Below are 224,837 nucleotides of genomic sequence, written 5' to 3'. Positions count from 1 at the left end.
CTTCGCCGGCGAGCTTCAGCGTGCCGGCGAAGGAGCGGATCTGGTTGTGGAGAAAACTCTGCGCCGTGGCGCGGATCTCGATCAGCTCGCCGCTGCGTGTCACATCCAGCCGGTCGAGGGTGCGCACCGGGCTGTTTGCCTGGCAGTGGGCGGCGCGGAAGGTGGAGAAATCGTGCCGGCCGACCAGCCTCTGGGCGGCGGCGTGCATGACCTCGTGGTCGAGCACCTTCGGCACCCACCAGGCCTTGCCGGCTTCAAGCGCCAGCGGCGCCCGGCGGCTGACGATGCGGTAGAGATAGTGGCGGCGCAGCGCCGAGAAACGGGCATCGAAGAATTCCGCAACCGACTCGACATCGAGAATGGAAACACGCTCGCCGGCAAGCCTCAGATGCGCGTTCAAGGCATTCTGCAGCTGATACGGCGACCATGCCTTCGAAAGATCGGCATGGATCACCTGGCCCATGGCGTGGACGCCGGAATCGGTGCGGCCGGCGCCGCGGATCGAAACGGCCTCGCCGGTCAGCGACAGCACCGCGGCTTCGATCGCGCCCTGCACCGAGGGGCCGTTCTCCTGCCGCTGCCAGCCGACATAAGGGCCGCCGTCATATTCGACCGTCATGCGGAAACGCGGCATCAGGAAAGCCTCATGCCGGCGGCAAGCGGTGTGCCCCTGAGGAAATCGGCCGCCGCCAGCGGCTTGCCGCCTGCCTTCTGCAGCCTGGTCAGCCGCACAGCACCGGAGGCGCAGGCGACCACGAGATCGTCGCTCAGCAATTGCCCGGCTATCCCCTCGCCCTCAGCCAGCTCCGAGCCGAGCACCTTGACGCGCTCCGGCTTGCCGCCGATCTCGAGTTCGAACCAGGCGCCGGGAAATGGTGCCAGACCGCGGATATGATTGTGCACATCCAGGGCAGGCCTGGCGAAATCGATGCGGGTTTCGGCCTTGTCGATCTTGGCGGCATAGAGCACGCCATCTTGCGGCTGCGGCGTCAGCGGCAGGTCGTTCATCTCCAGCTTCACCATGGCTTCGGCCATCGCCTTGGCGCCGACCTGCATCAGCCGGTCGTGCAGCTCGCCTGCCGTCATGTGCGGGCCGATCTCGACTGTTCGGGTCAGCGCCACGGCGCCGGTATCGAGGCCCTTGTCCATCTTCATCACCATCATGCCGGTTTCCGCATCACCCGCCATGATCGCCCGCTGGATGGGAGCCGCACCCCGCCAGCGCGGCAGCAGCGAGGCATGGCCGTTATAGCAGCCGTCGCGGGTGCCGTTCAGAACCGCTTCCGGCAGCAGCAAACCATAGGCGACGACGACGGCGACATCGGCCTTGAGGGCGGCAAACCTCTCGCGCTCTTCGGGATCCTTGAAATTGACCGGCGTGAAGACCGGCAGGCCGAGCAGTTCGGCCGCCTGATGCACCGGCGATTTCTGCAGATCGAGCCCGCGCCGCCCGCCCGGCCGCGGCGGCTGCGTATAAACGGCGACGATCCTGTGCCCGGCATCGACGAGCAGGCGAAGGGTCGGAACCGAGAACTCCGGGGTTCCCATGAAAATGATGCTAAGAGACATTCTATCTCGCCAATTGAGGATCAGCCGTCTTCAAACGGGTTTACGAGCTTGAGATCAAGCCCCTCGAAATCTCTGGTGTTGCGGGTGGCGAGCGTAGCACCGTTTGCAAGGCAGATGGCGGCAATCATCGCATCCTGGACCGAAATCGGCCGCCCCAAGCTTTCGCGTTTCGCCCGCAAGCGACCGGTTGCCATGGCGGCTTCCAGATCCCAGCCGGCGATACGGTCGCGAAATTGGCCTTTTATCAAATTCTCGATGGCGCGAAAGAAGCGGTCCGATCCCGTTTTCAAGAGAACTCTTTCGGCTCCGTAGATCTGCTCCATCAAGCCGACGGTGCAAAGCCAGATTCTCGAGCCGTCCTGCCGCAACATCCAGGCCTTTACATTTTCATTCGGCAATGGGCGGGCGAACTCGGAAACCACATTGGTATCGAGCACGATCATTCGAAATCCTCGAACGGCCGGCCGAAATCGTTTTTCCGCGCGACTTCGATCTCTTCCATGATGGCTACGAATTCATCGTCTACGGCGTTTTCGCTTACGAAAGCGGCGCGTATCGCGTCATAGACCGATACGGTCTTGGGCTCCGCTTCGGTCTTTCTGTGAAGCGCTTCACGCAAAAGCTCCTTGACCTCGTCGGAAAGGCTGTTCCCGCTGCGCTGTGCCGCTTCCGCAATGTCGCGCTTCATTGCTTCGGAAATATTTCTGATCAGCAGGTCACCCATCGGCACCTCCACTATGATATCAGTGATATCATAGTGCCTCGCCGGCGAAATTTCAATGCGATGCTCAGAGCGCCTTGGACTTCGCCGCCTTGGTGAATTTCTTGATCACCATCTCCCGCTTCAGCCGCGAGATATAATCGATGAACAGCACGCCGTTCAGATGGTCGATCTCGTGCTGCAGGCAGGTGGCGAGCAGGCCATCGGCTTCCACCGTCTGTTCCTTGCCGTTCCGGTCGAGATATTTGACCGAGACGACAGCGGGGCGTTCGACCTCGGCATAATAATCCGGGATAGACAGGCAGCCCTCCTCATAGACCGAGCGCTCGTCGGAGGATTTGACGATCTCCGGGTTGATGAAGACCTGCGGCTGCTTTTCCTCGCCCTCGCGCGACACGTCGATGACGAGCATGCGGCGCGGCACGCCGATCTGGATCGCTGCAAGGCCGATGCCCGGCGCGTCGTACATGGTTTCCAGCATATCGTCGGCAAGACGCTGCAGGTCGGCATCGACCCGCTCGATCGGCTTGGAGGCCTGGCGGAGAATAGGATCGGGAAGAATGATGAGTGGCTTGATGGTCATGGCGTTCCCATAACCCATCTTTTCCGACTATGGAATTATCCGGCGGGCGGGGAAGACGCTTTTTTGCATCCCCGCCCGGAATTTCGCCATATTCGCGGCGAGCCGCCGGATGAGCTGGCGGACTTTTGAGCGAAGACGGCACAATCCTCGCCGACCGCGCAATCGTCAACTCGGGCCGCAATTTTCCGCAGGCGCGGGCAGGAGCCGCCTGCGAGGATATTGGGGACCGCCAATTCCGTTCACGTTTTGATCTATATATTGCCGTCTCTTCTGGTATGGTTGCGGCATGTCTGTCAATTCCGATTCGTTCACTCTGTCGTTTGCCTCGATCAGCCCGGCCATGCTGGCGCTTGCCGGCGGCATTCTCCTGGCCCTCGTCCTTCTGGTGATCGTGCTTCTGCTGCGGGGCGCAAGTCTTCGCCGCGAGCAGGCCGAGGAGGCGAGTTTTCGCGCTGAAGAAAGCGAGGCGCGCATGGCCGAGCTTTTAAGGATCCAGGCGGAGATGCAAGGCCGTATCGCGGCGATGACCGAAGTCTTCGGCGCGCGGCAGAGCGAGCTCAACCAGGCGATCAGCCAACGCCTCGACGGCATGTCGCAGCGCGTCAACTCGACGATCACCGAGCAGACCAAATCGACGCATGAGAATCTGCAGCGGCTGCAGGAGCGGCTGGCGGTGATCGATGCGGCGCAGAACAATATTCAGACGCTTGCCAAGGATGTCGTCGGGCTGCAGGCCATTCTTTCCAACAAGCAGACGCGCGGCGCCTTCGGCCAGTCGCGAATGGAAACCATCGTCGCCGACGGCCTGCCGATGGGCGCCTATGCCTTTCAGCAGACGCTGTCGAACGGCTCGCGGCCCGACTGCACAATCCGCATGCCGAACGGCGCGCCGCCGCTGGTGATCGATGCGAAATTTCCGCTCGAAGCCTGGAACGCGATCCGTGACGCCGGCAGCCCGGAGGCCGGCAAGATCGCCGGCCAGCAGTTCCGCCGCGACATGGAAGTCCATATAAGGGACATTTCCGAGAAATATCTGATCCAGGGGGAAACCCAGGATACGGCCTTTCTCTTCGTGCCGTCGGAATCGATCTTCGCCGAGATCCACGAAAACTTCGAGCCGGTGGTGCAGAAGGCGCACCGCGCGCGCATCGTCATCGTCTCGCCGTCGCTGCTGATGCTGTCGATCCAGGTTATCCAGGCCGTGCTCAAGGATCAGCGCATGCGGGCGCAGGCGCATCTGATCCAGGGCGAAGTGGCGATCCTGATGGACGATCTCAGCCGCCTCGACGAGAGGGTGCGCAAGCTGCAGGGCCATTTCGCCATGGCGCAGAAGGACATCGACATGGTCGTTACCTCGGCCGACAAACTGACCAAGCGCGGCGCCAAGATCGAAGCACTGGAATTCGAGGCCGGCGGCGACAGCAAACCGGGCCGCGACACCGAACCCGCAGCCAAATCGGTGGAAAGCCGCACCGGTCTTCTCAAGCTCAGGGTGGTTGACGAGGAGTGACCGCTTCGGGCAGTGTCTCGCCCGCATGCGCCAAAGGACGGAACACCCCTGATGATCACAGTTTTCGGGTCCATCAACATGGATCTCATCGCCACCACCGAACGTCTGCCGAAGCCCGGCGAGACGGTGGCCGGCAATGGTTTTGCCACCGCTGCCGGCGGCAAGGGCGCCAACCAGGCGCTGGCCGCGCGGCGCGCCGGCCGCTATGTCCATATGGCCGGCGCCGTCGGCAAGGATAGCTTCGCCGCCGATGCCCTTGCCCTGCTCGATGATGCGGGAACCTATCTTTCTCTGGTCAAGCATGTCGACGGTCCCACAGGCACGGCGCTGATCCTTGTCGGCGGCGACGGTGAAAACATGATTGCCGTCGTTCCCGGCGCCAATGGCATGGTCACCCCTAACGATGCCGAGACGGCGATCGACGGCATGACGGAAGGCGATATCCTGATGCTGCAGTTCGAAGTGCCGGCTGATGCTGTCGAACGCGCGCTCTCGGCCGCCCGCGCCAAGGGCGTCACCAGCATCCTCAACCTTGCTCCCTTGATTCCCGATGCGCCGCGTCTCGGCCGGCTTGCCGATATCGTCATTGCCAATGAGACCGAGTTCGAGCGGCTCGCCGGACAGGACGGCATGGACACACCAGCGCGCGAAGCAGCCCTGACACGACTGCATGCCGAAACCGGCCAGACGCTGATCGTGACGCTTGGCGGCGACGGCGTCATCGCCATCCGCGACGGGGCGATCTCAAGGGCGCAGGGTCTGAAGATCGAACCGGTCGACACAGTCGGCGCCGGTGACACTTTCTGCGGCTATTTCGCGGCGAGCCTCGACGAGGGCCTGGATTTTGCCTCGGCGTTGCGTCGTGCGGCCGTTGCCGGTTCACTCGCCTGCCTCAAATCCGGGGCGCAGCCTTCGATCCCTTTGGGTGAGGACGTCGCAGCCAGGATATAAGCCGCGTCTCTTTGCGAAGCCGCCGGCAGAGCCCTTAATTTTAAGGGGAATTCTTGCGGTTTTGCCGCGGCGCACGGCTCAAGTTTCATTCAAATTTAACAGATCCACGGCGATGTTGCTGCTGGTCGCCGGTGACACATGCCTTTGATCCGGCCGTCCACTGCATAATTCAAATGCTGCGGCGTCCTTTGCGCGTCTTTAAAAGATGCGCGGCGCTGCAGGCGGCGGCTCCATGACGGGGCGATGCCTTTGCTCCTGCGCCGGAGAATGCCCGTTCGGCGCATCCTTGCCCGAGGATTCCCATGTCCATTTTCCGCATGAAATCGCTTGCTGCGAAACTCATCGTCATCACCGGCATCGCCATCGCGCTTGTCCTTGTCGTTTCGAACTTTTTCCTCATTGGCCAGACCCGGGACCGTGTCCAGACGCTGACGATGGATCAGGCCAACCTCGAGGCGAAATCGATCGCCAATGAAATCGCCGCCAATGTCGGCGAACTCGCCAGCGCCGCGCGCACCATGTCCGGCGTCATCGGCCGCGGCCATGAAGGCAAGTCGCTCGATCGCAAGGGCATGATCAACGTGCTGAAGGCCAATCTCGAACAGAACGCCTTCGCCTTCGGCAGCTGGTTCTGCGAACAGCTCGGCGCGCTTGACGGCAAGACCACCGAGATCGCCAACAACAATGATGAGGGCACCAACAAGAACGGCGCGTTTGCGCCCTACTGGTCGAAAACCAAGGACGGCGGCATCCAATATTCGACGTTCGACAATGATTATACCGCCGAATGGTGGAAGCTCGCTGCCGACAGCGGCAAGGGCGCGATCACCACGCCTTATATGGCCGAAGGCACCGACGTTCCGACGCTGTTGACCTCGATCGCCTATCCCGTGATGTCGGGTGGCAAGATGATCGGCGTCGGCGGCGTCGACATCTCGCTGAAATCGCTGACCGACAAGCTGCAGGCGCTGCATCCCTTCGGCTCGGGCCGCGTCACGCTGCTGTCGCAGGCCGGCAACTGGATCGTCGCGCCGATCCCCGACCTGATGACCAAGCAGTATGACGGCGAAGGCGCCGACACCGTCAAGTCGGCGCTGTCGAGCAAACAGCCAGGCCTCGTTCGGAACCTGACCTATGACGGCCTCGATCCTTTCGACCGCGTCGTCTATCCGTTCGCGGTTCCCGGCGTCAACGCCACCTGGATCGTACTCGTCGATGTGCCGCATACGGCGATCAACGCACCGGTGCAGGATCAGACCACCATGATGATCGTCAACGGCCTGATCGTGCTCGGCGCGGTGATGCTGGCGCTCTATTTCGCCGTCCGCTCGCTGGTGCAGCGGCCGCTCGGCGGGCTGGTTGCCAGCGTCGAAGCGCTCGGCGACGGCAAATATGACGAACCGGTCGCCGCCCAGGACCGTACCGACGAAATCGGTTCGGTCGCCAAGGCACTCGAAGGCTTCCGCTTCACGCTCGCCGACAGCCGTCGTCTCGAAGACGAGGCCGCCAGGGAGCGGCAGGCGGCGGAGACCGAGCGAGGCCGTTCGGAATCGGAACGCCAGCAATCGGTATCGCTGCAGCGCCATATCGTCTCGATCGTCGGCGCCGGCCTTTCGGCGCTCTCGCAGGGTAATCTCAGTCACCGCATCACCGATGATTTCCCCGGCGAATACGGCAAGCTGAAACAGGACTTCAACGCCGCCCTTGCGAGCCTCGAAGAAACCATCAATACGATGAACCTAAGCGTCGCCAATATCGGTTTGGGCACCGGCGAGATCAGCAACAGCGCTTCCGACCTCGCCAAGCGCACCGAACAGCAGGCAGCAAGCCTTGAGGAGACGGCGGCCGCACTCAACGAACTCACCGCCCAGGTCGATTCCAGCGCCGACAACGCCCGCACGGCCGCCGACAACGTCAACCTCGCCTGCCAGGATGCCGAAAAGTCCGGCGAAGTGGTGCAGAAGGCGATCGCCTCGATGCAGGGCATCGAACAGTCTTCAACGGAAGTTTCGAGGATCATTAGCGTGATCGACGAGATCGCCTTCCAGACCAACCTGCTGGCGCTGAACGCCGGTGTCGAGGCGGCGCGTGCCGGGGAAGCCGGCAAGGGCTTTGCCGTCGTCGCCCAGGAGGTGCGCGAACTGGCGCAGCGTTCGGCCAATGCCGCCAAGGAAATCAAGACGCTGATCAACACCTCGGCCGTCCAGGTCAAGGAAGGCGTCGATCTCGTCGGGCGGGCCGGCGGCACGCTGCACAAGATCGCCGAACAGGTCATGAGCATCAACGACCTCATCCGCCAGATCTCGGCATCGGCCAGCGAACAGGCCGTTGGCCTGAAGGAGATCAACCAGGCCATGAACCAGATGGACCAGGTGACGCAGCAGAACGCGGCGATGGTGGAGGAAGCCACCGCCGCCAGCGTCGCCCTCAACGACGAGGCGCAGACGCTGAAGGCGCTTGCTACCCGATTCAAGGTCGCAGGCTCGAGCAATGCCGCAGCACTGACCTCGGTTGCCCAGCAGATGCGGGCGCCGACCGCCTCGGCCGCTTCGCCTCGCGCCACCCCCGCGGTCCGCCGCGCGGCTGCTCCATCGCGCGGTTCGGCTGCCGTGGCGCAGGATAGCTGGGAAGAGTTCTGAGCATCAGGTCCTTATCATGCAAAAGGCGCCGGGATGAGCCGGCGCCTTTTGCATTTCAGGCATGAATGACGCTCAGGCAGCGTTCGACGTCTGCTCCTCGTTGAGGAAGGCGTAGATTGCCGAAGCGGAATCGGTGGCGCGCAGCTTGGCGACCAGATCGTGATCGCGCAGCACGCGGGCGATCCGCGACAGGGCCTTGAGATGATCGGCGCCCGCACCTTCCGGCGCCAGCAGCAGGAAGACGAGGTCGACAGGCTGGTCGTCCAGGGCTTCGAAATCGACCGGCTGCTCCAGCCGGGCGAAGATGCCGACGATCGAATGGATGTTGACCAGCTTGCCGTGAGGAATGGCGATGCCGTTGCCGACGCCGGTCGAGCCAAGGCGTTCGCGCTGCAGGATGACGTCGAAGATCTCCCGTTCGGAGAGCCCGGTAATCCTGGCGGCTCTAGCGGCCAATTCCTGAAGCAACTGTTTCTTGGAATTTACTCTGAGGGCGGGAATGATCGCATCCTGATGGAGCAAATCTGCCAATGCCATTTCTTTTTCCTTCTGTCGCCGGGATCAAATGCAACGAGCGGCGGCGATACCGCCGCTCACCGCCTGATCTCAGCCTTTGATATTGGCTGAATCGATCCAGCCAATATTTCCGTCGTGCCGACGGTAAACGATGTTCAAATGTTCCTTGCCGGGGCTGCGGAACAGGAGAAGCGGCTCGTCGGTCATGTCGAGCGCCATCACGGCGGTGGCGACCGACATGGTCTTCAGCTGCTTCGTGCTTTCGGCGACGATGGCGGGCGCGAAATCGTCGGGGATTTCATCCTCGTGGTCAGGAACGGAATCCATGACCGTGTAGGAGACTTCTGCAAAACCGTTCAGATGGTTTCCGGCATGATGGTCCTTCAGCTTGCGCTTGTAGCGGCGCAGCCGCTTTTCGATGCGCTCCGAAGCGGCGTCGAAAGCCAGCAGCGGGTCCGTCGCCTCGCCGGCCGCATGCAGCACCACCCCACTGTCGAGATGAAGCTTGCAGTCTGCCGAGTAACGAGAACTCGCCTTTTCCACGGTCACCTGACCCGAATATCCCCCGTCGAAGTATTTCGTGATGGCCATACCAATTTGGTCCTCGATCTTTTGACGGAACGAGTCACCAATTTCCATATGTTTACCGGACACACGCACACTCATGGAGTTTCCCTTCTTATCGTCGTTTGCGGGTATCAGTTTACGCCAAGCCTCAGGTTCATCCAAGCACTTCGCGCAATCTCAAGCAAGATCGGCGTCAGCCTGCTGGTCCTTGGTGCCCTTCTGATGCTGGGGATAACTCCAGACGCCGTTTGCGGCATCGATTGCGGCGGGCTTCTAGCCAGCCGCCGTTGAAAAGTCAATAGGGCGAAAAATCGGCATCACTAATACACGCGAGGCACGCAGCGATTATACTGTAATTACAACATATTTCACCGGCCGCTTGCCAACGATTTCTAGTTGATTCTCGCTGTGGTTGCTCTAACCCGCGCCGGGATCGTCATGGCTGCGACACCGAAAATGACGCAAACGAGTCCAATCCAGGCCGTCGGACTCAGCCTTTCGCCGAGGAAAACGATCCCGATCGCGACACCGATCGGCACCCTGAGATAGGCTTGCGACGTCGTCCCGACCGAGCCCAACGTTTGGACGAGACGGAAATAGATCGCAAAGGCAAGCGCCGTCGAAAAGGCGGAAAGAGCCAGCAGCGCCAGAATCGATGCGGCCGAGGGATCGAGCGTCCACGGCCGGTCGACGACGAGGCTGACCGGCAAGAGAATGACGGCGCCCGAGATCAACGAGCCGGCCGCCGGCACGGCGGGATCGAGCCCCTTGAAGTTCTTGCTGAAAATCGCCGCACCCGCATAGCAGGCGGTCGCCAGGATGATGGCGAGCTGCGCCAGCAGACTTTCGCCGAGACCGCCGAGCACCTCGACGCCGATGACCAGGCAGATGCCGGCAAGCCCTGATATCACGCCGAAAAGCTTTCGCGCCGTCACCTGCTCATGGCGGGCTATCAGCACGGTCAGCAGGAAGGTGAAGATCGGCGTTGCCGAATTGAGGATCACCGCCAGCCCGGCATCAACGGATTGTTCCGCCCAGGCAATCAGCGTGAAGGGAATGACGCTGTTCAGACAGGCCTGAACGACAAACCGCCGCCACGTCTCGCCGTCAGTGGGCAGGCGGATTCGCCGGTAGCGAAGGACGATAAGCAGGATGCCGCCGGCAATCAGCGTGCGGACGGCGATCAAAGTCACCGGCGGGATCGTCTCGACACCGATCTTGATGAAAGTATAGGAGGACCCCCAGAGGGTCGCCAGCGCCAGCAGCAGGAGAAGCTCCCTGGCAAGCTTCGGATTTTGCGGCGTCATGGTCGGCTTTCCCCAGTTCGTTGAAGACGTCGGAGAGATAACGGGGATTTGGAGCTGGATGCTTCGATCAAGACCGAAGCATTGCGGCGTCAGAAACCGGCGACCTTGGCGAGCGCGCGTTTTTCGCGGCGCCGCTGGACCGAGGAGGCGATGTTCATAGCCTCGCGGTATTTGGCAACCGTGCGGCGGGCGAGATCCACACCGCCCTTCTTCAGCATGTCGACGATATCGTCGTCGGAAAGCACCGCGTCAGGGCTCTCCTGCATGATCAGCGCGCGGATCTTGTGACGCACCGCCTCGGCCGAATGGCTGTCGCCGCCGGCAACCGCGCTGATCGAGACGGTGAAGAAATATTTGAGCTCGAAGAGGCCGCGCGGCGTCAGCATGTATTTGTTCGAGGTGACGCGGCTGACGGTGGATTCGTGCATCTTGATCGCCTCGGCGACCGTCTTCAGGTTCAGCGGGCGCAGGTGGTCGACGCCATTCAGCAGGAAGGCATCCTGCTGGCGGACGATCTCACTTGCCACCTTCATGATGGTTTTTGCCCGCTGGTCGAGGCTGCGCGTCAGCCAGTTGGCGCTCTGCAAGCATTCGGAAAGGAAGGCGTGATCGTCGCCATTCTTGGTCACGCGGGCAAAATAGGACTGGTTGACCAAGACGCGCGGCAGCGTATCCGGATTGAGCTCGACCAGCCAGCCGCCCTCGAGGGAAGGCCGGACGACCACATCGGGCATGATCGCTTCGGAAACGCCGGTCTCGAAACCGCTGCCGGGCTTGGGATTGAGCTGCCGGATTTCGCCGAGCATATCGAGAAGGTCTTCCTCATCGACGCCGCAGAGCCGCTTCAGCGTGGCAAAATCGCGCCGCGCCAGCAGTTCGAGATTTTCGACCAGCGCCTGCATGGCGGGGTCGTACCGGTCCTTCTGCCTCAGCTGGATCGCCAGGCATTCCGAGAGGCTGCGGGCGAAAACCCCGGGCGGATCGAGCGTCTGAAGGGCGGCAAGCACACGCTCGGCCGCAGTCAGGCTCGTGCCCAGCGGCTCGCCGGTCTCGACGAGATCGACTTGCAGATAACCGGCATCGTCGAGCTGATCGACGAAGTTCTGGGCAATCAGCCGATCGGCCATATCGGGCAGGACGAAGGGGATTTGCTGGGCAAGATGATCGCGCAGCGACACCTGGCCGGCGACGAAATCGTCGAGGTCGTAATCGGCGCCCTCGCCGCCGCTGCCCGGCATCGATTTCCACTGGCCGACGAGTTCGGGCGCATCGAGGCGCTGCGGCGCGCCGTCATCGGGATAGACATTGGTATAGTTGGCGTCGAGCTCGTCGTTCAGACGGCTGGTGCTGGCGCTGCCGCCATTGTCGTACCAGTCGCTGGAGAGCGCGTCGGTGCGGTTGTCGTAGCCATCGTCCGAGCCCGCATCCTCCGGAGAATGACCATAGGGCTCGTCCTCGGATTCACCGCGTTCTGCGCCCGCCTCGCCGTCATTCGACGGAAATTCGAGCAGCGGGTTCTTCTCCACTTCCTGGGCGATGAACTGGGTGAGTTCGACATGAGTCATCTGCAGCAGCTGGATGGATTGCATCAGCTGCGGTGTCATCACCAGCGATTGGTTCTGGCGCAGGAAAAGACTGGCGGACAGTGCCATGACGGACGCGAAACTCCCTCAATTCCTCCGGGAAACCGCGTCCGATCAAGGCTTCAGGCCACGGAAATCCAACTTGGCCCAAAAATTGCTCTTTTGTTGTATTTGGTCAAGCGGAACTATGCCGCAAGGTGAATTTCTGAAGGATCGGCCGTTCAGAGGCTGAAATTGTCGCCGAGGTAAAGCCGGCGCACTTCCGGATTGTTGACGATGTCATTCGCCCGGCCATGCGTCAGCACTTCACCGGCATGGATGATGTAAGCCCGGTCGATCAGACCCAGCGTCTCGCGCACATTGTGGTCGGTGATGAGAACACCGATGCCGCGCGCCGTCAGGTGGTGGACGAGATTCTGGATGTCGGCGACCGAGATCGGGTCGACGCCGGCGAAGGGTTCGTCGAGCAGCATGAAGGTCGGGTCGGTCGCCAGCGCGCGGGCGATTTCGAGACGGCGGCGCTCACCGCCCGACAGGGCAACTGCGGCACTCTTGCGCAGCTTCTGGATATGAAATTCTTCCAGCAGCTCGTTCAGCTTCTGCTCGCGCTCGGCCTTGTCCTTGACGTGCACTTCAAGGACGGCGCGGATATTTTCTTCTACCGTCAGGCCGCGAAAGATCGAGGCTTCCTGCGGCAGGTAACCGACGCCGAGGCGGGAGCGGCGGTACATCGGCATTTTCGTGACGTCGTTGCCGTCGATCTCGATCGTGCCTTCATCCACCGGCACGAGGCCGGTGATCATGTAAAAACAGGTGGTCTTGCCGGCGCCGTTCGGGCCGAGCAGGCCGACGGCCTCGCCACGGCGCACCACCAGCGAGACGCCATTGACGACGCGCCGCGTCGCATAGGTCTTCGTCAGACCGCGTGCGATCAACGTTCCCTGATAGCGGCTTTTGTCGGCGCCGCCCGCAGCTTGTGGCTCGGGCTGGCCGAACATGGTGGATAGCGATGATAATTTCACGTGGGAGGCCGGCTTCTCAGTTCTGCTTCTGCTGCGCATTCGGCTGCGATTTTGGATCGAGCTGAATCTGGACACGCCCGCCGCAGCTTTCAAGCTCCGCCTGACCGGTTTGCATGTGAACGGTCAGTTTGCAGCCGGTGAAGACGTTCGGCCCATCCGACAGAATAACCTTGTTGCCCTGATCCGCCGTGAGGATGAATGTCTGCGAGGCCATATCGAATTTGCCGTCATCGGCGGTCGCCGTCTGCGTGCCCGATGTCAGCAGGACCTTGTCGGTCACCAGGATCTTGTCGATATCGGCACTGCCCGATGCCAGCGAGGCCGACTGCTGCGGCTGCGCGGCGGGCTGCGTGCCGTCGGCGGCCGGCTTGGCCGCCTTGTCCTTGTAATAGACGGTCATCTTGCCGGACTGCATCGTCGTCGTCCCCTGAACGACCTTGACCTTGCCGGTGAACAAAGCCGTGTGTTCCTGATCGTGGATTTCCAGCTTGTCGCTTTCGATCTGGATCGGCTGGTCGTTGGAAAGCTTCATGCCCGACATCGTGGCCGCCTGCTGCGCGCCCGCGCCCGAGGCCGTCAGAACAAGGGCAAATGCGCCGGCAATGAACGCCAAGCCAGTCTTGCAAGTGGAAATGCGACAATCTTTTGTCATGGATGACCCGGCTGGTTAAGTGCCCTGTTTATGGATGGTGGATGGATCGACATTCATGCGAACATTCCCCTCGAATGTGATCACCCGCCCCTTATCGGTTATCTGGAGCGTCTTCGCAACAATGGAGGCATTGTCCTTGGTGATGGTGACGGGGTCGTCGCTGCGCATGTTTCCGCCCTTGATATCGAGGCGGGCGGACTGGAAATTCGCGTTGAGGCCGCTGCTCAGCACCAGGGTGAAAGGAGCGGTCATATGCAGGTTGTCGGTGGCGCGGTTGTAATCGGCGGTCGAGGCGACGACGCGGGCGATCAGGCCGTCATTCATCGGCACGGCGGCCTTGATGGTCTCCAGCGTGATGAGATCGGGATTGCGGATATCCTGCAACGCCCGTTCGGCGAGCATCGAATAATTGATGCCGTCGGAATTGCGGCCCGCGATCGCCGGCTTTTCCATCACGACCTTGCCGTTTTCGATCTTGGCGCCTTCGAACTTGACGTTTTCGGGCAGATAGATGCTGACCAACGCCACCGCCAGGAGGGCAGCCGCGATGATGAGGGCTGCCACCGGCAGCAAAATCTTCAGCCGCCGCACGCGGGCGGAATGGAACAACGCATCGCCATAGGCGCTCCGGCCGGAGCCCGCATAGGCGGCATTTCCGTTGTTCTTCAGGGTATCGAGCATAGGTCTCGTTCCATGTGCGGTGATTGCCGCGCCTCGTAACAAAGCCGGCCGCCAATCACAGTTCGTTTCGCATTATTACATTGGCTTGCCAATATGGAATTTTTTCTGCAACAAGCAACAAAACGGAAAAACATCAAAAAGTGGCATTCGTACGCGCCGCTGCCACCTATTTCACCGGATCGATCGGCGGCATGCCGAAGCCGGGCCAGCGCTGGAGGTTTCTCATGGACAGTTCGATCATCGCCGATCGCCGGCGGCTGCGCCGCAAGCTCGGCTTCTGGCGTATCGTCGCAGTCGCCCTCATCGTGGCGCTTAGTCTGGCCTTCTACAGCTTCGCCTTCGGCAATGCCGGAACAGAGCGTCCGCATATCGCCCATGTGACGATATCGGGGCTGATCGTCGACGATGACGAGCTTCTGGAGCGGCTGAAGAAGGTCGAGACCAGCGATCAGGTGAAGGCCGCGGTGATTTCGATCTCCTCGCCCGGCGGCACCACCTATGGCGGCGAAAAGATCTTCAAGGCGATCCGCGCGATCGCAGCCAAGAAACCCGTCGTCTCCGACGTGCGCACGCTTGCCGCGTCCGCCGGCTACATGATCGCCACCGCCGGCGATACGATCATTGCCGGCGACAGCTCGATCACCGGCTCGATCGGCGTCATCTTCCAGTATCCGCAGATCCAGCCGCTGCTCGACAAGATCGGCGTCTCGCTGCAGGAGATCAAATCCTCGCCGCTGAAGGCCGAGCCCTCGCCGTTCCACGAGGCGAGCGAGGAGGCCAAGGCAATGATCCGCAACATGGTGGTCGACAGCTATAACTGGTTCGTCGATCTGGTCGCCGACCGGCGCAAGCTGCCGCGCGACGAGGTGCTGAAACTCGCCGACGGCACGATCTATACCGGCCGCCAGGCGCTGAAGGTGAAACTCGTCGATACGATCGGCGGCGAGCCGGAAATCCGGGCCTATCTCAAATCGCGCGGCGTCGATGCCGACCTGCCGATGGTCGACTGGGACAAGAAGAGCAACACGCCCTTTCTGCTCGCTGGGGCTGTTTCGCGGTTGATTACGATCTTCGGTTATGATGATCTCTTGAAAGGCCAGGATATCAATGGAATCCTGCCCCCAAAGTTGCTTCTTGACGGGCTGCTTTCAGTTTGGCAGGTTGGCCGCGATTGATAAGAAATCAATAATTTAAGGGGGCGAACGTGATCAAGTCCGAATTGGTGCAGATTGTTGCAGCGCGCAACCCGCATCTCTATCATCGCGACGTCGAGAATATCGTCAACGCGGTTCTCGACGAGATCACGGATGCACTGGCTGCGGGCAACCGCGTCGAATTGCGCGGCTTTGGCGCGTTTTCGGTCAAGAACCGCCCGTCCCGCTCCGGCCGCAACCCACGCACCGGCGATACCGTCTTCGTCGAGGAGAAGTGGGTTCCCTTCTTCAAGACCGGCAAGGAGCTGCGCGAGCGGCTCAATCCTGGCCAGGCCGACGAAGAGGATTGAGCGGCGCACGCCGCCTGCGGCGAATCCGCACTTGATCTCGAAGACCGTTTTCCTATTCTGCTAACGCATCGGCCCCGAAAATCGGAATCGATTTTCGGGGCCGATGCGTAGTTACACTGCGCCGCTCAGAAAGGGCGGCGCCATCCGACGCATGGAGAGCGCCAATGGCCAAGAAGATCGTCAACCTATTGATTTTGCTGCCGCTCGGCGTCATCCTCATCGTCTTCTGCGTCGCCAACCGGCAAAGCGTTACGCTCGCCTTCAATCCATTCCGGCCGGAAGATCAGGTGCTTGCGGTTTCTGCACCCTTCTTCGTCTTCCTGGTCGTTGCGCTGATCGCAGGCATGCTGATCGGCTCGGCCGCCACCTGGTTCAGCCAGGGCAAACACCGCAAACGCGCCCGCACCGAGGCCAAGGAAGCCATCCGCTGGCAGGGCGAGGCCGACCGCCACAAGAGCCGCGCCGAGGAAATCGCCGGGCAGCTGCCGGCACGATAACCGGCTCGGTTTCGGCGACGCTTCGGCAGCGGTCAGACCGGAGAAAAGCTCAGTTCCTCATAGTCGCCCTCCGGCGACGTGCCGTTGCCGGTCACGCGGAAACCGTGAGCGAGGTAGAAAGCCTTCGCCCGCCGGTTCTTCACCAGGCACTTCAGCCGGTAGCGGTGGTCTGGCCATTCCGGCAGCGCCTGCAGCAGCGCCGTACCGGCGCCAAAGCCCTGGAAATCCGGGCTGATATAGAGCATGTGGATGAAATCATCGGCCGGCCAGAGCGACAGGAAGCCGGCTACTCCACTGTTTTCATGCTCGCAGACGAAGACCGTCTCGCCATTGGTATGGGCGGCGAAATCCTCACGATGGAACTTGCCGGGATCGACCCAGACGAATGTTTCGCGGCGCACGGAAAGATAAATCTCCGCGAGCATTTCCTGGTCTTCCGCCCGCGGCGGCCTGATTGTCCACGTCATGACGTCGATTTAACCCATGGTCCATGCCGCGCCAAGCCCAAAGCGCGTGGCGTCTGGCCGGGATCAGCCGGCCGCCATCTTGGCGACGACGGCGGCATTGAAATCCGAAAAGAACCCTTCGGCGAGCCGCTGTGAGGTCGCATCGAGCAGGCGTGCGCCGAACTGGGCAAGCCTGCCGCCGAGCTCGGCTTTTGCCCGATAATGCAGGGTGGTCTCGGCACCGCTTTCTTCGAGCACGACATCGGCGGCTCCCCTGGCGAAGCCGGCAAGACCACCCTTGCCTTCGGCCGACAGCGTGTAGCTGTTCGGCGCATCGACATTGGACAGCGTCAGCAGCCCATGGAAGGTGGCCGACAGCAGGCTGAACTTGACCTTGATCGTCGCCTCGAAGGTATCCGGCGACAGCCGCTCGATGCCCTGGCAGCCGGGAATGCAGCCGCGCATGATCTGGGGATCGTTGAGCGCTGCCCAGACGACATCCCGCGGTGCGGCGATGCGTTCTTCGCCGGTGAAATCCATTCGACAGCCCCATCTCCGATTCGTTCACCTTATCCCAGCGGGAAAGGCTTTTGCCAGGCGGAGAGGAATGTTATCCCGCTCGTTCCGGAGCAAGGAACTGGCGATGAGTGACGAATTGAAGCCGTGGAGCGTGACGGCAAGCCGCATCACATATGAGGACCGCTGGATCCGGCTGCGAAGCGACGACTGCGTCACCGCCGACGGGACCGTCGTCGCGCCCTTCCATGTGCTCGACTATCCCGACTGGATCAACGTCGTGCCTGTCATGCCCGACGGGCGCGTGCTGCTGACGCGGGAATACCGGCACGGCCGCGGCGAGATCATCCACGGGCTCGTCGCCGGCGGTGTCGAGCCCGGCGACAGCAAGACCGGCGAAGCGGCGATGGCGGCAGCCCGGCGCGAACTCCGGGAGGAGACCGGTTATGAGGCCTCGACCTTCGTCAAACTGCTCACCTCCTACCCGAATGCCGCAAGCCACAGCAACGCGGTGACGAGCTGGCTGGCACTCGGCCTCAGCCGGGCCGGCGAACCGCATTTCGACCCCGGCGAGAAGGCCGAGCTGTTGTTTGCGGATCTTGCCGCCATCCTCAGCGACCTCCAGTCCGGCACGGTCATCATGCAGTCGATGCATGTCGCAGCCCTTTATGCGGCGGAAAGCTGGCTTCGCAGGCGGTCAACCGAGGCTTGAAATACATGCCGCGCCGGCGCGCAGTTGATCCGGCACGCTTTTCTGGGCTACTGCATAATTCAAGGGGCGCTGCAGAAGATGCAGGCGCTCTCACCATATCCCGACAGAGACGCGGAAGAGCACGTTGAAACAAAAAGAACGCCGGCCGGGCCAGAAGAAGACATCAGGTCCTTCCGGTGAAAGCCGCAGGGACGATCGGGCCAGTCGGCCGCCGAAGCCGGTCGCGCGGCCTGCGGCTGCCCGCGAGACTGTGCGCGAGGCTGCCGTGCCTGCCGCCCCCGAACGGCCGCTGATGACACGCAGCGGCGAGCGACCGGCTGAGCGCGTGCCGGTGATCCTCGAATCGCTCGGGGCCGGCGACTTCCACCTGATCGACAGCGGCAACGGTGAAAAGCTGGAGCAATACGGCCCCTACCGTATCATCCGCCCGGAAGGCCAGGCGCTGTGGCGGCCGTCGCTGCCCTTGCATGTCTGGGAAAAAGTCGATGCCGCCTTCACCGGCGACACCGACGAGGAAGGCAGCGGTCGCTGGCGCTTCCCGAAGGAGGCGCTCGGCGAGACCTGGCCGCTCAACCTGCTTGGCGTCGATTTCCTCGGCCGTTTCACCTCTTTCCGTCATGTCGGCGTCTTCCCCGAGCAGATCGTGCACTGGAGCTGGATGAAGGAGCAGGTCGAAAAGGCCGGCCGGCCGCTGAAGGTGCTGAACCTTTTCGGCTATACCGGCGTCGCCTCGCTGGTTGCCGCCGCGGCCGGCGCCGAAGTCACCCATGTCGACGCCTCGAAGAAGGCGATCGCCTGGGCGCGGGAAAACCAGGCGCTCGGGCGCATGGAGAAACTGCCGATCCGCTGGATCTGCGAGGATGCGATGAAATTCATCCTGCGCGAGGAACGCCGCGGCAGCCAGTACGACATCATCCTCACCGATCCGCCGAAATTCGGCCGCGGCCCGAACGGCGAAGTCTGGCATCTCTTCGAGCATCTGCCGTTGATGCTCGATGTCTGCCGCGAGATCCTGTCGCCGAAGGCGGTCGGCCTGGTGCTGACCGCCTATTCGATCCGCGCCAGCTTCTATTCGATCCACGAGCTGATGCGCGAGACGATGCGGGGCGCCGGCGGCGCGGTCGAATCCGGCGAGCTGGTCATCCGCGAAGCCGGACTCGACGGCAAAACGCCGGGCCGCGCGCTTTCCACCTCCCTCTTTTCCCGCTGGGTGCCGAAATGAGCAAGGACTTCCACGATCAGGGACCGCGCAGGGTCGGGCAGGTGAAGGAAGTCACCTCGCTGGCCAATCCGATCATCAAGGACATCAAGGCGCTGACGAACAAGAAGTCGCGGGAGGAAAGCGGAACATTCCTCGCCGAAGGCCTGAAGCTCGTCATCGATGCGATCGAACTCGGCTGGACGATCCGCACGCTGGTCTATGCCAAAGCCGCCAAGGGCAAGCCGCTGGTCGAGCAGATGGCGGCAAGGACCGTCGCCTCGGGCGGGCTGGTGCTTGAAGTCAGCGAAAAGGTGATCGCCTCGATCACCCGGCGCGACAATCCGCAGATGGTCGTCGGCATCTTCGAGCAGCGCTGGATGCCGCTGCGGGACATTCGGCCGAGGGATGGCGAGACCTGGGTGGCGCTCGACCGGGTGCGTGACCCCGGCAATCTCGGCACCATCATCCGCACAGCCGATGCGGCCGGCGCTTCCGGCATCATTCTGGTCGGAGAGACCACCGATCCCTTTTCACTCGAAACGGTGCGGGCCACCATGGGCTCGGTCTTTGCCGTTCCGGTGGCGCGGGCAACACCGGAGGAGTTCATCGCCTGGCGGAAATCGGCCGGCGTTTCCGTGGTCGCGACGCATCTTGCCGGCGCGGTCGATTACCGCACCATCGACTACCGGAAAAAGCCCGTCGTGCTGCTGATGGGCAATGAGCAATCCGGCCTGCCGGACCAGTTGGCCGGGCAAGCCGACGCGCTTGCCCGCATTCCGCAGCAGGGCCGCGCCGATTCCCTGAACCTCGCCGTCGCCACCGCCGTCATGCTTTTCGAGGCGCGCCGCCATCTCCTCTCACTTGCCGAGGGCAAATGACCGAACTGACGCCTGCCCGCCCCGCGCTGTTTTCACGCCCGGCGCCGATCCTCTTCTTCATCATCGTCGCCGTTCTCCTCGACCAGATCGTCAAGATCGCTGTCGATCATTACCTGCCGCTGCAGGAGGCCGTGCCGGTTATTCCGATGCTGGCACTCTACCGCACCTATAATCTCGGCGTCGCCTTTTCGATGCTGGAGGGCATGGATGGCTGGTTCATCGTCGGCATGCGGCTGATCATCGTCGCCTTCGTCATCTGGCTGTGGTACCGCACGGCGAAAGACCGCTGGCTCGCCCATCTCGGTTACGCGCTGATCATCGCCGGCGCGATCGGCAATCTCGTCGACCGCTTCGCCTATGGCCACGTGATCGATTACATCCTGTTTTACACCGACAGCTGGTCCTTCGCGGTGTTCAATCTCGCCGACAGTTTCATCACCATCGGGGCTGGCTGCGTCATTCTCGACGAGCTGCTGCTGCCGAAAAAGGCCGGCCGCTAAAATCTTATCGAATTCCTGAAGGCATTCGGAAGAGGCCTCATGTTAGCCAGATTGCATGCAGAATCTGGGACAGTTGCAGGAAAGATTGTCCGCCGCCTTCGGCGGACCCGCCGCCAAGCCGCGTGAAGAGCGGATGGCGGAGTTCTTCTCGCGACGCGGCGCATCGGCGCCTCAAGCGGCCGATGACGGCAAGGTGGGGTCTGCAGCGACACGGCGCCTGCTGGTCTATTGGCTTGGGGGCGCCGGCCTGCTTGCCGCAATGATCCTGACGCTGCTTGCCCATGCCGGCGATCCTCTGCTGCTTTCGGGCGGTCTTGTCGTCCTCGGCCTTGCCGTCATCGCCAGCTACGCCGTCCTGATGTTTCGCCGGCGCAGGCCCCCCAGCGGCGGCAAATCCCTGCCGGATTGGAACGACGGCGCCAAGCTGTTTGCAGACGTCCACGACGTGCTCGGCGATATCACCGTCAGCCGCAGCATGGACCGGCGCATCATCTCCGCCAACGATACGTTTCGCCGCCTGACCGGGCGCCTGCGTCCGGAAGGACACAGTTGCGAGGAGATCGGACTTGCCTTTCGCCCCGGCCCGATTCCGCACTGCTTCGATGTCGAGATCTCGACGCCGGACGGCCAGCGCATCTTTCTCTGGCGCGACGTCGTCACCCGCGACCCGGCAAACGGCCGGCTGCTGCTGCAGAGCGTCGCGCGTGATGTGACCGACGAGCGGCTGATCGCGCAGGGCCGCGAGGAGGCCCGCCAGAAGGCCGAATATAACAGCGCCGCCAAATCGAGGCTGCTTGCCACCGTCAGCCACGAGGTGCGCACGCCGCTTTCCGGCCTGCTCGGCATGACGCATCTGCTCGCCGAGACGCGGCTAACGCAGGAGCAGCAGGACTATCTCGCCAATATCCGCCAGTCCGGCCATGCACTGACGCAGCTCGTCGAGGATCTGCTCGATTTCTCCACCATCGAGGTCGGCCGCTTCGCGCTGCACCCGCGCTCGGAATCGCTGCGCAAGCTTCTGGAAAGCGTTGTCGAGATGCTCGCCCACCGGGCGCATGAAAAAGGCATCGAGATCGGCGCCACGGTATCCTCAGACGTGCCGGAGAATATGAGCTTCGACCCGGCGCGGCTGCGCCAGGTTCTGTTCAACGTCATCGGCAATGCGGTGAAGTTCACCCAGGTCGGCGGCGTCTTCATTCGCGCGTCGCTCGATGCGGACGACCTGTCGATCACCGTCACCGATAGCGGCCCCGGCATGACGGCGGAGGAGCAGGCGCGTGTCTTCGGCGAGTTCGAGCAGGGCGGGACCGTTGCCGACAGGAGCAGCGGCACCGGGCTCGGCCTTGCCATCTCTGCCCGCATCATGCGCGAATTCAACGGCACGCTGACGGTTGCCAGCGAAAAGGGCAGAGGCAGCGAATTCACCATCCGCTTCCCTGTCGATATCGGCAGCGAGCGCCCCGACCGGCGCAATACGCTGCTTGCCGGCAACAGCGTCGTGCTCCTGGCGCCGACAGGTGCTGCGCGCACCGCCATCGCCGAGACGATCACCACGCTCGGCGGCCTCTGCCATCTCGTCGCCGACGGCGAGAGCGCGCGGGCGACGCTGCTCGGCTTGGCCGATAGCGGAAAGCGGCCGACCGATATCATCATCGACCATCGCATGTCGGCGGAATTTGCCGCCCATCTTGCCGATCGCGCCGAAATCGCCGCCCTTGGCCTGCGCAAGGTCCTGCTCGTCAATCCGGAAGAACGCAGCGCCCATCCGCTCGACCTCTTCGATGCCTGGCTCATCCGGCCGCTGCGCGAACAGTCGCTGATCGACGTGCTGCGCGGGCGCATGCGCGGCATGGAAAAGCGCGACGCGCTGAACGACAACCAGCCGGGCTTCGGCCTTTCTGTGGCGGAGACAATGGTTGCCGCCAGCGGGCTCAACATCCTGCTTGGCGAGGACGATCCGATCAACGCCATGCTGGTGCGCGTCGTGCTGGAGAAGGGCGGGCATAAGGTGCGCCATGTCGAGGATTTCGAGGCGCTGCTCGATTGCGCTCTCTGCGAGGCGAATGCCCGGCCCGATATCATCATCAGCGACCTGTCGATGCCCGGCGGCAACGGCATCGACATGCTCGGACGCCTGCGTGGCCACGAAAGACGGCTCGATCTGGCTTCGGTACCGGTGATTGTGCTGACCGCCGACAAGAGCGACGAATCGCGCCGCCAGGTGTTGCTGAACGGCGCCAACCGGGTGATGGTAAAGCCGGTCGATCCGGTGCGGCTGCTGACCGAAGTGCAGGCGGTCGCCGCACTTTCCGCCCGCCGGGCGGAGGCGCGATAACGTGCCGCGGGCCCGGCATGCTTCTTGCGTTCACAAATTCAATATGTCACTTTCCTGTCGCAGAGAAGTGTTTTATGGCGTCGATAAGCCGGCAACGGGAGAATCGCCATGTCCGCCATCGACATCCTGAATCGTGACACCACCGAGGCTGCACCGCCCTCGACGGCGGCTGCGCAGAAGGACGGCGACATCCTCGGCCGCATCGGCAATCTGGAAACCCGGCTTGCCCGCACGGCGCGCGAGATCGATGCCGCCCAGGCCGTGCGCTACCGCGTTTTCGTCGACGAAATGAAGGCGCAACTGCCGCTGGAGGCCATGCGCCGCCAGCGCGATGTCGATGCTTATGACGCCTTCTGCGACCATCTTCTCGTTCTCGACCGCACGATCGAGGGTGACCCGGAAGACCAGATCGTCGGCACCTACCGGCTGCTGCGCCAGGATGTCGCCATCGCCAATGGCGGTTTTTACTCGGCTTCCGAATTCGAGATCGAGGGCCTCCTCGCCAAACATCCGGATAAGCGCTTCATGGAACTCGGCCGTTCCTGCGTGCTGCCGGAATACCGCACCAAACGCACCGTCGAGCTTCTGTGGCAGGGCAACTGGGCCTATGCGCTGAAGCACGGCGTCAGCGCCATGTTCGGCTGCGCTTCGTTCCCCGGCGTCTATCTGGAAAGCCATGCGCTGGCGCTGTCTTTCCTCTACCATAATGTGCTGGCGAAGAACGAATGGGCCGTCAGCGCATTGCCGCATCTCGCCCGCAACATGGACCTGATGCCGGTCGAGGCCGTCAACCCGAAGCGGGCGCTGATGGCGCTGCCGCCGCTGATCAAGGGTTACATGCGCCTCGGCGCGATGGTCGGCTCCAGCGCCGTCGTCGATCACGCCTTCAACACGACCGACGTGCTGATCGTGCTGCCGATCTCCAGCATTTCCGACCGCTACCTGAATTATTACGGCGCCGACGCCGGCCGCTTCGCGAGCTAAAGCTCTTTGTTTCGATGCATGTCGTTATCCCGGAACCGCTGCACACTTCCGGGCGACATGCATTAGAACTGAAAGATCGCGACGCGCTTTAGGCTCGCTGATGGCGCGCCTTCATATCTCGAATCGCCTTCGCGTGTCCGACGGGTTCTCGCCATACGCCGCCCGATAGGTTGCCGCAAAACGGCCGAGGTGAAAGAACCCCCACTTCAAGCAGATGTCCCGCAACGGCTGCCGGTTTGAAGGATCGCGCAGATCCTCCCGGACCGCTTGCAGGCGGACCGTCCTGAGGTAGGCCGACGGCGTGGTTCCCTTGAAGGCGCGAAAGCCGACTTCCAGAGCGCGAATGGAAATGCCTGCCGCCTCCGCGACACTCTGCATTGTCAACGGCTGTGCGATGTTCGCATGCATAAATTCAATTGCCCGACGGACGTGCCGCGGCGCGATCAGGTGGATTTTCTTGTCAAGAAGATGCGAGAGCCGATGAGGAATCGTGCGCACCACCAGATCGGCAAACATCTGCATCAGGTTCAGCATGGCAATCGGCGAGTGAAGCAGCGGGCCGTTGTTGCGCATGCCGATGATCATCGTTTGGGCTAGATTGCCGATCAACTGTCCCGCTGCCGTGGAACGATCAACGACCGGCACCAAGTCCAATGACCCGATCAGCGGGGTCTCCAAGACGGAGGCGACGGTCTGCGCCAGGATCGTCCAGCTCAGACTGAGTGTGTCCGAGCGGTGCGGTGCTGCCCTCACGGAAACCCGTTCCGGCTCAATATTGTTCATCAACAACAGCCGCCCGGGTGTTGCTTCGGCCACAGTCCGACCAAAGGTTACGGCGAGAGCACCGGTGCGCGGAACGACGATGGCCAGAGTTTCCGGCGTTCCCTGTCCCGTTCTTGCACCCCAGCCGCCGGAATCCTGATTGCTGACCAGCGACAACCTCTCATCACCCCAAAACCCGACCTTCCAGTCGAGGGGTTTCTCTCGACCATGGCGCCATGCGTCGAACGAACCGAACCCCTTGGTAAGAGCCTCGACCATGTCGTCGAAAGTAGCCCCCTGAAATCGGGGGCTGAAATTGGCGGATGCATTTTCCGGCATGGGAACCCAAACGGCTGATGAAATATTAAAATTATGCCCCGCGTATAAGGTTATCGCATCAAAAGTATGACTTATCGGATGAACCCTTTCAACCGTCTCCTGGGTGCGTAAGCCACAAAAAGCCGTGCCCGGCCGAGGTGCTGTCGGCCGGGCACGAAATGCGTCTCACAGAAGGCAGAGAGTTTACGAACCCGCGCCATAGGCGGCGATCGCCGCCATGTTGACGATGTCGCTGTCCTTGGCGCCCATCGAGGTAATCTGCACCGGCTTGTCGAGACCGACGAGGATCGGGCCGATCACCGTCGAGCCGCCGAGTTCCTGCAGCATCTTGGTCGAGATCGAGGCCGAGTGGAAAGCCGGCATGACGAGCACGTTGGCGGGACCGGAGAGGCGGCAGAAGGGATATTGCTCCATCACCTTGCGGTTCAGTGCGACATCGGCGGCCATTTCACCGTCATATTCGAAATCGACGCGGCGCTTATCGAGGATCTTCACCGCCTCGCGCACCCGCTCGGAGCGTTCGCCGGAGGGATGGCCGAAGGTGGAATAGGCAAGCATGGCGACGCGCGGCTGATAACCCATGCGCCGCGCCAGACCGGCGGCCTCCTCGGCGATATCGGCAAGCTGCTCGGCCGTCGGCATGTCATGCACCGCGGTATCGGCCACGAAGACCGTGCGGCCGCGGCAGAGCGCCAGCGAGACACCGATGACGCGGTGGCCAGGCTTTTCATCGATGCAGCGGCGCACATCCTCCAGCGCGGTGGAATAGTTGCGGGTGATGCCCGTCACCATGCCGTCGGCATCGCCGAGCGCCACCATGGTGGCGGCGAAGTGGTTGCGGTCGTTGTGGATCAACCGCTGGACGTCGCGGTGCAGATAACCGTGCCGCTGCAGCCTGGCATAGAGATAGTCGATATAGGCCTCGACCCGGGTGGAAATACGAGCATTGACGATTTCCAGCCCCGGCCGGTTGAGATCGATGCCGGCGCGTTCGGCCGTCGATCGGATCAGGTCCTCACGGCCGAGCAGAATGGCGGTGCCGAGCTGCTGGTTGGCGTAAGAGAGTGCTGCGCGCAGGACCTGTTCTTCCTCGGCCTCGGCAAAGACGATCCGCTTCGGGCGGCGGCGCACCCGCTCATAGAGGCTGGCAAGCGTCGAGGCGATCGGATCGCGGCGCGCCGACAGCTCGCGGGCATAACCCGCCATGTCGGTGATGACCTTGCGGGCGACGCCGGTTTCGATCGCCGCCTCCGCGACCGCGACCGGGATCGCCGAGATCAGCCGCGGGTCGAAAGGAACCGGGATGATGTATTGCGAGCCGAAGCGCGGCCGGTTGCCCTGATAGGCGGCAACCACGTCATCCGGCACATCCTCGCGGGCAAGATTTGCCAGTGCCTTGACGGCGGCGATCTTCATCGCGTCGTTGATCGTCGAGGCGCGGACGTCGAGGGCGCCGCGGAAGATATAGGGAAAGCCGAGGACGTTGTTGACCTGGTTCGGGTAGTCCGAGCGGCCGGTCGCCATGATGGCGTCGTCGCGGATGCGGGCCACCTCCTCCGGGGTGATTTCGGGATCGGGATTGGCCATGGCGAAGATGATCGGCCGATCCGCCATCGAGCGGATCATTTCGGCCGAGAAGGCGCCCTTCTGCGACAGGCCGAAAACGACATCGGCGCCGTCCATCGCCTCCTCAAGCGTGCGCGTATCGGTCTTTGCCGCATGCGCCGATTTCCACTGGTTCATGCCCTCGGTGCGACCCTGATAGATGACGCCCTTGGTGTCGCAGAGAATGATATTCTCCGGCGCAAAGCCCATCGCCTTGATGAGCTCGATACAGGCGATCGCCGCAGCACCGGCGCCGTTGCAGACGAGCTTGGTCGTCTTCAGGTCGCGGCCGGTCAGTTCCAGCGCGTTGATCAGGCCGGCGGCGGCGATGATCGCCGTTCCGTGCTGGTCGTCGTGGAAGACGGGAATATCCATCAGCTCGCGCAGCCGGCTTTCGATGACGAAACAATCCGGCGCCTTGATATCCTCGAGATTGATGCCGCCGAAGGAGGGACCGAGGAAGCGCACGCAGTTGATGAACTCGTCGACATTTTCCGTATCGATTTCGAGGTCGATCGAATCGACGTCGGCGAAGCGCTTGAACAGCACCGCCTTGCCTTCCATGACGGGCTTGGAGGCCAGCGCGCCGAGATTGCCGAGACCGAGGATCGCCGTGCCGTTGGAAATGACGGCGACCATATTGCCGCGGGCGGTATAATCGTAAGCCGTCTGCGGATCGGCGGCGATCGCCTTGACGGGCACGGCGACACCCGGCGAATAGGCAAGCGACAGGTCGCGCTGGGTCGCCATCGGCTTGGTCGGGACGACTTCCAGTTTGCCGGGCCGGCCCGTGGCGTGAAAATCGAGCGCCTCCTGGTCGGTAACTGATGTCGCCGGCCGGTCTTTCTTATCGATATCGGGCATAAATCCTCCAACGTCCTGTGGGCGACGCTTCGCTCTTCCTCAAATGCTGTTGTCATCTATAGCGGCGCGCGGATAGGGTTGGCACCTGTTTTTTTGGGAAAAACTGCACCTCCGTGAACGCACGAATAGACACAGAGAATGAAGCCTTTTCGGCTGCCGAGCTTGCCACGGCGGAAAGCCGTGCCTCGGCGACGCCGATGATGGAGCAATTTATCGAGATCAAGGCGAACAATCCGGGTTCGCTGCTGTTCTATCGCATGGGCGATTTCTACGAGCTGTTCTTCGAGGATGCGCTGGAAGCCTCACGCGCGCTCGGCATCACGCTGACGAAGCGCGGCCAGCACATGGGCCAGGATATCCCGATGTGCGGCGTTCCGGTGCATGCGGCCGACGATTACCTGCAGAAGCTGATATCGCTCGGTTTCCGCGTCGCCGTCTGCGAGCAGATCGAGGATCCCGCCGAAGCGAAAAAACGCGGCGGCAAATCCGTCGTCAAGCGCGATGTCGTCCGTCTGGTCACGCCGGGCACGATCACCGAGGAAAAGCTGCTTTCGCCCTCGGAATCCAACTATCTGATGGCGCTGACCCGCATTCGCGGCGGGGCAGAGCCCTTGCTGGCGCTTGCCTGGATCGATATTTCCACCGGCGTCTTCCGGCTGGCCGAAACCGAAGCCTCGCGGCTGCTTGCCGATATCCTGCGCATCGATCCGCGCGAACTGATCCTGCCGGAGACGATCTTCCACGATCCGGAACTCAAGCCGGTCTTCGACGTGCTCGGCCGCACCGCGGTGCCGCAGCCTGCCGTGCTCTTCGACAGCGCCAGCGCCGAAGGCCGGATCGCGCGGTATTTCGGTGTCTCGACGCTCGATGGCTTCGGCACCTTCTCGCGCGCCGAACTGGCGGCGGCGGCCGCCGCCGTCGCCTATGTCGAGAAGACGCAGATCGCCGAGCGGCCGCCGCTTGGAAAGCCGGAGCGGGAAAGTGCGGCGTCGACGCTGTTCATCGATCCCGCCACCCGCGCCAACCTGGAGCTGGCCCGCACGCTGTCGGGCGACCGCAACGGCTCATTGCTGAAAGCGATCGACCGCACCGTTACCGGCGGCGGCGCGCGGCTTCTGGCCGAGCGGCTGATGTCGCCGCTGACCGACCCCGCCCGCATCAATGCGCGGCTCGATTCGATCGGCTTCCTGATCGACGAACCCTCGCTCTGCGGCAATCTGCGCGACACGCTGAAACATGTGCCCGACATGCCGCGCGCGCTATCCCGCCTGGCGCTCGACCGCGGCGGCCCGCGCGATCTCTCAGCCATCCGCCAGGGCCTGCAAGCGGCGAACGACGTGGCAGCCATGCTTGCAAGTGCGATGCTGCCGGAAGAGCTTGGCCAGGCGCTGTCCGGGCTGCAGGCCCTTCCCGCAGCGCTCGAAACCCTGCTGGCCGAGACGCTTGCCGACGAATTGCCGCTGCTGAAGCGTGACGGCGGCTTCCTGCGCGACGGCGCCAGCGCCGAGCTCGACGAGGTCCGGGCGCTGCGCGACCAGTCGCGCCGGGTGATCGCCGGCCTGCAACTGCAATATGCCGAGGAAACCGGCATCCGGTCGCTGAAGATCAAGCACAACAACATCCTCGGCTATTTCATCGAGGTGACCGCCGGCAATGCCTCGCCGATGACGGACACGGCTGAGGCCAAGGCCCGCTTCATCCACCGCCAGACGATGGCGAGCGCGATGCGTTTCACCACCACCGAACTTGCCGATCTCGAAAGCCGCATCGCCAATGCCGCCGACCGGGCGCTGACGATCGAGCTCGCCGCCTTCGAGAAGATGACGGCCGCCGTGGTTGCGGAAGCCGAGGCGATCAAATCCGGCGCCCGGGCGCTTGCCGTCATCGACGTTGCAGCTAGTCTGGCGCTTCTCGCCGAGGAGCAGGCCTATTGCCGTCCGCAGGTCGACGGCTCGAAGATGTTTGCCATCGAGGGCGGCCGCCATCCGGTCGTCGAACAGGCGCTGCGGCGGCAGGCGGGCGGCCCCTTCGTCGCCAATAATTGCGATCTCTCGCCGAAGGCAGGTGACAAGGACGGCGCGATCTGGCTCTTGACCGGCCCGAACATGGGCGGCAAATCGACCTTCCTGCGGCAGAACGCGCTGATCTCAATCCTGGCGCAGATGGGCTCCTTCGTGCCGGCGACGTCAGCCCATATCGGCATCGTCGACCGGCTTTTCTCGCGCGTCGGCGCCTCCGACGACCTGGCGCGCGGGCGCTCCACCTTCATGGTCGAGATGGTCGAGACCGCTGCGATCCTCAACCAGGCGAGCGACCGTTCGCTCGTTATCCTCGACGAGATCGGCCGCGGCACCGCCACCTTCGACGGCCTGTCGATCGCCTGGGCCTCCGTCGAGCACCTGCACGAGGCCAACCGCTGCCGCGGCCTCTTCGCCACGCATTTCCATGAGCTGACCGTGCTTTCGGAAAAGCTTGGCCGGCTATCGAACGCCACGATGCGCGTCAAGGAATGGGACGGCGACGTCATCTTCCTGCATGAGGTCGGGCCGGGGGCGGCCGACCGCTCCTACGGCATCCAGGTCGCGCGCCTTGCCGGGCTTCCTGCCTCGGTCGTGACGCGGGCCCGCGATGTGCTCACCCGCCTCGAGGATGCCGACCGCAAGAACCCGGCAAGCCAGCTGATCGACGACCTGCCGCTCTTCCAGGTGGCGGTGCGCCGCGAGGATACCGCTCGCGGACCGTCCAAGGTCGAGGAGACGCTGAAGGCGATGAGCCTTGACGACATGACGCCGCGCGAGGCAATGGACGCGCTTTACGACCTCAAGAAAAAATTGAAATAGGGCAGCGGCACGCGATGTTCATGGAAAAGCTGATACGCGAAACGGAGCGCCTCTCGCTCATCTGCTCCATGCTCGACACGATGCGCAGCGCCGACGCCGACCGCAATGCGCGCGGCTGGACGTCGCCGATCGGCATGCTGAAAATTACCCGCTGCTGCGCTATGATCTCGGAACTCGGAACGTCGATCGCCAAGGCCGGCTATCGCGAGTGCGACAGACAGTCGCTTGAAGAGATCATGCGAGAGACGCGGCAGGTGCTGCATTTGCTGAATGCGCGGGCCACCACCTGAGTTTTCAGGAAAGCCGTCGCGTGGCTGACCAACACCATTTCGCCAAATTTAAAGGTTCTTGCAGTATGAGGGCCCGTGTCAATCGCCTGATAAAGGGGTTATAGCGCATGCGGACGAAACACGAGGCGAGCCCGGATGCGGCCGCCCGGCATGAACAGGAAACCGCCCCGGCGACAGCGATGCGCGAGCTTGATTTTTCCCATATTCTCGACGTCGAGCTGTTGCAGAAGCAGTGCGACGCCGTTGCCGAGGCCAACCGCAACCGGCCGGACGTGTTGCGCGCCGACCTGCTGGCGGTGCTGAAAAAAGCAAGCACGGAAGGCCGGCAGAAGGCGCGGGCCGCACTGATGGCCGACGGCGGTGGGCTGAATTGCGCCTACCGGATTTCCTGGCTGCAGGACCAGATCATCACCGTCCTCTACAATTTCGCCACCGCCCATATCTTTCCGCAGCAGAAGGACAAGTTCGCGGTCACCGCCGTCGGCGGCTACGGCCGCGACACGCTGGCGCCCGGCTCGGATATCGACCTGCTCTTCCTCTTCCCGCCGCGACCGACCGAGGAGACGCACAAGGCGGTCGAATTCATGCTCTACGTGCTCTGGGACATGGGCTTCAAGGTCGGCCACGCCACCCGCACGGTGGAAGAATGCATCGCGCTTTCCAAGTCCGACATGACGATCCGCACTGCCATCCTCGAGATGCGCTACATCTGCGGCCTGCAGCGGCTGGAAACCGAGCTCGAGACCCGCTTCGACAAGGAAATCGTCACCGGCACCGGCCCTGAGTTCATCGCCGCCAAGCTTGCCGAGCGCGACGAGCGCCACCGCAAGGCCGGCGATACGCGCTATCTGGTCGAGCCGAACGTCAAGGAAGGCAAGGGCGGGCTTCGCGACCTGCACACGCTGTTCTGGATCTCGAAATATTATTATCACGTGCGCGACCAGGCCGAGCTGGTCAAGCTCGGCGTCTTGTCGAAGCACGAATACCGCCTGCTCGAGAAAGCCGACGATTTTCTCTGGGCGGTGCGCTGCCATATGCACTTCCTCACAGGCAAGGCCGAGGAGCGCCTGTCCTTCGACATCCAGCGCGAGATCGCCGAAGCCTTCGGCTACCACACCCGCCCGGGCCTTTCGGCCGTCGAGCGGTTCATGAAGCACTATTTCCTCGTCGCCAAGGACGTCGGTGATCTCACCCGCATCCTCTGCGCGGCACTCGAAGACCAGCAGGCGAAGTCGATCCCGGGCCTGACCGGCGTCATCAGCCGCTTCACCCATCGCAACCGCAAGATCGCCGGCAGCGTCGAATTCGTCGAGGATCGCGGCCGCATCGCGCTTGCCGATGCCGACGTGTTCAAGCGCGATCCCGTCAGCATCCTCCGGCTCTTCCACGTCGCCGACATCAACGGGCTGGAATTCCATCCGGACGCGCTGAAACGCGTCACCCGTTCGCTTGCCCTCATCGACAACCGGCTCAGAGAAAACGACGAGGCGAACCGGCTGTTCATGTCGATCCTGACGTCGAAGCGCGATCCGGCGCTCATCCTGCGGCGGATGAACGAGGCCGGCGTGCTTGGCCGCTTCATCCCCGAATTCGGCAAGATCGTCGCGATGATGCAGTTCAACATGTATCACCACTATACGGTCGACGAACATCTGATCCGCACCGTCGACGTTCTCTCCGAGATCGATCAGGCACGCGCCGAGGATCTGCATCCGCTCGCCAACAAGCTGTTCTCAGGCATCGAAGACCGCGAGGCGCTTTTTGTCGCAGTTCTCCTGCACGACATCGCCAAGGGCCGCCTGGAGGATCATTCGATTGCCGGCGCCCGCGTCGCCCGCAAGCTCTGCGGCCGCTTCGGCCTGTCGCAGAAGCAGACGGAAATCGTCGTCTGGCTGATCGAGGAACATCTGACCATGTCGATGGTGGCGCAGACCCGCGACCTCACCGACCGCAAGACGATCACCGATTTTGCCGACCGGGTGCAGTCGCTCGACCGGCTGAAGATGCTGCTGATCCTGACGATCTGCGATATTCGCGCAGTCGGCCCCGGCGTCTGGAACGGCTGGAAAGGCCAGCTGCTGCGCACGCTCTATTATGAAACCGAGCTGCTGCTGGCCGGCGGTTTTTCGGAAGTCTCCCGCAAGGAGCGCGCCAACGCCGCCGCCGAGGCGCTGCATGCCGCCCTTGCCGACTGGAGCCAGAAGGACCGCAATACCTATACCAAGCTGCACTACCAGCCCTATCTGCTCTCCGTGCCGCTTGAGGACCAGATCCGCCACGCCCATTTCATCCGCCAGGCCGACAAATCAGGCCAGGCGCTCGCCACCACGGTGCGCACCGACAGCTTCCACGCGATCACCGAAATCACCGTGCTGTCACCCGACCATCCTCGCCTTCTTGCCGTTATCGCTGGCGCCTGTGCTGCGGCCGGCGCCAATATCGTCGACGCGCAGATCTTCACGACGTCGGACGGTCGGGCGCTCGACACCATCCATGTCAGCCGCGAATTTACCGACGATGCCGACGAGCTTCGCCGGGCCGCGACGATCGGGCGGATGATCGAGGACGTGCTGTCCGGCCGCAAGCGGCTGCCCGAGGTCATTGCCACGCGGGCGCGCAACCGCAAGAAGAGCAAGGCCTTCGTCATTCCGCCGTCGGTCAACATCACCAACAGCCTGTCGAACAAATTCACGGTCATCGAGGTCGAATGCCTCGACCGGCCGGGCCTCTTGTCTGAGATCACCGCCGTGCTCTCCGACCTGTCGCTCGACATCCAGTCTGCCCGCATCACCACCTTTGGCGAGAAGGTGATCGACACCTTCTACGTCACCGACCTTGTGGGACAGAAGATCTCCGGCGACAGCAAGCGCGCCAACATCACCGCCCGGATGAAGGCCGTCATGGCCGAGGAGGAAGACGAACTGCGCGAGCGCATGCCCTCCGGCATCATCGCGCCGGCCGCCACCGCCCGGACATCGCCGTCAGCCGACAAGAAAGCCGATTCGCCCGCATGAGCCCCACACGCATGAGCCTATACGCATGAGCCTCGTCAAGAAATTCGCAACTGTCGGCGGCGCCACCCTCGGCAGCCGCATCTTCGGCTTCGCCCGCGAAACGCTGATGGCGGCCGCACTCGGCACCGGGCCGATGGCCGACGTCTTCTACGCCGCCTTCCGCTTCCCCAACCTGTTTCGCCGGCTGTTTGCCGAGGGCGCCTTCAATGCTGCCTTCGTGCCGCTTTTTGCCAAGGAGATCGAGGCGAACGGCACGGAGGGCGCCAAGCGGTTTTCGGAAGAAGTCTTCGGCGTGCTGTTTTCGGTGCTGCTCCTCATCACCATCGTGATGGAGCTTGCCATGCCGCTTTTGGTGCGCTTCGTCATTGCGCCGGGTTTTGCCGACGATCCCGACAAATTCTCGATCACCATCCGCATGGCGGCGGTGATGTTTCCCTATCTGATGTGCATGTCGCTGACAGCGATGATGAGCGGCATGCTGAATTCGCTGCATCATTTCTTCGCCGCCGCAATCGCGCCGGTTTTCCTCAACGTGGTGATGATCGGGGCGCTGTTTTATGCGCTCTATACCGGCGCCGATCCGCTTGCGACGGCCTGGTATCTGTCGTGGGGCGTTCTTGCCGCCGGCGTTCTGCAGCTCGCCGTCGTCTATATCGGCGTGCTTGCAGCCGGCATGAGCATCGGTTTCCGCTTCCCGAAGATGACCCCGAACGTCAAGCGGCTGCTGATCCTTGCGGTGCCGGCGGCGGTCACCGGCGGCATCACGCAGATCAACCAGCTGATCGGCCAGGCAATCGCCTCCTCCCGCGACGGCGCGATCGCAGCGCTGCAATATGCCGATCGGATCTATCAGCTGCCGCTCGGCGTCGTCGGCGTCGCCGTCGGCGTGGTGCTGCTGCCGGAACTTGCCCGGGCGCTGAAGGGCGGCAATCTGCGCGAAGCTGGAAACCTGCAGAACCGCTCGATCGAATTCGTGCTGTTCCTGACGATCCCTGCCGCCTTCGCGCTGTGGATCCTCTCCGACGAGATCATCCGCGTGCTCTACGAGCGCGGCGCTTTCCATCAGGAAAACACCGCCGTCGTCGGCGCGATCCTGGCGATCTACGGCATCGGCCTGCCGGCCTTCGTGCTGATCAAGGCGCTGCAGCCGGGCTTCTATGCCCGCGAGGACACCAAGACGCCGATGCGCTTTTCGGCGGTCGCCGTTGCCACCAACTGCGCCACGGCACTCACCCTCTTTCCCTTTATGGGCGCGCCCGGCATCGCCGTTGCCGAAGCCACCGCCGGCTGGATCAGCACCGTGCTGCTGTTCACCACGCTGTTGCGCCGCGGCCATCTGACATGGGAATGGGCGCTGGCAAAACGCACCGCCCTGCTGATCGTCGCCGCGGCGGTCATGGGGGCGGCCATCGTCTTCCTCAAGCAGTATTTTGCGCCGTGGCTCGCCTCCGGCGCGCCGCTGCTGACCAAGATCGGCACGCTGGGGCTGCTGATTGCGATTTCCATGCTGGTCTATTTCGCCGCCGCCTTCCTGATCGGCGGCGCCGATCTCGGCATGATCCGCCGCAATCTGAACCGCAAGCCGGCGGCAGCAGAGGATGCACAAGGCTAGAGATTGCCGGTGTCGGCCCATCCGGCTGCCGCCACCTTCTGCCCGTTTGGGGGTTAGGGTGAGGGGTAGTATCCCGGATCAACGTCAGCAATCGACCCATCGCCTCTGCGGCCCGACATCGACATGGACGATGCCGTTGCAATAGGTGCCGATGCCGCCGATGCCGGGCGCGCTTCTGGCGGCTGCGATGATGGAGCGTTCCGACAGGCCCGGCATCCTGATATCGGCCGCCAGGCATTTTCCATGCAGGGAGCCATGGCGGCGGGGATGCGACCGGAGGCCGGAGGTGATCATCGGCCGGCGTCCGGTTTTTGCGGCGATATGCGACAGCACCGCCTGAAGACGTGCGGGAAAACAGCCGGTGCGGACACTGACGGTCTGGACCGTGTAGGCAAGGCGTGCCTCCTGCTTGGGAAGATGAATGACCGGCCGTTTGCTGTCTTGACCGACGGCGCTGGTTGCGGATTGTAGGGCGAAAAGGCCTGCCATGGTGAGCAAACTGGCGGTCTGCATGGTTCCTCCTGGCGGTTGACAGGGCGGCCATCGCACGCCCCTGCGCGGTCGAGGATTTTCAGTTCAATAAAAGCTTTTCTGTGAAATTTTATACTCAATTGTAAGTAAGGCGCTTGATCAATTCGGCTTAAAATAACGGATATTACCGAACCAACCAGGAATAAACATCTCAATCAGGAGATATGACATGACGATCCAGTCGCTTTTCCTCGTCACCCTCGTCGTCGACGACTACGACCGCGCCAAGGCTTTCTATTGCGGCGCCCTCGGTTTCGACTGCCTTCAGGACGAGCCGCAGCCGGAGGGCAAGCGCTGGGTGGTGGTGAAGCCCAGAGGAGGAGCCATGGTTGGAGACGGGGCAGCCTTTCTGCTGGCGCAGGCCGCAAACGAGACGCAGCGGGCGGCGATCGGCAATCAGACGGGCGGCCGTGTCGGCTTCTTCCTCAAGACCGATGATTTCGCCCGCGACCATGCCGCGATGCTTGCAGCCGGCGTGCGCTTTCTGGAAGAGCCGCGGCATGAGGTTTACGGCACGGTCGTAGTGTTTGCCGATCCCTATGGCAACAGCTTCGATCTGATCCAGCATGCCGCTGCCTGAACCTCTTGATTGCGATCGGCTGCCCGTGCATAAGCCGCGGCGTTAGCAACATGGGCGAACAGCCCTGGGGCCCTCCACCAGCCTATTGAGGACGACATGAGCGAATTCAAGAAACTCGTATTCTCCGGCGTGCAGCCGACCGGCAATCTGCATCTCGGCAATTATCTCGGCGCGATCCGCCGCTTCGTGGCGCTGCAGGAGGGCAATGACTGCATCTACTGCGTCGTCGACATGCATGCGCTCACCGCCCAGCTCGTGCATGAGGACATGCAGAGCCAGACGCGCTCGATCGCCGCCGCCTTCATTGCCGCCGGCATCGATCCGGAAAAACATATCGTCTTCAACCAGTCGGCCGTGCCGCAGCATGCCGAACTTGCCTGGATCTTCAATTGCGTCGCCCGCATCGGCTGGATGAACCGCATGACGCAGTTCAAGGACAAGGCCGGCAAGGACCGCGAGCAGGCCTCGCTCGGCCTTTACGCCTATCCGAGCCTGATGGCCGCCGACATTCTTGTCTACCGCGCCACCCATGTGCCTGTTGGTGAGGATCAGAAGCAGCATCTGGAGCTTGCCCGCGATATCGCGATGAAGTTCAATCTCGATTATGCCGAGCATATTCGCAAGACCGGCTATGGCATCGACATCACCGTCGGCAACGAGCCGGTGCATGCCTATTTCCCGATGGTGGAGCCGCTGATCGGCGGACCGGCGCCGCGGGTCATGTCGCTGCGCGACGGCACCAAGAAAATGTCGAAATCCGATCCTTCCGATCTCTCGCGCATCAACCTGATGGACGACGAGGACGCGATCTCGAAGAAGATCCGCAAGGCAAAGACCGATCCGGATGGTTTGCCGAGCGAGGTGGACGGGCTGCAGGGCCGGCCGGAAGCCGACAATCTGGTGGCGATCTATGCGGCGCTGGCCGACAAATCGAAGGCCGAGGTGCTTGCCGAATTCGGCGGCCAGCAATTCTCCGTCTTCAAGCCGGCGCTGGTCGATCTCGCCATCCATGTGCTGGCGCCGATCACCGGCGAGATGCGCCGGCTGATGGACGATACCAGCCATATCGACGCCATCCTGCGCAAGGGCGGCGAACGCGCCAGGGCCCGCGCCGAGGTGACGATGAGCCAAGTCCGCGACGTGATCGGCTTCCTCTACTGAGGTTGATCTCTTCTTCTCCCCCGGCGGGGGAGAAGAGAACCTTCTCCCGGGGGAGAAGGGGAAAAACTGGGCTTGCAAATTTTCCGCTTCGGGTGTCAGAGTCCGCGCCATGGTATCGAAGCGACTCTCACGGCTCGAAGGTCATCGCCGCAAATTCATGGCGGTGATCGACGGTACACCCGAATGCCAGCGCGCCGTTCATTATGCCGGCCGGCGCGCGAAGAATTCCAATGGCGGGCTGGTGCTGCTCTACGTCATTCCCGACGGGGATTTCCAGCAATGGCTCGGCGTCGAGGCGATCATGCGGGCCGAGGCGCGTGAGGAGGCCGAGGCGGTCGTTGCCAAGATCGCCCAGATCGTGCGCGAGACGATCGGCATCGAGCCGGAGATCGTCATCCGCGAAGGTGGTGCGGCCGAACAGATCAATGCCGTGATCGAGGACGACCGCGATGTGGCGATCCTCGTTCTGGCCGCCGGTTCGGCGAAGGAAGGCCCGGGACCGCTGGTCTCGTCGATCGCCGGCCGCGCGGCGGCGTTTCCGATCCCGGTCACCGTGCTGCCGGATACGCTGACCAATGAGGAAATCGACGCCCTCTGCTGATAATTTCTTGAGTAAAAATCTCTTGAATGGCACCGGCAAACGGCTTATCTTCTTTTGAAGAGTTCTAAAGACGGCGTGGCCATGGGCCGCCGCATGGAGACCCAGATGTTCATTCAGACCGAAGCCACGCCGAACCCCGCCACGCAGAAGTTCCTGCCGGGCAAGGTGGTGATGGAAAACGGCACGGCCGAGTTCCGCAGTGCGGAGGAGGCCGAAGCTTCGCCGCTCGCCGCCCGCCTGTTCGAAATACCGGGCGTCACCGGCGTCTATTTCGGCTATGATTTCATTTCCGTCTCCAAGGACGATGCCGAATGGCAGCATCTTAAGCCGGCTATATTGGGCTCGATCATGGAGCATTTCATGTCGGGCAAGCCTGTCATGGGCGATGCCTCCATCCTTTCGGAAGACGTTGACGCCGGCGACGAGTTTTTTGACGAAGGCGACGAGTCGATCGTGCTGACCATCAAGGAGCTTCTGGAGACCCGCGTGCGCCCCGCCGTTGCCCAAGACGGCGGCGACATCACCTTCCGCGGCTTCAAGGACGGCAAGGTCTATCTGAACATGAAGGGTTCCTGCGCCGGCTGCCCGTCTTCGACGGCAACGCTGAAGCACGGCGTCCAGAACCTGCTGCGCCATTTCGTTCCGGAAGTGCAGGAAGTGATTGCCGCTTAAAAACGTGAGTTCGTCCGGCCGTTCATCTCCCGTTCGGCCGGATGAATTTATCATCGGGCGACAATAGATTTTTCGGAAATTGATGGCATGATTGTTCTGGCGCTCGACACGGCAGGTGTAGACTGCGCTGCCGCCGTTTACGACAGCGGCAGGAATACGATGCTGGGGGAGGCATCGGACATGATCGGCAAGGGGCATGCTGAACATCTGATCGGTATCGTCGATCGCGCGCTCGATCAGGCTGATATGGCGCTTTCCGATATCGACCGCATTGCCGTCACCATCGGTCCCGGCTCTTTTACCGGTATCCGCGTCGGCGTTGCCGCAGCCCGCGGTTTTGCGCTTTCCCTCAATGTGCCCGCCGTCGGCGTCACCACGCTCGAGGTCATGGCATCAGCCCAGCGCGAAAAGACGCCCGGCCGCGCCGTGCTGGCCGCGATGGACGCCAAGCGGGACGAAATTTACCTCCAGTCCTTCTCACCAGACGGTTCGGCCCTCGACGCGCCACGGGCGTTAAGCCTTGCGCAAGCGCAGGCTTTTGCCGCCGGTTTCGACGGCGAGATCACCGGTTCGGCGACGCCGCTGCTGAAGGCGGGCGCCCATGGCGATCACAGCAACAATTTCCCGATCTCCGTCGTGGCGCGCCTCGGTGCTGCCGCCTCCCCCGATGCCGGAAAGCCGAAGCCCCTTTATCTGCGCGGACCCGATGCCAAGCCGCAGGCCGGGTATGCGATTGTCCGACGAGTATGACGATGCTGGAAGCCTATCTGACGCTGAAGCCGGAATTCGAGATCATCGCCATGGAGCGCGAGGATTGCCGCGATGTCGCCGTCCTGCACGGCGAGCGTTTTGCCCGGCCCTGGGGCGATGGTGAATTTCACGGGTTGCTGATGCAGGACACCGTGTTCGGCTTCGTTGCCCGTCAGACCAACGCCATCCTGAAAAAGCCGCTTCCCGGCTTCATCCTCGCCCGCCATGTCGCCGGCGAGGCGGAGATCCTGACGATCGCCGTGCAGGCGAAGGTCGCCCGCGCCGGGCTTGGCTGGCGGCTGATGCAGGCGGCAATGCGGGAAGCCCGCGCCCGCGGCGGCGAGAGCATGTTTCTCGAGGTCGACGACGGCAATACGGCAGCGCTTGGCCTCTATCGCAAGCTCGGCTTCGAAAAGGTCGGGGAACGCAAGGGTTATTACAAGCAGGAAAACGGCGCCCTCTCCACGGCGCTTGTCATGAAGCGCGTTCTTCGCTAGTTCCCTGACAGAGAGATGACATGCTGGCGGGCGCATACGCCGTCCGGCATTGTCGCAGGACGAATATCTTTTGAAGGCGGGCCATGCCTGATGTAGCCAAGACCCTTGAGGAGCTTTGCACCGAACGCGGCATGCGCATGACCGAGCAGCGCCGCGTGATCGCGCGCATCCTCGAAGATTCGGAAGACCATCCCGATGTCGAAGAGCTCTACCGCCGCTCGGTAAAGGTCGATGCGAAGATCTCGATCTCGACCGTCTACCGCACGGTAAAACTGTTCGAGGATGCCGGCATCATCGCCCGCCACGATTTCCGCGACGGGCGCTCGCGCTATGAAACGGTGCCGGAAGAGCATCACGACCACCTGATCGATCTGAAGACCGGCACGGTCATCGAATTCCGCTCGCCGGAGATCGAGGCGCTGCAGGAGCGCATCGCCCGCGAGCACGGCTTCAAGCTGGTCGACCACCGGCTGGAACTCTACGGCATTCCGCTGAAGAAGGAAGACCTCTGAAGCAATGGCCGCCGGGGAGACCAGCATTTGATCGCCTGGCTGCGCATTGCCTGTGCTGCGGTCGTCATCCTGATCGTCAGCATCGTGCTCGTGCCGCTGCAGCTGCTCGCCCTGCGTTTCGACTGGCGGCTTCGGCGCCGGCTGCCGCGCGTCTGGCACCGTATCATCTGCTGTTGTCTCGGCATCCGCGTCCGCGTCACCGGCCAGCTGGAAGCGCGCCGGCCGCTGATGCTCTGCTCCAATCATTCCTCCTGGATGGATATCATGGTGCTGTCGGCGGTTGCCGACGTCGCCTTCATCGCCAAGATCGAGGTGGCGGAATGGCCGATCTTCGGCACGCTCGCCAAGCTGCAGAAGAGCGTCTTCGTCGTGCGCGAGGAGAGGCGCAAGACCGGCCATCAGGCCAATGAGATCGCCGGGCGGATGGCCGATGGCGAGATTGTCGTGCTCTTCCCCGAGGGCACGACCTCGGACGGCAACCGGCTGCTGGAGGTCAAGTCCTCGCTATTCGGCGCTGCCGCGATGGCCGTGCCCGCTTCGCCCACAGGAACCGTCGTGGTGCAGCCGGTGGCGGTTGCCTATACAAGAGTCCACGGCATCGCCATGGGCCGCTATCACCGGCCGCTCGCCGCCTGGCCGGGGGATATCGAGCTGCTGCCGCATCTGATCGATATCGTGCGATGCGGCGCGATCGACGCCGAGGTTTCCTTCGGCGAGGCGGTGGAATACCGCGCCGACACCAATCGCAAGGAAGTGAGCGCGACCATCGCCTCGCGCATCCGCAATCTCTTAAATAGCCGCCTGCGTGGGCGGGAAATCTCCTGAAAGAAGATTTCGATTTTCTCAGGCGGCAAAAACCACTAAATAGCGCGCCATGACACAGGACAACGCCCTCCTTCAGGCCCCGGAGCCGATGCTCCGCGATGGTTCCAACAGCCGCAAGGTCTTCATCAAGACCTATGGCTGCCAGATGAACGTCTATGATTCCACGCGCATGAGCGATGCGCTCGCCCGCGACGGCTATGAACCGACTGAGGATATGGAAGAGGCGGACCTGGTTCTGCTCAACACCTGCCATATACGAGAGAAGGCGGCCGAGAAGGTCTATTCGGCGCTCGGACGGCTGCGCGACATGAAAAAGAAGAAGGCGGCGGACGGACGGGAGATGATGATCGGCGTTGCCGGCTGCGTCGCCCAGGCCGAAGGCGAGGAGATCCTGCGCCGGGCGCCCGCCGTCGACGTCGTCATCGGCCCGCAGACCTATCACCGCCTGCCGGAGGCGCTGCGCCGGGCCAAGGAGGGCCAGCGCGTCGTCGATACGGACTATGCGATCGAGGACAAGTTCGAGCATCTGCCGATTGCCGAGAGCCGGAAGATCCGCGCCCGCGGCGTCACCGCCTTCCTGACGGTGCAGGAGGGCTGCGACAAGTTCTGCACCTTCTGCGTGGTGCCCTATACGCGCGGCTCGGAAGTGTCGCGGCCGGTTGCCCAGATCGTCGAGGAAGCCGAAAAGCTCGTCGAGGGGGGCGTGCGCGAGATCACCCTGCTTGGACAGAACGTCAATGCCTGGCACGGCGCCGGGCCGCGCGGCGAGGCATGGAGCCTCGGCGACCTGCTCTACCGGCTTGCCGAGATCCCCGGCCTGGCGCGGCTGCGCTACACCACCAGCCATCCGCGCGACATGGACGACCGGCTGATCGACGCCCATCGCGATCTCCGGGCGCTGATGCCCTATCTGCACCTGCCGGTGCAATCGGGCTCCGACCGTATCCTCAAAGCCATGAACCGGCGCCATACGGCAGCCGAATATCTCAGCCTGATTGCGCGCATCCGCACGGTGCGGCCCGATATCGCGCTGTCGGGCGATTTCATTACCGGCTTTCCGGGGGAGACAGACGCCGATTTTGAGGATACACTCAGGCTTGTGGAGGAGGTCCGTTATGCACAGGCCTTTTCGTTCAAATACTCGACACGGCCGGGCACGCCCGGCGCGGAACTGAAGGACCAGGTGCCGGAACAGATCAAGGCAGAACGGCTGGAACGCCTGCAAGCGCTTCTCCTGAAGCAGCAGCAGGAATTTGCCGAATCCTGCATCGGCAAAGAGATCCACCTGTTGCTGGAAAAGCCCGGTCGCATGCCGGAACAGCTGATCGGCCGTTCTCCCTGGCTTCAATCCGTGAATGTTGATGCAAAAGCATCGCAAATCGGTGACATTATTAAAGTGCGAATCACCGGAACCGGAAACAACAGCCTGTTTGCCGAACGCGCAGAGGCTGCGGTTTAACCCAAGGAGCCCGACCGCTTGAACGGACAAGAATTGGTTTCTTCTTCACCGCGCCACCCCCGCACGCCGAGCGACTCCAATCACTTCGTCCTGACGTTCGAGAACAACCGCTTCGCCAGCGAGCTTTTCGGTCAATTCGACCAGAACCTCAAGCTGCTCGAGGAACGGCTCAACATCGATGCGCGGGCCCGCGGCAATTCGGTCGTCATCACAGGCGATGTCGTGACCACCAACCAGGCGCGGCGCACGCTCGACTATCTCTATGAAAAACTTCAGAAAGGCGGCAGCGTGGAACGATCCGACGTCGAGGGCGCAATCCGCATGGCGGTCGCCGCCGACGATCAGCTCAGCCTTCCCACCATGGAGCGCAAGGCCAAGCTGACGATGGCGCAGGTTTCCACCCGCAAGAAGACGATCATTGCCCGCACGCCGACGCAGGACGCCTATATCCGGGCGCTGGAACGGGCCGAGCTGGTCTTCGGCGTCGGCCCGGCCGGCACCGGCAAGACCTATCTCGCCGTCGCCCATGCCGCCCAACTGCTGGAGCGCGGCGCGGTCGAAAAGATCATCCTGTCGCGCCCGGCCGTCGAGGCGGGCGAGCGCTTGGGCTTTCTGCCCGGCGACATGAAGGAAAAGGTCGATCCCTATCTTCGCCCGCTCTATGACGCGCTCTACGACATGATCCCCGCCGACAAGGTCGACCGGGCGATCACCGCCGGCGTCATCGAAATCGCGCCGCTCGCCTTCATGCGCGGCCGCACGCTTGCCAACGCCGCCATCATCCTCGACGAAGCGCAGAACACGACATCGATGCAGATGAAGATGTTCCTGACGCGTCTCGGCGAGAATGCGCGGATGATCGTCACCGGCGACCCGAGCCAGATCGACCTGCCGCGCGGCGTCAAATCCGGCCTCGTCGAGGCGCTGCAGCTTCTGAACGGCGTCGAGGGCATCTCGATCGTGCGCTTCAAGGATACCGACGTCGTCCGCCATCCGCTGGTCGGGCGCATCGTCAGGGCCTATGATTCCACCTATGCCGCCGAAGCCGAAGCGGTCAGCCGGCAGGACTGATGGCAGAACTCGACATCCAGATCAGCGTCGACGACATCGGCTGGCCGGGCGAGGAGACGCTGCTGTCCTTTTGCGAACGCGTGCTCGGCGCAGCCGTGATCTATCTCCGCGACAGCGAGAAACAGCCCTTCCCGACGATGCCGCCCGAGGTCTCGCTTGTCTTCACCGACGACGCCTCGATCCAGGACATCAATGCCGAATGGCGCGGCAAGGACAAGGCGACCAACGTGCTCTCCTTTCCGGCCTTTCCGGTTCGGCCCGGCAAGATGCCCGGTCCGATGCTCGGCGACATCATCATCGCCCGGGAGACTGTGGAGCGGGAAACCATCGAGCTCGAAAAGAGTTTCGACGACCACCTGACCCATCTTCTGGTGCACGGTTTCTTGCATCTTCTCGGCTACGACCATATGAATAGTGACGAAGCCGAAATTATGGAGGGGCTGGAGACTCGCATTTTGGCGCAGCTCGGCCTATCTGATCCCTACGAGGGTCAAGACCTTAAAATGGAACCATGAGCGACTTTACGACGAAGCCGGCGGCAGACGCCAAGGACTCCGAGCCATCCTCCTCTTCGGACGAGGCGGGCAGTAGTAGTCGGCCATCCGGCCGATCTCAATCCTTCTGGTCGCGCGCCGCGCGCATCCTTCGCCCGCAGCAGGGCTCGCTGCGTGAGGATCTTGCCGACGCGCTGATGACCGATGCGGCCGGCAACGATGCTTTTTCGCCCGACGAACGGGCAATGCTGCACAATATCCTGCGCTTTCGCGAGGTGCGCGTCGCCGACGTGATGGTGCCGCGCGCCGATATCGAGGCGGTCGACCAGAACATCACCATCGGCGAACTGATGATCCTGTTCGAGGAATCCGGCCGCTCGCGCATGCCCGTCTATGCCGACACGCTCGACGATCCGCGCGGCATGGTGCATATCCGCGATCTGCTCTCCTATGTCGCCAAGCAGGCGCGCAACAAGCGCCGCGGCCCGACGAAACCGGCCGCGGCCCTGCCGGCGCTGCCGGCAATCGAGGTTGCGCCCGAAAATATCCAGAAGACCACGCGGCCGGCCAAGCCGAATTTGGATCTCGCCCGCGTCGACCTGCAGAAGACGCTGACGGAAGCCGGCATCATCCGCAAGATCCTGTTCGTGCCGCCGTCGATGCTGGCCTCCGACCTGTTGCGCCGCATGCAGGTGAACCGCACGCAGATGGCGCTTGTTATCGACGAATATGGCGGCACCGACGGGCTCGCTTCGCATGAGGACATCGTCGAAATGGTGGTCGGCGACATCGACGACGAACATGACGACGAAGAGGTGATGTTCAAGCGGGTCGCCGAAGACGTCTTCATCGCCGACGCCCGCGTCGAACTGGAAGAGATCGCCGCAGCGATCGGGCCGGATTTCGACATTAGCGAGCAGGTCGACGAGGTCGATACGCTGGGCGGCCTGATCTTCTCCGCGCTCGGCCGCATCCCGGTGCGTGGCGAGGTCGTGCAGGCGCTGCCGGGCTTCGAATTCCACATCCTCGACGCCGATCCGCGCCGCATCAAGCGGCTGCGCATCACCCGCAAGCGCCATGCGATCCGCCGCCGCGCCAAGGTGGATGGCGACGTCCCGCCCGGCTCCGATGCCGGCGACGACCGGCCGGCGGAATCGACCGCCAACTGACACGACAAAGAGCCGCTTTTTTGAAAGACTGCGAATGGGTTGATTCGCGGTTTTTGATGGGAGTGCGCATGGAGCGGCTTGCGGACAGGGTTATCCTCGTCTGGGGTTTCAAACGGTCGCTGCTGGCCATCGCCGCCGGAGCATTCGCCGTGCTGGCGCTGCCGCCCTTCGGCTTCTTCGCAGCAATGTTCGTCTCCTTCACACTGCTCGTCTGGCTGATCGACGGGGCCGCGGCTTCGCCTGATAGCGGCCTGGTCGGCAGGCTGTGGCCGGCATTTGCCACCGGCTGGCTGTTCGGCTTCGGCTATTTCGTCGCCGGTCTCTGGTGGCTCGGCCATGCGCTGCTGGTCGATCAGGAGGAATTCGCCTGGGCGCTGCCACTCGCCATTCTCGGGCTGCCGGCCTGTCTGGCGATTTTCTATGGGCTGGCGGCGGCCCTTGCCCGCATCTTCTGGTCCGACGGCATGGGACGGATCGCCGCACTGGCAGCCGGCTTCGGGCTGATGGAATGGCTTCGCAGCGTAATCCTGACAGGCTTTCCCTGGAACGCCATCGGCTACGGCATGATGCCGGTTCCGCTGATGATGCAGTCGGCGCATGTGATCGGGGCGATGGGGGTGACGACGCTTGCCGTCTTCGTCTTCTCTGCGCCGGCTCTTGCCGGCACCCGGCAAGGCGCACGGGCGGGTATCGCGCTTGCCGTCCTGCTGTTTGCCGCCCATCTCGGCTACGGCGCTTATGCCCTTTATGTGGCGCCGCGGGCCGAAGCCTTGCCGGAGGATAAGCGGCCGGTGGTGCGGCTGGTGCAGCCTGATATCGACCAGGCGGCGAAGATGGACAACGACGCCGACCGCAATGCGATCTTCGAGACGCATCTGAAGCTGTCTGCCGAAGCACCGAAAAATGGCGGACGCAAGCCCGATATCATCGTCTGGCCGGAAACCGCCATCCCCTTCATCCTGACCGACAACCAGGATGCGCTGACACGGATCGCCGATATGCTCGACGACAACCAGATCCTGATCGCCGGGGCCGTGCGCGCCGAGGAGATGGGACCCGGCACGCCGACGCGCTACTATAATTCCATCTATGTGATCGACGGCCGCGGTCAGATCATCGCCGCTTCCGACAAGGTGCATCTGGTGCCGTTCGGCGAATACCTTCCCTTCGAGGATCTACTCACCGAATTCGGCATCCAGAACGTCGTCGAAATGCCGGGCGGGTTTTCGGCGGCGGTGAGCCGACACCTGCTGGCGCTGCCCGGCGGGCTCAATCTCTATCCGCTGATCTGCTACGAGATCATTTTCCCCGATGAAATGACCGGCGACATCGAAGACGCCAATGCGATCCTCAATATCACCAATGATGCCTGGTTCGGTGCGACGCCCGGCCCCTATCAGCACTTCCAGCAGGCGCGGGTGCGGGCCGTCGAAACCGGACTGCCGCTGATTCGCGACGCCAACAGCGGTATTTCAGCAATTGTGAATGCACAGGGGGAAATTATTGCCGGCCTCGATCTCGAACAAACCGGCTTTATTGATGCAACTGTTGATAGGTTCGGCGTAGAAGCGGGGACGACATTCCCCCGGCAAACATACTTCTGGTTGACCGAGGCGCTGCTCATTTTGATTGCGCTGGTTTCTCGTAGAGGTTTTATTTCCGGGTTGAATTGACCAAAAACCCCTAAAATTGCATAGTGATGACAATCGGCGTTCCGGACGTATGTTCAAAGGTGGGTTCTCACCGCTTGCAACGTGGCGTTTGGGATGGATCAGGGGCATGCCGGTTAAACAGGTTGAAATTCTTAGCTAGGGCACGACCATGATTGAAAACAAAAAGAAGCCGAATCCGATCGACATCCACGTTGGCAGCCGTATTCGTCTTCGCCGAACAATGCTGGGCATGAGCCAGGAAAAACTCGGCGAAAGCCTCGGCATCACATTCCAGCAGATCCAGAAATACGAAAAGGGCACCAACCGCGTCGGCGCAAGCCGTCTGCAGAACATCTCGAACATCCTCAATGTTCCGGTTTCCTTTTTCTTCGAGGACGCACCCGGCGAACATGCAGGCGCCGGCGGCGGCATGGCCGAAGCCTCCAGCTCGAATTACGTCGTCGATTTCCTCTCCTCTTCCGAAGGCCTGCAGCTCAACCGCGCCTTCGTCAAGATTTCCGATCCGAAGGTTCGCCGCAAGGTCGTGGAGCTGGTGAAGGCTCTGGCAGCCGAGGCCGACTCCGACTGAGCCACACCAATCGCAGAATCCCAAAGGCGGTCGAAAGGCCGCCTTTTCTACGTTTTTGGGGCAAAATTTGTCACTTTGCCGCAGATATAAAGATATATTTATGTCCTTCTGCGCTTGTCATCGGGCCTCGAACTGAGTACCTACTAGGTAGCTTTTGTTCTTTGAGGGGAATCCCGGAATGCGCGCGAATTATCTCTTTACCAGCGAATCTGTTGCCGAAGGTCATCCAGATAAGGTCTGCGACCGCATCTCCGACGAGATCGTCGATCTGGTCTACCGCGAAGCGGCCAAAACAGGCGTCAATCCGTGGGGCGTGCGCATTGCCTGCGAAACGCTGGCGACCACCAACCGCGTCGTCATCGCCGGCGAAGTCCGCCTGCCCCCGAGCCTGATGAAGAAGGACAAGGACGGCAAGGACGTCATCAATCCGTCGAAGTTCAAGGCCGCCGCCCGCCGCGCCATCAAGGATATCGGTTACGAGCAGGACGGCTTCCACTGGAAGAAGGCCAAGATCGACGTGCTCCTGCACTCGCAGTCGGCCGACATTGCGCAGGGCGTCGACAGCGCCGCCGACCAGCAGGGCGACGAAGGCGCCGGCGACCAGGGCATCATGTTCGGTTACGCCTGCCGCGAAACGCCGGATCTGATGCCGGCGCCGATCTATTATTCCCACAAGATCCTGCAGCTGCTCGCGGTTGCCCGCAAGAAGGGTGACGGCGAAGTCGCCAAGCTCGGCCCCGACGCCAAGAGCCAGGTGACCGTGCGCTACGTCGACGGCAAGCCGTCCGAAGCGACGTCGATCGTGCTTTCGACCCAGCATCTCGACGAAAGCTGGGATTCGAAGAAGGTCCGCGCCGTCGTCGAGCCCTATATCCGCGAAGCGCTCGGCGAACTGAAGATCGCTGACGATTGCAAGTGGTACATCAACCCGACCGGCAAGTTCGTCATCGGCGGACCGGACGGCGATGCGGGCCTCACCGGCCGCAAGATCATCGTCGACACCTACGGCGGTGCCGCTCCGCATGGCGGCGGCGCATTCTCCGGCAAGGACACGACGAAGGTCGACCGTTCGGCTGCCTATGCCGCCCGCTATCTGGCGAAAAACGTCGTTGCCGCCGGCCTTGCCGACCGCTGCACGATCCAGATTTCCTACGCGATCGGCGTCGCCCAGCCGCTGTCGATCTATGTCGACCTGCACGGCACCGGCAAGTTCAGCGAAGATCAGGTCGAAGCAGCGATCCGCAAGAACATGGACCTGTCTCCGTCAGGCATCCGCCGCCATCTCGACCTCAACAAGCCGATCTATGCGAAGACCTCCGCTTATGGCCATTTCGGCCGCAAGGCCGGCCGCGACGGCTCGTTCTCCTGGGAGCGCACGGACCTCGTCAAGGCGCTCAAGGAAAGCGTGAAGGCCTGAGATAAAGCATGACGGATATGGAACGCCGCGGCCGGGCGACTGAAGCCTTCTTCGGTCGCCGCAAGGGCAAGGCCCTGCGCGAACACCAGGCCGAGACGCTGAACAGTCTGCTGCCGGCATTCCTTATCGATCTCTCAGCGGCTCCACCGGAGCCGCTGACATCCCTCTTCCCGACTCCGGTCGAAAAATTGCGGCTGGAAATCGGTTTCGGCGGCGGCGAACATCTGATCCACCGCGCCCTGGAGAGGCCTTCGACCGGCTTTGTCGGCGTCGAACCCTTCGTCAATTCCATGCAGAAGCTGCTGTCGCGCATCGGTGAGACCGGGGCGCGCAATATCCGCGTCTACAACGACGACGCGACGCAACTGCTCGACTGGCTGCCGGACGCTTCGCTCGATCAGATCGACCTGCTCTATCCCGATCCCTGGCCGAAGCGAAAGCACTGGAAACGGCGCTTCGTCTCGAAGACCAATCTCGACCGCTTTCACCGCGTGCTGAAGCCCGGCGCCCTGTTCTGCTTCGCCTCCGACATCGACACCTATGTGAACTGGACGCTGCTCAAATGCCGCGACCATGGCGGCTTCGACTGGATGGCCGACAATGCGGCGGATTGGCTGACACCCTACGAGGGCTGGCCGAGCACCCGCTACGAGGCCAAGGCCCGGCGCGAGGGCCGGTCTTCGGCCTATCTGACATTCAGGAAAATCTGAGGCTCAGCGAAGTCGGCGAACATGACGCAATGTTCGTCGGCGTGAGGCGACTAGCAGCGGTTGAAGGGCGATAGTGAGAGGCGTGCCGTGCGGCCCCCTCATCCGACCCTTCGGGCCACCTTCTCCCCGCTGGGGAGAAGAGGGAGATTGCCGCTTCGCCTATGACCCCATTGAAAATGGAGTGCTCGGAAGAGGCGGATTCGTTGGGCAGTCTCGGCGCGCCTTGCTCCCCTCTTCTCCTCAGCGGGGAGAAGGTGGCCCGCAGGGTCGGATGAGGGGGCCACACGGCACCAACGACGATCAGTTTATCTCGAAGCGGCATCGCTACAAATGCCTGATGCACCGCAATCGCGGCGCAACGCGACAAGCGCTGTCTGACGGTCAGTGCAGGCTGACCGTCTTCAGTTCGTCCTCGGCAGCCTTGAAGAAGGTGCTGGAGCGGTTGTCCGTCAAGAGGATCGGCGTGCCGTCGGCGCCGAAAAGTGCCCAGAGATCGACGTTCGGATCGATATCCGGCGCCTCGGGAAAGCACTTGGCGACCTCTTCGGTGCGCATCTTTCTGATATAGGCGACCTCGCCGCTGCCGATGTGGGCAAGCTCGGATTTGGTCAAGTGAGACGTGGCTTCTTTCATCAACATTCCTGTTCCTCCGGAAGAAGGGACCAACGGTTCGACAAACCGTTGTGCTACTGTGAGACCGAAATGTTAATTTTCTTGACCATGCGGGCGGGCTCCGGTCGAATTAGATCGACGGAGAGCAAACCGTTTTTCAGGCCGGCGCCGAGCACCTGCATGCCGTCGGCCAGAACGAAGGTGCGCTGGAACTGACGGGCGGCGATGCCGCGATAGAGATAGTCCCGTTCGCCGTGCTCCACCTGACGGCCGCGAATCAGAAGCTGGTTCTCCTCAATGGAAACATCGAGTTCCTCCTCGCCGAAACCGGCGACAGCCAGCGTAATGCGCAGACGTTCCGGCGCGCCGCTGTCGGCGCCGATGCGTTCGATATTGTAAGGCGGATATCCGTCGCTGGCCTTGGAAATGCGCTCCAGCGTCTTTTCCATGGCATCGAAGCCCAGAAGCAGCGGGCTGGCGAAAGGGGTAATGCGGCTCATCTCTTTTCAAGTCCTTGATGCAAGCGACCATCCCGGACCTTAAGGGCAGCATCCGGATGCCGCTAATATGGGGACCGCATCCCGGCGCTGCAAGACGCGGGTGACGTCTCGGCACCACCCCTCAATTTTAAGGTGGTGACGGCTCCTTGCTTGACAAAGCGGCGGCTGCCTCGCATCAAAACGTGCCGGCGCAGAATGTGCCGATTTGTGACGAGAAACGAAGAAAACGGTGCATCGGATGGCAAGCGCAAGAAAGATCATCATCGACACGGATCCCGGCCAGGACGACGCGGCCGCCATCCTGCTGGCCTTCGGCAGTCCCGACGAGCTGGAGCTGCTGGGGATCACCACGGTCGCCGGCAATGTGCCGCTTACGCTCACCAGCCGCAATGCGCGCATTGTCTGCGAACTCTGCGGCCGGACGGAGACGAAGGTCTTTGCCGGCGCCGACGCGCCGATCGCCCGCAAGCTGGTGACCGCCGAACATGTGCACGGCAAGACCGGCCTCGACGGTCCTGAGCTCAGCGAGCCGACGATGGCGCTGCAGACCGGCCATGCCGTCGACTTCATCATCGAGACGCTGCGGCGTGAGGAAGAAGGCACGGTGACGCTCTGCACGCTCGGGCCGCTGACCAATATCGGCATGGCCTTGCAGAAGGCGCCCGACATCGCTCCGCGCATCCGCGAATTGGTGATGATGGGCGGCGGCTTTTTCGAGGGCGGCAACATCACGCCGGCAGCCGAATTCAACATTTACGTCGATCCCGAGGCCGCCGATATCGTCTTCCGCTCAGGCGTTCCGATCGTGATGATGCCGCTTGACGTGACCCACCAGTTGCTGACCCGCAAGGATCGGGTGAAGCGCATGGCCGAGATCGGCACGGCGCCGGCAAAGGCGATGGTCGAGATGCTGGAATTCTTCGAACGCTTCGATATCGAGAAATACGGCTCCGACGGCGGGCCGCTGCATGACCCCACCGTGATCGCCTATCTGCTGAAGCCGGAGCTTTTCAAGGGCCGGGACTGCAATGTCGAGATCGAGATCCACTCCGAACTCACGGTCGGCATGACGGTCGTCGACTGGTGGCATGTCACCGAGCGCAAGCGCAACGCAAAAGTCATGCGCCACGTCGATGCGGACGGCTTCTTCGATCTGTTGATCGAACGCTTCGCCCGCATCTGATTTCGGCACCCTTCTCCGAAGGGAGAAGGTTTCAGGCGTCCTTCTCGTCGAAGACCGAATTGGTTTCAGCTTCGGCGGCCTTCGGGCCGCCCTTGGCGACGCCGACCATGGCCGGGCGCAGCACGCGCTCGCCGATGGAAAAGCCTGCCTGCACGACCTGGACGACCGTGTTGTTCGGCACATCCGGGTTCGGCACTTCGAACATCGCCTGATGGAAATTCGGGTCGAATTTCTGGCCGACCGGCTCCAGCTTGCGAACGCCGTGGCGCTCGAGCGCCGACAGCATGGCGCGCTCGGTCATCTCGACGCCCTCGATCAGCGTGGTCAGGCCGGCATCGGCCGCGTCCTTGACCTCTGCCGGGATGGCATCCAGCGCCCGGCGCAGATTGTCCGAGACGGCGAGCATGTCACGCGCGAAACCGGCGACGGAATAGGACTTGGCGTCCTTGACCTCGCGCTCGGTGCGGCGGCGCAGGTTGTCCATCTCGGCGGCAAGGCGCAGGTAGCGGTCGCGCAGTTCGCCGTTTTCGGCTTTCAGAAGCTCGAGTGCATCAGGCTGGGGGGCCTCTTCCTGCGCAATATCGTTCTCGACGTAGGCGGCAGCGTCGGCTGCGGCATCGGCCGCAGTTGCGTCAGGTCCGTTTTTCGTCGTGTCATCGGTCATGACGGTCTCCGGTTGGTGTCTTCAGATGCGCCCGATATCGAGGTTTGACCGAAAAAAATCAAGTCTGCGTGACAAAGAAGCGAAAATTCCGCGGTCTTCGTCAAACTGGTCAAAGCGGATTGCGCGAAAGCCGGGATACGAGCTGGGCGGTGTAGTCCACCATCGGCACGATGCGGGAATAATTGAGCCGCGTCGGGCCGATGACGCCGACTGCGCCGACGATGCGATCGTCGTCGTCCCGATAGGGCGCGACGATGAGCGACGAGCCGGACAACGAGAAGAGCTTGTTTTCCGATCCGATGAAGATGCGCACGCCCGAGCCGGTTTCGGCAAGATTGAGGATCTCGATCAGGCTGTCCTTCTTTTCGAGATCGTCGAACAGCAGCCGCAGCCGGTCGAGATCCTCGGCGCCGGCGAGACCTTCGAGCAGGTTGGCGCGGCCGCGGATGATCAGCTGCGCCGGCTTCCCCTCGTCCGGGCTGCCGGCCCAGACGGCGATGCCGCGCTCGACGAGATCACGCGACAGGGCATCGAGCTCGTGGCGGACGTTATCCTTCAGCTGGCTGAGTTGTTTGCGCAGCTCCGGCAGGGTCTGCCCGGACATATGGGCGTTGAGAAAATTCGCCGCCTCCGCCAGCTGCGAGGAGGTGACGCCCGCCGGCAGCTCGATGATGCGGTTTTCCACCTGATCGTGATCGCCGACGAGCACGGCCAGCGCCTTTGTCGGCTCCAGCCGGATGAACTCGACATGTTTGAGCACCGGATCGCTTTTCGAGGTGATGACCAGGCCGGCACCGCGCGAAATGCCGGACAGCATGCGGCTCGCCTCGTTCATCATCGATTCCACCGGATTGCCGCCGCTTTCGGCCCGCACCTGGCGGTCGATGCTGGCGCGGTCCTCGGCGGAGAGGTCGCCGACCTGCATGAAGGCATCGACGAAGAAACGCAGGCCGATCTGGGTCGGCAGCCGGCCGGCGCTGATATGCGGCGAATAGATGAGGCCGAGATCTTCGAGATCGCTCATGACGTTGCGCACCGAGGCCGGCGACAGCGACATCGGCAGCAGGCGGGACAGATTGCGCGAACCGAGCGGCTCGCCGCTCTCCAGATAGCCTTCGACGATGCGGCGAAAAATTTCCCTGGAGCGCTCGTCCAGCGCAGCAACGGCATCCGAAACCGATGTCGACCTGATGCCCATGAAGCTTACGAACCCGCGCTGATGATACTTCGCGAAAAGTAAGTCAAACTCGCAGCCGTGGCAAAAGGGAATTTGCAAATAGGCGCCGCCAATCGTAGAAGCGGTCAACAAACCCCAGGAGATAAGAATGCGGCCTTCAGGCAGAAAAATCGACCAGATGCGCAAGGTCTCGTTCGAGCGCAATTTTTCCAAGCATGCGGAAGGCTCGTGCCTGGTGAAATTCGGCGATACGCATGTGCTCTGCACGGCCAGCCTCGAAGAAAAGACGCCGCCATGGCTGCGCAATAGCGGCAAGGGCTGGGTCACGGCGGAGTACGGCATGCTGCCGCGGGCGACCGGCGAGCGCATGAAGCGCGAGGCCGCAGCCGGCAAGCAGGGCGGCCGCACCCAGGAAATCCAGCGGCTGATCGGCCGGTCGCTGCGCGCCGTCGTCGATCTGCAGGCGCTTGGCGAGCGGCAGATCACCCTTGATTGCGACGTCATCCAGGCCGATGGCGGCACCCGGACGGCCTCGATCACCGGTGGTTGGATCGCGCTTTACGACTGCCTGAAATGGATGGAAAGCCGCAACATGATCAAGGTCGACCGGGTCCTGAAGGATCATGTCGCCGCCATCTCCTGCGGCGTTTTCGCCAGCCAGCCGGTGATCGACCTCGATTACCTCGAGGATTCCTCGGCCGAGACCGACGCCAACTTCGTGATGACCGGTGCCGGCGGGATCGTCGAAATCCAGGGCACGGCCGAAGGCACACCGTTTAGCGAAGAGGAATTCACCTCGCTGATGGGTCTTGCCAAGAACGGCATCGGCGAACTCGTCGCCCTGCAGAAACAGGCGATTGCGGGATGAACCCCATGCTGGAAGGCATGTTGGAAACGGCGCTCTATGCGCGGGATCTCGACGAGGCCGAGGCGTTCTACGAGAGCGTTCTCGGACTTGAAAAAATCACCCGCGCCGCCAACCGGCATGTCTTCTTCCGTTGCGGCCCCGGGGTGCTGCTGATCTTCAATCCCGAGGAAACAGTCAAGCCGCCGGCGTCCGACGCTCTGCAGGTGCCGCCGCATGGCACGACCGGAGCGGGCCATGCCTGCTTCCGGGTTTCCGGCCGCAACATCGATGCGATGACTGAGCGGCTGAGAGCGGCGGGCGTGGCGATCGAATCCGAAGTGCATTGGCCGAACGGCGGCCGCTCGATCTATTTCCGCGATCCTGCCGGCAACAGCCTGGAATGCGCGGAGGCTAAAATCTGGGGCATCGAACAGGATATCTGAATGCGCAAGCTTGAAACGAAGACCATCGTCGTTGCCAGCCACAATGCCGGCAAGATCCGCGAGATCCAGGAATTGATCGGGCCGCTCGGCTTCACCGCCAAGTCGGCCGCCGAGCTGAATTTCGTCGAACCGGATGAAACCGGCACGAGCTTCGAGGAGAATGCGACGATCAAGGCGGTCGCTTCGGCCAATGCAGCCGGCATGCCGGCGCTGTCGGACGATTCCGGGCTGGTGGTCGACGCGCTCGATGGCGATCCCGGCGTCTACACCGCCAATTGGGCGGAGACACCCAACGGCACGCGCGATTTCGACATGGCGATGGCGAAGGTGGAAAAAGCGCTGCAGGATGCGGGCGCGACAACGCCCGAACAGCGCACCGCGCGTTTCGTCAGCGTGCTCTGCCTCGCCTGGCCGGACGGGCATACCGAACTCTTCCGCGGCGAAGTGGAGGGCAGCGTCGTCTGGCCGCCGCGCGGCGGCCAAGGCTTCGGCTACGATCCGGTCTTCCAGCCGGAAGGCTACGGCGTCACCTTCGGCGAGATGAGCGGCGAGGAAAAACACGGCTGGAGCGTCGGCAAGCCGCAGGCGCTGTCGCACCGGGCTCGCGCCTTCAAACTCTTTGTCGAAACCTGCCTGGAGGCATAAGGTCACCACGTGGACAATTTCGACACGCCAGGCCCCTCGCGCGATGCGGCGCTGCTGCCCGATACCGGCGAGCCCGGCTTCGGCGTCTATGTGCATTGGCCCTTCTGCGCGGCGAAGTGTCCCTATTGCGATTTCAACAGCCATGTGCGCCATCAGCCGGTCGATCAGGAACGCTTTGCATCAGCCTTCCTGAAGGAGATGGCGGCGGTCCGGGCATTGAGCGGGCCGAAGACAGTGACGAGCATCTTCCTCGGCGGCGGCACGCCGTCGCTGATGAAGCCGGAAACGGTCTCCGCCATTCTCGACGGCATTGCCCGGCACTGGCACGTGCCTGCCGGCATCGAGATCACCATGGAGGCCAATCCGTCAAGCGTCGAGGCCGATCGCTTCCGCGGCTACCGGGCGGCCGGCGTCAACCGCGTCTCGCTCGGCGTGCAGGCGCTTGATGATCGGGACCTGAAATTCCTCGGCCGGCTGCATGACGTCGCAGACGCGCTGAAGGCGATCCGGCTGGCGCGCGACATTTTTCCGCGCATGTCTTTCGACCTCATCTATGCCCGGCCAGACCAGACGGTCGAGCAATGGGAAAGGGAGCTGAAGCAAGCGATCTCCTATGCGGTCGATCATCTTTCGCTCTATCAACTCACCATCGAGGAAGGCACGCCGTTTTACGGCCTGCACAAAGCAGGCAAGCTGATCGTGCCGGATGGCGAGCAATCGGCCGTGCTCTACGAGGCGACGCAGGAGATCACCGCGCGCGAGGGCATGCCGGCCTATGAGGTTTCCAACCACGCCCGGCCGGGTGCTGAAAGCCGGCATAACCTGACCTATTGGCGATACGGCGATTATGCCGGCATCGGCCCCGGCGCGCACGGCCGGCTGACGCGCGGCCCGGAGAAGATCGCGACGGCGACCGAGCGCAAGCCGGAAGCCTGGCTCGACATGGTCGAGCGCGACGGCCACGGCATTCTCGACGAGGAGCGGCTCGGCTACGAGGAACAGTCCGACGAATTGCTGCTGATGGGGCTGCGGCTCCGGGAAGGCGTCGATCTTGCCCGCTGGCAGCAGCTTTCCGGCCGCGAGCTCGACCCGAAACGCGAAGAATTCCTGCTCGAACACAAATTCATCGAGCGGATCGGCAATTCACGCCTGCGCTGCACGCCCTCAGGCATGCTGATCCTCGATTCCGTCGTCGCCGATCTCGCCTGCTGACGGCCACGCAATGCATTGGTTCCAGCGCGGCCGACATCGCGGGCCGCGCTGAAAACGTAATCTCAGCTGTGGCTGGTGGCACCGGCCTTGAACAGGCTGCCGGTCGGCGTCTTTAAAAACATCTCCAGCGGAATATGCTCCTGGTGCAGGAAGCCGGTGGCTGGCAGCAGACCGTCGCGGACCATCTCGATGACGGCGACGACAGAGGCCGATGTCGTCCAGGCGATTGCCGTGCGGCGTGCACCGGCAATCTCGATCGGGTAATAGGCGCGCACGAACTCCTTGCGGCGCAGGCTGCCGTTCTCCGTGCCCTCGGCGGCGACATGGACATAGACGACATCGTCTTCAACCGGCGGCTTGGCATTGGTCAGGATCTCGCCGGCAAGCTTGCGCTTGTCGCGCATCAGGAGCTCGTGGAAGAAGAAGTTCATCAGCTCCATATGGCCGGGATAACGCATGGTCTTGTAGTCGAGATTATCGATCTTGCCGAGCATGGTGTCGCACATGGTGCCAAGCCCGCCCGAGGTGGTGAAGGCTTCGAGCTTGACGCCGCCGACATAGACGGTCTCGTGCCATTCCATCGGCGAGACCAGCTTGCGCACCCCACCCTCGATGACCTCGCAATCGTTCAGATATTCATTGACGACCCCTTCGGGCGACCAGTTGAAGGCGTAACCCAGCAGTCCCGTCGGATGCTGCGGCAGGGCGCCGACGCGCATGCGGATCGAACGGCAGCGATCGAAGCCGTCGGCAAGGCTGGCGCCGACAATGCCGACGAAACCGGGCGCCAGGCCGCATTGCGGCGCCATCAGCCCGCGGGCGGTCTTCGACAATTCGATGATGAAATTGGTGGTGGGAACGTCTTCGGTCAGGTCGAAATAATGAATGCCGGCGAGATGGGCCGCGCGCGCCAATTCGATGTTCAGATGATAAGGCAGGCAGGAGAGCACCGCCTCGACATTCGACAGCAGCTCGCCAACCACCTGCGGGTCGGAGATATCGCCGGCGCGGCACTTGAAGGGAACGTCGCTCAGCGGCAGCTGCGCATCGACGCCGATGACCTCGAAACCGCCTTCATGCAACAGCGTCGCCGCCAGCCGTCCGACCTTGCCCAGGCCGAGAACGGCGATCTTTCTAAAACTCATTTATAATCCTCCCATGCGCCCTATCGGCGCTTCAGTCTTTGCCCGGCACACGCCGCTCCAAATCGGGCATGCACGGAATGGCCGGAGGTATAGAATAAAAAGCTCATAAAGCAAAACGGCTGGAATCGCTTCCAGCCGTCAAAGTTTTCCGAAAATCGGGTCGTTATTCGTTGATCAGCCGCTTCAGCAGCTCGACTTCGTGCGACAGCTTGGTATCTCCGGAAATCAGCTCTTCGATCTTGCGCACGGCGTGCAGCACGGTCGTGTGATCGCGCCCGCCGAAACGGCGGCCGATCTCGGGGAAGGAGCGCGGCGTCAGCGTCTTCGACAGATACATGGCGATCTGGCGCGGCTTGACGATGACGCGGGTGCGGCGGTTCGAGACCAGTTCCTGGCGCGAGACGTTGTAGTGCCTGGCGACGATGCGCTGGATATCCTCGATGCGGACGCGGCGGGGTTCGCCGGAGCCGACGAGATGGGCGAGCAGTTCGTCGACGCGCTCGATCGACAGGTTCGGCTCGAAGGAGCGGCGGAAGACCAGCTGGTTGAAAGCCCCTTCCAGCTCGCGGCCGCTGGCCGTGACGTTGCGGGCGACGTGCTGGAGCAGTTCGGCTGGAATGTCGAGCGACGGATCTTCAAGCCGGGCCGCAGCAAGGCGACGCCTGAGAATCTCGAGGCGCATCTCATAATCCGGCGCGTCGAATTCGATTGCGACACCGCCCTGCAGGCGCGAGCGCACACGCGGGTCGAGCGATTCCAGCTCCCAGGGGGCGCGGTCGGCGGCGACGACGACCTGCTTGGCGCTGTCGAGCAGCATATTGAGGAGATGGCAGAACTCGTGCTGGATCATCTTGCCCTGCAGGAACTGCATGTCGTCGATGATCAAGAGATCGATGTTGCGCAGCGAATCCTTCAACGTCAGCGCATCATTGTCGCGGATCGCGGTGGCGAAGCGCCACATGAAATATTCGGCCGTCAGATAGACGACGCGCAGCGCCCGCGGGTTCTGCACCGCCGCATTGGCGATTGCCTGCAGCAGGTGGGTCTTGCCGAGGCCGACCGTCGAATGGATGAACAGCGGATTGAAGCGCACAGCGCCGGAACCGGCTTCGGCGATCGTCTTGGCGGCCGCAAGTGCGACGCGGTTCGAGCTGCCTTCGACGAAGGTGTCGAAAGTGAAACGGCTGTCGAGCGGCGAACCGAAGAGCGGCGAGCCAAAGCTTGCGGGCCTTGCCGCAGCAACTGAAGAAACCGCCTGCTGGACGGCCTGGCCGGCCGGCTGGGCGCTTGCAGGGCGGCGAGCCTGTGGGGCAACGACCGGCTCGGGCTGGACCGCCTCATCGAGCGCCTTCGTGCCGCTGCGCGTCGCTGTGCGCACCAGGACTTCGATCTTCATAATTTCCGGATCTTCGGCCTGGAACAGACCGGTGATGAGATCGAGATAACGATTGTTGATCCACGACTTCAGGAAGGTGGTGGGAACCGACAGGCGAACCACGCTCTTCGATACCGAATGCAGCTTCAGCCGGGCGAACCAGCTGGCATAGACGTCAGGGCCGACCTGGGCCTTCAAGCGCGCGCTGACGCGCTCAAACAGGATGCTGTGCTTCATTTCCGCCTTTGTGTCTCCCCCTTCGAGGCGAATGGAGCCAAACGCCTGCGGTGCCACATCCCCATTGTCGGGCCCGCCCGCCGTCATCGTATTCATCTGCATAATGCCGCCTTTCAATTCCACCGGGCGGCTTCCGCTAAAATAGCCGCCCGATCATTCCCCGCTTTGGCGAGCTGACGGCATCCTCATGAAGCCGCTTGCCTGCCGGTTCACTCAAACATGGCGCAGAACACCGTTGCAGGGACCGCGTTCATGCGGCAACCTTCACCGGCTTCCGTGCCAGGCTGGCGGTCGATCCTCGTTTTCGACCGATCAGCCCGTACGCAATATCACTTTAACCTTCTCCGGCGACCTCGCCTTAAACGTGTGGCCACTGAAGGCACAAAACATCCCTGCCCGTAACAGCCACGTTACGGCCCAAATCCGTCGAGTGCTTGAAAAAACGGAAGCGCAAGGCTCCGTAACAAATGGCACAAACTTATCGCCCTGCCGACGTGGCAGTTAAGACCGAGCCTCTGCAGGTGATGTCCGCGCCCTCTGTTGGAAGCCATTTAGGCAGGATCAAAAGGCAATATCAACGATGAATTTTACGCAAAATTAAGAAGCGGGCATTGACTCCGCCTGCCCTTTTCGGGCGTCACACCACCGTCAAAAAAGAATCGCTTTTGAATCAAGGAGATTCCCCGTTCGGGCTATTTTGACACGCATGGAAAGAAAAAAAATAAAAATCTTCTTGACTCCCCCCTGGTCCCGGAAGGTCGGGGCAGAGTCGCGTGGCGTGAAAGCATCCTTGCGCAAGCCTTTGTTTTTAAACAATTTTTCCTGTCATGGCGCTGACACGAAACAGTCGCAGGATTAACCATAGAGGGGCTGATCGGCAGAATCGAAAAAGCCCGGTAAAATTACCGGGCTAATCATAATGAGGAAGACCTTAACGGAAGATTACGCGGTCGCGGTGACCGAAAGAGCCTTCACACGAGCGGCCAGGCGCGAGACCTTGCGCGATGCCGTGTTGGCATGCAGCACGCCCTTGCTGGCGGCGCGGGCAAGCTCGGGCTGAGCCGCCAGGAAAGCTTCCTTCGCCTTGGCGGCATCACCGGATGCGATGGCCTCTTCGACCTGGCGAACGAAAGTACGAACGCGCGAGCGACGAGCCTTATTGACGTCGGTACGGCGGGCGATCTTGCGGGTCGCTTTTTTCGCCGAAGTTGTATTGGCCATGGATGCCTCTCTCAAGAATTCGAACAAACTCCGCCATTACCGCGGGCCCTGCGGCCACAAAATCCAGCAATGCGGGAGCAATCGCGGAAAACCAAACCGGCTTTCCGAACCGTGGGCGGGCATATAACTCTAAAGCCGGCCCACGTCAACGCGGATTTTCAAGCTTTGCGGCCGGAACCGCCTAAAAGCGTTCAACGGTGCTTAAAAGCCGGTTTGCGCTTCTCGACGAAGGCCGCCATGCCTTCCTTCTGGTCGTCGGTGGCAAACAGACTGTGAAACAGCCGGCGTTCGAAGCGGAGCCCCTCCTCCAGCGTCGTCTCGAAGGCGCGACTGACCGCCTCCTTGGCCATCATCACCGAGGGCTGCGAAAGCGAGGCAATCTTTTCCGCCGCGGCAAGAGCCTCCTCGAGCAGACGCTCGGGCGCCACCACACGCGATACGAGTCCCGAGCGTTCGGCTTCCGCCGCATCCATCATTCGGCCGGTCAGGATGAGATCCATCGCTTTCGCCTTGCCGACGGCGCGCGTCAGCCGCTGCGAGCCGCCCATGCCGGGAATGACGCCGAGGGTGATTTCCGGCTGGCCGAACTTCGCCGTCTCCGAGGCGATGATGAAATCGCACATCATCGCAAGCTCGCAGCCGCCGCCGAGCGCAAAGCCGCTGACGGCGGCGATCACCGGCTTGCGGGCCTTGGCGACCTCGTCCCAGCCGCTGATGAAATCGCTCTTATAGATATCGGCGAACTGAAGCGGCTGCATCTCCTTGATATCGGCGCCGGCGGCAAAGGCCCGCTCCGAACCGGTGATGACGATCGCGCCGACCGTCTCGTCGGCGTGGAAGGCGGCATAGGCCTCCTTCAACTCCTTCAGCACGGTGGAATTCAGCGCGTTCAGCGCCTGCGGTCGGTTCAGCGTGACGAGGCCGACATTACCTCGGGTTTCGACGATCAGGGTCTCATAGGCCATGCTGTTCTCCCGTTCTTACTTCTGGCAGGTGGCGCAATAGAAGGTGGAGCGGCCCGCCTGGACGATGCGGGCGACCGTACCGCCGCAGCCGGGCGTGCGGCAAGCCTGACCTTCGCGATCATATACGGAGAAGGAATGCTGGAAATAGCCGAGCGATCCGTCGGTCTGGATATGGTCGCGCAGCGACGATCCGCCGGCGGCGATCGCATCGGCAATGACATCGCGGATCGAGGCGACGAGCAGGTTAAGCTGCTCTTTCGGCCGGCCGCCCGCGGTCACCAGCGTGCCGGCGGCGCGGATCGGCGAAAGATGGGCGCGCCACAGCGCCTCGCAGACATATATATTGCCGAGACCGGCAATGTTCTTCTGGTCGAGCAGCGCACTCTTCAACGGCTGCGCCTTATCGCGGAAGCGATCGGCGAGATAGGCGGCGCCGAGTTCGTTTCCCGTCGGCTCCGGGCCGAGATCGCGGAAGAAGGGATGGGCGGCAAGATCGGCGCGCCCCACCATATCCATGAAGCCGAAACGGCGCGGATCGTTATAAACGACGCGGCGCGGACCGGCTGGACTTTCGAGATGAAAGACGACGTGATCGTGCTTCTCGTCCTTCGAGCGGGCATGGTAGAACTCGCCGGGTGTGGCCGCTGCAGCGCCCTCCTCGATGCGACCCTCCTCGATGCGAAAAGAGCCGGACATGCCGAGATGGGAAATCAGCGTGTTGCCGTCGTCGAGATCGACCAGCAGATATTTGGCGCGGCGGCCAAGCCCGATGATGGTGCGGCCGGAAACCCTGTCGGCGAAAGCGTCGGGAAAGGGAAAGCGCAGATCGCCGCGGCGCAGCTCAAGCTTAGCGACACGAGCCCCCTCCATCGCCGGCGCCAGGCCGCGTTTTACCGTTTCGACTTCTGGCAATTCCGGCATCTTAACCCATCTGTATCTAACGTGTTTCAACCGAGGACGATGTGCGCTATAGCGCCAGTGGTCCGCGGAGAGCGCGGCCCAGTGATAACGTCGTGCGCGGTCTTTCGCTATGGCCTGCGCGGCTGAATATCGAGGAACGGAGCAGTCTGATGCCTGAAAGCCGCACTTCCGCCGATGGCGGCATGGAGACCTCCTACGGCTTCCGCGAGGTGCCGGGCGGCGAAAAGCAGGACCTGGTCAACCAGGTGTTCCACAAGGTCGCCAAGCGCTACGACATCATGAACGACGTCATGTCGATGGGCATGCACCGCGCCTGGAAAGACGCGATGATTTCGGCGCTGAACCCGCGCAAGGAGCCGGGCTACAGGGTGCTCGACGTTGCCGGCGGCACGGGCGACATCGCCTTCCGCATCGTCGAGGCCTCGGGCCGGCAGGCGCATGCGACCGTGCTCGACATCAACGGCTCGATGCTCGGCGTCGGCGCCGAGCGGGCGGAAAAGAAGAAGCTTTCCGGCAATCTCACCTTCGTCGAGGCGAATGCCGAGGAACTGCCTTTCGAGCCGGCGAGCTTCGACGCCTATACGATCGCCTTCGGCATCCGCAACGTGCCGCGGATCGATGCCGCACTGGCGGAGGCCTATCGCGTGCTGAAGCGCGGCGGCAGGCTGCTGGTGCTGGAATTTTCCGAGGTCGACATGCCGCTGCTCGACAAGATCTATGACGCCTGGTCGTTCAATGCCATTCCGCAGTTCGGCAAGGCGATCACCGGCGATGCCGAACCCTACCAGTATCTGGTGGAATCGATCCGCAAATTCCCCAACCAGGAGAATTTCGCGGCGATGATCCGCCAGGCCGGCTTTTCGCGCGTCAGCTACACCAATTATACCGGCGGCATCGCCGCGCTGCATTCCGGCTGGAAGCTCTGAGGGCATGAGGGAAGAAAACACCAACCTCGGCCGGCGGGGCACCGCAGCATGAGCACGTTCGGGGCCTATTTCCGCCTTTGGCGCGTCGGCTGGGTGCTCGTGCGTGAGGGCGTCGTCTCAGCTCTGCCGTCCGAAGGACTGCCGCCTCCGGTGGCGCTCGCCAAATCCTTCGTCACGATTTTCGAGCGCAGCAAGGCGCGGCATCAGAAGCGCAGCGACCGGTTGGCGCACGCCGTCGAGCGGCTCGGCCCTTCCTATGTGAAGATCGGGCAGTTCCTGGCGACGCGGCCGGATGTCGTCGGCGTCGAATTCGCCAACGACCTGTCGCAGCTGCAGGATCGGATGGCCTTCTTCCCCTCGGCGGCCGCCAAGGCCAATATCGAAGGTTCGCTCGGCCGGCCGATCGGCGAACTCTATGCGAGCTTCGGCGAGCCGATCGCCGCCGCCTCGATCGCCCAGGTGCATCCGGCCGAAGTCGAAACATCAGACGGCCGCAAGAAGGTCGCCGTCAAGATCGTGCGGCCCGGCGTGCGCCAGCGCTTTGCCCACGACATCGAGGCGATGTATCTCGTCTCCCGTATGCAGGAGCGTTTCCTGGCCTCCAGCCGGCGGCTGCGGCCGGTCGAGGTGACGAAGACGCTGGAGCAGACGACGAAGGTGGAGATGGATCTTCGCCTGGAGGCGGCCGCCCTCTCCGAAATCGCCGAGAATACCGAAAGGGATCCCGGTTTCCGCGTGCCGAAGGTCGACTGGGAGCGCACCGGGCGCGACGTCATCACCATGGAGTGGATCGACGGCACCCGCATGTCCGACGTCGAGGGGCTGCGGGCGGCCGGCCACGATCTCAACCTGCTCGCCGACACGCTGATCCAGTCCTTCCTGCGCCACACGCTGCGCGACGGCTTCTTCCATGCCGACATGCATCCGGGCAATCTCTTCGTCGATGCGGACGGCATGATCGTTGCGGTCGACATGGGCATTGTCGGGCGGCTCGGCAAAAAGGAACGGCGGTTCCTCGCCGAAATCCTCTATGGTTTCATCACCCGCGACTATATCCGCGTCGCCGAGGTGCATTTCGAGGCCGGCTATGTGCCCGGCCACCACAATGTCGAGAGTTTCGCCCAGGCGATCCGGGCGATCGGCGAGCCGATCCATGGGCAGCCGGCCGAGACGATCTCGATGGGCAAGCTCTTGACGCTGCTGTTCGAAGTGACCGAGCTCTTCGACATGGCGACACGGCCGGAACTGGTGATGCTGCAGAAGACCATGGTGGTGGTCGAGGGCGTGTCGCGCATGCTCAATCCGCGCTTCAACATGTGGAAGGCCTCCGAGCCGGTCGTCGGCGACTGGATCCGCACCAATCTCGGGCCGAAGCGGATCGCCACCGATCTCAAGGACGGGCTGAAGGCCGCGGTGAAACTCGCCGAAGCCGTGCCGGAAATTGCGGCGAAAACCGAAAAATTCCACCACCAGCTTCTGCATATGAGCGAACACGGCTTACGTTTCGACGAACAGACGGCGGAGGCGATCGGCAAGGCCGAGGCGCGGTATAACCGCTCGGCCAGGATCGCGCTTTGGGTCATCGCATTGACGCTTCTCTATATTGCCTGGATGGTGAGCTGATCCGTCGGTAAACATGCTGTGTTCGGCATTTAGGATATCCCATGTGACGGAGGAGCCGCTTAGTCTCACCGTTTAGGAGATAAGGCACATGCAGCACGAACGCCCTGGCATCGAACTTTCCGGACGGCCGCTCGGTTTTGCCGAGATGGTGGCGATCGGTGCGGGCAAGGCGACGATTTCGGCTTCGGCCACCGGCATGGCCCGCATCGCCATTGCCCGCGAGATCGTCGAGGATGCGATCGCCTCCGGCATGCCCGTCTACGGTTCGACGACCGGCGTCGGCGCCATGAAGGATGTGGAATGGTCGGCCGACGAACTCGACACCTTCAATCTCGGCTTGGTGCGCGCCCATCATTTCGGCACCGGCACGCCGTTTTCCTGCAATGTCGTACGCAATGCCATGGCGATCCGCGTCAATACGGCTCTGACCGGCCAGGTCGGCTGCACGCCGGAGCTGATCGAGGCCTATATCACCATGCTGAAAGCCGATCTCATCCCGGTCGTGCGCCGCACCGGCTCGATCGGCTGCGCCGATATCGGCCTGATGGGGCAGATCGGCGCGGTGCTGACCGGGGTCGGCGAAGCGATCTACCGCGGCAACCGCATGCAGGCGGCGGAAGCCTTCCGGGCGGCCGGGCTGGAGCCGGTGCGGATGGCGCCGCGCGACAGTCTTGCTTCGCTCAGCATCAATGCAGTGAGTTTTGCGGCGGCGGCGGAAACGACGCGCAATGCGGCGGCCTCGATCCGCATCCTGCTGGCGACGGCGATGATGGCGGCCGGGGCGCTTGGCGCATCGCGTGATCCCTGGAAGGCGGTCCGCCATGTCGGCACGGCGCGCGAGGCGCTGATCGGCGCCTGGCTCTGCAACGCCTCCGACGACTGGAACTGGCCTGTTGCAACGCATGTGCAGGATCCGCTCAGCCTGCGCATGATCGCCCAGGTGTTCGGGGCGGTCATCGAAAACCTGCTGTCGACAGGCCACAAAATCCTTGCCGCCACCGGGCGCTCGGACGACAATCCGGTCGTGGTCGAAGGCCGGGTGATGACCTCCGGCGGTTCGCTTCCACTCGACGTGACGATCCTGCTCGAATCGGCAGCCCTCTGCATGGCGCATGCGGCGCGCAACGCCTTCAACCGCTGCGTCATTCTCGGCAACGGCCAGCGGCGCGACCTGCCGGTCAACCTGGTGCCGCCGGGACGGATCGCCACCGGATTCGGGCCAATCATCAAACTTGCCGGCGAAATTTTTTCGCGCGTGCTGTCGATGTCCAATCCCGTGTCGGCGCAGTCGCTGGTGGTGGCGGCCGGGCTGGAGGACGAGGCGGCCTTCCTGCCGCTGGTCATCGAGCGCTTCGAGCGGCAGATGCAGGCGTTGAAGCGCCTGGCAGCACTTGAGGCGCTGCTGTCGGCCCAGGCGATCGACATCCTCGGCGATGAACCGAAGGGCGTCGCCGCCATGCTCTACGAGGTCGTGCGCAAACATGCGGATTTCTATATCGTGGACAGGCCGCTTTCGGCTGAGGTGGAGGCAATCGAGGAGGAGCTCGGCTCGGACGACTTCCTGTCGAGACTGACCGCACAGGTTCCGATCGCCTCCTTCGACGATTTCTTTGCGCTCGGATCACTGGAGCATATCGAGGAGCGGCTGACCCGCCACGAGGCGCAGGCCATCTGAACTCGGCTTTTTGGAGGAGGCGACATGGACTTCGATCTCGTTCTGCAGGGCACGGTGGTGCTGCCGGACCGCATTGTCGAAGCGGGGTATGTTGCCGTGCGCGACGGCAGGATCGCCGAGGTCGGCCTCGGTGTGCCACCTGCGGCGCGGGAACGCCACCTGCTCGGCAAAGCACTGATCCTGCCCGGCGCGATCGACGCGCAGGTGCATTCGCTCTCGCAGAAGGACCAGGAGGATTTCATCTGGTCGACGCGGTCGGCAGCGGCCGGCGGCGTAACAACGATCGTCGACATGCCCTATGACGAGGGTGATCTCGTCTGCTCGGCCGCAGCGGTCAAACGCAAGATCGAGCATGCCGGCCAGCAGGCACGCGTCGACTTCGCGCTTTACGGCACCGTCGACCCGGAAGAAGGCCCGGCGCGGATCGGCGAGATGGTCGAGGCAGGGGTTGCCGCGTTCAAATTCTCGACCTTCGGCACCGACCCCAAGCGTTTTCCACGCATTCCGCCGGCCCTGCTCGACGCCTGTTTTGCGGCGATCGCGCCGACCGGGCTGACCGCAGGCGTGCACAATGAGGATGACGAGGCGGTGCGCAGCTATATGGCTGAGGTGAAGGCAAGCGGCATCACCGACTGGCGGGCGCACGGCCTGTCACGGCCGCCGATTACCGAACTGCTGGCGATGCATACGATCTTCGAAACGGGTGCCGCGACCCACTGCCCCTCGCATGTGGTGCACTGCTCGCTCGGGCGCGGCTATGACATCGCCCGCGCCTATCGCCGCGACGGCTTTGCGGCGACGGTCGAATGCTGCATCCACTACCTGACGCTCGACGAAGAGAACGACGTCAAGCGCCTCGGCGGCAAGGCGAAGATCAATCCGCCGCTGCGGCCGCGCGCCGAGGTGGAGACCCTCTGGCGGAAGGTGGCGGAGGGCGATGTCTGGCTGGTCTCGACCGATCACGTCAGCTGGTCGGAGAACCGCAAGACCAATCCCGACATGCTCGCCAACGCCTCCGGCGTTCCCGGCCTCGAGGTGATGGTGCCGCTCTTCGTCAAAGGGGCACTCGAACGCGGCATTCCGCTGACCTGGGCGGCCAGGCTGATGGCGGAGAATCCGGCCAGGCATTTCCGGCTCGACCATATCAAGGGAGCACTGACCCCTGGCAAGGATGCCGATATCATCGTGCTGGAGCCGCGGGATAGCGTCTATGATGCGTCGGCCAGTGGCAACAATGTCGTCGGCTGGAGCCCCTATAACGGCATTCGCCTGCCCTGGACCGTTTCCGCCACCTATCTCAGGGGCGAGAAGATCGCCGAAGGCGGCAAGGTGCTGGCCGAGCCCGGCAGCGGACGGTTCGTGCGGCCGTTGCCGCGCCAGGTCATTGCCGGAGCTCCTGCATGAGCCGCAATCTGCCCGTCAACGCCGGCCGGATCGCCGGAGATATCGAGGCGCTGGCCGCCATCACCGAGCCGGGGCACCCCTGGACGCGACGGGCCTTCTCGCCGCTCTTTCTCGAAGGCCGGGCCTATATCGAAGCGCGAATGAAGGCGGCGGGGCTGGAAACACGGATCGATGCCGCCGGCAATCTGATCGGCCGGCGAACGGGCCGCAAACCCTGGCTCGGCACCATCATGGTCGGTTCGCATTCAGACACGGTACCGGACGGCGGCCGTTTCGACGGCATTGCCGGGGTGGTCTCGGCGCTGGAGGTGGCGCGTGCGCTCGGCGACCAAGCGATCGAACTCGACCACGATCTCGAAATCGTCGACTTCCTTGCCGAGGAGGTCAGCATCTTCGGCGTCTCCTGCATCGGCAGCCGCGGGATGACCGGGCAATTGCCGGAAGCCTGGCTTTCCCGGGTCAGCGGCGGTCTCGACCTTGCCGCGGGCATCGCTGAGGTGGGCGGCGAGCCCGGCGTGCTGGCGCAGCAGAAGCGGCCGGATCTCGCCGGATTTCTCGAGCTTCATATCGAGCAGGGACCGGTGCTCGAAGCCGAAAGGGAGGATATCGGCATCGTCACCGCGATTGCAGGCATTACCCGCATCGAGATCACCGTCGAGGGGCGGGCCGATCATGCCGGCACGACACCAATGGATAGGCGGGCGGATGCGCTGGTGGCGGCCGCCCAGCTGGTGCTCGACATCCGCAACGCCGCCGCTGAGCTTGCCAAAACACCGGGCCACTTCGCGGCGACGGTCGGCGAATTCAGGATCGAGCCGAATGCCGCCAATGTCGTGCCGTCGAAAGTGGTGCTGCTGATCGACGGCCGCGCCGAGATCCGTGCCGACATGGAAGCCTTCTGCCGCTGGCTCGACGGCCATGTCGAAAAGCTGGCCACCGCCTATGGCATCACGATCAGAACGCCGAACCGAGTGTCCGACAATATGCCGACACCGGGCGATGCCGGCCTGCTATCGACCTTGGAGGCTGCCTGCGAACGCGTCGGCGCCAAATATCGGCGCATGGCTTCCGGCGCCGGACACGATACCGCCTGGATCGCCAAGGTGGCGCCGGCGGCGATGATCTTCGTGCCCTGCCGGGAAGGCCGCAGCCATTCCGCCGACGAATGGGCAGAGAATGACGATATCGCGCTCGGCGCCGCCGTGCTGTTCGAGGCGGTGCGCGAGATGGACAAGGATTTGACGCGGGAGAAGGCCGATGGGACGCATACTGGTTGAGAAGGACGTGGAAGCCGCGGTCAAGGGCGGCTCCGTCTATGCCGCCGGCGGCGGCGGCTGGGCCGATCACGGACGGATGCTTGGGCTTGCCGCCGTTAATGTCGGCAGGCCGGAGCTGGTCTCGATCGAGGAGCTCCGGGACGACGACTGGATCGCGACGGCGGCGGCGATCGGCGCGCCGGCTTCCACCACGCCCTGGGAAATGCAGGGCATCGATTATGTGAAGGCCGTGCAGCTCCTGCAGGAGGCGCTCGGCGAAAAGCTCTCGGGACTGATCATCGGCCAGAACGGCAAGTCCTCGACGCTGAACGGCTGGTTGCCGTCGGCGATCCTCGGCACCAAGGTGGTCGACGCGGTCGGCGATATCCGCGCCCACCCCACAGGCGACATGGGCTCGATCGGCATGGCCGGCTCGCCGGAGCAGATGATCCAGACCGCGGTCGGCGGCAATCGGGCGGAGAACCGCTATATCGAACTGGTGGTGAAGGGCGCGACGGCGAAGATCTCGCCGGTGCTGCGCGCCGCCGCCGATCAATCCGGCGGCTTCATCGCCAGCTGCCGCAACCCGCTGCGCGCTTCCTATGTCCGCAGCCATGCCGCACTCGGCGGCATCTCGATGGCGCTGGCGCTCGGCGAGGCGATCATCGCGGCGGAGAAGCGCGGCGGATCTGCTGTCATCGATGCGATCTGCAAGACGACGGGCGGACATATCCTCGCCGACGGCGTCATTTCTCGAAAAGACGTCGTCTACACCAAGGAAGCCTTCGACATCGGCACGGTCATTGTCGGTTCGGGCGAGAAATCGGTGACGCTGCATGTGATGAACGAATATATGGCGGTCGACGATGCCGATGGCGAGCGGCTTGCAACCTTCCCCGCGGTGATCACCACGCTGTCGCCGGAGGGCGAGCCGCTCAGCGTCGGCCAGCTCAGGGAAGGCATGCAGGTCTTCATCCTTCATGTGCCGAAGGATATCATCCCGCTGTCGGCAAGCGTGCTTGATCCCACAGTCTATCCCGTCGTCGAAAAGGCAATGGGGATCGAGATCGCCCGATACGCTTTGGAAACGAAGGCCTGAGCCATGACGCGCGATCCCGGCCTCGAAGAACTGCTGCGCGAGGAACTCGGCGATCGGTCGGGGGTGACCGAAAAATCCATGTTCGGCGGCCGGGCCTTCCTGCTGAACGGCAATCTTCTCTGCGGCGCGCGCAGCGACGGCATGCTGATCCGTCTCGGCAAGGGCAATGACGGCTGGGCGCTGGCCCTGCCGGGCGTGATCCAGATGCTATCCGGCGAACGGATAATGCAGGGCTGGGTGCGGGCCACGGCCGAGGTTTACGGCGACGATGCGCTGAGACGGCGTTTGCTCGATGGCGCGCTCGCCTATGTGGAATCGCTGCCGGAGAAGTAAAGACTGAGCTTTCCCCCTTCTCCCCGGCGGGGAGAAGATGTCCGAAGGACAGATGAGGGGGTGAGCGGCAAGGCCCCGAGTGCCCGAGCGCAAGCGAAGGCAAGCAACGCGTACCGTGTGGCCCCCTCATCCGACCCTTCGGGCCACCGACCGGGGTCGAGCCACAGGTCTCGACCCGTCCTTCGGACCCCCGCTGGGGAGAAGAGAAAGAGCAGAGACGCAAAAAGGAAACCACCATGCCGAAGGCCAATCCACGCCATCCGAAATTTCCGATTCCCGGCGGGCCGGAGTTGCGCGCCAAGGGCTGGCGGCAGGAGGCGCTGCTGCGCCTGCTCGAAAACGTGCTGTCCGTCGGTGAGGATCCCGACAATCTGATCGTCTATGCCGCACTCGGCAAGGCGGCGCGCAACTGGGCAGCGCACAAGGGCATCGTCAAGGCGCTGACCGAGATGGAGGAGGACCAGACGCTGCTGATCCAATCCGGCAAGCCGATCGGGCTCGTGCGGACCCACGCCAAAGCGCCGCTCGTCATCATGGCGAACTGCAATATCGTCGGGCAATGGGCGAAAGCCGAAGTGTTCTACGAGATGCAGCGCAAAGGACTGATCTGCTGGGGCGGGCTGACGGCTGGCGCCTGGCAATATATCGGCAGCCAGGGCGTCATCCAGGGGACCTACGAGATCTTCATGCGCATTGCCGAACGGCGCTTCGGCGGCGATCTCGCCGGCCGCTTCGTGCTGACGGCCGGGCTCGGCGGCATGGGCGGGGCGCAGCCGCTCGCCGGCCGCATGGCGGGTGCTGCCATCCTCTGCGTCGACATCGATCCGGAACGCGCCCGCAAGCGCCAGCAGATCGGTTATCTCCAGGAGATCGCGCCCGATCTCGATACCGCCCTTGAGATGATCGATGCGGCGGTGAAAGAGAAGCGGGCGCTGTCCGTCGGGCTCGTCGGCAATGCGGCCGAGGTCTATCCCGAAATCGCCCGCCGCGGCATCGTGCCCGATATCGTCACCGACCAGACTTCGGCCCACGACCTCGTTTACGGCTATGTGCCGAAAGGCATGGACCTCGATCAGGTCAGGGGATTGCGCGACGACGGCCAGGGGCAATTGATGGCGGCAAGCCGCGCCTCGATCGTCGAGCATGTGACGGCGATGCTGGAGTTCCAGAAGCGCGGCTCGGAGGTTTTCGACAACGGCAATCTCATCCGCACGCAGGCGAAAGAGGGTGGCGTCGCCAATGCTTTCGACATCCCGATCTTCACCGAAGCCTATCTGAGACCGCTGTTTGCCCGGGCGATCGGGCCGTTCCGCTGGATGGCGCTGTCAGGCGAGGAAAGCGATATCGCCCGCATCGACGACCTGCTGCTCGAGATGTTTCCCGACAACAAAATCATCACCAACTGGATCCGGCTGGCGCGCGAGCACGTTCCCTTCGAGGGGCTGCCGGCCCGCATTGCCTGGCTCGGCCACGGCGAGCGCACGATGCTGGCGCGGCGCGTCAACGCGCTGGTTGCGAGCGGCGAACTGAAGGGCCCGGTCGCCTTCTCCCGCGACCATCTCGACGCCGGCGCCATGGCGCATCCGAATATCATGACCGAGCGGATGAAGGACGGTTCCGACGCGATCGCCGACTGGCCGCTGATCGATGCGATGATGCTCTGCTCGTCGATGGCCGATCTCGTCGTCGTCCATTCCGGCGGCGGCGGCTATGCCGGCTACATGACGAGCTGCGGCGTCACCGTCGTCGCCGACGGCACCGATGCCGCCGACGAGCGGCTCGACCACGCGCTGACCAACGACACCGCCCTCGGCGTCATGCGGTATGCCGATGCTGGCTACGAGGAGGCGCTGGACGAGGTGGCGAAGAAGGACGTGCCCTATATCCGGCTGGATTGAGTCGGGCGGCCTGTATGGCCAAATCGAGGATCAATCGATCAGATTCGAAACTTCGATGAGATTGCCGTCGGGATCTCTGAAATAGATCGAGCGCAGGCGCCCGGTCGCGCCGGTGCGTTCGACCGGACCCTCTTCGATCACAATGCCCGACGCCTGCAGATGGGCGATGACGTCGGCAAGCGGTGTCTCGGCGATGAAGCAGAGGTCGCCGGAGCCGGGGGCGGCATGTTTTGCCTTGGGTTCGAATTCGTGGCCGGCCTGATGCAGGTTGATCTTCTGCCTGCCGAATTTCAGCGCCTTTCGGCCTTCCGCGAAGGATTGGACCGACATGCCGAGGATGCGGGAATAGAAATCACAGGTGGCTGCGATATCGGCAACGGTCAGCACGAGATGATCGAGACGGTCTATGCGGATCATGCTCTTCTCCGTGCGAAGTGCTGGGCAACACAGGCTGAGATAAAGGCCAGCGCCAGCATGGCCAGTGTGAAAAGGACGACGGCGGTCCAGCCTTCCATCGCGAAGAACCAGCCGCCGGCCGAGCCCATGAGGCTGGAGCCGACATAATAGGCGAGCATATAGAGCGACGAGGCGTGCCCTTTGGTGCCGCGCGCCAGTTTGCCGACAAGGCCACTGGCGATGGAATGGCTCATGAAGAAGCCGGTCGTCAGCACTGTTATACCGAGGATGATGGATGGCAGCGCGGCAAAGAGCGTCAGCGCGCTGCCGGCGGCGGTCAGCGCCAGACCGAAGAGCAGCACGCGAAAATGCCCGATCCGGTCTCCGATGAGGCCGCCGATCGAAGAGGCGCCGATGCCGAAGAGATAGACGGTAAAGATCAGGCCGAGTTCGGTCTGGTTGAGGCTATAGGGCGGCGCCACCAAGCGGAAGCCGGCATAATTGTAGATGGTCACGAAGGAGCCCATCGCCAGGAAGGCGATGGCGAAGATGAAGGGCAGCGCCGGATTTTTGAGATGGCCGAGCCAGGCCTTTGCGTGAAAGCGCGGGTCGAAGCCAGGCCGGCGGACGAAATTCTTCGACGGCGGCAGCAGGGCGATGAAGCCGATCGCGGCGGCAAGGCCGATGGCGCCAATGAGGAAGAGCGCCGGGCGCCATGTGAGATATTCGGCGAAGATGCCCGTCAGCACGCGGCCGGACATGCCGCCGAAGGCCGTGCCGCCGACATAAAGGCCCATGGTGGCGCCGAGGCCGCGCGGATCGATCTCCTCGGCGAGATAGGCCATGGCGACGGCAGGCACGCCGCCGAGAACGAGTCCCTGCAGGGCGCGGATGACCAGCAGCAGATGCCAGTTCGGGGCAAAGGCGGTGGCGATCGTCAGCAGTGCGGCGCCGACCAGCGACAGCGCCATCAGGCTGCGGCGGCCGAGACCCTCCGAAACGGCGGCGGCACAGACAATGGCGAGCGCCAGAAAACCGGTGGAAAGCGAGAGGGACAACGAGCTTTCGGCCGGGCTGACGGAGAATTCCTGTGAGAAGATCGGCAGCAGCGGCTGGACGCAATAGAGCAGCGAGAAGGTGGAAAAGCCGGAGAGGAAAAGCGCCAGGCTGGCGCGGCGATAGGCGCCGGTGCCACGCGTCAGGTAGTGCTTTTCTTCTGCAATCACGCTCTTTGCGGCATGCGCTGACGGCAACATATCTTCATCCTGAGAAGCCTTGGAATTCCATGCGTTAATCCGCAATATCCCAATAGGGCGGATCGCCGAAGCTCTTCTTCAGATGATCGGCGATGGCGCGCAGCTTGGCCGAGGGGTTTCGGCCGCCGGGATGGGCCATATAGATGAATTCGGCCTCCGGCCTGTGGCCGACATCGATTTCGGCAAGCCGGCCCTCGCGGATGGCCGGGCCGGCGATAAAGGAAGGCAACAGCGCGATGCCGAGGCCGGCGATCGCGGCGTCGCGCAGCATGTCGCCATTGTTGATGCCGAGCGCCAGCTGCGCCCGGACGACGACCGCACCCTCCGGCGTCTGGAAGCGCCAGTCGGCGACGCCGCGATTGGTATAGAAGATACCACGGTGGCTGTTGAGGTCATCAAGCGACGACGGCATTCCCTGGCGGGCAAGATAATCCGGAGACGCGCAGAGCAGGCGGCGACTTGGTGCAAGCTTCCAGGCGACCAGCCGGCTATCGGCGATCGGGCCGTTGCGGATAATGGCATCGTAGCCGTCCGAGGCGGCATCGACACGTCGGTCGTCGATATCGAGCGTCAGTTCGATATCGGGATGGTCGGCAAGAAAGGGATAAAGCGCCGGGCCGAGATGCATGCGGCCGAAGGTGACCGGCGCGGCGATGCGGATCGGCCCTGATAGCGTGCCGCGCCGCTCGGCCATATCGGCGGCGGCCTCGTCGATCTCGCGGACGATGCGCCCGGCCCGCTCCAGGAAGACCGCACCGTCTTCCGTCAAGGTGAGCTTGCGCGTCGTGCGGTGCAGCAGGACGCCGCCCAGCGATTTCTCCAGCTCCGCCAGCCTTTCGCTGACAACGGATTTGGAAAGCCTCAGCCGCCGGGCCGCCTCGCTGACCGAGCCGGCCTCCACCACCGCGACGAAAGCGGCAATGCCTTCGATCCTGATCATCGTTCGGTCTTTCCGAATTCAAATTCCCCAATCTGGAGACTAATCCGAACGAAAGGAAAATGCCATCTTCCATTCAACGGAAGAGACGGCAGGGGCCGCCTCGCTGCCAACACAGGAGATGGAACCATGAACCGCTTGAACAACAAGGTCGCAATCGTCACCGGCGCAAGCTCCGGCATCGGCCGCGTCACGGCAAAACTCTTTGCCGTCGAAGGCGCCAAGGTCGTCGTCGGCGCCCGCCGCGAGCGCGAACTCGACAGCCTCGTCGCGGAAATCAAGGCAGAGGGCGGCGACGCCATTGCTGTTGCCGGCGATGTCCGCTCCGAAGATTACCACAAGGCGCTGGTCGCCGCGGCCGTGACCCATTACGGCAAGCTCGACATCGCCTTCAACAATGCCGGCATCATCGGCGAAGCCGGCCCAAGCACCGGTGTTTCGGAAGCAGGCTTCAGCGAGGCGCTTGATGTCAATCTCACGGCATCCTTTCTCGCGGCCAAACATCAGATCGGCGCGATGGCCGAAAATGGCGGCGGCTCGGTGATCTTCACCTCGACCTTCGTCGGCTACAGCTTCGCCTTTCCGGGCGTCGCCGCTTATGCCGCCAGCAAATCCGGCCTGATCGGCCTGACACAGGCGCTCGCCGCCGAATTCGGGCCGCAGGGCGTGCGCATCAATGCCGTCCTGCCGGGCGCCGTCGATACCGACATGTATCGGGACATGAACGACACGGCGGAGAAGCAGGCTGCCCTCAGCAGTATGCATGCGCTGAAGCGTGTCGCGACGCCGGACGAGATTGCCCGCTCGGTTCTCTACCTCGCCTCCGACGATGCGAGCTTCGTCACCGGCACGGCTTCGCTGGTCGACGGCGGCATTTCGATCACCCGCAGCTGAGACGACGCGACATGATCATAGCCGGCGGGTTGGTGATCTCTCTCCAATCCGCCGGCCGCGGCAACCGGCCAGACCAGGCGGGGCGAGCGCATGTCGCCGGCGCGATTGCATGTTCTTCACCAAAGGCTTAGGGTCGGGGCCGGTCAATAAGGCGACGGGAAGAAAGCCATGGCTCTCAGCGGCAAACGCATCCTCCTCATCATCTCCGGCGGCATCGCCGCCTATAAGAGCCTGGATCTAATCCGCCGGCTGCGCGAGCGCGGCGCCAGCGTGCGCCCGGTGATGACCAAGGGCGCCCAGGAATTCGTCACGCCGCTAGCCGTCGGTGCGCTTGCGGCTGACCATGTTTTCCTCGATCTGTTTTCGCGTGAAGATGAACAGGATGTCGGCCATATCAGGCTGGCGCGCGACTGCGACCTCGTGCTGATTGCCCCGGCGACCGCCGACCTGATGGCGAAGATGGCGAACGGGCTGGCAGACGATCTCGCCTCGACCGTGCTTTTGGCGACGGAGAGGCCGGTGCTCGCCGCACCGGCGATGAACCCCAGCATGTGGGCGCATCCGGCGACACGGCGCAATGCGGCGCTACTGAGAGCAGACGGCATCCGCTTCGTTGGGCCGATGGCCGGCGAGATGGCCGAAAGCCGCGAGGCCGGGCTCGGCCGGATGGCGGAGCCGCTGGAGATCGTCGCGGCAGCCGAAACCATGCTCGACGACGGGGAGAAACCGCTGAAGGGACGCAAGGCGATCGTCACCTCAGGCCCGACGCACGAGCCGATCGATCCGGTGCGTTATATCGCCAACCGCTCTTCCGGCCGGCAGGGCCATGCAATCGCCGCTGCCCTTGCCAAACTGGGCGCCGAGGTGACGCTGGTCTCGGGGCCAGTGACGATCGCCGATCCTGTCGGCGTCAACACCGTGCATGTCGAACGGGCGGAGGAAATGCGCGACGCCGTGCTGGCGGCGCTGCCGGCCGACATCGCCGTCATGGTCGCGGCGGTGGCGGACTGGCGGGTGGCCTCGGCCGCAGACCAGAAGCTGAAGAAACATCCGGGCGAATCCATTCCGACGCTGGCGCTGACCGAGAACCCCGACATCCTCAAGACTCTGGGACATCATACGATGCGGCCGAAGCTGGTGATCGGCTTTGCCGCCGAGACGCAGGACGTGGAAAGCAATGCGAAGGCGAAACTCGAGCGCAAGGGCGCCGACATGATCGTCGCCAATGACGTCTCGCCTGCCACCGGCATCATGGGCGGCAGCCGCAACAGCGTCAAACTCATTCGCCGCGACGGCGTCGAGCAATGGCCGGATCTCGCCAAGGAAGAGGTTGCCGACAGGCTGGCGGCGCTGATCGCCGCGCGCTTCATGCAGGAATAGCCACCCGCTGCGGCTTGGCGGCGCCCCGCTTTTCCGGCCGAAAATCGACGACCTCGACGCCATCCTTGCCGACGGTGACGGCGCTGCCATCGGGAATTTCAGCCCAGGCATCGACATCGTCGTTCAGCGGCTCGGAGACGAGGCAATAACCGGCGCTGGCAGGTGAGGCATAGAGTGTCGGCGCCTTGCGATCCGTGGCATAGCGGATCGCATAAAGCGTCTCGCCATCGGAGAAGGCGGCGGTAAAGCGCAGCAGGATCGAGCCGAGGATGCTTTCGGCAAGGTCCTCGACAAAACCGACCATCTGGGCCATCGCGGCAATCGGCGCCTCGCGCAGGCCGAATTGCAGCGCCAGCAGAAACATCAGCTCGGAATCGGTCGTGCCGCCGCGGGCGTTGAACAACTCGTCGTCGAGCATCGCCTCCATCGGCCGGCGCAGGCGCTCGAAGCCCGAGATCTGACCGTTGTGCATGAAGGACCAGGTGTCATGCGTGAAGGGGTGGCAATTGTCGCGGCGCGTGCCGCCGCCGGTGGCGGCGCGGACATGGGCGAGAAAGAGTGGCGAGCGGATCTGCCGCGCCAGGCTCTTCAGATTGCAATCCGACCAGGCCGGCAGGATATCGCGGTAGCGGCCGGGCTCGGGCCGGTCACCATACCAGGCGATGCCGAAGCCGTCGCCATTGGTGGCCGTCTTGGCGCGGGTGGCGCAATGGGACTGCTCGATCAGCGAATGGGCGGGCGAGGATACCAGCTCCTCGAGATAAAGAGGGTCTCCGCGATAGGCTGCCCAGCGACACATGGCTTTCTTGCTCCGGAACCCGCCGCCGCACCGGCGGGCATGCTGAAATTGTCTGTCGTCGCGGCTAATAACAGCTTAACGCGCCGCCGATTTGCAAGCGCAAGATGACGGATTCATGACGCCGGCATCTTCAAATTCGGCGAAAGTCTGTGTCCTTTTGTGAACAGCCGGGCCGCCTTGCGGCAACGCGTTGCACGGATTTTTTCTTGCATCTGAAACGAATCGGCCTACCTTCGATCTATCAGCAACAGAACGAAAGGAAGGTGATCCAATGTCTAATGAGATTTCGGACCTCGTAACGGGCATGGGAGAGGTAATGAAAGCGAGGCAGCCCTCGCTGTAATTCCCGCCTTCCTGGGGCTGCATAGACAGTCCAGGCCAGTTTGAGGCCAAACTCATGGAAAGGGTCGCCGAGGCGGCCCTTTTTTATTGCCTTGATTTCAGGACCGTTGACGGATCATCGAAATCGCACTACTCATAAAGTCATCTGATGACTTTATGAGTAGTGCGATGCGCGCAATCAGCAGGACCAATCTCGCCGATGAGGCCATCGAGGCGATCCGCAGCGATATCCTCGGCAAACGCTGGGCGGTCGGCGAAAAATTGCCGAACGAGGCCTCTCTGTCGGCCATGCTCTCGGTGAGCCGCGGCACGGTGCGCGAGGCGGTGCGGGTTCTCGTCTCCCAGGGTTATCTCGAAACCCGGCAGGGTTCGGGAACCTATGTGCGCGCGACCAGCGATGCCGGCCGGCCGCTGACGATGGCCCGGCGCGCCAGTCTGCGCGACCAGTTCGAGGCGCGCCTGGCGCTCGACGTCGAGGCCGCCCGGCTGACGGCGATCCGCAAGAGCCCGGAGACGGTTGCCGGGCTTCGCCGGCTGCTTGCCGAACGCGGCAGTTACGACGGCGGCGATCAGGCCGCTTTCATCGAACGCGACCTTGCCTTCCACAAGGCCATCATCGCCGCTTCCGGCAATCGGGCGATGATCGAGATCTACGATTTCTTCTCGGCCTCGATCGCCGATACCATCGCGGCGACGCTCGGCAAGGATATTCCCGAACCGGATATGCAGGCGCATGCCGATATCGTCGATGCCATCGAAACCGGCGATCCCGACAAGGCGGATTTGGCGGTGCGCCGCTTCATGGCCCCCGTCCTTGCCGCCCTCGACCGGATGATCCTGTCATGAACACACCTTCCAACGACCTCACCGCCACGCTCGACCCATCCGACGACCTGCTTGTAGACGCCGAGGCCGGCAGCCTGCCGCCGCCGCAGGCAACACCAGTGCGGGGTGCTGCGGATCGTTTTCTGCTTGGCGCAAGCCTGGTGCTGATCGCCTTCAACCTGCGCCCTGTCTTTTCAAGCGCCTCGGCGCTGCTGCCGGAGATCCGTGCGGAATTTGGTCTCACCACGCTTGGCGCCAGCCTGCTGACGACGCTGCCAGTCGTCTGCCTCGGCGCATTCTCGCCGCTTGCGCCGCGTCTTGCCCAGCGTCTCGGTTCCGAACGCACCCTGCTCGGCGTCATCCTGCTTCTGGCCCTTGGCACCGCCTTGCGCGGGCTCTCCTCCGTACCGCTGCTTTTTATCGGCACGGCGCTAGCCGGCGCCTGCATCGCCGTCGGCAACGTGCTGCTGCCGGGGCTGGTGAAGCGGGATTTTGCCGGGTGCGCCGCGCTGATGACCGGCTTCTACACCATGGCGCTCTGCGCCGGTGCGGCCAGTGCGGCCGGGCTGACGCTGCCGATCGAACACGCGCTCGGCGGCTCTCTCCAAGGCGCGCTCGCGATCTGGGCGCTGCCGGCGCTCGTCGTCGGGCTGATCTGGCTGCCGCAGGTTCTGCGCAGCGGAGGCCAGGCAAGGCGAAACGGATTTCATGTCAAGGGCCTCTGGCGCGACCGTCTGGCCTGGCAGGTGACACTGTTCATGGGGCTGCAATCCGCACTTGCCTATTGCGTCTTCGGCTGGCTGGTTCCGATCCTGCGCGAACGCGGCCTCGACGGCGTCACCGCCGGGGCGATCGTTTCGCTATCGGTGATGGTGCAGGCGGCATCCTGCCTGATCGTGCCGCATATCGCCGTGCGCGGGAAAGACCAGCGGCTGATCAATGCGAGCCTTTGCGGCGTCGCCGTCACCGCCCTGCTCGGCCTGCTCTTTGCGCCGCTGTCGACGGTCTGGCTATGGGCCGTGCTGCAAGGCATCGGCCAGGGCGGGCTGATCGCGGCGGCGATGACGACGATCGTGCTGCGCTCGCGCGATCCCGATGTCGCCGCCCATCTGTCCGGCATGGCGCAATGCGTCGGTTACCTGCTTGCATCAATCGGCCCGCTCATCGTCGGCCTCATCCGCAGCTGGACCGGCAGCTTTTCCTGGTGCGCCGCCTTTTTTGTCGCGCTTGGGCTCGGAGCGGCCATCAACGGCTGGAAGGCCGGCCGGTCGGTCGAGATCAATGTCCATGCCGTGGACAAGGTGAGCTGATCCCTCACCGGCCCATCACCATCTCTTGATGTCGGTCGCCGATCGCAGATGTTACGCTATCTCTAAAGCGCGTCGCATCAAACTTGATTCATGCGACGCGCTTTAGCTCTTTGTTCTTACGCATGTCGTTGGGGCAAAAGCGCTTCGCGCTTTGCCTGGGAAAACCGCTGCACAGTTTTGCGCGACATGCTTTAGCTGCAGTCCGCACCGCCGGAGGAGACATCTTGCGTTTACGACCTCTGTTTCTGTTTGCCGCCCTGGCGGTGTCGCTGGCCCCTGCCCTTTCCCCGGCTGAGGAAAGCGCTCAAGCCGGGGCAAATGTCGAGCGTAGCGCGCGCGACGGCGTGCTGAAGCTGCTGCCGGCCGATTCCGTCACCGAGCACGAGTTGACGATCGGCGGCCGGAAGATTGCCTATACCGCAACCGCCGGCACGCTCGATCTCTTCGGCCAGGACGGCGCGCCGACCGGCGCGATCTTCTACACCGCCTATGTCGCGAAAGACGGCGGGCCGGACCGGCCTCTGACCTTCGCCTTCAACGGCGGCCCGGGTGCGGCTTCCGCCTTCCTGCATCTCGGGCTGGTCGGGCCCAAAGTGCTCGATTTCGGGCCTCAAGCGCGCGACGGCGCGCATGCACAGCTCGTCGACAACCCCCAGAGCTGGCTGGATTTCACCGACCTCGTGCTGATCGATCCGATCGGCACCGGCTGGAGCCGGACGGTGAAGGCCGACGACGCCTCCAATTATTACAACGTCAACGCGGACGCTGAGAGCATCGCCAAGGCGATCGCGCTTTATGTCGCGCACAACAACCGCTCCAACGCGCCGAAATATCTTCTCGGCGAGAGCTATGGCGGCTTCCGCGCCGCCAAGGTCGCCTCGGCGCTGCAGGAAAGCCAGGGCATTATCGTCGCCGGTGCGGTGATGCTGTCGCCCCTACTCGAGGGCCAGCTGATGTTCAACGCCGATCAGTTCCCACTCGGCGCAGCACTGGAGCTGCCGTCGCTGGCGGCGGCCGAACTCGACCGGCACAACGCCTTCGACGAAGGGAAGCTGCGCGAAGCGGAAACCTTCGCGCTTGGGGATTATCTGACGACGTTGGCCGGCCCGCCGCCGACGGGTGCCAATGCCACCGCCTTCTATGGCAGGATCGCCGGGCTGACGGGTATTCCTGAGGATATCGTCACCCGCAACCGCGGCTTCCTCGGCAACTCCTTCGTCAAACATTCCGATGGGGGCAGCGGCGAAGTGATGAGCCCTTACGACGCCTCTTTTGCGGCCCCCGACGCCTATCCTGAATCGGATTACGACCGCGGCGACGACGCCATTCTCGACGGCTTCACCCGCGCCTATGGCGGCGCCTTTGCCGACTATGCCCGCAACCAACTCGGCTTCAAAACCGAGATGACCTATTCGCTGCTCGACAGCGATATCAGCCGGCGCTGGGAATGGGGCAGCGGACGCGGCGGCGGATCACGTTTCCAGGCCAGTGCGACCGACGACATCAGGCAGCTGCTTGCCTCGAACACGGCCTTCCATCTGCTAATCGCCCATGGCTACAGCGATCTGGTGACGCCTTACGGCGTCAGCCGCTACGTGGTCGACCACCTGCCGCCATCGCTTAGCAGCGGCCGCGTCGGGCTGAAACTTTATCGCGGCGGCCATATGTTCTATACCAAGGCCGATCGGCGCGCCGCCTTCACGGCGGATGCCAAGGCTTTCTATGCCACGCGCCCGGCCGCTTCGCCGGCGGATTGAGGATGTCGATGCATATAACCGGAGGATGCCATTGCGGCGCGATCCGCTATCAGGCCGAGATCGAGCCGGAGCGGGTCTCGATCTGCCATTGCACCGATTGCCAGCGGCTGACCGGCTCTGCCTATCGCATCACCGCGCCGGCGCGGCCGGGAAGTTTCGAGCTCACCTCGGGCGAGCCGCGCGGCTATGCAAAATACGGCGACAGCGGCGGCCTCAGCCGACAATTCTTCTGCCCGAACTGCGGATCGCCGCTTTATCGCACCGATGGCGACGGCGGCGCGATCGGCATCCGCCTCGGCGGCATCGACCAGCGGCGGGAACTCACGCCGAGGAAGCAGATATGGTGCCGCTCGGCCTTGCCGGGAGTGGAGAATATCGAGCCGCTGCCACGGTTCGAGCGCGAGGATTGACGCGGCAAGGACGCCGGCTAATCCGGCAGCGGCGTATCCGGCCAGCTGTCGGTGACGGCGGCCTGGACCGGACGCTCGAGATAGGTGGAGAGCGCGATATAGCTGCGGGTGCCGGTGACGCCGGGAACGGCGTGGACCTGCGCCAGAAAAGCCTCCAATGCCTGCGGGCTTGCGGTGCGGACCTTGAAGACAACGCTGGCATCACCGGCAACCGAATGCATCTCCTCGACTTCGGGAAAGCGCAGGACCTGCATCAGCCGCTCGCTCTTGCCCCAGCCGGCCGCCTCCACATGCACGAAGGCCAGCAGCGGCTTGCCGAGGGCCGCGCCATCCAGCGCGGCATGCACGCCTTTGATGGCACCGGATTGCCGGAGGCGGCGCACGCGCTCATGCACGGCCGGCGCCGACAGGCCAACCGTTTGCCCAAGCCTCGCATAACTCTGGCTGCTGTCGGCGGCGAGCGCGGCTAATATTTTTCGGTCGAAGGCATCGATGGCGGGCTGCTGTGGGCGCCGCCGCCGAAGATCCTCTGTATTTATCTCCATTCGGCATCTCCCCCTTTTTGCCGAATAATTATCGGTCATACTGAGACTATTCCATAGAAAATTCGGAGGAAGGAAGAGATCTCATGGAGATGATCGAGCGCAATCCGGTGACGGGGATCTATCCGGCGAGCCCCGATTACATTCACGCGCTGGAGGTCCGGCATCCCGCCCGGCTGCTCTTCGTCAGCGGCACGATGGGTATCGATGCAGAGGGATCGGCGGCGTCAGACCTGGACGGGCAGCTGGCGCTCGTCTGGGCCAACTTGCGCACCATCCTCGCCTCGGCCGATATGACGGTGGACAATATCGTACGGCTGACGAGCTATCTGCGCGACGGCGCCTTTGTGGAGGCGAACCAGAATGCGCGCGTCCAGGCGCTTGGCGGTCGCGCCGTTCCGACCACGGCTATCATCGTTGAAACCCTGAGCTGCGACTGGCTGGTGGAGATCGAGATCATCGCCGCCGGCTAGAAACGGCCTCGTGTTCCTGATTATCGCGACGCCGCAAGTCTGCCGTCTGTGCTCAGTCAAATGTGAATGCGATGTCGTCGTCTCACAAGCAGAAAAGCGCGCAAGAAACACAACTCCACTTTGTAGCTCGAAGTCGCTAAGTGCAATTTCGATAGATTTATAGTATAGATAATGACGAGGGGGAATTCATGTGATCCACGCGGTGGGCTGCCATAGTTTTATGTGTATTTCTTCTGAGTTTACAAACTCATTCTTGTATTTTGTGAGGTTGTAATCTTTGGAGTTGCTATAAATGCAGCCTATCAGTGGGACTTTGGTCTTAATTCATCTAGGGACTTTGGTCTTAACACCCTCCAACTGAGATGGATTGGCGCTTTCGGTCGGCGAGACAATCGCGATCAATCGAGAGCTGCAAGTTCGATGCGCATGGGGCAGACCCTACCGGCTGCATTCGGCATCCGGGGCCTGAATCCCTCTGCGATTCAACCGAGGGAGAAGTTCTATGGCACTCGACATCACGACCCAGGACATCATCATCGACGAAACCACCGGCCTTACCGACGACGATGTTAACGCGTCGACTCCACCGCATAACGCCAACACCACGCTGCAATATCTGTTGGGCCTCGATGGCTCGGGCGGGCTTTCCTCACCTGAGGTCGCCTACCAGAACAATTTCGTGGTCGCCTCGGCGAGCGCAGGGGAAACCATCACGGCGGTGGTTCTCACGCAAAACGCCTCCGGCACCCCGTATTCCACCACGGTCGGCGTCAACAGCGGTATCCGCACGGTCGATGGCAATTATGTCTGGCTGTTCCAGGATGCAACCCATCCAAACGTCGTGATCGGCGTCATCGGCACCGCCGACCCGCTCGCCGAACCCGCCGAGACCGGACCGCTGGCCTTTTCCTTGGCGCTGATCAGCACCAGCGCCACCAATGCGGATCTGTACACGGTTCAATACGTGCCGTTGTTCCATCACGATGCAACCAACGCCGACGACCGCATCGATCTGACCAATAAGGTGTTCGCCTCGGTCACCGGGACCTCGGTGGTTAATTTCAGCCAGCTTGATGACGCCGATCCCGGACATAACAACTGGTATATTCTCGACGCCGACACAGCCAGCACGCAGAAGATCCTGGTGACGGCGCACGACGAAGGCGTGCAGGCCGAAGTCAATGTCAGCACCCAAGGCCTAGGCGTCGCCTCTCAAGACGTGCGCTTCGGCCGCGAGCTGCAGATCGACCTGATCACAGGCGGCACTCAGAGCGCGGGCAAAGACTTTACCGACACGCCAACCGCACCTGATTACACAGCGCATATCGAGAACGTCTCCAGCGCCGGCTTCTCGATCTCGCAGTCGACGCCGACCGGCAGCGTCGCCGACATCGAGATCCACGCCTATAATAACGATGACAATGCGGAAGGCTCCGCATTCCCCGGTGACGATAACGACACCGAAATCAATATTTCCGGCGTGACGTTCAAACTGAACGGCGTGGCAACGACGGCCGCAGCACTCGGCATCACGGTCAATCTCAGCGGCAATGCACTGATCCTCGAGAATGTCGGCGAGGGCGTAACGATCGATTTCACCACTGCGGGCGGGGCAGGCGGAACCTTCGACCGATTCACCATCAAAAATATCGACACTGAGAAAGACTTCTTCGACGTCAAAGAGGTGCATTATGGCGGTGAGGTCAGCAACGCCCATAACGAAGAAGTCGGCTCCTTCATCAACTTCGACGACGACGGACCGACGATCACGGCAACCGGCAGCCCGCCGAACCTGACGGTCGACGAGACCGTTCTGACGACCAATGCCACCGGCGACTTCTCGACCTTCTTCACCTCGAATGCCGGCGCCGATGGCGACGCCATCACCTATTCGCTCGGCATCAGCCAAGCCGGCAGTGTTAGCGGCCTGACCGACACCGCGACCAATCAGGCCGTGATGCTCTACCTCGAAGGCGGCAATGTCGTCGGACGCGCCGGATCCGCCGCCGGCGCCATCGTCTTCACCGTCAGCGTCGATGCCGCCGGCATCATCACCCTCGACCAGGCACGGGCGATCATCCATGCCGATGCCACCAACCCGGATGACAGCCGAACCCTGGCAGCCGACGACCTCATCACCCTGACGGCGACAATCACCGACAAAGACGGTGATCAGGCCGCCGCCAGCCACGATATCGGCCAGAACCTCATCTTCAAGGATGACGGGCCGGCGATTACGGCAACCGGCAGCCCGCCGAGCCTGACAGTCGACGAGACCACCCTGGCGGCCAACGCCAGTGCCGGCTTCTCGACCTTCTTCACCTCAAACGCCGGGGCAGATGGCGACGGCATCGCCTATTCGCTCGGCATCAACCAGGTCACCAATGTCAGCGGGCTCACCGACACGGAAACCGGCCAATCCGTGCTGCTCTTCAAGGAAGGCACCAGCGTCGTCGGACGCGCTGGATCCGCCGCCGGCGCAATTGTCTTCACCGTCAGCGTCGATGCCGCCGGCGTCGTCACCCTCGACCAGGCACGGGCGATCATTCATGCCGATGCCACCAACCCGGATGACAGCCGAACCCTGGCAGCCGACGACCTCATCACCCTGACGGCGACAATCACCGACAAAGACGGTGATCAGGCCGCCGCCAGCCATGATATCGGCCAGAACCTCATCTTCAAGGATGACGGGCCGACGATCACGGTGCCGTTTGACGGCAACCCGGCTCTCGCAGGCATCCAGCACGAGACCCTCGCCAACCTGCTCAACGCCTCGGCGAGCGGAGCCTTCGGCTACGATATCGGCGCTGATATTCACCCGGCCGCTTTCTACACCGGCGGCGGCTCCGACTTTGTCGACCAGAATGGCGTAACGGCCGGCGTCCAGATCGGACTGACCGGCACGATCACCGGCGGCGGCGGAGGCAATCTCCTCAGCTCGAATGTGACGCTGGCGTCGGAGAGCCTCACCTCGGCGACGTTCAACTTCACCTTCACCTACGACAAGGATCCGGCGGCCGGCCCCCAGGCGGGCACGGCAGGCGGCACCCTCGTCTTCGACAAGGTCGCCGACACCTATACCGTCAACCTGACCGACCCGCTCGAAGGCTTCAGCTTCGACGTTCTGCATACCAGCGAACTCCTGTCCAAGCAGCCGACGAGCAATGTCGGCCACCCGCCAATCGTGGTGGAAAAGCTGCAGGCGGATGATCCGAACACATCAACCGATGAAGACTTCTACGTACAGTTCACCGGCAACCTGATCAACAAGGCCAACCCCTTCGGCCTGACGAGCAATGGCCAGGGCTCGTCCACTGACACGACCTTCACCCTCGGCGGTCACGAGATGGTGAGCAACGGGAATGAGACGTGGGTGTCTGCAACACAGAGCACCAACGGTGTTGCCGGCGACACGATCCAGAAAGACGAACTGCTCACCTTGCGGTTCTTCAGCAGCGATGTCGGCATCGCTAGTGAGGCTACCACCCCGACGGCGACCGCCGGCACGATGGCGATCAAATTCGACGGCATCGGCAACAGCGAGGACCTGATGCTGATCCTCAACCTGATCGACAAGAACGGCGCCGACAACATTGCCGGCAACGGGGACGACAATTCCACGATCACGCGCGCCATGTATGTGTCGAACGCCGACATCTACAAGACGGGTCAAGTGCCGGCCCCCTACAGCAGCGAGTTCAAGCTCGACAACAATGACGGCCTCGTGATTGTCGAGCAGAACGACTACAACGCAACCGGCGAAGACTACGTGCTGCAGGGTGTGCAGATCATGCAGTCGGGCAACGGCATCACCGGCAACAACACGGCGATCGACCTGGTGCGGACGACCGGCGCCAATGGCGGCAGCAATGCGACCGCCAGCTTGGTGAATTTCGACGGCGCCGACAACGACGTGCTGAAGATCACCGACATCGGCTTCACCTCGACCGTCAGCCAGACGCCGGATGCCAACCTCGACTTCGCCTTCCAGGTGGTCGATGCGGACGGAGACCAGACGGTGATGCAGCACATACTTGTCGACGTCGCCTGACATGTGACCAGCGGGGGCGGCTGGTGCCGCCCTCCTTGCAGCCATTGCATGCGGTGTCATCTCGAATAGCAGAGATATACATGATAAAAACCGACCAGCCGCTGCCTGCTCTGCAGGTGGTGATGAAAGAGGCCAGACGCGCTATCCGGCCGCTCATCTGGTTCAGTGCCGGCATCAACGTGCTGATGCTGACCGGGGCGCTTTATATGCTCCAGGTCTATCACCGCGTGCTGTCCAGCCACAGCTTGGAGACATTGCTGATGCTCTCGCTAATGGCGGCAGCGGCACTCGCGACAATGGCCGGGCTGGAAATGGTGCGCGGGCGTCTCCTGGCCACCGTCGGATCGTGGATGAACGCGCGGCTCGCACCCGTTCTGCTGACTGCCTCGGTCGAATATGCCGCCGCGACACCTGGTCAGGTCAACGCGCGTCCGCTGCGCGACCTCGATCAGGTCAGGAACTTCTTCACCAGCCCAAGCATTTTCCCGATCCTCGACGCGCCTTGGGCGCCGCTGTTTTTCGCCGCCATATTCTTCATGCATCCGTGGCTGGGCTGGTTGGCGCTGGTCGGCGGAACCATGCTGTTTGCGCTGGCGCTGCTCAACGAATGGCTCACACGCAAACCGTTGACCGAGGCTGCAAGCGCACAGTCGCGGGCATATGTCCAGGCCGAGGCGGCGATCCGCAACGCCGAGGTCGTTCAGGCGATGGGCATGCTGAAGCCGCTGTTGGAAGGCTGGAAGGTACAGCAGGACGAGGCCAACAAAGGACAGGTCCTTGCTGCCAATCGCGGCGGCGTCATCGCAGCCATCGCGCGCTGTCATCGGCTGGCCCTGCAGATGGCCATATTGGGCCTCGGGGCCTATCTCGTGCTGCGGAACCAAGCCTCGCCGGGGATCATGATCTCCGCTTCCATCCTGATGGGGCGGGCATTGTCCCCGGTCGAGCAGGCGATCGGCACATGGAAAGCGACGGTCGGGGCGCGTGCCGCCTACCGGCGTCTCGCCGCGGTCGCCGGACAACACCCCGAGGCCGTGCCGGTTCTGGCGCTGCCGCGACCGACCGGCAGGTTCGAGGCCGACAACATCGTGCTCGCCCGACAGGGCCGCGAGCATATCCTGAAAGGCATCAGCTTCCATCTCGAGCCCGGTGAATCCATGGCTTTGATCGGCCAGAGCGCGGCCGGCAAGACCAGCCTGGCGCGTATACTGGCCGGCGCCTGGCGTCCATCCGGGGGCCGCGCGTTGCTTGACGGCATGGACGTTGCCCAATGGGCGGCAGAGGACCGGGGCCATCATGTCGGTTACCTCCCGCAGGACATCGAGCTCTTCGCCGGCACCGTCTCGGAAAACATCTGCCGCTTCGCCAAGCTCAGCCCGGTGGTCTTCGACAAAGTGGTCACGGCCGCGCAGCTGGCGGGCGTTCACGAACTGATCAAAGGACTGCCGAAAGGCTACCTCACTGAGATCGGCGAATCCGGCGCGGTCCTGTCCGGCGGACAGCGCCAGCGCATCGGCCTGGCGCGGGCGCTCTACGGCGACCCGGCCCTCGTCATCCTCGATGAGCCCAATTCCAATCTCGACCGCGAGGGTGAGGAGGCATTGATCGCGGCCCTCGGCACGATCAAGGCGGCGGGCACGACCGTCATCCTGATCGCGCACCGGCCGAACATCATGGAAACGGTGGACAAGATATTGGTTCTCAACCGCGGTCAGCAGGACCTCTTCGGTCCACGCGATTACGTCTTCAATGAACTGGCCGCGCGCCTGCGCAAGGTCACCCAGATGCCGACGATCGTGGCGAAGTGAGAAGAAACGAGACAGACATGAAGGATATGAAGGTCGTTCCGTTACCCGTTTCACCGCCCGCCGCTCCGGTCCCCCTGCGCCTGACCGGCGTGACGATTACCGGCTTCGCGATCATATTCCTGTTCTTCGGCATGGCCGGGGGCTGGGCGACGCTGGCGCCGCTGGACAGCGCCGCCGTGGCCCCTGGTGTCATCAAGGTGGCTGGCGACCGCAAACTCATCCAGCATCTCGAAGGCGGCATCATCGCCGATCTGAACGCAGCCAATGGCGATATCGTCAAGGCGGGCACGGTTCTCATCCGACTCGATGGCACGCAGGCGCGGACGAAGCTCGATCTCGTCCAGAACCGGATCGCAACGCGTGAGGCGCTGGCCGCGCGTCTGCGCGCCGAGCGAGACGACAAGGCCGAGATCGAGTTCGATCCGGCCTTGCTGGCAAACCAGACTAGGTCAGCAAAGGACGCGGTGGCCGCACAGCGCGATGTGTTCGCGGCGAAGCACCACAATCTGCAGGACGAGCGGGAAATTCTCAGCCAGCGCCGGCGTCAGACCCAGGAAGAGATCACCGGCCTGCAGGAGCTGATCATCACCGAGGACAAGCAGATCGAGGTCTTCGAGGATGAAACCAAGGATCTCGAAAGCCTGCTCAAACGCGGGCTGGTCACCCGCGAGCGCGGCCTGCTGCTCACCCGGCAACAGCGGGAAGTCGAAGGTGATCGCGCGACCAATGTCGCGGCCATTGCCCGCGCCAAGAGCGCCATGGCCGAGATCGACATGCAAATCCTCAATCTCAGCACGTTGCGGCTGAACGAGGCTGTGGAAGAGCTGAGCAAGGTCGAGGCTGAGCTGGTCGATCTCAGGCAGGAGGAGCGGTCCGCCAAGGACGTGCTTACCCGCACCGATGTCGTCGCACCGGTGGACGGCATCATCATGGACCTGAAGGTCCACACGGCCGGCGGCGTCATCAAACCCGGCGAAACACTGATGACGGTCGTGCCGCTCGGCCAGCAGCTCGTGGTCGAGGCCATGGTCAGGCCGGAGGATGTCGAGACGATCGCGCCCGGACAACGCGCACGCGTCAGTTTCCCGGCATTTGCCCGCTACAACCTGCCGCCGCTCGATGGCGTCGTCGAGGTCGTGTCGGCCGACCGGATGGTGGAGGAGCGCAGCGGGGCGCCCTATTTCGCCGCGACCGTGCTGATCGACAAGAGCGAACTCACCAAGCTGGAAGGCCGCAAGCTTATGCCCGGAATGTCGAGCGAAACGATGATCCGGACAGGCGCCCGCACCGTGCTTTCCTATCTGGCCGAGCCGATCACCCAGAATTTCCGCCGGGCGCTGCGGGAAAAATAGCGGCGGCCGATCACGCCGCCTTGGCGGCGTGATATTCCTTGATGGCGACCATCTTGATTGCCGGATGGCGTTCGGACTCGTAACGCAGCGAGAAACCGTCCTGGGCGAGGAAGACCGGATCGCCGTCGAGATCGCGGGCGATATCGCCGCGTTTGACGGTGAGGAATTTTTCCAGATCGGCCGGCTGATCGGCCGAAATCCAGCGGCAGACGGAGAAACGCGACATTTCGAAGGAGACCGGCAGGCCGTATTCGGCCATCAGCCGCTCCTTCAGCACGTCGAGCTGCAGCGCGCCGACGACGCCGACGATTGCCGGCGAGCCGTCCTCAGGCGAAAACAGCTGGACGACGCCTTCTTCGGCCATCTGCTGCAGGGCTTCCTTCAGCTTCTTCGCCTTCATCGCATCTTCCAGGCGCACGCGGCGCAGAATTTCGGGCGAGAAATTCGGCACGCCCTGGAAGACGAGGGCTTCGCCTTCGGTCAGCGTATCGCCGATGCGCAGCGTCCCGTGATTGGGAATGCCGACGACATCGCCGGCATAGGCGGTGTCGGCGAGCTGGCGCTGCGAGGCGAAGAAGAATTGCGGCGCCGTCAGGCCGAGCTGCTTGCCGGTGCGGGCAAGCCTCGCCTTCATGCCGCGCTCGAGCTTGCCCGAGCAGATGCGGGCAAAGGCGATGCGGTCGCGGTGATTGGGGTCCATATTGGCCTGGATCTTGAAGACGAAGGCCGTCATCTTGTCGTCGGTCGCATGCACGGTCCTGGTGTCGGCGACCTGGTCGCGCGGCGGCGGCGCGAACTCGCCGAGCGCGTTGATGAGATCGCGCACGCCGAAATTGCGCAGCGCCGAGCCGAAAAAGACCGGCGTCATGTGGCCTTCCAGGAAGGCCTGGCGGTCGAAGGGGCGGCAGGCTTCGATCGCCAGTTCCGTCTCCTCGACGAAGACCTGGCGTTCGTTTTCCGGCAGCCGGCCGGCAACGCTCTGCGGGCCGTTGACCGGCGTTCCCTCGATTTCGGTATCCGAGCCGCGCACCGTGTTGGCGGCAATATTGTAGGAGCCGCAGAAGGTTTTCGAGCGGCCGATCGGCCAGGTGATCGGCGCCGTATCCAGCGCCAGCTTCTCTTCCACCTCGTCGAGGATCTCGAAGGGATCGCGGCTTTCCCTATCCATCTTGTTGATGAAGGTGATGATCGGGATATCGCGCATGCGGCAGACTTCGAAGAGTTTCAGCGTGCGCGGCTCGATGCCCTTGGCGGCATCGATGACCATGACAGCGGCGTCGACGGCCGTCAGCGTGCGATAGGTGTCGTCGGCGAAATCCTCGTGGCCCGGCGTGTCGAGGATGTTGAAGACATTGTCGTTATATTCGAAGGTCATCACCGAAGTGACGACGGAGATGCCGCGCTCGCGCTCGATCTTCATCCAGTCGGAGCGCGTCTGCATGCGATCCTTCTTCGCCTTGACTTCGCCGGCAAGCTGAATGGCGCCGCCGAACAGCAGCAGCTTTTCGGTGAGCGTCGTCTTGCCCGCATCCGGGTGGGCGATAATAGCGAATGTGCGGCGGCGAGAAACCGCCTCGGCGAGACTTTCGGCCATACTGTGAATCCTGTGGAATTGCCGCGTATCTAGCGATTAAAGCCCGGCATTGCAATTGACCTCGGCGTTCGCTGCGCAAAGTAATGGGCCATGACCATTCATCATGATGTGAGACCGACGCTGAACCTCATCCGCCTGGCCAATGGCGAAGGCCTCGACCTGCCCGCCTATGAGAGCAAAGGGGCGGCCGGCATGGACCTGCGCGCCGCCGTCGATGGCGATACCCCGCTGACGCTGCTGCCCGGCAAACGGGCGCTGGTGCCGACCGGCTTCATCTTCGAAATCCCCGAGGGTTTCGAAGGCCAAGTGCGGCCGCGCTCCGGCCTTGCCTTCAAACACGGCATCACCTGCCTAAATTCGCCCGGTACCGTCGACAGCGATTATCGCGGCGAGGTGAAGGTGCTGCTCGCCAATCTCGGCGACGAAGCCTTCGTCGTCGAGCGCGGCATGCGCATCGCCCAGATGGTGATTGCGCCGGTGACCCAGATGCGGGTGGCCGAAAGTGCTGCCGCAAGCGAGACGACGCGCGGCGCCGGCGGCTTCGGTTCCACCGGCGTGTGATGACGAAGCGCCCCGACAGCGCGGGCCTGACCTTCCGGCAGGATTATTTCGGCGACCCGGCCGGCTGGGCGGCCTTGGTGCGCCTGCTCCAGGATATTTTCGGCATCGATATCGGCCCTCTGCAGCAGCTCGGCGGACCCGATCCCACCAGCATGCCGTTCGGCTGGTTCGATGCCGAGGGCGGGCTTGCCGCCAATATCTCGGCCTTTGCCCTGCCCTTCGTCCTCAATGGCCGGATCGTCCATGCCGCCGGGCTGCAATCGGGCGCGGTGCGGCCGCCATGGCGTGGCCACGGGCTCTATCGTGATCTGACGGTGAAGGCGCTCGACTGGTGCGACCGGCAGGGTTTTGAAGCCGTCATCCTCTACACCGACAAGCCGTCGCTCTATGAGCCCCATGGCTTCCGCGCGATACCGCAGCATCGATATCAGGGAGCGGCCCCAGACCCCTCGATTTTTTCAGGACCTGCCCGACTGCTTGCGCCGACCGATGCGGATGATCTTGCCCTGCTGCAATCATTGCTGAACGCGCGAAGCCCGGTTTCGACCTCGCTCTCGGTCGCGGCGGATGCGGCGATGTTTCTCATCAACACGCAGCTCGATCCCGATGTCCGCGTCAGCTTCATTGAAGACCTGCAAGCGGTGATCGCCTGGAAGATGGATGAGGCGGGCCGCTTCGGCCTTCTCGATGTCGTGGCCGCCGAGATCCCGACGCTTGCAGCCATCCTCGGCGGGCTCGACATCGCCTCCGCCGCCGTCGAGGTGTTTTTCCGTCCCGACAAGCTCGACTGGGCTGGCGCTCCGCAGTTGGTGGAAAGCGGCACAGCGCTGATGCTGCGCGGGCTCGGCGACGAGACCCCGCACTTTCCGGCGATGCTGTCGCCGATGGCGGATTTCTAAAGCTCTTTGTTTTGATGCATGTCGTTGGGAATCGCTGCACACTTCCGGGCGACATGCACTCGTTCGCCGCCTTACTTTTTCCGTGACAGCGGCGGCAGGCGGCGTTTGACGGGCGAGGCTTTGATCATCGCGGTGTTGGTCTCCGCCCGCTCGGCGACCCTGTCGAGGAGACCGTCCAGCTCCGCCATCGAGCGGATGACCAGGCGGGCGATGAAACAATCCTCGCCGGTGACCTTGTCGCATTCGACGATTTCGGGGATTTCCTGGATGAGCCGCTCGACGATGTGCAACTGTCCCGGCAGCGGCCGCACACGGACGATCGCCTGCAGCGGGTAGCCGACGGCGGCGGGATCGAGATCGATGGTGAAGGCCTTGATGACGCCGCGCTCCTCCAGCCGCCGCAGGCGCTCGGCCGCACTTGGCGAGGAAAGACCCACCTGCTGCGCCAACTCCTTCAGCGAGATGCGGGCGTTGCCGGCCAGCGCCTCCAGGATGGCCTGGTCGGTTTCGTCGAGCGGTTGCACATCATTAGGCACAGCGTCATCCACTCCTAACATGATTAGGTAATTTAGATTATCTTCCTTCTTATGGTTATATAAAATCGTTCACCTCCGCAATATTCTGATGTCATAGAAAACGGAGGTGATCATGAGTGGCGATATCAAAAGAGGCACGGCGGAGATGACGGCGGCGATGCTGATCTCGGGGACGATCGGCTGGTTCGTCGTGATGTCCGGCCAGCCGGTCAGCGGCGTGGTTTTCTGGCGCTGCCTGTTCGGCGCACTCACCCTGCTCGTCATCTGCGGCGCACTCGGGTTGCTGCGGCCCGGCATCCTCACGTGGCGCACCTTCGGCATTGCCGTCTTCGGCGGCGTCGCCATCGTCTTGAACTGGCTGCTGCTGTTTGCCTCCTACTCGCATGCGACGATCTCGATCGCCACGACCGTATACAACACCCAGCCCTTCATGCTGCTGATGCTCGGCGCGCTGTTTCTCGGCGAAAAGATCACCGCCACTAAGCTGTTCTGGCTGATGCTCGCCTTCGCCGGCATGGTGGCGATCGTCCAGGCGAAACCGGGTGGGAGCGGAAATGCGGTCGACGGCTACGGCCTCGGCATCCTGATGGCGCTGGGCGCGGCCTTCTTCTATGCGCTGGCGGCGCTTGCCGCGAAATGGCTGAAAGGCACGCCGCCACATCTGATCGCGCTGATCCAGGTCGCAACCGGCATGCTGATGCTGGCGCCGATGACCGATTTTTCCCGTCCGCCCACGGATCTCGGGACATGGGCGATCCTCATTACCGTCGGCGTCGTCCATACCGGGCTGATGTATGTGCTGCTCTATGGCGCGATCCAGAGGCTGCCGACGCATCTGACCGGCGCCCTGTCCTTCCTCTATCCGATCGCGGCGATCCTCGTCGACCGGCTGGCCTTCGGCCACGCGCTGCAGCCGATGCAGATCGCCGGCGCCGCAATCATCCTACTTGCCGCCGCCGGCATGAACCTCGGCTGGAGCCCCAGATGGCTGCGGCCGCGGGCACTCCAAGGCTGAGAGCCGGGCGCGCCGCACAGATGACACCACGCCCGGCTGCCGATATTATTTCTGCGGCCGGGTCGTTTCGAACAGGAACCAGGTGCGGCGCTCGGACTCGTCGATCCAGTTCTCGATCAGGCTGGCGGTCGCGACATCATTGTGTTCGTCGCAGAGACCGTGCACCTCGCGCAGCAGCGAAACGAGCTGACCGTTATCTTCGCGCAGTTCCGACAGCATGTCCTCGGGCGTGACGAAATCGGCGTCATTGTCGGCGATGCGCTGCTGGCGGGCGATCTGGCCAATGGAGCGCAGCGTCACGCCGCCGATCTTGCGGGCGCGCTCGGCAATGTCGTCGGTCATCGCGAAGATCTGCTCGGCCTGTTCATCGAGCAGCAGATGATAATCGCGGAAATGCGGGCCGGACATGTGCCAGTGGAAGTTCTTGGTTTTCATATAGAGCGCGAAGACATCGGCAAGCAAAGCGGTCAGCGCCGCCGAAATATCGGTGACGGCGTTGGTCGGCAGGGTGGAAGGCGTCTTGAGCGGCGAGAGCCTGCGGGTTTCGGCTGAGGTCGGGGACATCAATTCTCTCCTTGGTGATAAAAATCTCGACGCCGCCGCCGGCCTTTTCGAGCGCAGAAGGTGCTGACGGTGCGCGTGCAGAAAGAGAACTAGCAAGGCCGGACCGCTTTCCAAGTGGACCGAGGTTCAGCAGACCTATTCCTTATGGTCATGGACCGATCAGCACCGAAGCATTGATGAAGCCGCGACCCGCGCCTATAGAGAGGCTGCCCAATCTCGTGGATATCAAAGATGAGCCTAACCGCCCTGATCGCCTATGCCGGAGCGCTGTTCATCGCCGCGGCCATTCCCGGACCCGGGATTACCGCGATCGTCGCCCGCGCGCTCGGCTCGAATTTCCGCGAGACCTTCTTCATGGGTCTCGGCCTGGTGCTCGGCGACATGACCTATCTCACCGCGGTCATTCTCGGCCTTGCCTTCGTGGCGCAGACCTTCACCGAGGTGTTCATCGCGATCAAGATCGCCGGCGCCCTCTATCTCGGCTATATCGCCTGGAAACTCTGGACGGCGGGACTGCTGCCGCAGGATATCGCGGCGAAGAAATCCAGCAATATCGGCCTGTCCTTCCTCTCCGGCCTGCTGGTGACGCTCGGCAATCCGAAGACCATGCTGTTTTATGTCGCGCTTGCGCCGACGCTGATCGATATCGGCAATATCAGCTTGCGTGACTATGCGATGCTGCTCGCCGTCACCTTCGTGGTGCTGATCGTGGTCCTGGTGCCCTATATGCTGCTAGCCTCCCGGGCTCGGACGATGCTGAAAAGACCGCATGCCTTGAAGGCGCTGAACCGGGTGGCGGCCGGCATCCTGGCCGGCACGGCGGCCTTCATCGCCACGCGGGCGGCCTGAAATAAACATCCGGCAAGAAACGGTTTTCAAAGCTTTTTTTCTCCGCGGCCCGCTCTCCCGATACGAACGCGGTCTGGTCTCTTCAGGCCTTTGACCCTATTCTCCTCCTCGATTTCAGGAACAGGATTTCAAAGGGAGGCACTCATGTCGCACAAGCCCGGCCGCGGCCGCATCTATTCCTCGATCACCGAGACCATCGGCAACACGCCGCTCGTGCGCTTCGACAAGCTGGCGCGGGAAAAGGGCGTGGTGGCCAACCTGATCGGCAAACTCGAATTCTTCAACCCGATCGCTTCCGTCAAGGACCGCATCGGCGTGGCGATGATCGAAGGCCTGGAAGCGCAGGGCAAGATCACGCCCGGGAAGACGGTGCTGATCGAGCCGACCTCCGGCAACACCGGCATCGCGCTTGCCTTTGCCGCCGCCGCCAAAGGCTATCGGCTGATCCTCACCATGCCGGAAACCATGTCGGTCGAGCGCCGCAAGATGCTGGCGCTGCTCGGCGCCGAGCTGGTGCTGACCGAAGGACCGAAGGGCATGAAGGGCGCCATCGCCAAGGCCGAGGAACTGGCAGGGTCGCTTCCCGACGCCATCATTCCGCAGCAGTTCGAAAATCCGGATAATCCCGAGATCCACCGCAAGACCACGGCCGAGGAAATCTGGAACGACACCGAAGGCACGGTCGATATCGTCATCTCAGGCATCGGCACAGGCGGCACAATCACCGGCGTCGGCCAGGTGCTGAAGAGCCGCAAACCCGAGATCCAGATCATCGCCGTCGAGCCCGCCGATTCCCCGATCCTCTCCGGCGGCAATCCCGGCCCGCATAAAATTCAGGGCATCGGCGCCGGCTTCGCTCCAAAAATCCTCGATACCGGCATCTATGACGAGGTCGTCACCGTGACCAATGACGAGGCCTTCGAACAGGCGCGGCTGGTGGCAAGGCTCGAAGGCGTGCCTGTCGGCATCTCCTCGGGTGCGGCGCTGGCCGCCGCGATCAAGGTCGGCAGCCGTCCGGAGAATGCGGGAAAGAACATCGTCGTGATCATTCCGTCCTTTGCGGAGCGTTATCTTTCGACGGCGCTGTTTGAGGGGCTGGGCAGCTAAAGTTAGCTGTGGCCCGCTCTTTCCTCCGGCAATTTCTTGCAAAATATCGGGGCGCCTCGGCGCCCCTTCTTTTGTGCCGTCACCTGCATCCCAATCGAAGTGGGACGAAGTTCTGCGTTAGTTCGTAATAACGAATGTCGATGTTCCACCCGAGCTGGTTGAATCCAAATGTTTGCCGACTTTCGCCATGACCTCCTTCAGCGTCGCGGTCAAACGATTCAACTCCGTGTGCTCTCTCGTTCGCTCCGGAGCATAGCGCGATATGATGTACTCACGCTTTGCTGTCATTGCCTCCAGATGCCGGGCGGTCTTTTTTCTCAGTTGAAGTTTAGCAACAAACGTTGGCTCAGCGAGGTTGTGCATCCGTTTTCGTATTTCCTTTGGAGCAACGCCCTCGTGGCGGAGAAAGGCATTTAGATAGAGTTCAATAGCGTGAATGGCGCACATTCGAGCCGGCGCAATAGATAGCACAACTTGCTTCTGACCACTGCTGAACAGGAGTCTGGAAGCGCGAGAGTAGGCATTTGCCAAGTCTAGAACTTCCAAGGGCTTGGCATTCGAGCCCGGATATTCGTTACTCATAAGCATCCCCGGCAACAGGCTTTCTCATCCGTTACCTCCGATCGACTATGTCGAACGTACCGACATCCTTCTCGAAATTTTTCAGCCGAAGCTAATATTTGTAAAGAGCGACGAAGTGAGGAGAGGCCCTTACCCCTAACGGATAAGCAACACAGAGGGACGCTCAAATCGGCGTCTTAGTCAGCTTCGGCACCACTTGCGGCAGATCAGCCCCGTGCCAACGGCGATCGCAGCCGGCAGCACGCCCGCTATGGCAGCAATCAATCGTCCCGAAGCTTGGGTTCGCCGGCGGCGACGTAATTTCATAATCCGGCAGCGCTCAGTGGGAATGTCGCTGAGTAGCAGCCAGCAGCGCAAGCGCGATCCAAGATATCTGCCGCATCCGCCCTTCTCAGGCCGCCGCCGTCAACCTCTCGCCAGCGATCCTGTAGGAGATCGCCTCGGCAAGATGCAAACGTCCGACCGTCGGTTTGTCGTCGAGATCGGCGAGGGTGCGGGCGACCTTGAGGACGCGGTGGTAGCCGCGGGCGGAGAATTTCATTTTTTCGGCGGCGTCGCGCAAGAGCTGCAGGCCGCCGGCGTCGGGTTCGGCGAGTTTTTCGATCATTGCGGTGGAGCAGCGGGCGTTGGTGCCGATGCCCTTGGCGCCGGCGGCCTCGAAGCGTTGCTGCTGGATTTCGCGGGCGCGGGCGACGCGGCGGGCGACGTCGGCGCTGGTTTCCGCCGCCATCGGCCGGATCAGATCGGCAGCGGAGACGGCGGGCACGTCGATGCGGATATCGATGCGGTCCATCAGTGGGCCGGAGATGCGGGCCTGGTAATCGCTCATGCAGCGCGGACCGCGGGCGCAAGTATGGCCGGGCTCGCCGGCCATGCCGCAGCGGCAGGGGTTCATCGCCGCAATCAGCTGGAATTTCGCCGGATAGGAGACGCGGTGATTGGCGCGGGCGATGACGCATTCGCCGCCTTCGAGCGGCTGGCGCAGCGCATCCAGCGCCTGCGGCGTGAATTCGGGAAACTCGTCGAGGAAGAGCACGCCGTGATGGGCGAGCGAGGCTTCGCCCGGCCGGGCGCGGATGCCGCCGCCGACCAGCGCCGCCATGGTGGCGGAGTGATGCGGGGTGCGGAAAGGCCGGCGGTCGGACAGCTTGCCGCCGGTGAGCTGGCCGGCGATCGAATGGACCATCGAGACTTCAAGCAGCTCGGCGGCTGAGAGCGGTGGCAGGATCGACGGCAGCCTTGCCGCCAGCATCGATTTGCCGGAGCCGGGAGGCCCGACCATCAAGAGGTTGTGGCCGCCGGCGGCCGCGACCTCAAGCGCGCGCTTGGCGCTTTCCTGGCCCTTGATCTCGGCAAGATCCGGCAGGTTGGCGGCATTGGCGCGGATCGACGCCTCCGGCCTGGACAGCACCTGCGTGCCGCGGAAATGATTGGCAAGGGCAATCAGGCTGCGCGGTGCGAGAATATTGACGTCGGCGCCGGCCCAGGCGGCCTCAGAGCCGCTTTCGGCCGGGCAGATCAGCCCCTTGCCGAGCGCATTAGCGCCGATCGCGGCCGGCAGCGCACCTGATATGGCGGCGATCGTGCCATCGAGATTGAGTTCACCGACGACGACATAGTCCGACAGTGCGTCGGCGGGAATGGCGCCGAGTGCGGCCATTAAAGCGAGCGCGATCGGGAGATCGAAATGCGAACCCTCTTTCGGCAAATCGGCCGGCGCCAGATTGACGGTCACCCGCTTGCCCGGCAGCGCCAGGCCGGAGGCGTGAAGGGCGGCCTGCACGCGCTCGCGGCTTTCGGCCACCGCCTTGTCAGGCAGGCCGACGATCTGCATGCCGATCTTGCCGGGCGCGATCATGACCTGGACCTCGACCGGCACCCCTTCGATGCCCTGAAATGCCACCGTACTGACACGCGCGACCATAAACCCATCCCCCTGCCCGCAAACTCTTATACTGCCCGCAACCCTTCAGGGCCAGCGGTTGCAATCTGGCACGGAAGCGGGAATAAAACAAGAACAAGAAAGGAACGTAGTCAGATATAGACTGTGACCGCGGTTGTACCGGTCACAGCAGGTGCGTGGGTTCGCGGAGCCGCAGGCTCAGGCGCGCTTGCGCTCGATCGCATCCCAGAGCAGGCTTGCGATATCGGCGCCGCCGAACTTCTTGACCTCGCGGATGCCTGTCGGCGACGTCACGTTGATCTCGGTCATGTAATCGCCGATCACGTCGATGCCGACGAGCAGGAAGCCGCGGTCTCGCAGCGCCGGGCCGATCCGTTCGCAGATTTCCTTCTCGCGCGGCGTCAGCTCGGTCGCCTCGGCGCGGCCGCCGACATGCATGTTGGATCGGCTGTCATGTTCGGCCGGCACGCGGTTGATGGCGCCGGCGAATTCGCCGTCGACGAGGATGATGCGTTTGTCGCCCTTGCGCACATCTGGCAGATATTGCTGGGCGATGAAGGGCTCGCGGAAGAGCTGGCCGAACATTTCGAGCAGCGAGGAGAGGTTGCGGTCGTCGCGGGTCGAATGGAAGACGCCGGCGCCGCCATTGCCGTAGAGCGGCTTCAGGATGATGTCGCCCATCTCGTCGCGGAAACGGCGGATCTCGGCGGCATCCTTGGTGATCAGCGTCCTCGGCATCAAGTCGGCAAATTCGGTGACGAAGATTTTTTCGGGCGAATTGCGCACCCAGGCCGGATCGTTGACGACGAGGGTCTTTGGATGGATACGCTCGAGCAGATGCGTCGAGGTGATATAGGCCATGTCGAAGGGCGGATCCTGGCGCAGCAGCACGACATCCATGGTGGAGAGATCGACGCGCTCGGGCGCACCAAGCTCGAAGTGATCGCCCTTGACGTCCTTCAGCAGCATCGGCTCGACGCTGGCAAAGAGCTTGCCGTCGCGGAAGCTCAGGCGCTCGGGCGTGTAGTGGAACAGCCGGTAGCCGCGCGCCTGGGCTTCCAGGCTCGTGGCGAAGGTGGAGTCGCCCGCAATATTGATGCCGGCGACATGATCCATCTGGACCGCTACATTGGTGATCTTGGCCATTTCCGTCCCTCGCTGAATGCCGGACAGATGTAGGTCGGCCCGGTATCAAACGCAACGGTCATTCAAAGGCTTCCGGCGCCACCCAATTACCGGGTTTCGAGGATCCGCATCAGCCGGCCGCGATAGCTGTCGAGAATGACGGCGAGCACGATGACGGCGCCGATGACGATCGGCTTGATATTGTCGTCGGCGCCGAGCAGCTGCAATCCGGTCGACAGCACCTGCAGAATACAGGCGCCGACCAGCGTGCCGATGATCGAGCCCTTGCCGCCCGAGAGGCTGGTGCCGCCGATGATGACGGCGGCGATGGCGTTCAGCTCATAACCGATGCCGGCAACCGGGCTGCCGACATTGAGGCGGAGCAGATAGACCATGGCGGCGATGCCGGCGGTCAGCCCTGAGATGGTAAAGACCGCGATCTTGTATTTTTTCGGCTGATGTCCCGAAAGGCGGACAGCCTCTTCATTGGTGCCGATCGCAAAGACGAAGCGGCCGAAGACGGTATAACGCAGCACGAACCAGCCGATCAGGACGACGGCGACGGCAATCAGGAAGATCGACGGGAGTATGCCCCAGAAGATCAGGTTGCCGAAATCGACGAATGGCTGCGGCAGGCCGGTGATCGTCGAATTGTCGCTGACGACGCGCGCCAGGCCGCTGGCGACGTTGAGCATGCCGAGGGTGACGATGAAGGAGGGAAGCTTCCACTTCTCGCAGATCCATCCGTTGACGGCGCCGAGCACCGCGCCCGTGCCCATCGAGGCCAGACAGGCGAGAACAATCGCCTGCCAGGGAGAAAAGGCCGGATTGATCATGATCGTCGCGCCGATCACCGTGCAAAGGGCAAGCAGCGATCCGACGGAAAGATCGATGCCGCCGACCAGGATGACGAAGGTCATGCCCGCGGCAAGCACGGTGTTGATGGCAATCTGCACGAAGATCTTCAGGAAATTCTCAGGCGTCGCGAAATAGGGCGCCGTCGCCGAGAAAAACGCCAGGATCAGGACGAGGGCAATGGCGACGCCCGCCTCCTTCATCGAGATCCGGATAAGCTTGTCCCAGAAGCGCGCCTCTTTCGCCTCGGTCTGTTTTTCAATGCTGGCGGACACGGCTGTACTCCTTGTAGGCGAGCGAAAGGATCCTGCTTTCGTCAAATTGTTCCCGAACGATTTCGCCCGCTATCTTGCCGTCGGAGAAGACGATGATGCGATGGCAGATACCCATCAGCTCCGGCAGGTCCGAAGACACGACCAGGACACCTTTTCCCTCGGCGGCAAATTTCCATAAGAGTTCATAGATCTCGGCCTTGGCGCCGACGTCGATGCCGCGGGTCGGCTCATCGAAGATCAGCACCTTGGGGCCGCGAAACAGCCATTTGGCAATAACGACCTTCTGCTGATTGCCGCCGGAAAAGGTCCTGACCGCCTGATGGATGGAGGGGGTCTTGATTCGCAGCTCGCGCACCAGACGTTGCGAATGATCGTCCTCCGCTCTCCGGTTGATCAGCCCGTTGCGGGAGATCCTGGCGAGATCGGTGATGGTGGCATTCTGGGCGCAGCTCATGTCGAGCATCAGGCCCTGCATCTTGCGGTCTTCGGTCGCCAGGCACAGCCCGGCGGCCACCGCATCCTTCGGCGAATTGATCTCGACCGGCTCGCCGTTCAGGCGGATCTCGCCTGATGCCTTGAGGTCGGCGCCGAAGAGGGCGCGCACCGCCTCGGTGCGGCCGCTGCCGACAAGGCCGGCAATGCCGACGATTTCGCCCTTGGCCACGGAAAAAGACAGTTCCGGGCTGTTGCGCGTCACCTTCAGGCCGGAAACGCCGAGCGCTTCGCCTGATATTGTGCTGTCGCCCTTGAAGATGCCGTGATCGGAAAGCTTGCGCCCGACCATCAGCTCGACGATGTCTGGGATAGCCAATCCTGCCAGTGGACGGGTGATCACGTGCTGGCCGTCGCGCAGCACCGTCACATCGTCACCGACGTCGAAGATCTCCTCGAGCCGGTGCGAGATATAGAGCGTGGTGACGCCGCGGCCCTTCAGCCGCTTCAGAATTTCGAAGAGGCGATCGACCTCCTTGGAGGTCAGGGTCGCCGTCGGTTCGTCGAGAACGAGAAGCTTGCTTTCGTAACACAGCGCCTTGGCGATTTCGACCAGTTGCAGCTGCGCGACACTGAGGCGGCTCGCCAGTGTCGTCGGGGCGACATCGAGGCCGACCTCTTCGAGGAGTTCGGCCGCTCTGGCGTTCATCGCCTTGTAGTTCACCAGGCCGTACCGGCGCGGCAGATGTTCGAAGAGCAGGTTTTCGGCAACCGTCAGGTTGGAGAGGGGATGCAATTCCTGGTGAATGACACGGATGCCGGCCTTGAAGGCCTCAAGCGGCGAGGCCGGATGGTAAGGCTTGCCGTCGAACAGGATATGGCCGTCATCCGGCCTGAAGACGCCGCCGAGCAGATTGATCAGGGTCGACTTTCCGGCGCCGTTTTCGCCAAGGAGAACATGCCCCTTGCCGCGGCCGATCCGCATCGAGACATCCTTGAGCGCCACGACGCCGGGGAAGCGCTTGCCGATCCCTTCCAGTCTCAGGATATCGTCATCTGCTGCGTCTGACACGTCGACCTCATGCACGATTAGGCGATCCTCCACGGAAGGCGCATCGGAGAGGCTCGAAACAAGCCTCCTCCGGAGCAATCAACGCGTCGATCGGTTGGTAGTCGTTGGCGCCGGCAGCAAGCCGGCGCCTCTTTGTCCTGTCGTCGGAAATCCCGATTATTTCAGATCGGCAGAGGTGACGAGCTTGACGTCGGTCTTGACCCAGCCGGTGAATTTTTCGCCGGCAAGTTCCCGCATGCCATAGTCGATGCCCATGACGGCCATCTGCGCGCCGTACTGCTCGACGGTGGCGAGCATCTTGCCATCCTTGATCAGCGGCTGAACCGGCGGGATGTTGTCGAAGCCGACGACCTTGATCTTGCCGGCCTGGCCGGCCGCATCGAGGGCCTTGACGACGCCGAGCGCCATGGAGTCGTTGGCCGCCATCACGCCTTGAATATCCTTATACTTCGTCAGGAAATTCGTCATGACGGTGTTGGCTTCTTCGGTCTCCCAATGGGCGGTCTTGCTGTCGAGAAGCTCGAGCTTGCCCGATTTGACGGAGTCCATGAAGCCTTCCTTGCGCTCCTTGGCATTGTCGGCCTCGGGGTTGCCCTCGAGGATGACCACCTTGGCGCCGGGACCCAGATCCTTGGCAAGCGCATCGCCGGCAAGCTTTGCGCCTTCCTTGTTGTCAGGACCGAAGAAAGCCAGATCGATACCGGCCTTCTTCTTGGCATCGGCATCGAGCGGCACGTCGATATTGATGACCTTGACGCCAGCCTTGACCGCCTTTGCCAGCGGCGTTGCCATTGCCTTTGAATCGGCCGGTGCGACGACGATGATATCGTATTTCTGGGTGACGAAGTTCTCGACGGCGTCGACCTGCGAGGCGAAGTCACGCTCGTCTTTCATGCCGACGGCTTTGAAATCGAACTTGTCCTTGTTCTCGGCCGCATATTTATCGGCGCCGGCCTTCATCTGCTTGAAGAACTCATTCGACAAGGATTTCATGATCAGGCCGACCTTCGGCTTCTCGGCCGCAAAGGCCGGCGATACGCTGCAGGACAGCGCCAGCACAAGAGTGCCGGCGAGGCCGAGCTTCAAGGCCGCACGGCGCGGTGCATTGATCAAGACGGATTCACGCTTAAAATTGGACATTTTTTCCTCCCGAACGGCCCTGGGCTCAGCTCCATCTGAGTTGCCCGCGGCAAATGAACCGTTTCCAACGCCAAATGGGTAACACGCCTCCGAAAATTGTCAAGCGGCCAAAACTGCGCCATAGAGCGAGCCGCATTGCAACGCTTAACGCATATTGACATGCGCACGATGAACCGTTTCCATGTGTTCGGGCTGGCGCTGCTCTGATGTTCCGCCGCCGGAACCGAAACACGGCCCTTTGACTAGGGGCCTGAAGACCATTAGCTGGAAGCCAGGATCAGGCGCCCTCGGGCGTCTTGCGCAGGCGAAGATGAAGGGCATCTATTTCTGTCATGTCAAAGGTCGGGATCAGGGATGTTGCCAAGCTCGCGGGTGTTTCCACCGGCACCGTTTCCAGGGTTTTGAACGATCACCCCTCCGTGACCAAGGACGTGCGGACGCGCGTCGAAGGGATCATCAAGGACTTGGGCTATCTGCCCGACCCGTCGGCAAGAAGCATGCGCAGCAAGGTCAGCCGCCTGATCGGCATCGTCATCCCGGATCTGACCAATCCGTTCTTCTCCGAACTCGTGCAATCGGCGGAACAGGCGGCGGCCAATCACGGCTATAATATCATCGTCATGACCTCGCTCGATCATGCGGCCAAGGAAGCCGATCGGATCAAGCAGCTGACGAGCCGGAAGGTCGACGGCATCATTCTCGTTCCCAGCAATGATTTCCATACGATCAAGCTGCCGAAAGGATTGCCGATCGTCGTCGTCGACCGTCTGATGCCCGGATATTCCGGCATTGCCGCCGATCACCGCAATGGCGTTCGCCTGGGTGTCGAGCATCTTCTGAAACTCGGCCATCGCCGCATCGGTTTCATCTCAGGGCCCGGACACTCCGTCCCCGCCAATGACCGCCTCAGAGGTTATCTCGACGCTATGGAGCAGGCGGACGGCGGCGCGACAATGGCCGGACCGCCGCTGATCGCCGAGGCGGCTTTCGACTATGAGAGCGGCCGTTCGGCAGGAAATTATCTTCTGGCCCGGGCGCGCAACGAGCGGCCGACGGCGATCTTTGCCAGCTCGGACCAGCAGGCGATCGGCTGCATGCGCGCAGCCCATGATCTGGGGATTCCGATCCCGGCAGCCCTTTCCATCGTCGGCTTCGACGGGATCCCGCTCGCCAGCATGACGACGCCGCGCCTGACGACGGTGAAGCAGCCGATCCAGGACGTCGCCGCCGCCGCGGTCGCCGTTCTGCTAAACAAGCAGACCGCGCCCGAACTCGACGATCCGATCCTGTTTGCCTGCGAGGTTTTAGAGGGGGAAACGACCGCCCCGCCTCAGCCGGATTAACACATAACCGGCTGCGCTGTTCAGGCGGCGATGCCCTGATTGCCGCTGTTGCGCAGCATGTTGCGGAGGCGATAGGCGATCGCCAAGGGCTTGGGGAAGGGCTTGCGCAGGAAGGCAACCTTGCGGACGTAATTGTCGACCCGCCAGCTCGCCCAGGTGCCGCCAGCGAAAAAGGCGACATCGCCGGCTGAGAGCGTGCGTTCGGTGCCGTCCTCGGCGGTGATATGAACCTCGCCTTCGAGGATCATCACGGTCTCGTCCCAGCCGAAATACCAGCGGAATTCACCTGATGTGCAATCCCAGATCGCCGTCAGCGAGGCCTCGTCGTGACCGCGCGAATGTTCTGCGGTGCGGGCCTGCGGATTGCCGCTGACGATCCAGTCTGGATTGATCGGCGTCGACTTCAGCGGCAAGAGATCGCTCGCATGCGCGACGAAGGATTTCCCGGCCGGCTTCACCACGGCATAAGGCACCGAGCGCGCAGCCATGGCGACCGCACTTGCAAGCATCAGCTTCCAGGCCATGAAACAACCCCCAATTACTATCCCTACCGCGATTTGAGGTAGCAGACAGTCGTAAGGACCTGGTTCACGCGGGGACTAAAAGTTTAACGATTGGGAAAGTGTTCAGTTGAAAGAGAGGTCAGAAGGCATCGGGAAAATGCCGCGGCAGCCGGCCCGGCATGACCGCGACAATATCGTAACGTTGGGAAAGCTGGGCCTGGTCCGCCTGGCGGGCGAGCCAGAGATCGCTTGCCGCCCGTATGCGCTTTTGCGCGATGACGGAGACGGCATCGACGGCCGCGGCCTCACCATGGCGGGCCTTGACCTCGACGAAGACGGCGAGATCGCCTTTGCGGGCAATAATGTCGATCTCGCCGAGCCGGGTGCGGTGGCGCAGCGCCAGGATGCGATAACCCTTCAGCATCAGAAAGACGGCGGCGACATATTCCGACATCAGGCCCCGGCGCAGCGCCTTCCTTTTCAGGGCGGTGCGATCGTTATCGGCCATCGGCTCCCTTCAGCTCCAGCAGGCGCTGGTAGAGTACCTTGCGCGGCAGGCCGGTGAGGCGGGCCGCCTCGGTCGCGGCCTTGGCCGTCGGCATGGTCTTTGAGAGATCGGCCAGCACCGCTTCGACATCGGCCTCGGGCGTTTCCACAGGCTCCGGCGGGCCGACGACGAGGACGATCTCGCCCTTGACGTTTTCCACCTGCTGATAGTGTGCGGAAAGCTCGCCAAGCGTGCCGCGGCGGAACTCCTCATAGGTCTTGGTCAGCTCGCGGCAGACGGAGGCGGGCCGCGCAGTGCCCAGCACATCGGCGGCGGCAAGCAGCGTGGCGCCGATGCGATGCGGCGATTCAAAGAAGATCAGCGTCGCCGGGGCTGCGGCGAGTTCACCCAGACGATCGCGGCGGGCCTTGTCCTTGACCGGCAGGAAGCCGGCGAAGAGGAAGGCATCGTTCGGCAGGCCGGAGCCGACAAGGGCTGCGAGCGGCGCCGAGGCGCCGGGAATGGGGATGACGCGGTAACCTGCCGCAATCGCCTGCTGCGCCAGCCGATAGCCGGGATCGGAGACCAGCGGCGTGCCGGCATCGGAGACCAGCGCCACCGAGCGGCCGGCCTCCAGCGCCTGCAACAATCGCGGGCCGGCCTCGTCGGCATTGTATTCGTGATAGGCGAAGGGGCGGTTCTGGATGCCGTAGCGGTCGAGCAGCACGCGGGTGACGCGCGTATCCTCACAGGCGAGCACATCGGCGCCGGCGAGCGTTTCCAGCGCCCGCAGTGTGATATCGCCGAGATTGCCGATCGGAGTGGCGACCAGATAAAGCGCCGGCTCCAGCGGCCGCGCCGGCACCGCCATATTGTGCAGGCGGAAGCTTCGCCGGGTGGCGGCCTGCTCTGTCGTTTCCTCATTCATGCCATTTGCTTTCGTCCCGCCGTCATCGCGCCTTTATGGGCGAGCGGCAAGGGTTCGGCAAGGGTTCGGATTTCTGTGAGAATTGCTCTGGAAAACCGCAAATGCAGGCGTTCGGCCCTGCATGCCTCTTGCAATCCGATGCTGAAGTCTGCCATTTTGCCCGTCCACTCCCCCGGTCTCAGGCCGGGAAAGCATTCTTCGGGTGCTCGATGCGCCCGGACAGTCACGGTCGAAAGCGGTAGCATTCCATGCGTATTACTATTGAGCGGTCAAACCTGTTGAAATCGCTGAACCACGTGCACCGCGTGGTCGAACGTCGCAACACGATCCCGATCCTGTCCAACGTATTGCTCAAGGCCGACGGCCAGAACCTCGACATGAAGGCGACCGACCTCGACCTCGAAATCACCGAGGCGACGCCGGCAAGCGTCGAACAATCAGGCGCCACCACCGTTCCGGCCCACCTTCTCTACGATATCGTGCGCAAGCTTCCCGACGGCTCGGAAGTGCTGCTCGCCACCAGCAGCGATGGCGGCTCGATGACCGTGCAGTCCGGCCGCTCGAAATTCTCGCTGCAGTGCCTGCCGGAATCCGATTTCCCGGATCTGACTGCCGGCACCTTCACGCATTCCTTCAAGCTGAAGGCGACCGATCTGAAGATGCTGATCGACCGCACGCAGTTTGCGATCTCGACCGAGGAGACGCGCTATTATCTCAACGGCATCTTTTTCCACACGATCGAGAGCAAGGGCGAGCTGAAGCTCCGGGCAGTCGCCACCGACGGCCATCGGCTGGCGCGCGCCGATGTCGATGCACCCTCCGGCTCCGAAGGCATGCCCGGCATCATCATTCCGCGCAAGACGGTCGGCGAGTTGCAGAAGCTGGTCGACAATCCGGAGGTGACGGTGACCGTCGAGGTTTCCGACGCCAAGATCCGGCTGACGATCGGCTCGATCGTCATGACCTCGAAACTGATCGACGGCACCTTCCCGGATTACCAGCGGGTCATCCCCACCGGCAACGACAAGGAAATGCGCGTCGATTGCACGACCTTCGCCCAGGCCGTCGACCGCGTCTCCACAATTTCCTCCGAACGCGGCCGTGCCGTGAAGTTGGCGCTGTCCGAGGGACAGCTGATGCTGACCGTCAACAATCCGGATTCCGGCAGCGCCACGGAAGAAGTCGCCGTCGGCTACGACACGGATGCGATGGAAATCGGCTTCAATGCCAAATACCTGCTCGACATCACCGCGCAGCTTTCCGGCGAGGAAGCGATCTTCCTGCTTGCCGATGCCGGTTCGCCGACGCTGATCCGCGACACGGCCGGCGACGATGCGCTTTACGTGCTGATGCCGATGCGCGTCTGACGGGAACGAAGGCCATCCGTCTCCGTTTTTCCTCCTGTTAAGTGGAGGGTTGCTCCTCCTGTGAAAACGGAGGATCCGATGATGAAAAAGGCGGGAACGGTGCGCATCGGCGTATCCGGCTGGACCTATGCGCCCTGGCGCGGGCAGTTCTATCCCGAAGACCTGCCGCAGAAGCAGGAGCTTTCCTACGCCGCCCGGCATTTCCCGTCGATCGAGATCAACGGCACCTTCTACAGCCTGCAGCGTTCCGAAAGCTTCGGCCGCTGGCGCGACGAAACGCCCGACGATTTCGTCTTCGCGGTCAAGGGACCGCGCTTCATCACCCATATGCTGCGGCTGCGCGAGATCGAGACGGCCCTCGCCAATTTCTTCGCTTCCGGCCTCTTGCGGCTCGGGCCCAAGCTTGGGCCGATCCTCTGGCAATTCCCGCCGAACATGGCTTTCGATGCCGATCTTTTCGAGAATTTCCTGGCGCTGCTGCCGCAGGACCGCGATGCTGCAACAGCACTCGCCAAGCGGCATGACGGGCATGTCAAGGGACGGGCCTGGCTTCAAAGCGACGGCGATCAGCCGATCCGCCACGCGCTGGAAATCCGCCACGACAGTTTCCGCTCGCCTGACTTCATCGAGATGCTCCGGCGACATAATGTCGCTCTCGTCTCAGCCGACACAGTGGAATGGCCATTGCTGATGGATATCACCGCCGATTTCATCTATTGCCGCCTGCATGGTTCCGAACAACTCTATGTCAGCGGCTATGAGGACGAGGCTCTCGATCTATGGGCCGAACGCATCCGCGCCTGGGCAACCGGCGGTGAACCGAAAAATGCGACGCGGGTGCTGGCGCCGCTCGCAGCGTCCGACAAGGGCCGCGACGTCTATCTCTATTTCGACAATACCGACAAGAAGCTGCGCGCGCCTATCGACGCCGATCATCTTTGCCAAAGGCTTGCTGATCTCATGCCGCGTTCGGCGCCGGAAGCCGCATGAGCTGTTGATGCCGGTATCCTCGTTGCGAAAATCCTTGTCCCGACAGCGACAAGCGGCATATTAAGACAGTCGATCAACATGCGGATGGGTGGAGAATGCGCTTAAGGGTCAAGGTCAAGGAACAGCTCGGGAAGAGATTCGATGAAGAAATCCGTTTCTTCCGGGGCATGATGCAGGGGCCGAAGACGGTCGGCTCGATCGTGCCGACCTCCTCGATCACCGCCAAACGCATGGCAAGCGTCATCGACATGCATTCCGGGCTACCGGTGCTCGAGCTCGGGCCTGGCACCGGCGCGATCACTAAAGCCATTCTTGGCCGCGGCGTGAAGCCGGACAATCTGGTCGCGATCGAATATTCGACGGATTTCCACCAGCATCTGCTGCGCGCCTATCCCGGCGTGCACTTCATCAACGGCGATGCCTTCGATCTCAAGACCACGCTTGGCACCTTCGGCGACCAGACGTTCGATTGCGTCATTTCCTGCATTCCGCTGCTGAATTTTCCGATGGCGATGCGCGTCTCGCTGCTCGAAAGCCTGCTCGACCGCCTGCCGGCCGGCCGGCCGGTGGTGCAGATCTCCTATGGCGCGATCTCGCCGATCGCCGCCAATCCCGACCGCTACCATATTCAGCATTTCGACTTCGTCATGCGCAACATTCCGCCGGCGCAGCTCTGGATCTATAGGCGCGGCTGATGTTCGGACTCTATATCACCCATCCGCAAGTCAAGATCGATGCCGACGTGCCGGTGCCGAAATGGGGGCTTTCCGATGTCGGCGCGGCGCGTGCGCGAAAAGCGGCCGAGAGTGGCTGGGCGCGGCAATTGCGGCGCATCATCTCCAGCGACGAGACAAAGGCGATCGAAACGGCCGAAATTCTGGCGGAAGCCTCCGGCACGAAGATCGAGATCGTCCACGGCATGCACGAGAACGACCGTTCGGCCACCGGCTTCCTGCCGCCGCCGCAATTCGAAGAAGCGGCCAACTGGTTCTTCGCCCATCCGGAAGAAAGCTTCAAAGGCTGGGAGCGCGCCGCCGACGCGCAAGCCCGTATCGTCGAGGCGGTGAAGACCGTTCTTGCCACGCATGATGCGGCAGCCCCGATCGCCTTCGTCGGCCATGGCGGCGTCGGCACGCTGCTCAAATGCCATCTCGCCGGCAGGCCGATCGCCCGTGACCGCGACCAGCCGGCCGGCGGCGGCAATCTCTATGCTTTCGGCCTTGCGGATCAGGCCCTGACATGCGACTGGACACCCATCGAAGACTGGCGGGGGTGACTTGAAATGGACGCACGCGAGCGGCTGATCGTCGGCCTGGATGTTCCAACGATCGGCGAGGCGGAAAAACTGGTTTCCACGCTCGGCGACGACATTCTCTTCTATAAGATCGGCTATCAGCTGGTCTTTGCCGGCGGCCTCGAATTCGCCCGCGATCTCGCCGCAAGCGGCAAGAAGATCTTTCTCGACATGAAGCTGCTCGACATCGACAACACCGTTGCCTCGGGCGTCGAGAACATCGCCAAGATGGGCATGTCGATGCTGACGCTGCATGCCTATCCCAAGGCGATGAAGGCGGCTGTCGAGGCGGCGGCCGGCTCTGGCCTCTGCCTGCTCGGCGTCACCGTGCTGACCTCGATGGATGCCGAGGACCTTGCGGACGCCGGCTACAGCCAGGATCCGCACAGCCTGGTGCTGCGCCGCGCCGGACAGGCGCGCGCCGCCGGCATGGGCGGCATCGTCTGCTCGGCAGCCGAGGCGGCCGAAGTGCGCGAGATCGTCGGACCCGACATGGCGATCGTCACCCCCGGCATTCGACCGACGGGCAGCGACCATGGCGACCAGAAGCGGGTGATGACGCCGTTCGACGCGCTGAAGGCGGGGGCGACGCATCTCGTCGTTGCCCGGCCGATCGTCAAGGCGCCCGATCCGAGAGATGCCGCCCGCGCCGTGCTCAACGAAATGGTAGGCGCCCTCTGGCCGGCAAACCGCTGACCGAAACCAAGACAAAAGGGAGAAGACCATGGCCAAGGGATACTGGATCGCCCGCGTCGACGTTCGCGATGCCGAGCGCTACAAGGATTATGTGGCGGCGGCCAAGCCCGCCTTCGAAAAATACGGCGCGAATTTCCTCGCGCGCGGCGGCGCCTTCACCGAACTCGAGGGAAGGCCGCGCGCCCGCAACGTGGTGATCGAATTCCCCTCGATGCAGCATGCCGTCGACTGCTACAATTCGCCGGAATACCAGATCGCCGCCAAAATCCGCCAGGAAGTGGCGGATGCGGAAATGGTCGTCGTCGAAGGCGTCTAGAGCGCCGTGCGTCCTTTCGGAAGCACAAAGGACGCTCTTCAAGCATCGTGCTTTAGGCCGGTTCGCATCCGCAAAACTCGCGGCGCGATAGGCCTTCCCGTCGCGCCGGGATTCGGCTAAGACGGAGCCGATACAGCATCCCGCCAAGCCTTTCGAGGAGCCTGCCATGACCCTTGCCAACCTGCCGCCGCTCGTCACCGTATTCGGAGGATCCGGCTTCGTGGGCAGGCACGTGGTTCGGGCGCTCGCCAAGCGCGGCTATCGCATCCGCGTCGCCGTGCGCCGTCCCGATCTCGCCGGCTTCCTGCAGCCGCTCGGCAATGTCGGCCAGATCTCCTTCGTCCAGGCAAACCTGCGCTATCGCAGCTCGATCGACCGTGCGGTCGACGGCGCGGACCATGTCGTCAACTGCGTCGGCATTCTGCACGAGACCGGCCGCAACACTTTCGACGCGGTGCAGGAATTCGGCGCGCGCGCGGTCGCTGAAGCGGCGCGCGGCGCCGGCGCCACGCTCGCCCATATTTCGGCGATCGGCGCCAATGCCAATTCCGAGTCCGGATATGGCCGCACCAAGGGCCGTGCCGAAACCGCCATCCTCTCGGTCAAGCCCGATGCGGTGATCTTCCGCCCGTCGATCGTCTTCGGCCCGGAGGACAGCTTCTTCAACAAGTTTGCCGACATGGCCCGCATGTCGCCGGTTCTGCCGCTCATCGGCGGCGGCAAGACGAAATTCCAGCCCGTCTATGTCGAGGATATCGCCGAGGCCGTCGCCCGCGCCGTCGACGGCAAGGTCGCCGGCGGCAAGGTCTATGAGCTTGGCGGGCCCGAGGTGCTGAGCTTCCGCGAATGTCTCGAGATGATGCTGAAGGTGACGAGCCGCAAGAACCCGCTGGTCTCCCTGCCCTTCGGCATTGCGTCGATGATCGGCAGCATCGCCTCGCTCATCCCCTTCATAACGCCGCCGATCACGCCGGATCAGGTGCGCATGCTCAAGCATGACAACGTCGTTTCCCGGGAAGCCGAAGCGGAAGGCCGCACGCTGAAGGGCCTCGGCATTGCGCCCACCATGGCCGCATCGGTGCTCGGCTCCTACCTCGTGCATTATCGTCCGCACGGCCAGTATACGGGCACCGGCAAGGCCGCCTGAACAATTTCGAACTACCTTGGAGGACGCCGTTCGCGCACGCCGCGGACGGCGTTTTGCTTTGCCGGCTTAAGCAAAGCCGGCGCAAGTTTGAAATGTTGTTGTGCCGCCCATCTCAGGCGCAGTTGCATAAAAGACGCATCGGAAATTTTGTGGAATTAACGCCAAATTTAGCAGGAACGTTTATTGCTATTTGCCATTCCACTGACTACCAAACCCGCGCGTCTTCCAACGGACTCAACGCTTGGGATCACGTGCGGCAATCACTGTGAAAGGCATTACTCGATGGGCAAGTCAATCGCGCTTCTGTTTGCGAGTGCGGCGCTGGTTATCCTTGCAGGCTCCTTCGTTGCGTCCGGCTCGGTCGCAGCGGTGAAGGGCGGCTGCTCGCCGGCCTACGGCGTCGATCCTTGCTCGACGGCTTCGATCAGCCATTGACGAAAGGCCGGCTTCGGTGCCGGCCATAGAAGACAAGCAGCGGGCGGAACGTCTGAAGCAGGATGTTCCCAAATGAACGCTTGTTCTTGCCGGCTTTAAAAGCAGCGGGCGCTTAATCTCTCAATATTACCTATCTGAAATATCGGCGGCTGCCGGGGATCGGCGTTTGTTCGCCAAGCCTGGCAGAGCATTGCATCCACGCGGGTTGCGCGCGAATGCAATGCCGTTGGAATTCTCAGCCGATCAGGCCGGTAGCGGCCATGCCGAGCAGCAGAACGCCGAGAATGATGCGGTAGACGGCAAACAGCGTGAACCGATTGCTTCTGATATAGGCCAGCAGCCATTTGACGGCGATGAAAGCGACGATCGTGGAAACGACGAAGGCGATGCCGAGTGCCGTCCAGTCTTCGTTTGCCGCGCCGCCGTCCTTGAAGGTCTTCAGCAATTCATAGCCGCTCGCCGCATACATGGTGGGGATGCCGACGAGAAAGGCGAATTCGGTCGCTGCGGCGCGGTTGCCGGTGCCGGCCAGCATGGCGACGAAGATCGTGGCGCCTGAGCGCGAGGTTCCCGGGAAGATGCCGGCAACGATCTGGGCGATGCCGACCAGGATGGCGACGAGCCAGGTGATCTCCTTATGGGGTGCTTTGCGCGCCGCGGCCCATTCGGCAAAGATCATCCAGATACCGCCGATGATCAGCGCCCAGGCGATCGGGGTCGCCGTCTCCGGGAGTTCGAAGCCGAGCTTCTTGACCACGAGCCCGAGGATGGCAGTGATGAGAAAAGCGACGATCAGCTTGGCGGCATAATCGCGATTCTCAGGCTCCCGCCAGCCAAGCACCAGATCCAGCAGGCGGCGCCAGTAGATGATGGTGACGGCGAGGATGGCGCCGGCCTGGATGACGATGTTGAACATGTCCGACCGGTGGCCGAGCCATTGCTCCGCAATGATCAGATGGCCGGTGCTCGAGATCGGCAGAAATTCGGTGATCCCCTCGATGACACCGAGAAGCACAGCATTGATATAGTCCATACATTGTCTCCGTTTAAAGGTCGGTCGGGCCTGACCGCTTGGGTCGATCAGGCCGCCGCTTCCATTCGTTCGCTAGACCGTATCTCGCCATTGTCAGATGGCGTAAAATCCGAGTCGCTTGTATTGGCGGGGCCAAGCTCCTATAGCTTCAACCAATGAGTCATGACTAGGGCGCTATAACTGAGCTGCCACACAGTCCTGTAACAGCAATCACAAAGCTCGAGTATCGATGCCCACGCTTTATCATCATCCCATGTCATCCGCATCTCGCTTCGTCCGGCTGATCCTGGCCGAATACGGCTATCAGGCGGATCTGATCGAGGAGCAGACATGGGAGAAGCGCCGGGATTTCCTGGCGCTCAACCCGGCCGGCACGCTGCCTGTTTATGTCGACGACAGCATGCGGGCGCTCTGCGGCGCCACCGTCATTTCCGAATATCTGGACGAGACGCACGGCGTGTTGAAGCGCGACCGGCGGCTGCTTGCCGAGGACCCGTTCCAGCGGGCGGAAATCCGCCGGCTGAGCGAGTGGTTCATGCAGAAGATGGAAAACGACGTGACCAAGCCGCTCGCCCGCGAGCGTGTCTACAAGTTGCAGATGACATCAGATCAGGGCGGCGGAGCGCCGGATTCGAAGATTTTGCGCACGGCCCGCGCGAATATCCGCCAGCATATGCGCTATCTCACCTGGCTTGCAGGCTCGCGCCAATGGCTGGCCGGCGAGCGGATGAGCTATGCCGATCTTGCCGCCGCGGCCTCGATTTCGATCCTCGATTATCTCGGCGAGATCGACTGGGCGGATGCGCCCGTCGTCAAGGACTGGTACCAGCGACTGAAATCGCGCCCCTCCTTCCGGCCGATGCTGACCGAGCGGGTGCGCGGCCTGACGCCGGTTTCGCATTATGCCGATCTGGATTTCTGACGAGGGCTCGTCATGCCCGAAGCTGATGACAAAGAGCGCCGCCGCCGCGACAATTTGACCAACTTCGTGCGGGCGGAATCCGCCGCCAAGGGCTTCGATCTCTGCCGCATCACGCGTCCGGATGCGATCCCCGAAGCGAAAGAGCGTCTCGGCCAGTTCATCGATGCCGGGCGCCATGGGACGATGGAGTGGATGGCGGAGACGCGGGAGCGGCGCGGCGATCCCCGCACCCTCTGGAGCGAGGTGCGGTCCGTGGTCGTCTTCGGCCTCAATTACGCGCCGGAGGAAGATCCGCGCGGCATTCTCGGCAAGCCCGATAAGGCGGCGATCTCAGTCTATGCCCGCAACCGCGATTACCACGACATCATCAAGGGCCGGCTGAAGGAAATCGCCACGCGGTTTGCGGCGCGGGCCAGCGCCGACGTCAAAGTCTTCGTCGATACCGCTCCTGTCATGGAAAAGCCGCTGGCGGCGGCAGCCGGGCTCGGCTGGCAGGGCAAACACACCAATCTCGTCAGCCGCACGCATGGCTCCTGGCTGTTTCTCGGCAGCATGTTCACCACGGCTGATCTTGCCGTCGATGCCGAAGAGGCCGATCATTGCGGCTCCTGCCGCGCCTGCCTCGACATCTGTCCGACGGCCGCCTTCCCGGCGCCTTACCAGATCGATGCGCGGCGCTGCATCTCCTATCTCACCATCGAGCATAAGGGACCGATCGACCCGGAGCTGCGGCCGCTGATCGGCAATCGCATCTATGGCTGCGACGACTGTCTTGCCGCCTGTCCCTGGAACAAGTTCGCAAGTGCGGCCTCCGAAATGAAGCTGAAGGCGAGGGACGATCTGCAGGAGCCGTCGATCGCCTTTCTGCTGACGCTCGACGATCCCACCTTCCGCGCCTTCTTCAGCGGCTCGCCGGTGAAGCGGATCGGCCGCGACCGCTTTATCCGCAATGTGCTGATCGCTGCCGGCAATTCCGGCGAGAAGGCTCTCATCGGCCAATGTCGCATGCTCGCCGCCGATGCCTCGCCGGTGGTGCGGGGAATGGCGGTGTGGGCGCTTTCGCGGCTGATGACGGCTGGCGAATTCTCCGCCTTTGCCTCACAAAGGGCTGGTGAGAGCGACGACGACGTATTGAACGAATGGCGGTTGGCGGGAGTGGGCTGATGCATGTGATGATTTTTGGCTGCGGTTTTTCCGGCACGGCGATCGCCAAGGCCTTCGCCAACGACGGCGTGCGCATTTCCGGCACCACGCGGTCGGTCGACAAGATGGCAGCGCTCCGCCAAAACGGCATCGAAGCCTTCCTTTTCGACGGCGAGACCGTAGACGACGACTTGCGCCGGGCTCTCGGAAGCGTCACCCACCTCGTGCAGTCGATTGCGCCCGGCAAGGGCGACCCGTTGCTGCGGCTGCTGGACGAAGACAGCGCAAGCCTGCCGTCCAGCCTCGAATGGATTGGTTATCTCTCCACCGTCGGCGTCTATGGCGATCACAAGGGCGCCTGGATCGATGAGGAAACACCCTGCGTGCCCGTCTCCGGACGCTCGAAGGAGCGGCTCGAAGCGGAAGCGGGCTGGCTGGCAATGGGTGAGGCGTGCGGCGTGCCGGCGGCGGTGCTGCGCCTTTCCGGCATTTACGGGCCGGGGCGCAATGCCTTCTGCAATTTGGACAAGGGCACGGCGCGGCGGCTGATCAAGAAGGACCAGGTGTTCAACCGTATCCGCGTCGAGGATATCGGTGCTGCGACCCGCTTCCTGTCAGAGCATGGCCTCGGCGGCATCTATAATGTCACCGACGACCGCCCCGGCCCGCCGCAGGATGTGATCGTCGAGGCAGCACGGCTGATGGGCGTCGAACCGCCGCCGGAGCAGGCTTTCGAAACCGCCGAGCTGACGCCGATGGCGCGCTCCTTCTACGGCGAGAACAAGCGGGTTTCGAATGCGAAACTCAAGGCCGCGGGCTTCCAATTCGCCTTTCCGACCTACCCGATGTCGCTTGCGCAATTGTGGCGGGACGAGCGCTGGCGCGGTTAGACAGGCCCGCTTGAGGCGACGGGGTTATCACCCGAAATGAGTAGGAAATTCCTACTTTCTGCATTTAGCAGAACAATTCTCGCCGCATATTATGGTTAACGGCCCTTGAATTTGCGCAAATGTGGCAGCAAATATGGCGAAGCTCGAAAAAATATTTCGTGATTTTTGTGAATGCTGGGAAGTTTAAAACTTCTTCGGAAAAATCATTTGAATTTTAGCTGATTTCATTGCGTTTTTTCCACATTCTGCCGCACGCGGCAAATTCTTATAATTTATCAACGGCCTCACAAATATTACATACTGTAATATTCCGTGATCGCATGCGGCACGTTTTCGCCACTTTTTCACAGATTTAAGCCCCGCCGCCTGCAAGGGTGGAGTTCAATAGTTGAGGGATACTCTGTTTTGAAGAAAATAAGCCGTTCTATTATCGCTGCCGCAACTATTGCAGCCTGCTCTTGCCTGCTTCCGGCGGAGAGTTTTGCTGGAAATGGCTGTGGCGGTGCTTCATGGTACGCACTCCACTCCAAAACTGCTTCCGGGGAACGTATGAATCCCGCCGTTTTGACTGCCGCTCATCGTTCGCTTGCCTTCGGCACCAAGGTCAAGGTCACCAACCGCAACAATGGCCGCACCGTCGTCGTTCGCATCAACGACCGTGGTCCGTTCATCCGCGGCCGGGTACTCGACCTGTCGCGCGCAGCGGCACAGAACATCGGCATGGTCAGCTCCGGCACGGCGAAGGTCTGCTACCAGGTGATCAGCTAAAGCTGACAGCCGAGGTGGTCAGCTGAGGCCAGGTCCGCCTCGCAGCAATTGGCTGCGCCGTCAGCGGCGCTTGCTCTTGCCGTCAATCGCGGGTACCACGCGGTTGAGACTTGTGAACACTCCGCCCGCGCCTGTCGTGACCATGCGGACCGATCGCACGTCATGGCAATTAGGAGATTTGTGAATGCGTCTGGGCGGCCGCCTCGAAGGGGCGATTTCTGTGCTCGCGGATATCGATGCCCGCAAGCGGCCCGTCGCCGACGCGCTGAAGGACTGGGGCCTTGCACACCGCTTCGCCGGCTCCGGCGACCGCGCCGCCATCGGCAACATCGTCTATGACGCTTTGCGCATGCGGCTCTCCCATGCCTGGCTGATGGATGACGATAGTGCCGCCGCGATTGCCCATGCCGTCATGTTTCGCCAATGGGGCTTCACACCGGACAGTCTCGCCGCCGAACTGGCGGACGACAAGTTTGCGCCAGCACCGCTTTCGGCCGATGCCGTCGCGGCCTTCGAAAGCCGCTCGCTCGACAATGCGCCACCGCATATCCGCGGCGATATTCCCGAATGGGTCCAATCCTCCTTCGAACAGGCCTTCGGCGCCGGCTGGCTGGCCGAGGCACAGGCACTTGCGGCGCGGCCGACACTCGATCTGCGCGCCAACATCTTGAAGTCCTCCCGCGACAAGGCCGTCAAGGCGCTTGAAAGAGCCGGCGCGCAGGCGGCGAAAGTCGCCCGCTACGGCATCCGGATTGCCGCCGGCGAAGGCGCCTCGCGTCTTCCCAACGTGACCGCCGAGCTTTCGTTCCAGAAAGGCTGGTTCGAAGTTCAGGACGAAGGATCGCAGATCGTCGCCGACCTGGTGCTCGCCCATGAGGGCGACCAGGTTCTCGACTATTGCGCCGGCGGTGGTGGCAAGACGCTCGCCATGGCCGCCGCCATGCAGAACAAGGGACAGGTTCACGCTTACGACGCCGACCGCAAACGGCTGGCGCCGATCATCGAGCGGCTGAAGCGGGCGGGCACACGCAATGTCCAGGTGCATGACGACGCCAAGGGCCTTTCCGGGCTTGCCGGACGCTGCGACAAGGTGCTGGTCGACGCACCCTGCACCGGCACCGGCACGTGGCGCCGCCGCCCCGATACGAAATGGCGGCTGACGCCGAAAAACCTCGACGAGCGCACTGCCCAGCAGCAGGACGCGCTGGCGCAGGCAAGCGGCTTCGTCAAACCAGGCGGTGAGCTGATCTACGTCACCTGTTCGGTGCTGCCGCAGGAGAACGAGGAACAGGTGCGCCGCTTCACGGCTGACAATCCCGATTTCCAGATCGTCAGCGCCCTGCCCGCCTGGGATGCGCTCTTCGGCAAAAACGCCCCGCGGCCGCACTCTTCCGATGGCCTGACAGTGACCCTGACGCCGGCTTCCACCGACACGGACGGCTTCTTCTTCTGCCGCATGCAGCGGAAGGGCTGACCCGCGGCGAAACGGCGCGGCGGCTGCCGATTTTCCGGGCGAATGCTCTGCAAAACGAGCGCGTTTGCAGCCCTCCTCCATCCTTAAAACCATTCCAAACTAGAGCATTTGACACAAGTTTGCTTTTGGGCGAAGAGACGGGGCCCGATTTAGACGGAAAACCCGTCACAGGAGAGGATCATGAAGCTCAATAAATTCCGCGCAGCCGTGCTGGCGATTGCCCCCGCAGCCCTGCTCGCCCTTCCCGCGCATGCCGAGACCGATGCCGCCGCCGTGGTGAAACACTATGCCGACGTGGCGCATGCCAAATACGAAGACTCGCTGACAACGGCAAAGGCGCTCGATGCCGCGATCGACGCCTTCCTGAAGACGCCTGATGACGCGACGCTGAAGTCCGCCCGGGACGCCTGGATCAAGGCGCGCGTTCCCTACCAGCAGACGGAAGTCTATCGCTTCGGCAATCCGATCGTCGACGACTGGGAAGGCAAGGTCAACGCATGGCCGCTCGATGAAGGCCTGATCGACTATGTCGATCCCTCCTACGGCACCGAGAGCGACGAAAACTCTCTCTATGTGGCCAATGTCATCGCCAACAAGACGATCAAGATCGACGGCAAGGATGTCGACGCTTCCAAGCTGACGCCGGAATTCCTCTCCGGCACGCTGGCCGAGGCCGGCGGCATCGAAGCCAATGTCGCCACCGGCTACCACGCCATCGAATTCCTGCTCTGGGGCCAGGATCTGAACGGCACGGGACCCGGCGCTGGCAACCGCCCGGCGACCGATTACGACCTGAAGAATTGCACGCACGGCAATTGCGACCGCCGCGCCGAATATCTGAAATCCGCCTCCACCCTGCTGGTGTCCGATCTGCAGGAAATGACCGACAACTGGAAGGCGGACGGGGCTGCGACGAAGAATGTCGAAGCCGACCCGAAGGCCGGCCTCGTCGCGATCCTGACGGGCATGGGTTCGCTTTCCTACGGCGAGCTTGCCGGCGAGCGCATGAAGCTCGGCCTGCTGCTGCACGATCCCGAGGAAGAGCATGATTGCTTCTCCGACAATACCTATAACTCGCATCTGAACGACGCGATCGGCATCGCCGCCGCCTATACCGGCAACTATACCCGCGTCGACGGCACCAAGCTCAGCGGCCCGTCGCTGCATGATCTGGTGGCCGCCAAGGACAAGGCGCTCGATGCCGAGATGGAAGGCAAGCTCAACAAGACGCTCGACGCGATGAATGCCATGGCAAAGCGCGGCGAGACGGTCGAGAAATACGACCAGATGATCGGTGAAGGCAACAAGGAAGGCAATGCCGTCGTCCAGGCCGCCATCGACGGACTGATCGACCAGACGAAATCGGTACAGCGCGTTATTGCCGCACTCGATCTCGGCACGGTTCAGCTTGAAGGTTCCGACAGCTTGGATAATCCTAACGCCGTCTTCAAATGAGCAAAAGGCGGGCCGCTTCGACGACGAGGCGGCCCAGACTCTGAAATGCGATTTGTTACTTCCCTCATTCCTGTGTCCTCAGGGCTTCGCCCGAGGGATGTCACAGGAAACCAGCCACGGCGCGTCGGCGCCGTGAATGACTCGGTCAAAGGGGAGTCTTTCGCACCCAAGGACTTGGGCGCACTGGATTCCTGTGACGAGCACAGGAATGAGGGAGTCGAAAGGGAAGCGCGCACCAGCACCCTTGAACTTGCCGCTCGAAAACATCGCCTGTCCATCCGCATCGCTGCCTTCGCCGCCCTTGCGGGAGCACCAGTAGCTCTCGCCGCCGGCTTCGATCTGCCGGCGAAGCGCACCGACCTTTCCGAAGCCGATCTCAAACGCGTCGCCGACGTCACCCGACCGACCAGGGATTTTTCCAAGGCCGAACAATATGAGGCGATGCAGGCGGGCGGCGCGACCTCGATCGATCCGGTCACCGAAGACAGTTTCTCGCATATTTCGGCCAACATTCCCTTCGAGGAAGAGCAGAATTTCAAGCTCGGCAATGCGCTTTTCCGCAAGCTCTGGGTTTCCTCGCCCTCTTCGACGCAGGCCTCCGATGGGCTCGGCCCTCTCTTCAATGCCCGCTCCTGCATGAGCTGTCACGTCAATGACGGCCGCGGCAAACCGCCGGAAGGGGGTCCAAGCGCCGTTTCGATGTTCCTGCGGCTTTCCCGTGCGGCCGCAACGCCGGAGGAAGAAAAGGCGATCGCGGGCGCGGATATCCTCAATTTCCCCGATCCGGTCTATGGCCATCAGCTGCAGGATCTTGCCGTTCCCGGTCTTGCCGCTGAAGGCCGGATGACGATCCGCTATGATGAAGAGACGGCGACGCTTGGCGACGGCGAAACCGTGTCGCTGCGCCGGCCGCATTATGCGGCGACCAACCTGGCCTATGGACCGCTCGATGCGACGACGACGGTCTCGGCGCGTGTCGCCCCGGCCATGATCGGCCTCGGGCTGATCGAGGCCATTCCCGCGGCGGACATTCTTGCCCATGCCGACCCTGACGATGCCAATGGCGACGGCATTTCCGGCAGGGCGGCGATCGTCCGCGACCATCGCAGCGGTGAGATCGCGCTCGGCCGCTTCGGCTGGAAGGCACAGAACGCCACGGTGCGTGACCAGAATGCCGACGCCTTTGCCAATGATATCGGCATCTCGACACCCGACCACCCGGATGCGCATGGCGACTGCACCAAGGCGGAGCAGAAATGCCTCGATATGCCGACCGGCGTGCAGAAACGGCTGGGTGATGAGGAGGCGCCAGGTCCGATTCTCGACCTCGTGACCTTCTATTCCGAAAATCTTGCCGTTCCGGCGCGCCGCAAGGCGAGCTTCCCCGAGACGCTGAAGGGCAAACGGATTTTCTATGAAAGCGGCTGCATTTCCTGCCATGTGCCGAAATTCGTCACCCGCCGGGATTCGCCCGACAAGGCGCAGTCCTTCCAGCTGATCTGGCCCTATTCCGACTTCCTTTTGCACGATATGGGCGACGGGTTAGCCGACGGGCAGCAGGTCGGTCTTGCAAGCGGACGTGAATGGCGCACGCCACCGCTATGGGGTATAGGACTGACCCGGACTGTCAGCGGACACAGCTTTTTCCTGCATGACGGCCGTGCGCGGGATCTCACCGAGGCGATCCTCTGGCACGGCGGCGAAGCAGACAAGGCCCGCAACGCTTTCTCCTCCCTGTCGAAAGACGACAGGAAGGCCCTGATTACATTCCTGGAGTCACTTTGATGCGCCTTAGGCACCCCCTGCTCTGCCTCACTCTGATCGGCCTCGCCACCTCGGCGGCCGCCCAGACCGCCGCCCCTCCGGCAGGGATGAACGAGGATGCCGTTCCCGCCGTCATGCAGCGCGCCGTCGACGAGGTGATCCGCCCCGGCTATCGCAACATGCAGCAATCGGCCGCCCGGCTGACGACGGCGATGAAGGATCTTTGCGACGGCGGCACCCAGCAGACGCTCGACAAGGCCAAGTCGGCCTTCGACGATACGATCCGCTACTGGTCGATCATCGAAATCGTCCAGACCGGGCCCGTCATCCAGGACAATCTCTTCGAGCACATTCTGTTCTACCCCGACCGCAAGGGCGTCGGCCTGAAGCAGGTGCAGGCGCTGATCGCCAAGGCCGATCCTAAGGATGCGACGGTCGATGCGATCGCCGGCAAGAGCGTGGCGCTGCAAGGCCTGACGGCGCTGGAATACGTGCTTTACGGCAACGGCTCGGACGATCTGATCAAGCAGAAGGGCGGCTTCCGCTGCCTTTACGGCGCTGCTGTCGCCGGCAATATCCAGCGTGAGGCCGGCGAAGTCGTCGCCGCCTGGGAAAAGCCGGACGGCGTGCAGGCGAGCTGGAAACATCCGGGTCCGCAGAGCAACGATTTCATGGACAATAAGGAAGCCGTGACAGCACTGCTCGGCATTCTCGTCCACGGCGCCGAGAATGTTCGCGACCAGCGGCTGGAGCAATTCTACAAGGGCAAGGACACCGCGCCGCGCCCGCGCATGGCAATCTACTGGCGTTCCAAGAATACCTGGAAATCGATGACCGCCAACATCGACGGCCTCCGCACGCTCTGGCAGAAGGCCGGCATGGCCGAGCTTCTGCCGCCGGACAAACAGGCAATCGCCGCCTCGATCGACGAAGACTTCAAATCGCTGCTCGACAGCGTGCCGAAACTCAATCCCGACATCGACGCCGCGGTCAGCGATGCGGAGAAGGCCAAGCTCGATACGCTGCTTGCCGAGAGCCGCGACCTGATCACCCGGATCAGCGACGAATATGGCGCCGCCATCGGCCTTTCGGCCGGCTTTTCCTTTTCAGACGGGGACTGAAGCGATGATGCGAACAACTGCTATCGACCGACGCGGGTTCGTCAAGGCAGCCGGACTCGGCTTCCTCGCGAGTTTGGCGCCGAAGTCGCTGATGGCCCTGGAGCGGGCCGATGCAGTTTATGCCTCGGGCATTCGGGCTGCCGACGGCTCCTTTGCCGTTGCCACCGTCACCGAGCGCGGCGAGATCATCGATCAGGTCAAGCTTCCCGCCCGGGCTCACGGCATGGCCTTCAGTACTGCCTCCGGCAGGACCGTCGCTTTCGCCCGCAGGCCCGGCACCTATGCGATGATCTTCGACCCCTGGCACAAGAGCGAGCCGATCGTCATCAGCGCCAGGGAAGACCGGCATTTCTACGGCCACGGCGCCTTTTCTCCCGATGGTCGTTTGCTCTATGCCAGCGAGAACGACTTCGACGGCAATCGCGGCATGATCGGCATCTATGACGCCAGCAACCGCTTCACCCGCATCGGCGAATTCGAGACCTACGGCATCGGCCCGCACGACATGACGGTTTCCGATGACGGACGCCTTCTGATCGTCGCCAATGGCGGCATCGAGACGCATCCGGATTTCGGCCGCACCAAGCTCAATCTCGGGGAGATGCAGCCGTCGCTGACGCTGATCGATGCGGCGACCGGAGCGCTCATCGAAAAACACCTGCTGCCGGCGCAATGGGCGGAGCTTTCCACCCGCCACGTCGATCTCGACGACAAGGGCCGCATCTGGTTTGCCTGCCAGTACGAAGGCCACCGCAAGGATTTGCCGCCGCTCGTCGGCCATTTCGCCAAGGGCGAAGAGCCTTCCTTCATCGACCTGCCGGAGCAGACGACGCGCGGGCTTGCCAATTATGTCGGAGCGATTGCCGTCAATCGCAGCGAGGGCATCGTCGGCATCACCTCGCCGAAGGGCGGCGCCTCGGTGACCCTCGACGCAAGGACGGGCAAGGTGCTGGCCGAGACGGTCATTCCGGATGCGGCCGGCATCGCGCCGGCAAAAAGCGGCTTTGCCGTCTCCTCCTATGACGGCGATTTCCTGTCGACCCGCAGCGACGTCGCCTGGGACCAGCATATCGTGCGGATCTAGCCGGCGCGCGAATAGGCTTTCTGCTCGGCGCTGATGCTCGAGGCCGCGGCCCTGGCCGCCTCATGCAGCCATTCGTTTCCCCGCGCCTTGATATCCTGGAGAATCCTTGCTGTCGCAGCTGCATCGTTGGAATGGCAATTGGCGATCTCGAAACCCATCAATTCGAGCATCGTCGGCGAAAGCAAGACTTCGGGATGCCGGTCGATTTCGATCTTGCAGCTGTTCGGCGAGAGCCGGCGCACGAGGATGCGGCCGGAAACCTGGTAGTGCGGATCGACGCACCGCGCCCGCCCATTGGCGATCTCTTCCGCATGGATCGCCAGGTCCTGTGGTCTGTGGCGAAGCGACCACGCAGACGGCAGCAGCGCCTTGGCCTCACGCAGCACCGGCCCGCCCTGCCATTCCGCATAGGCGACGAAACGCGGCCGGCCGAGGCTGCCGGTGCCGCCGCTGCGCGGCTTCGCCACGAAGGGTCCCGAGCCGGGCGGCAGTGCCGCTGCGAGCGCCTTGACATAAGCGGATGGCGGCGGCGCGCTTCCGGGAAGCAGCATCTCATATTTCTCCCAAAATTCCCGGCGTTCGGAATTCGGCAGCATCAGCGCCTTGCGCAGCCATTTGTGATCCCGCTCGAGGATGACCGGCAGTGGATTTTCAAGGCCTCTGCGATAGCCGGCGAGGATCAGCTCGCCGATCATCCGAACCGAGGGACCATCCTCGCCGCGCGCCAGGATGGCGCTTGCCGCAAGGCGAACGAGATCCAGCGCATAGGGCATCACCGCCGCATCGTCGAAATCATTGACGCCCCAGACGAGCCGGCCCTCGGGATCCCGCCAGGTGCCGAAATTCTCCAGATGCGTATCGCCGATCGCCAGCACCTCGGGGGCGCGGCCAAGTTCCGGGCAGATATCGAGGATGGTCTCGCACCAGCGCCAATAGGTGGCGCGCAGGAAGACGAAGCCGCCGCTTCGCATCTTCTCGTGCTTCTCGCGGAGATCGTCCGCGACGAGATCGGCCCCGAGTTCGCCGGCCAGCCAGGTCTCGAAATTCAGGACCGATTGCGATATCGTCGTCATGCGCCGGCGCTCCATTCTTTCGAGACAGGACGCGGAGAATACGCGCTGGGCGCGAAGCTGCAATCGTCTTTGCACCGGCCTGTGTCACTGGCTTATCACCGGCTGGCATGGCGACGAAAAGGCGAAAGGTTGCCCCGGCGACACGGCCACAGCTTTCCATCGGCGCCGAGACCGATTTCAGCAATGTGCAGCTTGTCGAATCCGGCCCGCCATGCCACTTTCCCGGCTGCAAGAGGGGCAGACATGAGCGAGACTGACAGGGGCGATTTCCGCGCGCGAATCCGCCGCAATTTTGCGCGCCAGGCGGCGATGGAGACGATCGGCGCGGAGCTGACGCGCGTCGAGCACGGCGTCGTCGAAATCGAGCTTCCCTTCGACGTCAAACTGACACAGCAGCACGGCATCCTGCATGCAGGCATCATTTCCGCAGCGCTCGATTCAGCCTGCGGCTTTGCCGCCTACAGCGTCATCGACCCGGAAGCTTCGATCCTGACGATCGAGTTCAAGGTCAATCTCATGTCGCCGGGGCGTGGCGATCGTTTCCTGTTTCGCGGGGAAATCACCAAACCCGGCTCCACCATTATCGTTGCCGACGGACGAGGCTACGCGATCAGCGACGGGCCGGCGAAACTCATCGCCTCCATGACCGGGACGATGATGGTGATCCGCGGTAGAGAAGGAATTACGGGATGAAGTTCGAGTTGAAGTCGGTCGCGGGCAAATCCATGCTGTTCGTCATGGCGGCGGAGGCCGAATACGGCCCCTTCCTGCGGTCGCGCATCGAACCCTTGATGACCGGCGTCGGCCCGGTCGAGGCGGCGGTGGCGCTGACCAAGACGCTGGCGCGGCTGGATGCCGCAGACGACCTGCCGGATCTCGTGGTTTCCCTCGGCTCGGCCGGCTCGGCGAAACTCGAGCAGACCGAAATCTATCAGGTAACCTCGGTTTCCTACCGCGACATGGACGCCTCGCCGCTCGGTTTCGAGAAGGGCCGGACGCCCTTTCTCGACCTGCCGGCGGTACTCGAGCTGCCGCTGCGCATTCCGGGGATCCCGGAAGCAAGCCTTTCCACCGGCGGCAACGTCATCTCGGGTGCGGCCTATAGCGCCATCGACGCAGACATGGTCGACATGGAGACCTTTGCGGTGCTGCGCGCCTGCCAGGGCTACAAGCTGCCGCTGATCGGCTTGCGCGGCATTTCCGACGGCGCCGTCGAACTGCAGCATATTTCCGGCTGGACCGAATATCTGCACATCGTCGACCGCAAGCTCTCCTACGGCGTCGACAGCCTGTTCACGGCGCTGGAGGACGGGGTTTTCTGGTTCTGAACCCGCGAAAGCGCCGCGCGTCAGACGCGCGGGGGACAATCGGAACAATAAAAACCCGACGCCGCCGATTTCCCGGATTGCAAGGCGAAGCGCTTTTCATTAAAGCCTCGCCATGACCCAGACAGCACATCCCGACTCCGTTCTCATCGTCGATTTCGGCAGCCAGGTGACCCAGCTCATCGCACGACGCGTGCGTGAGGCCGGCGTCTATTGCGAAATCGTCCCCTTCCAATCAGCCGAAGAGGGCTTCAGGCGCCTCCAGCCGAAGGCCGTGATCCTCTCCGGCAGCCCGGCCTCGACGGTCGACGAGGGATCGCCGCGAGCGCCGCAGATCATCTTCGACAGCGGCCTGCCGGTCTTCGGCATCTGCTATGGCCAGCAGACGATGTGCATGCAGCTCGGCGGCAAGGTCGAAAGCGGCCATCACCGCGAGTTCGGCCGCGCCTTCCTGGATGTCGACAAGGACTGCCAGCTGTTCGAGGGCCTCTGGTCTTCCGGTTCGCGCCATCAGGTCTGGATGAGCCATGGCGACCGCGTCACGGCGCTGCCTGACGGTTTCGAGGTGGTCGCCACCTCCTCCAACGCGCCCTACGCCTTCATTGCCGACGAGAAGCGCAAATATTACGGCGTGCAGTTCCACCCCGAGGTCGTGCACACGCCCGACGGCGCCAAGCTGATCGGCAACTTCATTCATAACATTGCCGGCATCAAGGGCGACTGGTCGATGTCGGCCTATCGCCAGAAGGCGGTCGACGAGATCCGCAAGCAGGTGGGCGACAAGCGCGTCATCTGCGCGCTTTCGGGCGGCGTCGACAGTTCGGTCGCCGCGCTGCTGATCCACGAGGCGGTCGGCGATCAGCTGACCTGCATCCTCGTCGACCACGGCCTGATGCGCAAGGACGAAGCGGCCAACGTCGTCGCCATGTTCCGCGAGCATTACAATCTGCATCTGCTGCATGTCGACGCTTCCGACCGTTTCATCGGCGAGCTCGAAGGCGTCAGCGACCCGGAAACCAAGCGCAAGATCATCGGCCGGCTGTTCATCGAAACCTTCGAAGACGAGGCCAAGAAACTCGGCGGCGCCGATTTCCTCGGCCAGGGCACGCTCTATCCGGACGTGATCGAGAGCGTTTCCTTCACCGGCGGCCCGTCGGTGACGATCAAGTCGCACCACAATGTCGGCGGCCTGCCGGAGCGCATGAAGATGCAGCTCGTCGAGCCGCTGCGCGAACTCTTCAAGGACGAGGTGCGCGCACTCGGCCGCGAACTCGGCCTGCCCGACAGCTTCATCGGCCGCCACCCCTTCCCGGGGCCCGGCCTTGCGATCCGCTGCCCCGGCGGCATCAGCCGCGAAAAGCTGGAAATCCTGCGCGAAGCCGACGCGATCTATCTTGACGAAATCCGCAAGGCCGGCCTCTACGACGCCATCTGGCAGGCCTTTGCCGTGCTGCTGCCCGTCCAGACCGTCGGCGTCATGGGCGACGGACGCACCTATGAATTCGTCTGCGCACTGCGCGCCGTCACCTCCGTCGACGGCATGACCGCGGATTTCTACCACTACGACATGGAATTCCTCGGCCGCGCCGCCACCCGCATCATCAACGAAGTCCGCGGCATCAACCGCGTGGTCTACGACGTTACGTCGAAGCCGCCAGGGACGATCGAGTGGGAGTGATTTTGGCCTATCCGAACGCCGCCGATATCGCGCCAAAAACTAATAACGCACTGAAAGAACAATAAATCATCTGCCGTCTATCGCGGGGCAAGGCTCGGGATAGACGGTCGATGGCCGGCCGCCGAACTTGTGGCTCTGCTCCACAAGGCCTGAACGACCCTCAGAGAAGACCCTTGCCCTTGAGATCAGCGGCGAAGGTGGCGAGCGGCATGACAAGCGTAAGCGGCTGGTTCTCCAGCGGCTCGGCCCCATAGCTGACATACCATTGGGCCGCGCGCTCGCCCTTTGCGTCGATAATCAGCAGAACGCCGCCTGCTTCAGACGCGATCCGCAGGCAGCGAAGCGCCGCGGCCGCGAGGAGCTGTCCACCCAAACCATGGCCCGCTACAGAGATATCGGTTGCGATCCGAGCCAGCTTGAACCCAGGAACTTCGTGCTGGGCCAGCCCCTTCGTCATCGACGCCGGCACACCTTCATGTGCCACGGAGGAGGGGGCGACAGTGTAGAACCCCAGCACACGATTGGGCGTAGAGGCGTCGATCGCGCAGAAGGTCTTTGAGGCGTTCTGTTCGTGGCTTTGACGCGCGTAGCGTCGGAAAAAGTCGTTCATCGCCAGATCGCCGCAGTCGAAGGACTGGCGATCATGCGATTTCGCGATGGCTTCCTCTCTCCAGGCGGGCAGCGTCATAGAGTATCGGGCAACGCCGCGATCGCCGCCCGCAGCTTCGCGTTGGGCTTGGGCGGATTTTCCAGCAGTTCCAGCACGCGCGCATGATCGCGCGCCGTCAGGCGAACGACCTCGGCCGCCTCGATCACGGCTTCGGCTTCGCGCAAGGCGGTCTGGGTCACGAAGTTGGTCAAGTCGGTGTTGCGCAGCGCAGCGGCGCGCACAAGCTTGGCCTTCGTTTCCGGGGAGACCCGCAGATTCATACGCTTGTTGTCATCTACGGCAGCTTGGGGCATCTTCGTCTTCCTCGCAAGTCGTACATGTTGAAGATGTACGCGATCACACCCGATTTTTCAAGATTATATGTCTTAATGGCGTACGCTATCTGCCCAACACCCTCAAGGCGTCAATGGTCGGAGTGAGAGCGCCGCTCTTCGCGCCATCGCTCCCAGCGGCGGCGCAGGTCGCCTTTCCGTAAGCCGTTGCTCGCCTCCAGCACTTCGATCTTGATCACGCGGTCGGTTCGGAAATGACGGAAATCCTGCCGCAATTCGCACCACGCGACAATCAGGCGCGTTGCTTCACCATAGCCGAGGATGACCGGCCACACGACCCGCTCGGTCTCCTCCCCAGTATCGGATCGATAAAGCAGGCGAAGCTTGCGATCGTCACGGATTGCATGGCGCAGTTCGTTGGTGTCGACCGTGTCGGTCGGAGTGATCCTGCCAGGCTTTGCTCCAACGCTTGGCTCGACGATATAGGGACGTAGCCTTTCGGGGATAACGGCTGCGATCTTGCTCACGACGTCCCGTGCCGCTGCGGATAACACCTTATCGCCGCGTGCTGCGACCCATTGTGCACCCAGCACGATCGCCTCGATCTCGTCGGGCGTCAGCATCAGAGGCGGCATGTCATAGGCAGGGTCGAGCAAATAACCGAAGCCGGCCTCTCCGACGATAGGGACCCCTTGGCCGATCAGGTCGGCGATATCGCGGTATACCGATCGCCTGGACACTTCGATCTCCTCGGCCATTGCCGCGGCAGTCACCGGCCGGGTCGTACGGCGCAGGATTTGAATGATCTGAAACAGACGATCGGCTTTGCGCATGGCTGCTGACTCCTGTTGCCATAATGCTGGCAACAGGCCTGTGCGACAAGGCCTGGGCGATACCGCGCGCACATCGGTCTTCTGGAAAGGAAAAGTCATGAAATTTGCCTCAACCCGGCTGATTGCCGGTGATATCAAGGCTGTGGTCGGCTTCTACGAAATGGTCACCGGACAATCGGCCGAGTGGTTGGCGCCGGTTTTCGCCGAGATCGTCACCCCTTCAGCGGCACTCGCCATTGGCAGCTTGGAAACCGTAGCGCTGTTCAAAGAAGGCAGCGCCGAGGCCGGCGCCAACCGAACGGCGATTATCGAGTTCATGGTTGATGACGTCGACGCAGAATATGCCCGGCTGAAGGATAGGGTCGAACTTGTTCATGAGCCTAAACTGATGCCGTGGGGCAATCGGTCGGTGCAGTTCCGCGATCCGGAAGGCACGCTTGTCGCGCTGTTCACGCCGGTCACGGACTCGGCAAAGCAGCGCTTTGCGTCGCGATAGGCGCGGCCCTGACACTTAAAATGATCGCGTGATGTCGGATCCTCCCGGTCCGGTTCGTCCTTGGGCCAAAGCCCACCGAGGAGAACGCCATGAGAGACCTGATCCTGAAAATGTCCATATCGGTCGATGGTTTCGTCAGTGATCTGGAGGGCCGAAACACATGGATGTTCGGCGCCGATCAGGAGGCGAAGGATTGGAGCGTGGAATATATAGGGAAGGCCGGCCTGCACATTATGGGCAGCCGCAGCTTCCTTTCCATGGCCCCCTTCTGGCCGACCTCCACCCTGGCCTTCGCGCCGCCGATGAACCAGATCCCCAAGGCCGTCTTCTCACGACAGGGGCCGGCGATCCTCGGCAAGGTGGCGGCGGCGCTCGATGACATCAGCGCCAAGGCGGGGACCGGACAGTCTCCAGGGCTGCAGCCCGGTGCGGAAAGCTGGGCGGAGGCCTATGTGGCGGGCGGAGACCTTGCGGAGGAGATCGCAACGTTGAAAGCCGAGGAGGGCAAACCGATCATCGCCCATGGCGGCGTGAGCTTTGCCCGCAGTCTGATCGCCGAGGGACTGGTCGATCAATTCGCCCTGCTTGTGATCCCCGTGGCGCTCGGCAAAGGCCTGCCGTTATTCCTAGAACTCACCGCGCCAAAGCCTCTCAAGCTGATGAGCTCGAAAGCCTTTCCAGGCGGCGCGGTGGCGCAGATCTATCGGCCGGCCTGAACCGGTCGCCGGAGGTCAGCCGGCTTCAGCGGCCGTAGGTGACCTCGATGGAGGCCTTGGCGAGCGTATTTGCCCTGACATAGAAACCGACCATGGCCCCCGGCGCGGTATCGGGAAGTGGCAGCTTGTCGACCGAGAGCGCGTAGACGGTGAACTGGTAGTGGTGCGGTGCATCGCCGGCCGGCGGGCATGCGCCGCCATATCCCGACGTAGCGAAGTCGGTATGGCCTTCCACGGCCCCCGCCGGAAGCTTTTTCTCGCCGCTGGCGCCGGTGGCGATTTTCGAGGTATTTGCGGGAATGTTGAAGACAGACCAGTGCCACCAGCCCGAGCCGGTCGGAGCATCGGGATCGTAAGCCATCACGGCGAAGCTCTTGGTTCCCTCGGGTGCACCTGACCAAACGAGTTCCGGCGAGATATTACCGCCCGCGCAGCCGAAGCTGTTGAAGACCTGCGCATCGGCCATGGACTTGCCTGAAGTCAGATCTTTCGAGGTGAGTTTCATTTCGGCCTGGGCTGATGTGGCGCCAAAGACGGATGCGGCGAGAAGGACTGCTGTTATGAGACGCATGCTGTTTTCCTGCGGTTGATGACGCCGGAAAACTACCGTCAGCGAGGCAGTGCATCTGCCCCGCTACGCTCAACTTCTGCCCCGATCCGTTCAAAGTGCTCGGAGCCACTGCGCACGTGGCGCGGGCTGACGCCGAACCGCTCTTTGAACCGCGCCGAAAATTGAGAGGGCGAATCGTAGCCGACCTCCAGCGCGACCTGCGCCATCGGCAGCGTCGTCGTGTGAATGAGCCCCAGCGCCCGGTTCATTCTCGTATCGCTCAGGATCTCGCTGAAACCGGTATCTTCCGCGGCCAGCCGGCGCCTCAGCGTTGCCTCGCTCATGTTGAAGGAACGCGCCGCGTGCGCCAATGTCCAATCAAAGGCCGGATCGCTTTCGATCATCTGCCTCAGCCGATCTTCAAGCCGAGGACTCTGGCTCTCACCCAGCATCGCGCCGCAGAGCGCAAACCAGGTGACGAGTTCCATCAGCCTAGCCTTGGCAATGACGCCGGGAAGCCTCCCCAGATTGCCGGGCTGACAGCAATAGTCAAACAATACGGCGGCTTCTTCCGGCAGGCTCGAGGCGCTTGCAGGAAGCGGCCGCGAGGGAACGGCGATCGATCCCATCCTCGCATAGGCATCCTCGAACAACTGTCTCGGAACAGGAAGTGCTACGGTCTGATAGTTTCGCGGCGCCTTCGGAATGTTCTCCATCGTCAATGGCTGATAGTCGGGCAGCAAGCCGTATGCGCCGGCCTCCAGGCGCAAAGGCCTGTCATCCGCCATGACGATCTTCGTTCCCGATTGTACCTGGAACAAAATGGGGCTCGTATTGACGAGACGATAAAAGCAAGCTCGCCCACCCTGACGGATCAAGGCCCTGGTCGGAACGGGAAAGACGTCGTCCAGCATAGCTTCTCCGGCAAAAGGGCGCTCCTCGCCCTGATCCTTGGAGCGGGAAATAGCAAAACCCCGTGGCAGGGGCAACCTTGAGCCGGGAGACGCCGGTGGGAAGAGAGACTGATCGGTTCGCGATGGTTCGCCGGAAGCAGCTTCAGCGGCACATACCTACGCCCCCATCTGCAGCCTTGATCGTGCCGTGCTCGGCGGGCTTTCATGCAAACGGTTCCAGGCGCGACGCAGCTGCCGCGCCGAGCCGAAGCCGGCGCGCATTGCGACGGCCTCCATGTCCAGCCGCGAACCGGCGAGCATCTCGCGGGCGAGCGCCACGCGCATACGATTGACGAAATCCGTAACGCTCATGCCCGTCTGCTCGTTGAACAGCCGCGAAAGGTTGCGCGGGCTGGCGCCGCTGAGGCGGGCAAGTGCTGAGACCGACCAGTCCTGAGCCGGATCGGCCACCACGGCGTCTTGCGCACGATGAATGACCGGATGGATATGGTTTCGGCCTTCGAGCCAGGGGGAAAGCTGCGGGTCGGAGCCGCCGCGCCTGAGGTAGACGACGAGATATCGCGCCACCGCGACAGCGCATGCGTGGCCCGCCGCTTCGGCGACGATATGCAACATGAGGTCGATGCCGGCGGTAATGCCGGCGCTCGTCAGGCGCTCGCCGTCCTCGACATAAAGCCGATTCTCCCGGACGCGCGCCGTGGGCGCAAGCCGGATCAGATCTTCCATGCAGCCGTGATGGGTGGTGCAGTCGCAATCGTCGAGCATTCCCGCCTCGGCGGCGAGCAAGGCGCCCGAACAGATCGAGGCCAGGCGAATTCCCGGACGAATGGCGCGTCTCAGCCATGCGACGATGGCAGCCTCAGCGGCGCATTCCCGTTCGCTATGATCGAGGCCGTTTTCCATCGGGGTATCGGCGCTGCCGGCAATGACGACGAGCGCGCCATCCGGCAATCGCTCCGGCAACGGAGCGACGCCGGTAACGGCAAGACCGATCGAGCTGCCGACCGTCGCCGACGGGCCGATATAGGTGACGGTAAAGCGCACACTGCGCTGTTCGAGGTTCGCCTTGCGCAGCACCTCGATCGGGCCGGCCACGTCGAGCAAAAGGACGCGCGGCGGCACGACGACGAAAACCGGGATAGCGAGGGGCTGCGCAGGGTCGGTCATGCGGCGAGCAACTCCCCACGGCCTGCCAGCGCCTGTTCGACGGTCGCGATCCGCGCGAAACGACCGGAGAGGACAAGTTCGGTCCGGTCCCGGATTTCCCTTGCGCTCCAGCTGCGTCCGGTGGCGTCGGTCATTGGGAATGTCAGGGTCGCTTCGCCGACATAATCGACTTGATAGCCGAGATCCGAGGCGTGACGCGTCGTGGTCTCGCAGCACTGTTCGGTGCGGATGCCGGAGACGAGGAGACGGCGGACGCCATTCTCGGTCAGCCACACGTCAAGTCCTGAACCGACGAGAGCGCTATGGCGGCTCTTCCTGAAGGTCGCCTTCGGGGCGATCCGGAGTGGGGCGAGCGTTCTGACGAAGCCGGAGCTTTCCGAGAACGGCCCGCTTCCATCGACATGAAAGATCTGTATGACGGTTATGCCGCGGGCTTCTGCACCGTCGATCAAAGCCTGCTGGCGATCGATATAGGCGGAGGCGAGCTCATCATCCCAATAATCGCGGTGCCTGAAGGATTCCTGGGCGTCGATGACGAGAAGAACGGTATCATGATCGGACATTTTTTGCTCCTTCGAGATTGATCATGACGTCATATTCCGTGATTTGATAGTGGTGCGAAATGCACGCCGCGGACAAAGAGCGGACAATTCACGCCAACAGCTGAGTTCAACGGCAGACCCTAACGCCTGGCGGACGTCCTGATGTGATCGACCAGCGCCCGCAGCTTCAGCGGCTGCCGCTGGCGCCTGGGATAATAGAGATAGAAGCCCGGAAACGGCGGGCAGAAATCTTCGAGCAGCGGCACGAGTTCGCCGCGTTCGACATAGGGCTGAAAGGTTTCCACCATGCCGAAAGTGATCCCGGCGCCGGCGCAGGCCATGCGGATCATCATGCCCATGTCGTTGGTCGTGACCGCGGGATCGACGGAGACGTCGAAGTCGCGGTCATTTTCGGTGAATTCCCAGCGATAGGGCGCCGTATCCGGGCGCGGGCGCCAGCCGATGCAGGAATGAGCCTGCAGTTCGCCGGGATGCTGGGGACGACCGCGGCGCTCGAGGTAGGCGGGGGATGCCACAGCATATTGCCTCTGCCGCTCGGAGACCGAGATTGCGATCATGTCCTGCTCGATCACCTCACCGAGCCGGACGCCCGCGTCGAAGCCGGCCTCGACGATATCGAATTCGTCATCGGTGATGGTGATATCGAGTTTGATCTCGGGGCAAGCCTGCATGAAGCCGGCCAGCAGGGTGCCGGACAGAAAACTCTCGGCAATCGACGAGACGGTGATCCTGAGCAGACCGCTCGGGCGCGCCTGCATTTCCCGCACCGTCTGCATCGCATCCCTGACCTGCCGCACCGACGGGCGAACCGCCTCGAAGAACACCTCGCCGGCCTCGGTCAGGCTGACGCTGCGCGTCGTGCGCTGGACGAGCGCAACGCCGAGGCGATCTTCCAGGCGCTGTAAAGCCTGGCTGACGGCGGAGCGGGTGACGCCCAGCCGCTCGCCGGCAAGACGAAAGTTGCGCGCCTCCGCCACCGCAAGAAAGACCGAAATGCCTTCGAGATCATCGACCATTGGTTAGCATTTCTAACCATGGCATCCCGAATTGGCAACTTAATCACGTCGATCAGGGAGACTATCTTCCTCTCGAGGCCAAGCAAGGCAGTGTTCATGGACAGGCCTCTGTCGAAGGGAAGACCAATGCGAAACATTTCAGCGAGACCTGTTCTGCATATTTTCGCCGCAACCACCCTGGCCGGCACGGCGATCGGCTCGTCAGCCGCGGATGCCCTCAACGACCGGCAATCCGTGTGTCAACAAACAAGCGAGAACATGATGCAGCACCATCCCTATGTCGGCATGTGGGTCACGGATGACGGTCGTGTGCGCCACGAACTTCTGGCCAACGGCCGTTACGACGAAGCCCGCGGCAACCGGGAAAGCGCCTATCGCGGCCGCTACGAAGTCACCGGAAGCCACATCGAATATTGGGACGACACCGGCTTCACTGCCGACGGCGATTTTGTCGACGGCAACACTCTCCATCATGGCGGCATGGTGTTTCGCCGCAAATAACCGATCACTCGGGATAAGGCCGTTTCCGGCCGGAAAGGATGACGATCATGTCTTCCACCACACCCATCTGGTTCATAACAGGCGCTTCGTCCGGTCTCGGGCGGGCGCTTGCTGAAGCGGTTCTCGCCCGAGGCTGGCGCGCCGCCATGACCGCGCGCAGACCCGAAGCCTTGAAAGATCTCACGGCAGAACACGGCGACCGCGCCCTTGCTGTCTCGCTCGATGTCACGGATGCCCGCTCCGTCGCCCGCGCGGTTCAGGACGCCGAAGCGCATTTCGGCGCGATCGAGGTGCTCGTCAACAATGCCGGTTATGGCTACCTCTCGGCGATCGAAGAAGGCGAGGAGACTGAAATACGCGCCCAGTTCGAGACCAATGTCTTCGGCTTGATCGCCGTCACCAAACATGTCCTGCCGGGCATGCGCTCGCGCCGTCGGGGGCATATCTTCAATGTCTCTTCGCTCGGCGGGCTCGTCGCCTTCGCCGCGACCGGCTACTACCATGCCACCAAGTTCGCGGTCGAAGCCCTGTCGGAGTCGCTTTTCCATGAGGTCAAGCCGCTCGGCATCGATGTGACGATCCTCGAGCCCGGCGCCTTCCGCACGGATTGGGCCGGACGATCGATGGTCGAATCCAGAACCGTGATCGACGACTATGCCGAGACATCGGGCAAGCGGCGCCAGGCCACTCGTTCGGTCTCCGGCAAGCAGCCGGGCGATCCGGTGCGCGCCGCAGCCGCGATCATATCGGCATTCGAGGCGGACGAGCCGCCGCTGCGCCTGTTGCTTGGCGCACCCGCCCTGAAGATCGCCCGCGAACGGCTCGATGCGCTGCGGACAAATTTCGACGCCTGGGCGGAGACGACGCTCAGTGCCGATTTCCCCAGCTGATCGCCCAGGAAACACTCATCGAAAAATGGAGCTTGAAATGACGAATGTGGAAGGAAAAGTTGTTGCCATCACCGGAGCCAGCAGCGGCATCGGCGAGGCCGCGGCAAGGGTGCTGGCTGCCGCAGGCGCCCATATCGTGATCGGCGCGCGCCGCACCGAGCGGCTGCAGGCGCTTGCCGGCGAAATCGAAGCCAAGGGCGGGACGGTGCGCCTGCGAAAACTTGACGTCACCGACCGTTCCGAGGTCGAGGCTTTTGCCGGTTTTGCCAGATCGGAATTCGGCCGGCTTGACGTCATTGTCAACAATGCCGGCGTCATGCCGCTCTCGCCGCTCGACGCTCTCAAGGTCGAGGAATGGGACCGGATGGTCGACGTCAACATCAAGGGCGTTCTCTACGGCATCGCCGCGGCGCTGCCGATCATGAAGACGCAGGGATCGGGACAGATCATCAACCTGTCTTCGATCGGCGGCCACAGCGTCTCACCGACGGCCGCCGTCTATTGCGCGACGAAATTCGCAGTCCGTGCGATCTCGGACGGGCTGCGGCAGGAGACCGATCGCATTCGCGTCACCGTTATTTCTCCCGGCACGACGACCTCGGAACTGGCCGAGACGATCACCGATCCGACCGCGCGGGACGCCATGAGGGCTTTCCGAGCGGTCACGATCAGCCCGGAGGCCGTCGCCAATTCGATCCTCTACGCCATCAGCCAGCCTGACGACGCCGATGTCAGCGAGATCATCATCCGGCCGACGGCGAGCCCGCATTGAGCAGCCGACATTCGGCTAAAGGCCCAGCGACTGCTGGGCCGGCGGCGGCGGGGCGAGGCTGACGCCTTCGAGCTCCAGCATGCGGGCCTTCGATGACGAACCTCCAGGAGCGGAGAAGCCGCCGATCTTGCCGCCGGCGGCCAGCACCCGGTGGCAGGGAATGATCAGCGCGACCGGGTTCTTTGCCATCGCCTGGCCGACGTCGCGGGCGGCTTCCGGCCCGGCGCCAAGCTCTTTCGCCAGCGCGCCGTAGGTGGTCGTATGGCCCCAACCGACACGTCTTGCCGCCGCATAAATATCCCTGAAGAAGGCATCCTGGCCGTCAAGATCGAGTTCGACACCGGAGAAATCCGTTTCCTCACCCTGGAAATAGCGCTTCACCGCCGCGACCGTTTCGAGCACATCCGGCGTCGGCGCGCCGGGTTCGGCATCCGGCAGGCGGCGCAGCAACAGCCGTTCGGTCGCCTCCGCTGACTTCGTCGGCAGCTGGAAGCGGGCGATGCCAGCGTCGCTCCAGGCGATGCCGCAGAAACCACCGGCGGTTTCGAAGATCAGATAGTGGTAGATCGTCTGGGCCATGATACAGCCTCCACGTTTTTCGATTGCCACCAAAATCGTACGGGACGGCCGCAGTTTCAACCCGATTCTTGCGCGTCATGTTCTTTTTTTGTTCCAACCGTGCTACCCTTGCGCGATATCCTGGCGCCATAAGATGGGGAAAGCGGGCCATGACGGCTTGGAAGCCGATTAATCAGACGTCTTTTGCCTTCGCGCATGATCGCAACGGTCGCGGGCGGCGGAGCAGAATGGACAATACCGGCAACCGGCTTTTCTTCGGTCTCTGTCCTCCACCAGCCATCGAGCGACAGGTGGCTTCGATCGCCGCCGATTATAAGAATGCTTTCTCTCTTTCCGGTCAGTTGCGGCTGACGACACTGCATGTAACAATCCGCTGGGTCTGCGACTATCCTAACTTGCCAGAACACGTGATCTTCGCGGCACTGCAAGCCGGCGTTGGAGCCGAGAGCCCGCCGATCACCATCACCTTCGACCGGATCATGAGATTTCCGCAGGCACAGGCGCTGGTACTCGCTGGTGAAGGCGGGCGGAAATCCCTTGCCAGGCTGCATCTCCAACTCGGCGTCGCCATGCACAATGCCGACTGCCGCGCAATATCGGCCACACATTCACGCCGCATATGACTCTGCTCTATGACCGCAAGGCCGTGCCGGCAATGATGCTCGACAGACCGGTCTCGTGGACGGCGTACGAACTCCTGCTGATCCACAGCGTTCTCGGAAAAACCGAACACCACATCATCGATCGCTGGCCGCTGCTCGGCTGAGGCACCGTGCCCGGTGAGGCTTGCGCTTGCCGGATATCCGCGGATAAAGCTGGAAGAGCCGTTCGGATGGCAATGCGGAGCGAAGACAGCATGGACGTTTCAGAGATCATCGTCCCGGGCGATACGCCGGGAGCGGAGTGGCGGTTGCCGGTGCTGCATTTTGCCGGCCGCGACCCGAAGGCGCCGACGATCTATATCCAGGCGGCACTGCATGCCGGCGAGCTGCCGGGAACGGCGCTCTTGCACTTCCTCTGCCAGCGGCTGCGGCAGGCGGAAAGCGAAGGCGGAATTGCCGGCGATATCACCATCGTGCCGCAGGCCAATCCGATCGGTGCGGCCCAATCGCATTTCGGTGATTTGCAGGGCCGTTTCGACCTTAACTCCCGCACCAATTTCAATCGGGATTTCCCGCTGATCTCCATTGCCGATCGCGCCACGCTGATCGAAGATCTCGACGATTACCCGGCTACCGACAGATTGAAGCGGCTGCTGCTGCATCTGGCGCTCGGCGCCGATCTGGTAGTCGATCTGCATTGCGACGATGAATCGCAGCAATATGCCTATATCGATGAGGCCTTCTGGCCTGAGGCGGCCGATCTTGCCGCCGCTCTCGACATGGAGGCCGTGCTGCTGTCGGATGGCGAAAGCTCGGCCTTCGAGGAGGCCGTCGGTTTTGCCTGGAAATATGAGGTCCCCGGCGAGCGCCGATCCCGACTGCCGGGCAGGCTTTCGGTCACGGTCGAGCTGCGCGGCAAGCGCGACGTCGATCCGGCGCTGGCGAAGAAGGATGCGGGCGGGCTTTGGCGTTTCCTCGTGACGCGCGGGATCGTCAGCGGCGAGACGGCTGCAACGGCATTTTCCGGTCCGGCCGTGCCGCTCGACAATGTCGAGATCCTTCGCGCGCCCGAAGGTGGCGCGGTGCTTTTCCATCGCAAGATCGGCGACAAGGTTGCAGAGGGCGAGCTTCTGGTGACGATCGTCACCCGGCCGGGACAGCCCGGCGGCAGCATCGATTTGCATGCGCCGCAGGACGGGCTGATCCTGACCCGGACGTCCGATCGGCTGGTGCGGCGGCGCGGCGATCTGATGAAGATCATCTGCGGCAGCCCGAGCAGGGCCGCACGCAAGGCCGGCACGCTGGAGAATTGAGCCGGCGAGTTCGGGGATAAAACGCCGCACGGCGTTTGCGTCGGCCTTCGCCCATGTTATCCCGCTGCCATCACAGGGAGATCGATCGGGCATGACCGTCACCATTTATGGCATCAAGAACTGCGACACGATGAAGAAAGCCCGCAGCTGGCTGGAAGACCACGACGTCGCCTATGAATTTCACGACTACAAGGCGTCAGGCATCGACCGCGGCCATCTCGAATCCTGGATCGACCAGGCCGGCATCGACACCGTGCTCAACCGCGCCGGCACCACTTTCCGCAAACTGCCCGATGCCGAGCGCGAGAACCTGACCCGGGAAAAGGCGATCGCGCTGATGCTCGGCCAGCCGTCGATGATCAAACGGCCGGTGCTGGAGACGAAGGGCAAATTGCTCGTCGGCTTCAAACCGGAGATCTATGCCGGCACTTTCGGAGACTGACAGGCGGCTATGTCCAAAACGACCCGCGCGACACAGCTTCTTTCCCAGGCGGGCGTCGCCTTCACCGTCCATACCTATGACTACCATCCCGGCGCCGAGCGCGTCGGGCTGCAGGCGGCCGAGGCCTTGGGCGAAGCGCCGCATCGGGTGCTGAAGACGCTGATGGCCGAGGTGGATGGCAAGCCGGTCTGCGTCGTCGTGCCGTCGGATCGCGAAGTCAGCATGAAGCGGCTTGCCAACGCCTTTGGCGGCAAGTCGGCCAATATGATGAAGCCTGCCGATGCCGAGCGGCTGACGGGCTATCATGTCGGCGGGATCAGCCCCTTCGGCCAGAAGAAGAGCGTGCCGACGGCGATCGAGGAAGCCGCCCTTGCCGAACCGCTCGTCTATATCAATGGCGGGCAACGCGGGCTGCAGGTGCGGCTCGATCCGAAGGATGCGTTAAAGGTCTTGAAGGCGATCGCCGCGCCATTGATCGCCTGATCTCAGAGAAAACGGTCGAGCAGACCGGCAAGCGTCCTCGCCTCGTTTTCGGCAAGCTTGCAGCCGATATGGGTCTCGATCGCTCCGGCGTAGACGTCCCAGATGCGCTCGCGCAGCTGCCGGCCGGCCTCGGTGATGACGACCCAGCGGCCGCGGCCGTCCTCAGCGAAGACTTCGCGCCGGACGAAACCTTCTCGCTCCAGCCGGTCAATCAGGCGGGAAAGATTATACTGCGCAAGCAGAGTGCGCTCTTCGATCTCATAGGGGCGCAGCCTGCCATCCCCCGCGCGCGCTAGTTCCCACAGCACGTCATACCAGGCAAGCGGCGGCATGCCGGCGGCCTTCAGGTCGGCTTCGATTGCGCCCAGCAAGCGGTCGCGGGCGCGCATGATGCTCGTCCAGGCACGGGTGGAGGCTTCGCTCGGTTTCGGCATCTTCTCGGACATAAATGCAATTACATCTATCTTGAATTCCGCCGCAAGCGATATTAGATGCATTTGCATGGATTGTGACCAGGAGATTTCCATGAGCAAGCTTACCCTTATCAGCCACCATCTCTGCCCCTATGTGCAGCGCGCCGCGATCGCGCTTCTCGAAAAGGACGTACCGTTTCAGCGCATCAACATCGATCTTGCCAACAAACCGGATTGGTTTTTGAAGATCTCGCCGCTCGGCAAGGTGCCGCTGCTGCGGATCGAGGCGGAGGATGGCGGCGAGGCCGTTCTGTTCGAAAGCAGCGTCATCTGCGAATATCTAGAGGAAACGCAAGCCGGTGCCGCCCTGCATCCCGCCGATCCGCTGACCCGCGCCCGTCATCGCGGCTGGATGGAATTCGGCTCCTCCGTGCTTTCCGATCTCTGGGGCTATGAAACGGCGCAGGATGAATTACAGCTGGACGCCAAGCGCAAAGCGCTGACTGCCAAATTTGCGACGCTCGAAGGCGCGCTCGGCGACGGCCCCTATTTTGCCGGCAGCAGCTTCAGCCTGGTCGATGCCGTCTTCGCGCCGGTCTTCCGCTATTTCGATCTCTTCGATACGCTCGGCGACAGCGGCATCTTCGACGGGCTTGAGCGAACACAACGCTGGCGCAAGGCACTGTCTGAGCGTGCGAGTGTTCGCGACGCCGTCGGCGCGGATTACCCGCAGCGGCTGATGGAATTCCTCGAGAAACGCTCCTCGATCCTGCTCAGGCAAGCTGCCGCCGCCTGAAGCGCGCCCAAGCGGCCGGACCTCCATCCGGCCGCCGGCAATTCGGCGACACAACGCTTCATTTTCGCCGCAAACGGGTCTAAGTCTGCCAGCCTCAAAGCATCATCGACAGAAAGCAGGTTGAGCCATGACTTTCATGCCCCAGAGCCAGAACACCATCGATCCCGTCAAGCTGGAGAAGCTTGCCGAGGTCGCCGTCAAGGTCGGTCTGCAACTGCGCAAAGGTCAGGATCTGGTCGTCACCGCGCCTGTGGTGGCGCTGCCGCTCGTTCGCCTCATCACCAAGCACGCCTATCAGGCCGGCGCCGGGCTGGTGACCGCCTTCTATTCGGACGAGGAAACGACGCTTTCTCGCTATCAGTACGGCAGCGACGAGAGCTTCGACCGCGCCTCCGACTGGCTCTATGAAGGCATGGCCAAGGCCTATGCCAACGGCGCGGCGCGCCTTGCGGTATCAGGCGACAATCCGCTGCTGGTGTCCGAGCAGGATGCCGGCAAGGTCGGCCGCGCCAATCGCGCCACCTCAACCGCCTACAAGCCGGCCCTGGAAAAGATTTCGAATTTCGACATCAACTGGAACATCGTCTCCTATCCCAATCCGTCCTGGGCCAAGGTGGTCTTCCCCGACGATCCGGAGCCGATCGCCATCGCCAAGCTCGCCAAGGCGATCTTTGCCGCCTCGCGCGTCGATGTCGACGATCCCATCGCCGCCTGGGCCGAGCATAATGCCAATCTGGCCAAGCGCTCCGCCTGGCTGAACGGCGAGCGCTTCGCCTCGCTGCATTTCAGGGGACCCGGCACCGATCTGACGGTCGGCCTTGCCGACGGGCATGAATGGCATGGCGGCGCTTCCACCGCCAAGAACGGCATTACCTGCAACCCGAACATTCCGACCGAGGAAGTCTTCACCACGCCGCATGCGCTGCGTGTCGAAGGCCATGTTTCGAGCACCAAGCCGCTGTCGCACCAGGGCACGCTGATCGACAATATCCAGGTGCGCTTCGAGGCTGGACGCATCGTCGAAGCGAAGGCGTCGCGCGGCGAAGAAGTCTTGAACAAGGTACTCGATACCGACGAGGGCGCGCGCCGGCTCGGCGAAGTGGCGCTCGTGCCGCATTCCTCGCCGATCTCGGCCAGCGGCATCCTGTTCTACAACACGCTGTTCGACGAGAATGCCTCGTGCCACATCGCCCTCGGCCAGTGCTATTCCAAGTGCTTCCTGAACGGCGCGACGCTGAGCCAGGAAGAGATCAAGGCGCAGGGCGGCAATTCGAGCCTGATCCATATCGACTGGATGATCGGCTCGAACAAGGTCGATATCGACGGTCTCAAGCCGGATGGTTCGCGGGTTCCGGTGATGCGGCAGGGCGAATGGGCCTGACCGGCATCGTGGCGCGCTGACTGAGCCAGACGCTGGCGAGCACCATAGCGAAGCCGGCGATCTGCACCGGCGCCAGGCTCTGGCCGAGCGCCAGCCAGCCGAGCAGGGTCGCGACGACAGGGCTCAGAAAGCCGAACGAGGCGACCGCCGAGGGCTCGATGCGGGCCAGGCCGCGGAACCAGAGCAGATAGGTGAAGGCCGCGCCGATCAGACCGAGATAGGCGATGCCGGCAATATTTGCGATGGTCGGCGTCGGCAGCGCCGGTTCGAGGAAAAGCGCAAAAGGCACCAGCAGGATGCCGCCTGCCGCCAATTGCCAGGCGGTGAAGGTGAGGTTCGACACCGGCGGCGTCCAGCGCCGCGTCAGCACCGTGCCGAAGGCCATCGAGACGGCGCCGGCAAGACCGGCGGCAACCCCCACAGGATCAAGCCCCGCCTTCGGTGTCAGCACCAGCAGCGCCACGCCCGCCATGCCGATGAAGCCGGCGATGACGGCAAGGAAGCGGATCGGTTTGCCGAGGAAAAGCCGCGACAGCGCGATGACGATCAGCGGCTGCACCGCGCCGACTGTTGCGGCAACGCCGCCTGGGAGCCTGTAGGCCGAGACGAAGAGCATCGCCCAGAAGAACGAGAAGTTCAGGGCGCCGAGAATGAAGGCCCTTCCCCACCAGATGCCGAAAGGCAGCTTCCTCACCAAGAGCAGAAGCAGCAGTCCGGCCGGCAAGGCCCGGAGCATCGCCACCGTCAGCGGATATCCGGCCGGCAGGAAGGAGGTGGTGACGATATAGGTGCTGCCCCAGATGGCGGGTGCGAGCGCGGTTGCCGCCAGGTCGGCAGTGGAGCGGAGATTTGTCTTCATATCAAGAATCTCTATTTCAAGATAAATGCACCTTACGCCTTTTTATCTTGACGTCAAGATAATGACTGCTATCGGTGGATCATGAGCAAAGACAGCCGCATCGATCACGTCGACAAGATCCTGGCGCAATGGCGACAGGAACGGCCGGACCTCGACGTCGAACCGATGGGCCTGCTCGGACGGCTGAAGCGCCTCGGCACCCATCTCGGCCGCGAAGTGGAGGCGGTGCTCTTAAAACACGGGCTTTCGACGTCCGCCTTCGACGTGCTCGCCACCCTCCGCCGCGCCGGCGCCCCCCACCGGCTTTCGCCGGGCGAGCTCCTGGAGATGACCATGGTCAGCTCCGGCACGATGACGAACCGCATCGACCAGCTGGAGAAAGCGGGCTTCGTCGAGCGCATCCTCAATCCAGAGGACCGCCGGAGCGTGTTGATCGCACTGACGGACAAGGGATTTTCGACCGTCGAAGAAGCGGTCGGCGCCCATGTCGCCAACCAGCAGCGGCTGACGCGCAATCTGAGCGCTGCCGACAAGGCGGAACTTGACCGGCTGCTGCGGAAATTTCTCTCGGATTTTGAATAGTTTGAGCGTTTCCACCATCCAGCGAAGTGCTTGCGGCATGGATACTCGGGTCAAGCCCGAGTATGACGGAGAGTGGGGGCGAGGATCGGCAAGAGGCGGGACGTCCGGAAAAATTTCAGCAAATGAGCCAGCGGTTTTGACGGGGAATTACGCGAACAACGACGGCAATTAAAAAAACCGCTGTGCGCTCGCGCTACTTGCCCCCACAGGCTCCCCACCCTCCGTCGTCCTCGGGCTTGACCCGAGGACCCATGGCCGCAAGCGCTGCGTTGGCGTTATGTTTATTTCCCCGCCGGAATTGCCCTAAAAAAGGCTTCCCTGCTTCGGCGGATCGCCGGCTTCCCTGGCAGGCCGCTTCTTTAACGAAGCAGGCGGTGCGCCGCCTTCGGTGGTCAGCGCGCCGATGCGGCCGTCGGAAAATTCGATCGAGACCGCGGAACCTGCGGAAAGAGCGGCAGCCTGCGAGACCGGTCGGTCATCCTCGTCGCGAATGACGGCGTAGCCGCGCTTCAGCACATTCTTATAGGACAGCGACTGCAGCACACGATCCTGCGCGGATAGGTCGGCGCGGGCGCGAGCCAACTGGTGGCGTATCGCCGTATCGCCGTGGCGCGACAGATTGGCGAGAGCCTCACGGCTCCGAGCGGTTTGCGTCTTCAACCGGGCCGGCAGCGAGGCGAGGATTGCCTCAGCGCGATCAATGCGGGATTTCGAGCGGTCGAGCAGGCGCTCGACGGTGCGTTCGGCCCTGGCCATGCGATCGCTCAGAAGCTGGCGCCGCTCGGCGATGCGGTTGGACAGCACATCAGGGCGCAGATGCGCGGCGACGCGCTCGAAGCCGCGGCGCTTGTTGATGGTGTTGAGTGCCAGCCCACGGCCAAGCCCGGCAGCCGCCTCGTCGAAACGGCGGCGCGGCAAGGCGAGAAGCTGATCGAGCGATGGCAATGCCCGCATCAGAGCCCGAACCGACTGGCGGCGCTGATCCATCTGCCGGTTCATGCAGCCCTGCAGCCGCGCGGCAAGGGCGGCGGCCTGCGCCTCAAGCTCCGCCTTGACCGGCACGGCCATTTCGGCCGCCCCGGTCGGTGTCGGCGCTCGGACATCGGCGGCATAGTCGATCAGCGTCCAGTCGGTTTCATGGCCGACGGCCGAGATCAGCGGTATCCGGCTTTCGGCCGCAGCACGCACGACGATTTCGTCGTTAAAGCTCCAGAGATCTTCCAGGCTGCCGCCGCCGCGCGCGACAATCAGCACATCAGGCCGCGGAATGGCGCCGGCCGGTTCCAGCGCATTGAAGCCGCGAATGGCATTCGCCACCTCCTCGCCGGATCCCTCACCCTGGACCTTTACCGGCCAAACGAGGACATGTACGGGAAAACGATCGGAGATGCGATGAAGGATATCGCGGATCACGGCGCCAGTCGGCGAGGTGACGACGCCGATCACGCGCGGCATGAAGGGCAGCCGCTTCTTGCGGGCGGCATCGAACAGGCCTTCGGCGCCGAGCTTGCGCTTGCGCTCCTCGATCAGCGCCATCAGCGCGCCGGCGCCGGCCGGCTCCAGCGTCTCGATGACGATCTGATATTTCGAGGAGCCGGGAAAGGTGGTGACCTTGCCGGTGGCAATCACCTCCATGCCCTCTTCCGGACGGAACTTCAGCCGAGAGAAAGTGCCCTTCCAGATGACAGCATCGATGCGGGCGCGGTCGTCCTTCAGCGCGAAATAGGCATGGCCCGAGGAGTGCGGGCCGCGATAACCAGAGATCTCGCCACGCACGCGAACCTGATCGAAGGCGGTTTCGACGGTGCGCTTGATCGAGCCGGAAAGCTCCGAAACCGAATATTCGGCAAGATTGGTCGGCGAATCGCTGTCGAAGACGTTGCTCATCCCTTCTTTCTATGTCGATCGGCTTTCTATGTCGATCAGCGGCAAACGGGAAGGTCGCGGCCGCCGCCGACACCGGTTTTCCCGGCTGTCGAGATCGTTGACGGCGGGCGCACTCTGCGCCACGCATCCTCAGTATGCAGTCGCGGCAGCTTGGCGGATGAACGGCGAAATCTGGGTAAATCCGTTTGGTTGTGGAACGCATCGTTATAATGCGCGTTATAGACGAAAGGGATTGCTAACCACCGCAATACAAAGGCTTTTCGGCGGAGATTGCCGGTAAATCTTTGTTAGTTGGCGCTTCCTATGCTTCCCCTCGTTATCTCTGGGAAGGTGCTGAAAATGATTATTCTCACAGCAGCAGCATTGGGCGTCAGCGCCGGGCAAACGCGCTCGGCTGCCGCGATCGCGTTGATCGCAGCGCTCATTGGAATAACCTTCGCGGCGGCGGCGATTACGTCGCCCGGCCCGGTCTCAATCCTGGCCTTCGTCTATGCCGTTCTCGGCTTTAATGGCGGCCTCATGCTCTTCGTGGCCGGGCTCTATGCCAATGCGCGCCTTCGCCGCGCGACGCGCGTTTCCCACTAAAAGAACTCCGGCGTCAATTCGCCGCCGGCCGATAGCGAAAGAACTGAACGCCCACATCCGCCGCCTTCGGAAGCGGCTCCAGATAGGGCGGTATATGGCCCTTGCCGAGTTCGGCATAGAGCCCATCCGGTTTCAGCTTGGCAATCTCTCGCGTCTGCAGGTCACCGGGGCAGAAGCCTAGCACCGTCACATCAGCACCCTTCAGGAAGGCTTCCGCCTCCTGCGGCTCCGCCAGCCCGATGTGCAGTTCCGTCAGCATACCGCCCTGATTGCGGTGATAGGGCGCGGAAAGAACCCGGTTTTTCGTAAAACGAAGGATCGGCACCCCCATTTCCGAGGGTGCTGAGACCAGCCCAGCCGGAAGCCCGGCAAGCGGCGCCAGCGCCTGCCTTGATGTGCAGGAAAGCACCTTTTCCGTTGCCTGCTTCTGCGCGCTATTGCCCATCTGCAGCGCGGCAAGTCCGCCGCCGAGTGCCCAGGCGGCCGGAACGCTTGCGAGGACAGTGACGATATAGACGAAGGCGGCGGCAACGTTCTCGCTGTCGCTATTGGAAATCCGCCTGATATCGATGATCAGCAAGGCAAGTGGCAGAATGGAGATCAGGTTCGAGAAAACGGAGCCCCGCACCTGGACCAGCGCGATCGCCCAGCTGGTGATAAGCAGAAAGAGCAGGACCAGATGGAGCTGCATGCGGTCGCGCCGAACGATACGAAAGATGCAGACCGCGATGGCGAACAGGCCGGCCGCATAGAAGCCACCGATGGAGAAGGGATCGGTGCGAAGAAGAACGAAGGCCGATTGCGCTTCCGACACATTCTTCAGCCAGAGCTCGACCAGCATCGGATCGAGACCAGCGAGCGGATCGCTCAGGCATTGCGGCGCAATCACAATGGCCGAACCGAGAACGCCGGCACCGACGAGGCCAAGTGCGGCAAAGCGCAAGGGGCGACGCAGGCGGCTCGCAAAGACCGCCGAAAACAGCAGCAGCCCGCCGCCGATCGCCGCCAGGCTGTAATAACCGAGCGAGAGATTGTCGCAGGTGACCGTCGAATAGAGCCGCGGCGGCACCGTTGCGACAAAGAGGATGCTGATCGCAACTGCCAGCGCCAGCCCGAAGGCCTTCGCGGCGGCGGCGAATTTATCGCCTTCCCACGCCCAGAGCAAAGCGATGGTCAGACAGACGGCGGCAACGAAAGGCGTCGTCTCGGCGCCGATGGCGATGGCGACCGCTGCCGCGATGCCGGCAACCGCATAACTCCAGCCGCGCCGCTCAGGATCCAGCAGATTAGCCACCATCGTCGCGACGAGTGCCAGCTGCGCATTGTGATGATCGATGGCTCCAGGCGCGAAACGATTGCCGGTGTAGATCGCCAGACCGGTCATGCCGAGACAGATATGCATGCCGGCAACACCGCCGATACGCCGCCCGGCAACGGCCATGGCAAGCATGACGGGCAGGACGAGCAAGACCGGCCAGACGGCAAGCGCCAGGGCCTCAGCTGTCTCGTGCGGCGCAAACAGGCCGAAGAACCAAATCAGCGAAGCGATCGGCAGATCGATCAGCCGTGACCAGTGCATCAGCGTGCCGCCACCGAGGCCGAGGCGATATTGCATCAGATCGAACCAGCCCTGCCCGGCGAGAAAATCGCGAACCTCGATGAGACGCATTCCGTCGTCATTGTCGGGACCGACATAGTCGGTCGCGGTGAAAAACTTGGCGACGACGAGGATGGTGGCGAGAACGACGCTATAGGAGATGACGGTTGGCCACAGGCGCATCATCATCCTGCCCAACCCGCCCCTTTGGGCGGCAGTCACGGATGCGGCATTGGCGATCGGCTGCACGGCGTTCATCGTGGTTAGCACTTTGTTTCCAGATGCCGAAGCTTAGCCGTCGCCGATCAAGAAAGTGTAAAGCCGATTGCGGCAGCTGCCGATTTTGCTTTCGTCATAGGGTCTTATTAACGCGGGGTGGTTTAGGCTCGGCACGGCTTTTGTGTAACGAGTAAAGTCATGGCCCGATCGCGTACCGATAAACTGGACATTGCCGTCCTGCTTCCCTGCTATAATGAAGCCGCGACGATCGGCCCCGTGGTGCGGGGCTTCCGCGCGACGCTGCCGGATGCGGCGATCCATGTCTACGACAATAATTCCACCGACGGCACCGCGCTGCAGGCGATGCTTGCCGGCGCGCATGTCGTGCGCGAGCGGCGGCAGGGCAAAGGCCACGTCGTGCGCCGCATGTTCGCCGACATCGACGCCGACATCTACATCATCGCCGACGGCGACGGCACTTACACGCCCGGCGATGCCGAAGAGCTGGTGCGGACGCTGCTGACCGAGCGCGCCGATATGGTGGTGGGAACCCGGCGCGGCGTGCATGCCGATGCCGGCCGCCAGGGCCATGCGCTCGGCAACCGGCTTTTCAACCTGCTCTACCGGACGATCTTCGGCCCCGATTTCACCGATATCTTTTCCGGCTACCGCGCTTTCTCGCGTCGCTTCGTCAAGAGCTTCCCGGCGGTATCGGGCGGCTTCGAAATCGAAACCGAGATGTCCGTGCATGCCTCGCGGCTGAAGCTGCCGGTCAGCGAGCTGGAACTCGATTACGGCCGCCGGCCGGAAGGCTCGCATTCCAAGCTTTCGACATTTCGCGACGGCGGCAAGATCCTCTGGATGTTCGCCATGCTGATGAAGGAAACCCGGCCCTTCGCCTTCTTCAGCACGATCAGCGCCACCTTCATGCTGGCGAGCCTCGGCTTCATGGCGCCGGTGCTGGCGGAATATTTCCAGACGGGTCTCGTCAGCCGCATGCCGACCTGGGTGCTGTCGATGGCGCTGATGATGATCTCCTTCATGCTGTTCACCGCCGGCGTCATCCTGGATTCGGTGGCCCGTGCCCGCGCCGAACAGCTTCGTATCCATTATATGAGCCTGGAGACGCCGAGCGCGGCCAAGGCGCCGCTCGGCGAAGCAGCGCCCGCATCGCGCGCGCGTTCCGGCAAGGCGGATGCGGCATGAGAAAGCTCGTACGCTTCGCCATTGCCGGCGGCATCGGCTTTCTCGTCGATGCCGGCGTCCTGTCGGCGCTGCTCCATCTGACGCCGCTCGGGCCATTCCTGGCACGGCTCATCGCGATCGCGCTGGCAATGGCGGCGACCTGGGCTTTCAACCGGAGCTTCACCTTCGATCGCTCCGGCCGATCGCTTGCTTCAGAAGGCTTTCGCTACGGCTCGGTCGGGGTGACGGCAGCACTGGTCAATTATGGGCTTTATTCCGCGCTGCTGCTGTCGCTGCCGTCCGTACAGCCGCTTGCAGCGATGGTGATCGCCAGCCTCGCCTCGATGATCTTCAGCTTTTTCGGCTATTCGCGCTTCGTCTTCCGGACGGAATAGTCATACGGCTTCCCAGCCGTCCTTCTCGCTGGCGCGATAGATCGCGTCGATCACCTTCTGGTTCGATTTCGAATTTTCGAGCGTGACGAGCTCTTCCTTGCCGTCCTCCACTGCCCGGGCGAAGGCTTCGACTTCCCGCTTGTACTGGCGGCTGTCCTGGAAACGGAAGATGCGCGATTCATTGTGGCTGCGGTCGGTAAGCTCGATCTCTTCAGGCCCGAAGCGATTGGCGTTGAACGGCGACTTGACCTCGATGTAGCCGTCGGTGCCGTGAAAGATCATGACCTGGCGGTTGGCCATCTGCGTCGAGATATAGAAGCTCAGCTCGAAATCGCCGAAATCGGCTTTGACGCTCGAATAGATATCCGTCCCGAATTCGGGATCGCGCTCGGTAACGGCCTGGATCCGGAGCGGCTCCTTGCCAGTGGAAAACCGCGTGCCCATGACGGGATAGACGCCGATGTCGGGAAGACCGCCGCCGCCAAGCTCTGGAATGTTGCGCATGTTGGCGGCGTCGCGGTTGAAATAGGTGAAGGCGCCCTGCACATGGCGGAGCTTGCCGATCGCGCCCTCGTCGATCAGCGCGCGCACCTTCTGCCAGACCGGGGAATAGGTGATCATATAGGCTTCGGTGACCACCACCCGGTTGCGGTCGCGGGCGGCGATCACATCGTCGATATCGCCGGCCTTCAAGGCGAGCGGTTTTTCGCAGAGCACGTGTTTGCCGGCATCGGCTGCTTTGATCGACCATTCGATATGCTGCGAGGTCGGCAGCGGGATATAGACCGCGTCGATGACGTCGGAGGCCAGCATCTCCTCATAGGAGCCGAAGGCATGCGGCACCGAAAAACGGTCGGCCATTTCCCTGGCACGGGCGAGATCACGGCTGGCGATCGCCGTGACGACGCAGTTCTCCGCGTCCTGGATTGCAGGAACGACATTGTCGCGGCCGATCTTTGCCGTTGAAATGATACCGAAGCGCAGCATGGTCTAAGCCTCCCAAACAGGTTTCCGCGACCATATTCAGGGCTTCGCTGCGGCGCAATGGCGCGGGCCGAAATCACGGAAGTTTGCCTTCCCTCATGCCCGGATCGCGCTAGGTTCTCTCAGATCGTTAGAGAATGATGTTTCGGCATCATGCTCCGGGACGGCGTTCTGCCGTATCCGCGATTTCAATTACATCACCATTTTGGAGAGCGTCATGGAAATGCGCCGGCTTGGAAAAACGGGTCTTTCGATCGCGCCGATCGTCATCGGCGGCAATGTCTTCGGCTGGACAGCCGACGAGAAAACATCCTTCGCCATTCTCGACGCCTTCTTCGATGCGGGCCTCAACACGATCGATACGGCGGATGTCTATTCCGCCTGGGTTCCCGGCAACAAGGGCGGCGATTCCGAGGAGATCATCGGGCGCTGGCTGAAGCAGGCCAAGGTTTCCCGCGATAAGGCCGTGATCGTCACCAAGGTCGGCTCGGATATGGGCCAGGGAAAAACGCTCAAGGAGCGCTATATCCTGAAGGCGGTCGAGGATTCGCTCAGCCGGCTGCAGAGTGATTATATCGATCTCTATCTCTCGCATTGGCCGGACGCCGATACGCCCCACGAGGAAACGCTCGGCGCCTTTGCCAAGCTGAAGCAGCAGGGCAAGATCCGCGCCATCGGCTGCTCGAACTATGATGCGGCGCTGCTGCAGGCTTCCTTCGACGCTGCCGAAAAGGCCGGCCTGCCGCGTTACGATGTGGTGCAGCCGGAATATAACCTCTATGAGCGCTCGAGCTTCGAGGGGCCGCTGGCCGAGCTCTGCGTCAAAGAAGATATCGGCGTCATCACCTATTTCAGCCTCGCCGCCGGCTTCCTCACCGGCAAGTACCGCAGCAAGGCGGATACGCAAGGCCGCGCCCGCGAGGGCCGGGTTTCGACCTATTTCGACGACAAGGGCCTGCGCATTCTTGCCGCACTCGACAGGGTATCCGCTGAAACCGGCGCCAAGCCCGCGGAAATTTCGCTCGCCTGGCTCTTGCGCAAGAAGGGCGTGACGGCGCCGATCGCCAGCGCCACCAGTCTTTCGCAGCTTGAAAGCCTGGCGAAATCAGCGACACTTGAGCTTTCCGATGACGCGATGGCGCTGCTCGACGAAGCCGGCCGCTGAAAGAGAAGAGACGATGACCGTGACGATCCGAGATGCCCGCTCCGAAGACGAAGCGCGTTGGCGCGAACTCTGGGCTGATTATCTCGCCTTTTACGAGGTTACGGTCGATGCCGATATCACCGACCAGACATGGCGCCGGGTTTTCGATCCGGCGTCGGCGATCGCCATGCGCGTCGCCGAGGTCGACGGCGGGATCATGGGCTTTGCGCTCTATCTCACCCATGAGGGCACGTGGATCCGCGGCAGGGACTGCTATCTCGAAGACCTGTTCGTCGATCCCGAGGCACGCGGCAAAGGCGTCGGGCGGGCGCTGATGGACGATCTCGTCGAGCTCGGCAAGGCGAAGGGCTGGTCGCGGCTCTATTGGCATACGAGCGAACAGAACAAGACGGCCCGGGCGCTCTACGACAGCTATGTCGAGAGCGACGGGCACATCCGCTACCGCATCAGCTTTTGAGCGCGGGAAAACCCTCATACCATTCGGAATGCTGCCCCTCCCAGTTCGCCATGCCGGGTTTGGTGAGGATGCCGCGCGGGCTGATATAACTCTGGATCACCCGTTTCGGCCGTTCGTGCCACTGGATATTGAAGGCCCAGAGCTTGGGGAAGAAGCAGAGCGAGGCATAGGGCAAATGGTCGTGGATCCACCAGGCGAGCCGTTGCCAGTCGCTTTCATCGCTGTAGCGGTCGAGCATCCACGGCACGACGATACAGACCGCGGCACCCATGCAGCCGTCGAAGTCCCGCATGTCCCAGATGTGATGGGCTGCGGTGGCGGCATTGGTCGAGCAGTTCAGATTGTTGTCGTTGCCGAACCTGTTGACATCGGGCGATCGATAGCCGGAGCGGATATGCAGACGACCGAAGGTCGCTTCCAGCGGCTCCAGCAATTCCTCGCAAAGCCTCCTGCCTGCCTCGACCGCCAGATCGGGATCCTCGGGAATATTGGGAATGCGGTGGAAATCGGCAATTTCGGAGTGCAGGAAATCGCGGAGGAAGAAGTTCTGCGACAGCCTTATCCGGCCAAGATCTTCCAGACCCTTCATCGAACCCGGCTTTCGCATGACGTTCTCTTCCTCCCATATCGATGGCAGCAAACATCGCCCGGAGCAGATTTCCAGTCCACCCGAAATCGATCGGGAACAATTTGCGCAATCCTTGCTTCTTAATGTGTCGCCGCATTCGCGGCCTTCCCCAGAACAAGGATCGAGAAAATGGCCAAGGAAAAGACGTTGGAAGATCTCTTCTACGACACGCTGAAGGACATCTATTTTGCCGAACGGCAGATCTTGCGCGCCCTGCCGAAGATGGCGCGCGCCGCCCAGTCCGCTGAACTGAAGGCGGGTTTCCAGAAGCACCTGGAGCAAACCGAAGGCCAGGTCGAGCGGCTGCAGCAGGTTTTCGAGAAGATCGGCAAACGCGCCCAGGGCAAGACCTGCGAGGCGATCCAGGGCATCATCGCCGAGGGCGAAGAAATCATGGAGGAATTCAAGGGCACGCCCGCGCTGGATGCCGGGCTGATTTCCGCGGCCCAGGCCGTCGAGCATTATGAGATCGCCCGTTACGGCACGCTGAAGACCTGGGCTGCGACGCTCGGCTTCAAGGATGTCGTCAGCCTGCTCGACCAGACGCTGCAGGAAGAAACGGCGACCGACAAGACCCTCTCCCAGCTCGCCACCACGGCGGCAAACCAGAAGGCCAAGGCTGCCTGACGGATTTGAGCACGGGCGGCGGTTCAGGTCTTACCGGCCGCCCGTATCCTTCTCGACATGTCTGAAGAAATCGATGAAGGCCCGCAGCGCCGGGCGCATCTGCCGCCGGGTGGGATAATAAAGAAACGGCCCGGAATAGGGCGCACACCAATCCTCCAGCACCCGCACGAGGCTGCCGCTCGCCAGTTCGGCATCCACCCGCATGTCGAAGAGATAGGCAAGGCCGGCGCCGTTCAGCGCCGCAAGCAGGGCCAGCCGGTCCTCGCTGACAACAAGCGGCCCGTCGACCGCAACTACCAGTTCCTGCCCGTCCTTTTCGAATTCCCAGCGATAGATGGAGCCGTTGGTAAAGCGCCGCTTGATGCAACGGTGATGAACGAGGTCGCGTGGGTGTTCCGGTTTTGGATAGCGCTCGAAATATTCGGGCGATGCGGCGATGACAGTCGTCAAAGGGGGTGAGAACCGCACCGCGATCATATCGGCCTCCAGGCTCTCCTCCAGCCTTATGCCGGCGTCGAACCCCTCCTTGACGATATCGGTGAAACCGTCCTCATTGGCGATCTCCAGGGTGATATCGGGATAGAGGTTGAGAAAATCGCCAAGGCGGGGGGCGAGCAGGAGATCGGAGGCGAAGCGCGGCGCGGTGATGCGCAGGTTGCCGGCCGGCTTGGCGCGCGTATCGCGGACCGCCTCCAGGGCAATATCGATCTCCTCGAGCGCCGGACGCAGCCTTTCGAGAAGCAGGCGGCCCTCCTCCGTCGGTGCGACGCTGCGGGTGGTGCGCGCCAGGAGCCTGACCCCCAGGCTTTCCTCCAGGCTCGATATGGCATGGCTGATCGCTGACGGCGCGACAAGGAGTTCCTTGGCCGCGGCGCGGAAGCTGCGATGCTCCGAGACGGCGGCGAGAACGGCGAGTTGCGAGAGCTGAGTTCTGTTCATTGATCGAAATAATAGAACAACCCGTTAGAAACTGCATGTATTTTCTGACCGGTGCGGCAGGGATATGGTCTGCCCGTACCGCATAGAGCGGTCGCCAGCTCAGAAAAGGAGCGCAACATGAAAATCCGGAAACTCGGAAACGATCTGACCGTCTCTGCCGTCGGCCTCGGCTGCATGGGCATGAGTTTTGCCTATGGCGCCAGCGACGAAGCGGAATCGGTGAGGACACTCCATCGCGCCGTCGATCTCGGCGTCACGTTTTTCGACACTGCCGAAGTCTATGGCCCCTTTACCAACGAAGCCCTTATCGGAAAGGTGCTGAAACCATTCCGCGACCGCGTGGTGATCGCCACCAAGTTCGGCTTCAAGATCGATACCAGCCAGCAAGGTGCCGCCGCCATCGCCGGCGTCGACAGCCGCCCCGAGCATGTGCGGGCGGTCGCCGAGGCCTCATTGAAACGGCTCGGCATCGAAACCATCGACCTCTTCTACCAGCACCGCGTCGATCCCAACGTGCCGATCGAGGAGACGGTCGGCGTCATGGCCGAGCTGGTGAGGGAAGGCAAGGTCCGCGCCCTCGGCCTCTCCGAAGCCGGCAGCGCCACCCTCCGCCGCGCCCATGCGGTCCATCCGATCGCAGCGCTGCAGAGCGAATATTCGCTCTGGACGCGCGATCCTGAGGAAGACGTGCTTGCCACCTGCCGCGAACTCGGCATCGGCTTCGTTCCCTACAGCCCGCTCGGCCGCGGTTTTCTGACAGGGGCGATCAAGACCGAAGATCTTGCCGCGGATGATTTCCGCCGGCAGGTGCCGCGGTTCCAGGCGGAGAATTTCGACGCCAATGCCGCCCTCGTCGCAACGCTCGAACAGCTTGCCGCCGAGAAGCGTGTGACGGCGGCACAGCTGGCGCTTGCCTGGGTGCTGAGCCAGGGAGACGACATCGTGCCGATCCCCGGAGCCCGCAAGCTTCACCATCTCGAACAGAACGCCGCCGCCGCCGATATCGTGCTGAGCGCGGCCGAACTCGAGCAGCTCGGCGCGGCGATCCCGGCCGCACAGGTGGCGGGAAAACGTTATTCGGACGCCTCGCTTGCGATGACGAACCTTTAAGCGACAAAAGCCCGGCCGGATACAACCGGCCGGGCTTGCCATCGCGGCCGGCGAAACTATCTAACGCCATCTCGAAGAACGGGATGACGATATGTCGGACAGGCAGGCAGTCGAACAGACGGTTCATCTCTATGTCGAAGGCATGGCCTTCGCCAATGAGGCAGCCTTGAAGAAGGCCTTTCACCCCAAAAGCTCGATCATCGGCCACTACCAGAATGCCGTCGAATGGCTGACGCGCGACGAATTCATCGCCGCGATCCTGGCGGAGGAGCCGGCACCACCCGGCACGCAGCCCTTCATGGATATCCAGAGCGTCGATGTCGAGGGCGATGCGGCGAGCGTCAAGGTCACCGACGATTTCGCCGGAATGCGCTTTACCGACTATCTCTCACTGCTGAAGATCGACGGCCGATGGGTGATCGTCAGCAAGCTCTACCATCTTCACCTGTAATAAAACCGGCCGCCTCGGCGACCGGTTCCTTGTTTTGGCCAAGACCGGCGGGATCAGGATCTGAGAACACCGCCGGTGAATTTTGTCACGCTGGCGACGATCTTCTGCGTCAGCGCCTCGAAATCCTCGTCCGTCAGCGTGCGCTCGGCCGGCTGGATCTGAACCTCGATCGCCACCGACTTCTTGCCCTCGCCGACCGACGCGCCTTCGAAGATGTCGAAGACATTGACGCCGGTGACCAGCTTGCGGTCGGCGCCGGTCGCAGCCTTGATGATGGCGCCGGCTTCCACCGTCTTGTCGACGACGAAGGCGAAGTCGCGCTTGACCGCCTGGAAAGGCGAAAGATCGAGCGCCGGCTTGGTGCGGGTCGCCTTCTTCTTCGGCTCGGCCATGGCATCGAGATAGACCTCGAAGCCGCAGAGGGCGCCGGAGACATCGAGCGCTTCAAGCGTCAGCGGATGGAATTCGCCGAAATAGCCGAGCACGACCTTCGGCCCCATCTTGATCGTGCCGGAGCGGCCGGGATGATACCATTCCGGCCCGCCCTGCTCGATCTGGATATTGCCCATCGGCAGGCCGCAGGCTTCGATGACGGCGAGCGCATCGGCCTTGGCGTCGAAGACATCGACTGGTTTGCCGCCGCCCTTGGCGGCGTTCGACCAGGCACGGCCGGCGCCGGCAAGCGAAGCCGTGCCGCGGCGGATGCCGCCGGCGACGCGGCGCTGCCCCTCGAGCCTGTCGTTCTCATAGGTGCCGGAGACCTCGAAGAGGGCGACGTCGCCATAACCCTTGTCGGCATTGCGCTGGGCTGCGGTCAGCAGGCCGGGCAGCAGCGAGGGGCGCATATCCGACATTTCGGCGGCGATCGGATTGGCAAGCTTGAGGGCGGGCGAACCGCCGCCGAAAAGCTTTGCCTGATCTTCCGGAATGAAGGACCAGGTGACGGCCTCGAGCATGCCGCGCGCGGCGAGCGCTCGCTTGGCGAGGCGGGTGCGGATCTGCAGCGTCGTCAGGATCTTGCCGTTGACGGCCGCATGACTTTCCAGCGGTGCCGGTTTGATATTGTCGACGCCGTGAATGCGCATGACCTCCTCGACGAGATCGGCCTTGCCATCGACATCGGGACGCCAGGAAGGAACAGCGACGGAGACACGCTCGCCGGAACCGGAGACCGTGAAGCCCAGGCGGGTCAGAATGCTATTGCTTTCCTCATCCGAGACGTCGAGCCCCGTCAGGCGCTTGACCTCGGAATAGGGGAAATCGACGATCTTTGCTTCGTAACCCTTATAGCCGACGACCTCGGCTCTGGCGGCTGTGCCGCCGCAGAGTTCCAGCACCAGTTCCGTCGTGCGTTCGAGACCGGGCACCATATAGTCCGGATCGACGCCGCGTTCGAAGCGGTAGCGGGCATCGGTGATGATGCCGAGGCTGCGGCCCGATTTGGCGATGTTCATCGGGTCCCAGAGAGCGGATTCGATCAGCACGTCGACGGTGTTTTCGTCGCAGCCGGAATGTTCGCCACCCATGATGCCGCCGATCGATTCGATGCCGTCTTCATCCGAGATGACGACATTGTTCGGACCGAGCTTGTATTCGCGCTGATCGAGCGCCAGCACGGTCTCGCCCTCGACGGCGCGGCGAACGGTGAGGTTCCCATTGACCTTGGCGGCGTCGAAGACGTGCATCGGCCGGCCCTGGTCGAAAGTCATGTAATTGGTGATATCGACCAGCGCATTGATCGGGCGCAGGCCGATGGCGGTGAGCCGCTGCTGCATCCAGCGCGGGCTAGCCCCGTTCCTGACGCCGCGCACCAGGCGCAGCGCAAAGCCAGGGCAGAGCCTCTGATCGTCGAGATCGAGGGTCAGCTTTACCGGCGTCTCGCCTTCGACGGCAAAGGACGGCGCGGGCCTGGTCTTCAGCGTGCCTAGACCGGAGGCGGCGAGATCACGGGCGATGCCGTGGATCGAGGTACAATCCGGCCGGTTCGGCGTCAGGTTGATTTCAATGACCGGGTCGTCGAGATGCGCATATGCGGCGTAACTGTTTCCGATCGGTGCATCTTCCGGCAGATCGATGATGCCGTCATGGCTGTCCGATATCTGCAGCTCCTTTTCGGAGCACATCATGCCGTGGCTTTCGACGCCGCGAATATTGCCGACGGCAAGCGTCACGTCGATGCCGGGAACATAGGTCCCGGGAGCGGCAAAGGCGCCGATGAGGCCGGCGCGGGCATTCGGGGCGCCGCAGACGACCTGAACCGGAGCGCCGGCGCCGGTATCGACCATCAGCACCTTCAGGCGGTCGGCCTGCGGATGTTTTTCCGCCGAGACAATTCTGGCGATAACGAAGGGCTTGAATGCCGCCTTGTCGTCGACATCCTCGACCTCCAATCCGATCTGGGTCAGGCGCGTGCAGATTTCATCGAGGCCGGCATCCGTTTCCAGATGCTCTTTCAGCCAGGAGAGCGTGAATTTCATCGTCCCAATTCTCCGTTCAAGCGCTGAGGCCGCCGAACAGCGTCGGCATGTCGAGCGGGCGGAAGCCGTAATGCGTCATCCAGCGGACGTCGGCGTTGAAGAAATCGCGCAGGTCGGGCATGCCGTATTTCAGCATGGCGATGCGGTCGAGGCCCATGCCCCAGGCAAAACCCTGATATTCGTCCGGATCGAGCCCGCCGTAGCGCAGCACGTTCGGATGGACCATGCCGCAGCCGAGGATCTCCATCCAGTCGGTGCCTTCGCCGAACTTGACGATCGGGCCGGAGCGGTCGCACTGAATATCGACCTCGAAAGAGGGCTCGGTGAAAGGAAAGAAGGACGGACGGAAGCGCATGGTCACGCTGTCGACCTCGAAGAAGGTCTTGCAGAATTCCTCGAGCACCCAGCGGATGTTGGCGACGTTGGCCTTCTTGTCGATGACCAGGCCTTCGACCTGGTGGAACATCGGCGAATGCGTGGCATCACTGTCCTGGCGGTAGGTCTTGCCGGGAATGATAATGCGGATCGGCGGCTTCTGCGTCTCCATGGTGCGCACCTGCACCGGCGAGGTATGGGTGCGCAGCACCTTGCGCTCACCGTTCTCGTCCGGATGGAAGAAGAAGGTGTCGTGCATCTCGCGGGCCGGGTGGCCTTCGGGGAAATTCAGCGCGGTGAAATTGTAGTAGTCGGTCTCGATATCCGGACCTTCGGCGATGGAGAAACCCATGTCGGCGAAGATAGCGGTGATTTCATCGACGATCTGGCTGATCGGATGGATGCGGCCGCGCTCGGCGGGCGAAGAGCGCACCGGCAGGCTGACATCGACGGTTTCGGCTTTCAGCCGCGCATTGATTGCCTCTTGGCGGAGCGTCGCCTTGCGGGCGGCGAGCGCCTCGGTCACCGCATTCTTCAAAACGTTGATCGCAGCGCCCCGGGTCTGGCGTTCTTCCGGCGTCATGGCGCCGAGCGTCTTCAACAGTTCGGAGACGGAGCCCTTCTTGCCGAGGGCGGAAACGCGCACCGCTTCCAGGGCCGCCTCGTCATTGGCGGCAGCGATTTCGGCGAGCAGCGATGCGTTGAGCTGGTCGATATCTGACATTGTCACTTCTTTCCGTCCAGTATCAGGCGGGCGATCGGGAGGCAGGCGGCGGCGGCCGGCGCAAGGAATATAAAGAAAGAAAAACCCGCGCTAGCCCAAACCAGCGCGGGTTTCCCAAAATCATAAATTCAAAGCTTGGGAAGCGCTGGTTACTTGACCGCGCCTTCAAACTCGTTAGCCGTACCGGCTTCCTTGAGATACTCAAGAGCCTTCTTGGCAGCATTGACGAGCGCGCCGAATGCTTCCGGCTCGTGGATCGCCATGTCGGAGAGAACCTTGCGGTCGACTTCGATGCCGGCCTTGTTCAGGCCGTCGATGAAGCGGCCGTAGGTCAGGCCGAATTCGCGGACAGCGGCGTTGATGCGCTGGATCCAGAGCGCACGGAAGTTGCGCTTGTTGACCTTGCGGTCGCGGTAAGCGTACTGCTTCGAGCGATCGACAGCAGCCTTGGCGGTGCGGATGGTGTTCTTGCGACGGCCGTAAAAGCCCTTGGCGGCCTTCAGAACCTTCTTATGCTTGGCGTGGGCGGTGACGCCTCTTTTTACACGTGCCATATCATGATCTCCTTAAATCTAGCGTTCGCGGACGGGTCTCAGAGACCGTTCGGCAGGTAATTCTTGATAACCTTGCGGCCATCCGGTTCTGCGAGAACCATGGTGCCACGTGCATCGCGAATGAACTTGTTGGTACGCTTGATCATGCCATGGCGTTTGCCGGCAGCGGCAGCCTTGACCTTGCCGGTTGCGGTGATCTTGAACCGCTTCTTGGCTGAGGACTTCGTCTTCATCTTGGGCATTTTGCTACTCCTTCTGTCCTCCCAGCGCGCTTCATCAAAAAAGCCCTTCTCGCGAAGTCCGGTTCTCCGGCCGTCGCAACAAGGTGCGGGAGCGTTTGTTGTTGATCTGCGGCTTCGGCGACGAACCGTTCCGCAAGCATTCGAAACTGCCACGGCATGCCCTGCCGGTCAGTTCGGACGCGCGCTTATAACCGCAGCGTCCTGAAAGTGCAACGGGGCTGCGGAGGAATCTTCGCACGCTCGTAAGCACCCATGTTAGAAAGCACAAAAGCCGCCCTTGCGGACGGCCTTGGGGCGAAAAAGTGCCTGGCGCTTACTTCGGCGCCAGCACCATCATCATCTGGCGACCTTCGAGCTTGGGCTCGGCTTCGACTTTGGCGAACTCGGTCGTATCGGCCTTTACCTGCTGCAGCAGCTTCATGCCGAGTTCCTGGTGGGCCATTTCGCGGCCGCGGAACTTCAGCGTCACCTTGACCTTGTCGCCTTCGTCGAAGAAGCGACCCATCGCCTTCATCTTCACCTCATAATCATGGGTGTCGATGTTCGGGCGCATCTTGATTTCTTTGACTTCGACGATCTTCTGCTTCTTGCGCGCCTCGGCAGCCTTTTTCTGGTTGGCATATTTCAGCTTGCCCAGATCGAGGATCTTGCACACAGGCGGTTCGACATTGGGGGAAATTTCGACGAGATCGAGGCCGGCTTCCTCAGCCATTCTCAAGGCCTGGTCGGTAGGCACGACGCCCATATTCTCGCCGTCAGCCCCGATCAGCTGAACTTTGGGAATGCGGATTTCACGGTTCGAGCGCGGTCCGTCCTTCACGGGCGCGTCGGTTTTAAAAGGTCTGCGAATGGTCGTATTCTCCTCGCGTTGTTTCGGAACGTTGCAGCCTCGCGCTCCCATATCGGGGTGCACAAACGTGTCGCGTCATCGCTGCAACGGAGTCAATATCATCCTTTAGCGGAAAAATCACCCGCTGTCAGCCTGCCAAGAATCTGTTTTATAGACCAAAATAACAGGAGTTTCGCCGATGTTCGATCAGATGCCCAATGCCCAGCCGCAGTTCCTGACGGTCGGCGAGGGTGAGGCGGTGCGTGATATCGCTATCATCGTCCGCCCGGCGCGAGCCGGCAGCGACGCACCGGCGCTCATCTGGTTATCCGGCTATCGCTCCGATATGAGCGGCACCAAGGCCGTGGAACTCGATGGCTTGGCGGCGCAGCTTGGGCTCGCCTGCATCCGCTTCGACTATTCCGGCCACGGGCTCTCCGGCGGCAGCTTCCGCGACGGCACGATCTCGCGCTGGCTGGAGGAGGCGCTGGCCGTCATCCGCCATGTCGCCCCGGAACGGGTGATCCTCGTCGGCTCCTCGATGGGTGGCTGGATCGCGCTCAGGCTGGCGCAGGAACTTGCCCGGCAGGGCGGCCCGAAGCTCGTCGGCATGGTGCTCATCGCACCGGCACCGGATTTCACCTCCGAGTTGATCGAGCCGAACCTCAAAGCCAAGGAGCGCAAGTCGCTTGCCGAGCGCGGCTATTTCGAAGAACGATCGCAATATAGTCCCGAGCCGAATATCTATACCAGGGCGCTGATCGAGGACGGCCGCCAAAACCGGGTGCTCGACGGCATCATCGAAACAGGCTGCCCGGTGCATATCCTCCAGGGCATGAAAGATGCCGACGTGCCGCATGCGCATGCGATGAAACTCGCCGAACATCTGCCCTCTGACGACGTGGTGCTGACCTTCATCCGCGACGGCGACCACCGCCTTTCCCGCCCGAGCGATATCGCGCTTCTGCTCAGCGCCGTGAAAGGCATCGTCGGGTCATCGACAAGCAGGCAGATGCCCGCTTAAGCCGCACCGACCGAGAAATTCCCGTGATGCAAGTGCTCAACTCGTTGCATTTTAACCATGTCGGCGAGTCGCAAGGTGCTCCCAAGAAGTAACGATTGACTCTTCTTGGCCCTCTCCATTAACACTTTGTTAATAAATAAGGGGCGATGCGAGGAAGAGCGGGCGTGCGGATGAAGGGTATTTTTGTGGCCATGATGGCCATGTTTGCGATGGCGACGGCCGCCATACCGGCCCCCAGCAGAAATGCTTCAATGGTCACGGGCAATGCCACATCCCAGCCGATCGGACACTATGATTTCTGTCAGATCCACCGCAGCGAATGCGGGGCAAACCGCAATTCCGGCCCGGTCGAGATGACCCCGGCAAAGTGGTCGCTGGTGCGTTCGGTCAACGCCACGGTCAACCGCACGATCACGCCGATGACCGACAAGGAAATCTACGGCAAGGATGAGGTCTGGGCCTATCCGACCACGGCCGGCGATTGCGAGGATTTCGCGCTCTTGAAGCGCCGCATGCTGATCCAGCGCGGCTTTTCGGCCGCCGATCTGCTGATGACCGTCGTGCGCAAGCCCGACGGTGAAGGCCATGCCGTGCTGACGCTGCGCACCGCCGAGGGCGACTTCGTGCTCGACAACCTCGCCCCCGACGTCAAGCCGTGGTTTGGGACGCCCTATTCCTTCGTCAAGCGCCAGTCGAGCTACAATTCCGGCCGCTGGGTCACCATCGAGAACGGCCGCGACGTTCTGGTCGGCGCACTGCGGTAAGAGTTTTTGGGGGGCGTGGGAAAAGGCCGGCGAAAGCCGGCCTTTTGCTTTTTGGGGGTGGAGACGCGTCCACTACTACCTTTCGCTTCCGCTCAAGGTGTTCGTCGCTGACGCTCCTCACCCCCCTTGTATCTGCACGTTAGTAATTTCGTGCGATGGAAGCGATTGAGCCTCTGGCCGGGTGGCCACCCGGCCAGAGGCGTGACGAAGTCGCCCGCACCCCCTGCGGTTGCAACCGTAGATGAGCCCGGGATGCGCTGAGCATAAGCGAAGAGCAAAGAGACTGGCATGCGGTCTCTCCAGCCTCATCCTGAGGTGCGTAGCCCGCAGGGCGAAGCCTCGAAGGACGGGGCTGGCCACTGGCCTCGGCAGATGTAGATGTTGTGGGGTAGCATTCCCCCACCCGCCCTCGTGGTTCGAGACGGCCCTGCGAGCCTCCTCACCATGAGGGCTAGTCGTTGAGCGTGTCTGAGATCCGCCTTCCTCGTCGAAACATTCGACGCGACCGGCAAACCTGATCGTTGGGCGGACCGCCCGAAATAAAGGCTTCGGCATGCTCCACCGCTGCCCGGCCCTTCGCTTTCGCTTCGGGCGTTCGTCGCTGCAATCGATTCACTGGATCGATTGCTCGGCTTTGCCGACCGCTCCTCACCCATTCCCAATCAAAATACCCGCGCCGAGCACCAGGCCGCCGCCGAGGACCACCTGGAAGGCGGCGCGCAGGAAGGGGGTTTCCATATAGCGGTTCTGGATGAAGGCGATTGCCCAGAGTTCGAAGAAGACGATGATCGCGGCGGTGATCGTCGCGGTCCAGAAGTGCGGGATCAGATAAGGCAGGGCGTGACCGAGGCCGCCGAGCGCCGTCATGATGCCGCAGGCAAGGCCGCGCTTGATCGGCGAGCCCCTGCCGGAGATCTTGCCGTCGTCATGGGCGGCTTCGGTGAAGCCCATCGAGATGCCGGCGCCGACGGAGGCAGAAAGGCCGACAAGAAAAGTCTGCCAGGTATCCTGCGTGGCGAAGGCGGCGGCGAAGATCGGCGCCAGTGTCGAGACCGAGCCGTCCATTAGCCCGGCAAGGCCCGGCTGCACATAGGTCAGCACGAATTGCCGATGCACCGTTTCGTTCTCGTCGCGTTGGACATCTTCGGGCGTATGTTTGTCGCCCAGCATACGAGCGATATCCTCATGCCCCTGTTCGGCAAGCGCGAGGTCGCCGAGCAGCTCGCGCGTCGAGGCGTCCGAGGTGCGTTTTGCCGCCTCGACATAGAAACGATAGGCCTGTTCCTCCATCGCCTCGGTTTCCCGGCGCATCGCATCCAGCGTCAGATTTGCCCTCAACCAGTCAGGCTTGCGCTCATAAAAACCTTCAACATGTTCGCGCCGGATCAGCGGAATGCGCTCGCCGAAACGTTGGCGATGGATCTCGAATAACGACTTGCGATGCGTGTCCTCGACCTCGGCCATATCCTCGAAGACTTTGGCCGAGGCTGGGAATTCACGCCGCAGCCTGTCGGCATAGGCAAGATAGATGCGGGCATCGTCCTCCTCGGAGGCGATCGCGAGGGCGAGAATCTCCTGCTCGGACAGCGATTCGAATGATCGTTTCGAGGATCTGAAAAACCGCGCCAGCATGACTTTCTCCAAATTTAGAATTATTCTAAATCTAAAGAAGGAGGCGATGACGGTCAAGGGCGTGCGAAGGCCGGCTGACAGATTGCCGCAAGCGGGCACGAACGACTTTGGCTCGCTGTCGTAAACACCTATATGAGGGCTGCCGCATCACGCGGCGCCGGGGTTTATGATGAACAATGAGATTCAGGGCCGCCCTGCCCATGTCGCGGCGATCCGCGAAAGGGCGGAGGCCGAGATGCTGGAAATGGGGGTCGACGAGGCCTTCATCGGCAGGCTGGTCGAGACCTTCTACGCCCGCGTGCTTGCGCATCCCGATCTCGGCCCGGTGTTCGACGCCCGGCTCTCCGGTCGCTGGCCGGAGCATATGGAGAAGATGAAGAGCTTCTGGTCGGCGGTCGCATTCCGCAGCGGCGCCTATGGCGGCAAGCCGGTGCAGGCGCATAGCGGCGTCCAGAACCTGACGCCCGACCTTTTTCCGAAGTGGCTGTCGCTGTTTGCCGCAACCCTCGACGATATCGCGCCAACGCCGCAGGCCAAGGCCTGGTTCATGGCGACGGCCGAGCGGATCGCCAAAAGCCTGACGCTCTCGCTGTTCTACAATCCCGCTCTCGACGATCCCACCAGGAAGACGGGCTGATCCCTTACTGCTTTGCGGAAAAGGTCGCGCCCGCGCTTGCGGCAACGACGAGCGCCGTTCCCGCCATCTGCAGCAGGGTCATGGGCTGCGCCAGAATGGCGAAGCCCGCAAGTGCGGCAATGGCCGGCTCTAGGCTCATGAGGATGCCGAAGGAAGTTGTCGGCATGCGCCGCAGGGCAATCAGCTCCAGCGTGTAGGGTAGCAGCGGCACGAGTACGGCAAGGCCCGCCATTTCGATCAGGCCATAACTATCGAGCGCCGGCACGGCGCCTGCGAAGCCGAAGGGTGTGGCGACCAGAGCGGCAACCATCAGCGACATGGAAAGCCCTTCCAGCCCCTTGAAGCTTGCGCCGATCTTCTTGGTGAGCACGATGTAAATCGCCCAACCGGTTCCCGCGCCGCAGGCGAAGAGAATGCCCTGGATATTCCCAACCCAGCCTTCACCATCATGGGCAAGAGCCAGAACACCGAGCGCGGCAATCAGCGGCCAGACGAGACGCCGGCTGAGGCCGTAGCCGATGGTCGCGACCGAAAGCGGGCCGAGAAAATCGATCGCCACGGCAAGACCGAGCGGTATGCGCTCGATCGCCGCGAAAAAACTCATCGTCATCAGCGCCGTCGTCGTGCCGAGAACCAGAGCACTCGTCCATTGCTCTTTCGTGTAGCTGAATATGCGTGGACGGACGGCGACGGCCAGAATGAGGGCGGCAAAGGCAAGGCGCAGCCAGCTGGCGCCGGCAGGTCCATAGGTGGCGATGGCGGAGGAGGAAAGTGCCGCGCCGAACTGGATCGATGACATGGACATCAGGCACATCAGCGCGCCAGCCGCCAGGCCGCCGGATGCTGCAGGCGCTTTCATTGCCAGCACGCCGGAACCGTCACTCGTTCTATCTTCCATGTGCAGCATCTCCGCTTCAGCGCTCTTCATACGGAGGCGACTTGAACCCGGCAAATTCAAACTTCTGATCCAGGCAGCAAAAGACCTGATGCATCAGAGGCGGCCGGAGAGGATCACCTCTTCGGCATCTTCGAAGCTCATCTCGAAGACTTTCTTGCCGATCTCGAAGCTGAAGCCATTGCGGGCGAAAGCGGAGAGCTCCTTCGCCTTTCGCTTGTCGTCGAGCTCGACCCGGCGGAAGGGACCGAAGGCGCGCTTGCGGGCGAATATCGCCGCGGCATAGAGATCGTCCGCCGCCTCAAGTGCCGCCTCGACCTTCTCGCCGGAGACGCCCTTAGCTGTCAGCTTCTGGGCGATCGCGCGCTTCGATTTGCCGCCGCGCACGGCCGAGCGCGTGCTGATCTCGGCATAGGCGCTATCATCGAGCACCTTGTTGTCATAGGCAAATTTGACGGCGAAATCGGCAACCGCCTTGAGCTGTGCGGCGCTGATATCCTCGAACTTCTCCTTGGCCTTGCGGGTGATGGCGTCGAAGAGCTGCTTTTCCGTCATCATCCGCCGCTCCAGGCGATAGATGGCGGAGTTGCGCGCCCAGCTCAGCATGCGGGGTGTCGGGATATCGGATGGAATAGTCTCGTCGGTCATATCAAGCGATCAGGCTTCCAGACCCTTGAGAACGTTGGCGACGTTGAGGCCGATTTCCGGCACGCCGTAGCCGCCCTCCATGCAGACGAGCACCGGCAGGCCGGCAGAAGCGATCATCGCACCCATGCGGGTGAAATCATCGGAGGTGAGCCCGAAGAAGGAGATCGGGTCGCGCTCGAAAGTATCGACGCCGAGTGCGACGACGATCGCCTCGGCGCCAAAGGCCTTGATGCGGACAAGTGCATCGGCAAGGGCCGCAGACCAGACATCCCAGGGCGTGCCCGGCGGCATCGGATAGTTGCGGTTGGCGCCGGTGCCCGCCGCCTCGCCCTCCTCGTCGGCATGGCCGAGGAAATAGGGAAAGGCCTGCATGGGATCGCCGTGCAGCGAGGCGGTAAAGACATCGCCTCTGTGATAGAAGAGATCCTGCGTGCCGTTGCCATGGTGGAAATCGACATCGAGCACGGCGACCTTTTTCGCACCGCGATCGAGCAGCCGCTGCGCCGCCACACCCGAATTGTTGATGAAGCAATAACCGCCGAAAAGATCGATGCCGGCATGGTGGCCGGGCGGGCGGCAGAGCGCAAAGGCGAAACGATTGCCCTCACCCAGCCAGTCGGCGCCCGTCAGCGCGCAGCGCATCGAGGCGATCGCCGCCTCGTAAGAGCCCTTGGTGATCGAGGTGTCGGCGGCATTGGCATAATGGCCGATCGCGCCAACGATATTGTCGGGCACGCGCTGGCTGGTGCGGCGGACCGGAAAGGAATTGGCGATCGCCTCGCCGGTGAAACCGGCCGCCACCCAGCGGTCCCAGACCGCGGCGAGAAAATCGAGATAGGCGGGATCGTGCACCTTTTTGGCCGTTTCCAGCCCGTGCGCATCCGGCGCCACGACATCGGCAAAACCCGCCTCCTTGACCGCCGCCAGGATCCATTCGGCCCGGAACGGCGCCTCGAACGGCGTCACCAGCTGGCCGGCATGGAGCTCGGTCTTGGCATCGCGCAGCTTGTGGTCTTCGGAATAAATGATGCGCATTTCAGATCCTGCCGTTGATTGAAGCTCGAGATTTACACGGGGTTGCCGCGACAAAAAAGCGGTGAAGCGACCTCTTGATCATCCAGAGCAACAACGCCACCTTCGCCGGTGTTTTGAGAACGAGGAAATTTTCCGCATGAAAGTGCTGATGGTCGATGTCGACGGCGTGCTCATTCATGGCCGGCCGGCCGATGGCCTGCCGCACTTCACCTATCTTGAGCGCGATCTCGGGCTGCGCCTCGACCTGCTGCAGCGGGAATTCTTCCAGACCTGCTGGGCCGACATCATCGTTGGCCGTGAGCCGTTGGAGCCCAGCCTTGCCAAAGTGCTGGCAAAGATCGCGCCGCAGCTCAGCGCCGCGACGCTGATCGATTACTGGTTCGAAAACGATTCCCGCCTCGACCGCGTTCTGCTCGATGAGCTTGCTGCTTTCCGGCAAAGCGGCGTCACGCTGTTCCTGGCGACCAATCAGGAGCACGGGCGGGCGCGCTACCTGATGGAGCAGTTGGGTCTTAACGCCCATTTCGACGACATCCTCTACTCCGCAGCGCTCGGGTACAGGAAACCTTCGCCTGACTTTTTCCGGCTGGCGACCGAGCGGGCCGGCGCCCTGCCCGGCGAAATCGCCTTCATCGACGATATGGCGGAAAATATCGAAGCGGCGCGGCAATTCGGCTGGAACGCGGCGCAATGGACGGCAGGAGCCAGGCTCCGCGAGACGCTTTCCGCTTTCAGCCATTCGCGATGAGCCATGTGAGATAAGCCGGCCGGCGCATTCAGACGAGGCGCTTGTAAAACAGGGTAGTGTCGCAGAAGCCGCCTTGCGGCCACAGGGCATAATCGGGGATGACGCCGACACGCTGCCAGCCCAGGCGCGGATAGATCGCCTCGGCATCGCTGCCGGTCGCCGTGTCGAGCACCAGCAGGGTCTTGCCGCATCTCGCCGCCTCACGCTCGGCGGCCTCCATCAGCAGCCGGGCGAGGCCACGCCCGCGGGCGGAGCGATGCACCAGCAGCTTCTTCAGATCGCCGCGGTGCGGCTGGTTCGGCATCTGCGCGGCGCCCACCTGCACCGTGCCGACGATCCGGCCCTCTAGTTCGGCGACCAGCAGCAGATTGCCGCCGGTGGCGACCGCGTCGGCGACATCGCGCCAATAGGGTTCGGCATCGTCTGACCCATAGGGCTGCATGAAGCCGACGGAGGCGCCGCCGGCGACGCAATCGGCAAGCACTTGTGCCAGCGCCGGAATGGCGGCGCGCGCCTCCTCGGCGGAAAGGGTGCGAATATCGGGCATGGTCTTCTCCTGAAATGAATGTTGTTAACGGCCGCCGCGATCGAGCACGACGCAATAACGCGCCGGCGCGTTGCCGGGATTGTGGAAGACATGGCCTTCGCCGACCGGCATGAAGAGGCAATCGCCGGGGCGGAGCCGGTAGACCGCCTCGCCCGCCGTCATCTCCAGCTCGCCGTCGAACAGCCAGATATGCTGGGTCATGCCATGCGATGCCGCATGCGGGGGAAAGCTGACGCGGGCGCCAGGCGGGAATTCGACTTCGACGATATCGACGTCGGAGGCCGTGCCCGGAGCTGAAACGGACCGCCTGATATAACCGGTCTCCGGATCGCGCCAGACCTGCTGCTCCTGGCGGCGGGCCAGCGGCGAGGCCTGCTCCCCCTCCTCCGCGAAGAAGGCCGACAGCGACAGGCCGAGCGCGGCGCAGATCCTTGCCAGCAGCGAGGCGGTGGGGCTCGCCTCCGCCCGTTCGATGCGCGAAATCATCGCCCGGCTGACCCCGGAGGCCGTGGCGAGATCATCAAGGGTCAATCCTTTATCCAGCCGCAGCTTGCGGATCCGGATGCCGATTGCCTGTTCCAGCTGCTCTTCCATGTGTCGATCCAATTTCTACTATAAGAGAAATACATGATCCGATGATGGAATCAAGCCTCGGCAGGGCGGGCAAACCACCCTTGCTTTCGCCACAGCCTCGCCGATATATGACAGCGCAATTGAGATCGGAGAGAGTGATGGACGCCGGCACGCAAAGCACGGAACTGACGGGAAGCTTCACGGCCGCCGCCTGGGACAGGATCGCGCCCGTCATGGCCGAGATCGAGGTGCTGCCGCTTCTCACGCGTCTTTCCGACGGCACGCTGCCGCCTGAGGTCTTCCGCCACTACATCCTCCAGGATGCGCTTTACCTCAAGCATTATGCCCGCTGCCTGGCGATCGTCGCAGCCAAGGCTCCTGACAATGCGCAGGTGCTGCGCTTCCTCGGTTCGGCGCAGAAGGCGATCACCGTCGAGCAGGGCCTGCATGCCGGCTTCCTTACCCAGTTCGGCATCAGCTCCGAGGATGTCACCGCGGCCGAACCCTCGCCCTCCTGCTTCGCCTACACGAATTTCCTACTCGCCACCGCCTATCACAGCTCCTATGCAGTGGCACTTTCCGCTATCCTTCCCTGCTTCTGGATCTACTGGCATGTCGGCGAGGCGATCAAGAGCCGGCCGGCGATCGAGGGCAACGCCTTCCAGGCCTGGATCAACACCTATGGCGATCCGCAATTTGCCGCTGGCGCACGCGAAGTGATCGCCCTGACCGATATCGCCGCCCGCGCCGCATCGCCTTCAGAGCGCGCTCAGATGATGGATGTGTTCGTGCGCGCCTCGCAATATGAATGGATGTTCTGGGATTCGGCCTGGCGGCTGGAGACCTGGCCGGTCTGAGACGCGTCCGACCGGCTGACAAAATAGCGTAAACAGCGGGATAATTACCGCTTTGCGGCAGGGGGCGGCGCTGCTATATGGCGCGCATGAGCACCAATTCGACCACTCCGCTATCCCATATCCGCAACTTTTCGATCGTGGCCCATATCGACCACGGCAAATCGACGCTGGCCGACCGGCTGATCCAGACGACGGGCGGCCTTGCCGAGCGCGAAATGTCCGAGCAGGTGCTCGACAATATGGATATCGAGCGAGAGCGCGGCATCACCATCAAGGCCCAGACGGTGCGCCTGCACTACCAGGCTGATAATGGCGAGAAATACATTCTCAACCTGATCGACACGCCCGGCCACGTCGACTTCGCTTATGAAGTCTCGCGGTCGCTGTCGGCCTGCGAGGGCTCGCTGCTGGTCGTCGACGCTTCGCAGGGCGTGGAAGCGCAGACGCTCGCCAATGTCTACCAGGCGATCGACAACAATCACGAACTCGTCACCGTCCTCAACAAGATCGACCTGCCCGCCGCCGAACCCGACCGCATCAAGGAGCAGATCGAGGAAGTGATCGGCATCGACGCTTCGGAGGCCGTGCTGATCTCGGCCAAAACAGGCCTCGGCATTCCCGCCGTGCTGGAGGCGATCGTCAACAAGCTGCCGGCGCCGAAGAGCCCGGGCGGCGACAAGGCGCCGCTGAAGGCACTGCTCGTCGACAGCTGGTACGACACCTATCTCGGCGTCATGGTTCTCGTGCGCATCATCGACGGCGTGCTGACCAAGGGCCAGACGATCCGCATGATGGGCACCGATGCGAAATACCAGGTGGAGCGCGTCGGCGTGCTGACGCCGAAGATGGTCAATGTCGACAGCCTCGGCCCCGGCGAGATCGGTTTCATCACCGCCTCGATCAAGGAAGTGGCCGACACCCGCGTCGGCGATACGATCACCGAGGACAAGCGGCCGACCGCACAAGCGCTGCCGGGCTTCAAGCCAGCGCAGCCGGTGGTGTTCTGCGGCCTGTTCCCGGTCGATGCCGCCGACTTCGAGGATCTGCGCGCCGCCATGGGCAAGCTTCGCCTCAACGACGCCTCCTTCTCCTTCGAAATGGAATCGTCGGCTGCTCTCGGCTTCGGCTTCCGCTGCGGCTTCCTCGGCCTGTTACATCTCGAAATCATCCAGGAACGGCTGGAGCGCGAATTCGACCTCGACCTGATCGCCACCGCCCCGTCGGTGGTCTACAAGATGTTCATGACCGACGGCTCGGAGCGCGAGCTGCACAACCCGGCCGACATGCCCGATGTCGTGAAAATCTCGGAAATCCACGAGCCGTGGATCCGCGCGACGATCCTGACCCCGGACGATTATCTCGGCGGCATTTTGAAACTCTGCCAGGACCGGCGCGGCATCCAGATCGAGCTCACCTATGTCGGCACGCGCGCGATGCTGACCTACGACCTGCCGCTCAATGAAGTCGTCTTCGATTTCTACGACCGGCTGAAGTCGATCTCCAAGGGCTACGCCTCCTTCGACTATACGCTGACCGACCACCGCGAGGGCAACCTCGTGAAGATGTCGATCCTCGTCAACGGCGAGCCGGTCGACGCGCTGTCGATGATGGTGCACCGCACCGCCGCCGAAAAGCGCGGCCGCGACATGTGCGAGAAGCTCAAGGAGCTGATCCCGAAGCACATGTTCAAGATCCCGATCCAGGCGGCGATCGGCGGCAACGTCATCGCCCGCGAGACGATCTCGGCGCTTCGCAAGGACGTGACCGCGAAATGCTACGGCGGCGACGCCACCCGCAAGCGCAAGCTGCTCGACAAGCAGAAGGCCGGCAAGAAGCGCATGCGCCAGTTCGGCAAGGTGGAGATTCCGCAGGAAGCCTTCATCGCGGCGCTGAAGATGGGCGACGAATAGGCTTTCGCAGAGCCTTTTTTTGACGACGAGACCTGGGTCTCCTTGGCTTGTTGACAAGCCTCGCTCTTTATTCTCCGTCATCCTCGGCCTTGTGCCGAGGATCTGCCAACGTATCAACCGGCTGCAGATGCTCGGGACAAGCCCGAGCATGACGGAGGAGAAGTAGTCAGGCTCTATCAGTTGTCCAACGAAAGCCCGTCGGTAGCCCGGAAGTCGCATTTCCGGGGTGTATCGCCTAGACTGCGCAAGGTATGATGCCAGCGCCAATGCGCCAGCATTTGCTAGGGAGGTTCTGCCATGAAGAATGAAAGCCGAGCAACCGGAAAGCCTGGATCGGCGGCAGGCGCAGATACCGATTCCAACAAGGGCGGCAAAGTCCAGGCCGTCGATCAAAAGACAAGCGATGATGAAACGCTGCCTCGCGAAGAACGCGAAAGACTTTGGCGAATTGAAAACGCCGAGGCGATCGCGGAGCAAAACGAATATGTTGCGAAGCATGGCCTGCCATTTGCGAAATACCGGCAGTTTTGACTCATCCCCGGCCCATATATTCCTTCACCAGCCCTTCATAGGCCTCCATGGCCGGCAGCGCCTCATAGCTATGCACCGCGCCGGTCTCGGCAAAGGCCAGCTTCTCGCTCGTCCATGTCTCGATGAAGGGGGTGAACCAGCTGGGATCATCGAGCATGGTCACGCGCAGGTTGACGAACCAGTCCATGCCTTCCGGGCGGGTGAACATCCAGCTCATGCAGTGTGGACAGAAATAATGTTTCGTCACGCCGTGCAGGCCGCCGATCACAGGCTTGCCTTTCGTGACCTCGAAGCCTTCGCTGGGGATGGCAGCGCTCAGCGAATAGGCGCTCGCGGTCATCTTCTGGCAGCCCGTGCAATGGCAGGCCATGGTCAGCAGCGGCGGCGCGCTGATCTTCAACCGCACCCGGCCGCAGCGGCAGCCGCCTTCGATCGGTAGGTTCTGTGCTGTCACGATATTTCCTCCCGTTCGCCGATGATCTAGCGGAATGATCGCCGCTGTCGAGGTGGCAAGTCGCTTGGAATGCCGTCTTGCCGTCGTTATCGGATGCGGGCCGGATTGCCGACCACGGTTGCGCCGGCCGGCACATCCCGCGTCACCACGGCGCCTGCACCGACGATCGCGCCCTCGCCGATCGTCACGCCGCCGAGGATGATGGCGCCGCCCCCGATCCAGACATCGCTGCCGATCGAAACCGGCCGGGCGATCTCGATGCCGGCGCTGCGAAGTGCGGCCTCCTTATGATGCTCGGCGCAATAGATCTGCACGCCGGGTCCGAACATGCTGCGGTCGCCGATGATCACCCGGCCGGAATCGAGGATGGTGCAGCCGGCATTGAAATAGACGCGTTCGCCGAGCGTGATGTTGATGCCGTAGGAGCAGTGAAATGGCGATTCGATGAAGACATCAGGCGCCACGCCGGCAAGGAGCGCCCTCAGGGCCGGCGCCATGGCGCCGCGCTCGTCCGGCGGCAGCGTATTGTGCGCATGAACCGCCAGGCGCGCCTGCCGGCGCAAGAGATCGAGCTCGTCGTCCAGGCAGCAATACCATTCGCCTGCCGCCATTTTCTCGCGTTCGCTCGCCGGCATCGCATCGCCCCTAAGCGGAAACTTGCGACCGCAACCGGATCTCTTCCGGTTCGATCAGGCCAACCCAGGCGCGGGCGATGGCAAGGCCCGCGGCATCGGCGGCACCACCATGTCTTGCCGCCAGGTCGGCATGGTTCTCCAGCCAGCCGGCGGCGATGCGCTCGATCGCATCGGGGAATTCGGCCTTCCATTGTTCGACGACCGTCCTATCGGCCTCGAAATGGAACTGCGTGCCATAGACGGCGCGGCCGATGCGAAAAGCCTGGTTTTCGGCGACCGGGCTCGTCGCCAGGCGCACAGCACCTTCAGGCAGGGAAAACGTATCGGCATGCCATTCGAAGATGGTGAATTCATCGCCAAGCGCCGACAGCAGCGGATCGGCCCGGCCCTCGGCGGTGACGCCGATCTTGTGCCAGCCGAATTCGCGGGCGATGCCGAGATGATTGTCCGCACCATAGGCGCGGGCGAGGATCTGGCTGCCAAGGCAGATGCCGAGCACGGCCTTGCCGGCATCACCGAAGGCACGCGAAAGCCGGGCGAGCTCCGGCAGGTAGGGATGCATCTCGTCATCCAGCGCGCTCTGCTCGCCGCCGAGAACGACCAGCGCGTCATGACCGACTATATCCCGGGGCAGGATGCCGTCCTGCCAGACGCGAAACCACTCGATAAGAGCTCCCGCCTCGTCGAGTGCTCTGGCAAGCGCGCCAAGACCGGTATTGCGCATATTTTCGACGACTGCGACTCGCATGGGTTCTCCCCGGCATGACCGACGATGGAAGAGACCATGCCGGCGGGCGACGCGCAAGATGCCTGCGCGCCATTGCGCGCGCACGCCGCAAGGGCTTAAATCCACGCGAACGAAAGGAAATCGCCATGACCGAAAAAGCCCGCGTCTCGATCCTCTACTGCACCCAGTGCAACTGGCTGCTGCGCGCCGCCTGGATGGCGCAGGAGCTGCTGCACACCTTTTCCGACAGTCTCGGCGAAGTGGCGCTGGTCCCCGGCACCGGCGGCAATTTCGAGATCCGCGTCAATGGCGATCTGATCTGGGAGCGCAAGCGCGACGGCGGCTTTCCCGGGCCGAAGGAGCTGAAGCAGCGGGTCCGCGACATCGTCGAGCCCGGCCGCGATCTCGGCCATGTCGACCGCGCCTCGCTGGAAAGCTGACCGCAGCAGCCTCAGCGATAGGGCGAGCGGCAGACCCTGTAGACGCCTTCATAGGTGAGAAAATGATCCGTCCTCGGATTGTAGGAGCGGTATTCATTGGTGCACCAGGCGATATGCTTGTTCGGAGCGTTCGGCTGCACCCGGCGCACCGGCGGCGGATCATAGGTCAGTTGCGGCCGCCCGGCAGCCCCCGGCAGGTAATAGGTCGGCCCCGCGCCCCGCGGACGGTAATTCGGTTGAACATAGGCGGGGCGGTGCCATTGCTGCGGCCCGAAACCGAAACAGCCGCGAAAATCGCAGAGCGTCGATCCGGTGTTGAGCGGCCCGACCCCCGGCTTGCCCAGCTTCAGCGAATCAGCGCCGGCCACAGCCGGCGCAAGAAGGGCTAAAAGACCGGCGAGCAGAAGCGTGCGGGAAGAGTGCATGGAGCATTCCTTTTCGATATTTCCTTTATATAGGGCGCGCCCGAGCCAAGCGCTACGCTGCTCTCCGGCCACTCTCTCCGACGTGACCGACTGTTTTTCGCCAACTGTCAGAAAAACTTCAAAAACCCGGTTGACAGTCAGGAGCTGCCCCCTTACATCGCTCTCCGTCGCCCAGATGGCGGAATTGGTAGACGCGCCAGCTTCAGGTGCTGGTACCCGAAAGGGTGTGGAGGTTCGAGTCCTCTTCTGGGCACCATTCCATTCTTGATCACTACCGGATCAAGGAGTTAAGCCTTTCCAAAATTTACGCATTTTGTGCCTGGAAAAGGCCTGCAACAATGCGTTTGAGGCTTGTCAGCTCAAATCCAAAGACTTTCAAAATCCATATTGACGCGTATTCCGGTCCCGATAGCCAGCCGCCATTGACTTGCTCATTGTTGAATGGAACATAAGGCGAACACAATGGAGTCTTGTAATGATCCGATATGCCACATCCGTAGCCAGCACCCCCGAGCCTTCAAAGGCGCGCGAGACGCCAGTCGCCAAGCTGGCCATTGAGATGCCTCCGGCCAAACAGGTCGTTGATGAACACTCGACGGCAGCGGTCCTTGCTGCCTATCCGCTGCTGGTCGGTTCCGAGCCAGACGAGCTCGGCTCCGACACTCTGCCGAAGAACACAAAGCCACCGCGCCGTGCGGCAAAAAATCGGAAGCCTAAAGTCGCCGAAGCAACCGGCACTCCGCTCCAGCTTGATCTCAAGACCTAACCGCCCCTTCGGGACAAGAACTGGCGGCGATCACCCGAACTCCCTACCATAATCTATATAGCACTTCGGAATCCCGAAATTGGCTGTTGGCTTGAAATCATTCGATGTTTCCCGACGACGACACCTCGCAAAACCCGGCGCATTTCGAAATCCCGAAGCGGGGGAATTTCGGGATTCCGAAGTGAGGTTTTTCTGGCGGCGTGTGCATTTGTCGACAGCACGCGACCGCCGGACCGGTATGCTGCGGGAGCCATCAGCGGAGCTTTCCCCTATCGGGCGGTTCGCAGCATGCGCATCTCATGCGTCAGCGCCGCTTTGGCCGGCGCATGGTGGCGTGGTTGATGGCCTTCACGCGGCCATTTCGGCCGTCGCCTTCCCGCTGTCGGGAATTACGGTCAAAACCCCCATGCCGGCTTCTCTGGCGGCGCTCAGAAGCAATTCCCTGAGTTCGTTCATCCCAGCCTGCCCCGTGACGGCATCGGCGCAAGCCTTCACCGCCGCAACATATTCCTCTCCATCTTCAAACGGCCAGTCGGTCATCAGAACTTCAGCGGCGTCTCGGAGCGTCCGGACGATCTTGCGCGTGTGCCGGTCGCCGAGAAAGAGAACGAGAGGCGCAAAATCCGCCGATGTGTTCCATTGCATGTCACTTTCTCCCCAAGAGTTAGAATATTAGTAACAATGCAAGAAGCGTGCCGGGGACGGCAGGAGGCAGAAGACACAGTGGTCTTCCGGAATCAGCAGGCGGAATATCCTTTCCGGCTTCTTCCGCGATCTTTGACGGATTCTGCTGGAGCCTTCAGCGCACCGGCTGATAGTGGCCGCGCAGCGGGACCTTGTCGTCCATCGAGATGAAGCCGTCGCGTTCGCAGACATACATCAGCGTCGGCATGCCGCCGGAGCGGAAGATCTCGTCGTAGCGGCGGCGGATCTGGACGGTTTCGGTGCGGCAATTATAAGATTCTTCCTCCTTCTTGTCCGGCTGCGCCTTGACGCCGGGCAGGCCCTTGTAGGGGTAGAGCGGCTGAACGCCGGAATCGAGCGATTTCGTCCAGTCGACGGCAAAGGCGGACGCAGGCACCAGGCTGGACACGGCAACGAGCGACATCAGAAGCATCATCATAGGCCGCATGGGAATTCTCCTGCCGGCAATAGGGCACTCACAGGATGTAGGGAAACCGGCGACCGTCATCAAGCGGTGGTCGCGGGCGACCTGCTGAAATAACTTCTGATGACGGGGTGGCCGAAAAGGCCGGCGAGGATCGCAAAACCGGCGCCGACGACGAAACCGGCAAGAAGACCGCCGATGATGCCTGCGATAAGCAGGATCTTCTTTCCTGGGCCGTCGGCCTTCACAGGCGGCTCGGCCGGCGAGATGACGCGAATGTTGCTCTGGTTGAGGTTCTGCTCCTCGCTCGTCTGGCTGGAGCGCTTCAGCACCGTCTCGTAAATATCGCGCGCCGCCGTCGCCTTGCGCTGCAATTCGTTCAATTCCACCTGCTTGTCCGAGGTGCTCGCCTGCAGCGCCTTCTGCACGGCAAGCTCCTTGGCGATGCTGTCCTCGGCGGCCTTGGCCTGCTCGTATTCGCCTCTTGCCGAGGTAGCGAGACGCTGCAGTTCGCCCTTGATTTCGCCTGATATGCTCTGCAGCGAGGAGCGGGCCGCCTGCAGGCGCGGATGGCGCGTACCCATCTGGCTTTCGAGGCTGCCGACGGCGGCGGCCTGGGTGGCATATTGCTGGCGCAGGCTGACCAGCGGCGAAGTGACGCCGCCCTCCGCCTGGTTGCCGGCAACGATATCCTCGACGCGGAGATTGGCGACGGCATCGGCGCGGGCCTTGGCCTGGATGGTTTTTTCCTGCGCCGTCACCAGCATCGTGTTCAGCGAGACGAGCCGCTGATCGGAAATCAGATTGCCCTCGGTCGCGGCCATGTCGTTGTCGGCGCGGAAGGTTTCGACAGCCTGCTCAGCCTCCAGCACCTTCTGCCGCAAATCGTCGAGGCGTCCGTCCAGCGTCGAGGAGGTGTTTTCGTAGATGCCGTTCGAGGCGCTGTTTTCCTCCTCGGTGAAGGAGGTGACGACCTGGTTGGCCAGTCTTGCCGATTTCTCGGGATCATTGGTCGTCGCGGCAAGCGAAACGACATAGGTGCTGGCCTGCCGGGTAATGACCAGCGCCTTCTGCAGAGTGCCGATCACGGCGGCGCCATCGGTGCGGCCGCCGGTGAATTCCGGATCCTGGTCGAGCTTCATGGTCTCGACGACGCGGCGCAGTACATTGCCGGAGGTCAGGATCTGCACCTGGCTGTCGATCAAAGTCGAGATCATTTCCGGCGAAGGCCCCGAAGACTGACCGCCCGCATCGGCAAGACCGATCTGGCGCGGATCGAAATAGAGGCTGCTGACGGCGGTGAATTTTTGCCCGATGGTGGGCGCCACCACCCCGCCGGCGACGGCGCCGAGAAGGGCAAGAACAAGCACGACCAACCGCCGGCTCCAGATCGCGGCGACGCTTGAGCGGAGGTCGAGAAGCGGTGCGGCAGAGGCGGGCACTGCGTTCGGCGGCGCGTCCACGACCGGCTGTTTCCTAGGTGCCGTCGTGGGCGCCGTCGGGGGCACAGCCAAGGACGGGGGCGCCGGGCGTTCGGCTTGGCGGGGTTGCGCAACACTTGCCGGCGGCGGCACAAAGGCAGGAGGGGCGGGTTCGGGCGGCGGAGGGACGAAATCGTCCGGACGGACCACGGGACTGCGCATGCGCACGCCTTCCGGCGCAGTCTGAGACGACTCATAACTGCGCCAGCCAGGGAGCCGGCTTACCCTGTTCCTGTCATACTGGTTCATACGCGCACTCGTGTCCTGCCCAGCGTGAAAGACTGAAGCCGAGGTGCTCAGACTTTAGAAATTCTTAGCTAACGGACCGTTAAAATAATCTGAGCGACGCCGATGTTGCGATTTGCCTGGATTACGAGGACAGCCATGAGGACGAGACGACATCTGACGGCGCTGCTGCTTGCGGCCGCTCTCGTCCCCTCGCCGACCCTTGCGGCCGACCCGCCCTGCTATCGCGGCGTCAATCTTTCCGGCGGCGAATATGGTGAGCGCGACGGCATTTACGGCACGAACTACACCTATCCGAGCGAAGAGACGATCCGCTATTTCGCCGAAAAGGGCATGACGATCGTCCGGCTGCCCTTCCGCTGGGAGCGGTTGCAGCCGGCGCTGGGCGGCCGGCTCGACGAGGACGAACTCAAGCGGATCAAGGACACCGGCGGGCTGATCCGCAAGCACGGCATGGCCGTACTGCTCGACCCGCATAATTTCGGCTATTACGACAAGGTGCAGGTCGGCACGGCGCCGGCGACGGATGCCGCCTTCGGTGATTTCTGGGCAAGGCTTGCGGTCGAATTCGCCAATCAGGACGGCGTGCTCTTCGGCCTGATGAACGAGCCGCACGATATCAAGGCGACGGACTGGCTCGATGCCGCCAATGCGGCGATCCGCAGCATCCGCGCCGTCGGCGCCCGCAACCTCATCCTGGTGCCGGGCACGGCCTGGAGCGGCGCTCACAGCTGGGAGGAGGATGTGATCGGCGGCGCCAACGGCACGGTGATGCTCGGCGTGCGCGATCCGCTCGACTTCTACGCCTATGAGGTCCACCAGTATCTCGACATTGATTCCTCCGGAACCCATCCGACCTGCGAGGGTGCTACCGGCGCTGTCGAAGCGATCGCCGGCGTCACCGCCTGGCTGAAGAAGAACCACAAGCGCGGCTTTCTCGGCGAGTTCGGCGCCGCCGCCGACAAGGACTGCATGAGCGGGCTGACCGAGATCTATTCCACCATGTCCGATAATGGCGACGCCTGGCTCGGCTGGTCCTATTGGGCCGCAGGCGAATGGTGGCCGGCCGACGAGCCGTTCAACGTCCAGCCGCGAAAGGGCGCTGAGCGGCCGCAGATGCGGCTTCTCGTCAATTCGGCAAAAGCCAAAGCCGGCGCCTGCGCCAGCGTCAAGCCAGCGGGGAAGTGACGGTGGCGGTCCTCGACCAGAACGCAGCTTTCCCTATGGCCGGCAGTGCAGCCGGCGAAGCGGCGCGGACCGATCATGCCGTGCTCTGGCTGGGACTGCTGTCGGTGCTCTACAACGGCATTCTCGCCTTCATCAACCACAACATCATGCCGCTCTCGTTGACGCATGTCGCCGCCAGCGAGGGCCTGATCATGGCGAGCGCCATCCTCTACATCCTGCACAAGGGGATCTACGAGACCGATCTGCCGGCCTTCCTGTTCCTGCTGTTCACGCTTGTCGTGACGATCTATGTCAGCGTGCTCAACCGCATGCTTTTCGTCGATCATTTCCGCAACGTTCTGATCATCTTCTGCTTTTCCGGCCTCGGCGGCTGGAGCAACGAGAAGACGATGAAACTCGCCTTTCGCTGGGCAAGCCTTGCCGTCATGATCTTCCTGATCTTCGAGATCGTCAGCGTGCCGTTCTATGTCAGCATCGTGCATCCGTCCGATTATTTCGCCAATACACGCGGGCTGCTGCCGCTGAGCTACAACACGACGGGCCTGTTCCAGAACGCGCTCGGTTTTCCCGAGCGTTTCTCCTTCGGCATCATCGACCACCGCTCGTCGTCGATCTTCCTCGAACAGGTGTCGCTCGCCAATTTCTGCGGCGTGATCGCGATCTATCTGATTTCCATGTGGGAAAGAATAGGCCGCTGGGACCGGCTGCTGTTCGTCGGCACCGCGGTGCTGATCCTGGTGACGAACGACACCCGCACGATGCTGATCTTCTGTTTTGCCTGCATCGCCGGTTATTTCGTCTTTCCGAAGATCCCGAGGAATTTCAATCTGGCGCTGATGCCGCTGATCGTCGCCGCCGGTTTCCTCGTCTACACCTTGAAACCCAATGCGACCGGCGACAATTTCACCGGCCGCATCAACCTGACGATGAAGAAGATCATGGAGCTCGATCCGCTCGCCATCCTCGGGCTTTCGGTCGACCGGGTCGCCGAATTCGCCGACAGCGGTTATGTCTACCTGATCTACGCGGCGACGATCTTCGGCGTTATCGCCCTATGGCTGTTCGTCTGCCTGTTTCCGGCGGGCCGCACGGCGGCGCAGCGGCGCTGCGCCCATTCACTTTCTCTTTTCATTTTTCTGAATATGATGATCGGGGGAACCGCCGTTTTCTCGATGAAGATCGCCGGGCTCCTGTGGTTCGTCGTCGGATATATGCGCTTCCACGACAGCCCGCGCCTCCGGCAGGATCGTGCGGCGGATGTAGAGAGTTGACCGCAGCGGCACGGCGCCCGCGCGAGCCCGAGGAGACGCTCGATGCTTGTCCAGCTTCAATATCTGCGCGCCGTCGCGGCGCTGATGGTCGTCTATTTCCACGCGATCTTGCAGCTTGCGAAGGTCAATCCCGCGCTCGACGCCACCACCTTCGTCTATGGCGAGACCGGCGTCGACATCTTCTTCGTGCTCAGCGGTTTCGTGATGTGGCTGACGACGAGCGGGCGGGCGATGAGCCCGATCGATTTCGCCCGCCGGCGCATCAAACGCATCGTCCCGCTCTATTGGCTGGCAACATTGTTTTCGGCTGTCGTGGCGCTGGTGGCTCCCTCATTGCTGAAATCGACAGTGTTCGACCTGCCGCATCTGATCGCCTCGTTGTTCTTTCTGCCATGGGCCAATGCCGCCGATCCGAGCGTGATCACCCCGGTCGTCGTGCCGGGCTGGACGCTGAATTACGAGATGTTCTTCTATCTCATCTTCGCGCTGCTGCTGCCGCTCTCGGAAACCCGCCGCATCCCGGCAATGTTTGCCGTCTTCGCCGTCATCCTGATCGCCTGCCGGCTGCTGCCGGAAACAACAGTCACCCGCTTCTACGGCGAGCCGATCATTCTGGAGTTTCTCGCCGGCACCGTGCTCGGCTGGCTCTATCGGCAGAAGGTGCTTCTGCCGAACCGCTGGGCATGGGCGGCGCTCATCATCGGCTTTGCGTTCCTCTTCATCAACGAGGCGCTGATGCCGCCGGAAAGCCGGTTCTACGCCTGGGGAATCCCGGCGATCTTCATCGTCTACGGCGTGGTCTCGATCGACTTTTCCAGGCTGCCTTTTATCGGCTGGCTGAACTATCTCGGCGACTGCTCCTACAGCATCTATATCACCCACGCCTTCACGCTCGCCTTCCTGAGGGTCGCCGCCGACCGGCTGCCGATCGGCATCCTGCAGCAGCCGGTGCTCTTCGTGATCCTGTCGCTGGTGCTCTCGTCGATCGGCGGCGCCATTATCCATGAAATCACCACGCCGCGGCGGAAAGTGGCGGTGGCGAGCCGCCCGCCGGCCTAACTTCGCCCGTCGAAGGCGAGAATACGCATGCCCACGGCGCTGGCGGCACAGTTTTTTGCGTAACTTCTCCTAAGCTAAGGCCTGTCGCGCAAAACTGTGCAGCGGTTTTGCGATAACGACAGGCGAGACATGAAGACCCGGAAGCGAGAGAACTTGCACAAACATGATGGGTCATCTTGCAATTTGTCGCATGAATGAAAGCGCACCGGCCTGTTCGCGGCCCAGGCTTTGATCTAAGCACGGCCGCGGCCTTGAAGAGGGAAGAGGGAGAGACATGAAAAGCTATGTATTGACGGTATCCTGCAAGTCGACGCGCGGCATCGTTGCGGCGATTTCGAGCTATCTGGCGGCGAAGGGCTGCAACATCATCGACTCCAGCCAGTTCGACGATCTCGATACCGGCAAGTTCTTCATGCGTGTCTCGTTCATCTCGGAAGAAGGCCTGTCCGGCTCAGAGATCGGCGCCGATTTTGCCGCCGTCGCCGCACCCTTTTCGATGGAATACGAATTCCACGACAGCGAAAGCCGCATGAAGGTGCTGCTGATGGTGTCGCGCTTCGGCCATTGTCTCAATGACCTGCTCTACCGCTGGAAGATCGGCGCGCTGCCGATCGATATCGTCGGCGTCGTCTCCAACCATTTCGACTATCAGAAGGTCGTGGTCAACCACGACATCCCCTTCCACCATATTCCGGTCACCAAGGCCAACAAGGTTCAGGCCGAAGCCCATATCATGGAGGTGGCCGAGCAGACCGGCACCGAACTGATCGTGCTTGCCCGCTACATGCAGATCCTGTCGGACGAAATGTGCCAGAAGATGTCGGGCAAGATCATCAACATCCACCATTCCTTCCTGCCGAGCTTCAAGGGCGCCAACCCCTACAAGCAGGCCTACGGACGCGGCGTCAAACTGATCGGGGCAACCGCCCATTACGTCACCGCCGATCTCGACGAAGGCCCGATCATCGAGCAGGACACGGCCCGCATCACCCATGCGCAGTCGCCAGACGACTATGTCTCGATCGGCCGCGACGTCGAAAGCCAGGTGCTGGCCCGGGCCATCCACGCCCATATCCACCACCGCACCTTCATCAACGGCAATAGAACCGTGGTCTTCCCGGCAAGCCCCGGCAGCTACGCCTCCGAACGCATGGGTTGAACGCGGTCGAAACCACATCTCTTTTGCTGGCAGACGACAATCTCCCGTTGCCTGCCAGCAGCAAGTATTTGATTATCGTCTTCAATAGGTAATCGAATCATGCTGCGGGAGGGGTGTCATGACCGACGAGGCGCTTGTTGATCGCATGTCGCTGCCGCGTCCCAACGTGACCGTTGCCGACGCGGAAGAGATCCTTCTTGCCCATTACAGCCTGTCAGGCACCATCGCCGAACTCGGCAGTCAGCAGGATCGGAACTACCGCGTCGATAGCGATCGCGGCCGCTACGTCCTGAAGATCTGCCATGCTGCCTACGAGACCCGCGAACTCGAAGCGCAGAATGCCGCGATCCATCACCTCAAGAGCAAGCAGGATGCGCCACGCGTTCCCAATGTGATCGCCAGCAATGAGGGGCGGGAGATCGTCGTGCTGACGGTGCGCGGGCAAGGCTACCAGGTCCGGCTGCTGGAATATCTGGAAGGTCAGGGGCTGACGGAACTGACCTACCTGGCGCCGGCTTCCGTTGCGGCGCTCGGCGCGCTCTGCGCCAAGCTGGCGCAGGCGCTTGCCGATTTCAACCATCCCGGCCTCGACCGCAGCCTCCAATGGGATCTGAGGCGGGCCGGGCCGGTCGCGGTGCAGCTGCTTTCCGCCATCACCGACAGTGCCGCGCGCGACCGGATCGCCAAGACCATGGTGATGGCCGTTCGCCGCATCCAGCCCTTGGCGCCGTCGCTTCGGCTGCAGGCGGTGCATCACGACGTCACCGGCGACAATGTCGTCGGTCATCGCAGTGCCCATGGCCAGATCATTCCCGACGGAGTGATCGATTTCGGCGACATTATCCGCGGCTGGCTGGTCGGCGACCTCGCCGTCACCTGCGCCTCGCTGCTGCATCATGCCGAGGGCGACCCTTTTCATATCCTGCCTGCCGTCACTGCCTATCAGGCGATCTATCCGCTGACCGAGGAGGAATTGAAGGCGCTCTGGCCATTGATCGTCGCACGCGCGGTCATTCTCGTCGCCAGCAGCGAGCAGCAGATTTCGATCGATCCCGAGAATGACTATGCCCGCGGCAATCTCGACCGCGAGCGGGCGATCTTCGATACGGCGATGTCCGTTCCCTTCGAATTGATGGAAGCCGCAATCCTCCAGGCAGCCGGCGCGGATGTCGCCACCCCGGAACCATCGGGATGGCTGCCGCTGCTGCCTGACATCAATCCCGCCGGGATCGCCTATGTCGACCTTGGCGTGCGGAGCCCGCATCTTTCCGCCGGCAACTGGCTGAATGCCGACATGGACTGGCGGCTGCTTGCCCGCGCTGCGACCGAGAACGGCACGGCAGCGACGCGCTACGGCGAATTTCGGCTTTCCCGGGCGGGAGCCGCCGGAAGACAGGCGACCTGCGCTCTGCACATCGATATATGCCTTGCCGCCGGCAGTGCGATCGCAGCGCCTTTTGCCGGTCGCATCGGCTGGAAAGACCAGCATCTGACACTGACCGGCGACGGCATGACCCTGCACCTCGACGGGCTCGATCTCTCGGTCGAGGACGACGCCGAGCTTGCCGGCGGCGACGCGCTCGGCACTGTCGTCGGCGAGGCTTCGTCGCTCGGCGGGCTGCGCGCCCAGCTTTGCCGCGTCGCCGGGCTCGAGCCGCCGCTCTTTGCCACACCGCGCGAGGCGGGGGCCTGGTCGGCGCTCTGCCCTTCTCCCTCGCTGCTTCTCGGCCCTGGGGCCGATGCGCCGAAACCGGAAACCGCCGAGCTGTTCGCCAGGCGGCTGGCACATCTGGCAGGAGCGCAGAAGAATTATTACGCGGCGCCGCCGCAGATCGAGCGCGGCTGGAAGGAGCATCTCTTCGATGTCGAGGGCCGCGCCTATCTCGACATGGTCAACAACGTCTCCATTCTCGGCCATGGCCATCCCAGGCTTGCGGCGGCGATCAGTGCCCAGTGGCTGCGGCTGAACACCAACTCACGCTTCCACTATGCCGCGATCGCGGAGTTTTCCGAGCGGCTCGCAGCACTTTCGCCCGACGGGCTCGATACGGTCTTCCTGGTCAACAGCGGCTCGGAGGCGAACGATTTGGCGATCCGGCTGGCGCAGGCTCATAGCGGCGCGCGCAACATGCTTTGCCTGCTCGAAGCCTATCATGGCTGGTCTTCGGCAAGTGACGCCGTCTCCACCTCGATCGCCGACAATCCGCAGGCGCTGACCACCCGGCCGGACTGGGTGCATGCCGTCGCGTCGCCGAATACCTATCGAGGCGCATTCCGCGGTCCCGATACGGCGGCCGGGTATCTCGGCGCGATAACGCCGGTGCTGGAGGCGATCGACGCCGGCGGCGAGGGCCTTGCCGGCTTCATCTGCGAATCGGTCTACGGCAATGCCGGCGGCATTCCACTGCCGGACGGGTATCTCGGCCAGGTCTACGCGCAGGTGCGCGCCCGCGGCGGCCTCTGCATCGCCGACGAAGTGCAGGTCGGTTATGGCAGGCTCGGCCATTATTTCTGGGGCTTCGAACAGCAGGGCGTCGTGCCCGACATCATCACCATCGCCAAGGGCATGGGCAACGGCCATCCGCTCGGCGCGGTCATCACCACCCGGGAGATCGCCGGGTCGCTGGGGAAGGAGGGCACGTTCTTTTCCTCCACTGGCGGCAGCCCGGTCAGTTGCGTCGCCGGCATGACGGTGCTCGACATCATGGCCGAGGAAAAGCTGCAGCACAATGCGCGAGAGGTCGGCGATCACCTGAAGGCGCGGCTCGCCGCGCTGATCGACCGCCACCCGATCGCCGGCGCCGTGCACGGCATGGGGCTCTATCTCGGGCTCGAATTCGTCCGCGACAGAACGACGCTGGAGCCAGCGAGCGAAGAGACGGCGGCAATCTGCGAGCGGTTGCTGACCCTCGGCGTCATCATGCAGCCGACCGGCGATCACCAAAATGTGCTGAAGATCAAGCCACCCCTCTGCCTCAGCATCGAAAGCGCGGATTTCTTCGCGGACATGCTGGAAAAGGTGCTTGATGAAGGCTGGTGACAGGGTCTTGCCGTCTTAACCAAATCGGTCATTTCAAGGCACTTCGCTTTTTAATGAAACGGCCCATTGCCTGAATCAGCCGGGCTTCCTATCTCTGCTGCGGCGGTCGAAAGAGTTTCGATTCTGTCATGCGAATTTTACGAAGAGCGGATATGTTTCTTTCTATAAGTTCGATCAGGATGGAATGAATTTTTTCGGATCGTCGATATTTTGACACGTTTCGGAATATGTTTCTGACAGGCTGCAGGGTAATCTCTACCAAGTTAGTAGATTTATCAGTGACAGCCATCGCCGGCCCCGGGCTCTTCCGGGACCTCTCAAGTGCAACGCCAACGCAAGGAACGAGCATGATAGACATCGATATTCTCGCCGACCTTGGGCGATCTGTGCTTGGCAATGACCGTCCGGGCGCCCTCTCCCGCCCGAACTGTCGAATGTGACGTTCGTCCTCCTTTCAACGGTACCAGACAAGTCAATTCGCCATGGCTGCGCATGTCGCGCGGCAGGAGTTCTATCTATGAAGAAGCAAGTTATCGAATATGCAGGCGTTCCTGTCGGGATCGTCATTCCCGATGAAGACCGGCTGAAATTCATCGCCGTGAAATTTCATGTCCACGACCTCGACGAGCAGCGTTTCGGCTCGCCCGACGAGGTGCGGCTGGCCATCCACGATCTGATGACCCGCCGTCATCCGAAGCCGCTTCATGCCTGAGGGCTTGAGGCCGGCATTGCATTCACGGCTTTTCCCGATGTCCGACCGGTCCCGCCATTTGGGGCCGGTCTTGTTTTTTAAGAGCAATTGCAGTCCTATCGGCGGCCTATCCGCATAAGGATCCGCCCTTGCCCGATCTTCTCAACCTCATCACCGATATCGACGGCGTTTCCGTCGGCCATGCGACCGACCTTGCGCTCGGTTCCGGCGTCACGGTCATCGTCTTCGACGCGCCGGCCGTCGCATCCGGCACGGTGCTCGGCGGTGCGCCGGGCGGGCGCGACACCGGCCTGCTCGACCCATCGATGACCGTCAACGCCGTCGATGCCTTCGTGCTTTCCGGCGGCTCGGCTTTCGGGCTGGACGCCGCCGGCGGCGTGCAGGCCGGATTGCGCGAACTCGGCCGTGGCTTTGCGGTCGGGCCGGTGCGCATACCGATCGTGCCGCAGGCGATCCTGATGGATCTGCTGAACGGCGGCGACAAGGATTGGGGGCTGCACTCGCCCTACCGCGACATGGGTTATGCCGCGCTGAAGGCCGCCGCCAAGGGCACATTCACGCTCGGCACCACAGGCGCCGGCACAGGGGCGACGACGGCCACCGTCAAAGGCGGGCTCGGCTCGGCCAGTGCCGTCAGCAGTGCCGGCCATCGTGTCGCGGCGATCGTCGCCGTCAATGCGCTCGGCTCGGCAACGATCGGCGACGGACCGCATTTCTGGGCGGCACCCTTCGAAAAAGACGCAGAATTCGGCGGGCTCGGCATGCCTGCGATTGCCGATCACAGGATGCGGCTCAAGGGAATGAACGGGCCGGCGACGACGATCGGCGCGGTGGTGACCGACGCGCAGCTGACCAAGGCCGAGGCGCACCGGCTTTCGCTCGCCGGCCATGACGGTCTTGCCCGGGCGCTGCTGCCGGCGCACCTGCCGCTCGACGGGGACACGGTTTTTGCCGCGTCGACGGCCAGGCATCGCCGAGACGACATGGCAAGCCTGATGGAGCTTTGCCATCTTGCCACCATCGTCATGGCGCGGGCGATCGCCCGCGGCGTCTATGCCGCTACCGCGCTGCCGGCCGAGGGCGCGCAAAAGGCATGGCGCGACCGCTATCCCGACGGTCATTGATTGAATAGGGTCGCAAGCTGAAACGCGTTGTTTTCATGCATGTCGTTAACCCGCAACCGGGCGACATGCATGGGCAGGTCGAACAGGAATGGCGGAGAGACGTGAATGCAGATCCGGGCGCTGATGTATTTCGACGAGTTGGTCAGGACCAATTCGATGCGTCAGGCGGCCGAGAACCTCAATGTCGCGCCGACGGCGATCAGCCGGCAGATCGAAAACCTCGAATCTCATTTCGGCGCACCGCTCGTCGAGCGCAGCTCGCGAGGCGTCAAACTGACGGCCGCAGGCGAGCTGCTTGCCGCCCGCGCCGGCCGCACGCTGCGCGAACTCGATCACGTGCAGCAGCTGATCGAAGACCTGAAGGGTCTGCAACACGGCCATGTCAGCATCTATGCCAATGGCGCCACACTGACCAGTCTGCTGGCGCCGGTGCTTGCGGAATTCAGCCTGAAATATCCAAAGCTGCGTTTTACGGTGACGATCAGCAGTGCGCGGCAGGCCGTCGACGCCGTCAGCAGCGCCGAGGCCGATATCGCCGTGACGCTGTTTGCGCCGGTCATGTCGGGCACCAAGGTCCGGCTGCGTTCCGAGATCGCCTATGATCTTATCGTCGCGCCGCAGCATCCGGCCGCGGCGCAGCCCGATATCTCCTTGAGGAAACTTGCCGACTACCCACTGGCGCTGCCGGAGCATTCCTTTGGCTTCCGTCAGGCCTTCGACGCGCTGATCGAAAAGGAGGGATTGAATCTCGATCCCGTTTTCGTCACGAGTTCGATCGAGATGCTGAAGGAGCTTGTGCTCAGCGGCGCTGCGGCGACGTTGCTGCCCGCGCTTGCCGTTCGCCGCGAGATCGAAGCCGACCAGTTGCGCGCCATCCCGCTTGCCGGCAAGACCGGCATTCGCACCCATGTCGATCTCTGCGTTGCGCCGGACCGACAACTATCTTTTGCGGCGGCGACACTGGTCGGCTTCATCGAAAACTTCATGCGCCAACGCACGGGGATTAAAGGCTGACGCTTGCATTTGCAGCGGATATGCTGTGTAGCTATTTTGGCTACACGGATCCGTAATATTCGTCATTATGTGTGCGCCGCGTAGCCATGGTCTGATAATGAAGGGCCTTCGCCTCGACGCGCGGCCAGACAGGGACAGGATGATCAAGGTTTCCTTCGTACCGGCGCGCTTCGCCGGGCAACTTTCCCTCAGGGCGGCGCTTGCTGCGGGACTTATGATGGCGGCGATGGCGCCGGCCGAGGCAGCGAAGACCACTTTCACTCTCGGCATGAGCGTCGAGCCGACCGGCCTCGATCCGACGATCGCGGCACCGGTGGCGATCGGCCAGGTGACCTGGCAGAACGTGTTCGAGGGACTGGTGACGATCGACCAGGCCGGCAAGATCCAGCCGCAGCTGGCAAAAAGCTGGGAGATTTCGCCTGACGGCCTGACCTATACGTTCAAGCTGCAGACCGGCGTCACATTCCATGACGGCGAGGCCTTCAATGCCGCCAGCGCCAAGTTTACGCTCGACCGCGCCCGCGGCGCGGATTCGGTCAATCCGCAGAAACGCTTCTTCGCCTCGATCGCTTCGATCGATGCGCCCAATGCAGAAACTCTGGTGCTGCATCTCTCGGCGCCGACCGGCAGCCTGCTCTACTGGCTCGGCTGGCCGGCCTCGGTGATGCTCGCGCCCAAGACCGCGGCCGATGACAAGGTGACGCCGATCGGCACCGGCCCCTTCAAATTTGTCGGCTGGGCGAAGGGCGACAAGGTCGAGCTGGAAAAGAATGCCGATTACTGGAACAAGGCTGCGGCCGCCAAGCTCGACAAGGTGACCTTCCGCTTTATCGCCGATCCGCAGGCGCAGGCGGCTGCGCTGAAATCCGGCGATCTCGATGCCTTTCCGGAATTTGCCGCACCGGAGCTGATGAGTTCTTTCGAGGGCGATGCAAGGCTTGTCACCAGGATCGGCAATACCGAGCTCAAGGTCGTCGCCGGCATGAACAATGCCAGGAAGCCGTTCGACGACAAACGCGTGCGCCAGGCGCTGATGATGGCGATCGACCGCAAGACGGTGATCGACGGCGCATGGTCCGGCCTCGGCACGCCGATCGGCAGCCATTACACGCCGAACGATCCCGGCTATCAGGATATGACGGGCGTGCTGCCTTACGATGTCGAGAAGGCGAAGGCGCTGCTGGCAGAAGCCGGCTATCCCAACGGCTTCACCTTCACGATCAAATCGCCGCAGATGGCCTATGCGCCGCGCAGCGCTGAGGTAATGCAGGCGATGTTTGCCGAGATCGGCGTGACGATGAATATCGAGCCGACCGAGTTTCCGGCAAAATGGGTCCAGGACATCATGAAGGACCGCAACTTCGACATGACGATCGTCGCCCATGCCGAGCCGCTCGACATCGACATCTACGGGCGCGATCCCTATTATTTCAACTATAAGAACCCGGTGTTTACCGCGCTGATGAAGAAGGTCCAGGAGACCGCCGATCCCGCCACGCAGAACGCGATCTACGGCGAGACGCAGAAGATCCTCGCCGAGGACGTGCCGGCGCTCTACCTCTTCGTCATGCCGAAACTCGGCGTCTGGGACGGGAAGCTGAAGGGGCTGTGGGAGAACGAACCGATGCCGTCCAATGTGCTGTCCGGGGTTTGGTGGGAGGAGTGAGGCGGCAGTAGTTTAGCTGAGTGGTTGGTGGTAGCACGGGCTTGGGAGATATCCGGCATGCAATTGGCCGATAAAGCGCGTATCCTGCTCTCTGCATCACCAAGTCAATTCAGTCCGAGCCGACATTGTGTGGTTTCGCTGGCGGATGACATCCCTGATGCGGGCGCCAGCGACGGCAATGGCTCCCTTCGCCCGCCTCGCCCTCCGTCATGCTCGGCCTTGAGCCGAGCATCCACACGGCATCCATCAACAGCAGTGGCATGGATGCTCGGCTCAAGGCCGAGCATGACGGAGAGTGGGGTTGGCTTTCTTGCCAAACCGGCCGCCAGCGCATCGGAGAGCCGCAGTACCACCCCGCCAGCGTGGCCCGCATGATCGCACTCCTCGCCCGCCGCTTCGCCGGTCTCCTTGTCACGCTCCTCATCGTCTCGCTGCTGATCTTCACTGTCATGGATCTGCTGCCCGGCGATCCCGCCTCGATCATGCTCGGCACTTCGGCAAGCCCGGAAACCTTGGCGGCGTTGCGTCACGATCTGGGGCTCGATCAGCCGCTCATCCTGCGTTACGGCCAATGGCTGGCCGGCCTATTCTCCGGGGATCTCGGCCAATCCTACACCTATGGCGTCCCCGTCGCCGGACTGATCGTCGAGCGGCTGGCGGTAACGTTGCCACTGGCGCTGATGGCGGTCGTTCTTTCGGTCGCGATTGCCCTGCCGCTTGGGGTGCTGGCCGCAGCGCGCCGCGGCGGTCTCTTCGACATCATCGCCACGCTGTTTTCGCAAATCAGCATTGCCGTGCCGGCCTTCTGGGTGGCGCTGCTGTTGATCATCCTGTTTTCGACGATGCTCGGGCTGATGCCGGCCGGCGGCTTCCCGGGCTGGAGTGCCGGTCTGCTGCCGGCATTGCAGGCGCTTGCCATGCCGGCCGTCGCGCTGGCGATGCCGCAGGCCGGCGTGTTGACGCGGGTGGCGCGGTCGGCGGTGCTCGAGACGATGCATGAGGATTTTGCTCGCACTGCCGTCGCAAAAGGACTTTCTCGCAGCGTGGTGCTGTGGCGGCATGTCGTGCCGAACGCGCTGATCCCGATCCTCACCATGATCGGGCTGCAATTCACCTTTCTCGTTGCCGGCGCGGTGCTGGTGGAAAACGTCTTCAACCTGCCCGGCCTCGGGCGACTGGCGCTGCAGGCGCTCGCCCAGCGCGACATCATCGTCATGCAGGATGTCGTGCTGTTCTTCGCCGCCCTCGTCATCGTCGTGAATTTCGTGATCGATCTCTCCTATCTGGCGATCGATCCCAGGATGAGAAAGGCGGCTTGAGGCATGGCTCCCGTCGTTTCCAGCGCCTTTGCCAGCCGCATAGTTTTTAAACTTAGCCGGAGAATGAACCTGGTTTGCGGGGCGGTGATTATCGGGCTGCTTATCGCCGTTGCACTGCTGTCGCTGGTCTGGACGCCACTGCCGCCGGCAAAAATGCAGATCATTCACAAACTGCAGCCGCCGCTTGCCTTCGGCCTGCTCGGCACCGATCAATTCGGCCGAGACGTGCTGTCGATGATGATGGCGGGATGCTGGAATTCGCTGTCGATCGCCATCACCGCAGTCGCAGTCGGCGGGACGCTCGGCTCGATCGCCGGCATTTCGGCAGCCGCGATCCGCGGCCTTTTCGAAGCGCTGCTGATGCGCATCTGCGACGTCATCTTCGCGCTGCCGCCGATCCTGTCCGCCATGGTGCTCGGCGCCTTTCTCGGGCCTGGCCGTTTTACCGCAATCACCGCGATCGCCGTCTTCATGATCCCGGTCTTTGCCCGGGTGACGCTTGCGACTTCGCTGCAGGCCTGGAGCCGCGACTATGTCATGGCGGCGCGCGCGATCGGCAATACGCGCCTGACCATTTCGCTGCGCCATGTGCTGCCGAATATCATCAGCCAGATCATCGTCCATGGCGCCATCCAGCTGGGGCTGGCGATCCTGACCGAAGCCGGTCTCAGCTTCCTCGGGCTCGGCTTGGCGCCGCCGGCGCCAAGCTGGGGGCGGATGCTGGCCGATGCGCAAACCTATCTGGCGCTCGCCCCTTGGCTGGCGATCCTGCCCGGCCTTGCCATCGCGCTCGCCGTCTTCGGTTTCAACATGCTTGGCGATGGGTTGCGCGATCTTCTCGACCCGCGCGAGGTGCGGCGCTGATCAGCCGGGCGGGCGACGGTAGCCGGTCGGCTGCTCGTAGAGCCAGCCGATGCGTTTGACGGCGGCCTCGAAATTCTCGCGCGCCACCGTCATGCTGTGGCCGTTGGCGTGCAGGATGGTTTCCGGGTCCTCGAAGACGGCGACATGGCCCTTCCAGAACACCAGGTCGCCGCGGCGGATTTCATAGCGGTCGATCGGCTGGCCGAGACCGGCTGCCTGCATGTCGGTATCGCGCGGCGCAGCTCTGCCGGTCATCAGCATCGCCAGTTGCACGAGGCCGGAGCAATCGATGCCAAGGCCGGATCGTCCGCCCCAGAGATAGGGCGTCTCCAGGAAACGGGCTGCCATCTCGACGTAATCGGCGCCGTCGAGCCCGCCGATCCGCTGGACATGCCTGGCGAAGATCGCGGTTCCATCCTCCAGCACGACATAGCGATTGCCCCGCGCTTCCGCCTCGCCGGCGACATGGACGCGGCTTCCCATCGACAGGATGGCCTGGTGGGGTTTGCGCAGCTCCGGTTCCGGATAAAGGAAGGTGCGCTGAACGGTGACGATATGGGTCGGTGCCATCAGGCCCTGCGAAAGCGCCTCGGCGGGGAGATAACCGACATAACCGTCCGAAGCAGCTTTCACCCAGCACCAGCCGTCGGCGCGATCGAACACCGTTACATCCTCACCAAGCAGCAGTTCGGTATCGATGCCACGCGCAAGGTTCGGTTCGGGGCGCAAGCCCACGACCGGAACGGCAATGCGGGCCGGGGCGCCTTCGACGAAACGCGATGCCTCTACCTTGCCTTCGAGCCCCGCTTCGGCGAGATCGGGCCGATAGGCATGCAGGCGGCGGTCGAGCATCGTCATTGATGTTCCTTTCAGTTGGCCTTTCAGGTGCCTCTCAGAGCGGCAGCCGGCGGGCCTGATCACGGACGAGGTCGCCGAGCTTTTCCAGGTACAGCGCGCCGCCGACAGTGCGCTTGATGATCACGCTGCGCCGGTCGGCGTCGTCGCGCACACGATCGACCAGGCCCATCTCGCCCATCGTGTCCAGAGCCCGCGTAATGACCGGCTTGGTGACATCAAGTGTTGCGGCAAGCCCACGTACCGTATGCGGCGGCGGCACCAGATAAATATGCAGCAGGATCGCCATCTGGCGCAACGTCAAATCGCGGTCATCGTGGCGGACCTGATCGAGCGCCACGCCATGCCAGAGCCCCAGCGCCTGCGAGGCGGTCAGTTCGATCGGCACGGCCCCTCCGGAAAATCGTTACGCTAACGTTTCATTTTCCGGCAGTTGCCATGGACATGCAAGAGGCGGCAGGAATTGCCGCCCGGCAGGGTGAATAAAATTTTAACGATCAGCAGGGAGGGGCAATGCTTGACTATGCCACCGCCCCTCAGCCCTCGTTTGCATCCGTCAGCGCAGGCTCTCGCGGATATGATGGAAGAGCGCGCGGATGGCCTGCGCTTCACCGCCGCCCGGCGAATGCGGCCGCTCGGATTGCGCCCAGCCGTAAATGTCGAAATGCGCCCAGCTCTTCGTCTTGCCGACGAAACGCTTGAGGAAGAGCGCCGCGGTGATCGCCCCCGCCATGCCGCCGGCCGGCGCGTTGGTGAGATCGGCGAATTTGGTGCGGATATCCTTTTCGTAACCGGAATAGAGCGGCAGCCGCCAGATCGGATCGTCCGTTTCCAGGCTCGCTTCGGTCAGGTCATGCGCCAGATTGGCGTCATCGGTGAAGAAGGGCGGGAGGTCCGGACCCAGCGCAACGCGGGCAGCGCCTGTCAGCGTCGCCATGTCGATCAGCAGATCGGGCTCTTCCTCGTCGGCATAGGCAAGCGCATCGGCAAGGATCAGACGGCCTTCGGCGTCGGTATTGTCGATCTGGACGGTCAGGCCCTTGCGGCTCTTATAAATGTCGCCGGGGCGGAAGGCATTGGACGAGATGGCGTTTTCGACGACCGGGACGATGACACGCAGATCGACCTTCAGCTTGGCGTCCATGATCATCAGGGCAAGCCCCATGACGTTCGCCGCGCCGCCCATATCCTTTTTCATCAGCAGCATGGAGGCGGCGGGCTTGATATCGAGACCGCCGGTATCGAAGCAGACGCCCTTGCCGACGAGCGTCACCTTGCGATGGCCCTTCTTGCCCCAGCGCAGTTCGAGAAGGCGTGGTGCATCGGCGCTGGCGCGGCCGACGGTATGGACGAGCGGGAAATTCTGCTCGAGCAGCTCGTCGCCCGCAATAACCGATACATCAGCCTTGTAATGTGCGGCCAAGCCACGGAACACGGTTTCGAGCTGGTTCGGCCCCATGTCGTTCGTCGGCGTATTGATGAGGTCGCGGGCGAGAAAGACGCCGGCGAGCTGGCGCTTGATGTCGGCACTGTCGGCATCGCGGGGGATCATCAGCGTCGCCGCCGGCGATTTTTCAGACTTGTAACGGTCGAAACGATAGCTGCCGAGACCAAAACCGAGAGCCAGGCGGTTTGCCGTCAGCGGTGCGGTCTCGATGTGCCAGTCGCCGGCGGGCAGCGCCCGGGCGAGCCTGCCGGTGATATAAGGCTGCTCGGATGGATTGGTGCCGAGACCGAACAGCGCGCCGCCGAGATGGCCGTCGGCCGTCGGGATCAAGAGCAGCGACCCGCTTTCGGCCTTGTAGCCCGCCCTCTGCGCCCAATCGAGCGCGATCGGATCGATCGTGCCGGTCTCGATATGGGCAGGGGTGACGGCGAAGATCGGCAGCGTCGAACCGCCCTTCGCGTTGAAAGGGGTCGGTCTCTCGATAAACTGATAGGGGGCCATGATTGTCCTTCGGCGGTCGCAAGGAATCACTCCTTAACGGTCTGTTAGGGTTAACAGACTATTGCTGGAGCGAAGATTGCGTCAAACCTTTCCCTGTTCCGCTTCGAGGTCAGGCGCCGATTTCGGAATCCAGGGAAACGCGTCATGCCGGCCTCGCTCACCACCACATTCACCAATCGCATCCTGCAGGGCGCTGCGGCATCGCTGATCGTCCTGGCACTTGCCGGCTGCTCGACGACCAAGGATCGGATGACGACAGGCTCGGTGCCGAAGCTTACCAAGCCGGTCGAAGAAATGGACGCGACCGAGCTGCGCTCGGCAACCGACCGGCTCGGCCAGGCCTATGAAAAGAACCCGCGCGATCCCGTCACCGGCGTCAACTACGCCAATCTGCTGCGCATGAACGGCCGTGACGCGCAGGCGCTCGCGGTGATGCAGCAGGTGGCGATCAGCAATCCCGCCGACCGCAACGTGCTGGCCGCCTACGGCAAGGCGCAAGCGGCGGCCGGCCAGTTCCAGCAGGCGCTCGACACGATCGGCCGCGCCCAGACACCTGATCGTCCGGACTGGAAGCTGATCTCGGCCGAAGGCGCGATCCTCGACCAGATGGGCAAGGCAAGCGATGCCCGGCAGCGCTACCGCGACGCGCTCGACATCCAGCCGAACGAGCCCTCCATCCTTTCCAATCTCGGCATGTCCTATGTGCTGACGGGCGATCTGCGCACGGCTGAGACTTATCTGCGCTCCGCCGCCAGCCAACCCACAGCCGACAGCCGCGTCAGGCAGAACCTTGCCCTCGTCGTCGGCCTTCAGGGACGTTTCCCGGAAGCCGAGCAGATCGCGCGGCGCGAACTTTCTCCGCAACAGGCCGATGCCAATGTCGCCTATCTCCGCGGCATGCTCTCGCAGCAGAATTCCTGGCAGAAGCTTGCCGCCAAGGACAAGACGCCGGGTGCCGCGGACGGCAGCAACACCAACTGACAATTGTCTTAGCGCGCGCTCAAGCCCGAAAGAATGAGACGAAGTCCGAGGCCGCCCATGACAGCACCTGCAGTCCGGTCGATCCAGCTCTTCGCGGCGAGATAGAGCCGCCGCGGATGGCGGGCCGAAAAGGCCAGCGCCACGATCGAATACCATCCCGCTTCCACCGCAAAGACGCCGAGCGGTAGCGCAATCATGAGATCGAGCGGCACCGTCCTCGGAAGGAGCGCGGCAAAGAGGCTGGCATAGACGATGATGGTCTTCGGGTTGCTGAGCTGGGTCAGCAGCGCAGTCATGAAGCTGCGCCTCGGCGCGCGGTGGCTGTCGCCGGCGTCGGAGACCTCCAGCGGCTCTCCGGCACCTCTCCAGATATTGACGGCGATATAGATGAGATAGGCGCCGCCTGCCACCTTCAGCAAGATATAGAGCCATTCGAACTGCGACAGCAGCGCTGTCAGACCGGCGAGCGCCAATACGGCAAAAACCACACCGCCGGCGCCCATGCCGAGTGCGGCCGCGAGACCATCCAGCCGCGACCGCGAAATGGCAATCCTGGAGACGACCACGAAGCTCGGGCCGGGACTCATCGCGCCGACCATCAAGGCTGCCATAATGCTGATGAAAACGCCTGCGGAAGACATTCAAAAACCCTCGTTTGAGATCGAAGGTATCGCATTATTCCTCAAATCGGAATCGATTTAACCGGCGGCAAGATCAGAACTTGTCTGACACCTGAATGCCGGCCGGGCCGAGAATGACGGCGATCAGCACCGGCAGGAAGAACAGGATCATCGGCACCGTTAGTTTCGGCGGCAGGGCGGCTGCCTTCTTTTCCGCTTCGTTCATGCGCTCGTCGCGCCCTTCCTGGGCCAGAACACGCAACGCCTGCGCCACCGGGGTGCCGTAGCGGTCGGCCTGGATCAGCGCTTGCGTGACTGAGCGTACCAACTCGATCTGGGTGCGCGTGGCAAGATTTTCGAGCGCCACGCGGCGATCCGGCAAGAAGGAGAGCTCGGCCGTGGTCAACACCATCTCCTCGGCGAGCGGCGGCGACTGCTCGCCGAGTTCTTCCGACACACGACGCATCGCCGCCTCGATCGAGATGCCGGATTCGACGCAGATCAGCATCAGGTCGAGCGCATCCGGCCAGGCCCGCTTGATCGAGTGCTGACGCTTGCCCATGCGGTTCGAGATATAGATGTTCGGTGCGTAAAAGCCGAGATAGCCGATGCCGATGACAGCAAAGAGGCGGATGGGCATGCCCCTTTCGGGGAGATTGCCGAGGCCGAAGACCCAGAAGGCGGCAAGCGCCAGGAAGAGGAAGGGCAGCAGGAACCGCGCCACGAGGAAAGTATTCAGCGCATTCTCCGAGCGAAAACCGGCAGCGCGCAGCTTGTTGACGGTATTCTCGTCGACGAGCGCCTTGCGCAGGTTGAAGCGCTCGACGATCTGGCGGACCGAGCGATTGTTCTGGCTTCTGAGCGAGGCCTTGCCGGCGCCGGTTTCGGTGTTCATGCGGGCGCGTTCGCGCGCGCGGATCTGCTCGCGCTCTGTGGAAACGGCCTTCATGCGCTTGTTGAGATCGCCGCGCTCGAAGAAGGGGACGGCAATCGTATAAAACGTGGCGAACACCGCGATCGCGACGAGGAGCGCGATCAGCATGCTCGGATTGGTCAGGGTTGCGGCAAGGTCCTGCGACATGGGGCGTCCTTCCGGCTAAATGTCAAAATTGACCATGTTGCGCATGACGAAGATGCCGATCGACATCCAGATCGCCGAGACGCCCATGATGAAATGGCCGCGCGGATCGGTGAAAAGGATCATCATGTAGCTCGGCGAGGTGAGATAGACGAGGGTCGCGACGATGAAGGGTAGCGCACCGATGATGACCGCCGACGCCTTGGCTTCCATCGACAGCGCCGAGACCTTGGCCTTCATCTTCCGGCGCTCGCGTATCACCTTGGAAAGGTTGCCGATCGCTTCCGACAGATTGCCGCCAGCCTGCGACTGGATGGCGATGACGATGGCGAAGAAGCTGACTTCCTGGAGCGGCATGTGGGCCGTCATGCGAGCGCAGGCGTCGGGGATGCTGAGACCCACCTGCTGCGCCTCGATCACCCGCCGGAACTCGCTCTTCACAGGCTCGGTGCCTTCGGTGGCGATAAGACGGATCGCATCGTTGAGCGGCAGGCCTGATTTGATCGAGCGGGTGATCACGTCAAGCGCATTGGGGAGCTCATTGAGGAACTTGTTCTGGCGACGCTTGATCAGGAAGCCGACGATCCAGCGCGGCAGGCCGAGACCGGCAACGACGGCGATCCCGATTATCACCATCAACGATACACCGATGAGGAACGCCATGAGCAGCAGCACGCAGGCGAAGATGGCGCTGATGATATAGAATTTCCCGACCGTGATCGTCAGGCCGGCCTGGACCAGCCGAGATTTCATCGTCAGGGTCTTCTTGGTCTTTTCGTGCTGGCGCTTTTCCAGATCCTTGAGATTGTCCTGCACCGATTTTCGGCGCTTCGACATTTCCTGCACTCGGTCGCGGGCGGCCTTGACCTTGACCCGGTCGCTTTCAGCCGATTTGACGCGGTCGATGCGGCTTGCCGATTTCTTGTCGGCCTCGATCCGGGAATACATCAGGGCATAGGCGACCGCCGCCGCGGAGACGGCGGCAAGGACGACGATTGCCAGCACTATCGGATCGAACCCGAACATCTCGCCTAATCCTTCGTTTTCGCTTCCATCGCGTCGAGGGCTGCGGCCAGGCGCTTTTCCTCGTTGAAGTAGCGGGCGCGATCCCAGAAATGCGGTTTGCCGACGCCGGTCGACATGTGCCGGCCGATCAGGCGGCCGCCGGCATCTTCGCCTTCGATCTCGTAGCGCATCAGGTCCTGGGTGATGATGACGTCGCCTTCCATGCCGATCACTTCGGTAATCTGGGTGATGCGGCGCGAACCGTCGCGAAGTCGCGCCGCCTGGACGATCACATCCACCGAGCTGGAGATGATTTCACGCACCGTCTTTGCCGGCAGGGTGAAGCCACCCATGGCGATCATCGATTCGATACGGCTCAGGCATTCGCGCGGCGTGTTGGCGTGGATGGTGCCCATCGAGCCGTCGTGACCGGTGTTCATCGCCTGCAGCAGGTCGAAAACTTCAGGTCCGCGCACTTCGCCGACGATGATGCGCTCGGGACGCATACGCAGGCAGTTCTTGACCAGATCGCGCATGGTGATCTCGCCCTCGCCTTCGATATTCGGCGGGCGCGTTTCCAAGCGCACGACATGCGGCTGCTGCAGCTGCAGTTCGGCGGTATCCTCGCAGGTGATGACGCGTTCATCCCTGTCGATATAGTTGGTGAGGCAGTTCAGCAGCGTCGTCTTGCCCGAGCCGGTACCGCCTGAGATGACGACGTTGCAGCGCACCCGGCCGATGATCTGCAGCACGGTCGCGCCTTCCGCCGTGATTGCACCGAAACGGACGAGCTGATCGAGCGTCAGCTTGTCCTTCTTGAATTTGCGGATGGTGAGCGCCGGCCCGTCGATCGACAGCGGCGGCGCGATAACGTTGACGCGCGAGCCATCCGGCAGGCGGGCGTCGCAGATCGGGCTCGATTCGTCGACACGGCGGCCGACCTGGCTGACGATGCGCTGGCAGATCGAGAGAAGCTGCGCATTGTCGCGGAAGCGGATCTCCGATTCGATCGTCTTGCCGCCGACTTCGATGAAAGTCTGGCCGGCGCCGTTGACCATGATGTCGGCGATGTCGTCACGCGCCAGCAACGGCTCCAGCGGACCGTAGCCGAGGACGTCGTTGCAGATATCCTCGAGCAGTTCCTCCTGCTCGGAGATCGACATCGCAAAGTTCTTGATGGTGATGATGTCGTTGACGATGTCGCGGATTTCTTCGCGTGCGCTTTCGCCGTCGAGCTTGGAAAGCTGCGAGAGATCGATCGTATCGATCAGCGCGGAAAAGACCTGCGCCTTGGTGTCGTAATATTCATCGGTGCGGACAGGGCGCTTGCGCTGCGGCGTCTGCATCGGCGGCGGCGTCACCTGCTGGCGTGCGGGCTCGCGCGAAGGTTCGACCAGAATGGAGGGGGAAGAGGCCGCAGGGGCGGCAGCCGGAGCCGGCGGCGGGGGAGCAATCGCCCCTCCGACCTTTCCGGACCCTTCATTTCCGCGTTTTCCAAACATGCCGCTCAATCCAATCTGCTTGTTCTAGAGCATTTCCGTTTTTCTCCGAGTCACGGAAATGCCCTATCTTTTTGTTTTCACGCAATTCCTGACGCAAAACCGCTGCACACTTTTGCTGGAATTGCTCATCGTCTACTTACGCTTCAGGAGGCCCAGCAGGCCGGCCTTCTTCGCCTTCCTGATGGCGACACGGCCGGTGACGATGTGCGAGATCTGCGAAAAGGTCTCCGCCGTCGGCGATTTCGGGTCCACTTCCGAGATCATCCGGCCGCTATTGGCGGCATTGCCGAAAAGATTGATGTCGAAGGGGATGATCGCGATCGGATCGATCTCCAGCGGCTCACAGAAATCCGACGGTGAAATCTCCGGGCGCTTCGGCATGCCGACCTGATTGAGGACGAGATGCGGCGGCTTGTCGTTCGGCCGCATCTTGCGCAGCGCATCCAGCATGTTCTTGGCATTGCGCAGGTTGGCGAGATCGGGAACCGCGGTGATGACCACTTCGTCGACGCTCGACAGCACCGAGCGCGTCCATTCCGACCATGCATGCGGAACGTCGAGCACGGTGACGGGCGCGCTGCGCTGCAGGACATCGAGCACCGGCTGGAAAGCATGACCGTCGAAATCATAGGCGCGGTCGAGCAGTGAAGGTGCCGCAAGCAGGGAAAGATGCTCGGAGCATTTCGTCAGCAGACGGTCGAGGAAGACCTCGTCGAGGCGGTCGGGTGCGAAGACCGCTTCGGCGATGCCGAGCGCCGGATCCTGATCGAAGTCGATGTTCGCCGTGCCATAGGGCAGGTCGAGATCGGCCAGGATCGTCTCGGTGGAGAAGAGATTGGAAATGCCGAAGGCGCAATTATGCGCGATGGTCGAAGCGCCGGTGCCGCCCTTCGAGCCGATAAAGGCGATGCTGCGGCCGAGCGGCTCGGCTTCGGGATCGACGAAGATCGAAGCCATCGCCGTCAGAATATCAGGCATGGCGACCGGTTGGACCATATATTCGGAGATGCCGTTACGGATGAGTTCGCGATAAAGCGCGATATCGTTGTAATAGCCGACGATGACGACCTTGGTGCTGGGGTCGCAAACGGCGGCGAGCGGCGCAAGCTCGGCGAGGAGGCTGCCCGCGTTCGCCTTGGTCTCGAGGATGATGAGGTTCGGCGTCGGGGCGCCGGAAAACATATTGGCGGCAGCGGCGATGCCGCCGCTGGTGATCCGCAGGCTGACCTTGGCCACACGCCGATCATTGGCGCAACGTTCCATGACCTGCTGCAGAGCCTCGCTCTCGCAGAAGGCATGCACGGAGATGCGTGGCAGCGGCCGCATGTTTTCCAGGTCCGCCATGCGCACGGCCTCCTCGGCGTGGCGAAGCTCGCTCGGATTTTTGATTTCGTATTCGATCGCGCTCATCATTCCGTTCCGTCTCAGAAGCTGCTGTCGCTGCCGGTGACCTCTTCGATCGTCGACGTCGTCGTCCGGTATTCCTGGATCGCATTGTTGCGCCGCTGCGCGTCGATCGGCGTCATGCCGCGGGGCGCCACCAGATCCTCCGGATTGGCGATCTGGGCGGCGAGGTTGTTCTGCGAAGCACAGCCGAAATTATAGTAATTCTGGTTGGTGAAATCGTTCGAGATGTCTTTCGGCCACTGGCCGCATTGGGTGGTGATCGCGGTGGTGCCGGTAAAGCTCAGCCGGATCGGCGCCGCATCGCCGGGCCCGACCGCGGCATAGGAAGTGTTGACGATTTTCGAACTTGCGATCCCCCTTGAGGCCAGCTCGGCACGGACCTGATTGCGCAGCTGATAGGCTGCCGGCGAATTCGGCGAGCCTTGCGGCGACAGCACGTAAACCGGACCCGAGGCGCGGGCGATGTAGTTTGCGGCAAAACCGCGAATGAGGTCGCGCTGGGCGTTTGTCAGCCGGCGGTCGGTGGAGGCCACGGGTATATCGACCGTCTGCTCCGCTTCGGTGACGATGATCGGGTGGCGGGCGCGATAGTCGTCGGGAATGCCGCCGGTCGTCAGCTGGTCGTGCGGGCCGGCGCATCCGGAAAGCACGGCCAGCGCCATGGCGACCGCGGCAAAGAGCCCCTTCTCGATTCCGAGGCGGGGTGTCGTCGAATTGATATGGGCCATCGCCTGATCTCTGTTCTCTTCCATTGCTGCCGATCCTGCCCCGCTCATTTGTAGATGAACCCGATCGATCCGTGGAACTGCGCATCGGCGACGGGCGCCTCGCGGCGGCCATAGACCTTGTTGACACGGTTGAGGAAGAAGGTCGCACCGTCATTCTCGGGGCTGAAATTATCGTCCGGCCGATTGAGTTGATTGCGCGCCACCGGACGCACCAGGTAGGGCGTCGCGATGATGACAAGCTCGGTTTCCTGACGCTCGAACCCCTTCTGGCGGAAGAGGGTACCGAGCAGCGGGATTTTCGAGACACCAGGTGTGCCGCCCATCGTCTGCGAGACGTTGTCACGGATCAGGCCGGCTAGCGCGATGGAGCCGCCCGAGGGCAGTTCCACCGAGGTTTCCGCCGAGCGGCGCTGATAGGTCGCGCCGCTGCTGCCGGCGACCGGTTCGGAGACATTGGTCTTGATCTGCAGACTGATGCGTCCCGATGAGAGCACGACCGGCTTGAAGGCGAGGTTGATACCGTAGTTGAACGGTACGACGGTGACGTTGCCGTTGCTGTCGGTTGTCGAATAGAGCTGTTGGCCGCCGGAATTGAAGGTCGCGGCCTGGCCCGATATCGCCGTCAGTGTCGGCTCGGCGAGCGTCTTGACGACCTTGGCCTGCTCCAGCGCGTTGAGGTAGGTGGAAATATCGTATTTCCCGATCGAGCTCTTGAAGAGCGCCGCCAGGCCGCCGCCAACGACGGATGTGGCGCTGTCGGCGCTGGGGCTGCCAAGTTGGGCGACCGTCATGCCGGAAGAATTGGAAACCAGATTGTCGAAGCCGAGCTGCTTCAGCACCTCGCGGCGGACCTCGGCGATCGTCACCTTGAGGGTGACCTGGTCTTCGCCTTCGATCTGCAGCAGGTTGACGACCTGCGAGGTCTGGCGGCCTTCGGCAAAGAGCGCCACCGAGCTGTCGCCGCCGGTACCCGATGCCGTCTCGGTTCTGGTCGTCGCCTCGCCGCCCTTCAGGAAGACCTGCGCCAGATCGGCCGCCTGCGTGGCATCCTGCGGCGTGCGCACGGTGCCGGTCAGCACGATGTTGTCGGAGACGATTTCGACATTGATGTTGGAGTCTGGAATGAAGCGGTGGAGATTGACTTCGAGGCCGGAAACATCGCGCTCGATCTCGATGTCGAGATTGACGATCTCCTGCCCGCCGGCGCCGAAAACGAAAATATTCGTCTGGCCGACCTTCTTGCCGAACAGGTAGATGCGCCGCGAAGTGCGGGTGACGGCATCGGCCATGGTCGGATCGGAGACGAGAATATCATGCGCATCCTCCGGCAGATCGACGACAACGGCCTTGTTCAGCCCGAGCTTCAGCCGACGATGGGCATCGCGGCCGGTCTGCGAGATGCGGACCAGGTTCTCGGAATCGGCACGCGCCTCGCTTGACCCCAGAAGCGGTGCGAAAGAGGCCGGCGCAATACCGGAGACGCCGACCGCCAGCGAGAAGAAACCTGTCAGGAGAAGCCCGGCGCGCCGCGTTGAATTGCCCATTTGCACGTTCTTTTACTCCGCCTTCGGCGCGGCGCTGGCATCGGTGACGATGGCGCCCGATTTGATGACCTGAATGCTCGCACTGCCGTTGTCGCCGCTCAGCAGATAGTCGGCAGCGCTGGTATCCTGCTCCTGCGCATCGGCGACCGAGCGCAGCGCCAGCGACAGCCGGTCCGCCATCTGCTGGGCGACAGCGAGAACCTTTGTCTGATCCGGCGTAAGCTCGAGTGTGGCGGTCGTGCCGACTACGGCCTTCGAGCCGTCATCCTTTTCTTGGATCTGCTGGTCGATGGCGAGGACGCGGACATTGCTCAGCACGGTTTCGGTGATGAGCTTATTGGCCTCGGTACCCTTGCGGACCATGATGACGTCGACGCGGTCGTTCGGCAGGATGAAACCGCCGGCACCCGTAGACACCGATATTTCGGTCGCGACGGCGCGCTTGCCGGCCGGCAAGAGCGAGGAAAGGATGCGGCTGTTGGAATCGGCGACCTTTTCCGGCCGGATCGGTTCGCCTTCGAAAATCGGCAGACGCACGACGGCACCTTGCAGATCCTTGATCGCGTCCGGCTTGTCGGCTTCGGTGATCAGGCCGGGGACGACACCACCCTGCGGCCAGGGCATCCAATGAACCGACTTATCGTCAAGCCTTTCGCCGACGGCCAGATTGGCGCTCGAGACGAGGATGTTGACGGTCGGTTCCTTCTCGATGACCGACTGAACCTGGGTGACGACACCGCCACTGCCTGCCATTTGCATCGCCAGGAAGCCGGCAAGGCCGGCTGCCACCACGGCGACAGCTAGGATTATAAGGCGGGCCGGTTTCATCGATCATTCCTCAGGGCACGATATGTTCGCCCTGCAGAATGCTCAGCAATTGGTATAATTATGGTTAATGGAACGCTTACATTTTAAGTTAACGAGCATGTAAATGCCGTTATTTCAGGCTTTCCAGCGTGGTGAGGAAGAGTGGCGAGTCCGGGAAGGCCATGAAACCGCCAATCGCGATCGCAATGCCGTAGGGAATCTTCTTGGCGATGAGAACCGAGTTCGGTACCGGCAAGCCGATAGCGAGGATCGTATCCGATTGCGCCCTCACCATCAGGATCAGCAAAGTGATGAAGCCGCCGATTATGGCAACATCGGTCATCAGGAAAAGAAGGGATTCGTTCAAGCCAAACCAGAGCGCGGTAGCGCTCAACAGCTTGGCGTCGCCGCCGCCCATCACATTGAAGGCAAAAAGCGCGAAACAGGCGGAAAAGACGATGGCGGCTGCGGCGAGATGCATGCCGATCGCTTGCAAGCCAAGGCCGGAAAGGGGCGCGAGAACGAAGAAGGAGACGATGAGGATCAAGGAAACGCGGTTCGGGATCGTCATGGTGAACAGATCCGAGAAGCCCGCCATGGCCAGGCAGAGTGGCAGTATCATGAAGACTGCAGCGGCGATCATGCGTATACCCGATCCTGACTTGATGCGAAAAGGCTCACGGCCGTTCAGCCTGTGAGCCCGCTCGATAGTTCGGCCGAAGCAAATCCGGCCGGTATTAGGCAGAGGCCGCGTCGGCAACGCTCGTCTTAGTTGGCCGCCGAAGTGGCGCTGTCCATCTTGGTGCTCAAGCCGTTAAACGTGTTGCCGATTTTGGTGCCGAGCGCGGTTGCGCCGGTGATGAGCGCTACGGAAATGAGGGCGGCGATCAGGCCGTATTCGATTGCGGTCGCGCCGGATTCGTCCTTCAGAAAACGGCTAAAAAGCTTGGTCATGGTAACTCCTAACTCCAGTTGATGTTCAGCACGTCCGCCAACTGTTGCCGTTGATCGGATGACTGCAACCTAGCGAATGGGCGTTTCTATCGACTTAAGGAAAAGAGTTAACGAGATTTGAACGAGACAACATGCCTTTGTAGAGTAAGTATTTTCTTACGGGCTTACCTCAATATTTAACAATATTCCCGCTATACCAGCTGCATTCATCCGGAAATAGCACATAGCACGGTGTCCAACCGCCGCGTGCGCCTCGGAGGCCGTATCATATCGGATCATCGCGCCTCATTCCGGAACAGGGCTGCCGGCTTAAGGCTTCGTTCACCATTTTTTTCCATTCTATGCCGATATTGCGCTGTGATCGTGAAAGAGGACCAAATGTCATCGAGCGGCAAAACCATTTTCTTTGCCGGCATGATCGCCGTTTTCGGTGTTTCGGGAGTTTCCGCGGCCGCAGACGATGACATGCTGCGCGTCTATATGGATCACGCGCGCGTATTGAAGCTCGACCGCCCTGTCAGCAAGGTCATCGTCGGCAATGCCAAGGTCGCCGATGCGACCGTCGCCGACGCCAAGACCATCGTCCTCACAGGACGCAGCTTCGGCACCACCAATCTGGTGCTGCTCGATGCCGACGGCAATGCCATCCTCGACGAGCGCATTCTGGTGTCGATCGATGAGGGCAATACGGTACGCGTCTACCGGCAGACCGAACGCTCCGTGCTGTCCTGCACGCCGAACTGCGAACAGCATGCGCAGCAGGCGGCGACCGGCACCACCTCGCCCTGATCGGCTTCCCGCCCTTACTTTAGCTATTCGTTAAAATCGTCGCGTCAGACTGAAACGGAAAATCAACGAACGGACCCTAGTGTGGCAGACAGAGAATGTCGCTCGGGTCCAGGCAATGACGGTAATTGATCAGAAGACGGATAAGGCGCACTCCCCAGCGCCGTTCCGATTCTTGCGGTTTCGCGCTCTCGCCCGCTCGCGCGAGGGGGCTGCGGCGATCGAATTCGCCTTGCTCGCCATTCCCTATTTCCTGGTGATTTTCGCCATCCTCGAAACCTTCGTCGCCTTCGCTGCCGAGGAGCTGGTCTCCAACGCCGTCGATACGATGAGCCGGAAGATGCGAACCGGGCAGATCACCTATAATCTCGGCCGCATGACCGATATGAACCAGGCGCAGTTCCGCCAGGCCTTCTGCAATGAGATCTCGATCCTGATCCGCTGCTCTGCGACCGAAGTGGCGACGCCGAGCAAGCTCTACGTGGATGTGCAGACCTTCAGCACCTTCTCAGCCATTCCGACGACAATTCCCAAGCTTTCCACCGCCAAATATGCCGACATCAACACGGCGGCCTTCAAATATACACCGGGCGGCGCCGGGACCATCAACATGGTCCGCGCCTACTACCGCTGGGAAATCATCACGGATCTGGTCCGGCCCTATATCACGACGATACGGCCCTCTGACGGTTCGATGCCGAATTATTATCTGATCGTCGCCACCGCGGCCTTCCAGAGCGAGCAGTATCCATAATGGCGCGTCTCAACCCGTTCACCAGGCTGGTATTGACGGTGCGGCGGCTGGCACAAGACCGCAAGGGCGCCGGAGCGATCGAATTCGCGATCCTCTTTCCCGTGCTCATCATGCTCTATATCGGCGCTTTCGAGATCACGATCGGCCTCAGCGTCAGCAAGCGGGCGACACGCGCCGCAGGCACGGTGGCCGACGTCGTCACCCAGCAGCAATCCGTCACCAAGAGCGCGCTTGCGCAGATGCCGTCGGTCGCAAACTCGATCTTCGTGCCCTACAATGCGACGTCGCTGACGCTGAAGATCACCGGGATCACCATCGATGCCAGCGCCAATGCGAAGGTGCTCTGGTCCTGGGCGCAGGATGGGACGGTGCCCTATGCCAAAAACTCGGCAGTCAGCAATGTGCCGTCCGATATGAAGACGGCGAACAGCTTCCTTGTTCGTACCGAGCTCAGCATCCCCTATACGATGTTCCTGTTTGCGCCGAACTTCATGCCGGACGGCATGCGCACGATCACCATCAGTCGCAGCTATTTCTACCGCCAGCGGCAAGGCGACTCGATCCCCTGCAGCGACTGCTGACGCCCCTTCTCGAATTTGCCAAGCCGGTCGCAGCATTATATGGCTGAGGCTATGCTACCTCCGACGTTTCCGGGGCGGCGATCGGTTCTTCGGGTGTAAAATGGCGCGTGCCTTTCTTTTCGTTCTGGATTCCTTCGGCGTCGGCGGCGCGCCGGATGCGGCGGCCTATGGCGATGAGGGCGCCGATACGCTCGGCCATATCGCCGAGTTCTGCGCGGCAGGTGCCGGAGACCGCGCCGGATTGCGCAGCGGACCGCTTTGCCTGCCCAACCTGTCGGAACTCGGGCTGATGCAGATCGCCCGCTCCGCCTCCGGCCGGTTCCCCGCCGGCATGCCGATCCCGGAGAAGGTCTACGGCATTTACGGCGCCGCCACCGAAATCTCCCGCGGCAAGGATACGCCGTCAGGCCATTGGGAGATCGCAGGAACACCCGTCAGTTTCGATTGGGGTTATTTCCCGACGGAGGGCGACGCCTTTCCCGAGGAACTCATCGAGGCGCTTTGCAGGGAGGCCGGCGTGTCCGGCATTCTCGGCAATTGCCATGCTTCGGGAACGGAAATCATTGCCCGGCTTGGCGAGGAGCATATCCGCACCGGCAAACCGATCTGCTACACCTCCTCGGATTCGGTCTTCCAGGTCGCGGCGCACGAAGTGCATTTCGGCCTCGATCGCCTGCTCGCCTTCTGCCAGGTCGCCCGGGGACTGCTCGATCGCTACAATATCGGCCGTGTCATCGCCCGGCCCTTCACCGGTCATTCCAGCTCGACCTTCCAGCGCACCGGAAACCGGCGCGACTTCTCGGTGCTGCCGCCGGAGCCGACGCTGCTTGACCGGCTGATCGAACACGGCCGGCATGTGCACGCTGTGGGAAAGATCGGCGACATCTTCGCGCATCAAGGGATTTCGCGCCTGATCAAGGCGAACGGCAACGAGGCGCTGATGGATGCGACGCTCTCCACCATCGACGAGGCCGAGGACGGCGATCTGGTCTTCACCAATTTCGTCGACTTCGACATGGTTTACGGCCATCGCCGCGATGTGCCGGGTTATGCCGCCGCACTCGAAGCCTTCGATGCACGACTGGCCGAAGTCCACAAGAAATTGAAGCCGGGCGATCTCGTCGTGCTCACCGCCGATCACGGCTGCGACCCGACCTGGCGCGGCACGGACCATACGCGCGAGCGTGTGCCCGTCATCGCCTATGGCCCCGGCATCCGGTCGCGTTCAATCGGCGTGCGCCGCAGCTACGCCGATATCGGCGAGAGCATTGCGCGCCATCTCGGCATTCCGGCCGGACCGCATGGAAGGAGTTTTCTGTGACGTCGCATTTGAAGAAGGTCGAATTGCACTGCCATCTGGAGGGTGCGGCTCCTCCTGAACTGACCGCTGCGCAGGCGCGCAAATACGGCGTCGACATCAGCGGCGAGCTTCGCGGCGGAGCCTATGTCTGGCATGACTTCGCAAGCTTCCTCGAATGTTACGACAAGGTTTCCGAGGTCTACAGGACCGAGGAGGACTATGCGCTTCTGACCGAGACCTATCTCGACGAACTCGCCGGCATCAATACGATCTACAGCGAGCTCATCGTTTCGCCCGACCACGGCAAACGCATCGGCCTCGGCGCCGATGCCTATATGTCAGGCATCTGCGAGGGCATCCGGCGGGCCAGGGAAAAGAGCGGCATCGAAGCCCGGCTGATCGTCACCGGCGAGCGGCATTTCGGTCCGGAGAGCGTCATCGGTGCGGCCGAATACGCGGCAAAGGCCGACAATCCGTTGATAACCGGCTTCAACCTTGCCGGCGAGGAGCGCATGGGGCGTGTGGCCGATTATATCAGGGCCTTCGATATCGCCCGCGATGCCGGCCTGGGGCTCACCATTCATGCCGGCGAGGTCTGTGGCGCCTTCAGCGTCGCCGACGCGCTCGATGCGGTGCGCCCCTCGCGTATCGGCCATGGCGTGCGCGCCATCGAGGATGTCGATCTGGTGAAGCGGCTTGCCGATCTCGGCACCGTGCTCGAGATCTGCCCGGGCTCCAATATCGCGCTCAAGGTCTTTCCCGATTTCGCTTCGCATCCGCTGCGCCGGCTGAAGGAAGCCGGCGTGCGGGTGACGATCAGCTCGGACGATCCGCCTTTCTTTCATACTTCGCTTGCGCGGGAATACGAACTTGCCGCCGAGGCTTTCGGCTTCAGCGACGCCGAGATCGATGCCATGACGCGAACGGCGATCGAAGCGGCCTTCGTCGACGAAGAGACACGCAAGGCGCTGCTCGCCCGGCTTTGAGGCCAAATTTAGAGCGAGGCTGGGGAAGATCGGTGCAAATTTACCGCCACTCTTGCGGTCGGGCCGATTTCCGTGAAAGAAACATTCGATAGAAAGAATGAAAGGCTTCCCCATGGACGGCGTCACGGTCATCGATCATCCGCTTGTGCAGCACAAGCTCACCATCATGCGGCGCAAGGAGACATCGACGGGAAGTTTCCGGCGATTGCTGCGCGAAATCTCCACACTGCTTTGTTACGAAGTGACCCGCGATCTCGAACTGACGATGGAAACGATCGAGACGCCGCTGCAAACGATGGAATCGCCGATCCTCGAGGGCAAGAAGCTGGTCTTCGCCTCGATCCTGCGTGCCGGCAACGGGCTGCTCGAAGGCATGCTCGATCTCGTGCCCTCAGCCCGCGTCTCGCATATCGGCGTCTACCGCGACCACGAGACGCTGCAGCCGGTCGAATATTACTTCAAGGCGCCTGAAGACGTGGCCGAGCGCCTGATCATCGTCGTCGACCCGATGCTGGCGACCGGCAATTCCTCGATCGCCGCAATCGACAAGCTCAAGGAACGCGGCGCCCACAATATCCGCTTCCTCTGCCTGCTCGCCGCCCCGGAAGGCATCCAGAACTTCCGCGCCGCCCATCCAGACGTTCCTGTTTTCACCGCCTCGATCGACAGCCATCTCAACGAGAAGGGCTATATCGTGCCCGGCCTCGGCGATGCCGGCGACCGCATGTACGGCACCAAATAATTTCAGCCTTCCTTTACCAAATCGAAAGACTTAAGGCCCGGACGGCCCGCTCCGGGCCCTTTCATTGTCGATATTAGCAACTTATCAGGATTTGAAGCTTAGCAAGTTTGAAGCATGAGGCCCTGCATGAAGCCGGGTTTATACAGGAAGGATTTCTGTTTCATGCTCGTGCGTACCGTCATATTCGCCAGCATCGCCGCGGTGCTGGCCACACAGGCGCCTTCCTTCTTCGGAAGCACCAGCCAGCAGCCTGCCGACGCTCTCTCCGCCAATTACATCTCAACCGAAGGCGACAAGCCCGCAGCACCCGCGCCGGTCTCCGCCGGCAATGCAATCCGCCTGCAAGCGGATGCCCAGGGGCATTATACCGGCAGCTTCAAGATCAATGGCAAGCCGGTGCAGGGCCTGATCGATACCGGTGCGACTTATGTGGCGCTCAACGAGACGCTCGCCCGCCGGCTCGGCTACACCGCCAACCAGCTCGATTTCCGCTACGGCGTCAACACGGCCAACGGCCAGACGAAGGCGGCGCATGTGATGCTCGACCGGGTCGAAATCGGCGGTATTCGCGTGCGGGATGTCGAAGCCTTCGTCCTCAAGGACGATGCGCTGACAACGACGCTGGTCGGCATGAGCTTCCTGCAGAAGCTCGCCTCCTATTCCGTCGCCGACGGTTCACTCAGCCTCAAGCAATAACCGGGTCAGATCCTGGTCGAAATCACCGGCGTCAGCTTCGGACTGTCTTCGGTGATGCGGTAGTGCGCGGCAAGAGCGGCCGCCGCCCTTGCCGCGGCTGCGTCGTCGGCGGCATGAACCAGCGCGATCGGCTCGCCTGCGGTGACGCGGCTGCCAAGCGGCAGCAATTCTGAGAAGCCGACGCGATGATCGATCCGGTCGGCTGGATGGCGTCTGCCGCCGCCAAGATCGATGACGCTGACGCCGATGCCACGCGCGTCGCATGCGGCAAGCCAGCCGGACCGGGCGACAAGGACAGGCTTTTCCACAGGCGCCCTGGCGAGATACCTGTCGGGGTTTTCCAAGAGATCGGCCGGGCCGCCAAGCATGGATACCATGCGCGCGAAAACCTCAGCTGCCTTTCCCGATGACAGCGCCCGACGCGCCATCCCCTCGCCGTCTTCAGAGGACGCGGCGATACCCGACTTCACCAGCATCTCTGTGGCAAAGGCAAGAACGACGGCCTCGAGCCGCGTGTCCGCCTTCCCACCCGCCAGGAAATCCAGGCAATTGCGCATTTCAACGGCATTGCCGGCCGCATCGGCGAGCGGCTGGTTCATGTCGGTGATCAGCGCCGAGGTCTTCACCCCTGCGCCATTGGCAACCTCGACCAGCGACTGCGCCAGGGTCTCCGCCTGGGCGCGGTCGGCCATGAAGGCGCCGTTGCCGACCTTGACGTCGAGCACCAGCGTCTGAAGCCCGGCCGCAAGTTTCTTCGACAGGATGGAGGCGGTGATGAGCGGAATGGAATCGACGGTAGCGGTCACATCGCGCACGGCATAGAGCCTGCCATCAGCCGGCGCCAGGGCGCCGGTCTGACCGATAATAGCGCATCCCGCCTGCTTCACGACCTTGTGGAACAGGTCGGCATCCGGGGTGATCCTATAGCCGGGAATGGATTCGAGCTTATCGAGCGTGCCGCCGGTATGACCGAGGCCGCGCCCCGATATCATCGGAACGGCGAGGCCGCAGGCGGCAGCAATCGGCGCCAGCATCAGCGAAACATTGTCGCCGACACCGCCGGTCGAATGTTTGTCGGCGATCGGGCGGTCGATGTCCGTCCATTGCAGCCGATCGCCGGAATCGGCCATCGCCAGCGTCAGGGCAACGATTTCCTCGCGTGACATGCCCTTGAACCAGACGGCCATGGCGAAGGCGCCGATCTGGCCTTCCGACAGCTGGCCGGCAGCGAGGGCTGCGATGAAAGACCGGATATCGGCGGGGTCGAGTTCGTCGCCATCGCGTTTGCGCCGGATGATCTCCTGCGGGATCATTTCAATAGCTCGACGCCGCAGCGGGTGCGGATTGTGTTCCGCTCAGAACCGCCAGGATATCGTCGAGCAGGCCGGAAGCGCCGAAGCGGAAGGTCGACGGCATCGCCCAGTCGGGCGCCATGATGGTTTCGGCCAGGCTCAGATAAAGCGCCGCATCGGCCACCGAACCGATACCGCCGGCCGGCTTGAAGCCGACCTTGCGGCCGCTCTCGCGAATGGCGCGGATCATGATGTCGGCGGCTTCGAGCGTCGCGTTGACGGCGACCTTGCCGGTGGAGGTCTTGATGAAATCGGCGCCGGCTTCGATGGCGAGTTCAGAGGCGCGACGGATCAAGGCCGCATCCTTCAACTCGCCGGCCTCGATAATGACTTTCAGCAGCACGGGACCGGCGCATTCGGCGCGGATTGCCTTGACCATGTCGGTCACCGCCTTCTCATTGCCTGATATAAGCTTGCGGTAGGGAATGACCAGATCGATCTCGTCGGTGCCGTCGGCAATCGCCTCACGGGTTTCGGCGGCAACGTCGGCCACTTCCATGTCACCCGAGGGGAAATTGACGACGGTGGCGATCCGCACGGCATGACCGGTGCCGAGGATGTTGCGGGCATAGGCAACGAAGCGCGGCCAGATGCAGATGGCGGCGCTGTTGCCATAGGGCGTCTGCGCGCGGGTGCAGAGTGCCTCGATCTGCGCTTCGGTGCAATCATCTTTCAGATTGGTCAGATCGAGTAGGGAAAGGGCAACAGCCGCCGTTTCCCGGTTGGAATGGCTATTCATTTTCGCTTCCTCTAGAGCATGATGCCGAAAAGTGTGAGCGGTTTTCTCATGACAGCATGCTCTCACTATCTAATGTAGAACAGGATTCAGACTTTACGCCGACCCGGCCTAAAATTATCCGGTTCTGGCCGCAATCATCTCTTTCAATATGGCGGCGAGACGGGCACCGCCGATGGGCGCCATGTCCTTGGTTTCTTCATGGCTGAGCTCATTGCCGGTCATACCCGCCCCATAGTTGGTGATAACGGAGGCGGCGGCAACCCTAAGACCCAGCATTCTTGCGATGATCACCTCCGGCACCGTCGACATGCCGACGGCATCGGCGCCAAGGATGCGCGCCATGCGGATTTCGGCCGGCGTTTCGAAGCTCGGGCCGGAGAACCACATGTACACACCCTCCGCCAGCTCGATTTTGAGCTTTGCCGCTGCCTTCTGCATCGCCGCAGCGAGGTCGGCATCGTACGCATTGGTCATGCCGACGAAACGGTGGTCGCTTTCCTCGCCGATCAGCGGGTTCATGCCGGAATAGTTGATGTGATCGGTGATCTGCATCACCGAACCGGGCGGCATGTCGTCGCGCAACGATCCGGCCGAATTGGTCAGGATCAGCGACTCGACGCCGAGCGCCTTCAGCACCTCGATCGGCAGGCGCATGGCGTTGGCATCGCCCTTCTCGTAATAATGCACGCGGCCGGAGAGCATGACGACGGGCACGCCGCCGAGCCGGCCGGCGACGACCTCGCCCGCATGGCCCGAAACGGCGCTGACGGGATAGCCCGGCAGGTCGCGATAGGGAATACGCACGGCGCCTTCCAGCTCTCCAACGAGGGAGCCGAGGCCGGAGCCGAGCACGATACCGTGGCGCGGCTTGATAGCGCCGAGCAATGCGGCAAGCAGATCGACCGTCGCCTTCATCCGAGTTCGGTCTCGAAGCTGAAGGGAAGGAGCTCTTCCATCGTCATGGTCCTCTGCACGCCCGCCTCATCGCAGAGATAGATCTTCGTGTCCTTGGAGGCGAATTCAGAGATCTTCTGGCGGCAGCCGCCGCAGGGCGGGCAGAGCGGCAGCTTTTCGGCGATGACCGCCATTTCGACGATCTTCTTGGCGCCACCCATGATCATGGCACTGATCGCCGTCGGCTCGGCGCACCACCCTTGCGGAAAGGACAGATTTTCGATGTTGGCGCCGCTATAGACCTTGCCGTCCTCGGCGCGGATCGCCGCACCGACCGGAAATTTCGAATAGGGCGCGTGGGCAAAAGCCATGGCGCCGCGAGCGGCTTCGAACAGGTCGTGAGACATATCAACGCTCCTTCGTATAGGGCACGCCGCCGGCCTTCGGCGGGGTCGCAACGCCGATGAAGCCGGCAAGCAGGATGCAGGTGAGGATATAGGGCAGCGCCTGGAAGACCTGAACCGGCACTTCACCGATCAGCGGCACCTGCTTTCCCTGCATGAAATTGGCCAGCGCATCGAGGAAGCCGAAGAGCAGGCAGGCGAACATGACAGGCACCGGCTTCCACTTGGCGAAGACGAGAGCGGCGAGCGCGATATAGCCCTTGCCGGCCGACATGTCCTTGATGAAGGCGGCGGACTGGGCGATCGCCAGATAGGTGCCGGCAAAGCCGCAGAGGATGCCGGCGCACATGACGGCGCGGTAGCGCAGCCAGGCGACCGAGATGCCGGCCGTATCGACCGCACCTGGGTTTTCGCCGACGGCGCGCAGGCGCAGGCCGAAACGCGTGCGATAAAGCACCCACCAGGAAAACGGCACGGCAAGAAAGGCAAGGTAAGTCAGGATATTGTTGCCCGATATGACGTTGGCATAGAGCGGGCCGAGGATCGGTACGCCGCGGGCGGCATCGGCGCCGGGCAGGATGATCGGCGCGAAGCGCGCCTCCGCCGACAGCTGCGGCGTGCGCCCGCCCTGGCCGAACCATGCCTGGCCGAGCACGATGGTGATGCCGGCGATGAAGAAGTTGATCGCCACGCCCGAGACGATCTGGTTGCCACGGTTGGTGATCGAGGCGAAGCCATGCACCAGGCTGAGCGCCACCGAGCAGACGATGCCGGCACCGAGCCCGAGCCAGGCCGAACCGGTGAGATAGGCGATGCAGGCGGCAGCAAAGGCTGAGCCCAGCATCTTGCCCTCAAGGCCGATATCGAAGATGCCGGCGCGTTCCGAAAACAGGCCGGCAAGGGCAGTGAAAATCAGCGGAATCGACAGGCGAATGGTCGAGCTCAGAACGCTGATGAAGATGTCGTAATAATCCATCGTCCGCTCCTCAGGCTCGCTTGAACTGTTGATAGAGGTGCACCATCGCCGGCCGGAACATATATTCCAGCGCGCCGGCAAACAGGATCACCAGACCCTGGATGACCAGGATCATCTCGCGGGTGATGTTCGGCATTTCGAAGGAGATCCAGTCGCCGCCCTGATAAAGGATGCCGAAGAGGATCGCGGCGAAGATGATGCCGAGCGGATGATTGCGGCCCATCAACGACACAGCGATGCCGACGAAGCCTGCGCCGCCGACGAACTCCACCTGCAGGCGCGCGGAAGAGCCCATGACAGGATTCAAAGCCATCATGCCGGCAAGTGCGCCGGAAAGCAGCATGGCGATGATGACAATCCGCGCATAGGGAATACCGGCATACTCGGCAGCCGTCGAACTCACACCCAGCGTGCGCATCTCGAAGCCGAGCTTGGTACGCCAGATGAGGATCCAGACAAACCAGGCGGCAAGAAGGGCGATAATGAAGGAGACGTTGAACGGCGCAGCACCCAATTTGCTGCCGAAGATACTCATGACCCAGCCAAGCTTGGGAAGCTGCCCGCCGTCGAGGAATGTGCGGGTTTCCGGCGCCATCTTGCCGGGCACGATCAGCACATGCACCAGCAGATACACCATCAGGGCGGCGGCGATATAGTTGAACATGATCGTCGTGATGACGATATGGCTGCCGCGCTTGGCCTGCAGGAAAGCGGGGATGAAGGCCCAGGCAGCACCAAAGAGGCCGGCGCCGATGACGGCGATCGGCATCGTCACATACCACGGCACGTAGCGATCGAGCGCGAGCGCCACCAGCGCGCAGCCCAGCCCACCGACATAGGCCTGGCCTTCCGAGCCGATGTTGAACAGGCCGGCATGGATGGCAACAGCCACGGAAAGACCGGTGAAGATGAAGCTCGTCGCATAGTAGAGCGTGAAGCCGATGCCTTCGCCGCTACCGAACGCGCCTTCGATCAGCAGCGATAGCGCAGCGAGCGGGCTCTCGCCGATCAGCCAGACGACGAAGCCGGAGATCAGGAAAGCGACGATGAGATTGAGAAGTGGGATCAGGCCGTAGTTGATCCAGTTTGGCAGCGGAACGGAAGCAGTGCTCATAAAGGCCTCACGCGGCAATGCCGGCCATCATCAGGCCGAGGGTCTGTTCACCGGCATCGGGCGTCTTCTCGCCGACCACATGGCCGGCAAACATGACAAGGATACGGTCTGAAAGGGAGCGGATTTCATCGAGTTCGACGGAGACGAGCAGGATCGCCTTGCCCGCATCGCGCATTTCGATGATCCGGCGGTGGATGAATTCGATGGCGCCGATATCGACGCCGCGGGTCGGCTGGCCGATGATCAGCATCTTCGGATCGCGCTCGATTTCGCGGGCAACGACGATCTTCTGCTGGTTGCCGCCTGAGAAATTCGCTGTCTTCAGCCGCGGGTTCGGCGGGCGGATATCGTATTTTTCGATCTTCTCCATCGCATCCCTGCGGATCGCCTCGAGATCGAGCAGCGGGCCTTTGCTGTAGCCCGGACGGCGGTGGTAACCGAGCACGGAATTTTCGTATTCCTCGAATTTCAAAACCAGACCCATATGGTGGCGGTCTTCGGGAATATGGGCGAGGCCGAGCTCGCGCAGGCGGGCGGGATCGGCCTTGTCGATCGTCTGGCCGTCGAGAAGGATTTCGCCGGAGGCGGGCTTGCGGATGCCGGCTATCGCCTCCAGCAATTCGGATTGGCCGTTGCCGGCAACCCCGGCAATGCCGACGATCTCGCCTGCGCGCACGTCGAAGGAGACATTGTCGACCATGGTGACGCCGCGATTGTCCTTGACAGTCAGGTTGCGGACGGAGAGCACAGCCGCTCCAGGGTTCGCCTCGCCCTTCTGCACGCGCAGCAGCACGCGGCGGCCGACCATCAGCTCGGCAAGCTCTTCCACCGTCGTTTCCGCCGTCTTGCGGGTCGCGACCATCTCGCCGCGGCGCATGACCGAAACCGTGTCGGTGATCGCCATGATCTCGCGCAGCTTATGGGTGATGAGAATGATCGTCTTGCCCTGGTCGCGCAGCACCTTGAGAATGCGGAAGAGGTGGTCGGCTTCGGCCGGCGTCAGCACGCCCGTCGGCTCGTCGAGGATCAGGATCTCGGCGCCGCGATACATGGCTTTCAGGATTTCGACGCGCTGCTGCAGGCCGACCGGCAGCTCTTCGATCAGCGCGTCCGGATCGACCTCGAGGCCATACTCCGTTTCCAGCCGCTTGAGTTCGGCGCGGGCCGATGCGACGCCTCTCGCCAGCAGCATGCCGCCTTCGGCGCCGAGCATGATATTCTCAAGCACCGTGAAATTATCGACCAGCATGAAATGCTGGTGCACCATGCCGATGCCGGTGGCGATCGCCGCCTGGCTGTCGCGGATGGTGACGGGATTGCCATTGACGCGGATCTCGCCGCTGTCGGCATGGTAAAAACCGTAAATGATCGACATCAGCGTCGATTTTCCGGCGCCGTTTTCACCGATGATGCCGTGGATCGTCCCCTTGGCAACGGTGAGGTTGATGTCCTTGTTGGCATGGACGGCACCGAATTTCTTATCGATGCCGACAAGCTCGATAGCGGGCTTATCTGTCACTGCAGGCTCCAAATAAGAAAAGGGCGTATGGCGAAAATCCCCTCCGCCATACGCCCGATCTCAATCGTCGATTACATCCGGGCGCGGATCACTTCGGGCAAGCGTTGTCCGAGGTATAGTCGTGAACCTTGATGGTGCCTGCGATGATATCGGCCTTGGCCTTGTCGACAGCCGCCTGCATTTCCGGCGTGATCAGCGACTTGTTGTTGTCGTCGATCGCGGCACCAACACCATCTTCCTTGACGCCGAGCGCCTGGACGCCGCCGGTGAACTTGTCGTTTTTGGTGTCGGTATA

Annotated in this window: 229 protein-coding genes, 1 tRNA gene and 1 pseudogene (2 of these 231 running past the window's edge); 130 read left to right on the top strand and 101 right to left on the bottom strand. The window is 62.5% G+C overall.

Translation table 11 applies throughout. The features are described from left to right. From truA to def, 5 genes are all read right to left on the bottom strand, one after another. Positions 1-634, bottom strand: the 5' portion of a protein-coding gene (gene truA / locus FHX14_RS07665; protein ID WP_184376749.1) for a tRNA pseudouridine(38-40) synthase TruA. Its footprint begins 167 nt before the window's first position; the window shows 634 of its 801 coding nt (coding positions 1-634); it begins with the start codon at positions 632-634; its stop codon lies off the left edge, out of view. Then, positions 634-1,569 (bottom strand): methionyl-tRNA formyltransferase, encoded by a 936-nt coding sequence (fmt, locus tag FHX14_RS07660; protein WP_184376748.1) that lies wholly within the window; start codon positions 1,567-1,569, stop codon positions 634-636. Before fmt ends, truA begins: the two co-directional genes overlap by 1 nt. Before the next feature lie 20 nt (positions 1,570-1,589). After that, on the bottom strand, positions 1,590-2,012 hold the full coding sequence (locus FHX14_RS07655; RefSeq protein ID WP_184376747.1) for a type II toxin-antitoxin system VapC family toxin: 423 nt from the start codon (positions 2,010-2,012) through the stop codon (positions 1,590-1,592). Then, positions 2,009-2,293 carry a plasmid stabilization protein gene (locus FHX14_RS07650; protein WP_184376746.1) on the bottom strand — a complete coding sequence of 95 codons (285 nt, stop codon included), beginning with the start codon at positions 2,291-2,293 and terminating at the stop codon, positions 2,009-2,011. The genes FHX14_RS07655 and FHX14_RS07650 overlap by 4 nt, the downstream gene beginning before the upstream one ends. A gap of 64 nt (positions 2,294-2,357) precedes the next feature. After that, positions 2,358-2,873: a peptide deformylase gene (gene def, locus FHX14_RS07645; RefSeq protein WP_003588946.1), complete on the bottom strand. Its 516-nt coding sequence runs from the start codon at positions 2,871-2,873 to the stop codon at positions 2,358-2,360. Positions 2,874-3,159: 286 nt separating this feature from the next. Between def and FHX14_RS07640 the strand changes: the two genes are divergently transcribed. The 3 genes from FHX14_RS07640 (at position 3,160) to FHX14_RS07630 (ending at position 7,973) form a co-directional block, all read left to right on the top strand. Further along, positions 3,160-4,383, top strand: a complete 1,224-nt coding sequence (locus FHX14_RS07640) for a DNA recombination protein RmuC (protein ID WP_184376745.1) — start codon at positions 3,160-3,162, stop codon at positions 4,381-4,383. A gap of 51 nt (positions 4,384-4,434) precedes the next feature. Further along, positions 4,435-5,334, top strand: coding sequence for a ribokinase (locus FHX14_RS07635; RefSeq protein ID WP_184376744.1), 900 nt, complete (start codon positions 4,435-4,437; stop codon positions 5,332-5,334). Between the two features lie 302 nt (positions 5,335-5,636). Continuing rightward, positions 5,637-7,973 carry a methyl-accepting chemotaxis protein gene (locus tag FHX14_RS07630; RefSeq protein ID WP_184376743.1) on the top strand — a complete coding sequence of 779 codons (2,337 nt, stop codon included), beginning with the start codon at positions 5,637-5,639 and terminating at the stop codon, positions 7,971-7,973. Between the two features lie 72 nt (positions 7,974-8,045). Here FHX14_RS07630 and ptsN read toward each other — a convergent pair whose 3' ends face one another. The 7 genes from ptsN to lptC form a co-directional block, all read right to left on the bottom strand. Continuing rightward, on the bottom strand, positions 8,046-8,510 hold the full coding sequence (ptsN, locus tag FHX14_RS07625; protein ID WP_003570770.1) for a PTS IIA-like nitrogen regulatory protein PtsN: 465 nt from the start codon (positions 8,508-8,510) through the stop codon (positions 8,046-8,048). 69 nt (positions 8,511-8,579) lie between these two features. Continuing rightward, positions 8,580-9,155 (bottom strand): ribosome-associated translation inhibitor RaiA, encoded by a 576-nt coding sequence (gene raiA, locus FHX14_RS07620; protein ID WP_003588952.1) that lies wholly within the window; start codon positions 9,153-9,155, stop codon positions 8,580-8,582. A 293-nt stretch (positions 9,156-9,448) separates the two neighbouring features. Next, entirely contained in the window at positions 9,449-10,363 is a 915-nt protein-coding gene (locus tag FHX14_RS07615; RefSeq protein ID WP_184376742.1) for an EamA family transporter, read from the bottom strand. Between the two features lie 89 nt (positions 10,364-10,452). Further along, positions 10,453-12,015, bottom strand: a complete 1,563-nt coding sequence (gene rpoN, locus FHX14_RS07610) for an RNA polymerase factor sigma-54 (RefSeq protein ID WP_184376741.1) — start codon at positions 12,013-12,015, stop codon at positions 10,453-10,455. A gap of 152 nt (positions 12,016-12,167) precedes the next feature. Continuing rightward, on the bottom strand, positions 12,168-12,944 hold the full coding sequence (gene lptB, locus FHX14_RS07605) for an LPS export ABC transporter ATP-binding protein (RefSeq protein WP_003588955.1): 777 nt from the start codon (positions 12,942-12,944) through the stop codon (positions 12,168-12,170). Positions 12,945-12,984: 40 nt separating this feature from the next. Continuing rightward, complete coding sequence (locus FHX14_RS07600; RefSeq protein WP_003588956.1) at positions 12,985-13,620, bottom strand: LptA/OstA family protein; 636 nt, start codon at positions 13,618-13,620, stop codon at positions 12,985-12,987. Between the two features lie 15 nt (positions 13,621-13,635). Then, complete coding sequence (lptC, locus tag FHX14_RS07595) at positions 13,636-14,301, bottom strand: LPS export ABC transporter periplasmic protein LptC (protein WP_012556395.1); 666 nt, start codon at positions 14,299-14,301, stop codon at positions 13,636-13,638. Positions 14,302-14,525: 224 nt separating this feature from the next. On the opposite strand from lptC, the gene sppA reads away from it, so the two are divergent. From sppA to FHX14_RS07580, 3 genes are all read left to right on the top strand, one after another. Next, on the top strand, positions 14,526-15,476 hold the full coding sequence (sppA, locus tag FHX14_RS07590) for a signal peptide peptidase SppA (RefSeq protein ID WP_184376811.1): 951 nt from the start codon (positions 14,526-14,528) through the stop codon (positions 15,474-15,476). A 29-nt stretch (positions 15,477-15,505) separates the two neighbouring features. Further along, positions 15,506-15,805 (top strand): integration host factor subunit beta, encoded by a 300-nt coding sequence (locus tag FHX14_RS07585; RefSeq protein WP_003544934.1) that lies wholly within the window; start codon positions 15,506-15,508, stop codon positions 15,803-15,805. 164 nt (positions 15,806-15,969) lie between these two features. Next, the gene (locus FHX14_RS07580; RefSeq protein WP_003570781.1) at positions 15,970-16,302 is read left to right on the top strand and encodes a LapA family protein; all 333 of its coding nucleotides are present in this window, start codon (positions 15,970-15,972) and stop codon (positions 16,300-16,302) included. Positions 16,303-16,334: 32 nt separating this feature from the next. On the opposite strand, the gene FHX14_RS07575 is transcribed toward FHX14_RS07580, so the two are convergent. Continuing rightward, positions 16,335-16,769, bottom strand: a complete 435-nt coding sequence (locus FHX14_RS07575; protein WP_184376740.1) for a GNAT family N-acetyltransferase — start codon at positions 16,767-16,769, stop codon at positions 16,335-16,337. Between the two features lie 63 nt (positions 16,770-16,832). Continuing rightward, complete coding sequence (locus FHX14_RS07570) at positions 16,833-17,288, bottom strand: carbon monoxide dehydrogenase subunit G (protein ID WP_184376739.1); 456 nt, start codon at positions 17,286-17,288, stop codon at positions 16,833-16,835. A gap of 103 nt (positions 17,289-17,391) precedes the next feature. On the opposite strand from FHX14_RS07570, the gene FHX14_RS07565 reads away from it, so the two are divergent. The 6 genes from FHX14_RS07565 (at position 17,392) to FHX14_RS07540 (ending at position 23,874) form a co-directional block, all read left to right on the top strand. Beyond that, a complete protein-coding gene (locus FHX14_RS07565) occupies positions 17,392-17,976 on the top strand; it encodes an NUDIX hydrolase (protein ID WP_184376738.1) in 585 nt (194 codons plus the stop codon). A gap of 124 nt (positions 17,977-18,100) precedes the next feature. Then, complete coding sequence (locus FHX14_RS07560; protein WP_184376737.1) at positions 18,101-19,198, top strand: class I SAM-dependent methyltransferase; 1,098 nt, start codon at positions 18,101-18,103, stop codon at positions 19,196-19,198. Then, positions 19,195-20,055, top strand: coding sequence for an RNA methyltransferase (locus FHX14_RS07555; protein WP_184376736.1), 861 nt, complete (start codon positions 19,195-19,197; stop codon positions 20,053-20,055). Before FHX14_RS07560 ends, FHX14_RS07555 begins: the two co-directional genes overlap by 4 nt. Then, positions 20,052-20,555 carry a signal peptidase II gene (gene lspA / locus FHX14_RS07550; RefSeq protein ID WP_054182026.1) on the top strand — a complete coding sequence of 168 codons (504 nt, stop codon included), beginning with the start codon at positions 20,052-20,054 and terminating at the stop codon, positions 20,553-20,555. Before FHX14_RS07555 ends, lspA begins: the two co-directional genes overlap by 4 nt. A 55-nt stretch (positions 20,556-20,610) precedes the next feature. Then, positions 20,611-22,890, top strand: a complete 2,280-nt coding sequence (locus FHX14_RS07545; RefSeq protein WP_184376735.1) for an ATP-binding protein — start codon at positions 20,611-20,613, stop codon at positions 22,888-22,890. A 108-nt stretch (positions 22,891-22,998) separates the two neighbouring features. After that, positions 22,999-23,874, top strand: coding sequence for a GNAT family N-acetyltransferase (locus tag FHX14_RS07540; protein ID WP_184376734.1), 876 nt, complete (start codon positions 22,999-23,001; stop codon positions 23,872-23,874). Between the two features lie 111 nt (positions 23,875-23,985). Here FHX14_RS07540 and FHX14_RS07535 read toward each other — a convergent pair whose 3' ends face one another. Then, complete coding sequence (locus FHX14_RS07535) at positions 23,986-24,975, bottom strand: helix-turn-helix transcriptional regulator (RefSeq protein WP_184376733.1); 990 nt, start codon at positions 24,973-24,975, stop codon at positions 23,986-23,988. Positions 24,976-25,158: 183 nt separating this feature from the next. Beyond that, positions 25,159-27,444, bottom strand: a complete 2,286-nt coding sequence (locus tag FHX14_RS07530) for an NADP-dependent malic enzyme (RefSeq protein WP_003588976.1) — start codon at positions 27,442-27,444, stop codon at positions 25,159-25,161. A gap of 113 nt (positions 27,445-27,557) precedes the next feature. On the opposite strand from FHX14_RS07530, the gene mutS reads away from it, so the two are divergent. From mutS to murJ, 4 genes are all read left to right on the top strand, one after another. Beyond that, entirely contained in the window at positions 27,558-30,284 is a 2,727-nt protein-coding gene (mutS, locus tag FHX14_RS07525; RefSeq protein ID WP_184376732.1) for a DNA mismatch repair protein MutS, read from the top strand. Positions 30,285-30,298: 14 nt separating this feature from the next. Further along, complete coding sequence (locus FHX14_RS07520) at positions 30,299-30,574, top strand: hypothetical protein (protein ID WP_184376731.1); 276 nt, start codon at positions 30,299-30,301, stop codon at positions 30,572-30,574. Positions 30,575-30,681: 107 nt separating this feature from the next. Then, on the top strand, positions 30,682-33,588 hold the full coding sequence (locus FHX14_RS07515) for a [protein-PII] uridylyltransferase (RefSeq protein WP_184376730.1): 2,907 nt from the start codon (positions 30,682-30,684) through the stop codon (positions 33,586-33,588). A gap of 25 nt (positions 33,589-33,613) precedes the next feature. Continuing rightward, complete coding sequence (gene murJ, locus FHX14_RS07510) at positions 33,614-35,200, top strand: murein biosynthesis integral membrane protein MurJ (RefSeq protein WP_054182033.1); 1,587 nt, start codon at positions 33,614-33,616, stop codon at positions 35,198-35,200. 84 nt (positions 35,201-35,284) lie between these two features. On the opposite strand, the gene FHX14_RS07505 is transcribed toward murJ, so the two are convergent. Beyond that, entirely contained in the window at positions 35,285-35,713 is a 429-nt protein-coding gene (locus FHX14_RS07505; RefSeq protein ID WP_184376729.1) for a D-Ala-D-Ala carboxypeptidase family metallohydrolase, read from the bottom strand. Positions 35,714-35,900: 187 nt separating this feature from the next. On the opposite strand from FHX14_RS07505, the gene FHX14_RS07500 reads away from it, so the two are divergent. The 16 genes from FHX14_RS07500 (at position 35,901) to FHX14_RS07425 (ending at position 49,890) form a co-directional block, all read left to right on the top strand. Beyond that, positions 35,901-36,311: a VOC family protein gene (locus tag FHX14_RS07500; protein ID WP_184376728.1), complete on the top strand. Its 411-nt coding sequence runs from the start codon at positions 35,901-35,903 to the stop codon at positions 36,309-36,311. A gap of 96 nt (positions 36,312-36,407) precedes the next feature. After that, on the top strand, positions 36,408-37,472 hold the full coding sequence (gene trpS, locus FHX14_RS07495; protein WP_184376727.1) for a tryptophan--tRNA ligase: 1,065 nt from the start codon (positions 36,408-36,410) through the stop codon (positions 37,470-37,472). Between the two features lie 109 nt (positions 37,473-37,581). Then, on the top strand, positions 37,582-38,073 hold the full coding sequence (locus tag FHX14_RS07490) for a universal stress protein (protein WP_003583845.1): 492 nt from the start codon (positions 37,582-37,584) through the stop codon (positions 38,071-38,073). A gap of 105 nt (positions 38,074-38,178) precedes the next feature. Continuing rightward, entirely contained in the window at positions 38,179-38,745 is a 567-nt protein-coding gene (locus FHX14_RS07485; RefSeq protein WP_003588987.1) for a NifU family protein, read from the top strand. 87 nt (positions 38,746-38,832) lie between these two features. After that, the gene (gene tsaB / locus FHX14_RS07480; protein WP_184376726.1) at positions 38,833-39,495 is read left to right on the top strand and encodes a tRNA (adenosine(37)-N6)-threonylcarbamoyltransferase complex dimerization subunit type 1 TsaB; all 663 of its coding nucleotides are present in this window, start codon (positions 38,833-38,835) and stop codon (positions 39,493-39,495) included. Then, positions 39,492-39,992 (top strand): N-acetyltransferase, encoded by a 501-nt coding sequence (locus FHX14_RS07475; protein WP_003570810.1) that lies wholly within the window; start codon positions 39,492-39,494, stop codon positions 39,990-39,992. The genes tsaB and FHX14_RS07475 overlap by 4 nt, the downstream gene beginning before the upstream one ends. Positions 39,993-40,075: 83 nt before the next feature. Next, the gene (locus FHX14_RS07470) at positions 40,076-40,504 is read left to right on the top strand and encodes a Fur family transcriptional regulator (protein WP_003588990.1); all 429 of its coding nucleotides are present in this window, start codon (positions 40,076-40,078) and stop codon (positions 40,502-40,504) included. Positions 40,505-40,531: 27 nt separating this feature from the next. Beyond that, on the top strand, positions 40,532-41,329 hold the full coding sequence (locus FHX14_RS07465; protein ID WP_184376725.1) for a 1-acyl-sn-glycerol-3-phosphate acyltransferase: 798 nt from the start codon (positions 40,532-40,534) through the stop codon (positions 41,327-41,329). Positions 41,330-41,378: 49 nt separating this feature from the next. Next, complete coding sequence (gene miaB / locus FHX14_RS07460; protein ID WP_184376724.1) at positions 41,379-42,788, top strand: tRNA (N6-isopentenyl adenosine(37)-C2)-methylthiotransferase MiaB; 1,410 nt, start codon at positions 41,379-41,381, stop codon at positions 42,786-42,788. Positions 42,789-42,806: 18 nt separating this feature from the next. Then, complete coding sequence (locus tag FHX14_RS07455) at positions 42,807-43,859, top strand: PhoH family protein (RefSeq protein WP_003588996.1); 1,053 nt, start codon at positions 42,807-42,809, stop codon at positions 43,857-43,859. Then, on the top strand, positions 43,859-44,374 hold the full coding sequence (ybeY, locus tag FHX14_RS07450; RefSeq protein ID WP_003588998.1) for an rRNA maturation RNase YbeY: 516 nt from the start codon (positions 43,859-43,861) through the stop codon (positions 44,372-44,374). The genes FHX14_RS07455 and ybeY overlap by 1 nt, the downstream gene beginning before the upstream one ends. After that, positions 44,371-45,522 carry a hemolysin family protein gene (locus tag FHX14_RS07445; RefSeq protein WP_012556373.1) on the top strand — a complete coding sequence of 384 codons (1,152 nt, stop codon included), beginning with the start codon at positions 44,371-44,373 and terminating at the stop codon, positions 45,520-45,522. The genes ybeY and FHX14_RS07445 overlap by 4 nt, the downstream gene beginning before the upstream one ends. Before the next feature lie 68 nt (positions 45,523-45,590). Then, the gene (lnt, locus tag FHX14_RS07440) at positions 45,591-47,195 is read left to right on the top strand and encodes an apolipoprotein N-acyltransferase (RefSeq protein ID WP_184376723.1); all 1,605 of its coding nucleotides are present in this window, start codon (positions 45,591-45,593) and stop codon (positions 47,193-47,195) included. Between the two features lie 148 nt (positions 47,196-47,343). After that, positions 47,344-47,763: a helix-turn-helix domain-containing protein gene (locus tag FHX14_RS07435; RefSeq protein ID WP_003589003.1), complete on the top strand. Its 420-nt coding sequence runs from the start codon at positions 47,344-47,346 to the stop codon at positions 47,761-47,763. A 178-nt stretch (positions 47,764-47,941) separates the two neighbouring features. Then, positions 47,942-49,180 carry a methionine adenosyltransferase gene (metK, locus tag FHX14_RS07430; protein WP_003589005.1) on the top strand — a complete coding sequence of 413 codons (1,239 nt, stop codon included), beginning with the start codon at positions 47,942-47,944 and terminating at the stop codon, positions 49,178-49,180. Between the two features lie 8 nt (positions 49,181-49,188). Further along, a complete protein-coding gene (locus FHX14_RS07425; protein WP_179612662.1) occupies positions 49,189-49,890 on the top strand; it encodes a tRNA (guanosine(46)-N(7))-methyltransferase TrmB in 702 nt (233 codons plus the stop codon). 381 nt (positions 49,891-50,271) lie between these two features. On the opposite strand, the gene FHX14_RS07420 is transcribed toward FHX14_RS07425, so the two are convergent. Further along, positions 50,272-50,529, bottom strand: a complete 258-nt coding sequence (locus FHX14_RS07420) for a DUF1150 family protein (RefSeq protein WP_003570822.1) — start codon at positions 50,527-50,529, stop codon at positions 50,272-50,274. Between the two features lie 47 nt (positions 50,530-50,576). Beyond that, the gene (locus FHX14_RS07415) at positions 50,577-51,002 is read right to left on the bottom strand and encodes an Hsp20 family protein (RefSeq protein ID WP_003589008.1); all 426 of its coding nucleotides are present in this window, start codon (positions 51,000-51,002) and stop codon (positions 50,577-50,579) included. Positions 51,003-51,240: 238 nt separating this feature from the next. Between FHX14_RS07415 and FHX14_RS07410 the strand changes: the two genes are divergently transcribed. Next, entirely contained in the window at positions 51,241-52,185 is a 945-nt protein-coding gene (locus FHX14_RS07410) for a nucleoside hydrolase (protein WP_184376722.1), read from the top strand. A gap of 31 nt (positions 52,186-52,216) precedes the next feature. Here the strand turns inward: FHX14_RS07410 and grpE are convergent, their stop codons facing one another. Together grpE and hrcA are read right to left on the bottom strand one after the other, a co-directional pair. Then, a complete protein-coding gene (grpE, locus tag FHX14_RS07405; RefSeq protein WP_054182041.1) occupies positions 52,217-52,849 on the bottom strand; it encodes a nucleotide exchange factor GrpE in 633 nt (210 codons plus the stop codon). 109 nt (positions 52,850-52,958) lie between these two features. After that, a complete protein-coding gene (hrcA, locus tag FHX14_RS07400) occupies positions 52,959-54,047 on the bottom strand; it encodes a heat-inducible transcriptional repressor HrcA (protein WP_003570826.1) in 1,089 nt (362 codons plus the stop codon). A gap of 127 nt (positions 54,048-54,174) precedes the next feature. On the opposite strand from hrcA, the gene rph reads away from it, so the two are divergent. From rph to hemW, 4 genes are read left to right on the top strand one after another with little or no spacing between them, the layout of a single operon-like run. Then, positions 54,175-54,894 carry a ribonuclease PH gene (rph, locus tag FHX14_RS07395; RefSeq protein WP_003589014.1) on the top strand — a complete coding sequence of 240 codons (720 nt, stop codon included), beginning with the start codon at positions 54,175-54,177 and terminating at the stop codon, positions 54,892-54,894. Beyond that, complete coding sequence (locus FHX14_RS07390; protein ID WP_184376721.1) at positions 54,891-55,316, top strand: VOC family protein; 426 nt, start codon at positions 54,891-54,893, stop codon at positions 55,314-55,316. Before rph ends, FHX14_RS07390 begins: the two co-directional genes overlap by 4 nt. Then, a complete protein-coding gene (gene rdgB / locus FHX14_RS07385) occupies positions 55,317-55,961 on the top strand; it encodes an RdgB/HAM1 family non-canonical purine NTP pyrophosphatase (RefSeq protein WP_184376720.1) in 645 nt (214 codons plus the stop codon). A gap of 9 nt (positions 55,962-55,970) precedes the next feature. Beyond that, positions 55,971-57,173 (top strand): radical SAM family heme chaperone HemW, encoded by a 1,203-nt coding sequence (gene hemW, locus FHX14_RS07380; protein ID WP_184376719.1) that lies wholly within the window; start codon positions 55,971-55,973, stop codon positions 57,171-57,173. A gap of 62 nt (positions 57,174-57,235) precedes the next feature. Here hemW and FHX14_RS07375 read toward each other — a convergent pair whose 3' ends face one another. From FHX14_RS07375 to mutM, 5 genes are all read right to left on the bottom strand, one after another. Then, entirely contained in the window at positions 57,236-58,318 is a 1,083-nt protein-coding gene (locus FHX14_RS07375) for a saccharopine dehydrogenase C-terminal domain-containing protein (RefSeq protein WP_184376718.1), read from the bottom strand. Positions 58,319-58,481: 163 nt separating this feature from the next. Further along, positions 58,482-60,032 (bottom strand): chromosomal replication initiator protein DnaA, encoded by a 1,551-nt coding sequence (dnaA, locus tag FHX14_RS07370; protein ID WP_012556363.1) that lies wholly within the window; start codon positions 60,030-60,032, stop codon positions 58,482-58,484. 840 nt (positions 60,033-60,872) lie between these two features. Beyond that, on the bottom strand, positions 60,873-61,151 hold the full coding sequence (gene rpsT, locus FHX14_RS07365; RefSeq protein ID WP_003570835.1) for a 30S ribosomal protein S20: 279 nt from the start codon (positions 61,149-61,151) through the stop codon (positions 60,873-60,875). Positions 61,152-61,342: 191 nt separating this feature from the next. Then, positions 61,343-62,116, bottom strand: a complete 774-nt coding sequence (locus FHX14_RS07360) for an enoyl-CoA hydratase (protein WP_184376717.1) — start codon at positions 62,114-62,116, stop codon at positions 61,343-61,345. Between the two features lie 15 nt (positions 62,117-62,131). Continuing rightward, positions 62,132-63,037, bottom strand: a complete 906-nt coding sequence (gene mutM, locus FHX14_RS07355) for a bifunctional DNA-formamidopyrimidine glycosylase/DNA-(apurinic or apyrimidinic site) lyase (RefSeq protein ID WP_184376716.1) — start codon at positions 63,035-63,037, stop codon at positions 62,132-62,134. A gap of 149 nt (positions 63,038-63,186) precedes the next feature. On the opposite strand from mutM, the gene ubiE reads away from it, so the two are divergent. From ubiE to FHX14_RS07315, 8 genes are all read left to right on the top strand, one after another. Further along, entirely contained in the window at positions 63,187-63,963 is a 777-nt protein-coding gene (ubiE, locus tag FHX14_RS07350) for a bifunctional demethylmenaquinone methyltransferase/2-methoxy-6-polyprenyl-1,4-benzoquinol methylase UbiE (RefSeq protein ID WP_184376715.1), read from the top strand. A gap of 48 nt (positions 63,964-64,011) precedes the next feature. Continuing rightward, the gene (gene ubiB, locus FHX14_RS07345) at positions 64,012-65,586 is read left to right on the top strand and encodes a 2-polyprenylphenol 6-hydroxylase (RefSeq protein ID WP_184376714.1); all 1,575 of its coding nucleotides are present in this window, start codon (positions 64,012-64,014) and stop codon (positions 65,584-65,586) included. Positions 65,587-65,674: 88 nt separating this feature from the next. Next, a complete protein-coding gene (locus FHX14_RS07340) occupies positions 65,675-67,261 on the top strand; it encodes an aromatic amino acid lyase (protein ID WP_003589032.1) in 1,587 nt (528 codons plus the stop codon). Between the two features lie 24 nt (positions 67,262-67,285). Then, positions 67,286-68,665, top strand: a complete 1,380-nt coding sequence (locus FHX14_RS07335) for an amidohydrolase family protein (RefSeq protein WP_184376713.1) — start codon at positions 67,286-67,288, stop codon at positions 68,663-68,665. Next, entirely contained in the window at positions 68,662-69,942 is a 1,281-nt protein-coding gene (locus FHX14_RS07330; protein WP_184376712.1) for a Zn-dependent hydrolase, read from the top strand. Before FHX14_RS07335 ends, FHX14_RS07330 begins: the two co-directional genes overlap by 4 nt. Next, positions 69,923-71,020: a DUF917 domain-containing protein gene (locus FHX14_RS07325; RefSeq protein WP_184376711.1), complete on the top strand. Its 1,098-nt coding sequence runs from the start codon at positions 69,923-69,925 to the stop codon at positions 71,018-71,020. Before FHX14_RS07330 ends, FHX14_RS07325 begins: the two co-directional genes overlap by 20 nt. Before the next feature lie 3 nt (positions 71,021-71,023). After that, positions 71,024-71,353, top strand: a complete 330-nt coding sequence (locus tag FHX14_RS07320) for a TfoX/Sxy family protein (protein WP_184376710.1) — start codon at positions 71,024-71,026, stop codon at positions 71,351-71,353. A gap of 236 nt (positions 71,354-71,589) precedes the next feature. Further along, positions 71,590-73,251: a urocanate hydratase gene (locus FHX14_RS07315; protein WP_184376709.1), complete on the top strand. Its 1,662-nt coding sequence runs from the start codon at positions 71,590-71,592 to the stop codon at positions 73,249-73,251. A gap of 30 nt (positions 73,252-73,281) precedes the next feature. On the opposite strand, the gene FHX14_RS07310 is transcribed toward FHX14_RS07315, so the two are convergent. From FHX14_RS07310 to FHX14_RS07300, 3 genes are read right to left on the bottom strand one after another with little or no spacing between them, the layout of a single operon-like run. After that, positions 73,282-73,668: a VOC family protein gene (locus FHX14_RS07310; RefSeq protein ID WP_184376708.1), complete on the bottom strand. Its 387-nt coding sequence runs from the start codon at positions 73,666-73,668 to the stop codon at positions 73,282-73,284. Next, complete coding sequence (locus tag FHX14_RS07305; protein ID WP_184376707.1) at positions 73,665-74,903, bottom strand: MFS transporter; 1,239 nt, start codon at positions 74,901-74,903, stop codon at positions 73,665-73,667. The genes FHX14_RS07310 and FHX14_RS07305 overlap by 4 nt, the downstream gene beginning before the upstream one ends. 34 nt (positions 74,904-74,937) lie before the next feature. Next, a complete protein-coding gene (locus FHX14_RS07300; RefSeq protein WP_184376706.1) occupies positions 74,938-75,843 on the bottom strand; it encodes a LysR family transcriptional regulator in 906 nt (301 codons plus the stop codon). 126 nt (positions 75,844-75,969) lie between these two features. Here FHX14_RS07300 and FHX14_RS07295 point away from each other — a divergent pair, with 126 nt between their 5' ends. After that, positions 75,970-76,734 carry an SDR family oxidoreductase gene (locus FHX14_RS07295; RefSeq protein ID WP_003589044.1) on the top strand — a complete coding sequence of 255 codons (765 nt, stop codon included), beginning with the start codon at positions 75,970-75,972 and terminating at the stop codon, positions 76,732-76,734. A gap of 168 nt (positions 76,735-76,902) precedes the next feature. Continuing rightward, positions 76,903-78,114 carry a bifunctional phosphopantothenoylcysteine decarboxylase/phosphopantothenate--cysteine ligase CoaBC gene (coaBC, locus tag FHX14_RS07290; protein WP_184376705.1) on the top strand — a complete coding sequence of 404 codons (1,212 nt, stop codon included), beginning with the start codon at positions 76,903-76,905 and terminating at the stop codon, positions 78,112-78,114. Here the strand turns inward: coaBC and FHX14_RS07285 are convergent. Beyond that, a complete protein-coding gene (locus tag FHX14_RS07285; RefSeq protein ID WP_184376704.1) occupies positions 78,101-78,913 on the bottom strand; it encodes a class II glutamine amidotransferase in 813 nt (270 codons plus the stop codon). The genes coaBC and FHX14_RS07285 overlap by 14 nt on opposite strands. Positions 78,914-79,423: 510 nt before the next feature. Between FHX14_RS07285 and FHX14_RS07280 the strand changes: the two genes are divergently transcribed. From FHX14_RS07280 to FHX14_RS07265, 4 genes are all read left to right on the top strand, one after another. Next, positions 79,424-80,101 carry a FadR/GntR family transcriptional regulator gene (locus tag FHX14_RS07280; protein WP_184376703.1) on the top strand — a complete coding sequence of 226 codons (678 nt, stop codon included), beginning with the start codon at positions 79,424-79,426 and terminating at the stop codon, positions 80,099-80,101. Beyond that, positions 80,098-81,390 (top strand): MFS transporter, encoded by a 1,293-nt coding sequence (locus FHX14_RS07275; RefSeq protein WP_184376702.1) that lies wholly within the window; start codon positions 80,098-80,100, stop codon positions 81,388-81,390. Before FHX14_RS07280 ends, FHX14_RS07275 begins: the two co-directional genes overlap by 4 nt. A 224-nt stretch (positions 81,391-81,614) precedes the next feature. After that, the gene (locus FHX14_RS07270) at positions 81,615-83,147 is read left to right on the top strand and encodes a carboxypeptidase (RefSeq protein ID WP_184376701.1); all 1,533 of its coding nucleotides are present in this window, start codon (positions 81,615-81,617) and stop codon (positions 83,145-83,147) included. A gap of 8 nt (positions 83,148-83,155) precedes the next feature. After that, positions 83,156-83,557 (top strand): GFA family protein, encoded by a 402-nt coding sequence (locus FHX14_RS07265; protein WP_179612759.1) that lies wholly within the window; start codon positions 83,156-83,158, stop codon positions 83,555-83,557. A 17-nt stretch (positions 83,558-83,574) separates the two neighbouring features. On the opposite strand, the gene FHX14_RS07260 is transcribed toward FHX14_RS07265, so the two are convergent. Beyond that, positions 83,575-84,102: an Lrp/AsnC family transcriptional regulator gene (locus FHX14_RS07260; protein ID WP_184376700.1), complete on the bottom strand. Its 528-nt coding sequence runs from the start codon at positions 84,100-84,102 to the stop codon at positions 83,575-83,577. 83 nt (positions 84,103-84,185) lie between these two features. Between FHX14_RS07260 and FHX14_RS07255 the strand changes: the two genes are divergently transcribed. The 4 genes from FHX14_RS07255 (at position 84,186) to FHX14_RS07240 (ending at position 91,786) form a co-directional block, all read left to right on the top strand. After that, positions 84,186-84,572, top strand: a complete 387-nt coding sequence (locus FHX14_RS07255) for a RidA family protein (RefSeq protein WP_184376699.1) — start codon at positions 84,186-84,188, stop codon at positions 84,570-84,572. Between the two features lie 502 nt (positions 84,573-85,074). Further along, positions 85,075-88,626, top strand: coding sequence for a DUF5801 repeats-in-toxin domain-containing protein (locus tag FHX14_RS07250; RefSeq protein WP_184376698.1), 3,552 nt, complete (start codon positions 85,075-85,077; stop codon positions 88,624-88,626). A gap of 80 nt (positions 88,627-88,706) precedes the next feature. Continuing rightward, positions 88,707-90,434, top strand: a complete 1,728-nt coding sequence (locus FHX14_RS07245) for a type I secretion system permease/ATPase (RefSeq protein ID WP_210300971.1) — start codon at positions 88,707-88,709, stop codon at positions 90,432-90,434. Positions 90,435-90,451: 17 nt separating this feature from the next. Then, complete coding sequence (locus tag FHX14_RS07240; RefSeq protein ID WP_184376697.1) at positions 90,452-91,786, top strand: HlyD family type I secretion periplasmic adaptor subunit; 1,335 nt, start codon at positions 90,452-90,454, stop codon at positions 91,784-91,786. A 10-nt stretch (positions 91,787-91,796) separates the two neighbouring features. On the opposite strand, the gene FHX14_RS07235 is transcribed toward FHX14_RS07240, so the two are convergent. After that, on the bottom strand, positions 91,797-93,380 hold the full coding sequence (locus FHX14_RS07235; RefSeq protein WP_184376696.1) for a peptide chain release factor 3: 1,584 nt from the start codon (positions 93,378-93,380) through the stop codon (positions 91,797-91,799). Positions 93,381-93,470: 90 nt separating this feature from the next. On the opposite strand from FHX14_RS07235, the gene dut reads away from it, so the two are divergent. Together dut and FHX14_RS07225 are read left to right on the top strand one after the other, a co-directional pair. Then, positions 93,471-93,941, top strand: coding sequence for a dUTP diphosphatase (gene dut, locus FHX14_RS07230; RefSeq protein WP_003589054.1), 471 nt, complete (start codon positions 93,471-93,473; stop codon positions 93,939-93,941). Then, positions 93,941-94,840: a GNAT family N-acetyltransferase gene (locus tag FHX14_RS07225; RefSeq protein WP_003589056.1), complete on the top strand. Its 900-nt coding sequence runs from the start codon at positions 93,941-93,943 to the stop codon at positions 94,838-94,840. The genes dut and FHX14_RS07225 overlap by 1 nt, the downstream gene beginning before the upstream one ends. A 71-nt stretch (positions 94,841-94,911) precedes the next feature. Here FHX14_RS07225 and FHX14_RS07220 read toward each other — a convergent pair whose 3' ends face one another. After that, positions 94,912-95,376 (bottom strand): Lrp/AsnC family transcriptional regulator, encoded by a 465-nt coding sequence (locus FHX14_RS07220; protein WP_037073992.1) that lies wholly within the window; start codon positions 95,374-95,376, stop codon positions 94,912-94,914. A 112-nt stretch (positions 95,377-95,488) separates the two neighbouring features. Between FHX14_RS07220 and FHX14_RS07215 the strand changes: the two genes are divergently transcribed. After that, complete coding sequence (locus tag FHX14_RS07215) at positions 95,489-96,391, top strand: DMT family transporter (protein WP_003589059.1); 903 nt, start codon at positions 95,489-95,491, stop codon at positions 96,389-96,391. A gap of 45 nt (positions 96,392-96,436) precedes the next feature. Here the strand turns inward: FHX14_RS07215 and FHX14_RS07210 are convergent, their stop codons facing one another. Further along, entirely contained in the window at positions 96,437-96,955 is a 519-nt protein-coding gene (locus FHX14_RS07210) for a DNA starvation/stationary phase protection protein (protein WP_003589062.1), read from the bottom strand. Positions 96,956-97,186: 231 nt separating this feature from the next. Here FHX14_RS07210 and FHX14_RS07205 point away from each other — a divergent pair, with 231 nt between their 5' ends. Together FHX14_RS07205 and cysK are read left to right on the top strand one after the other, a co-directional pair. Continuing rightward, complete coding sequence (locus FHX14_RS07205) at positions 97,187-97,804, top strand: LysE family translocator (protein WP_003589064.1); 618 nt, start codon at positions 97,187-97,189, stop codon at positions 97,802-97,804. A gap of 144 nt (positions 97,805-97,948) precedes the next feature. Continuing rightward, positions 97,949-98,911, top strand: a complete 963-nt coding sequence (cysK, locus tag FHX14_RS07200) for a cysteine synthase A (RefSeq protein WP_003589065.1) — start codon at positions 97,949-97,951, stop codon at positions 98,909-98,911. Positions 98,912-99,028: 117 nt separating this feature from the next. Here cysK and FHX14_RS07195 read toward each other — a convergent pair whose 3' ends face one another. The 6 genes from FHX14_RS07195 to FHX14_RS07170 form a co-directional block, all read right to left on the bottom strand. Beyond that, complete coding sequence (locus FHX14_RS07195) at positions 99,029-99,493, bottom strand: hypothetical protein (protein ID WP_003589067.1); 465 nt, start codon at positions 99,491-99,493, stop codon at positions 99,029-99,031. A gap of 391 nt (positions 99,494-99,884) precedes the next feature. After that, complete coding sequence (locus tag FHX14_RS07190; RefSeq protein WP_184376695.1) at positions 99,885-101,417, bottom strand: YifB family Mg chelatase-like AAA ATPase; 1,533 nt, start codon at positions 101,415-101,417, stop codon at positions 99,885-99,887. 177 nt (positions 101,418-101,594) lie between these two features. After that, complete coding sequence (gshB, locus tag FHX14_RS07185) at positions 101,595-102,542, bottom strand: glutathione synthase (protein ID WP_184376694.1); 948 nt, start codon at positions 102,540-102,542, stop codon at positions 101,595-101,597. A gap of 86 nt (positions 102,543-102,628) precedes the next feature. Then, on the bottom strand, positions 102,629-103,651 hold the full coding sequence (locus tag FHX14_RS07180; protein WP_184376693.1) for an ABC transporter permease: 1,023 nt from the start codon (positions 103,649-103,651) through the stop codon (positions 102,629-102,631). Next, complete coding sequence (locus tag FHX14_RS07175) at positions 103,635-105,155, bottom strand: sugar ABC transporter ATP-binding protein (protein ID WP_184376692.1); 1,521 nt, start codon at positions 105,153-105,155, stop codon at positions 103,635-103,637. The genes FHX14_RS07180 and FHX14_RS07175 overlap by 17 nt, the downstream gene beginning before the upstream one ends. Before the next feature lie 156 nt (positions 105,156-105,311). Continuing rightward, positions 105,312-106,295 carry a sugar ABC transporter substrate-binding protein gene (locus FHX14_RS07170; RefSeq protein ID WP_054182067.1) on the bottom strand — a complete coding sequence of 328 codons (984 nt, stop codon included), beginning with the start codon at positions 106,293-106,295 and terminating at the stop codon, positions 105,312-105,314. Between the two features lie 332 nt (positions 106,296-106,627). On the opposite strand from FHX14_RS07170, the gene FHX14_RS07165 reads away from it, so the two are divergent. Beyond that, entirely contained in the window at positions 106,628-107,638 is a 1,011-nt protein-coding gene (locus FHX14_RS07165; RefSeq protein WP_179612694.1) for a LacI family DNA-binding transcriptional regulator, read from the top strand. A 20-nt stretch (positions 107,639-107,658) separates the two neighbouring features. Here FHX14_RS07165 and FHX14_RS07160 read toward each other — a convergent pair whose 3' ends face one another. From FHX14_RS07160 to FHX14_RS07145, 4 genes are all read right to left on the bottom strand, one after another. Continuing rightward, positions 107,659-108,162: a cupin domain-containing protein gene (locus FHX14_RS07160; protein WP_037073346.1), complete on the bottom strand. Its 504-nt coding sequence runs from the start codon at positions 108,160-108,162 to the stop codon at positions 107,659-107,661. Positions 108,163-108,280: 118 nt separating this feature from the next. Then, positions 108,281-108,649, bottom strand: coding sequence for a YraN family protein (locus tag FHX14_RS07155; protein ID WP_054182070.1), 369 nt, complete (start codon positions 108,647-108,649; stop codon positions 108,281-108,283). After that, positions 108,639-109,556 (bottom strand): 16S rRNA (cytidine(1402)-2'-O)-methyltransferase, encoded by a 918-nt coding sequence (gene rsmI / locus FHX14_RS07150; protein ID WP_184376691.1) that lies wholly within the window; start codon positions 109,554-109,556, stop codon positions 108,639-108,641. Before rsmI ends, FHX14_RS07155 begins: the two co-directional genes overlap by 11 nt. Then, a complete protein-coding gene (locus FHX14_RS07145; RefSeq protein WP_082366248.1) occupies positions 109,553-109,711 on the bottom strand; it encodes a methyltransferase in 159 nt (52 codons plus the stop codon). Before FHX14_RS07145 ends, rsmI begins: the two co-directional genes overlap by 4 nt. Positions 109,712-109,804: 93 nt before the next feature. On the opposite strand from FHX14_RS07145, the gene dnaN reads away from it, so the two are divergent. From dnaN to FHX14_RS07105, 8 genes are all read left to right on the top strand, one after another. Continuing rightward, positions 109,805-110,923 (top strand): DNA polymerase III subunit beta, encoded by a 1,119-nt coding sequence (dnaN, locus tag FHX14_RS07140; protein ID WP_012559690.1) that lies wholly within the window; start codon positions 109,805-109,807, stop codon positions 110,921-110,923. A gap of 78 nt (positions 110,924-111,001) precedes the next feature. After that, complete coding sequence (locus FHX14_RS07135; RefSeq protein ID WP_184376690.1) at positions 111,002-111,913, top strand: DUF72 domain-containing protein; 912 nt, start codon at positions 111,002-111,004, stop codon at positions 111,911-111,913. A 95-nt stretch (positions 111,914-112,008) separates the two neighbouring features. Continuing rightward, positions 112,009-112,608, top strand: coding sequence for a phospholipid N-methyltransferase PmtA (gene pmtA, locus FHX14_RS07130; protein WP_003589079.1), 600 nt, complete (start codon positions 112,009-112,011; stop codon positions 112,606-112,608). Further along, positions 112,608-113,189, top strand: coding sequence for a histidine phosphatase family protein (locus FHX14_RS07125; RefSeq protein WP_054182073.1), 582 nt, complete (start codon positions 112,608-112,610; stop codon positions 113,187-113,189). Before pmtA ends, FHX14_RS07125 begins: the two co-directional genes overlap by 1 nt. Positions 113,190-113,195: 6 nt before the next feature. Beyond that, positions 113,196-113,903, top strand: coding sequence for an orotidine-5'-phosphate decarboxylase (gene pyrF, locus FHX14_RS07120; RefSeq protein WP_012559687.1), 708 nt, complete (start codon positions 113,196-113,198; stop codon positions 113,901-113,903). Positions 113,904-113,931: 28 nt separating this feature from the next. Continuing rightward, positions 113,932-114,219: a DUF1330 domain-containing protein gene (locus FHX14_RS07115; protein ID WP_012559686.1), complete on the top strand. Its 288-nt coding sequence runs from the start codon at positions 113,932-113,934 to the stop codon at positions 114,217-114,219. A gap of 166 nt (positions 114,220-114,385) precedes the next feature. Next, entirely contained in the window at positions 114,386-115,366 is a 981-nt protein-coding gene (locus FHX14_RS07110) for a complex I NDUFA9 subunit family protein (RefSeq protein ID WP_184376689.1), read from the top strand. Between the two features lie 282 nt (positions 115,367-115,648). Beyond that, complete coding sequence (locus FHX14_RS07105) at positions 115,649-115,801, top strand: hypothetical protein (RefSeq protein ID WP_003589084.1); 153 nt, start codon at positions 115,649-115,651, stop codon at positions 115,799-115,801. 235 nt (positions 115,802-116,036) lie between these two features. On the opposite strand, the gene FHX14_RS07100 is transcribed toward FHX14_RS07105, so the two are convergent. Next, a complete protein-coding gene (locus FHX14_RS07100; protein WP_184376688.1) occupies positions 116,037-116,834 on the bottom strand; it encodes an undecaprenyl-diphosphate phosphatase in 798 nt (265 codons plus the stop codon). 229 nt (positions 116,835-117,063) lie between these two features. On the opposite strand from FHX14_RS07100, the gene FHX14_RS07095 reads away from it, so the two are divergent. From FHX14_RS07095 to FHX14_RS07055, 9 genes are all read left to right on the top strand, one after another. After that, positions 117,064-117,756, top strand: coding sequence for a glutathione S-transferase family protein (locus FHX14_RS07095; RefSeq protein WP_003589086.1), 693 nt, complete (start codon positions 117,064-117,066; stop codon positions 117,754-117,756). A 12-nt stretch (positions 117,757-117,768) separates the two neighbouring features. Continuing rightward, positions 117,769-118,920 carry a tRNA epoxyqueuosine(34) reductase QueG gene (queG, locus tag FHX14_RS07090; protein WP_184376687.1) on the top strand — a complete coding sequence of 384 codons (1,152 nt, stop codon included), beginning with the start codon at positions 117,769-117,771 and terminating at the stop codon, positions 118,918-118,920. Beyond that, on the top strand, positions 118,920-119,789 hold the full coding sequence (locus tag FHX14_RS07085; protein WP_003589088.1) for an SDR family oxidoreductase: 870 nt from the start codon (positions 118,920-118,922) through the stop codon (positions 119,787-119,789). The genes queG and FHX14_RS07085 overlap by 1 nt, the downstream gene beginning before the upstream one ends. A gap of 405 nt (positions 119,790-120,194) precedes the next feature. Continuing rightward, positions 120,195-120,557, top strand: a complete 363-nt coding sequence (locus FHX14_RS07080; protein WP_003570918.1) for a septal ring lytic transglycosylase RlpA family protein — start codon at positions 120,195-120,197, stop codon at positions 120,555-120,557. A 184-nt stretch (positions 120,558-120,741) separates the two neighbouring features. Next, a complete protein-coding gene (locus tag FHX14_RS07075; protein ID WP_184376686.1) occupies positions 120,742-122,031 on the top strand; it encodes an RsmB/NOP family class I SAM-dependent RNA methyltransferase in 1,290 nt (429 codons plus the stop codon). A gap of 180 nt (positions 122,032-122,211) precedes the next feature. Then, positions 122,212-123,486 (top strand): imelysin family protein, encoded by a 1,275-nt coding sequence (locus FHX14_RS07070; RefSeq protein WP_184376685.1) that lies wholly within the window; start codon positions 122,212-122,214, stop codon positions 123,484-123,486. A 45-nt stretch (positions 123,487-123,531) separates the two neighbouring features. Beyond that, entirely contained in the window at positions 123,532-125,271 is a 1,740-nt protein-coding gene (locus FHX14_RS07065; RefSeq protein ID WP_246713360.1) for a di-heme oxidoredictase family protein, read from the top strand. Beyond that, a complete protein-coding gene (locus FHX14_RS07060; RefSeq protein WP_184376684.1) occupies positions 125,271-126,371 on the top strand; it encodes an imelysin family protein in 1,101 nt (366 codons plus the stop codon). Before FHX14_RS07065 ends, FHX14_RS07060 begins: the two co-directional genes overlap by 1 nt. Before the next feature lie 4 nt (positions 126,372-126,375). Further along, positions 126,376-127,455 carry a DUF1513 domain-containing protein gene (locus FHX14_RS07055; protein ID WP_184376683.1) on the top strand — a complete coding sequence of 360 codons (1,080 nt, stop codon included), beginning with the start codon at positions 126,376-126,378 and terminating at the stop codon, positions 127,453-127,455. On the opposite strand, the gene FHX14_RS07050 is transcribed toward FHX14_RS07055, so the two are convergent. Continuing rightward, a complete protein-coding gene (locus FHX14_RS07050) occupies positions 127,452-128,528 on the bottom strand; it encodes a DUF2252 family protein (RefSeq protein ID WP_184376682.1) in 1,077 nt (358 codons plus the stop codon). The genes FHX14_RS07055 and FHX14_RS07050 overlap by 4 nt on opposite strands. 243 nt (positions 128,529-128,771) lie before the next feature. On the opposite strand from FHX14_RS07050, the gene FHX14_RS07045 reads away from it, so the two are divergent. From FHX14_RS07045 to guaA, 3 genes are all read left to right on the top strand, one after another. After that, positions 128,772-129,221 (top strand): PaaI family thioesterase, encoded by a 450-nt coding sequence (locus FHX14_RS07045; protein WP_003544704.1) that lies wholly within the window; start codon positions 128,772-128,774, stop codon positions 129,219-129,221. After that, positions 129,218-129,856 carry a 5'-methylthioadenosine/S-adenosylhomocysteine nucleosidase gene (locus FHX14_RS07040; RefSeq protein WP_003589098.1) on the top strand — a complete coding sequence of 213 codons (639 nt, stop codon included), beginning with the start codon at positions 129,218-129,220 and terminating at the stop codon, positions 129,854-129,856. Before FHX14_RS07045 ends, FHX14_RS07040 begins: the two co-directional genes overlap by 4 nt. A 112-nt stretch (positions 129,857-129,968) precedes the next feature. Continuing rightward, positions 129,969-131,531 carry a glutamine-hydrolyzing GMP synthase gene (gene guaA / locus FHX14_RS07035; protein ID WP_184376681.1) on the top strand — a complete coding sequence of 521 codons (1,563 nt, stop codon included), beginning with the start codon at positions 129,969-129,971 and terminating at the stop codon, positions 131,529-131,531. 160 nt (positions 131,532-131,691) lie between these two features. Here guaA and FHX14_RS07030 read toward each other — a convergent pair whose 3' ends face one another. The 3 genes from FHX14_RS07030 to FHX14_RS07020 form a co-directional block, all read right to left on the bottom strand. After that, positions 131,692-132,219, bottom strand: coding sequence for a hypothetical protein (locus FHX14_RS07030; protein WP_054182079.1), 528 nt, complete (start codon positions 132,217-132,219; stop codon positions 131,692-131,694). After that, complete coding sequence (locus FHX14_RS07025; RefSeq protein WP_088704086.1) at positions 132,216-132,494, bottom strand: DUF1778 domain-containing protein; 279 nt, start codon at positions 132,492-132,494, stop codon at positions 132,216-132,218. The genes FHX14_RS07030 and FHX14_RS07025 overlap by 4 nt, the downstream gene beginning before the upstream one ends. Positions 132,495-132,604: 110 nt before the next feature. Then, positions 132,605-133,306, bottom strand: a complete 702-nt coding sequence (locus tag FHX14_RS07020) for a YafY family protein (RefSeq protein ID WP_184376808.1) — start codon at positions 133,304-133,306, stop codon at positions 132,605-132,607. Positions 133,307-133,403: 97 nt separating this feature from the next. Between FHX14_RS07020 and FHX14_RS07015 the strand changes: the two genes are divergently transcribed. Beyond that, entirely contained in the window at positions 133,404-133,802 is a 399-nt protein-coding gene (locus FHX14_RS07015) for a VOC family protein (protein ID WP_184376680.1), read from the top strand. An 89-nt stretch (positions 133,803-133,891) separates the two neighbouring features. Next, complete coding sequence (locus tag FHX14_RS07010; RefSeq protein ID WP_054182082.1) at positions 133,892-134,518, top strand: dihydrofolate reductase family protein; 627 nt, start codon at positions 133,892-133,894, stop codon at positions 134,516-134,518. A 25-nt stretch (positions 134,519-134,543) separates the two neighbouring features. Here the strand turns inward: FHX14_RS07010 and FHX14_RS07005 are convergent, their stop codons facing one another. The 5 genes from FHX14_RS07005 to FHX14_RS06985 all read right to left on the bottom strand — a co-directional run bounded on the left by FHX14_RS07005 (position 134,544) and on the right by FHX14_RS06985 (position 138,728). After that, positions 134,544-135,089: a YbhB/YbcL family Raf kinase inhibitor-like protein gene (locus tag FHX14_RS07005; protein WP_012559671.1), complete on the bottom strand. Its 546-nt coding sequence runs from the start codon at positions 135,087-135,089 to the stop codon at positions 134,544-134,546. Between the two features lie 38 nt (positions 135,090-135,127). Next, positions 135,128-135,982: a helix-turn-helix transcriptional regulator gene (locus FHX14_RS07000; RefSeq protein WP_184376679.1), complete on the bottom strand. Its 855-nt coding sequence runs from the start codon at positions 135,980-135,982 to the stop codon at positions 135,128-135,130. 156 nt (positions 135,983-136,138) lie between these two features. Next, positions 136,139-137,149, bottom strand: coding sequence for a helix-turn-helix domain-containing protein (locus FHX14_RS06995; RefSeq protein WP_184376678.1), 1,011 nt, complete (start codon positions 137,147-137,149; stop codon positions 136,139-136,141). After that, positions 137,146-137,712: an isochorismatase family protein gene (locus FHX14_RS06990; protein WP_003589115.1), complete on the bottom strand. Its 567-nt coding sequence runs from the start codon at positions 137,710-137,712 to the stop codon at positions 137,146-137,148. Before FHX14_RS06990 ends, FHX14_RS06995 begins: the two co-directional genes overlap by 4 nt. A 119-nt stretch (positions 137,713-137,831) precedes the next feature. Continuing rightward, positions 137,832-138,728 (bottom strand): LysR family transcriptional regulator, encoded by an 897-nt coding sequence (locus FHX14_RS06985; protein ID WP_184376677.1) that lies wholly within the window; start codon positions 138,726-138,728, stop codon positions 137,832-137,834. Positions 138,729-138,854: 126 nt separating this feature from the next. On the opposite strand from FHX14_RS06985, the gene FHX14_RS06980 reads away from it, so the two are divergent. The 3 genes from FHX14_RS06980 to FHX14_RS06970 are packed head-to-tail and all read left to right on the top strand — an operon-like array spanning position 138,855 to position 140,891. Then, on the top strand, positions 138,855-139,229 hold the full coding sequence (locus FHX14_RS06980) for an Atu4866 domain-containing protein (RefSeq protein WP_082366249.1): 375 nt from the start codon (positions 138,855-138,857) through the stop codon (positions 139,227-139,229). 38 nt (positions 139,230-139,267) lie between these two features. Then, positions 139,268-140,119, top strand: coding sequence for an oxidoreductase (locus FHX14_RS06975; RefSeq protein ID WP_184376676.1), 852 nt, complete (start codon positions 139,268-139,270; stop codon positions 140,117-140,119). A gap of 37 nt (positions 140,120-140,156) precedes the next feature. Further along, positions 140,157-140,891, top strand: a complete 735-nt coding sequence (locus FHX14_RS06970; RefSeq protein ID WP_184376675.1) for an SDR family oxidoreductase — start codon at positions 140,157-140,159, stop codon at positions 140,889-140,891. A gap of 15 nt (positions 140,892-140,906) precedes the next feature. Here the strand turns inward: FHX14_RS06970 and FHX14_RS06965 are convergent, their stop codons facing one another. Next, positions 140,907-141,470 (bottom strand): methylated-DNA--[protein]-cysteine S-methyltransferase, encoded by a 564-nt coding sequence (locus tag FHX14_RS06965; protein ID WP_184376674.1) that lies wholly within the window; start codon positions 141,468-141,470, stop codon positions 140,907-140,909. A gap of 167 nt (positions 141,471-141,637) precedes the next feature. Here FHX14_RS06965 and FHX14_RS06960 point away from each other — a divergent pair. The 4 genes and pseudogenes from FHX14_RS06960 (at position 141,638) to ybaK (ending at position 144,310) form a co-directional block, all read left to right on the top strand. Next, a pseudogene (locus tag FHX14_RS06960) lies at positions 141,638-142,236 on the top strand (2'-5' RNA ligase family protein). 90 nt (positions 142,237-142,326) lie between these two features. Next, positions 142,327-143,385 carry a succinylglutamate desuccinylase/aspartoacylase family protein gene (locus tag FHX14_RS06955; RefSeq protein ID WP_184376673.1) on the top strand — a complete coding sequence of 353 codons (1,059 nt, stop codon included), beginning with the start codon at positions 142,327-142,329 and terminating at the stop codon, positions 143,383-143,385. Positions 143,386-143,476: 91 nt separating this feature from the next. Beyond that, positions 143,477-143,827 carry an ArsC family reductase gene (locus FHX14_RS06950; protein ID WP_184376672.1) on the top strand — a complete coding sequence of 117 codons (351 nt, stop codon included), beginning with the start codon at positions 143,477-143,479 and terminating at the stop codon, positions 143,825-143,827. Between the two features lie 9 nt (positions 143,828-143,836). After that, complete coding sequence (ybaK, locus tag FHX14_RS06945) at positions 143,837-144,310, top strand: Cys-tRNA(Pro) deacylase (protein WP_184376671.1); 474 nt, start codon at positions 143,837-143,839, stop codon at positions 144,308-144,310. 2 nt (positions 144,311-144,312) lie between these two features. Here the strand turns inward: ybaK and FHX14_RS06940 are convergent, their stop codons facing one another. Beyond that, entirely contained in the window at positions 144,313-144,756 is a 444-nt protein-coding gene (locus FHX14_RS06940; protein ID WP_184376670.1) for a MarR family transcriptional regulator, read from the bottom strand. Between the two features lie 79 nt (positions 144,757-144,835). Here FHX14_RS06940 and FHX14_RS06935 point away from each other — a divergent pair, with 79 nt between their 5' ends. Both FHX14_RS06935 and FHX14_RS06930 read left to right on the top strand, forming a co-directional pair. Beyond that, positions 144,836-145,519: a glutathione S-transferase family protein gene (locus FHX14_RS06935; protein WP_184376669.1), complete on the top strand. Its 684-nt coding sequence runs from the start codon at positions 144,836-144,838 to the stop codon at positions 145,517-145,519. Positions 145,520-145,646: 127 nt separating this feature from the next. Beyond that, on the top strand, positions 145,647-146,900 hold the full coding sequence (locus FHX14_RS06930) for an aminopeptidase (RefSeq protein WP_184376668.1): 1,254 nt from the start codon (positions 145,647-145,649) through the stop codon (positions 146,898-146,900). On the opposite strand, the gene FHX14_RS06925 is transcribed toward FHX14_RS06930, so the two are convergent. Then, positions 146,848-147,759 (bottom strand): EamA family transporter, encoded by a 912-nt coding sequence (locus tag FHX14_RS06925; RefSeq protein WP_184376667.1) that lies wholly within the window; start codon positions 147,757-147,759, stop codon positions 146,848-146,850. The two genes, FHX14_RS06930 and FHX14_RS06925, sit on opposite strands and share 53 nt — an antisense overlap. A gap of 81 nt (positions 147,760-147,840) precedes the next feature. On the opposite strand from FHX14_RS06925, the gene FHX14_RS06920 reads away from it, so the two are divergent. Further along, the gene (locus FHX14_RS06920) at positions 147,841-148,341 is read left to right on the top strand and encodes a MarR family transcriptional regulator (protein WP_184376666.1); all 501 of its coding nucleotides are present in this window, start codon (positions 147,841-147,843) and stop codon (positions 148,339-148,341) included. A 303-nt stretch (positions 148,342-148,644) separates the two neighbouring features. Here FHX14_RS06920 and xseA read toward each other — a convergent pair whose 3' ends face one another. After that, complete coding sequence (xseA, locus tag FHX14_RS06915; protein ID WP_184376665.1) at positions 148,645-150,228, bottom strand: exodeoxyribonuclease VII large subunit; 1,584 nt, start codon at positions 150,226-150,228, stop codon at positions 148,645-148,647. Between the two features lie 339 nt (positions 150,229-150,567). Here xseA and FHX14_RS06910 point away from each other — a divergent pair, with 339 nt between their 5' ends. Then, positions 150,568-150,813 (top strand): hypothetical protein, encoded by a 246-nt coding sequence (locus FHX14_RS06910; protein ID WP_003589145.1) that lies wholly within the window; start codon positions 150,568-150,570, stop codon positions 150,811-150,813. Between the two features lie 13 nt (positions 150,814-150,826). Here the strand turns inward: FHX14_RS06910 and FHX14_RS06905 are convergent, their stop codons facing one another. Beyond that, entirely contained in the window at positions 150,827-152,668 is a 1,842-nt protein-coding gene (locus FHX14_RS06905) for a hypothetical protein (protein WP_184376807.1), read from the bottom strand. Between the two features lie 159 nt (positions 152,669-152,827). Here FHX14_RS06905 and FHX14_RS06900 point away from each other — a divergent pair, with 159 nt between their 5' ends. Both FHX14_RS06900 and FHX14_RS06895 read left to right on the top strand, forming a co-directional pair. Further along, a complete protein-coding gene (locus FHX14_RS06900; RefSeq protein ID WP_184376664.1) occupies positions 152,828-153,835 on the top strand; it encodes a glycosyltransferase in 1,008 nt (335 codons plus the stop codon). Further along, positions 153,832-154,209, top strand: a complete 378-nt coding sequence (locus tag FHX14_RS06895) for a GtrA family protein (RefSeq protein WP_184376663.1) — start codon at positions 153,832-153,834, stop codon at positions 154,207-154,209. The genes FHX14_RS06900 and FHX14_RS06895 overlap by 4 nt, the downstream gene beginning before the upstream one ends. Here the strand turns inward: FHX14_RS06895 and FHX14_RS06890 are convergent, their stop codons facing one another. Then, complete coding sequence (locus FHX14_RS06890) at positions 154,210-155,196, bottom strand: Gfo/Idh/MocA family oxidoreductase (protein ID WP_184376662.1); 987 nt, start codon at positions 155,194-155,196, stop codon at positions 154,210-154,212. A gap of 214 nt (positions 155,197-155,410) precedes the next feature. Here FHX14_RS06890 and FHX14_RS06885 point away from each other — a divergent pair, with 214 nt between their 5' ends. Both FHX14_RS06885 and FHX14_RS06880 read left to right on the top strand, forming a co-directional pair. Continuing rightward, on the top strand, positions 155,411-156,358 hold the full coding sequence (locus FHX14_RS06885; protein ID WP_184376661.1) for an aldo/keto reductase: 948 nt from the start codon (positions 155,411-155,413) through the stop codon (positions 156,356-156,358). 13 nt (positions 156,359-156,371) lie between these two features. Then, entirely contained in the window at positions 156,372-156,815 is a 444-nt protein-coding gene (locus tag FHX14_RS06880) for a GNAT family N-acetyltransferase (protein WP_054182264.1), read from the top strand. On the opposite strand, the gene FHX14_RS06875 is transcribed toward FHX14_RS06880, so the two are convergent. Continuing rightward, a complete protein-coding gene (locus FHX14_RS06875; protein ID WP_184376660.1) occupies positions 156,805-157,422 on the bottom strand; it encodes a hypothetical protein in 618 nt (205 codons plus the stop codon). The genes FHX14_RS06880 and FHX14_RS06875 overlap by 11 nt on opposite strands. Before the next feature lie 150 nt (positions 157,423-157,572). Between FHX14_RS06875 and FHX14_RS06870 the strand changes: the two genes are divergently transcribed. After that, positions 157,573-158,070, top strand: coding sequence for a ferritin-like domain-containing protein (locus FHX14_RS06870; protein WP_054182098.1), 498 nt, complete (start codon positions 157,573-157,575; stop codon positions 158,068-158,070). Positions 158,071-158,100: 30 nt separating this feature from the next. Here FHX14_RS06870 and FHX14_RS06865 read toward each other — a convergent pair whose 3' ends face one another. Continuing rightward, on the bottom strand, positions 158,101-159,009 hold the full coding sequence (locus FHX14_RS06865) for a LysR family transcriptional regulator (protein ID WP_184376659.1): 909 nt from the start codon (positions 159,007-159,009) through the stop codon (positions 158,101-158,103). A 117-nt stretch (positions 159,010-159,126) separates the two neighbouring features. Between FHX14_RS06865 and FHX14_RS06860 the strand changes: the two genes are divergently transcribed. After that, positions 159,127-160,119, top strand: a complete 993-nt coding sequence (locus FHX14_RS06860) for an aldo/keto reductase (protein ID WP_184376658.1) — start codon at positions 159,127-159,129, stop codon at positions 160,117-160,119. A 91-nt stretch (positions 160,120-160,210) separates the two neighbouring features. Further along, positions 160,211-160,570, top strand: a complete 360-nt coding sequence (locus tag FHX14_RS06855) for a nuclear transport factor 2 family protein (protein WP_012559642.1) — start codon at positions 160,211-160,213, stop codon at positions 160,568-160,570. A gap of 53 nt (positions 160,571-160,623) precedes the next feature. Here FHX14_RS06855 and pheT read toward each other — a convergent pair whose 3' ends face one another. The 5 genes from pheT to infC form a co-directional block, all read right to left on the bottom strand. Continuing rightward, positions 160,624-163,047, bottom strand: a complete 2,424-nt coding sequence (pheT, locus tag FHX14_RS06850) for a phenylalanine--tRNA ligase subunit beta (protein WP_184376657.1) — start codon at positions 163,045-163,047, stop codon at positions 160,624-160,626. Positions 163,048-163,063: 16 nt separating this feature from the next. Beyond that, entirely contained in the window at positions 163,064-164,146 is a 1,083-nt protein-coding gene (gene pheS / locus FHX14_RS06845; protein ID WP_003589161.1) for a phenylalanine--tRNA ligase subunit alpha, read from the bottom strand. Positions 164,147-164,295: 149 nt separating this feature from the next. Further along, positions 164,296-164,700, bottom strand: coding sequence for a 50S ribosomal protein L20 (gene rplT, locus FHX14_RS06840; RefSeq protein ID WP_003589162.1), 405 nt, complete (start codon positions 164,698-164,700; stop codon positions 164,296-164,298). A gap of 38 nt (positions 164,701-164,738) precedes the next feature. After that, complete coding sequence (rpmI, locus tag FHX14_RS06835) at positions 164,739-164,942, bottom strand: 50S ribosomal protein L35 (RefSeq protein ID WP_003570998.1); 204 nt, start codon at positions 164,940-164,942, stop codon at positions 164,739-164,741. 313 nt (positions 164,943-165,255) lie between these two features. Then, complete coding sequence (gene infC, locus FHX14_RS06830) at positions 165,256-165,792, bottom strand: translation initiation factor IF-3 (RefSeq protein WP_012559640.1); 537 nt, start codon at positions 165,790-165,792, stop codon at positions 165,256-165,258. A 178-nt stretch (positions 165,793-165,970) separates the two neighbouring features. On the opposite strand from infC, the gene FHX14_RS06825 reads away from it, so the two are divergent. Together FHX14_RS06825 and FHX14_RS06820 are read left to right on the top strand one after the other, a co-directional pair. After that, the gene (locus FHX14_RS06825; protein ID WP_184376656.1) at positions 165,971-166,795 is read left to right on the top strand and encodes an alpha/beta hydrolase; all 825 of its coding nucleotides are present in this window, start codon (positions 165,971-165,973) and stop codon (positions 166,793-166,795) included. Positions 166,796-166,959: 164 nt separating this feature from the next. After that, positions 166,960-167,559, top strand: coding sequence for a transglutaminase-like cysteine peptidase (locus FHX14_RS06820; protein WP_184376655.1), 600 nt, complete (start codon positions 166,960-166,962; stop codon positions 167,557-167,559). A gap of 648 nt (positions 167,560-168,207) precedes the next feature. On the opposite strand, the gene mbfA is transcribed toward FHX14_RS06820, so the two are convergent. Beyond that, positions 168,208-169,191 carry an iron exporter MbfA gene (gene mbfA / locus FHX14_RS06815; protein ID WP_184376654.1) on the bottom strand — a complete coding sequence of 328 codons (984 nt, stop codon included), beginning with the start codon at positions 169,189-169,191 and terminating at the stop codon, positions 168,208-168,210. A 169-nt stretch (positions 169,192-169,360) separates the two neighbouring features. On the opposite strand from mbfA, the gene FHX14_RS06810 reads away from it, so the two are divergent. After that, positions 169,361-169,828, top strand: a complete 468-nt coding sequence (locus FHX14_RS06810; protein WP_184376653.1) for a truncated hemoglobin — start codon at positions 169,361-169,363, stop codon at positions 169,826-169,828. A gap of 4 nt (positions 169,829-169,832) precedes the next feature. Here FHX14_RS06810 and FHX14_RS06805 read toward each other — a convergent pair whose 3' ends face one another. From FHX14_RS06805 to FHX14_RS06795, 3 genes are all read right to left on the bottom strand, one after another. Further along, positions 169,833-170,726: an EamA family transporter gene (locus tag FHX14_RS06805; RefSeq protein ID WP_184376652.1), complete on the bottom strand. Its 894-nt coding sequence runs from the start codon at positions 170,724-170,726 to the stop codon at positions 169,833-169,835. A 93-nt stretch (positions 170,727-170,819) separates the two neighbouring features. Beyond that, positions 170,820-171,371 (bottom strand): recombination regulator RecX, encoded by a 552-nt coding sequence (gene recX, locus FHX14_RS06800; RefSeq protein ID WP_184376651.1) that lies wholly within the window; start codon positions 171,369-171,371, stop codon positions 170,820-170,822. A gap of 9 nt (positions 171,372-171,380) precedes the next feature. After that, positions 171,381-172,406 (bottom strand): histone deacetylase family protein, encoded by a 1,026-nt coding sequence (locus tag FHX14_RS06795; RefSeq protein ID WP_184376650.1) that lies wholly within the window; start codon positions 172,404-172,406, stop codon positions 171,381-171,383. 136 nt (positions 172,407-172,542) lie between these two features. Between FHX14_RS06795 and FHX14_RS06790 the strand changes: the two genes are divergently transcribed. After that, the gene (locus FHX14_RS06790; RefSeq protein WP_184376649.1) at positions 172,543-173,154 is read left to right on the top strand and encodes an HAD-IA family hydrolase; all 612 of its coding nucleotides are present in this window, start codon (positions 172,543-172,545) and stop codon (positions 173,152-173,154) included. A gap of 28 nt (positions 173,155-173,182) precedes the next feature. Here FHX14_RS06790 and FHX14_RS06785 read toward each other — a convergent pair whose 3' ends face one another. Together FHX14_RS06785 and FHX14_RS06780 are read right to left on the bottom strand one after the other, a co-directional pair. Further along, positions 173,183-173,701 (bottom strand): GNAT family N-acetyltransferase, encoded by a 519-nt coding sequence (locus FHX14_RS06785; RefSeq protein ID WP_184376648.1) that lies wholly within the window; start codon positions 173,699-173,701, stop codon positions 173,183-173,185. A gap of 24 nt (positions 173,702-173,725) precedes the next feature. Then, the gene (locus FHX14_RS06780; protein WP_184376647.1) at positions 173,726-174,295 is read right to left on the bottom strand and encodes an XRE family transcriptional regulator; all 570 of its coding nucleotides are present in this window, start codon (positions 174,293-174,295) and stop codon (positions 173,726-173,728) included. 137 nt (positions 174,296-174,432) lie between these two features. On the opposite strand from FHX14_RS06780, the gene tenA reads away from it, so the two are divergent. The 3 genes from tenA (at position 174,433) to FHX14_RS06765 (ending at position 177,572) form a co-directional block, all read left to right on the top strand. Next, positions 174,433-175,131 (top strand): thiaminase II, encoded by a 699-nt coding sequence (gene tenA, locus FHX14_RS06775; protein ID WP_054182113.1) that lies wholly within the window; start codon positions 174,433-174,435, stop codon positions 175,129-175,131. Between the two features lie 77 nt (positions 175,132-175,208). After that, positions 175,209-177,041, top strand: a complete 1,833-nt coding sequence (lepA, locus tag FHX14_RS06770) for a translation elongation factor 4 (protein WP_184376646.1) — start codon at positions 175,209-175,211, stop codon at positions 177,039-177,041. A 297-nt stretch (positions 177,042-177,338) separates the two neighbouring features. After that, positions 177,339-177,572, top strand: coding sequence for a type II toxin-antitoxin system CcdA family antitoxin (locus FHX14_RS06765; protein ID WP_184376645.1), 234 nt, complete (start codon positions 177,339-177,341; stop codon positions 177,570-177,572). 1 nt (position 177,573) lies between these two features. On the opposite strand, the gene FHX14_RS06760 is transcribed toward FHX14_RS06765, so the two are convergent. The 3 genes from FHX14_RS06760 to FHX14_RS06750 all read right to left on the bottom strand — a co-directional run bounded on the left by FHX14_RS06760 (position 177,574) and on the right by FHX14_RS06750 (position 179,409). Beyond that, complete coding sequence (locus FHX14_RS06760; protein WP_184376644.1) at positions 177,574-178,026, bottom strand: GFA family protein; 453 nt, start codon at positions 178,024-178,026, stop codon at positions 177,574-177,576. 86 nt (positions 178,027-178,112) lie between these two features. Next, positions 178,113-178,661, bottom strand: a complete 549-nt coding sequence (locus FHX14_RS06755) for a sugar O-acetyltransferase (RefSeq protein WP_184376643.1) — start codon at positions 178,659-178,661, stop codon at positions 178,113-178,115. 10 nt (positions 178,662-178,671) lie between these two features. Then, positions 178,672-179,409 carry a type 1 glutamine amidotransferase gene (locus FHX14_RS06750; RefSeq protein WP_184376642.1) on the bottom strand — a complete coding sequence of 246 codons (738 nt, stop codon included), beginning with the start codon at positions 179,407-179,409 and terminating at the stop codon, positions 178,672-178,674. A 125-nt stretch (positions 179,410-179,534) separates the two neighbouring features. Between FHX14_RS06750 and FHX14_RS06745 the strand changes: the two genes are divergently transcribed. Further along, complete coding sequence (locus FHX14_RS06745; RefSeq protein WP_184376641.1) at positions 179,535-179,828, top strand: SelT/SelW/SelH family protein; 294 nt, start codon at positions 179,535-179,537, stop codon at positions 179,826-179,828. Positions 179,829-179,839: 11 nt separating this feature from the next. Here the strand turns inward: FHX14_RS06745 and FHX14_RS06740 are convergent, their stop codons facing one another. Continuing rightward, positions 179,840-180,253: a BA14K family protein gene (locus FHX14_RS06740; protein ID WP_184376640.1), complete on the bottom strand. Its 414-nt coding sequence runs from the start codon at positions 180,251-180,253 to the stop codon at positions 179,840-179,842. Positions 180,254-180,422: 169 nt separating this feature from the next. Between FHX14_RS06740 and FHX14_RS06735 the strand changes: the two genes are divergently transcribed. Together FHX14_RS06735 and FHX14_RS06730 are read left to right on the top strand one after the other, a co-directional pair. Next, positions 180,423-180,509: transfer RNA gene (locus FHX14_RS06735), tRNA-Leu, on the top strand. Positions 180,510-180,728: 219 nt separating this feature from the next. After that, entirely contained in the window at positions 180,729-181,019 is a 291-nt protein-coding gene (locus FHX14_RS06730; protein ID WP_184376639.1) for a poly(hydroxyalkanoate) granule-associated protein, read from the top strand. A 348-nt stretch (positions 181,020-181,367) separates the two neighbouring features. Here FHX14_RS06730 and FHX14_RS06725 read toward each other — a convergent pair whose 3' ends face one another. The 3 genes from FHX14_RS06725 to FHX14_RS06715 all read right to left on the bottom strand — a co-directional run bounded on the left by FHX14_RS06725 (position 181,368) and on the right by FHX14_RS06715 (position 183,857). After that, a complete protein-coding gene (locus FHX14_RS06725; protein ID WP_184376638.1) occupies positions 181,368-181,664 on the bottom strand; it encodes a DUF982 domain-containing protein in 297 nt (98 codons plus the stop codon). Between the two features lie 154 nt (positions 181,665-181,818). Then, entirely contained in the window at positions 181,819-182,151 is a 333-nt protein-coding gene (locus tag FHX14_RS06720) for a hypothetical protein (RefSeq protein WP_054182137.1), read from the bottom strand. Between the two features lie 59 nt (positions 182,152-182,210). Beyond that, on the bottom strand, positions 182,211-183,857 hold the full coding sequence (locus FHX14_RS06715; protein ID WP_184376637.1) for a GumC family protein: 1,647 nt from the start codon (positions 183,855-183,857) through the stop codon (positions 182,211-182,213). A 135-nt stretch (positions 183,858-183,992) separates the two neighbouring features. On the opposite strand from FHX14_RS06715, the gene FHX14_RS06710 reads away from it, so the two are divergent. The 11 genes from FHX14_RS06710 to FHX14_RS06660 all read left to right on the top strand — a co-directional run bounded on the left by FHX14_RS06710 (position 183,993) and on the right by FHX14_RS06660 (position 198,270). Beyond that, complete coding sequence (locus FHX14_RS06710; protein ID WP_184376636.1) at positions 183,993-185,042, top strand: glycoside hydrolase family 5 protein; 1,050 nt, start codon at positions 183,993-183,995, stop codon at positions 185,040-185,042. A gap of 2 nt (positions 185,043-185,044) precedes the next feature. Beyond that, a complete protein-coding gene (locus tag FHX14_RS06705; RefSeq protein WP_012559592.1) occupies positions 185,045-186,313 on the top strand; it encodes a hypothetical protein in 1,269 nt (422 codons plus the stop codon). A 42-nt stretch (positions 186,314-186,355) separates the two neighbouring features. Beyond that, positions 186,356-187,372, top strand: a complete 1,017-nt coding sequence (locus FHX14_RS06700) for an acyltransferase (RefSeq protein WP_184376635.1) — start codon at positions 186,356-186,358, stop codon at positions 187,370-187,372. Between the two features lie 274 nt (positions 187,373-187,646). Continuing rightward, entirely contained in the window at positions 187,647-188,531 is an 885-nt protein-coding gene (purU, locus tag FHX14_RS06695) for a formyltetrahydrofolate deformylase (protein WP_184376634.1), read from the top strand. A 118-nt stretch (positions 188,532-188,649) separates the two neighbouring features. After that, on the top strand, positions 188,650-191,571 hold the full coding sequence (locus FHX14_RS06690) for an aminotransferase (protein WP_184376633.1): 2,922 nt from the start codon (positions 188,650-188,652) through the stop codon (positions 191,569-191,571). Between the two features lie 517 nt (positions 191,572-192,088). Beyond that, complete coding sequence (locus tag FHX14_RS06685; protein ID WP_003544544.1) at positions 192,089-192,283, top strand: hypothetical protein; 195 nt, start codon at positions 192,089-192,091, stop codon at positions 192,281-192,283. Between the two features lie 128 nt (positions 192,284-192,411). Then, complete coding sequence (locus FHX14_RS06680) at positions 192,412-193,407, top strand: P1 family peptidase (protein WP_012559588.1); 996 nt, start codon at positions 192,412-192,414, stop codon at positions 193,405-193,407. A gap of 105 nt (positions 193,408-193,512) precedes the next feature. Then, positions 193,513-194,421, top strand: a complete 909-nt coding sequence (locus FHX14_RS06675; protein WP_184376632.1) for a LysR family transcriptional regulator — start codon at positions 193,513-193,515, stop codon at positions 194,419-194,421. Positions 194,422-194,560: 139 nt separating this feature from the next. Then, the gene (locus tag FHX14_RS06670; RefSeq protein WP_184376806.1) at positions 194,561-196,087 is read left to right on the top strand and encodes an ABC transporter substrate-binding protein; all 1,527 of its coding nucleotides are present in this window, start codon (positions 194,561-194,563) and stop codon (positions 196,085-196,087) included. A 371-nt stretch (positions 196,088-196,458) separates the two neighbouring features. Then, positions 196,459-197,406: an ABC transporter permease gene (locus FHX14_RS06665; protein ID WP_184376631.1), complete on the top strand. Its 948-nt coding sequence runs from the start codon at positions 196,459-196,461 to the stop codon at positions 197,404-197,406. A gap of 3 nt (positions 197,407-197,409) precedes the next feature. Beyond that, complete coding sequence (locus FHX14_RS06660) at positions 197,410-198,270, top strand: ABC transporter permease (protein WP_184376630.1); 861 nt, start codon at positions 197,410-197,412, stop codon at positions 198,268-198,270. Here the strand turns inward: FHX14_RS06660 and FHX14_RS06655 are convergent, their stop codons facing one another. From FHX14_RS06655 to FHX14_RS06645, 3 genes are all read right to left on the bottom strand, one after another. Beyond that, a complete protein-coding gene (locus tag FHX14_RS06655; protein ID WP_184376629.1) occupies positions 198,271-199,128 on the bottom strand; it encodes an NlpC/P60 family protein in 858 nt (285 codons plus the stop codon). Positions 199,129-199,162: 34 nt separating this feature from the next. Further along, positions 199,163-199,513 (bottom strand): MarR family winged helix-turn-helix transcriptional regulator, encoded by a 351-nt coding sequence (locus tag FHX14_RS06650; protein WP_003589207.1) that lies wholly within the window; start codon positions 199,511-199,513, stop codon positions 199,163-199,165. 168 nt (positions 199,514-199,681) lie between these two features. Beyond that, positions 199,682-201,073, bottom strand: a complete 1,392-nt coding sequence (locus FHX14_RS06645; RefSeq protein WP_184376628.1) for a M17 family metallopeptidase — start codon at positions 201,071-201,073, stop codon at positions 199,682-199,684. Positions 201,074-201,217: 144 nt separating this feature from the next. Between FHX14_RS06645 and FHX14_RS06640 the strand changes: the two genes are divergently transcribed. Next, positions 201,218-202,054, top strand: a complete 837-nt coding sequence (locus FHX14_RS06640; protein WP_003589210.1) for a tetratricopeptide repeat protein — start codon at positions 201,218-201,220, stop codon at positions 202,052-202,054. An 8-nt stretch (positions 202,055-202,062) separates the two neighbouring features. Here the strand turns inward: FHX14_RS06640 and FHX14_RS06635 are convergent, their stop codons facing one another. From FHX14_RS06635 to FHX14_RS06590, 10 genes are all read right to left on the bottom strand, one after another. Continuing rightward, positions 202,063-202,695 (bottom strand): LysE family translocator, encoded by a 633-nt coding sequence (locus tag FHX14_RS06635; RefSeq protein ID WP_179612756.1) that lies wholly within the window; start codon positions 202,693-202,695, stop codon positions 202,063-202,065. 73 nt (positions 202,696-202,768) lie between these two features. Further along, on the bottom strand, positions 202,769-203,755 hold the full coding sequence (locus FHX14_RS06630; protein WP_184376627.1) for a type II secretion system F family protein: 987 nt from the start codon (positions 203,753-203,755) through the stop codon (positions 202,769-202,771). Between the two features lie 15 nt (positions 203,756-203,770). Then, positions 203,771-204,778, bottom strand: coding sequence for a type II secretion system F family protein (locus FHX14_RS06625; RefSeq protein ID WP_003589213.1), 1,008 nt, complete (start codon positions 204,776-204,778; stop codon positions 203,771-203,773). A gap of 5 nt (positions 204,779-204,783) precedes the next feature. Then, positions 204,784-206,259, bottom strand: a complete 1,476-nt coding sequence (locus FHX14_RS06620) for a CpaF family protein (protein ID WP_054182153.1) — start codon at positions 206,257-206,259, stop codon at positions 204,784-204,786. Positions 206,260-206,391: 132 nt separating this feature from the next. Further along, positions 206,392-207,669: a CpaE family protein gene (locus FHX14_RS06615; RefSeq protein WP_184376626.1), complete on the bottom strand. Its 1,278-nt coding sequence runs from the start codon at positions 207,667-207,669 to the stop codon at positions 206,392-206,394. 14 nt (positions 207,670-207,683) lie between these two features. Further along, entirely contained in the window at positions 207,684-208,442 is a 759-nt protein-coding gene (locus FHX14_RS06610) for a CpaD family pilus assembly protein (RefSeq protein WP_184376625.1), read from the bottom strand. Next, positions 208,439-209,938, bottom strand: coding sequence for a type II and III secretion system protein family protein (locus FHX14_RS06605; RefSeq protein WP_184376624.1), 1,500 nt, complete (start codon positions 209,936-209,938; stop codon positions 208,439-208,441). Before FHX14_RS06605 ends, FHX14_RS06610 begins: the two co-directional genes overlap by 4 nt. 12 nt (positions 209,939-209,950) lie before the next feature. Then, positions 209,951-210,766 carry a Flp pilus assembly protein CpaB gene (gene cpaB, locus FHX14_RS06600; RefSeq protein ID WP_003589221.1) on the bottom strand — a complete coding sequence of 272 codons (816 nt, stop codon included), beginning with the start codon at positions 210,764-210,766 and terminating at the stop codon, positions 209,951-209,953. Positions 210,767-210,875: 109 nt separating this feature from the next. Further along, complete coding sequence (locus FHX14_RS06595) at positions 210,876-211,388, bottom strand: prepilin peptidase (protein WP_184376623.1); 513 nt, start codon at positions 211,386-211,388, stop codon at positions 210,876-210,878. A 125-nt stretch (positions 211,389-211,513) separates the two neighbouring features. Next, positions 211,514-211,699 carry a Flp family type IVb pilin gene (locus FHX14_RS06590; RefSeq protein WP_003589224.1) on the bottom strand — a complete coding sequence of 62 codons (186 nt, stop codon included), beginning with the start codon at positions 211,697-211,699 and terminating at the stop codon, positions 211,514-211,516. Between the two features lie 378 nt (positions 211,700-212,077). Here FHX14_RS06590 and FHX14_RS06585 point away from each other — a divergent pair, with 378 nt between their 5' ends. From FHX14_RS06585 to FHX14_RS06555, 7 genes are all read left to right on the top strand, one after another. Next, positions 212,078-212,488, top strand: coding sequence for a pilus assembly protein N-terminal domain-containing protein (locus FHX14_RS06585; protein ID WP_003589225.1), 411 nt, complete (start codon positions 212,078-212,080; stop codon positions 212,486-212,488). Between the two features lie 115 nt (positions 212,489-212,603). Continuing rightward, a complete protein-coding gene (locus tag FHX14_RS06580) occupies positions 212,604-213,239 on the top strand; it encodes a TadE/TadG family type IV pilus assembly protein (protein ID WP_184376622.1) in 636 nt (211 codons plus the stop codon). Continuing rightward, positions 213,239-213,820, top strand: a complete 582-nt coding sequence (locus tag FHX14_RS06575) for a TadE/TadG family type IV pilus assembly protein (RefSeq protein ID WP_184376621.1) — start codon at positions 213,239-213,241, stop codon at positions 213,818-213,820. The genes FHX14_RS06580 and FHX14_RS06575 overlap by 1 nt, the downstream gene beginning before the upstream one ends. Before the next feature lie 100 nt (positions 213,821-213,920). Then, positions 213,921-215,141, top strand: a complete 1,221-nt coding sequence (locus tag FHX14_RS06570; RefSeq protein ID WP_003589229.1) for a phosphopentomutase — start codon at positions 213,921-213,923, stop codon at positions 215,139-215,141. Continuing rightward, positions 215,138-216,106: an adenosine deaminase gene (locus FHX14_RS06565; protein ID WP_184376620.1), complete on the top strand. Its 969-nt coding sequence runs from the start codon at positions 215,138-215,140 to the stop codon at positions 216,104-216,106. The genes FHX14_RS06570 and FHX14_RS06565 overlap by 4 nt, the downstream gene beginning before the upstream one ends. A gap of 112 nt (positions 216,107-216,218) precedes the next feature. Then, complete coding sequence (gene upp, locus FHX14_RS06560) at positions 216,219-216,848, top strand: uracil phosphoribosyltransferase (RefSeq protein ID WP_012559569.1); 630 nt, start codon at positions 216,219-216,221, stop codon at positions 216,846-216,848. A gap of 126 nt (positions 216,849-216,974) precedes the next feature. Next, positions 216,975-217,544: a TIGR02281 family clan AA aspartic protease gene (locus FHX14_RS06555; protein WP_183694543.1), complete on the top strand. Its 570-nt coding sequence runs from the start codon at positions 216,975-216,977 to the stop codon at positions 217,542-217,544. A gap of 5 nt (positions 217,545-217,549) precedes the next feature. On the opposite strand, the gene deoA is transcribed toward FHX14_RS06555, so the two are convergent. The 8 genes from deoA to FHX14_RS06515 form a co-directional block, all read right to left on the bottom strand. Next, entirely contained in the window at positions 217,550-218,857 is a 1,308-nt protein-coding gene (deoA, locus tag FHX14_RS06550) for a thymidine phosphorylase (RefSeq protein WP_184376619.1), read from the bottom strand. Position 218,858: 1 nt separating this feature from the next. Further along, positions 218,859-219,635 carry a deoxyribose-phosphate aldolase gene (gene deoC / locus FHX14_RS06545; RefSeq protein WP_184376618.1) on the bottom strand — a complete coding sequence of 259 codons (777 nt, stop codon included), beginning with the start codon at positions 219,633-219,635 and terminating at the stop codon, positions 218,859-218,861. A 114-nt stretch (positions 219,636-219,749) separates the two neighbouring features. Next, positions 219,750-220,550, bottom strand: coding sequence for a purine-nucleoside phosphorylase (locus FHX14_RS06540; protein WP_184376617.1), 801 nt, complete (start codon positions 220,548-220,550; stop codon positions 219,750-219,752). Further along, complete coding sequence (locus FHX14_RS06535; RefSeq protein WP_184376616.1) at positions 220,547-220,936, bottom strand: cytidine deaminase; 390 nt, start codon at positions 220,934-220,936, stop codon at positions 220,547-220,549. Before FHX14_RS06535 ends, FHX14_RS06540 begins: the two co-directional genes overlap by 4 nt. A gap of 1 nt (position 220,937) precedes the next feature. Beyond that, positions 220,938-221,909, bottom strand: coding sequence for an ABC transporter permease (locus tag FHX14_RS06530; protein ID WP_184376615.1), 972 nt, complete (start codon positions 221,907-221,909; stop codon positions 220,938-220,940). 10 nt (positions 221,910-221,919) lie between these two features. Continuing rightward, positions 221,920-223,023 (bottom strand): ABC transporter permease, encoded by a 1,104-nt coding sequence (locus FHX14_RS06525; protein ID WP_184376614.1) that lies wholly within the window; start codon positions 223,021-223,023, stop codon positions 221,920-221,922. Positions 223,024-223,030: 7 nt separating this feature from the next. Then, a complete protein-coding gene (locus FHX14_RS06520; protein ID WP_003589244.1) occupies positions 223,031-224,542 on the bottom strand; it encodes an ABC transporter ATP-binding protein in 1,512 nt (503 codons plus the stop codon). An 88-nt stretch (positions 224,543-224,630) separates the two neighbouring features. Beyond that, a protein-coding gene (locus FHX14_RS06515) for a BMP family ABC transporter substrate-binding protein (RefSeq protein WP_003589245.1) crosses the window boundary here: on the bottom strand, positions 224,631-224,837 show its 3' portion. Its footprint extends 786 nt past the window's final position; only the last 207 of its 993 coding nucleotides appear in the window; its start codon lies off the right edge, out of view — the gene reads right to left on this strand; its stop codon occupies positions 224,631-224,633.

It is taken from the genome of Rhizobium sp. BK619 (assembly GCF_014195245.1).
GTDB lineage: Bacteria > Pseudomonadota > Alphaproteobacteria > Rhizobiales > Rhizobiaceae > Rhizobium > Rhizobium acidisoli.
Note: the sequence above shows the minus strand (reverse complement) of the source record. Positions and strands in the feature narration are given on the sequence as shown.

Coding starts and splice junctions, on each gene's coding strand:
- fmt (WP_184376748.1), bottom strand. CDS start 1,569: ATGTCTCTTAGCATCATTTTCATGGGAACCCCGGAGTTCTCGGTTCCG.
- FHX14_RS07655 (WP_184376747.1), bottom strand. CDS start 2,012: ATGATCGTGCTCGATACCAATGTGGTTTCCGAGTTCGCCCGCCCATTG.
- FHX14_RS07650 (WP_184376746.1), bottom strand. CDS start 2,293: ATGGGTGACCTGCTGATCAGAAATATTTCCGAAGCAATGAAGCGCGAC.
- def (WP_003588946.1), bottom strand. CDS start 2,873: ATGACCATCAAGCCACTCATCATTCTTCCCGATCCTATTCTCCGCCAG.
- FHX14_RS07640 (WP_184376745.1), top strand. CDS start 3,160: ATGTCTGTCAATTCCGATTCGTTCACTCTGTCGTTTGCCTCGATCAGC.
- FHX14_RS07635 (WP_184376744.1), top strand. CDS start 4,435: ATGATCACAGTTTTCGGGTCCATCAACATGGATCTCATCGCCACCACC.
- FHX14_RS07630 (WP_184376743.1), top strand. CDS start 5,637: ATGTCCATTTTCCGCATGAAATCGCTTGCTGCGAAACTCATCGTCATC.
- ptsN (WP_003570770.1), bottom strand. CDS start 8,510: ATGGCATTGGCAGATTTGCTCCATCAGGATGCGATCATTCCCGCCCTC.
- raiA (WP_003588952.1), bottom strand. CDS start 9,155: ATGAGTGTGCGTGTGTCCGGTAAACATATGGAAATTGGTGACTCGTTC.
- FHX14_RS07615 (WP_184376742.1), bottom strand. CDS start 10,363: ATGACGCCGCAAAATCCGAAGCTTGCCAGGGAGCTTCTCCTGCTGCTG.
- rpoN (WP_184376741.1), bottom strand. CDS start 12,015: ATGGCACTGTCCGCCAGTCTTTTCCTGCGCCAGAACCAATCGCTGGTG.
- lptB (WP_003588955.1), bottom strand. CDS start 12,944: ATGTTCGGCCAGCCCGAGCCACAAGCTGCGGGCGGCGCCGACAAAAGC.
- FHX14_RS07600 (WP_003588956.1), bottom strand. CDS start 13,620: ATGACAAAAGATTGTCGCATTTCCACTTGCAAGACTGGCTTGGCGTTC.
- lptC (WP_012556395.1), bottom strand. CDS start 14,301: ATGCTCGATACCCTGAAGAACAACGGAAATGCCGCCTATGCGGGCTCC.
- sppA (WP_184376811.1), top strand. CDS start 14,526: ATGGACAGTTCGATCATCGCCGATCGCCGGCGGCTGCGCCGCAAGCTC.
- FHX14_RS07580 (WP_003570781.1), top strand. CDS start 15,970: ATGGCCAAGAAGATCGTCAACCTATTGATTTTGCTGCCGCTCGGCGTC.
- FHX14_RS07575 (WP_184376740.1), bottom strand. CDS start 16,769: ATGACGTGGACAATCAGGCCGCCGCGGGCGGAAGACCAGGAAATGCTC.
- FHX14_RS07570 (WP_184376739.1), bottom strand. CDS start 17,288: ATGGATTTCACCGGCGAAGAACGCATCGCCGCACCGCGGGATGTCGTC.
- FHX14_RS07565 (WP_184376738.1), top strand. CDS start 17,392: ATGAGTGACGAATTGAAGCCGTGGAGCGTGACGGCAAGCCGCATCACA.
- FHX14_RS07555 (WP_184376736.1), top strand. CDS start 19,195: ATGAGCAAGGACTTCCACGATCAGGGACCGCGCAGGGTCGGGCAGGTG.
- lspA (WP_054182026.1), top strand. CDS start 20,052: ATGACCGAACTGACGCCTGCCCGCCCCGCGCTGTTTTCACGCCCGGCG.
- FHX14_RS07545 (WP_184376735.1), top strand. CDS start 20,611: ATGCAGAATCTGGGACAGTTGCAGGAAAGATTGTCCGCCGCCTTCGGC.
- FHX14_RS07540 (WP_184376734.1), top strand. CDS start 22,999: ATGTCCGCCATCGACATCCTGAATCGTGACACCACCGAGGCTGCACCG.
- FHX14_RS07535 (WP_184376733.1), bottom strand. CDS start 24,975: ATGCCGGAAAATGCATCCGCCAATTTCAGCCCCCGATTTCAGGGGGCT.
- FHX14_RS07530 (WP_003588976.1), bottom strand. CDS start 27,444: ATGCCCGATATCGATAAGAAAGACCGGCCGGCGACATCAGTTACCGAC.
- FHX14_RS07520 (WP_184376731.1), top strand. CDS start 30,299: ATGTTCATGGAAAAGCTGATACGCGAAACGGAGCGCCTCTCGCTCATC.
- FHX14_RS07515 (WP_184376730.1), top strand. CDS start 30,682: ATGCGGACGAAACACGAGGCGAGCCCGGATGCGGCCGCCCGGCATGAA.
- murJ (WP_054182033.1), top strand. CDS start 33,614: ATGAGCCTCGTCAAGAAATTCGCAACTGTCGGCGGCGCCACCCTCGGC.
- FHX14_RS07505 (WP_184376729.1), bottom strand. CDS start 35,713: ATGCAGACCGCCAGTTTGCTCACCATGGCAGGCCTTTTCGCCCTACAA.
- FHX14_RS07500 (WP_184376728.1), top strand. CDS start 35,901: ATGACGATCCAGTCGCTTTTCCTCGTCACCCTCGTCGTCGACGACTAC.
- trpS (WP_184376727.1), top strand. CDS start 36,408: ATGAGCGAATTCAAGAAACTCGTATTCTCCGGCGTGCAGCCGACCGGC.
- FHX14_RS07490 (WP_003583845.1), top strand. CDS start 37,582: ATGGTATCGAAGCGACTCTCACGGCTCGAAGGTCATCGCCGCAAATTC.
- FHX14_RS07485 (WP_003588987.1), top strand. CDS start 38,179: ATGTTCATTCAGACCGAAGCCACGCCGAACCCCGCCACGCAGAAGTTC.
- tsaB (WP_184376726.1), top strand. CDS start 38,833: ATGATTGTTCTGGCGCTCGACACGGCAGGTGTAGACTGCGCTGCCGCC.
- FHX14_RS07475 (WP_003570810.1), top strand. CDS start 39,492: ATGACGATGCTGGAAGCCTATCTGACGCTGAAGCCGGAATTCGAGATC.
- FHX14_RS07470 (WP_003588990.1), top strand. CDS start 40,076: ATGCCTGATGTAGCCAAGACCCTTGAGGAGCTTTGCACCGAACGCGGC.
- miaB (WP_184376724.1), top strand. CDS start 41,379: ATGACACAGGACAACGCCCTCCTTCAGGCCCCGGAGCCGATGCTCCGC.
- ybeY (WP_003588998.1), top strand. CDS start 43,859: ATGGCAGAACTCGACATCCAGATCAGCGTCGACGACATCGGCTGGCCG.
- FHX14_RS07445 (WP_012556373.1), top strand. CDS start 44,371: ATGAGCGACTTTACGACGAAGCCGGCGGCAGACGCCAAGGACTCCGAG.
- lnt (WP_184376723.1), top strand. CDS start 45,591: ATGGAGCGGCTTGCGGACAGGGTTATCCTCGTCTGGGGTTTCAAACGG.
- FHX14_RS07435 (WP_003589003.1), top strand. CDS start 47,344: ATGATTGAAAACAAAAAGAAGCCGAATCCGATCGACATCCACGTTGGC.
- metK (WP_003589005.1), top strand. CDS start 47,942: ATGCGCGCGAATTATCTCTTTACCAGCGAATCTGTTGCCGAAGGTCAT.
- FHX14_RS07425 (WP_179612662.1), top strand. CDS start 49,189: ATGACGGATATGGAACGCCGCGGCCGGGCGACTGAAGCCTTCTTCGGT.
- FHX14_RS07420 (WP_003570822.1), bottom strand. CDS start 50,529: ATGTTGATGAAAGAAGCCACGTCTCACTTGACCAAATCCGAGCTTGCC.
- FHX14_RS07415 (WP_003589008.1), bottom strand. CDS start 51,002: ATGAGCCGCATTACCCCTTTCGCCAGCCCGCTGCTTCTGGGCTTCGAT.
- FHX14_RS07410 (WP_184376722.1), top strand. CDS start 51,241: ATGGCAAGCGCAAGAAAGATCATCATCGACACGGATCCCGGCCAGGAC.
- grpE (WP_054182041.1), bottom strand. CDS start 52,849: ATGACCGATGACACGACGAAAAACGGACCTGACGCAACTGCGGCCGAT.
- hrcA (WP_003570826.1), bottom strand. CDS start 54,047: ATGGGCATCAGGTCGACATCGGTTTCGGATGCCGTTGCTGCGCTGGAC.
- rph (WP_003589014.1), top strand. CDS start 54,175: ATGCGGCCTTCAGGCAGAAAAATCGACCAGATGCGCAAGGTCTCGTTC.
- FHX14_RS07390 (WP_184376721.1), top strand. CDS start 54,891: ATGAACCCCATGCTGGAAGGCATGTTGGAAACGGCGCTCTATGCGCGG.
- rdgB (WP_184376720.1), top strand. CDS start 55,317: ATGCGCAAGCTTGAAACGAAGACCATCGTCGTTGCCAGCCACAATGCC.
- FHX14_RS07375 (WP_184376718.1), bottom strand. CDS start 58,318: ATGAGTTTTAGAAAGATCGCCGTTCTCGGCCTGGGCAAGGTCGGACGG.
- dnaA (WP_012556363.1), bottom strand. CDS start 60,032: ATGCAGATGAATACGATGACGGCGGGCGGGCCCGACAATGGGGATGTG.
- rpsT (WP_003570835.1), bottom strand. CDS start 61,151: ATGGCCAATACAACTTCGGCGAAAAAAGCGACCCGCAAGATCGCCCGC.
- FHX14_RS07360 (WP_184376717.1), bottom strand. CDS start 62,116: ATGGCCTATGAGACCCTGATCGTCGAAACCCGAGGTAATGTCGGCCTC.
- mutM (WP_184376716.1), bottom strand. CDS start 63,037: ATGCCGGAATTGCCAGAAGTCGAAACGGTAAAACGCGGCCTGGCGCCG.
- ubiE (WP_184376715.1), top strand. CDS start 63,187: ATGCCTGAAAGCCGCACTTCCGCCGATGGCGGCATGGAGACCTCCTAC.
- ubiB (WP_184376714.1), top strand. CDS start 64,012: ATGAGCACGTTCGGGGCCTATTTCCGCCTTTGGCGCGTCGGCTGGGTG.
- FHX14_RS07340 (WP_003589032.1), top strand. CDS start 65,675: ATGCAGCACGAACGCCCTGGCATCGAACTTTCCGGACGGCCGCTCGGT.
- FHX14_RS07335 (WP_184376713.1), top strand. CDS start 67,286: ATGGACTTCGATCTCGTTCTGCAGGGCACGGTGGTGCTGCCGGACCGC.
- FHX14_RS07330 (WP_184376712.1), top strand. CDS start 68,662: ATGAGCCGCAATCTGCCCGTCAACGCCGGCCGGATCGCCGGAGATATC.
- FHX14_RS07325 (WP_184376711.1), top strand. CDS start 69,923: ATGGGACGCATACTGGTTGAGAAGGACGTGGAAGCCGCGGTCAAGGGC.
- FHX14_RS07320 (WP_184376710.1), top strand. CDS start 71,024: ATGACGCGCGATCCCGGCCTCGAAGAACTGCTGCGCGAGGAACTCGGC.
- FHX14_RS07315 (WP_184376709.1), top strand. CDS start 71,590: ATGCCGAAGGCCAATCCACGCCATCCGAAATTTCCGATTCCCGGCGGG.
- FHX14_RS07310 (WP_184376708.1), bottom strand. CDS start 73,668: ATGATCCGCATAGACCGTCTCGATCATCTCGTGCTGACCGTTGCCGAT.
- FHX14_RS07305 (WP_184376707.1), bottom strand. CDS start 74,903: ATGTTGCCGTCAGCGCATGCCGCAAAGAGCGTGATTGCAGAAGAAAAG.
- FHX14_RS07300 (WP_184376706.1), bottom strand. CDS start 75,843: ATGATCAGGATCGAAGGCATTGCCGCTTTCGTCGCGGTGGTGGAGGCC.
- FHX14_RS07295 (WP_003589044.1), top strand. CDS start 75,970: ATGAACCGCTTGAACAACAAGGTCGCAATCGTCACCGGCGCAAGCTCC.
- coaBC (WP_184376705.1), top strand. CDS start 76,903: ATGGCTCTCAGCGGCAAACGCATCCTCCTCATCATCTCCGGCGGCATC.
- FHX14_RS07285 (WP_184376704.1), bottom strand. CDS start 78,913: ATGTGTCGCTGGGCAGCCTATCGCGGAGACCCTCTTTATCTCGAGGAG.
- FHX14_RS07280 (WP_184376703.1), top strand. CDS start 79,424: ATGCGCGCAATCAGCAGGACCAATCTCGCCGATGAGGCCATCGAGGCG.
- FHX14_RS07275 (WP_184376702.1), top strand. CDS start 80,098: ATGAACACACCTTCCAACGACCTCACCGCCACGCTCGACCCATCCGAC.
- FHX14_RS07265 (WP_179612759.1), top strand. CDS start 83,156: ATGCATATAACCGGAGGATGCCATTGCGGCGCGATCCGCTATCAGGCC.
- FHX14_RS07260 (WP_184376700.1), bottom strand. CDS start 84,102: ATGGAGATAAATACAGAGGATCTTCGGCGGCGGCGCCCACAGCAGCCC.
- FHX14_RS07255 (WP_184376699.1), top strand. CDS start 84,186: ATGGAGATGATCGAGCGCAATCCGGTGACGGGGATCTATCCGGCGAGC.
- FHX14_RS07250 (WP_184376698.1), top strand. CDS start 85,075: ATGGCACTCGACATCACGACCCAGGACATCATCATCGACGAAACCACC.
- FHX14_RS07245 (WP_210300971.1), top strand. CDS start 88,707: ATGATAAAAACCGACCAGCCGCTGCCTGCTCTGCAGGTGGTGATGAAA.
- FHX14_RS07240 (WP_184376697.1), top strand. CDS start 90,452: ATGAAGGATATGAAGGTCGTTCCGTTACCCGTTTCACCGCCCGCCGCT.
- FHX14_RS07235 (WP_184376696.1), bottom strand. CDS start 93,380: ATGGCCGAAAGTCTCGCCGAGGCGGTTTCTCGCCGCCGCACATTCGCT.
- dut (WP_003589054.1), top strand. CDS start 93,471: ATGACCATTCATCATGATGTGAGACCGACGCTGAACCTCATCCGCCTG.
- FHX14_RS07225 (WP_003589056.1), top strand. CDS start 93,941: ATGACGAAGCGCCCCGACAGCGCGGGCCTGACCTTCCGGCAGGATTAT.
- FHX14_RS07215 (WP_003589059.1), top strand. CDS start 95,489: ATGAGTGGCGATATCAAAAGAGGCACGGCGGAGATGACGGCGGCGATG.
- FHX14_RS07210 (WP_003589062.1), bottom strand. CDS start 96,955: ATGTCCCCGACCTCAGCCGAAACCCGCAGGCTCTCGCCGCTCAAGACG.
- FHX14_RS07205 (WP_003589064.1), top strand. CDS start 97,187: ATGAGCCTAACCGCCCTGATCGCCTATGCCGGAGCGCTGTTCATCGCC.
- cysK (WP_003589065.1), top strand. CDS start 97,949: ATGTCGCACAAGCCCGGCCGCGGCCGCATCTATTCCTCGATCACCGAG.
- FHX14_RS07195 (WP_003589067.1), bottom strand. CDS start 99,493: ATGAGTAACGAATATCCGGGCTCGAATGCCAAGCCCTTGGAAGTTCTA.
- FHX14_RS07190 (WP_184376695.1), bottom strand. CDS start 101,417: ATGGTCGCGCGTGTCAGTACGGTGGCATTTCAGGGCATCGAAGGGGTG.
- gshB (WP_184376694.1), bottom strand. CDS start 102,542: ATGGCCAAGATCACCAATGTAGCGGTCCAGATGGATCATGTCGCCGGC.
- FHX14_RS07170 (WP_054182067.1), bottom strand. CDS start 106,295: ATGTCCAATTTTAAGCGTGAATCCGTCTTGATCAATGCACCGCGCCGT.
- FHX14_RS07165 (WP_179612694.1), top strand. CDS start 106,628: ATGTCAAAGGTCGGGATCAGGGATGTTGCCAAGCTCGCGGGTGTTTCC.
- FHX14_RS07160 (WP_037073346.1), bottom strand. CDS start 108,162: ATGGCCTGGAAGCTGATGCTTGCAAGTGCGGTCGCCATGGCTGCGCGC.
- FHX14_RS07155 (WP_054182070.1), bottom strand. CDS start 108,649: ATGGCCGATAACGATCGCACCGCCCTGAAAAGGAAGGCGCTGCGCCGG.
- rsmI (WP_184376691.1), bottom strand. CDS start 109,556: ATGAATGAGGAAACGACAGAGCAGGCCGCCACCCGGCGAAGCTTCCGC.
- FHX14_RS07145 (WP_082366248.1), bottom strand. CDS start 109,711: ATGGCAGACTTCAGCATCGGATTGCAAGAGGCATGCAGGGCCGAACGC.
- dnaN (WP_012559690.1), top strand. CDS start 109,805: ATGCGTATTACTATTGAGCGGTCAAACCTGTTGAAATCGCTGAACCAC.
- FHX14_RS07135 (WP_184376690.1), top strand. CDS start 111,002: ATGATGAAAAAGGCGGGAACGGTGCGCATCGGCGTATCCGGCTGGACC.
- pmtA (WP_003589079.1), top strand. CDS start 112,009: ATGCGCTTAAGGGTCAAGGTCAAGGAACAGCTCGGGAAGAGATTCGAT.
- FHX14_RS07125 (WP_054182073.1), top strand. CDS start 112,608: ATGTTCGGACTCTATATCACCCATCCGCAAGTCAAGATCGATGCCGAC.
- pyrF (WP_012559687.1), top strand. CDS start 113,196: ATGGACGCACGCGAGCGGCTGATCGTCGGCCTGGATGTTCCAACGATC.
- FHX14_RS07115 (WP_012559686.1), top strand. CDS start 113,932: ATGGCCAAGGGATACTGGATCGCCCGCGTCGACGTTCGCGATGCCGAG.
- FHX14_RS07110 (WP_184376689.1), top strand. CDS start 114,386: ATGACCCTTGCCAACCTGCCGCCGCTCGTCACCGTATTCGGAGGATCC.
- FHX14_RS07105 (WP_003589084.1), top strand. CDS start 115,649: ATGGGCAAGTCAATCGCGCTTCTGTTTGCGAGTGCGGCGCTGGTTATC.
- FHX14_RS07100 (WP_184376688.1), bottom strand. CDS start 116,834: ATGGACTATATCAATGCTGTGCTTCTCGGTGTCATCGAGGGGATCACC.
- FHX14_RS07095 (WP_003589086.1), top strand. CDS start 117,064: ATGCCCACGCTTTATCATCATCCCATGTCATCCGCATCTCGCTTCGTC.
- queG (WP_184376687.1), top strand. CDS start 117,769: ATGCCCGAAGCTGATGACAAAGAGCGCCGCCGCCGCGACAATTTGACC.
- FHX14_RS07085 (WP_003589088.1), top strand. CDS start 118,920: ATGCATGTGATGATTTTTGGCTGCGGTTTTTCCGGCACGGCGATCGCC.
- FHX14_RS07075 (WP_184376686.1), top strand. CDS start 120,742: ATGCGTCTGGGCGGCCGCCTCGAAGGGGCGATTTCTGTGCTCGCGGAT.
- FHX14_RS07070 (WP_184376685.1), top strand. CDS start 122,212: ATGAAGCTCAATAAATTCCGCGCAGCCGTGCTGGCGATTGCCCCCGCA.
- FHX14_RS07065 (WP_246713360.1), top strand. CDS start 123,532: ATGCGATTTGTTACTTCCCTCATTCCTGTGTCCTCAGGGCTTCGCCCG.
- FHX14_RS07060 (WP_184376684.1), top strand. CDS start 125,271: ATGCGCCTTAGGCACCCCCTGCTCTGCCTCACTCTGATCGGCCTCGCC.
- FHX14_RS07055 (WP_184376683.1), top strand. CDS start 126,376: ATGATGCGAACAACTGCTATCGACCGACGCGGGTTCGTCAAGGCAGCC.
- FHX14_RS07050 (WP_184376682.1), bottom strand. CDS start 128,528: ATGACGACGATATCGCAATCGGTCCTGAATTTCGAGACCTGGCTGGCC.
- FHX14_RS07045 (WP_003544704.1), top strand. CDS start 128,772: ATGAGCGAGACTGACAGGGGCGATTTCCGCGCGCGAATCCGCCGCAAT.
- FHX14_RS07040 (WP_003589098.1), top strand. CDS start 129,218: ATGAAGTTCGAGTTGAAGTCGGTCGCGGGCAAATCCATGCTGTTCGTC.
- guaA (WP_184376681.1), top strand. CDS start 129,969: ATGACCCAGACAGCACATCCCGACTCCGTTCTCATCGTCGATTTCGGC.
- FHX14_RS07030 (WP_054182079.1), bottom strand. CDS start 132,219: ATGACGCTGCCCGCCTGGAGAGAGGAAGCCATCGCGAAATCGCATGAT.
- FHX14_RS07025 (WP_088704086.1), bottom strand. CDS start 132,494: ATGCCCCAAGCTGCCGTAGATGACAACAAGCGTATGAATCTGCGGGTC.
- FHX14_RS07020 (WP_184376808.1), bottom strand. CDS start 133,306: ATGCGCAAAGCCGATCGTCTGTTTCAGATCATTCAAATCCTGCGCCGT.
- FHX14_RS07015 (WP_184376680.1), top strand. CDS start 133,404: ATGAAATTTGCCTCAACCCGGCTGATTGCCGGTGATATCAAGGCTGTG.
- FHX14_RS07010 (WP_054182082.1), top strand. CDS start 133,892: ATGAGAGACCTGATCCTGAAAATGTCCATATCGGTCGATGGTTTCGTC.
- FHX14_RS07005 (WP_012559671.1), bottom strand. CDS start 135,089: ATGCGTCTCATAACAGCAGTCCTTCTCGCCGCATCCGTCTTTGGCGCC.
- FHX14_RS07000 (WP_184376679.1), bottom strand. CDS start 135,982: ATGCTGGACGACGTCTTTCCCGTTCCGACCAGGGCCTTGATCCGTCAG.
- FHX14_RS06995 (WP_184376678.1), bottom strand. CDS start 137,149: ATGACCGACCCTGCGCAGCCCCTCGCTATCCCGGTTTTCGTCGTCGTG.
- FHX14_RS06990 (WP_003589115.1), bottom strand. CDS start 137,712: ATGTCCGATCATGATACCGTTCTTCTCGTCATCGACGCCCAGGAATCC.
- FHX14_RS06985 (WP_184376677.1), bottom strand. CDS start 138,728: ATGGTCGATGATCTCGAAGGCATTTCGGTCTTTCTTGCGGTGGCGGAG.
- FHX14_RS06980 (WP_082366249.1), top strand. CDS start 138,855: ATGCGAAACATTTCAGCGAGACCTGTTCTGCATATTTTCGCCGCAACC.
- FHX14_RS06975 (WP_184376676.1), top strand. CDS start 139,268: ATGACGATCATGTCTTCCACCACACCCATCTGGTTCATAACAGGCGCT.
- FHX14_RS06970 (WP_184376675.1), top strand. CDS start 140,157: ATGACGAATGTGGAAGGAAAAGTTGTTGCCATCACCGGAGCCAGCAGC.
- FHX14_RS06965 (WP_184376674.1), bottom strand. CDS start 141,470: ATGGCCCAGACGATCTACCACTATCTGATCTTCGAAACCGCCGGTGGT.
- FHX14_RS06955 (WP_184376673.1), top strand. CDS start 142,327: ATGGACGTTTCAGAGATCATCGTCCCGGGCGATACGCCGGGAGCGGAG.
- FHX14_RS06950 (WP_184376672.1), top strand. CDS start 143,477: ATGACCGTCACCATTTATGGCATCAAGAACTGCGACACGATGAAGAAA.
- ybaK (WP_184376671.1), top strand. CDS start 143,837: ATGTCCAAAACGACCCGCGCGACACAGCTTCTTTCCCAGGCGGGCGTC.
- FHX14_RS06940 (WP_184376670.1), bottom strand. CDS start 144,756: ATGTCCGAGAAGATGCCGAAACCGAGCGAAGCCTCCACCCGTGCCTGG.
- FHX14_RS06935 (WP_184376669.1), top strand. CDS start 144,836: ATGAGCAAGCTTACCCTTATCAGCCACCATCTCTGCCCCTATGTGCAG.
- FHX14_RS06930 (WP_184376668.1), top strand. CDS start 145,647: ATGACTTTCATGCCCCAGAGCCAGAACACCATCGATCCCGTCAAGCTG.
- FHX14_RS06925 (WP_184376667.1), bottom strand. CDS start 147,759: ATGAAGACAAATCTCCGCTCCACTGCCGACCTGGCGGCAACCGCGCTC.
- FHX14_RS06920 (WP_184376666.1), top strand. CDS start 147,841: ATGAGCAAAGACAGCCGCATCGATCACGTCGACAAGATCCTGGCGCAA.
- xseA (WP_184376665.1), bottom strand. CDS start 150,228: ATGAGCAACGTCTTCGACAGCGATTCGCCGACCAATCTTGCCGAATAT.
- FHX14_RS06910 (WP_003589145.1), top strand. CDS start 150,568: ATGATTATTCTCACAGCAGCAGCATTGGGCGTCAGCGCCGGGCAAACG.
- FHX14_RS06905 (WP_184376807.1), bottom strand. CDS start 152,668: ATGAACGCCGTGCAGCCGATCGCCAATGCCGCATCCGTGACTGCCGCC.
- FHX14_RS06900 (WP_184376664.1), top strand. CDS start 152,828: ATGGCCCGATCGCGTACCGATAAACTGGACATTGCCGTCCTGCTTCCC.
- FHX14_RS06895 (WP_184376663.1), top strand. CDS start 153,832: ATGAGAAAGCTCGTACGCTTCGCCATTGCCGGCGGCATCGGCTTTCTC.
- FHX14_RS06890 (WP_184376662.1), bottom strand. CDS start 155,196: ATGCTGCGCTTCGGTATCATTTCAACGGCAAAGATCGGCCGCGACAAT.
- FHX14_RS06885 (WP_184376661.1), top strand. CDS start 155,411: ATGGAAATGCGCCGGCTTGGAAAAACGGGTCTTTCGATCGCGCCGATC.
- FHX14_RS06880 (WP_054182264.1), top strand. CDS start 156,372: ATGACCGTGACGATCCGAGATGCCCGCTCCGAAGACGAAGCGCGTTGG.
- FHX14_RS06875 (WP_184376660.1), bottom strand. CDS start 157,422: ATGCGAAAGCCGGGTTCGATGAAGGGTCTGGAAGATCTTGGCCGGATA.
- FHX14_RS06870 (WP_054182098.1), top strand. CDS start 157,573: ATGGCCAAGGAAAAGACGTTGGAAGATCTCTTCTACGACACGCTGAAG.
- FHX14_RS06865 (WP_184376659.1), bottom strand. CDS start 159,009: ATGAACAGAACTCAGCTCTCGCAACTCGCCGTTCTCGCCGCCGTCTCG.
- FHX14_RS06860 (WP_184376658.1), top strand. CDS start 159,127: ATGAAAATCCGGAAACTCGGAAACGATCTGACCGTCTCTGCCGTCGGC.
- FHX14_RS06855 (WP_012559642.1), top strand. CDS start 160,211: ATGTCGGACAGGCAGGCAGTCGAACAGACGGTTCATCTCTATGTCGAA.
- pheT (WP_184376657.1), bottom strand. CDS start 163,047: ATGAAATTCACGCTCTCCTGGCTGAAAGAGCATCTGGAAACGGATGCC.
- pheS (WP_003589161.1), bottom strand. CDS start 164,146: ATGTCAGATATCGACCAGCTCAACGCATCGCTGCTCGCCGAAATCGCT.
- rplT (WP_003589162.1), bottom strand. CDS start 164,700: ATGGCACGTGTAAAAAGAGGCGTCACCGCCCACGCCAAGCATAAGAAG.
- rpmI (WP_003570998.1), bottom strand. CDS start 164,942: ATGCCCAAGATGAAGACGAAGTCCTCAGCCAAGAAGCGGTTCAAGATC.
- FHX14_RS06825 (WP_184376656.1), top strand. CDS start 165,971: ATGTTCGATCAGATGCCCAATGCCCAGCCGCAGTTCCTGACGGTCGGC.
- mbfA (WP_184376654.1), bottom strand. CDS start 169,191: ATGCTGGCGCGGTTTTTCAGATCCTCGAAACGATCATTCGAATCGCTG.
- FHX14_RS06810 (WP_184376653.1), top strand. CDS start 169,361: ATGAACAATGAGATTCAGGGCCGCCCTGCCCATGTCGCGGCGATCCGC.
- FHX14_RS06805 (WP_184376652.1), bottom strand. CDS start 170,726: ATGGAAGATAGAACGAGTGACGGTTCCGGCGTGCTGGCAATGAAAGCG.
- recX (WP_184376651.1), bottom strand. CDS start 171,371: ATGACCGACGAGACTATTCCATCCGATATCCCGACACCCCGCATGCTG.
- FHX14_RS06795 (WP_184376650.1), bottom strand. CDS start 172,406: ATGCGCATCATTTATTCCGAAGACCACAAGCTGCGCGATGCCAAGACC.
- FHX14_RS06790 (WP_184376649.1), top strand. CDS start 172,543: ATGAAAGTGCTGATGGTCGATGTCGACGGCGTGCTCATTCATGGCCGG.
- FHX14_RS06785 (WP_184376648.1), bottom strand. CDS start 173,701: ATGCCCGATATTCGCACCCTTTCCGCCGAGGAGGCGCGCGCCGCCATT.
- FHX14_RS06780 (WP_184376647.1), bottom strand. CDS start 174,295: ATGGAAGAGCAGCTGGAACAGGCAATCGGCATCCGGATCCGCAAGCTG.
- tenA (WP_054182113.1), top strand. CDS start 174,433: ATGGACGCCGGCACGCAAAGCACGGAACTGACGGGAAGCTTCACGGCC.
- lepA (WP_184376646.1), top strand. CDS start 175,209: ATGGCGCGCATGAGCACCAATTCGACCACTCCGCTATCCCATATCCGC.
- FHX14_RS06765 (WP_184376645.1), top strand. CDS start 177,339: ATGAAGAATGAAAGCCGAGCAACCGGAAAGCCTGGATCGGCGGCAGGC.
- FHX14_RS06755 (WP_184376643.1), bottom strand. CDS start 178,661: ATGCCGGCGAGCGAACGCGAGAAAATGGCGGCAGGCGAATGGTATTGC.
- FHX14_RS06750 (WP_184376642.1), bottom strand. CDS start 179,409: ATGCGAGTCGCAGTCGTCGAAAATATGCGCAATACCGGTCTTGGCGCG.
- FHX14_RS06745 (WP_184376641.1), top strand. CDS start 179,535: ATGACCGAAAAAGCCCGCGTCTCGATCCTCTACTGCACCCAGTGCAAC.
- FHX14_RS06740 (WP_184376640.1), bottom strand. CDS start 180,253: ATGCACTCTTCCCGCACGCTTCTGCTCGCCGGTCTTTTAGCCCTTCTT.
- FHX14_RS06730 (WP_184376639.1), top strand. CDS start 180,729: ATGATCCGATATGCCACATCCGTAGCCAGCACCCCCGAGCCTTCAAAG.
- FHX14_RS06725 (WP_184376638.1), bottom strand. CDS start 181,664: ATGCAATGGAACACATCGGCGGATTTTGCGCCTCTCGTTCTCTTTCTC.
- FHX14_RS06720 (WP_054182137.1), bottom strand. CDS start 182,151: ATGCGGCCTATGATGATGCTTCTGATGTCGCTCGTTGCCGTGTCCAGC.
- FHX14_RS06715 (WP_184376637.1), bottom strand. CDS start 183,857: ATGAACCAGTATGACAGGAACAGGGTAAGCCGGCTCCCTGGCTGGCGC.
- FHX14_RS06710 (WP_184376636.1), top strand. CDS start 183,993: ATGAGGACGAGACGACATCTGACGGCGCTGCTGCTTGCGGCCGCTCTC.
- FHX14_RS06700 (WP_184376635.1), top strand. CDS start 186,356: ATGCTTGTCCAGCTTCAATATCTGCGCGCCGTCGCGGCGCTGATGGTC.
- purU (WP_184376634.1), top strand. CDS start 187,647: ATGAAAAGCTATGTATTGACGGTATCCTGCAAGTCGACGCGCGGCATC.
- FHX14_RS06690 (WP_184376633.1), top strand. CDS start 188,650: ATGACCGACGAGGCGCTTGTTGATCGCATGTCGCTGCCGCGTCCCAAC.
- FHX14_RS06685 (WP_003544544.1), top strand. CDS start 192,089: ATGAAGAAGCAAGTTATCGAATATGCAGGCGTTCCTGTCGGGATCGTC.
- FHX14_RS06675 (WP_184376632.1), top strand. CDS start 193,513: ATGCAGATCCGGGCGCTGATGTATTTCGACGAGTTGGTCAGGACCAAT.
- FHX14_RS06670 (WP_184376806.1), top strand. CDS start 194,561: ATGATCAAGGTTTCCTTCGTACCGGCGCGCTTCGCCGGGCAACTTTCC.
- FHX14_RS06665 (WP_184376631.1), top strand. CDS start 196,459: ATGATCGCACTCCTCGCCCGCCGCTTCGCCGGTCTCCTTGTCACGCTC.
- FHX14_RS06660 (WP_184376630.1), top strand. CDS start 197,410: ATGGCTCCCGTCGTTTCCAGCGCCTTTGCCAGCCGCATAGTTTTTAAA.
- FHX14_RS06655 (WP_184376629.1), bottom strand. CDS start 199,128: ATGACGATGCTCGACCGCCGCCTGCATGCCTATCGGCCCGATCTCGCC.
- FHX14_RS06645 (WP_184376628.1), bottom strand. CDS start 201,073: ATGGCCCCCTATCAGTTTATCGAGAGACCGACCCCTTTCAACGCGAAG.
- FHX14_RS06640 (WP_003589210.1), top strand. CDS start 201,218: ATGCCGGCCTCGCTCACCACCACATTCACCAATCGCATCCTGCAGGGC.
- FHX14_RS06635 (WP_179612756.1), bottom strand. CDS start 202,695: ATGTCTTCCGCAGGCGTTTTCATCAGCATTATGGCAGCCTTGATGGTC.
- FHX14_RS06630 (WP_184376627.1), bottom strand. CDS start 203,755: ATGTCGCAGGACCTTGCCGCAACCCTGACCAATCCGAGCATGCTGATC.
- FHX14_RS06625 (WP_003589213.1), bottom strand. CDS start 204,778: ATGTTCGGGTTCGATCCGATAGTGCTGGCAATCGTCGTCCTTGCCGCC.
- FHX14_RS06620 (WP_054182153.1), bottom strand. CDS start 206,259: ATGTTTGGAAAACGCGGAAATGAAGGGTCCGGAAAGGTCGGAGGGGCG.
- FHX14_RS06615 (WP_184376626.1), bottom strand. CDS start 207,669: ATGAGCGCGATCGAATACGAAATCAAAAATCCGAGCGAGCTTCGCCAC.
- FHX14_RS06610 (WP_184376625.1), bottom strand. CDS start 208,442: ATGAGCGGGGCAGGATCGGCAGCAATGGAAGAGAACAGAGATCAGGCG.
- FHX14_RS06605 (WP_184376624.1), bottom strand. CDS start 209,938: ATGGGCAATTCAACGCGGCGCGCCGGGCTTCTCCTGACAGGTTTCTTC.
- cpaB (WP_003589221.1), bottom strand. CDS start 210,766: ATGAAACCGGCCCGCCTTATAATCCTAGCTGTCGCCGTGGTGGCAGCC.
- FHX14_RS06595 (WP_184376623.1), bottom strand. CDS start 211,388: ATGATCGCCGCTGCAGTCTTCATGATACTGCCACTCTGCCTGGCCATG.
- FHX14_RS06590 (WP_003589224.1), bottom strand. CDS start 211,699: ATGACCAAGCTTTTTAGCCGTTTTCTGAAGGACGAATCCGGCGCGACC.
- FHX14_RS06585 (WP_003589225.1), top strand. CDS start 212,078: ATGTCATCGAGCGGCAAAACCATTTTCTTTGCCGGCATGATCGCCGTT.
- FHX14_RS06580 (WP_184376622.1), top strand. CDS start 212,604: ATGACGGTAATTGATCAGAAGACGGATAAGGCGCACTCCCCAGCGCCG.
- FHX14_RS06575 (WP_184376621.1), top strand. CDS start 213,239: ATGGCGCGTCTCAACCCGTTCACCAGGCTGGTATTGACGGTGCGGCGG.
- FHX14_RS06570 (WP_003589229.1), top strand. CDS start 213,921: ATGGCGCGTGCCTTTCTTTTCGTTCTGGATTCCTTCGGCGTCGGCGGC.
- upp (WP_012559569.1), top strand. CDS start 216,219: ATGGACGGCGTCACGGTCATCGATCATCCGCTTGTGCAGCACAAGCTC.
- FHX14_RS06555 (WP_183694543.1), top strand. CDS start 216,975: ATGAAGCCGGGTTTATACAGGAAGGATTTCTGTTTCATGCTCGTGCGT.
- deoA (WP_184376619.1), bottom strand. CDS start 218,857: ATGATCCCGCAGGAGATCATCCGGCGCAAACGCGATGGCGACGAACTC.
- deoC (WP_184376618.1), bottom strand. CDS start 219,635: ATGAATAGCCATTCCAACCGGGAAACGGCGGCTGTTGCCCTTTCCCTA.
- FHX14_RS06540 (WP_184376617.1), bottom strand. CDS start 220,550: ATGAAGGCGACGGTCGATCTGCTTGCCGCATTGCTCGGCGCTATCAAG.
- FHX14_RS06535 (WP_184376616.1), bottom strand. CDS start 220,936: ATGTCTCACGACCTGTTCGAAGCCGCTCGCGGCGCCATGGCTTTTGCC.
- FHX14_RS06530 (WP_184376615.1), bottom strand. CDS start 221,909: ATGGATTATTACGACATCTTCATCAGCGTTCTGAGCTCGACCATTCGC.
- FHX14_RS06525 (WP_184376614.1), bottom strand. CDS start 223,023: ATGAGCACTGCTTCCGTTCCGCTGCCAAACTGGATCAACTACGGCCTG.